Raw genomic sequence first — 174,586 nt, forward strand, 5'->3', positions numbered from 1 at the left:
ATATTTTCTTGTGCAGGGAATGAGTCAAGCGAAAAGATCTTTACCCGTTCTTGGAAAATATTCTGAATCGTCTGGATCATGCCATGTTCCCGATTTCTTGTATAAAGGTCAATTCTTCTTGGTGCGATCGATACAAGCGGTGCAAGTAGATGAGAATCAATATACATCGGGTGCTCCCTCACAAATCGGCGGTCCATGTATTTCTTTTGTTCCCGTTCTGAAATAAACTTTAATTCCCATATGACAAACTGACCATCATGGACAATGTGAATATGGTCAATCATTGGTTTTTTTCCTGTTACATAATCTCTCAATGATTGAATAAAGGTCTGATATTCCTGCTCCATCTTATATTCATCAATCGCTGCCACGACATATTCTCGAAGCCGTTGATAATATTTTCCAAGACGGAATGTCATAAAGGAACGAATCGAAAAGACAGTTTCTTCAAGACAAATCGTTTGGAGCTCCTGAATGATATATTCTTCACGTGGGGTATAATCACAGTTGAGAGGAAGCCCTTCCAGTTCTCCTTCCATTATGCTGTGAGCCAGTTGCAATATTTGCTGCTGTTCATCACGATCTAAATAGAAAAAATCTCCTTCAATGACCGAAAGCATATATTCATCTTCTTTACATTCTATAAAAAATTTCGTGAGGATAGGCTGGATGTATGTTTGAATACTGGCAGAGGAGTGGGTCTTTTCAATTCCGATCTTCCCTTCCGCCTCATGAACCTCGATATGCCGCTTTACATCTGCATTACGAAGCAGGTGTAAAAATACGGCTGTATCATCATCATCTTCAAATGTAATTTCGAGCATGTTTGTCCCCCCTAACAACATCTGATACATGTATATGGGCGAGACAAAAAAATAGACTTAAAAAAGGTGAGCCTTTATTGAAATAGTTCCATCATCTTCTTTCTAAGTAACAGTGGGATAGTGATAAAAAGAAGATAGATCAATAAGGTGATGATAATAGCCATCATATCTCCTGATAGCAAGCTTGATCCGAGTATATTTAAAATAATGGTGCCAGGTATGATCCCAATAGAAGTGGCAGCTAAAAACGGAAGCGGTTTTACTTTGAAGATGCCAGCTGCATAGCTGACAGTATCAAAATGAATCGGTGCAAGTCTCAAATAAAGGATATAAAAGAAACTGTTTTTGTGTAAAATCATTCGAAGTGTTTTTAATTTTACAGATATTCTGTTAAAATTTGCACCGATCTTGTATGCCAGTGCAAACGATAAAAACGCTCCTCCAGCTGCTCCGACAAAACAATATAAAGAACCTAACAGCGGACCAAACGCGAGCCCGCCACTGACAGCAAATACAGAAGCAGGCAACAATAAAAACGGACGGATGATTAATAAACCGATATACATCATCGGAGCAAAAATTCCGAATGACATGACCCATTCCCTAATTTGCTTAGGATTGATATTAACAAATTTTGTATTAAACCAGATTCCCACTGCAACGACCACAACGACCGCCATCCACTTGCCGAGCGTTTTTATCGACATATTTATTCATCTCCTGATCATTTACGGCGATTGTTACCGTCAAGCCGTACAGGTGTCGCCAAATACAACACCCTTTCCATCAGCCTTGCCGCCTTTACATCCTCTTTTTCTCCCCTTTGGGAATATGTGAAATGGTGCTTTAAATCATCTGGACTAAAGTTTGAAGAAAAAAATGTTGGCAACTGTAGTGACATTCTGTGTTGAAGAATTGTACCCAGCACCTCATCCCTGACCCAGCTTGACATGGATTCCGCACCAATATCATCAAGCATAAGAACTGGCGTTGATTTGACCATATCCAGCTTCACTTCCAATGATTGATCATGAATAGCATTTTTCAATTCTCTAACAAACTCTGGAACATAGACAAGAACAGATGAATGATCATTTGCGGCAAGTTCATTAGCAATCGCAGCGAGCATAAAAGTTTTGCCTACCCCAAATTTGCCATGGAGATAAACTCCTTTTCCTTTGCCTGTTTCATGATAAGTATGAAAAAATTCTGTTACATGTTGGATAACCTTGAGCCTGCTCGGATCATCCCCATCAATATCCGCTAATGTAGCATCAAGCAAATCTCTCGGGATATAAATGCTTTTAATTAATGAACGTTGTCTTTCCCGTTCATCATATCTGCGCTTTTCGGGACAAATATCATACTGGACATCAATTGTTTTTCCGTTTAGCATCAGCTTTGGATAGTAACCTTGAATCAAATTTTTACATTCTTTAAGACCGGGACAATCTTGGCAGGCTTTGCTTTGTTGTGTAAATTCAAACAGTTTGTTTAAACTTCTGTCGATCATAGTTCGATCTACTTCTGATTGATGGTTCTTTAAAAATTCTTGAACATCATGATCAGAGAGAACCTTGTTTTTCATTTCTTCAAGTCGTTTTTGAAAATCAGGTCTTGTTGTCACACCTTGCAAAGCACGTTTTATCGGCTCCATATCTAGTTCACCTCACATTTTAAAGGGCAGAATGCTTTCTCAATTTTTTCACTTCTTCAAGCATCTTCTGTTTTTGCATGTCAAAATCTTTATGGTTTGCTACATTCTCTTTACTTTGGTCATTCTTATTTTCGGAAGTCTTACTATCCTCTAACCAATCCGGCAGTTTTTCTTCTCTGATGACCCTTTTACCTTGATTAGTCTTTCTGTTCTTTCCTTTCGTACGCTCTAAATATTCGCGGTGTGCTTCTTTGGCAAGCTTCATAGCCTCCCTTACTGTCTGCACTTGTTTTCTTGCCCAGTGGGAAGCGATGGTTTGCATATAGTTTTTCGAAAGCTTCATATCCGTTTTTAGCATCACGTAATAAATTAGAACATTTACGACACCAGGCGCTAACTTTTGGTCAAACATTATTTCTTCGACTATTTTCAATTCAGCTTTAGAAGGCTCTGCACCTTCCCCGATATCTTGTAACAATTTCCTTGGAGATACTCGCTCAAGCAGTGCGATTAATTCGTCTTCCTTTGATCTATTGGCTTGCTTTTCATTCTGTTGCTCACGTAACCTGAGCGGTTGCACTTTATCAACAAGTTCGGGTAACAAACCGTTTCTTTCAATCTGATACCAGTCGCTTGCTGCCTTTCTGAGTGCTTCTATCGTGATTGTATCGTGTTCATCTATGGCTGACATCACAACACTTTGCATTTGCATAGGATCAATTCCATAAAGGAAAGCCAGTTTTTTAATTGTTTCTTTCACTTGATCATTTAGCGCTTTTCTAGGTATTAGTGCGTCAGATAATCCTGCTAGAAACAAATCAAAATCAAACACATCATCAGTCACGGAAAGCGAACGATTTTGTCCCTCTTTTAAAAATTCTTGATCAGGGCTAAGTTCCAATGTCTCCATCATATCATCAGACATTTTCCATTCGCTCGGTTGAACAGAAGAAAAGACGTCATTGAATGAACGAGTAATATCCCGAAATCCCTCAGGCATCGAAGGATGTGAAAAGTATTCTTTTAGCTGCTGAAACCTCGTTTTACCGACGCGATTATACAAAAATACATTCAGCATCCCGTCCTGAAAGAATTCATTTGGTCTTAGCGGAGGGATTAATTCATATATAAAGAGACGTTCGTTTTCCGATTCTTTTACATACGTCTTTAACAGCCCAATCCCCTCGAGCTTTCCTTTTTCAGTGTGGATTGCTTTCAAGTTGGCTTGCAGTGCACCCATTAGTTGTTTGTGGGTTGAGCTTTCCCCCCAAACACTGTTTTTTTCAAGCTCACCCCAAAGCGTAAAATACAGGCTGAGCGAAAAAGAGCCAATTAAAGGCTGATATAAAAGTGTGATGATTTGCCTATCCAAATCCTGTAGCAACCCATCACTTTTGACCATATAAGGATCAACAGGAAGCAAATCGTTCCAATAATTACTCATATCTTTGCCAACCTTCCAATTCGTTTCTTGTCCTCATTTTACACTTTTTTCGTTCTTCAGATCATGCTTTTGTCATGAGAAAAGAGCTGGAAAATCTTTCAGCTCTTTAACGTTCTTTCTTTATTAAATCCTTTAATTCATCGATGAACACATTAATATCTTTAAATTGACGGTATACCGAAGCAAATCTGACATAAGCCACCTCATCAATTTTAGCTAGACGGTCCATCACCAATTCTCCGATGCTTTCACTTTTCACTTCAGAAACACCTTGATTTCTAAGTTCTTTTTCAATCTCGAAACAAATATCTTCAAGCTGTTTTAATGCGACAGGTCGTTTTTCACAAGCTTTGATTAACCCGCGGAGAATCTTCTCCCTGCTGAACTCTTCACGAATTCCTTCTTTTTTGACAACAATAAGCGGAATTTCTTCCACTTTTTCAAATGTAGTAAACCGATAATGGCATGATTCACATTCTCGTCTTCTGCGAATCGACCTGCTTTCGTCAACCGGACGGGAATCCAAAACCCTTGATCCGTTATGCTGACATGCTGGACACCTCATGTTTTCAGCTCCCTATTCAATTGTTTGTTAGGTATAGCAATGTCATGTTCTGATGGATCCGAGTGTCAAGTCAAACTGGTCTATAGGGTTGTGATCACCCATTTTTACGGAAAACATTCTCAGCCCATGTACACTTCTCTCTCTATTCTATTAGAAACTCTCTATATTTCCAAGGAAAAACAGATAAACAAAAAGGAGCGGACTTTTTAATCCGGCTCCTCTTTTGACATTAAAGCGCCTGTGCTTTTGCCTGTTTTAGCTGAACAGGTCCCATGCCTCTCGGTATTTCAATGTTTTCTCTTGTTTCTGCTTTCAACTCATCTGCAATATGATCCGCAGCTACATTCGGATCTAAGTCTCCGCAAGTATAAACATCAATGCTGGCATATCCGTGTTCAGGAAAACTGTGGATGGTTAGATGTGACTCGGAGATAATGACCACACCGCTCACACCTTGTGGTGCAAATTTATGAAACGCAACCTCTCTTACCTCAGCACCTGACTTCAGTGCCGCATTTACAAACGTTTTTTCAATAAAATCCATGTCATTCAGCTTATCAAAATCGCATCCCCATAGTTCGGAGATAACGTGACGCCCCATTGTTTCCATAGCATGGACCCCCCTTAACAAGAATTAAAAAGTGAATTTCTAAGCAACTGAACCGGTCATTTACCACGGGGGAAAGTTAGTCCGGAGAGGTCCTAACCCTTTAAGTAATGCCGAAGCGCTCACGAACTAGAAGTTCACGAAAAATAGTATACTTTGTTTGATTCTTTTTTGCAAGGCGGTTTTGTTTAAATGTTGAATAAGGGGTTTTTATTTTATCTCCGTCCATGCTTTTATTTTATACAGCAGACAGATGTTTCATTCTTAAAGCAACATATTTGATTAAATCAACAACCCGACAAGAATATCCCCATTCGTTATCATACCATGCAAGCACTTTCATTTTTCTATTATCCAGTACCATTGTTGAAAGACTATCGATAACGGCTGAATAAGAATTTGTATTAAAATCAGATGACACAAGCGGTTCATCGCAAACATCAATTATTCCTGCCATTGAACCTGCGGATGCCATTCGAAATACTTCGTTAATATTTTCAACTGTTACATCACTTTTTAAATCTGCCACAAGATCAACAAGTGAAACATTAGAGACAGGAACCCTTAAAGCCAAACCATGCATTTTCCCTTTTAAATGCGGCATGACAAGTGACAAAGCTTTCGCTGCTCCTGTAGTGGTCGGAATAATGGACGAACCGCAAGCGCGGGCTCTTCTGAGATCCTTGTGTGGGTTGTCAATATTGTTTTGGTCGTTAGTAAAAGCGTGAACAGTTGTCACAAGACCGTTTTCAATCCCAAATGCATCATCAAGTACTTTGGCGACAGGTGCAAGACAATTTGTTGTGCAAGAAGCATTGGAAATAATCGTGTGCCGCTCGGCATCAAACTCACGCTCATTAACACCCATTACGATCGTAATGTCCTCATTCTTTCCAGGGGCAGTTAAGATGACTTTTTTTGCCCCTGCTTCAATATGGGCCGCCGCTTTTTCTTTTGTATTGAATTTTCCGGTCGCTTCCACAACAATATCGATTCCATGTTCAGACCAAGGCAGTAAGAGTGGGTTACGCTGATTGGTCAAGATCACTTTCTTACCGTTAATGAGAAGGTAATCTTCCCCTGTTTTTATATCAAGCTCAAAACGACCATGATTTGTGTCATACTTTATTAAGTGAGCGAGTGTTTCCGCTGGATAGCTCGCATTAATGACTGCAATGTCAATTTTTTCATCAAGTAATGCTTTTCTAAAGACCATTCTGCCAATCCGGCCAAATCCGTTGATTGCAACTTTTACTTTCATCAACCAAACACCCCTTATATTTTATGTCATTCCATATCATGTTTTATTCAAAATAAGTATAACACATTATCATTAATTATATATACCAATTATTTCTTCTACAGCTCATTTTACTAAAAAAAGCGAGTGCATATTCCGCACTCACTTTTTGCATTGATCAAACAGTTCTTCAAATTGTTGTTTTGTATTTTCTAAGCTACCGCTGTTATCAATAACCACATCAGCTTTCTGCTTTTTTTCATCAAGTGACAGCTGAGCATTTATTCGATTTTTCGCCTCTTCTTCTGTTAGCTGGTTTCTTTTCATCAGCCGTTCTAATTGAAGATGTTTGGGAACCCAAACAACAAGCACTTTGTCTGTCAAAGATTCAAGCCGACTCTCATATAAAAGTGGTATATCAAGAACGACAATTTGTTCATTAGCTTGAATTGCTTGGTCCCGTTGTTTGATCATCGCTTTTCTCACTTCTGGATGAACGATCTCATTTAACTGTTTTCGTTTATCTTCGTTTGTAAACACAAGTGTACCAAGTTTCTTCCGATCGATATCACCGTTATCAAGCAGGATCTTTTCCCCGAATACCTCGACCATTTTTTGATAGGCTGCTTTTCCTTTCTCAACAACTTCTTTCGCAATGAAGTCAGCATCAACAACTGTAATTCCTCGTTTTTGAAACATTTGTGCGACAGTACTTTTCCCGCTGGCAATTCCACCGGTCAAACCGATCACCAATGTCACAAACTCACATCCTTTCTTACAGTTTCCAAATTCCGATCATAATAAGTAATATCCCTGGAAGAAAGGTCAGTTTATTCATCCAGTTCCACCTTGATAAAAAACGCCCCGCATGAATGCCCATGAATACAAACAAAGAGCTCATTATGGCTACTGTCAGACTCATTGGAACAGGTGCAAAACCTAAAGCGGCCGCTCCAATTCCCGCACCAAACGCGTCGATTGAAAGGGCAAAACCGAGCAGGACTGCTTCTATTCCGTTGATCATTCCAGATTTATCAATATCTGCACTCATTGGTGTTCTTAAAATTTGAATAACGATTCCAAGTGATTTAAGTTCAAGGTTAATCAGTGTTTTTTCTGAGATTGAAATATCCTGCTCTTTTTCCGGTCTGAAAAACTGGTACAAAACCCAGACGCCAATTCCCATTAAAATAACCGCTCCAAGCCTTTCAGTAACAATGACAGGGAACATTTTAGAAAGAAATGATCCGATCATCATGGCCAGTACCATTACGGTTCCTGAGCAACAAGCGATAATTAAAATCGCTTTAAAAGGGAGTTTCAGCTTGCGTAATCCGTAAGTAAAACCGACTGAAAAACTGTCCAGGCTGACAGCGAATGCCAGCAGTAAGAAAGATGCAAACATCATATCCGGTTCTTCCTTTCTGTTGATAGCCTAGGAAACAGCTTTTATAGGCTTCTTATATATATGAGAAAAGAAAACCATCTGTGTATTGTTTCATCAAAAAGAAACAACACACGAACCGGATTGATGATTTTTACATTATTTTTTTTGACACTTGATACAAAAATGGGTGCCTCGTCCTCCAACAACCGTTTTTCGAATGACTGTTCCACATTTTTTGCAAGGTTCGTCTTTCCTGCCATAAACAAAAAGACGGAGTTGAAACATGCCGATTTCCCCTTGTGAATTAAGGTAAGACCTGACTGTACTTCCCCCTGCTTCAACGGCTTCTTTTAATGTCTGGATGATTTGTTCATGGAGACACTCTGTCTGCTTATATGTTAATTGATTTGCATTTGTTTCTGGATGAATCCCTGCTCTAAACAGCGCCTCATCGACATAAATATTTCCTAATCCGACAACTGTGCGCTGGTCAAGCAGTGCAGTTTTAACTGAACGGTTTGTTTTGCTGAGACGCTCTCTTAAATATCGAATCGTAAACTCGTCACTAAAAGGTTCCGGGCCAAGCTGGCACAGAGGTAACTCTGTCCTCTCTTCACCAGGTTTAAATAAATGCATCGTGCCAAATTTTCTAACATCCCGGTAGCGAAGCTCCGTTCCGTCTGTAAATTTGAAAATCACATGCACATGTTTATCAAGTGGTTCATCTTGTTGATGAAGTCCATATTTTCCTTCCATTCGTAAATGGGAGACCATCACACAATGACCGAAATGAAACAATAAAAATTTCCCCCTTCTATCAATTGACTCAATGGTTTCTCCGACAAGGAGCCTTGCAAACTCTTCAGGATCTGCCGGACGTTTAATGATGTTTGCCCACTTGATTTCGATCGTTGCAATGGTTTTTCCTTTGACAAGCCCGGTAAGAGTGCGCCGGACAGTTTCAACTTCTGGCAGTTCCGGCACAAGATCACTTCCTTTTCATTATTTCGCATCATACCAAGAAGATCCTGATGCACAATCGACTTTAAGTGGAACATCGAGTTGTAGTGCATTCTCCATCACTTCAGGCACAAGCTTTTCTAGCACTTTGATCTCTTCTTCAGGCGCTTCAAAAATTAATTCATCATGCACCTGCAACAATAATTTAGCTTGAAGTTTTTTTTCTTTCAGCTTGTCCGCCATTTCAATCATGGCTTTTTTAATAATATCTGCAGCACTTCCTTGTATCGGTGTGTTCATCGCTGTCCGCTCGGCAAAACTGCGCAGGTTAAAGTTTCTGCTAGTAAGCTCCGGAATGTATCTTCTTCTGCTCAATAGTGTTGTCACATAACCCTTTTGTTTCGCAGCTTGAACAGTTTCTTCCATATATTCTTTCACACCCGGAAAACTGTCAAAATAACGTTCAATAAATGCAGCTGCTTCTTTTCTTGTAATTCCCAGGTTTTGCGATAGTCCGTAATCACTAATCCCGTAAACAATTCCGAAATTGACGGCTTTCGCCTGTCTTCTCATCGCCCCTGTCACTTCTGATTCAGAAACATGAAATACATCCATCGCTGTTTTTGTATGAACATCCATATCATTTGTAAATGCTTCAATTAAGTTTTTGTCCTTCGAAATATGTGCCAACACTCTTAACTCGATCTGGGAGTAATCTGCTGCAAACATCAGCCAGCCTTTTTGTGAAGGAACAAATGCTTGGCGAATTTTCCGTCCTTCCTCAAGACGAATCGGGATATTTTGCAAGTTAGGGTCAGTTGAGCTAAGCCTTCCTGTCTGCGTTAATGCTTGATTAAAACGAGTATGCACCTTACAAGTATCTTTACGAATCACTTTTAAAAGCCCTTCAACATATGTCGACTGTAGCTTACCAATCTGTCTGTAGTGAAGAATATCTTCGATGATGATATGCTTGTCACGAAGCTTTTCTAAAACATCTGCTGATGTAGAAAATCCTGTTTTTGTTTTTTTGATAGCCGGAAGCCCAAGTTTTTCAAACAAGATCACACCAAGCTGTTTAGGTGAATTAATATTAAAGGTTTCTCCAGCTGATTCATGAATTCTTTTTTCATACTCTTTCAGTTTACCTGTCAATTCCTCACCCATGTTTTTGAGTCTATCAACATCAACTTGAACACCGATCGATTCCATTTCGCCAAGAATGTGGGCAAGCGGCATTTCAAGCTTTTCAAACAGTGCCAACTGCTTGTTTTTTTCCAGTTCTTCTAACAGTTTTTCATGGAGCATTGAAATGGCTTGTCCTTTCCTAGCTAAATGAACAGCAAGTTCGTTTTCACTAGGAACCGCTTGTTTGGCCCCTTTTCCGTAGACCACTTCATCTGAGGAAACAATCTTCAATTGATGTTCCCCTGCAACACTTGCGACATCATCAAATGAATGGCCTGGATTGATAATGTATGCAGCAAGGAGTGCGTCAAATTCAGCCCCTCTCAGTTCAATTCCTTGCCAACGCAAGGCGACAACAGCGCGTTTAGCATCAAACACCCATTTCTTTTTCGTTTCATCCTCAACCCATTTTTTAAAATCGTCAGAGTTGAGGGCGATGTCCTTAGGGACAAAAAAAGCACCATTTCGATTAACAATGGAAAAACCAAGAATCTCTGCTTCATGATAGTTATCTCCGAGCTGTTCAACTACAAATGAAGCAGGTGAAGCAAATAAATCATTCGTGATGCTGGTCACCATGTTTACATCGATCTCTTCAAACTGTTCTTCCCTTGATTGTTCCGGGTCTTCACCGAGCCGCTCAAGTAAAGAGTTAAAACCAAGATCTTTGTATAATTTCAAAACAGCTTCCCTATCAAAACCTTCATATTCAAGACCGTTCAAATGAATATCGAGTGGGGCTTCTGTCATAATCGTTGCAAGCTGTTTACTCATTAAAGCCTGCTCTTTAAATTCAGCCAGCTTTTCTTTTAGTTTTTTTCCGCTTACCTCATCGATGGATGATAGAAGTTCCTCAACCGTATGAAATTGCTTTAATAACTTGATCGCTGTTTTTTCCCCAACACCTGGTACACCTGGAATATTGTCTGATGTGTCTCCCATTAAACCTTTCATATCAATAATTTGCTCAGGGGTTAGCCCATATTTTTCCTGAACATGATCAGGTGTATAATATTCAACATCTGTGATCCCTTTTTTCGTAATGGCTACGGTAGTCTCTTTTGTTGCAAGTTGTGTTAAATCCTTATCACCTGAGAAAATCTTAACTTCAAAACCGTCTTCTTCAGCTGATTTCGCTAGTGTCCCAATAATATCATCAGCCTCATAATGTTCCAGTTCATATCTGGCGATGCGGTAGGCATCTAAGAGCTCTTGAATAAACGGCATTTGTTCTGAAAGTTCAGGGGGTGTCTTCTGCCTGCCTCCTTTATATTCTTTAAATGTTTTATGCCTGAATGTCGTCTTTCCTGCATCAAAAGCAACTAGCATATGGGTCGGTTTTTCTTCTTCTAGCATTTTCATTAAGATCATCGTAAAGCCGTATACGGCATTTGTATGTATTCCTTTTTCATTGCTGAGAAGAGGCAGTGCGTAAAAGGCACGATAAGCCAAGCTATTTCCGTCAACCAGCACCATTTTTTTTCTGTTCGTCATCTTGATCCTCCTAAAAAGCCCATATAAGAACTTCCATCGTCTTCATATTGATCTATTGTTTATTTTAGCAAAGTTCATTTTGAAAGGAAAATTGTTGAGAAAACAAAAAAAGGACGCAAGTACTCTCGCGCCCGTCCAATTGGCTCCTTGGATGAAGGGGTTCACTGATATATTATCAATGAAGTTTTAATCGTGTATATGAAAGGTGTTAAGTCTTTGTAAAGATTGTTAACGTCCTCCACGTTTTAAGCGAACGGTAAAAATAGTACCTTCTCCTTGCTCACTTTCAACATCGATTTCTCCATGGTGCGCTTCAACCAGGTGTTTGACGATCGCAAGACCAAGCCCAGTGCCTCCTGAATTTCTGCTTCTATCTTTATCAATCCTATAAAAGCGCTCAAAGATTCTTGAGATTTCTTCATGTTTGATACCAATGCCAGTGTCCTTCACTTTAACTTGCACCACACTCTGTAAGACTTCAGCTGAAATGGTTACAGTCCCATTTTCTGTTGTGTATGTCAAGGCATTATTCACTAAATTTAAAAAGATTTGCTTTAATCTGTGAGGATCACCAGAAGCAAGCGCCGTTTCTTTCGGTTTGTTCAATTTCAGTATGATCTTTTTTTCCTCAGCTTTACTTTTCAATAGCATTTCAATTTCTTCAAGTATTTCACCGATATCACACTCTTGAATGTTTAAAGTAAAGGTTTGCTGCTCAATTTTGGAAAGATCTAAAAGATCTTGAATGAGGGTTTCAAGACGTCCGCTTTCTTTTAAAATAATCGAGAGAAATTGCTGCAGGGTTTCTCGTTCATTCATCGCACCATCTAACAGTGTTTCAGTAAATCCTTTGATCGATGTAATCGGTGTTTTCAGTTCGTGGGAAACATTCGCAACAAAATCTTTTCTCATCTCTTCAAGCTGTTTTCTCTCTGTCATATCATGAAAAACAAGAACAATCCCTTTCCATTCATCATTAATACCGATAATCGGAACCCCATCAATTTCAAAATATCTTCTTTCAATCTTAATCGGCAGATGAAACATTTTGCGGACTTTTGTTTCGGTCATAAAAATTTCTTCAATGAGATCGATGATTTCTTCATGTTCCAACACTTCGTGATAAAAGTGGTAAAGAAGCTGGTCAGCTTCAACATAAAATTGTTTTTGATATGCTCGGTTCACCAAATGAATATAGCCTTTTCCGTCAATTAAAATCAGTCCAGAATCAATATTTTCAATCACAGTTTGCAGGCGATCCCGCTGCATTTCCTGTGCTCTTGTCATGTCTTGCAAATTTTGAGCAAGCATATTAATCGACTGGCTGAGCATTGTCTCATCTTCATTGTATGTCCTTGCTTTATAATTTCCTTTTGCAAGTTCAATTGCAACTTGAGTTGCCGATTCAATCGGATTTGTATATTGAGAAGTGATTCTTGCACCAAGCCCAGCTATAATGAGAAAAGCCGTTCCAAGACTAACACCAAGAAGAATCCAAATCTTTTGATTGATATCATGTAATGGTTCAATCGGTGAACGTATCAACATGTAGCCCTGTAGTTTTCCACTATCTTTTAATGGCTGCACATACTGAAATATTGATTCGTCATCAGCTTTTATTTGAAAGCCTTCATCTTTATCGTTTTCTATTATTTTTTTGATTAAATGCCCTTCAGGATATTTTCCATCATGAAAAAGAACCTGACCTTTTGTATTGATAAGCGAGATATCACTATCCAGTTCACGGCTTGCTTTCTTTAATAACGCAACTTGCTTTTGAGATGTAAGTTGATCAGTATCAACCAGTGAGGCAATCAGGTTCGTTTCTGCTTCAATATGATGGCTTAGTTTTGTGTTGTAATTCGTATGAAACAAATGAACAAGGAGAAAACCAAGTGATGCAAATACGAAAATCAAGAGCGTTAAAAGGGCCGCTAAAAGTCGCGTCCGAAATTTAATCATTCAGTTTCGGCTCCTCCATTTTGTAACCCAAACCTCTGATCGTTTTTATGTATTGAGGTTTTTTCGTGTTCTTTTCTATTTTGTCACGCAAATGGCTAATATGGACATCGACAATCCGCGTATCTCCGGCAAAATCATAATTCCAAACCGCATTCAAGAGCAGATCTCTCGTCAGCACTCTCCCTTTATGTTTTCCAAGATAAAGAAGCAACTCAAATTCCTTCGGTGTCAGTTCCAGCCGCTCGTCTTGAAAATATACCTCATAATGTTCCGGCAATATTTTAAGTTCGCCAATCAAAAGTTCGGATACATCCGTTTCATCCGTTTCATCAGACTGAACAGCCATCGTCTGCGTTCTTCTTAAAATCGCTTTGACTCTAGCTGTAACCTCGCGCGGACTGAACGGTTTTGTCATATAATCATCGGCTCCGAGTTCAAGTCCTAGCACTTTATCAAATTCATCGTCTTTTGCAGTCAGCATTAAAATCGGATACATGAGCTTTTGCTGTCTCAATTCCTTACAAACTTCAATACCATCCATTTTTGGTAGCATAAGATCGAGCACAATTAAATCAGGTTTTTCTTCAATGGCTGTTAATAAGCCACTCTCTCCATCCATGGCTGTCACAACATGATAGCCGGACCGTTCAAGATTATATTTAAGAAGTGTCACAATCGATTCTTCATCATCAACAACTAATATTTTTTTGCTCATGACATGCCTCCAGGCTTTATATTTCCCCGACATCTCTATCTCTATTTGTATTCTTATTTTAACGAAATTCGGCCTGTTCGACAATTTGAATTTTTTATTTCATTGATCCGGTCACCGTTTTTTTAAAAAAACTGAAATGTTCGGGTAGATGATTATGAATAGTTATATGCTCTGGGAGCATGTTTATGTCTTGTTTTTCAATTGATTAGACATATTCAAAACAGGAAGGCTAAAAGCCTTCCTGTCCGATTACTTAAGAGAGCACCTTCATAACGTTTTTAACGGATTGAACAGATTGATCAAGCTGTTTCTGTTCATCTTCTGTCAGCTCCAGTTCAATGATCTTTTCAAGACCGTTTCCACCGATAATTGTTGGTACTCCTAGATAGATTCCATTGTAGCCATATTCACCTTCAAGATAAGCAATTGTCGGTAGAACGCGACGTTGGTCTTTCAAGATTGCCTCAACCATTTCGGTTAAGGAAGCAGCAGGAGCATAGTAGGCACTACCGTTTCCTAGCAGATTTACAATCTCTCCTCCACCTTTTCTTGTCCTTTCAACAATTGCATCAATGCGATCTTTTGGAAGAAGCGTCTCCAGCGGAATTCCGCCTGCATATGAGTAACGAACCAGTGGGACCATATCATCACCATGTCCACCTAGTACAAAACCTGTGATATCTTTGACAGAAAGGTTTAGTTCTTCAGCAACAAACGTTCTGAATCGTGCTGTATCTAATACCCCTGATTGACCAATCACCCGTTCTTTTGGAAAACCAGACTCTGTGTATACTGCATATGTCATCGCATCAACAGGATTGGTCAAGACGATAATCATACATTCAGGTGAATATTTGACGATCTCTTTTGTCACACTTCTCATAATTTTTTCATTCGTTGCGACGAGGTCATCACGGCTCATTCCCGGTTTTCTGGCGATTCCCGCGGTAATGACGACAATGTCTGAATCAGCTGTGTCTTCATAATTCGCCGTTCCTTTGATACTAGCATCAAACCCTTGAACAGGACTAGCTTCTAACATATCTAGTGCTTTCCCCTTTGTAGGATTCTCCAGTTGAGGAATGTCAACCAATACGACATCAGCCAACTCTTTTTGAGCTGTTAAGAATGCAGTTGTTGCACCTGTAAAACCAGCTCCGATCACAGATACTTTATTACGCTTCTTTCCCATGTTTCTCTACCCCTTTTAAGTTGTTATTGTATTTATTACATGTTTTTAATGAGTTCATCCCCAAACTCAGAACATTTGACTTCTGTTGCACCTTCCATTAAACGTGCAAAGTCATAAGTGACCACTTTCGAGGCAATTGTTTTTTCCATCGCTTTTATAACGAGATCTGCGGCCTCATTCCAGTTTAAATGTTCAAGAAGCAAAACGCCAGAAAGAATAACCGAAGATGGATTCACCTTGTTAAGCCCAGCATATTTAGGAGCAGTTCCGTGAGTCGCTTCAAAAATAGCATGTCCAGTTTCATAATTGATGTTTGCTCCAGGTGCGATCCCGATTCCACCAACTTGAGCTGCAAGAGCATCAGAAATATAATCACCATTTAAATTCATTGTTGCTACAACATCAAATTCAGCTGGACGAGTCAAAATTTGTTGAAGGAAGATATCTGCGATGCTATCTTTGATAATAATTTTCCCCGCTGCTTCGGCTTCACTTTGTGCCTGATTAGCTGCATCTTTGCCATCCTTTTCAACAATGCGATCATACTCCGCCCATGTAAACACTTGATCAGCAAACTCTTTTTCAGCTACCTCATATCCCCAATTTTTAAAGGCACCTTCAGTATACTTCATGATATTTCCTTTATGAACAAGGGTCACAGATTTGCGGCCGTTTTCAATCGCATATTCAATCGCAGCTCTAACAAGTCTCGATGTTCCTTCTTCTGAGACCGGTTTAATTCCGATTCCTGATGTTTCTGGAAAACGGATTTTATTGACGCCAAGTTCATTTTTTAGGAAAGTAATTAATTTCTCAACTTCTTTAGAGCCTTTGGCATATTCAATACCAGCATAAATATCTTCTGTATTTTCGCGAAAGATGACCATATCCGTATCTTCAGGACGCTTAACAGGAGAAGGAACACCGGTAAAATAGCGAACGGGTCTTAAACACGTAAACAAATCAAGTTCCTGTCTGAGCGCGACGTTCAAGGAACGAATTCCGCCTCCTACCGGAGTTGTTAAAGGGCCTTTAATCGCGATAAGGTACTCACGAATGGTGTCCAGCGTTTCTTTCGGAAGCCATTCACCTGTTTTGTTGAAAGCTTTTTCTCCAGCATATACTTCTTTCCAAGTGATTTTCTTTTCACCTTTATACGCCTTTTCTACAGCTGCTTCTAAAACTTTTGAAGCAGCTCTCCAAATATCAGGGCCTGTTCCATCCCCTTCAATAAACGGGATAATTGGATGATTTGGAACATTTAATACTCCGCTAGAGACTGTAATTTTTTCACCTTGTGTCACAATAAAACCTCCCATAAAATATGTAATATTCATCGTTTAAAAAGAACAGTGAAAGAGGCCAGCCTGATATTACGGCAACCTCCTGATTAAATCAACAGCTTCTTTCCTCAATCGGAATGAATGTCTGCATGTTTGGTCCTGTGTAATCAGCCCGCGGGCGTATTAAGCGGTTATTTTCATATTGTTCTAGAATATGAGCTAACCAGCCTGATACTCTGCTAATGGCAAAAATAGGTGTAAACAGGTCATGATCGATTCCCAAGCTATGATAAACTGATGCCGAGTAAAAGTCCACATTTGGCGGCAGGTTTTTTTCTGATTTGACGATTTCCTCAGTCCGTTCAGATATCTCAAACCATTTGCTTTCACCGGTTAAATTCGTTAACCGTCTGCTCATTTCCTTCAAGTGTTTTGCTCGTGGATCTCCTTGACGGTAGACGCGATGACCGAAACCCATAATCTTTTCTTTTTTTCTGAGTTTAGCTCGTATAAAAGGCTCTACGTTTTCCACTTCGCCAATCTCTGCAAGCATTTTCATGACGGCTTCATTTGCACCACCGTGAAGTGGACCTTTTAAAGCGCTAATAGCTGCTGTTACACCTGAATAAATATCTGAAAGTGTAGCCACACATACCCTAGCTGTAAAAGTAGATGCATTCAGCTCATGATCAGCATGAAGAATCAACGCTTTATCAAAAGCTTCCACTTCAACAGGTGTAGGCTCTTTTCCATTTAACATGTAGAGAAAATTTGCGGCAAAGCTAAGCTTAGGGTTTGGTTCGATAGGGTCAAGTCCTTTGCGGATTCTTGAAAAAGCAGCGACAATTCCCGGCATCTTCGCTTGCAGACGGACTGCTTTCCTGTAATTTGCATCCGCATCCATTTGATCAGCGTCTTCGTCTAATAGACCCAATAATGAAACGGCTGTACGAAGCGCTGCCATCGGATGGACTTTCTCATTGGTACAGGATTTAAAATGATCGATTAGCTGTTTGGGGATGCCAGCTTGATCTGAAAGTTGGTGTTTGAGCTCGGCAAGCTCCTCTTTGTTTGGCAACCTTAAATGCCAAAGCAAATAAATGATTTCTTCAAAGCTGGCTTTTTCCGTCAATTCATCAATATTATACCCTACATATGTAAGGGTATCATCAATAATTGAACTAACTGATGATGAAGTAGCGACTACCCCTTCTAGTCCGCGAGTTGCTGTCATATACATCTCTCCCTTTTTTAAGTTTCCCCTATAAAAAATAAAACGACTATACGGAGTGATAACAATGCAACATGGTACACTCTCTTTTTATCCCAAAAAGAAAATGCTTTCATTATTTTGTTTTACAAATAAAACAATCATGCTGTCATATCCCATTCAATCCTCCGATCAGCTTAATAAAAATTAAGCTTATTTTTATTATAAACAATTATCAGATAAATTTGTAGGTTTTTAACCGAAAATGCTTACAAGTCCTAATGAATCAATGATTCCACTCCACTCATCAAAGTCAAATCCCTTGTTGAATCATGTCTGATTCCGTCTTTATTTGCAGAAATTTTTAATAGAAAGATTTTGATAATTGTGAACAAACGCAGCTCTCCTGTTTTTCAATATAAGAAAAATTTATTTCTTTATATAATTTTTACCTATAATAAATTTTTGAACTTCTCGTAAGCGCAGAGCACTGAAGTTAAAATAAACCTACCGATCGTAGGAGCATTTATAAAAACACTAGACTTGATCCCAATGTAAAAACTGCACCCCTATCACGATTGGGGTACAGTTGGCTTAAGCGGTGAAATATTGAACAACTTGCATCACAAAATAGGCGATACCAGCCCCGATTAAAGGACCGACAGCGATCCCATTAAATAGAGCAACAGCAAGGATCGTTCCTAACACAAGTGCTGTTGTGATATGCGGATCTTCCGCAAGCAGTGTAATACCATTTTTAGCGATCAAAGCAACGAGAATACCCGCACCTAGAGCGATCCAAGCATAATATGATTTCATCGCTTCAACAAGCTGTTTAAAACCGATATCTCCCGTTGCAATAGGGACAAGAACGGCTATTGTAATCACAGTTACCCCCCAATGAATTCCCTTTGTTTGAATGGTGGGAAACCATTTTTGATCAAGACCTATGAGTTTGATCACTAAAAGAACAGATACGGCTATGATCAAGGACTGGTTTTTTGCTAGAAAACCAATCCCCAGTAAAAGAAGCAAAAATAAGTTGGCTTGAGTAAACATTTGTTTCATCTCCATTTTTTTATACCTTTTTCATAATAACAGGTCTCATGAATAAAATGAAAAATAGGACACGCTTTCTGATCGGAGGATAATAGAAGTGAATCAACCTTATTTAGCAATTGCGTTTCGGGCTGGTTATGTACTATTAGTGATAGCAGCAGTCGGAACTGCCGGCTACTATTCTTTTTCAGTTATTTATCCTTTTCTTTTCGCGCTTATTCTTGCTGTTATCATCAATCCTGTTGTTGAGTGGTTTGAACAGCGGACAGGTTTTTCAAGAGGTATCAATGTTTTCATCGTTCTGAGTGGGTTTTTAATCGCAGGATTTGGACTTTTGACATTGATCATTGCGGAGATTGTTTCTGGTACGGCATACTTAGCAAAAATGCTGCCCGTTCAGCTTAACAAAATTGCAATTTACAGTGAAGCGTTTTTTACAAATAAGATCATGCCGCTTTACAATCAGTTTGCCACATTTTTTGACGGTCTTGAAGCAGATCAGCAAGAATCAATTATTGCTCAAATTCAACACCTAACCAGTGAAATCACCTCAAGTACTGCTTCGTTTCTTTCCATCATTCTTGAATCTGTGTCTCACTTTTTTGCATTTCTTCCCAACACAGTAGCTGCACTGATGATTTCCTTATTAGCTACATTTTTTATAAGCAAAGATTTTCACAAATTAACCAATGGAATTCAAGTTGCTTTACCAGAACGCCTCCTTGTAGGAGCCAGAGCTGTCTATATTGAATTAAAAAAAGCTTTGACCGGCTTTTTGAAGGCACAGCTCACACTTGTCGGTATCACAATGATCCTTGTCTTAATCGGCCTTTTGCTGTTACAAGTCAATCATGCATTTACAATTGCGTTTTTTACTGGACTTATTGATCTTCTTCCATATTTAGGTGCAGGGTCTGTGTTTGTTCCTTGGATTTTATATTTAGTACTGACAAAGCAACTGCCACTTGCGATTAGTATTGGAGTTTTGTACATTGTTGTTCTGCTAGTCAGGCAACTTGCTGAACCGAAAATATTAAGCAAGTCGATCGGGCTTCATCCGTTGGGGGCATTAGTCGCACTTTTTGCCGGTTTTAAATTGTTTGGGTTTTTCGGGCTGATAATAGGACCAGCTCTTTTCGTTGTGATTCAAGCTTTCATTCATACCGGGATTTGCAAAGACGTATGGCTTTTTATTAAAGGAAAGTAAAAAAATAAACGACAATCCGCTTTACAGCAGGCTGCCGACCTTAGTTTATTTAATAATTTTTACCCGTCTTCTATCAGACATTCTCTTTAATTTGCGGGATAAGAATGGTTTTAATCTGTTTCGGGACAACGGAAGCAACAGTAGCAAACCGATCAAATCTGATACAAATCCAGGCAGAAGAAGCAATATACCACCAATAAAGATACAGAGCCCATCTAAAATTGCATCTCCTGGCATTTTTCCATATTGAAGATCGCGCTGAACTTTATGGTACACCTCTATACCTTGTTTTTTGGCAAGGACTGCCCCTAAAAACCCTGTCAGAATAATGAGCAATACTGTTGGCAGAATACCGATCCAGTTTGCAGACAATAAGAACAGACCGATTTCACTTGCAGGTAAGATGACAAGAACCAATAAAAAAAGCTTCATTGTTTTCACCTCAGGATTCCTTTAAGAACGTGAATAACTAACTGTCCTTATGATACTTTATTTTTCTCTAACTGTAAAAAAAGAAGGGAACTGATCCCTTCTTTTTCACTTAAGCATTAAAGTACGCTAGCATGTCCTTTGTAGACAACACCCCGAGCGGAGTCAACTGTGATATCTTCTCCAGCTGTTAAAATCGAAGTTGCTTTTTCTGCTCCGACGATAACAGGGATACCAAGACTTAGGCCAACAACCGCCGCATGGCTTGTTAAGCCGCCTTCTTCCGTAATAAGGGCTGATGCTTTTTCAAGAGCTCCAATCATATCGCGATCAGTAGCTTTTGTCACTAATACGGCACCTTGTTTCATTTTTTCATCTGCTTCTTTTGCATTGTGAGCAACAACGACTTCGCCAAACGCAGATTTACGTCCAACTCCTTGACCTTTAACAATTGCATCACCAACAACCAACACTTTCATTAAATTGGTTGTACCTGCTTCACCAACAGCACCAGCTGTAATGACAACTAGATCACCATTGTTGACTAGACCACTTTCAAGTGATCTTTGAACTGCATTTTCAAGCATTTCATCTGTTGATTTGTGGTTTTGTCCACTTTTTGCAAAAACACCAAAGACAAGAGCCAATTTTCTTGACACGGAATCATCTACTGTCACCGCCACAATCGGAGCCTTTGGACGATATTTAGAAATCATTCTTGCTGTATGTCCGCTCTCAGTAGGTGCAACAATTGCTGCTACTCCCAAGTTAATTGCTGTATGTGCAACAGATTGTCCGATTGCATCTGTAATTGAAATGCCAACTTGTTTGCTTCTAGCAGAAAGGATTTTTTTGTGATTGAGCGCTTCTTCTGCACGTGACGCAATATTGTGCATTGTTTGAACCGCCTCAACTGGATAAGTTCCAGCTGCTGTTTCACCAGAAAGCATGATCGCATCAGTGCCATCAAAGATTGCATTTGCAACGTCACTTGCTTCAGCGCGTGTTGGGCGTGGGTTACGTTGCATACTGTCAAGCATTTGCGTTGCTGTAATGACAGGTTTACCCAATGTGTTACATTTTTTAATCAAGTCTTTTTGAACGAGTGGAACTTCCTCAGCTGGAATTTCAACACCTAAGTCACCGCGGGCAACCATTAGACCGTCTGATACGTCAAGAATGCGGTCGATATTGTCGACACCTTCCTGATTTTCAATTTTTGGAATGATTTGAATGTCAGTTGCTTCATGTTTTTCAAGCAGTTCGCGAATTTCAAGAACATCTGATGGGCGACGTACAAAAGATGCTGCGATAAAATCAATACCTTGCTCAATTCCGAATACGATATCTTGTGCATCTTTTTCAGTGATGCCTGGAAGATTAACACTAACTCCTGGCACATTGACACCTTTTTTGTTTTTCAAGACTCCACTGTTGAGTACCTTTGTCAAAATTTCACGCTTGTCCGTTCTCACTTCAATAACTTCAAGCCCGATTAATCCATCATCAAGTAAAATAGTTGAACCTTTTGTTACGTCATCTACTAAACCTTCATACGTAACAGAAAACTTTTCAGGTGTTCCGATCACTTCATCCATTGAAACGATCACTTCAGAACCTGTATTCAGTTCAATAGCATCATTTTCCATATTATGAGTGCGGATTTCTGGGCCTTTTGTATCAAGAAGAATACCGATATCTTTTCCAAGCTTGTTCGCTGCTTCTCTGATGTTTTTAATTCTTGCGGCATGTTCTTCATGATTTCCATGAGAAAAATTGAGCCGAGCTACATTCATTCCCGCTTCCATTAGTTGTGTAAGCTTTTCAATACTTTCACTTGCCGGGCCAATTGTACAAACGATTTTTGTCTTTCTCATTATTTCTTCCTCCTCGGGTTATCCACTAAATAGACAATTCTTGTGACAGGCGGTACATATTCTGATCAATGGTATGTTTATGATCAAGGATTTCGATAATATCATGGTGTACAAGCTGATTGTTTTGTATTCCGACACAACGTCCACCCTTACCTTCAAGAAGCAGTTCAACTGCAAACGCTCCAAGGCGGCTGGCTAATACACGATCAGCTGCAGTCGGTGAACCACCACGTTGAATGTGTCCAAGTACTGATACCCTTGTTTCAAACTTGGTAGCTTCTTCAATTCGTTTTCCAAACTCTACCCCACTACCTACACCTTCGGCAACAATGATAATACTATGTTTCTTGCCGCGTTCGTGACCTCTTTTCAGTTTGGCGATGATTTTATCCATATCGTAATCTGCCTCAGGAATAAGGATGGACTCTGCTCCTCCTGCCAAACCTGACCACAAAGCGATGTCACCTGCATGGCGCCCCATAACTTCTACCACGTATGTACGTTCATGAGACGTTGCTGTGTCTCTAATTTTATCGATGGCATCAATAACAGTGTTTAAAGCTGTATCAAAGCCAATCGTTAAATCTGTTCCCGGAATGTCATTATCGATTGTTCCCGGAACACCTACACATGGGAATCCATGTTCCGTTAATTTCTTGGCTCCCATATAAGAACCATCTCCACCAATAACAACTAATCCTTCTATACCATATTTCTTTAAGTTTTCTATTCCTTTTTTCTGTCCTTCTACTGTTTTAAACTCAGGACATCTTGCTGAATAAAGTGCTGTTCCTCCACGATGAATAATATCTCCAACAGAACCAATTTCCAGTTTCTCAATTTTTCCGTTGATAAGACCTGAATAGCCGTTATAAATTCCGTATACTTCCACATTGTGGTATATTGCTTTTCTCACAACTGCTCGAACAGCCGCATTCATTCCTGGTGAATCGCCGCCACTCGTCAATACTCCGATACGTTTCATTTTTTTCACCTCGAAAACTTATATAAAATTACCTTAACACGATCATTGTTTCAAAAACAATGAAAAAGGGATGTAGTCTTTCCGAAGTCCCTTCTAAACCCTAATTATTATACAATTAAATAGAAAATTTTTAAATAAATTTTAAACAAACTCTTTGAAAAACCGCAGTAAAATGACACAATCCTTTCACTTTCTCTGCCGTTTATAAAAAAACAAACGTAAGCCAAAGGCCTTACGTTTGTTTATTCTACCCCAATATATTGATTTTCAGTCGATATTTTTCCAATTAATTTATACTTATGATATCTTTGCTGGATCAGTTCATTTTTAGTCAAGTGTCTTAATGATTTAAGCGCTTGTTTTAATGTCTCATCAATGTATTCGGCTTGCCTTTTCAAATCGCGATGTGCCCCGCCTCTTACTTCTTTTATAATATCATCGATAATATCTAAACTCTTAAGGTCGGGTGCTGTAATTTTCATTGTTTCAGCTGCTTTTTGGGCAAGTCCTGAGTCTTTCCAAAGTATTGCTGCGGCTCCTTCTGGAGAGATCACAGAATAGGTTGAATTCTCCAGCATCATTAAACGGTTTGCAACACCGAGAGCAAGTGCTCCACCGCTACCGCCTTCACCGATAACGAGAGAAATGACCGGCACAGAAAGTCCTGCCATTTCAAAAAGGTTTTTAGCAATAGCTTCACTTTGACCTCTTTCTTCAGCTGCCTTTCCCGGATAGGCCCCCTTCGTATCAATAAAACAAATAATCGGTCTATTAAATTTATCGGCTTGTTTCATCAATCTCAGCGCTTTACGGTACCCTTCAGGATGCGGCATTCCGAAATTACGGCGGATATTTTCTTTCGTATCCTTGCCGCGTTGGTGACCAATGACTGTAACAGGAAGGCCGTGAAACTTAGCAATCCCACCTACAATTGCTTCATCATCGCCGAAATAACGATCACCATGGCATTCAAAAAAATCGGTAAAAAGATGTTCTATATAATCAAGTGTTGTTGGACGATTTGGATGCCTTGCAATCTGGACCCTGTCCCAGGCTTTTAAGTTTGAATAAATATCTTCTTCAAGCTTTTTCAGACGGTTTTCTAGTTTTGTTATTTCAGAACTCAAATCCATATCTGAATCTTGTGTGAACTTTTTTAGTTCGGCAATTTTATCACGAAGTTCAATCACTGGTTTTTCAAATTCTAATTCTCCAGCCATTCATGGTCACCTCCCTTTTGATGAATGTCCAAAATAAGACGAAGCGTTTTTTTCATGTCAGCTCTATGAACAACGGAATCAAGCTGACCGTGTTTCAATAAAAATTCAGCTGTCTGAAAATCTTCAGGTAGCTCTTCGCGAATCGTTTGTTCAATAATTCGCCGACCAGCAAAACCGATCAGTGCACCTGGTTCCGCAAGGTTGTAGTCGCCGAGAGAAGCAAAGCTTGCAGAAACTCCCCCTGTTGTCGGATGGGTCATGACTGAAATCATGAGGCCACTTTCTTCACTGAATAGTTTTAATGCTGAGCTTGTTTTTGCCATCTGCATCAAACTGAGAAGCCCTTCTTGCATTCTCGCTCCTCCTGAAGCGGTAAAAATGATAAAAGGAATTTTTTCTTCCCTTGCCTTTTCAATTGCTAATGTGATTTTTTCTCCTACAACTGACCCCATGCTTCCCATTCTAAAGGTCGAATCCATCACAGCAACAACGGCTGGCAAGCCTTCAATTGTTCCTTTACCAGTCACAACTGCTTCATTTAAAGCCGTCTTCTTGCGGTCACTTTCCAATTTTTCCATATATCCCGGAAATTGAAGTGGATTTTCTGAAATCATGTCTTGATTAAACTCTTCAAATGATTGATCATCAAGAATACTTTTGATTCTTTGCTTTGCATTCATTTGAAAGTGATGTCCGCAATTTATGCAGACTCTTAAATTTTTATCCAGCTCTTTTGTGAGCATAATTTTTTTACAATCAGGACATTTTGTCATGATGCCTTCCGGTACATCCTGCATGACTTTTTCCGCAGGAACAGAAGCGTATTTTTTCTTCTTTTTACTAAATATATCCTTTAACAAACGATTACCTCCCTTTTCTGAAGGGTTTCTTCAAATATGCCTGTCCTGGTTTTTTAACTAGGAACTACACTATACCGAAACTATTGTACTTTTTTTGTCAAACGGTGTCATCCTCCATTCGACATTTTTTAATCGGCAAATACGTCATGAAGGTTACAGAGTTAATCCTGATAAATTGATATATAAGCCTTGGCAACGAATACAAAACCCTGTAAAACAAATAAAAAAAAAATTAATTTAAATCGCGAATCGTGATATTTGAGAAACAGCGCGTAATGACTCTTGAATTTAAATCATCACGCGCTGATGAGAATATAATGATCAATAATAAGAGCTATTACTTTTCACCTATAACGGCAAGTCTTCTCGTTTTTTCAGCCACTTCATCAGGGTTTACATCAATTCTTGCCACACCTGTTTCCATAGCCGCTTTGGCAACAGCACTTGCAACTGCCGGGGCAACCCTTGGATCAAATGGAGCAGGAATGACATATTCAGGACTCAACTCTTGATCTGAAACAAGTGATGCAATTGCTTCAACAGCAGCAATTTTCATCTCTTCGTTGATATGTGTCGCTCGAGCATCTAGGGCACCACGGAAAATACCTGGGAAAGCAAGCACATTGTTTACTTGATTGGGAAAATCAGAACGTCCAGTACCAACAACACTAGCACCCGCTGCGTGCGCTTCAGCAGGCATAATTTCTGGATTTGGATTTGCCATGGCAAAAATAATTGGCTGGTCAGCCATTTCCCCAACCATTTCTTTTGTTAGAGCTCCTTCAACGGAAACACCGATAAAAACATCGGCACCCTTAATCACGTCTTTGAGTGATCCTTCAATTCGATTTTTATTTGTATATTTTGCAACTTCTGCTTTCACGGCATTCATACCTATTGGACGACCTTCATAAATCGCGCCTTTTGTGTCACACATAATGATATCTCTAACACCAAAATGGTAGAGCAGCTTAATAATCGCAATTCCTGCTGCACCTGCACCGTTTGCCACAACTTTAACAGAAGACATCGATTTACCAGACAGTTTAAGCGCATTAACCAGTCCAGCCACGGTAACAATCGCAGTCCCATGTTGATCATCGTGAAAAACTGGAATCTTCGCTTCTTTTTTGAGACGTTCCTCAATCACAAAACAATTCGGAGCTGCTATGTCTTCAAGATTGACCCCGCCAAAAGTCGGTTCGAGAAGTTTAACAGTTTCAACTATTTGATTGACATCTGATGTATTTAAACAAATTGGAAAAGCGTCAACTCCCGCAAAACTTTTAAAGAGAACTGCTTTTCCTTCCATGACAGGCAATGCTGCTTCAGGTCCGATATTCCCCAGACCGAGAACAGCAGTACCATCAGATACAACTGCTACCATGTTTCCCTTCATGGTATAATCATATACTTTGCTGTTATCATCATATATGACTTTACAGGGCTCAGCTACGCCGGGAGAGTAGGCGAGACTTAAGTCGTCCGCGTTTCGAACCTGTACTTTTGATTTTGATTCCAATTTGCCTTGGTTAACTTTGTGCATATGTAGTGCATTTTCTTTCAATGACATGTGAATAACACTCCTTCAAGGGGCAATTTTGTTTTGCTGATTAAGATTCTTTTCAGGCAAACAATAGAATCTTAAGAATGATACCATAATTTAAGGTTTTTTTTATGACCGAAGCTGTTTATTTTATGTTCGTATAACGACATTTTTTTCACCAACAACACTTTTCAACCGATAGAGGACAGCATGCTCAGCCTTTATATAATAGGCTGGAGGGAGTTTCATTGTTTGTTTTTTCTTTTCATAGTAAATATAGACCTCAGTCTCACCATGATGTTCCAGTAAAACCTTGCTAAGGTTTCCCAAAATCTCTTGAGTATGCTGACTTTCTTCGACTTTTATATAAACAGCAGGTTGCTTCTCTTTATACAGTGAGTCAATTAAGGTAGCTTTTTGGATAATGAACTGAAGCTTTTCATTTCTTGTTTCAAGTCGGCCCTCAGCATAAAGAGAAACCCCTTCTTCCAATACTTGAGAAAACTGTCTGAGCTGATCTGGAAAAACAACCGCTTCAATTTCCCCACTTTCATCACTCAATTCCAAAAAAGCCATCGATTGTCCAGCTCTTGTCCGAATCGTTTTCATTTTAGTCAAAAGAGCACCGAGAGTGACTTTCTTTTGGTTGAATTCTTTTAGGATCATGATAGGTCGTGCACCACGATGATTTAATAAATCGCGATGAACGGTCAAAGGATGATTCGAAAAATAAATCCCAAGTGTTTCCTTTTCATGAGCAAGAAGATCAACGAGCGGTATTTCTTCGACAGAGGCATATTTGGGCTTTATACTGATTGTTTCATCAAGAAAAAATCCGAGCTGTTCATTGTCATCAGCAAACAATTCAGCATGTTCCAAAGCGATGTCTACTGAAGCAAGCAATGTCGCACGATTTTCTCCAAATTCATCCATTGCACCAGCAAATATTAATGTCTCTATCGTTTTTCGATTCACGCTTTTCACAGATGTTCTAACACAAAAATCAAATAGATCAATGAACGGTTTCTCTTTTCTTGCTTTGTAGATTTCTTTTACAGCAGCTAGTCCAACACCTTTGATAGCTCTTAAACTATAACGAACTGCACCGTTTTCTATAAGAAAAGGGTAACCACTTTTATTGATCGAAGGTCCTAGGATCTTCAATCCTTTTCCTTTTGCCTCATAGATATATTGAGCCAATTTATCCTCATTACCGATCGCACTTGTTAGCAATCCGCACATGAAGTACAAAGGAAATTGGGCTTTTAAATAAGCAAGCTGAAATCCAATCATACTGTAAGCGACCGCGTGACTCCGATTAAACCCGTAGTTAGCAAACTTAACAATTAAATCATACACTTGATTTGCTGATAATTGAGAATATCCTTTTTTTAGACACCCTTTTATAAAATGATTTCTCTCTGTATCAAGGATTTCCTTGTTTTTTTTACTAACCGCTCTCCTCAGAAGATCAGCTTCTCCCAATCTAAAGCCTGCCATTTGCGAAGCAATCATCATAATTTGTTCCTGATAGACGATGACACCATATGTATCTTTTAAAATGTCTGTCAGATCTTCATGTGGGTATTGTATCGGTGCTTGACCATGCTTTCTCTTAATATATAGCGGAATATTTTCCATTGGTCCTGGCCTGTATAACGCATTGACAGCTACAATATCCTCTAAATTGTTTGGTTTCAGTTTTTGCAAAACATTTCTCATCCCTGCTGATTCTAGCTGAAAGACCCCTGTCGTATCTCCTACCGACAAAAGTTCAAACGTTTGCTTGTCGTTATAGGAAAGCTGTGAGAAATCAATTTTGATCCGTTCTTTCTTTTCAATCAGTGTTTTAATAGAATCGATCAAAGTTAAATTGCGCAAACCTAGAAAGTCCATTTTCAGAAGTCCTAACTCCTCAAGATAGCTCATGGAATACTGTGTTAAATAGATGCCTTCATGACCTTCTTGTATGGGAACAATATTGGTTAGCGGCTCTTCGCTTAACACAACGCCTGCGGCATGTACAGATGTATGCCGCGGCAAGCCTTCGATTTTTTGGGCTACCTCAAATATGGTCTGAAGCCGCTTTGACTCACTAAGCCGTTTGGCAAACTCAGGAGAAAGATCTTTTGCCTGTCTCAAAGTGACCCCAGGTTTAGAAGGAATCAGCTTTGCTAACTGATCGGCTTCTTTCGGACTAATGCCCATTACCCTACCGGTATCTCTAAATGCGGCTTTTGCAGCCAATGTACCAAACGTAATGATTTGTGCGACATGAAGAGCACCATATTTATTTTTCACATACTGAATGATTTCGTCTCTTCTTGTGTCAGGAAAATCGATATCAATATCAGGCATACTAATCCGTTCAGGATTTAAAAATCGTTCAAACAACAGTTTATGTTTGATCGGATCAACATCGGTAATAAACAGCGTATATGCAACAAGTGAACCTGCTGCAGACCCACGGCCTGGCCCCGTGATGATCCCATTATCATGTGCGTACTTCATAAAATCCCAGACGATTAAAAAATAGTCACTGAATGCCATCCTCTTTATTATAGCAAGTTCATATTCAAGCCGCTCAATATATTCCTTTGAAGGAGCGGAAAATCGCTTTGAAAGCCCTGAAAAACAAAGCTCTTTTAAAAATGAATCGGGATTTTTGCTAGATGGGGTAGGATATTTAGGAAGTCGTGTCTGCCCAAGGCTTAGATCAATATGACATTGTTGTGCAATCTTTACCGAATTCTCTATAGCATCTGGTTGAGTGCGGTAAATGTTGAACATTTCATCGATCGGCTTTAAATCAAGATTGAGGTCATCATCACTAGCCACCTGGCTTTCGTCAAGTTTCTCCCCTTCTTTAATCGCTTTTAAACAAGCGTATGCCAACACATCCTCTTTTTCAATATAGCGGACATCTCCAGTGGCGACGATTGGAATGCCTGTTTGAGTGGATAGTTCAAGAATACGCTCTGAAAGAAGAGAGTCTCCTTTATATGGCTGATAAGACAAATAAAAGTTTTCTTCCCCAAACAGGTTTTGATAGCGGAAAGCAACATCTTCCGCTTCTTCAATTCGTCCATCTTTTAAGAGAGTCTCAACATATCCCGCCCCACCTGTTGTTAGAGCAATAATATCTTCAGCATAACTTTTTAGCCATTTTTCTTTTATACCTGCTTTTGATTTTGACTGAAGCACACTACTAATTTTCAGTAAGTTTTTATATCCTCTATTCGTTTTTGCCAAAAGAACAAGAGGATATGCGAGATGTTCTTTTTCATCTGCTAAAACGGTGGCTGTTAACCCGATAATCGGCTTGATTCCACGTTTTTGGCACGCTTTATAAAATTCAACCGCACCGTACATGACTTGATCATCAGTCAGCGCAATTGCATGATAACCCAGCTTTTCTGCACTGGCTGCAAGATCTTCTACGGATGCTGCACTATGTAATAAACTATAGCCGCTATGTACTTTCAGGTGAACAAAAGACATTCTGCCACCCCTTCCTTTTTCAAACATCTCTTTTATTATATGATGTGAATGCTGAAGAAACAAATGTTCTTTTTTTCTAAAACCAATCATACTTGTCCTTGATTGTCCATATCATAATGGAAGGTGAGGTGATCGGAATGGACCCGGAACAGCCTTTTTTTCCGAATTTTTTCAGTTGTTACTTTATTGCACTTGGTGTTTTGCTTGGTGGTTCGTTAATTGGTGGAATCGGTGCTTATTTATCTGGACAACCCCCTTTAACAATCATCTCCAGCTTAGCAAACCGGCTTAAGATCTGGGCTTTGGTAGCTGCAATTGGTGGTACATTTGATGCAGTCTACAGCTTTGAAAGAGGCATTTGGGAAGGAAATACAAGAGATATTGTAAAGCAAATTCTTCTTATTCTTTCAGCAATGGGAGGCGCGCAAACCGGATTTTTGATCATCAATTGGCTGACACAGGAGCATATTTCCTCATGAGAATTCCTCCTTATTATCAAAAACCAGGGTGGCAACGTTTTTTTGCTGGTATGGCATGTGGAGCGATCATCAGTTGGTTTGTGTTTCTATTTACATATGGGACTTTTCAAGAAGAACAGGTCGTCATGATCCGTGAACAGAAAGAACGAATTGAAGATTTAAACGAACAGATTACGATTTACCGAGAGGATCTTCATAAACTGAATGAAGATAATAAAAGAAAACTATTAATTCAAAGTGTTGATGTGAAGCTTATCAATGGAAAACAATATAAATTATCCCAACCTGACAAAATGAACTTTGAAGAGCATATTATGGATAATATTTCAGATGTCATCACAAAAGATATTGAGAGTGTATATAAAACAAAAGAACTTTTAAAACGAACAATTGAAAACAAATTATACACGATAAATGACAAAACTTATAAAGCAAGGGTAACTGACCTAACGATTTACACAAGGCTATCAGTTGAAATCAAAATTTCTTTTTCAAATTAAATATGGATTTTTTTTAACGATTTAAAGACATTCGTCGCTTTTTTCCATATTTTATTTTAAACTGACAGTAAGCGATATATATCTAAAAGGGAGGGAAGCAGAATGTTCGTTTACAGTTATCATCAGCTGGCCAAAGATAAAGTCAACCGAATAAAGTCTGGTTATTCCGCTTATGCAGAAACTGAACTTCTCACATCCCTTATCAAAAAAGAATTAGATGCTCAAAACATTGATGTTTATGAAGATGTAACAGATTTTGGATCTTGGTTTATACCAGAATAAACAGGGATGAAATCAGAATGATCTGATTATTTTTACCCCTTGATTCAATGACTACAATGGCACAAATAAGAGGGATCCCTCTTATTTGTGCTCTTTACATATTTGTTCTAGATCGGCAATCACACGTTCAGCATCATCCCATTCATAAATTGAAGCACCAGCGGCAAGCGGGTGACCTCCACCATTGTATTTTTTCGCGATTTCATTGACCTTCGGCCCTTTTGACCGCAATCTTACTCGAATTTGATCAGATTCCTCCACAAAAAACACCCATGCTTTTATCCCAGAAATATTACCTAATGTATTGACGAGCTGTGATGCTTCAGATGGTGTAATATTGAAGCGATTTAAAATATCCTGCCTAATAAAAACCGATGCTACTCCGTTTTCTGTCAAGGAAATATTTTGAAAAATATAACCATTCAACCTCACAACGTCTAGCTTTGTCTCATACAATTGATTAAAAAGTGCTTGTGATGAAAAAGGGTATTCAATAAGCTCTCCCGCATACTTCAATGTCTTTTTCGTTGTGTTTGGAAAGAGGAACCGCCCGGTGTCACCAACAATACCTGCATATATCAATTCTGCACCTTTCACTGGAAGTTTCCACCCTGATTCTTTCCCAGCTAAATAAAGTTCATAAATCATTTCGCTTGTAGAGCTTGCATTTGTATCGACCCATAAAAGATCACCATATTGATCCTCGTTTGGATGATGATCAATTTTAATCAGCTTGTCACCCAAATGATAGCGGGAATCTGAAATTCGTTCTTGATTGGCCGTATCGCAAACAATGACAAGTGCATGATTGTACGTTGAGTCATCAATGACATCTAAAGGATATAAAAATGTCAACGATGGATCAGGTGTCCCCACAGCAAAAATTTTTTTTTCAGGATAGGTTTCCCTCAAGATTTCCGTAAGGCCGCATTGAGATCCATAAGCATCTGGGTCAGGCCTCACATGTCTATGTATAATAATAGTGTCATATAATGATATAGTTCTGATTAATTCAGTTTTCATGTTTACACCTTCTTTTTCTTATTATTAACCATTTAATCATAATCTTTTGTTAGTGGAAAGTGGAAGTAATGACTTTTTATTGTAGAAAGCAAACTCATTTATGTATACAATGGGTTTGTAAAACTTACAATGGAGGAATGTCGCCCATGCCGTTTTTTGTTTTTTTCATTGTGATTTCAGCGATTTTTTATCTATACTACAAAGTAAAATATGTTCGTACAAAAAGAGCCATTGAAAAAGAATATTTTTCTGCAAAGTCGAGTATGTGTTTAGGGCTTTTTATTATGTTTTTCGGGACGAATCTGCTGTTATTAAACCGTGACGCTTTAAGTTCTGGAATTGGGATCATCTTTATTTTGACTGGTATTGGTAGTATGTGGGCTGGGTATAAAGCTTATAAACATTACCTCCCTTTGCTCGCAAAAGAAAACAAGCGGGAAAATGCCTAAAGCGACAAAAGGGACACGAATTAGCGTCCCTTAGCTTCTTTCCATCAGCTGAACCATCATCATCGCTTTACTGACAAGTGTACCTTGGTGAAAAACTTCAATATCCATTTTTCCAAATTTCCTTCCAGCTTCAAGAATATTCGGCTTTATTTCTATAACAGATTCCATTTGTACCGGTTTTAAAAAGTAGATCGTCATACTCTCTATCACCAAGTCACCTTTTTTATGAGATCGTAAAAAACGATTAGCTGCTTCGGTTAGAATCGTGGTAAATACGCCGTAAGACAGCGTTCCCAAATGGTTTGTCATTTGTGGAGTTACTTCATATTGATAGACAGAAGAATGGTCAACGTCTAATTCTTTAAATCCGCCTGTTACAATATCATCGAGCTTTTCGCCAACTTGCGGCTGTTTTTGAATCATTTGGAGCGCTTTTAAAACATCTTGTCTGCTGATCATACCAATCAACTTTTGCCGCTCATCTACAACCGGAAGAACTTCGATTCCTTCCCAGACCATCATCTGCGCAGCTGAGGCGACAGATGTCTTACCAACAACAGTAATCGGATTTTTCGTCATGACTTTTTCGATTAAAACATGACGATCATATCCGGCAGCATCCTTCGATGTTAAAATGCCATGGATTTTCATCTGTTCATCAACAACTGGAAATCTTCCGTGCCCAGTTTCAAAATTCTTTTCATACCATCTTTCAAGCTTTTCTTGTGGAGATAAACAGACCGTTTTTTCAAGCGGTGTCAAAATATCTTCAACAAGTACGACCTCTTTTTTAATGAGTTGATCATAGATCGCCCTATTAATCATTGCTGCAACAGTAAAGGTATCATAACTTGTTGAAATAATTGGAAGTTCAAGCTTGTCAGCAAGTTCAATGATTGCCGGTTCCGTGTCAAAACCGCCAGTTACTAGAACAGCAGCACCTGCTTCAAGTGCATAGCGGTGTGCATTTATCCGATTTCCGACGATTAAGAGATTACCGGCTCCAGTATATCTCATCATTGCATCAAGTTTCATTGCTCCGATAACAAATTTGTTTAATGTTTTGTGTAGACCTGCTTTTCCACCTAAAACATGTCCATCGATCACATTTACCACTTCAGCATATGTCAGCTTCTCAATGTTTTCTTTTTTCTTTTGCTCGATCCTGATTGTACCAACTCTTTCGATCGTGCTAACAAATCCCTTATTCTCGGCCTCTTTAATCGCTCTATAAGCTGTTCCTTCACTTACTTTCATCTCTTTCGCAATCCGGCGGACAGAGATTTTTTCGCCAACTGATAAAGAATCAATATATCTTATAATTTGTTCATGTTTTGTCGCCAATCTTTCTCACCTTCATCCTAAAACTGCTAGATATGATTTTATTATAAATGCTCAAACGTTTTTTCCGCAATCAGACCTTGTAAAAATTCAATGAACAATAGCCTGATAAAAAAGCACAGTTAGCTAAGGCTGTACTCAGTCTTGTATTTGGCTTATGTGGTGAACTTCCAAAACAGTACAGTCTTTAGCCCTCAAATAGGGGGGCTTCAGTTTTGACTAGCTATAACATTGACGACATTAGTGAAATCTGACTTATTCTTTAGTTTGGTTTTTAACATTCGAAATTTTTATATACTTTTGAGTTATCTTGAAGTGAAAAAATGATTCGGAACTAAGATAAATACAATAGTTAAAACCAATATCAAAATCGAAGTGATCAGATTCATTTCAATTCCAACATGATGAAAAACAACTGACAAAATGTAACTCATCGCAAATGAAAATAATGTTACACTGACAATATTTAGAGACTTATTCACGATTTGCTCTACCTCCTCAATATATGCTTCTACTACATAATTTTCTTATTTTTCCAAATTGAATAATAATAGTAAACGATAGAGATAAAGTATAAACCTATTAGGGAGAAAAACGATACCTTATTCATATAACCAAACATGACTAAAGTGAGAAGAGCAAGTGGCAATATTGTTATTAACAAATCAAACGCTTTCGATTTTGAGTTTTGGTTGATGAAGACAACCCTTTCATCTTTTTCTTCAATTTGTTGTTCTCTTGTTTTATTTTTCTCGTATGAACTGCGGAGAACTAATAATAAAAATCCGCAAAATCCAACTGCAAACGATACCAAATCCATTCTAGCAAATGGAATGTTTAACACCTCTGCACCAACAATTCCTAAAGCAACCCCTGATAGCATGAAAAATACACCGCCAATTTCCAATAACCTCAGGTAACTAATATTCATTGCTCCTCTCCTCCTCATAAATAAAAATTTCTTCGACAGTCATTTCAAAGTATCTTGCAATCTTAAATGCCAAAACAATCGATGGGTTATACCTTCCATTTTCGAGGGAACTAATGGTCTGTCTAGTTACCTCTAGTGCATGAGCAAGTTCTTCTTGCTTAATCCCATGTTTTTTTCGAATCTCTTCCAATCTATTCTTCATTTTTAACTTCCCTCCTCTATGGAAAGTTTACTTTCCATTTTTAAAAAATTAGAACAAAAAAACACCTTCAACACGTCTAACAATTGAAGGTGCAGTATTCAGCTTTTATAATTCAATTGATTCGCCACTGTTAAGAACTTTTCCAACACCGGCTGGCAAAAGGTCCACAAATGCATAAGGATCTTGCTTAATCATAGGAAATGTCGAGTAGTGAATCGGAACAACCTGCTTCGCTTTGAGCCATTCTGCAGCTAGTTTTGCATCTTCAGGCCCCATTGTAAAATTATCACCAATTGGCAAAAAGGCAAGGTCTATCTCGTTGAGTTCACCAATAAGCTTCATATCTGAGAAAAGGGCCGTATCACCTGCATGAAAGATCGTTTTTCCTGCAACCGTTAATAAAATTCCAGCAGGCATTCCCGTATAGACAAGCTTTTGGTTTTCTTCTTCTGTGTAAGCTGAACCGTGAAATGCTTGTGTTAATTTGACTTTACCAAAATCAAATTGATATGCTCCACCAATATGCATCGGATGAACATTCAAGCCTTTCCAACCAAGGTATACAGCAAGTTCATTTGGTGCCACTATCAATGCCTGATTTTGTTTTGCGATTTCTACAGTATCACCAACATGATCACTATGGCCGTGTGTTAGCAAGATCACATCTGCCTGAATATCCTCTGGTTTTAAATCCGTAAATGGATTTCCTGTCAGAAACGGATCAACAATAAGATGATGATCGCCTGTATCTACTGTCACGACTGAATGACCATGATATGTAACTTTCATCAAATTCACCCCTATTTATCTTTTGTTTGGCGATTTATAACATTTAAACCACCTGTTGCTTCAATTACTGTTCCTGTAATATAGTCTGAATCTTCATCACACAAGAATGCAATAATCCTTGCAATGTCTTCACCGGTACCAGATCTCCCAATTGGTGTTTCTTGATCAAGAGATGCTCTCGCTTCTGAGATGGAGGATTCTTTCATCTCTCCAACAATATTGCCAGGGCAGATCATATTAGCGGTAATGCCAGACCCAGCTTCCTCTATAGCAATTGTTTTTGTCAGTGAAGCAAGACCAACTTTAGCAGCTCCAAAAGCTGAACGGTGTAACCAGCCTGGCGCATGATCCGCTCCTTGGAATCCGTAAGTAATAATACGGCCAAACCGCTGACGCCTCATGATCGGAATCACCGCTTTAAATAAATGGAAGACAGAGCTTAAATTCCCTTCTAACATATTATACCACTCAGCCTCACTATAATCTGCTAGCTTTTTCCGTTCAAAGATATAGGGACCGGCATTATTAATGAGCAAATCGATTCTTCCAAACCGATTGAGAGCTGTCTTCGCCAAGTGTTGTAAGTCTTCCTTTTTCGTGACATCTCCTTTAACAAACTGTACACGGTCTAGCCATGACTGCCATTCCGTTTTCAGGCGGCTGACAGCTGCTTCATCTTGTCGATAGTTCACTGTCACCGAACAGCCTTTCTCCAGCAGCGCTTCAGTTACTTTCCGCCCTAATCCTTTTGAACCGGCTGTAATTAACGCATGGCGCACATCTTTCCCTCCCAACCTGATGGGCATGATTTTGATTTTATTCTATCTATACTTTACTATAAAACTTTTACAATATCACATGTGAACACCCGTCCGAATAAAAATAAAAAACCGGAGCAATTTGCTCCAGCTAAAAGTTCATGACTTCTTTTGCTCTGTCAACGGTTTTCGATCAATATCCAAACTGACAAAACCACTAGAATAGGCATCTGCTATCAGTTTAACTGTTTCTTTTTCGCCATTTGAATCATACAAATAAGCATTCGTTGATTTGTTCTGTTTCATTCAGACACTCCTTCTGTCGATTCATTTCTTATTTTGTGTCTGAACCGCTATCGTTATGAAAGAAACTGCAATTTGTTAAAAATTGTTTAACTGTTGCTTAGCATTTTGGAGCGCTTCTGCTACCTTTTTAAAGCCAGTTCCGCCCTCACTCATTCGTTTTTCAACTGCATGCTTTGGATCAAGGACAATGTAGACATCTTCAGTAAATTGTTTACTCATCTTTTTGTATTCTTCTAGCGGAAGATCGCTGAGAAAAATCCCTTTTTCAATACATGTGTAGACAAGTTTACCTACTACTTCATGGGCTTCTCTAAATGGCATCCCTTTTTTCGCTAAATAATCAGCCAGTTCGGTTGCATTTGAAAAATCATGTTGAGTTGCTTTTTTCATTTCATTGCTGTTCACTGTCATCGTTTTGATCATTCCGGTAAAAATCTCAAGACATCCCTGAACTGTTTTGACTGTATCAAACATACCTTCTTTATCTTCTTGAAGATCTTTATTATATGCCAAAGGAAGACCTTTCATAATGGTTAACAGTCCCATTAAACTCCCATATACACGCCCCGTTTTTCCACGAACTAATTCAGCCATATCAGGGTTTTTCTTTTGCGGCATCATACTGCTACCTGTAGCATATGTGTCATCAAGCTCAACAAACTTGAATTCCTGTGAACACCACAATATGATTTCTTCAGAAAACCTTGATAAATGCATCATCAGAATGCTACTGACGCTTAAAAACTCAAGAATAAAATCCCTATCACTGACACCGTCTAGACTGTTTTCATAAATCGAATCAAATCCAAGTTGCTCAGCAGAATATTGACGATCGATAGGAAATGTTGTCCCTGCTAGTGCACCACATCCTAGCGGTGATTGGTTGATCCGCTTTAATGCATCACTGTAGCGTTGTTTATCACGCTCCATCATCCAAAAATAGGCTAACAAATGATGGGCGAATGAAATTGGCTGTGCCCGCTGTAGATGTGTATAACCTGGTAAAATCGTTTCAATATGGTGTTCTGCTTTTTCAACAAGGACGTTTTGAAAAGCGGTGAGCAATTCAATCATATGCTCTGTATGATGTTTTAAGTAAAGATGCATATCGGTTGCTACTTGGTCGTTTCGGCTTCTAGCTGTATGAAGCTTTCCACCAATCGGTCCGATTTCATCAATCAACATTTTTTCAAGATTTAAATGAATGTCTTCATGATCAACAGAAAAGACCAATTCATTTTTTTTCGCTTTTTGTAAAAGGGACTCTAAACCTTGCTTGATTTTTTCCGCTTCTTCTTTTGAAAGGATCCCGCACTTTCTCAACATAGCAAGATGTGCGAGTGATCCCAAAATATCTTCTTTTACAAGTGTTTTATCAAAATGGATCGATGCGCCGAATTCATCAACCCATTTTTCTGGTGTTTTTTGAAATCTGCCTCCCCAAAGCTTTTTCATGCTTTTATCTGCTCCTTTTTTTGGACGATACTGTTTACTTTCGTTGGAAGACCCCATAGTTCAATAAAACCGATTGCTGCATGATGGTCAAATGCATCGTCTTTTGTGTAGGTTGCTAATTTTTCATCATAGAGCGAGTACTCTGATTTGCGGCCTTCAATAATAGCATGACCTTTAAACAATTTCACACGGACAATGCCTGTTACATGTTTTTGCGTTTCCTTTAAGAATGCGGATAACGCATTTCTTAAAGGAGAAAACCAAAGTCCGTTATAAATGACTTCCGCCATTTTTTGCTCGATCAATGGTTTAAAATGAGCCACTTCTTTCACCAAAGTTAAATCTTCAAGTTCTTTATGTGCTTTTATTAGCGTTATCGCTCCGGGGCATTCATAGACTTCACGGGACTTGATGCCAACAAGGCGGTTTTCAATATGGTCGATCCGACCCACTCCATGTTTTCCCGCCAGTTCATTTAATGTTAAAACCAATTCTGAGAGTGAATATGATATACCATCAATGGCTACTGGTATCCCTTGTTTAAATTCAATCTCAATGATTTCTGGTGTGTTCGGCGTTTTTTCAAGTGGGACTGTTAAATCATAGGCTCCTTCAGGAGGTGCAGCCCAAGGGTCTTCCAAAATTCCGCATTCATTGCTTCTTCCCCATAGGTTTTGATCAATAGAGTATGGACTATCCAAATGAATTGGGATAGGAATACCGTGTTTTTGTGCATATGCGATCTCTTCATCACGAGACCATTTCCATTCACGGACAGGAGCGAGAACCTCTAAATCCGGGTTCAATGACTGAATGGAAACTTCAAAACGCACTTGATCATTTCCTTTTCCTGTACAACCATGTGCGACAGCCTGAGCGTTTTCCTTCTCAGCTATTTCCACTAGTTTTTTGGCGATGAGTGGTCTTGACAGGGCTGACACAAGTGGATACTTACCTTCATATAATGTGTGAGCCTGAAGTGCCAGCAATGCAAAATCTTGGGCGAATTCTTCTTTAGCATCAATCACATAAGAGTTAATAGCCCCAACTTGAAGCGCTTTTTGTTGAACAAAAGCAAGATCTTTCCCCTCACCAACATCTAAACAACAGGCAACCACATCATATCCCTGTTCTTGTAACCATTTAATCGCAACAGAAGTATCCAATCCTCCTGAGTAGGCTAAAACTACTTTTTTCTTTTGCAACATGTTGAAAAAACTCCTCTCACCTAGTTGTTGTGTCTGTATAAAAATAAATTAAAATTTATAAAAATACAATTAGTAGTATAAACTTTAACAAGGAATTATGGTTTTTTCAACCTTTTTATAAAAAAAACTTCATTCAATTTTATGAATGAAGTTCGCTTTTATTTATCATGGATATCTTTTCTTAGTTCTCTCATCACATGGGCAAGTTCAGGAATGATCAGTTTTGTCATGGCTAGTTTTACCGCGCCTCTTGAACCAGGTGTTAAAAATACAGCTTTATTTTGAATGACACCAGCAGCAGCTCTTGAGAGAATTGCGCTTGAGCCAATCTCAGTATAGCTTAGCATACGAAAAATTTCTCCAAATCCGGTGAGCTCCTTGCTGAAAAGCGGGCAAATGGCCTCAATCGTTACATCTCTGGCCGCAATCCCTGTTCCTCCATTCAACAAAATCACATCAATCCGGCTATCTTGACATCCTTCAAGCACTGCAGCTTTAATGTCTTCTTGATTGTCCTTGACAATCTGATAAGAAACCAGTTGATGCCCAGCATTCTGCAAATAATCTTTCATCAGTTGACCGCTTTTATCCGTTTCCTTCGTCCTTGTATCACTGACGGTCACTACTTGACAGGCCACACAATCTGGCGCTTCTTTTTTGTGTTCTTCAACGCTCATTTTCATTGCCTCCTTTTTATCTATTTATTATAAAGGAGTATGTCAACTTAAACGACTAGCCTGTATATTTATTCACTTTGACACATCAAGAATACAAAGGATGTCGCCAGAACACTCGTGCCTCATGTGCTTTTCCTTCATAAAAAGCAATATCAACAGAGTGACCAGGCTCAATATTCTTCTTGATTCTGTCTTGCTCTTGAATCACGATTGTAAATGGCGCATCATCAATTTTAATATCGTTACCATATACATCTTTTGTTACCACTAGTTTACCGTCATCAATCTCCACTGGGCAACATTGTAACACAATTCTCTTATCGACAAATTGATCAGAATCGCCTTTTTTTATTAATTTAAAATGCTTCTTGTCCCCGGAAGGATTCTTATTGGTTATTTCAACAATATCACCGAGATGAATGTCTTTTTCCCTGACGATTTTTTCAGGTATAAAAGCTGATCTAGACCTTTGATTTAGAGCAATTGCTCCACCGCTTAACTTCCACTCTTTGACTACATAATGTTTAAGATCTGCAAGCAAGTCATCATCAGTAACATTTTGAAAATGATTTTTTGAGAAATCCTTTTCATTTTCAATGATAGCGTTTTGATTTTTGATCTGTTTTTCTTGATTGACCAATTCCGGTAAACATTTGAGATGTTCCAAAAATTCAAAGTGTTGATCTGTAAACTCTTTTATATTAGATAAATTATGAAAGTTTAAATCTTTAATTGTTTCTTCTAGTCTCTTTTTGACTTCAATTAAAATCGCTTCTTTGTTCATCTAAAGCAATATCCTTTCGTTTTTATTACCTTTTATAATGACTTCGCCAAAAAAAATGCCTTCCTCCTCCAAAATCAGTGATCACAATTTTTATCAAAGCTCACTGTTCTATTTAATATCGTCATTTTTCGTTATTTTTTCAATCTAAAATGACAAGCTGTTTGTCCAATATCTTAACACATATCTCAGATTCAATGTTCTTTGCTGCTTGTAATTGACTTCAAGTAAGGAGAGAGTATTGAAAGAGGGAAGGATGACAGAATATGACCTCGGCTACAAAATACCGAGGTCATCAATGTTATTTTTTAATTAGCAAGTCTTATGACATCTCTTGCGATCATAACTTCTTCATTTGTTGGAATGATCAACACTTTAACAGGAGAGTGTGGGTAGCTTATATAAGCCTCTTTGCCACGCACATGATTTAAAGCAGGATCCCAGTATACACCCATGAATTCTAAACCGTGAAGAACCCGTTCTCTCACTTCAACACTATTTTCCCCGATACCAGCAGTGAAAATGATGGCATCAACTCCGCTCATTCTAGCTGCATATGAACCGATGTATTTATGAATTTTGCTAGCGAAAACTTCAAGCGCTATTTCCGCACGGTCATTGCCTTTATTGGCGGCTTCAACAATGTCACGTAAATCGCTTGAGAAACCGGATACACCTAACAGACCGCTTTTTTTATTAAGCATATTTAAAACTTCATCAGCTGATTGTCCTGTTTTTTCCATTATAAACGGAATAAGCGCAGGGTCGATATTTCCAGAACGTGTACCCATTGCCACCCCTGCAAGCGGTGTGAAACCCATTGATGTATCAATTGATTTTCCACCCTCAACAGCTGCAATACTCGCCCCATTCCCAAGATGGCAGGAGATAAGCCGCAATTCTTGAAGTGGACGGCCAAGAAGTTCTGCTGCGCGTTCCGTTACATATTTATGCGATGTTCCGTGAAATCCATATTTACGAATTCCCAGTTTTTCATAATACTCATAAGGAAGGCTATATAAATAAGATTGTTCTGGCATCGTTTGATGAAAAGCTGTATCAAAAACGGCTACAGCCGGAACATCTGGAAGAACTTCTTTGAAAGCCTTAATTCCGACAATATTGGCTGGATTGTGAAGCGGTGCCAGATCAGAGATGTCTTCAATCTCATGAATCGTTTCATCTGTCAAAACAACCGAATCACTAAATTTTTCACCACCGTGGACAACGCGATGGCCAATCCCGTCGATCTCGTTTAAATCTTTAATAATTCCCAACTCTGTTAGCTTGTTCAAAAGCATTTTAACAGCAATAGAGTGATTTGCAATATCTGTTGTTTCGATATTTTTTTCATCATTAACAGAGATTGTAAAAATACCGTTATCCAAACCAATTCTTTCCACTAAGCCTTTTGTCAAGACTTTTTCACTGGGCATCTCGAAAAGTTGAAATTTTAATGAAGAACTTCCTGCGTTAATTGCGATAATTTTAGACATAATTGACGCTCCTTTTTACCCATAAATAGTGACTTTTCTAAATTCCGATGACATTTATTCAGGTCAATCTTAAAAAAAGTATGTATGAGTTTGTTCACAATAAATTCAAAAACATCTGCCTTTTCATTTAAACACTCCAAAGAATCCTTTTCAAGTCAATCTCTCAAATGTTAACGTTTTCATCAAGAAATTGTTATTTTCTGAAAATAACATAAGCCAGAGATACTCTCTCTGACTCATTTCAAATTTTTTCTTGTTGAAACCAATGATCAATTTTAACTGTCATCTCGAGCATTGCTTGCTGGTTAGAAAAAGATGGAAGTTCAGCGAGGAGCACCTGGTTTGGAGCTTTGACTTTTTCATCATGTTTTTGCATCACCAAAATACTTTTAGCGTTTTCTTTATCTTTAAAAATCGATAAAGGCAATTGAAGCAAAGCATTTATGTAAGCATTTTCCTTCAACAAATATTTCAATTGTTCACTTTGACTACTTTCAAATAAATGGTTCGGAATCACAAGTAATAAATATCCTCCTGGTTTTGTGTATTGCAAGCTTTGTTCAATAAACAAATGATGAGCAAAAGAATGTCCTTCATCTGCTTTTACATGAAATGCCTTTGCATTTTCATCATCTGGATAATAACCTACAGGAAGATCTGATATCACAACATCAACAGGATCTATAAACATAGGCTGAAGACTATCTTGATTGAAAAACTCGACTTCTTTTTGTTGAAGGTTTGCCTGATCATAAGCAAGTTTTAATAAAACATCATCGATATCAGATCCAAACGCTTTCCCAGTGGACTCGCCAAGCTGATTTAAGACAGCAAATAATAGATTTCCTGTGCCCACTGCCGGGTCAAAAACAGTAATCCCTTTTTGATGGCCCATAAATTTCTCTACAAGATATCCGATAAAGACCCCAATTGTGTCAGGTGTCATCTGCCTGTTTGGATGCGCGACGTTTTTTAAACCTTTCAGTATGGCAAGCTGAAAAGCTTTACGTATGGATTCATGGTTACATTCGGAAAAGTGAGCTTGATCAATCAAATCTCTCATTTTTTGTGTAACTGAATCAGATAACGGATAATGAATTTCTCTTAAAAAAAAGGCTTCTCCTGCTTCTGCAAGAGCCTCGATGTATGGAATGTTCCGGTCATCGGCAATCATTTTCGTTCCATTGTCAAGCCATTCATATATGACTTCTACTTGGTTGGTTTGCATATATTGTCTCTCCTTATTAAAAAAAGAGCTCCGGACATTTTTCACCCGGAGCTTTTCTGTTCATCTTACTTCACAAGTGATTTGGCAGCCTCAAGTGCTTTCTCATAATTCGGATGATTTGTCACTTCTTTTACATATTCAGCATAAGTGACTACTCCATTTTCATCTAAAACAAAGACAGCTCGGGCAAGCAGTCGCAATTCTTTCATATATACACCAAACGCTTCTCCAAACGACATCTCCCGGTGATCTGACAATGTTTCTACATTCTCAATTCCATTTGCACCACACCAGCGCTTCTGTGCAAATGGAAGATCGGCGCTGATCGTATAAACGTTTACTGAACCTAGGCCTGCGGCTTCTTCGTTAAACCGCCGCGTCTGAGCATCACAAACGCCTGTGTCAATCGATGGAACGACAGACAAAATAGCAGTTTTTCCTTTTATGTCACTTAAGGTGACTTCTTCAAGAGAATGAGACAACACTGTAAAATCAGGAGCCTGATCACCAACTTGAAGTTTTGAACCTATCAATGTAACAGGGTTACCTTTAAATGTTATTGAAGCCATCTTGATTCCTCCTTCATATTTGTATGTTTCTACTATAAAAGAGTCTAAGACAAACTGCAAAAAAAGAGGGTTGAGAACATAATAAAAAGGATATCCAAAAAGGTAAAAAACTTTTTGGACAATCCTTTTTTTAATATGATATATTATTTTGATTATTCATTTTTTGTTTCGGTTTGTCGTTTTTCTTAAACATATGCTGAATTTTCTCAATCGTTTGTGGTGCGGATTCTAAGATTTTATCAACAACATGTGTATTTTCGTCCAAATGCAGAATTTTAACACCCGATGAACCAACAATTAAAAATGCAATTGGTGTGATCGATACTCCACCACCGCTTCCACCGCCAAATGGGAGCTTCGCTTCTTTGCGTTCCCCGTCGTTCCCTTTTGATTCTGACATTTGGTTACCGCTAAATTCGCTTCCACCAGCGGCAAATCCAAAACCAACCTTTGAAACGGTTAAAATGACACTACCGTCAGGTGTTTCTACCGGATCTCCAATAATGGTGTTGACATCGATCATTTCTTTTAAATTTTCCATTGCGGTTTTCATTAAACCTTGAATTGGATGGTCAGCCATATTTCATTCCTCCTATACAGATGAGTCATTCTTAGTTGAACCTGACACATTTTTTGGCAGCTTCATGAAGCCGCGCATCTTCCCCTTCCGATTCATGACGATTCTGAAAGCTGCGATTATAGCATGTCCAAGGCGAAAATAGAATATACATGTTAGCTGGGTTTGAGAAACTTTGTTGTTAAAGACAGGGATTATTTGATATTCCGGACGTTTTTTAAAACTAAAAAGCTGATCAAATAAAGCCATTACACAAGCTTTTACAGACCATACCCCACCTGTTACAATTCCGGTTAAAGCAGCATCGGAAAAACCGAGGACTGTCATCCATTTAAGCTCGGTGATATGAATGCGCTTCATAAATTTACGAAAAATCAGTTTCACATTAATGATTTGTTCAGTTATTTTTTTTAGATCATGAAGACGATTGATTAGTTGATCATGACCGATTTTACTTTTCTCTTCATCTTCTTGTAAAGTTGTGTTGGTTTGTTGTTTTAAATCAATTGTCATATCTTCTTGATTGACTTTAATGAGCGGTACTTTCTTTTTCATCCGAAAAAGACCAAAAGCTGTCCGCATTTGAACAGTCAACTCGTCATTCTCATTTGTATGAAGATATTCGACTGCAAACTGGACTTTCATCATCATAACAGCCGTTAGCAGAAGTAAGACTCCTGCAATCCATATGTAAATCATGACTTCACTTCCTCTTATACTAGGCATTATGGGATGAAATCACAAAAAATAAACGTAAACGGAGGCTGCTATTTCATTGTAATAAAAAACCCCGGTTTCATATAACCGAGGTTTTTCGAGTTTATTCAACTTTTTGATATAGCTTTTCATGAATGACTGCTGTATCTGCAAAATAATCATGAATGCCTTGCTTCTTGCGTGAGAAAACAACAGCAAAATACGTGATATAAATACTGTTAATATAACGGCCGATTACCTCTCTAAACAAAATCCCATCCCATGTCAGCCCTTTTTCCGGGTGGAGAGACACAACCTTGAGGCCGAAAACCATTTTGCCTAATGTTTGTTTAAAACCTTTTGTCATCAAGACAAAGTAGGCAAAAAATACAATAGTCGTTGTAATTGAATATAAAGAAAAAGAGAAAAGCCCTGTCTCTTTAGGAAGACCAAACAAACTAAAAATAGGTGATATCAGTAGTCTATTGATACTGCCAACAACAATTCCATCCAACAAAAAAGCCCAAAATCTGATCCAAAAACCGGCATAGGCATGTTCTAACACGGGAGCCGATTTTTGCTCGGACGCTGTTATTTCATTTTGATCTTTGCCATCAAATGTGACATCCATTTTTCGGTCCCCTCCTATTTTGCATAAAGATACATCGGTCTTGGTGCACCAGCTGTAGAAAGTGTTTCTTTAATATTCAAAAAGTCGATTTCGCTTTTAAAGAGCTTGCTTGCACTCATTGATAACAACGAAGTAATGCCTTTTGTGTCTTCATAACTCACAATAGAAGCGTCTTTCAGATCTTGATCTTTTTTCATCGCTTTTACCGTATCTTCATAGAAACCAAGTTCGTCAACTAAATGAAGCTCTTTAGCTTGGCGACCATCGTATACCCGACCATCAGCAATTTTTTTCACATCTTTTTCTGACATATTGCGGCCTTTAGCAATCACATTAACAAACCCTTGATATGAGTCATTTACCATAGATTGCATGATTTCCCGTTCTTTTTTCGTCATATCTCTTGTTGGAGACATAATGTCTTTGTGTTGCCCGCTTTTAATTGTTTCTGTTTTCAAACCTAGTTTATCTGCAAGCTCACTATAATTTAAGCTTTCCATAATGACACCTAAAGAACCTGTCAATGTATCAGGTGCAGCGAAAATTTTATCGGCTGGCGTTGAAATATAATAACCACCTGATGCCGCCATTGATCCCATTGAGACGTAAATCGGTTTATTCGTGTCCTTTTTGATCTCTTCTAATTTCCTATGTATTTCGGCGCTTTCATATACCCCGCCTCCCGGTGAATTAACACGTAAAATGAGACCCTTAATCTTAGTATCCTCTTTCACATTGTCAAGTTTTTGTAAAAAAGATCTATGATTATACCCTTCTGAACCGAGAAGGCCACTAGCACTTCCATTGTCGGAAATCGTGCCATTCACATCAAGAACAACAATTTTATTAGAATCTCCTTTTTCCAAAACGACTTCTTTTTCACCGTCTGTAAACCCAAACTGCATATGGCCATCTTCATCTATACTTTCGAATGTGTTTACCACAACACTCATCATCACTGATATAACCAACAGCCCTAAAGCGATCACAAGCGCTACCCATCTTTTACGATTCATTTATTCTCCTCCTTTTAATAAAAAACTGAGCTCTTAATACGTATATGAACAGAAAGAGTCCAAGTATTCATTATACGTAAAAGAACCACGATAAACTAGGGTCACAGGTATTTTAACACAAACCGTCTAGAAGTCACCCTGATGAATCAACATTTCTTCATCTAAAATTTTTCGTGACAAAAACCCACCAGAAAGTGGAGATTTCGTTAGAACTGCCGAACGATCCCATCCCTTTTGATACAATAGAATCATCATCAAGACTATCTTATCTTTAAATCATAAAACAAATTAGAAAGCAGGTGAATCTTAGATGTCTCTTAGTCGGTAGAGCAGTCTCAAATTTACCATCTAGTCAGCATTTGTGAAGCTGAGATACTTGAGTGCTATTCGTCATCGTGGCATTTAGCCTAGAACCGTATATAAGACTAATTGCTGTTGGTTGTATATACCAGGAAGTGCCGATTTCTAAATGAGTGATGATATAGAAAAATTCATTTCAAGTGATAAAGGGGAGAATAGATGTGAGAGACCGGCGAAACATTTACTTTTTTCACGAAAAAAACGAGGATGTTGCTGAACATTGCCTGATGTTGAAACAACTGGCAGCAGATTACGGATTTCAGGTTGTCAACCAACACAAAGAAGCTAATATAATTGCAAGTGTCGGTAGTGATGGTGCATTTTTACAGGCAGTCAGAAAAACAAATTTTAGAGATGATTGTCTTTATGTAGGCGTAGCCAAAAAAGGAAAAGCTCATTTATACTCAGATTTTAATATACGCGACACGAACAAAATGATTGAAACAACAAACTTACCGCAAATCGAAGTTAGAAAATATCCGCTCATCGATGTTAAAGTAGATCAAACAAGTCGTTTTCTCTGTTTAAACGAAGTATCTATTCGCTCAAGTATTATTAAAACATTTGTGATGGACGTGTACATTGATAACCTTTATTTTGAAACATTTCGTGGAGATGGAATGATTGTTTCAACTCCAACAGGTAGCACAGCATACAATAAGTCTGTTCAAGGAGCAATAGTTGACCCAAAACTGTCATGTATCCAAGTAACAGAACTTGCTTCCTTAAACAATAATAATTATAGAACACTAGGTTCCCCATTTATTTTAAGTGCCGATTGCAAACTGACACTCAAGATTACTCAAGATGGAAATAACCATCCGATTATTGGCCTTGATAATGAAGCATTTAGTATGATGCATGTGAAAGAGATCGAAGTGAAACTTTCAAAAAAGATGATTAAAACAGTAAAATTAAAAGATAACTCTTTTTGGGAAAAAGTGAAACGAACCTTCCTTTAAAAAAGCTGAAAACCTAGAAGAAGCTGCCTGAAAAGCGCAAAAAAAGGCGTCCATTCGTCAAAAAAATCGACCGATTGGACGCCCTTCAAAAACGAACTCACGATTCACCATTCGTTTTCCGTTTCAATTCCCGTTCCCTCAATTCAAATCGCTTCACTTTGGCCGAGGGGGTTTTTGGTAATTCTTCAATAAACTCAATTTCGCGTGGATACTTATAGGGGGCTGTTAACGTTTTTACATGATTTTGTAGCTCTTTAATCAGAACCTCATCTTCTTTAGCACGGTCTTTTAATACGACGAATGCTTTTACAATGAACCCCCTAAATTGATCAGGACTTGCAACTACGGCACATTCTTTGACCAACGGATGTGTGACAAGTGCATCTTCCACTTCAAATGGACCGATTGTATAACCAGAGCTGATAATAATATCGTCATTTCGGCTTTCAAACCAAAAATAACCTTCTTCATCTTTTCTTGCTTTATCACCTGTAATAAAATATTCTCCTCGCCTTTGGAGCCGTGTTCGTTCTTGATCTTGATAATATTCTTTGAACAAAGCAGGTGTGCTTAAATGGACGGCAATATCTCCAATTTCATGAGGCTGACAAATTTCCCCTTCCTCATTTACAACCTCTACAATGTTGCCAGGAGTTGGCTTTCCCATACTACCAGGTTTGCTCTCCATTCCTTTCAAGGTCCCGATCAAGAGCGTGCTTTCCGTTTGTCCATAGCCATCCCGCACTTCAATGTTAAAATGCCTTTTAAACGTATCGATCACTTCTCGATTTAATGGTTCACCAGCTGAGACAGCACTATGTAAAGATGAAAGATCGAATTGATCAAGATGATCGGCTTTTGCCATAAACCGGTACTCTGTCGGTGTACAACAAAGCACATTCATTTGATAGCGTTCCATTAATTCCAAATATGTTTCAGGATTGAATCGTCCATGATAAACAAACCCGGTCGCACCGCTTCCTAACACAGCTAAGAATGGTGTCCATACCCACTTTTGCCAGCCTGGAGCAGCTGTTGCCCAGACAATGTCGTCTTTTGTAATATCTAGCCAAGCAGAAGCTGTTGTTCTTAAATGAGCATAAGCCCAACCATGTGTATGTACAACGCCTTTTGGTTGTCCTGTCGTTCCAGAAGTGTAAGATAAAAATGCGATATCATCACGACTTGTTTCAGCTACTTGAAAACCTGTTCCGTCCGTACTCTCCATTTCCGTCAGTAAGTCGGTCCATCCTTGTTTATTTTCACCCAGTGTAAATGTTTTCAGATTATGTTTTAACTCAACATCTTCAAAAGTATGAATAAATGATGGATAGACAACCGCACCTTTTACATCAGCATGCTTTATTCTGTATTCTAGATCTTTTGCGCGAAGCATTTCAGAACAAGGAATGATCACCATACCGGCTTTTAAGATCGCCATATAAACAGCATAAGTTTCCAATACACGAGGAAGCATAACGATTAACTTATCACCTTGTTTTAGTCCAGAATGAATCAAAAGGGTGCCAATTTTATCAGCGGTTTCCATTAAGGTCTGATATGTCCATGATCTTTTGAGACCTTGCTCACTTTCAAAAATTAAAGCCGTTTTTGATATTTTTTTGAATTTTTCGACTTCGTTGGAAATATTATACTTCTGTGGAGCAATTAATTCTTCTCTTTTCAATAAATACATCTCCTCATCATATTTACGATCTTTTTATTATACAACAAATACTAAAAAGAGTGGGGAAAACCCCCACCCGTTATCCATTGTTTTTAAGTTTTTAATTACTGAGCTGTGCCTCCGCCCATTTGTTGCTGAGCGAAAGATACTAAGCGTTTAGTGATTTCTCCTCCAACTGAACCGTTTGCACGAGAAGTAGTATCTGCCCCAAGGTTGACGCCGAACTCAGAAGCGATTTCGAATTTCATTTGGTCGATAGCTTGTGCAGCGCCTGGTACTAATAGTTGGTTAGAACTGCTTTGTCTGTTTTGTTGAGCCATGTGTTCTCACCTCCTTGTGAGTATATATTGTGTAAAAACACATGACTTCATGCAAAGAATGATTGGTAATTGTATACAGACCAAATGAACTATTTTTAAAAAAGGTCGCTAAATGTTTCTTTCGGTTCCACGTTACTTTTCAAAATCATTGTTTCCGTATGCTCAAGGGCTTCTTCAATAAGTGGTTCGAAATTTGTAAAACTTTCAAAATGCTCGATCTTCTCTTTTTTCGGTCGTGTTTTCGGAGATGTTGGGGTAAAAATCGTGCAACAATCTTCATACGGCCTGATGCTAATATCATATGTCCGAATTTTTTTTGCTTTTTCAATAATATCTGTTTTGTCCATTCCGATCAGTGGACGTAATATGGGTGTATTTGTGACCGCATTAATAGCATACATACTTTCCAGCGTTTGACTTGCTACTTGTCCAAGGCTTTCCCCAGTAATAACTGCCAGACCTTTATTGCGTTCACGGAGCTTGTCAGCAATTTGTAGCATCAGTCTGCGAGTAGCTGTCATTGAATAATTTTCAGGTATTTGTTTTTGGATCTGTTCCTGTGTTTTTGTAAATGGTACGATATGCAGTTTAATATCTCCACCAAATCTAGTCAGTTGAGCAACTAGATCGATGACTTTTTGTTTGGCACGTTCACTCGTATAGGGTGGGCTAAAAAAGTGAACAGCTTCAATCTCCAGCCCCCGCTTCATCGCATAAAATCCAGCTACAGGACTGTCGATGCCACCCGAGATCATCAGCATTGCTTTTCCTCCACTGGCCACTGGCAATCCTCCAGCTCCTTTTTCATCGCGAAAAGTTAAATAAGTAGCAGCTTCTCTAATTTCAATTCGCAAATGGATGTCTGGTGAATGAACATCTACAGTCAAACCTTCTGTATTTCGCAATATATGTCCACCAATTTCGGCATTCATTTCATTCGTATTTAACTCAAATTGTTTATAAGCTCTTTTGGTAGAAATTTTAAACGTGTCTCCAGCTTTGTATTGCTTTTGAATTGAAGAAAGAGCCATTTTTTTGATCGTCTCAAGATCTGTTTCACATTTGAAAGCAAAGCTGAAAGACTGAATTCCGAAAACATGTTTCAAACGAGCTGCTACGGCTTCTGCATCTTCACCGTTCAATACTAAAGTCATTCTGTCACGAGTTGATTGATAACGAATATGCTCAAAATCATGCATAACCATTTTTATATTTTTTTTCAGCCGTTCAACAAAAGTCCGTCTATTTTTTCCTTTTGTTGAAATTTCACCAAATCGAATTAAAATGTAATCATATTTCATTGTTTTTACCTCATAATTCCTTTCAGTTTGTGTACACTTTCTTTTAATGCCGTCATAAATGGCTCAACAATCATTTGATTATTTTGGTATGTTAAGCTTATTCTAATGCTGCTTGCTGCAACCTGTTCCCCTTTCCCCATGGCAAGCAACACTTTGCTCGGCTTCCCATGCTTCGATGAACATGCTGATGTTGTTGAGACAAAAATATCGCGTTCCTCAAGCATATGCAAAAGGACTTCAGCTTTAATTCCGGGAACAGAAAAGTTAATAATATGTGGTGCACTATTTTTTTCCGATGTATTTAATATAACATCATTTACCTGTTGAAGCTGTCTAATAAAATCGGCTTTCACTGCTTTCATTTCTTCAATATACTCGACGTAATGTTGTGATGACAAATTAATGGCTTTAGCTAGTGTTACTGCTCCAGCAAGATTTTCTGTACCAGCTCTTCTGTTATATTGCTGTTCACCTCCTGTAATGATTGGAAACAGCGAAATATCTTTTTTGAGTATAAGTGCTCCTGTTCCTTTTAAACCATGAAATTTGTGCCCTGATATTGTACAAAGATCGATGCCTGCTTTGATAATATTTAAAGGAACCTTGTTAATCCCTTGGACATAATCAACATGAAAAAACGCATCACTCATGTTTTTCACGACCTTACCGATCTCTTCTATAGGCTGAATGACACCTATTTCATTGTTGACATGCATCACACTGACAAGGATTGTATCTTTACGAATCACTTGTTCCAACTGCTCAATTGACACAAGTCCCCTACTATCCACTGGAAGGTATGTAATCTCAAAGCCAAAGAACGTTCTTAGCTGTTCTAACGATTCTGTGACAGACGGGTGTTCAATCGACGAAGCAATAATGTGTTTGCCTTTTTGCTGCTGTGCAAAGGCAATACCTTTAAGTGCTAAATTATTAGCTTCAGAAGCACCTGAAGTAAAGACAATGTCATAATCTTTAATAGATAGGGCTGCTTTTATTTGGCGACGCGCTTCAGTTAGCAGTTGATCTGCTTCAATCCCTAGTTGGTGTAATGATGACGGATTCCCATAAAACCGTTGGTTTACTTTCTGAAAAATGTTTAATACTTCGTGATAAGGTGTTGTTGTTGAACTATTATCAAGATAAATCATGATCTACTCCTTTAACAGAGAACGTTCTTTTTTATGACTGTATATGTTATCATAATAACTTATAAATGAAAATTAAAAATAAAGTGTTTGACTTCTCTGATTTTTACAATATAATAGTCATTGGACCTTTTGTCATATTATATCCCCAAAAGTAAATTGACAGAAAATTTAAACAAAACCAGGAGGTTCTATTAATGAAAACTTCACTATCCGCTAAGGAAACGATAGCGATTGGACTTATGTTATTCGCTCTCTTTTTCGGTGCGGGAAACATGATTTTTCCTCCCCAGCTTGGCCAGGCTGCAGGAGAAAACGTATTACCGGCTATTATTGGATTTTTGCTAACAGGAGTTGGACTCCCTCTTCTTGGTGTGATTGCCGTAGCTCTAACTGGCAGTGCAAAAGGACTTGCAGACAAAGCACACCCTATCTTTGGTACAATTTTGATTGTTAGTATCTATTTAACGATTGGGCCATTGTTCGCCATACCGAGAACAGGAAATGTTTCATATGAAATTGCAATTAAGCCTTTCTTAGGTGGAGATACATCACGTATTTATCTATTTATTTTTACAATAATCTTTTTTGCCATTACCTATTTCTTAGCATTAAATCCAAGTAAACTAGTTGACCGCATCGGCAAAGTTTTAACACCGCTGTTATTAATGGTCATCGCAATCTTAGTCATTAAAGCATTTGTCACACCGATGGGCAGTATCGGTCAAGCAGCAAGCCAATATCAAGGCACTCCACTGCTCACTGGATTTTTAGAAGGATATAAAACAATGGATGCGATTGCTTCGATCGTATTTGGGATCGTCGTCATTACAGCAATTAAAGAACGCGGTGTCACCAATCCAAAATCAATTGCTGCTTCTTGTATTAAAGCAGGGATTGTGGCTGCCGTAGGACTTGCATTGGTATATGTTTCACTCGCTTATTTAGGTGCAACAAGTGTTGAAACAGTCGGATCTCTTAATAACGGGGGAGAAATCTTATCCAAGTCATCTGCATTTTTGTTTGGTTCACTTGGGAATGTTGTGCTCGGTCTTGCCATTTTGTTTGCTTGTTTAACGACAAGTGTCGGACTTGTCTCATCATGCGGAGAGTATTTTTCAAAGCTAATTCCAAAGCTTTCTTATAAAACTGTCGTCATCATCGTCTCATTGTTCAGCATGGTGATTGCTAATTTCGGTCTAACTGAAATCATCTCATTTTCGGTACCGATTCTTTCAGCACTTTATCCGCTTGCGATCGTGATCATTTTACTTTCGTTTATTGATAAACTCTTTAATGAACGGCGTGAAGTATATGTCGGTACAATCATCGCAACAGGGATTTTCAGTATCATTGACGGTTTAAATGCAGCCAGTATTAATCTTGGCGTTGTCGATCAGTTTTTACACCAATACATCCCGCTGTACAGTTACGGCGTTGGTTGGATCGTTCCTGCACTGTGCGGAGCAGTCATTGGCTATATCATAACCCTGATGATTCCTAATGATCCAGCCCGTTTGAAGAACGTCGGTTAAAAAACAATAACGAAATCATTAGACGGCTTAAGCTCTGAATCCATCAGGCTTAAGACCGTCTAATTTTTTTATACCTTTCAACTTCTACAAACCGCACTTTTTTGTGCTGTCCAGAACCTTTTTGGCTTTATCTTGGCAATAGTTTGCACACCCTACTCCAAAATGATCGTGTATCTAGTATTTCTTCAAGAAAGAATTTCTCTCCACCACCAAAAGAAAAGCGAATCCACTTGTACCTGCCACTGATTATTGCTCTTCCACAAATAAAGAATGAATGTCCCGTTGCGACGACTTTATCGGGATGGTAATGGTGGAGAATGTCTCCAAATGCAGCTGAGCAAAGATTTTTTAAAAATTTTGAACACTTCCAATTGAAATGGACTATTCCCCCCCCCTAAATCACACAACAAAAAAGCCAGCACCACTTTAAATGGTGCTAGCCTTTCATAATTCTAGTTGATCGTCTGATTGCTCTGTTAATAATTGGTTTACAACGCCTGGAGAGACACTCTCCACTGCACTTGCAGCGATTCGATAAGCTTCATCGAATTTATTGGCATAAAATCGGTTTTCTGCTTCCTTCAGTTGCTCGGAAAGGGTTTGATTATGGCTTCTAAAACGGTTGCCATACTGAATGATACGTTCAGTCATCAAGACCATTTGAACAAGTTCATCTGTCTGTTGTTTAACATCTGTGGCAAGCTCTTTCGCTTCTGCTAAACGCTCATTGATCAAATCCATATTTAGCGGCAACACATGAAATTGTTCATTCACTTTTTGAACGATGGAACGAGCTTTTTGGATACGTTCTGTTAAAGATCCTGGAATACCAGGAACATTGCTTTTTTCTAAGCGTCTGGCTGTGTCTTTTACTGTTGTTTTTAGTTGATCAAGAAGTTCTCTAGCCTGTAGTTCTTCTTTTCTAAGAAGCTGTAACATGTCCTTGTATTCATCATGTTCTTTTTGGGCCGCATCCATCTGTTTTTCAATATCTTGAAGTTCTTTTTTCAAAAGTGAATAGGCAACATGTTTTTGATTAAGCCTGTTCTTCATCTGCTCATATTGCTTTTGAATACTTTCAAGACGCTTTTCATATGTTTCTTGTTTTTCCAATTCACCTGTTGTTAAACTATAGCTTTTCTTAACCAATTCAGTTTCCGTTTTTGTTTCCTGTGTATTGTTTTCAAGTGTTTCAAGTGTTACCGCGAGCTCCGGCATTTTACTTAAGACCAGTTGACCAGCTTTGACCTCTTGTTCTAACTCTGTATATAAAGTTTGAATCGTTTCGTTTATCACTTGTAAGGCAGCTGATGCCTCTTCTAAATTAAGGTCGTTCATTAAGGCATCTTCAGCACGTTTTAATTCTTTAGAGAGATTATCAAGTTCTTCTTCGATTTGAATATGATCAAGTTTATAGCCTTGATTGATCATTTCTTGATAACCAGATTTCAGTTTTGCCAGCTCGTTTGGCATCATTTGCTTGCAATCGGCTAGCAATTTCGGGACATCATCAATGTGTAACTGAAGTTGTTCAAGTAATTGCTCTTGAGCAAGCAACACCTTTCTTGCTTCTATGTAATTTCCGCCTTCAGTTTCTGCTTCAAATTGTTGAATTCCTTTCCATACTGTATCAAGATCAGCTTCTATTTTCGGATAAAGATCACCGTATAAGTGGCTGTATGCCAAAAGATTTTTGCGAACCTTAGTATATTGTTCTTTCATTTCTTCAATTTCTTTGCGATTTTGTTCTTCGCTTGAGACGAGATCGGCAATTTCTTTTAGAATTTCATCAATATTGGATTCAGCCGCCGACAATAGATTATTAATATGAGTAAGAACTTGTTTTGATTTTTGAAAGCGATATTTGTCAGCATAGTCTTCAGTTTCAAATAGAAGTTCTTCCGCCTTCGGCATATGCGAAGTGACGATTTCGTCCCATTCTCTACGCCATCTTTCAAAAAACTCTTCAGTTTGTCCTGTCATTTTTAAATGTTTGATTTTTGACATTTCTTCCACAATTGAACGATTTAATATTTCGATTTTCCAAGCTTCTAACCGATCAATTTCTTTATATATATTTCTTCTGAATAAGTAACCTGTAGTGAATAAGATTAAAAATAACGCCAATAAGCCAATGACAAACTCCATAGTGAGCCCCCTTGCTGTTTAACTTGTTTCTGTCAGGGTAAATATTTGTAATTTTTGTACGTACCTTGATTAAACCTATCAATTTCATTGTACTTATGATACCATGTAACCAACATTTTTTGAGCAGAATTTTTAATTTTTTTACACCAAAATGACAACTTCCGACTATTTTTCACGGGGTGATATCATGATAAAACATGATGCTCATGTGCATTCCCCTTTTTGTCCACACGGATCAAAGGATGAATTCAGGAAATATATAGAAGAGTTATGTAAAAAAAACTTTCATTTTGTGACATTTACAGAACATGCTCCATTGCCGACTTCTTTCGAAGATCCAACGCCAACAAAAGATAGTGCCATGACATATTCTGAGTTAGAACACTACATTGAAAGTTTAAATAATCTTAAAAAGGAATATAAAGGACAAATAAATATTTTAGTTGGCCTTGAGGTTGACTATATCCGTATCTGTGAAAACGAAACGAAAGCAATGCTTGATACGTATGGCCCTTATCTTGATGACGGAATTCTTTCTGTTCATTTTTTACCTGCAGGCTCTTCACATATTTGTCTGGATTACGATGAAAAAGCGTTTCAACAACTGATTAAGTATTACGGTCATATTGAACAAGTCTATCGTGCATATTATCGCGAAATCCACGCATCTATTTTATCAGCGCTCGGCTCTTTTAAACCGAAACGAATCGGCCATATCACACTGATAAAAAAATTCATTGAGCTGTTTCCTTATACCATGTCAGAGCATGTCCGACAATCTGCTGCGACATGTTTAGCGGAAGTTGCCAAACACGGACTTGAACTAGATTTTAATACAGCTGGCTTGAGAAAGCCGCATGCAGACGGCATTTATTTAGAAAAGTGGATGATAACAGAAGCGAAACAAAAAAACATCCCGCTTGTTTATGGGTCTGATGCCCATCAAGCAAGGGATGCCGGATTTGGTTACGAGTTTTTTGAACACCTATGTGACAGCAATTGATTCATGCTCCCTGTTTAATAAACTGCTAAGCCAAGTTTTTATTTCTTTAAAATAGGCTTGATAAAAGTAAGGTTCATGCATTTGCAAGTAGAGGACTTCAGAGATATATTGTGGCTGTAAATAAGGCATCATTAAAAGAGATTTTAACTGAATCATAAAATGGGAAAGGGGAAAATGAGAGAATTCTCTGTTCGTTTTGCCTTTTTCAATCATCAGATGAAGGATGTACTTCTCCTTTGTCAAATAGGTTGACATGACTTCACGAATTAACGTCGAATCAATGGTCACTTCACGATAGACAAATCGAGTTAATTGACGGTGTTCATGCTGATAAGATAGAATATCAAAAACCAATTGAAGAAGGCAGTCTTTTGCAGTCATTTCATCAAGACATTGATAGCCTTTTTCAAGGATTTTTAAATACCCTTCATAAAAAGAGGATACTAAGTGTTCCATTAATCCACCTTTTCCATTAAAGTAGTAGGAGATGTGGGCCACATTGACATTCGCTGTTTTAGCAATTTCTCGTACTGATGTTCCTGAAAATCCTTTTTGGTTGAATAACTCGATGGCTGATTGAATAATCTTATCCTTTGTGGTTAAAAAAGAGTTTGATCCCATCAATTTTCACCCCTTCTTAACTAACCAATTCAACTTTAAGGGGCTTGTTCCTGTAAAAAGTGATCGACAAATCGCAGCACATAGCACGTAGGTTTTACTATTTTAATGAAAAAGCGAGGGAAAAATCATGTTTCATGTCGAAAAAACGAAAGGCAGCAAAGAAAAGAAATATGAACTTCTGCTCAAACAGATAGATGCAATGACTGCAGGTGAGCCAGATATGATTGCAAATTTAGCCAATGCCGCAGCTCTCTTGTATCATACACTTGAGGATGTCAACTGGGCGGGTTTTTATTTTGCAAAAGGTGGAGAGCTAGTACTAGGACCTTTCCAAGGACTTCCAGCATGTGTGCGAATTCCATTTGGAAAAGGAGTCTGTGGCACTGCTTATTCGAACGTTAGAGTTGAGCGAGTTCAAGATGTTCAAGCCTTTCCCGGCCATATCGCCTGTGATGCAGCTAGCCAATCCGAAATAGTCATTCCTCTTAAAGTACGTGGTGAAATCATCGGGGTGCTTGACATCGACAGCCCGATAAAAGATCGCTTTGATGAAAAAGATGAATTTTACTTAAAACAATTCTCCGACATCCTTGAAAAGCGTTTAAGCGAGCAACAATAAATCATTTTGAGCATAAACGCAAAAAAAGGGATTTCAGCATTGCCCTACAACATATACTAAAAGGAGCAGAATCCCCCTGCTCCTTCCAGAGAATAAAAAGCAAGTGGAGAACACAACTTATCTTTTTCACTTGCTTCATTTTTTGGAATATATTAGACAACCCCTATGACTGAGAGCAGACCCTCTTAGGAACCCCAACAAAGATTAATTTGATGCTAAAACCATAATCTAATGATGATTACTACTTGAACCATTTCACTCAGTAAAAGTACCAATATACAATGCTAAGGTCTAACCTTTCCGGAAATGTGAAAGGAGCAAACCGGAACGGAATAATGTGTTCAATAGAATGTTAGACATGAAACATGACAAGGGCAGCAGAAAAAAAGCAGTCTTAGTTCTGGTGATTCAAAGTGCAACTATAACCGTTTTATTGACGTGGTTTTGTTGAATCACCACTTTAGACATGAGATTCTTAAAGAGTAATAACTGTTCGCAAACTCGATGCTCCGTTTTCAATCAATATCCAAGCGAAGAGTATTTAATTAGATGTTCCCAGACTGTCTATTTAGATCACCGTACAACACTATCACCTGTGCGATTACCGGTTTGAAGTCTTGATTAAGGTTATTCAACAAACTCCTATCTGATCGTCATCGTTTTTTTTGGGTGTCATCGCTCACATGTGCTTTCATCTACAACAATGAAGTGAAAAATCAATCAAACCATTTGATAACATAAAAAAGCTTGTAGAGAAGTATGTTTCTCTACAAGCCGGCTGCATCACTTTTAGATGCAGTTCAATTTTTTAACATTCTAAGAGTGATCCATGAATCATCAACCTGTTTTTTCCATTACGTTTTGCGGCATATAAGGCTTCGTCTGCTTGTTTCACAAGATTTGTCAAAGTTTTAGGCAGGTTGAGTGACCAATATGATATCCCACAGGAAATGGTGACTGTCGGGTTCGTGCTTTCTCTCACAAGAGCAATCAGGCGATTAGCGAGCCGTTCACCAGCAGACAAATCGCTTTTCGGAAGGTAAATCGCTAGCTCTTCTCCCCCCCATCTTGCACCGATATCCTGTTCACGAATGTTTTGCTGAATCACCTTCCCGACACTAATGAGAATTTCATCTCCAGTTTGATGTCCGTAGGTATCATTGACCTTCTTAAAATTATCAATATCTATTAAAACAAGCACTCCTTCGTTATCGGAAACAATGCTATGTTGGACATTTTCATCAAGATAAGCTCTTGAATACAACTCTGTTAGTTGATCTGTCTGAACTAAATGTTTCAGCCGATCCCTTAACATGGAGTTTGTAATCGCAAGAGTAGAATGCCGAATCAGTGTTTGGAACAACTTAAACATCTCAAAAGTAAACGCACAGACGTTTTTTTTCAACACGATGGCAAGTCCTTTGTTTTCATTGTTTTCAATCATCGGAACACCCATTAATGAGGCATAACCTTCAACACCAAACAGTGCAAAGCCATTTCCGACAAAAACGCCGCTTTCTTCAGAAATTTTCTCTTTCACATATTCGATGTAAGGAGCTGCAGCTTCTGTTTGAAAAAAAGCGGTACTCCCTGGCAGCAAACTTTCTTGTTTCAAGTGAATGTTATAAAAAAATCCTACTTCTTCAGCACCGAATGAGCTAACTAATCTTTCAGACAAATTCTTCATCATATCTGGTAGTTTCCTTGTACGATTAAGCTGATGAGACGTTTCATTAATCAGCATCAAACTGTCAATCATACTTTTTGATTGTTCATATAAACGGGCATTTTCAAAAGCTTTTCCTGCTGCATTAGCAATAATACCGATATCACCTGCAACTTCGCTTGCGTTCTGTCCCTCAACTTTTAAAACACCATATATCCCTTGCCGTCCTTTAATTGGAATATAAATGACAGACTTGTTTTTCAATATGACTTGCCCTGATAAATAAACCTCAAGTGCACAAGCATCCATCGACTCATCTTGAACATCAATTTCTTTTGCAGGCAAATTTAAATACTGATCCTGATCAAAAGATAAAAAAAGACAGTAAGTTAAATGCGGAAAAACTTTTTTTAGACACTCAAGCAGTGTTTTCAGGACTTTCTCCTGATCCATCAGATCATAAAATAATTTAGCCTCTTCATAAATCCTTGTTTGATTATAGGCTTTCTCAAATTTTAAGCAATTGTTCAAAAATAAACAAACAATTTCACCCAATCCCAATGGTATTTTATAGTTCTTTTGACATGAAATCTGAATGTACTTACTATTTTCTCCTATTGCTATGATCATATGATCATCAGTAATTTTCTTAATGCTATCGATTTGTTCCTCCAAGTTGGATGGCTCGTAAGCTTGTATTGTTAAAGCTATTGAAGAAAACAGTGACTCTGCTTCCGCTTTCAGCCAACTATAAGCTTCGTTATATGTCACAGATGGTTTTTTTGTTAAATATCTCAGCATATCTTGATGGAAAGACAGACATAGGCTTTTAATTTGTTTATCCATTATTATCACCCGAATATTTCCATAATTAAGTATTAATCTATTCCTAATTGTATCACAAAAACAGGTATTATGTCCTATTTAATATTATATTTTTTGGATTTTGCTCGGCAACAGTTGACTTTCATTTTGTAACATTATATAATCTTCTTTGTGTGAAATAATGCAGCCTTTTTGTTCTGCTTCTCTGTGCTTCATTTTATTCCTTATTTCATAAGGTGTATCGTGTAACTCTTTGCTGCTGGAGCGAGGATACATGAAAATAAAATGGACATGGTTGAATTGAACAGATGGGTTTTATTTTCACAAAAATAAAACCAAGGGAGGAGTCACATTATGGCTCGCTATACAGGTCCAAGTTGGAAATTGTCCCGCCGTTTAGGAATTTCTTTAAGCGGTACGGGTAAAGAATTAGAAAAACGTCCTTATGCACCAGGTCCTCATGGTCCAGGTCAACGTAAAAAACTTTCAGAATATGGTTTGCAATTGCAAGAAAAGCAAAAGCTTCGCCATATGTTCGGTGTAAACGAGCGTCAATTCCGCAATCTATTTGATAGAGCTGCGAAAATGGCCGGTAAACACGGTGAAAACTTCATGATTCTTCTTGAATGTCGTCTTGACAATGTTGTTTATCGTCTTGGCTTAGCACGTACTCGCCGCCAAGCACGTCAATTGGTTAACCACGGTCACATTCTTGTTGATGGAAGCCGTGTTGATATTCCATCTTACCAAGTAAAACCTGGTCAAACAATTGGTCTTCGCGAAAAATCACAAAATCTTTCTGCCGTCAAAGAAGCGGTTGAAGTAAGCAACTTCGTACCAGAATACTTAACTTTTGACGCTGAAAAACTTGAAGGTACGTTCACTCGCCTACCAGAGCGTTCTGAGCTTGCTCCTGAGATTAACGAAGCATTGATCGTTGAGTTCTACTCTCGTTAAGCGAAATGCTCTTTAAAGAGCATCATAAAAAACCCTAGAAACGTTGATATACCAACGACTCTAGGGTTTTTTATTTACTCTCTTCGATTTGGGGGAGGTTTTGAGGGAATATTTTAAACAAGTGGACAGGCGCTCATCTCAATTTTTTAATACATAACAAAATCAGATCTGCAATGTACAAGTCAGCTAAAATCTTAAGTGATGTAAACGCAGTGAAAAAAGGTACAGTCTGGAAAAGAATCGCCCGTCGTGCTGCCGAAAAACTGACAGGGAAATTGGTAAGTAAACTATTTAAATAACTTACGAAAAAAAGAACAAAATTGTTAAAACTTATGATTTAAAATTGCTAATATATTCGTATTCGTTAAACATGAAAAGGGCGTCCAATCGTCAAAAATTGACTTACTGGACAACCCCTTCTTCTGCTATGCCTTAATCTCTTTCTTGTTTTTTGTTTTTCTATGACAAAAGTCTGTTTTTTCGTAAGGTATCTGATTTGTTATTTAGAGAATGATTTAACCTTCAAATTAAGTATTCATACCACCCTGAAACGGTTAAACCTTGTTCAAAAAATGACTACTTCTTGATCTTCCACTGCTGTTGAGATATGAAATACATTTTATGCATCAACTGATCCACCATTTCTTGCGATAATCTCAATTTTTTTACTTTTCCCGAATTACTTCTAGTTTTTTAATGCCATCATAATATTATTTGGATCATAACCAACAACCCACTTATCATTTACCTTGGTTTGAGGCACCCCCATTTGACCTGTTTGTTTTACTAGTTCGTGCATAATCTCTGGATTTGTTTCAACATTTACCTCTTTAAAAGCAATGTTCTGATCTACTAAAAAATTTTTTACCATGACGCAATATGGGCAGCGTGTTGTTGTATACACTGTAACTGTGTTCATATAGTTCCCTCCTATTTACTCAAAGTATTCGATTTACCCGACCAAGTACCTTTTGAGGTGCCATATCACTTCGGTTTCCTGTTCGACAAACTACATAGATTTCATCATCTGATTTTGGTCGCTTAAACGTTCTTCCAATTCTCCTAATGGACTAGAGACCACACTTGAAATATGGTTAAATGCATATTCCGCTGTTTCTTCATTCTAAAATAGCGATGATTACTTGTTACATAAGAATATTTTCTATCACTTAAACCATCATTAAATGATTTTCTTAGATAACATCTTTTTTTCAATCATTGATAGGTACTATAGACCATTACTTTTACCTCTTTTTGAATAACTTAAACTTTCAAGACTTGACTAGTTTCTAATTCATTCATTGCCTTTACAATTGGCATTGGGCAACCAAGCCTTTCAATCTGTTTTTAGTGATTCCATTTATTCAAGCCCACTTTTTTACTCAAACAAGTATTTTAATTTCCGAAAAAATTACTCAGTTTTTCCTTCCCATGCAAGCATCCCACCAGTCATATTCACCACATTAAACCCATGACTCTCAAGAAACTGGCACGCTCGACCACTTCTTCCACCAGAAAGACAAACCATGATATACTCTTTAGATTTGTCTAATTCATGCATACGACATTCTATTAATCCAAGCGGAATGTGAATTGCTCCGGGTATTTTACCAGTTTCCACTTCTTCCACTTCTCGAACATCAATAATATTTAAATTTTTTCTTTCATCTAATAAATTTTCAACTTCCTTAGCAGTAATTTGTTCCATTTTATTTCCTCCTTTTTTTATCTCCAAGCACTCATGCCGCCTTTTACATTCGTTACTTTTGTAAATCCTAATTTTTTTAACAGTTTACTAGCCTTTTGACTTCTCATTCCACTTTGACAAATGACAATAACTTCTTTATCTTTTGACAGTTCCTTCTCTGCTATTTGTGAAAGCTGATGAAGTGGGAGATTTTTAAACCCCCTAATACTATTTCCCTTAAATTCTCCAGGAGTCCGGACATCGACAAATTGTTTTTTCTTATCTTTTAATTCATTTTTTAGATCAGTTGTTGAGATCTGTCTAACTCCCTTAGCTGGGATGATCCGATTAATGATGAAAAATAGAAAAAGGGCAATTAATAAATAATTCAAATATTCCAAGTTAGTCTCTCCTTTATATAGGTGGAATTTCCCCTATCTATAATTAGATAAAACAGATTGACATTGCCATCTTAGGCATCAGCTAAACAGGCTGCAACACCACATATTCAATAATTCTTCTTGTTGTAGACCTAGCAAGTCCATTATCATATAAAGACACCAATTTAAACATTTTGTTGAATTAATTCCGATAGATATAGGTATCACATTATGCTTTCTTTTGTGTGAAAAATAGTTACCTCGTGATCATAAGCTGCACCATTCACAAAAATATAGGTTACCATTCCTCTATCATATCTCCACTAAATAAGATGATTGTTGTTCTTTTCTGTCATGCCTACCTCCTTTTATATCTACCCCTATAGCCTCAATAAGTTATTACCATTACCCCTATAGGTATATAGAGAGAGAAAAAAATGTCGATCCGATTTTTTATCTACTACTTTTGACAAACAAGTTGACAGCTTCTTTAATTAATTTATTCATCAACATCTAAAACACATTCAACTAAGGTTTGAACTTACAATAACGCCTACTGTTCTAACTGCAGCAGATAACTGAGTAATAACATCTTTACAACTTTTTTCTCTTCCATCATTTTCAAAACTCCTTTAAGCTGTCCTTCGATACGCTTTACTCTGTTTTTCAGTTGTCATTGCATCCCATATATATTCTCCTTTCTATGTTGTTGTTTTTCTTTTCTATCGGGATTACATCTACAGTCTGTTAAAGTATAGCCCAATACCTCAAAACCTTTTTTTCTGAGGAATCTAATACTCATATTTTTCTCAAGATGGTCTGAAGCTACAACATAAACTTTCGAACTTGATATTTCATGATAATTTCTTTTCAAATAAGCAATTGGAATGTTGATAGCCGTACGCAATGGATCTTTATATGACTGATGATAATCTCTTACATCTACTATTATTGCATCCGCGTTCAATGTATTAAAACATTGAACTCCTCTAACAGGAATATATCTATTATAAATAAACTCAAGAATTAAGATCTGTATCACAATCATAAAAAGTATCATTTTTTTACCTCGTCTCTTAAAAAAAATTACTGACAAGGATTATAATATACCCATACGGGTATATTGTCAACCAGATCATTTATAAGACTTGCCTATGTTGATCCATGCCATAACATTAAAAAAAATAAGCTTACATCCTTGATGATAGCTGCTGCCCTTGGCCACTCACACCTGAAAGACCAAGCTGGATTATCTATGACAGTTACTTTTAATTGATGACACTGTTCAACTTTTGTTTCTCAAAGTCAAATTATTCCAATTTGTTAAAATATAGAAACGCGGCTGACTTCATTACAAAATCCTTTTTTAATCATTGATTGTTGAATAGAACGACCTTCTTTAAATTGCAATTTTCTAATAAGCTTTATATTATTTAGCCATCTTTAACATCCTTTTTTCCTCCCAATTCATGAAGTTCTTTCAAACTCTATGATAAGAGATTGGGTGTTAAGGGTGGTCAACTTTTATTTTAGTATTTACACCACTTATACCTTTTATTTCCTACCCCAAAAGTCGAGAATGACAATAACATTTTAAAAGATGGTAAGCAATTGAGAGTTACTCATCTTGAATTAGGTGAACTTCAATTACGAATGAAAAATGAAGAAACGAATCATCTGAAAAACTCATTATACCGCTATCAGATGATGGTGCAAAAGTTACAATACTTCAAGTTGATCATTTAGTTATTGAAGAAGTTTCATTAACATATTTAACCGCTTTAAACAAAATCTATAACTGGATGATTTAATGTATGGTCATGATGAGTAGAAACGATGAAGGCTTTTTTTGTCTCAATCACACCTCGGTTGTCTTCTTCGGCCCGTAAATACCGTTCACATCTCATTGTGTTCAAAGTCCTTTTTTTCTTGAGGCAATATCATATAGTAGATGAGAACTCCCATTAATCCAAGTCCTAGAATGAAAACAGAAATCATGAATGAAGGGACTATACTACTCATCAAAACAGTAGTAGAAGCAATTAATAATGATAAATTAAGTTTAAATCCATTAAAAGCCAAATAAGAACTTCTATATTGATCTGGCGGCATAGACGCAAAGTAAGTTTGTTCTAACGGACCGAAAAGAACCTCGCCGATTGTAGCTATTACCATCATCATGAATAATATGAATATATGGCCAGAATAGGACATGACACTATAACCTGTGACGAGTAATATTGAACCAATCAATAAAACCTGTTTATCCTCATATTTGAAAGCGATTTTATGAATGAATAACATGAACATAACGACTAATATCGTGTTTATACTTTTTAATATACCTAAAGCTTTTATACCATCAATATCCCACATTAAAAGTTTTTGTTCAGGCATGATTTCTAATAAATGTATACTAATATAATGAGTCAGCTGATACTCTGATGAAAGAATGAAGACACCAGCAAGTACAAAGAAGACAAACTTTGTGTCTTTTAAAACAAATTGATAATTGCTAAATAATTCAATGAGGTGTTTTTTAATTGTTATGGATTGATTGTTAGGCATATAACTTTCTTCTATAAAAAACAACACTAATATCACAACTAAAAATGACAAAAACGTCATCACGATAAAGAGTTGAAATAGGTAGTCTTCAAAAAGAAAGCCACCCAAAACTCCACCAATAGCTACTGATAAATTACTGCTCCAATACATAATAGAGTACATGAATTTACGCTGTTTTTCTGTACTTACATCTATAAGCATTGCATCATTAGCAGGTACAGATAGACCCCAGCATAAAGAGTTAAGCATCATCATAAGAAAAGTAATAAGAGGATATGTAGCCCATGGTGAATTACAACTGCACATGATTAAAAAAGAAAAGAAGCGAATCGTTTCAGACACAGCGATTATTTTCTTTCGACCATAGTAGTCTGATAAATAACCGCTTAATAAATTAACAATTAACCCTGCAAACACGTTGACTACCAGTAAGATTCCTGCCGTTTTCTTTCCGAAATGAATCGATAAGTAAATAGCCATAAAAGGGAAAATCATACTACCGATAAATCTGCTTAAGAAATTTTCGATGATACGAACTTTAATATTGATGTGAAAATCATTGATTCTCATATCTCTCCCTCAATAAAATCTCTTTTTAGGATCTAAAGTTAAAATAATCTTATTTATTATCTTTCCACAACTCAAACATTTGTAAGTTTTATCATCGCTGTAATATCCATAAAACTCTTTTTTGTAACAATCATCACAAAGGTTTTTTGTAAGGTCTTGTTGTGCAGATTTCATCATATCATGACTATATTTTATCGTTTCTGTAGAGCGGATACTTTTTTCTTCAGTTATTCTTTTCAATAATTCTGTTGAAGTATGATAAACCTTTTCCTTTATCTCTCCATTTACATCTCTTGTAAATAAAGAAAACTGATCATGAACCAAAATATAATGTAATACACCGCTTTTTTTCCATTGTTTATAGGATTTTTTTGTGCAATCTAACACCTGAAAGTTGTATTGGTGAGACCGTAATTCTTTAAAAAGTTGTTGTTTGTTCGTCTGATTAGAAGAAGCAATCAAGAAATCAACATCTGCAACATAAGGATGTATGGAAAAATCCCCGCAATATTGCGATGTTATTTCTAATGACTTATACAATGTTTTACCTGAAAATCCAGAGTCAAAAAGTTCTACATCACCATCAATTTTAAGATTTTTTTTAAATTGATCTGATAATACATAGATCATTCCTAGCTTAGTCAAACTACCTTTATCATGTGTAACAAAATATAACTCATATTTTGCATATGAAGGAACTTCCTGAGTTTCAAGAAATGCGATTTCAATACCAATACTAGCAAAAAAGTTTTTGTATATTTTTTTTAATTTTTTTATATTTTCGTGATCGTTATCTTTCTTTACTATTTGATCTAACTGCACGACTGGAAAGATATTTTTATCTTTGTAGAGCGGTGTTAATTTGTTTGCTTTGTCTCTATACACACTTGAACATGTGAAGACTGATTTAGTTTGATTTTCAAAATGATCTTTTAGGTATTTGAAAGAGTTTATTAACACATCTGACATCACTAACTTCTCACCATATTCTACGATTTCATCCGTATAATCATTGATGTCTTTATACATTTTTAGAAAATCATTTTTATCAACTAGTTTAGTATGTTTTAACTCAATAACGTTTAAGCCTTCATCATTCACTATTTTTCTGAAAACATCAACAAAACGATAGATAACGTCCAATCCTTTTCTAGAATAAACAGGTATACCCTTACCATACCCACCCGCATAAAGAAAAGAAGAATCTTCCAAATATTGAGTCATTTTAATATTACTGATATGTTTAACCAACAACAACTCCACCTATCTGTTTCAACAATATCGTAATCTAAAATATCTTGAAGTTTCATCAAATAATTGTTTATCTCGGTGTGAACAATAGAAAAATTACATTTTTCTTTAGAAAAAAGTTCAATCAGTAACAAGTTTATTTCCTGATTTTGATAAAGTCCATCACCTATTGAGAATACCGTTGCTTTTTTGTTATTTTTCCATAAAGAAAAAGGAGTGATACAAAAAGAACCTCCAAAACTTCTTAAAAAAAACTCCCTTTTTTTATCTATGATTTTTCTGCTATAAAAATTCAAAAAAGCTTCATTATTTTTTTTAGGTATTACAAATACATCAGAAATCTCGTATACTGGACTAATTAATTTTAATGTGGACAGTACATCATGAAGATGGTTCATAGTCTACCATCAACTTTTTGTCAATTAAATACATATCATTTATTAAATGATATAAATTTTTGTTAGAAAGATAATATAGCCCTAATAAATCTTCAATTCCTCTAAAAGAGGACACTTTTTGACCAGCTTGTGCAATAGGAATCATTAAATCTATAGATTCGATATCATTGATTTTCGAAAAATCAATTGTTTTAATTCTCCATTCTCCAACTGGACATAAACTGATTTTAGCAGCTGCATATTTATAAAAATTTATATCCGTTGACACATTTTCACCTAAAGATAATTTTGCTAATTCATAAAAAACGTCAAATTCCCCATTTGAAGCATTGTTTATTCTAAAAGGGGTGGTTCCTCCTGGACGGGCATTAACTTCTATTATTTTGGGTCCTTCTTCTGTCAATTTTATTTCTGTATGTGTCATGATATTATTCAATTCTAAAGCTTTTAAAGCAGAGGTAGTTAATCGATAAAGTGCGTCTATATAGCTTTTTTTTAATGATGTGGGGGTGATATAGCCAGATTCTCGAAATGGTTGATATAACTTCGTTCGATCAGAAACAGTTAAATGATAAACGTGACGGTCTATAATAATACTTTCAACACTAACATAATCAGCAAGTTGGTCGTTCTCATGCCATTTAGTTCCTATCATTTTTTCTTCTAAATTAAAAGTGCTTTCTTCACCTTCAGTAATGATATTTTCATATTTAAAACACTGCTCATCATACTTTTCATATAATTCTTCTAGACAATTTATTTCAAAAATCCCATAACCACCGCCTCCAAAATTAGGTTTTAACAAACTAGGAAAACCAATCTTTTCAGCTGCTTCTAATAAATCATTTTTATTTTTGATTTCAAAGTATTTAGGAATAGGTATATTTTTTTCCTGTAACCTCTTTCTTTGTAAAGCCTTATGTTGAACACGTTCTATTATAGTTGGAGTCATAAAAGAAATACCTATTTCTTTGGCGATTTCACTAACTGACTTTAATAACATTTCAGCAAATGTGATTAACCCATCAATTTTTTGTTCTTTGTGATAAGAAACAACTTTCTCCACCATATCCTTTTCATTTTTGCACTCAAAACCAGGTCCTATCGATCCTACAACTGCGTGATAAACCTGATTTAATGTCTTATTGGTTGGCGATTTTATATAGAAAGTGATGACTTCTACATCATTCAGTTTCTCAAGACTAGGATATATTAAGTCTGGTGCAGTTCCAGCATGGTGCAATAATAAAGCTAACCTTTTCAACGTCAACACTCCTTTGATTGTTTTTCCTCAGTGGAAGTGAAGACACTCCGGAAAATGATTTGAGGAAATGCGTTGTATAGAGACGTCTCCACTAAAGACAAGTGATGGTTAAGAATGACATGATATCCTCATTTTTTGGCTGCTAAAATTGATTTCTAAAAATCCACCTGTATAAAAAGGAAACGAAGGTTCTGTATGAGAAAAATCAATATTGAAAATAATAGGAAATTTTTTCATTTTCAATTCTCCAACTAATAATTGGTATAAAATAAAATCATGATTTAAGATTGATTGAGGCGAAAACTTGCCAATGATAAGTGCTTTAGCTTGTAATACATTACTACCCATTATCAGTTGTTTGATATTCATTAAAAATTTTCTAGGAGAAACATCTGGGATTGTTTCAATGACAACGATTTTATCTTTAAAATTTGGTGAAAATCTTGTTCCTAACAAAGAACATAAACTTTCTAAATTTCCGCCTACTACACTTCCTGATATAGAATCAATCTCTTCAGAATAAAAATAGCTCCAAGCATGATGGGGGAAGTTCGTTCTTTCACTGATATACCAATATCCATCGTTATATGATAATGGACAATCAAATACGATCTCTTCTTTTTTTAATGATTTTTCAATGATTTTTATTTCTTCACTAGTTAAATTTGGATTGCATATTTTAGATAAATCTATACCGTACACATTGTTCATTCCAGTTTTTTGATATAAACTATTCAACAAACAGGTAAGATCACTTTTACCACAAACTAATTGATTTTCTTTAAAACTAGAAATTTCAACTATATCTTCCAATATGAAATTACTAGTGAAACCGCCATAAATAGGTATTAAGACGCTATGATCTGTACGAATGAATTTTTTATAAAAATCAATTAATTTTGAAGGTTCATTAATTCCTAAACCTAAATAATTTTGACTCATATTATCATCTAAGATGACATCATAGCCCATCTTTTTAAGACGCTTGATTCCTAAATCTTTATGTTTTTGTGTTAGGTCGGTTCCATTGTTAGCAGGTGCCCATACAAATGCTTTCATTTTGACAGACCTCTTCTTCCATCTTATGGCTCAATTTTAACATTCTTATCTCGATAGACAACCGGTATATTACGAATATCATAATTTCCTGTTAGCCAAGCTATATAGCGTTCTATTCCCATTCCAAAACCACTTGTCTGTAAAGGGTACTGTTTTTTCATATTAATATACCATTCGTAATGATCCGGGGTAACTTGATGATCCATAAGCGATTTTTGCACAGAATGATAATCTGCTCTCTCTCCGCACCCTAATGTCTCGCCCATACCTATTAACAGATCTGCAGCTAGTGCATACTTCTGGTCATCTGGATCATACTGCTGATAAAAAGGCACGCTTTTATGTTCTAAATGAGTTAGCCAAACAACACCGTTATACTTTTTAATTAAATGCTGTTCTCCTTCAGCATTTATTGTTTTTAAACCACCTCTAATTTCAATTCCTGCTGGATATTCATTCTTCAGTAAATCAATTGCATTTTTAAAATGGATTCGCGGAAAATGACCTGAATATATGATTCTTTTAATATCATTAAAATGATCTACAGGGACATTTAAAGAGTGATAGTAGTCTTTTTCAATAATAAATGATGTAATATATTGAATATACTCTTCCGCCAATCGAATAATATCATCTAGACCGCCTTTTATTTCAACTTCTGAATGATAGAATTGGCTTAAATGACGTTCATCAGAATCCTCACCTCTAAATGAAGGCATAATATAATAAACACCATTTTGATTAAATCTCAACGTATACTCCAATAAAAATTGCATCGAATCAGCTAAATAAGTCTCTTGTCCCAATAAATTTATCTTGACAGGGAGGGAATCTGACCCCAATCCCATAGGGCTTGATATACTAGTCGTTGTAATTGGAAGGGCAGCAATTGAAAAATTTTTTTGATCATAAAATTGGTTTGAATACTTGATGATATCTGAATATATTTTAAACATATTTTCATACCATTTTGACTCTAACACTTTGCACCACCTATTATGATCTGTAGAATGTATGATCACTTAAGATCACATCCTTTCATATAAGTTGATGTGAATAGTTCTCTATCAAATTTAAACTTATTCTTTCTGATATACATTTCTTTATAAGCCATTTTATGAAGATTATCCCTAAATAGGTAAATGTAATGAATGTAAATGTCTTTTAAGCAATTTTTTGAATCTACATCTTTAATATTGTGATCAATAATATTTTCATTTGTACGGAATATTTCTTCTACATAATCACTGATATGTTGATCCGTAATATAATCAAATTTATATTTATTGGCAAGATAGATATCTAACTCGTCATCAGTAAAAAATTCATCCCAATAATCTTCATAATCAATTTTTATATTCATTTTTAAAGCATCTCTTATTTTTTCTATTAACATATTTGAAGGAACTTCTACATAAAACATAGGAGCTACCAACAAAACTCCGTTATACTTTAAAACCCTTTTATATTCACTTAATGCTTTTTTTCGATCAGGAATATAAGAAATGATATTACCAGCAAATATAAAATCAAATTCCTCATCATCAAATGGCAAATTGGTTGCATCTGCTTTTACAAAGTTGATATGATCTTCAACCTTAAAACGATCAGCATTTTTTTGAGCAATCTTCAAGCTTTCTTCATTAATATCTACCGCTGTTATTTGACAATTAGTCATTTTAGCTAATTCTATTGCAGTAAATCCTGTTGAAGTTCCAATTTCAAGGACTTTATGATTTTCATTTATGTGAACAGTATTAACAAAGTTGATGATTGTTTTTATCCCTCCTGGCGGTCGATTTGTTTCACCAATGATAGAGATTAATTGATTATAGTTCATTTTTTTTAAATCATTCACTTCTAAAACATTCATTATGAATCATCTCCTTTCATAAATTTACAATCAAAATACAATACATTTACTTTCATGTCAATATATACAAATTAAATTCACTTTTTTGTTGAATATTGTCTATTAATTCGTTCAGATCTTGTTCAGAAAGTACAACAGCGTTTGCCCTCATTTTTCAGCTCTCCGTTGATTTTCATCGACTACTTTAAAAATCATTAACTTTTCAAAGATATCCTCCAACATTTTAATGAACAATCTGTTTTCCTCTTCACTGTTATCTCCAATTAAATCTGAGATTTTATCGAAATGATCCGGCAAAAATTGAAGCAAATATTCTTTCCCTTTTGCTGTTAAAGTGATGGTGACTTTCCGGCGATCTTCTTTGACATGCCTCCGTTCAATATAGCTATCACGGGCTAACCCTTCTAATAGCCCTGTAATAGTTGCTTTCGTAACATTTGATTGCCTCGCAAGTTCTGTCGGACTTAAGGTATGATTCGGAGCATCTAACAACAGCATTAGAACGGTAAATTTCCCTTCCGAAAGCCCGTAATTTTTAAAGTAATGATCAATAATATGTGTCATTTTTTTAGAAACACCGAGAAGTGCTAAAAATAAATCAAGTGATGATAAATCAACATTCGAGTAGTTTGCTGCATTTTTCATGATTTGTTTATGTTTCTGTGAGTTTCGCAGTTTAGAGTCAACCATTTTCATAACCTCCTATTTGTTTGTCAATTATAGGGTCGCATATGGCGATATGCAACCTCTAAAAATATTTTTGACATATTACCCAGTATATAGTAATGTAAGATATTGTTAGTCGCCTAATTATATATATCATCATACAAAGGTGGTTTATTCAAATGAAAAAAAGACACTATCACATTGTAATAGCAGGAGGGGGGATTGGCGGTCTTTGTGCAGCCATCTCTCTTAAAAATCAAGGTCATGATGTGACTCTGTTTGAAGCATCTCCATGCAACCGCACGACAGGTGCGGGGATTCTCCAACCGCAAAATGCGCAACACGTTCTCAAAGAAATTGGTGTCCTCAATGATTGTTGTTCTTTAGGCTATCAAACAACATGGTTAGAAATTTTTGATGAAGCAGGTGAATTAATAGAAAAAGTAAACGAAAAATTTATCGATGACACTTTGCCTGGAAGGAATAACATGTTACGAGCCAAACTGAATAACATCCTCACAAAACACGCCGAAACAGCCGGGGTTAACATCAGATGGGGTATGAAAGTGGTATCTTATAAAGAAACAGCAAGTACTGTAACTGTTTTCTGTAAAAATGGGAAAGACTTCACATGTGATCTTCTTGTGGGCTTTGATGGCATCCATTCTGCCGTACGAGATGCGATGCTCGAAAAGAAAACAGAGAAAGAATATCTAGGAGTTGGAGCCTTCCGATTCTATATCGAATTCCCTGAAAACACCTTTTCTGAATCAGCAATGATTTATAAAACAGGCGAGTTCCAAGTAGGAGTTATCCCACTTTCAGTAAAAGCAGGTTATGTATTTATACTAAAAGCTTTTCCAGCAGATTATCAGGATGATGAAAGAACTCGCTTTACTAGAGTAAAAGAAATGTTATCACATCGAAAAGAACTAGAGTTTATTACAACACACATTTCAAAGAAACACCCGGTGATCTTCAACAAAATTGAACAGATTAGACTAACAGATAAATGGTATAAAGGACGAGTTGTAATCGGTGGAGATGCCGCTCATGCCGGTGCCCCGACACTTGCCCAAGGTGCCGCTATGGCGATTGAAGACGCCATCGTACTTGCAGATGAGCTAGGGCATCATCAAACAATCAAAACTGCACTTCAAGCCTACTACGAAAGAAGAGCACCACGGGCATCAAAAATTCAGGAGTTATCTGCAAACATAATTCAGCACGAAATGAACGGAAATCCCAACGCTGCACATGAAAATATCGCTAACTGCTATAGTTTGCTAAAAAAAGCCTATTAATTACTGCAAACAATAAAAGAGGGAAGCGTTTTCCCTCTCACTGAAAGAATCCTTTGTGATGTGTCTATTACCCACGACAACTTTGTTGAGCCATTCGATCATCAAACAGGAGCTAAAGAATTGCAACAGGCTTCATTGGCACTTGATCATCACCAAACAGAAGACCTTGTGCCATATTTATCACATGTCCGGCAACATTATGATGAGGCCAATATGATCGCTATCTCCGACCACACTAGAAGTTGTTGCTTGACCAAACATTATCATATTCACGACTCGTTATTTTACCTAATAGCTGTCATTATTCAATGATTGATCAACCCAGCCGATTTGCCAAAGAATTAAAGATCCACTTAGCAAACGTTTCAGGGACAGTTTGTAAGGCAAAAGGGGCTGTCTGAAAAAAGGAAAATTGTTAAAACTTACGATTTAAGATTGGAGTAGTCCTTTATCAACATGAATCAGGGGGAATTGCGGATCGCCCGCGGAAAGCGAGCAAATTCCCCCATTTTTATTCATCCACACGACTTTCAGGACACTTCCTTTCTTTTACATTGGGATTGTGTAAACTAGGCTAACCAATTCTAGTAGTTTGAGGGTATCATGAGTCATTTGTTTCATTCAGGAGAGTATATTAAAATAACCAACCAATCAGACTTGACTGGCTGGTTATAAGAGGAATTAAAATTACTTATACGTCAACAAGAAATATTTCTTTTTCCCGCGGCGAAGCACAGTAAATTGTCCTTCAATGCGGTCTTCACTGCTGAGAATAGCGCTAATATCCGTACGGCGTTCACCGTTAATGTAGACAGCACCATTGGTGATGTCTTCACGTGCCTGACGTTTGGATGGTGACAGCTTTGTTTGCACAAGTACATCAACAAGAGAAAGTTCTGCTGTCTGTTCCAGTTCAAGAGAAGGCACCCCTTTAAAGCCGACTTTCACTTCTTCAGCTGTTAACTGTTTAATATCTCCGCTGAAGAGCGCTCTTGAGATATTAACAGCCTGTTCATAAGCTTCACGACCATGAACAAGATATGTCATTTCTTCGGCAAGACGTTTTTGCGCTTCACGTTTTTCTGGAGCGGTTTCCGTCTTTTCTGCCAGCTCTTCAATTTCTTCTTTAGATAAAAATGTGAAGTATTTTAAGTATTTTACGATGTCCCTGTCATCTGTGTTAATCCAGAACTGGTAGAACTCGTATGCAGATGTTTTCTCTTTATCAAGCCATACTGCACCGCCTTCTGTTTTACCGAATTTCGTACCATCTGCTTTTGTAACAAGCGGGATCGTCAAACCGAAGGCTTTAGCATTTTCTTCAGATTTACGAATCAATTCAAGACCTGATGTAATATTCCCCCATTGGTCACTGCCACCGATTTGGAGTTTACACTGGTTGTTTCTGTATAGATTTAAGAAATCTAGTGACTGAAGAATCATATAGCTAAATTCCGTGTACGAGATCCCTGATTCAATTCTGGAGCTGACTGTATCTTTTGCTAACATGTAATTGATGCCGAAGTTTTTACCAATATCGCGTAAAAACTCAATGACATTCATTTGTCCGATCCAATCATAATTATTAGCCATCACTGCAGCGTTTTCGTTCGTTTCAAAATCAAGAAAACGAGAAAGCTGATGTTTAATCTTCTCTGACCATTCCTCAACGATATCTTGGTTGTTAAGCGTCCGCTCTGCTTTCTTTCCACTCGGATCACCGATCAAGCCTGTCGCTCCGCCAACAAGTGCAATCGGACGATGACCAGCTAGCTGAAAGCGGCGAAGCACTAGTATTGGCAATAAATGTCCAATGTGAAGGCTATCAGCTGTCGGATCAAACCCTGAGTATAAGCTGATTTTTTCTTTTTCCAATAGTTCCTTCAACCCTTCTTCATCTGTCTGTTGATGAATGAGTCCCCGAAACATAAGATCATCAAATAAATTTGTCATCATCATTTGCTCCTTTTTCTTAAAATAAAAACGCCCCTTCGTTCAAAACGAAGGGACGATGCAAATCGCGGTACCACCCTGCTTAAAAGAACACAGACCGCATTCTTTTCACTCTAATTGATAACGGAACACTCCGTTCTTTTACTGCAAAAGTCAGAAACTTTCTCGTAAAAGCGGTTCATGAGTTGTAATTCAAACGATCCTTTTGTGCTGATTTACACCGACCATCAGCTCTCTATAACAGGGAAGGATCGTTCTACTCGGCTCAGTCTTCACCTTTTATTATTTGATTACACTCTTTTTTAACATAAACTTCTTACCATGTCAATGGGTACTTCTCAATCTTCCATCGTCGAGAGATCCCCGGTTGGCAGATTCAACTCCCATGCTTTCAGCACACGTCTCATAATTTTTCCGCTTCTTGTCTTTGGAAGCTTATCCCTAAACTCAATTTCCCGTGGAGCTGCATGAGCAGCCAAACCTTTTTTAACAAACTGCCTAATTTCCTCTTTTAATTGATCTGATGGTTCATATCCTTCTCTTAGTGCAATAAATGCTTTAATAATTTCTCCGCGGACAGGATCCGGTTTACCAATAACACCTGCTTCAGCAACGGCCTGATGCTCAAGAAGCTTGCTTTCCACTTCAAATGGACCGACACGTTCACCTGATGTCATGATCACATCATCTATCCGTCCTTGAAACCAAAAGTAACCGTCTTCATCCATATAAGCAGAATCACCAGAAACATACCAATCCCCCGGCATAAAATATGAGCTATATTTTCCAGGGTTATCCCAAATTTCCCGCATCATCGCTGGCCAGCCTTTTCTGATAGCGAGATTGCCCATTCTGTATGGCGGCAACTCATTTCCTTGATGATCGACAATTGCAGCTTCTATTCCAGGAAACGGTTTTCCCATTGAACCTGGCTTAATTTCTAGTGAAGGATAGTTGCAAATCATCTGTGCTCCTGTTTCAGTCATCCACCATGTATCATGAATCCGATTATGGAACACTTTATGTCCCCATCTAATGACTTCCGGGTTTAAAGGTTCTCCAACACTCAAAATGTGCCTTAAAGAACTTAGATCATATTGCTTTACCAATTCGTCTCCAGCTCCCATCAACATACGGAAAGCGGTCGGCGCACTGTACCAAACGGTTACTTCCAATTGTTCAATTGTCTCATACCACTTTTCTGGACTGAATCTACCTCCTACTACAACATTCGTAGCACCATTCAACCAAGGGCTGAAAATCCCGTAAATGGTTCCGGTTACCCAGCCAGGATCAGCTGTACACCAATAGATATCGTCTTCTTTGAGATCAAGCACCCATTTACCTGTCTGATCATGCTGAATCATCGCTTGATGGACGTGGAGAACCCCTTTTGGTGTACCGGTTGAACCTGATGTGTAGTGAAGCAACATCCCATCTTCCTGATCCATCCACTCTATTCTAAGATCAGTGCTTGCTTCTTTTGCTTTAGAAAAATAGTTAATGATAGGTCCTTCTTCTTTTACTCCTTCTCCGACAACGACAACCGATTGAAGATCTGGAAGCTCTTGTATAGGAACCCGGTTAAGTAACTCGGGAGTTGTCACAATCACTTTGGCCTGACTATTTAAAAGCCTGTCTTTGACTGCCCCCTTCATAAAAGCTTCAAATAGTGGCCCAACAATTGCTCCCAGCTTGATAGCACCTAAAATCATAAAATACAGCTCGGGTGACCTCGGCATAAAAACAAACACACGGTCCCCCTTTTTGACATCCGCGTGCTCCCTTAATACATTCCCGGCTTTATTTGTTTCGTTTTTCATTTCTCTGAAGGTGTATTTTTCTTCTCGGATTTGATCTTTGTAATACAATGCGACTTTATTTTTGAGATGTGTTTCAGCGTGACGATCAATCGCTTCATAAGCTGTATTTATTTTTCCAGTTTTGTGCCACGAAAAGTTTTTTTCAACAGCTTTCCAGTCAAAAGTCCGATATGCCTCATCATAATCAGTTAAATTGTAATGCCCTTTCACAACTGATAACGCTTTCATTGATAGTCCCATCCCCCTTTGTTTCGATCCTCAAAATATATTATAGTACAGATCTTTTATTTTCTCAATTTTTAAAAAATAATCTTCTTCACTTTGAAAACGCTTCATATTTTGTTATGTTATGTATATAAGAGTTTATCGTTTCAAGAAAATAGATCAGAAACTTTGCTCGAAAACGATCGACTCCGAGTGTTTTCGTGGCATTCTGTTTCAACTAAGATGTAAGGCGGTGTATATGTGGAGCATCACAAAACTTATCATTCCAAAAAATTGCACACTGAGAAAGGCGCCTTGCTGATCGAAGGTCCAATCACACCTGATAAGCTGGCAAACTACGAATTTCATGCCGAGCTTACCGCCTTTCGCCCCTCTCAAAAACAGCATGAAGCATTAATTGAAATCGCTGGATTGCCTGAAGGACGGATTATTATTGCTCGTTTCCATCACACCATTGTCGGATATGTTACTTATGTTTATCCAGATCCGCTTGAAAGATGGTCCGAGGGAAACATGGAAAATTTAATTGAACTTGGCGCCATTGAAGTGATACCAGAATTTAGAGGCCGCTCTGTTGGAAAAACGCTTTTAGAAGTTAGCATGATGGATAAACAGATGGAAAAGTATATTATTATTACGACTGAATATTACTGGCACTGGGATTTAAAAGAAACGAATAAGGATGTATGGGAATATAGAAAGATGATGGAGAAGATGATGAATGCCGGAGGCCTTGTCTGGTTTGCTACAGATGATCCGGAAATCAGTTCACATCCTGCTAATTGTTTAATGGTTCGAATTGGAAAAGAGGTCAACCAGGAATCGATTGAACATTTTGACAAAATTCGATTCCACAACCGCTTTATGTATTAAAGGGAGCAAAAGCAAAGGGGATCTGAATATGATTGTTGAAAAAATCATGAAAAAGGATGTTGTGACGCTTTCGAGAACAGATACAATCGAAGAAGCGATCAGACGGATGAGATCATTCCATATTAAACATCTGCCGGTTGTAAATGAACGGGGAACAGTCGTAGGGGTTGTAACAGATCGGGATGTGAAAATAGCCAGTCCGAGCATACTGTCTCAACATAACTCTCCCGAATCTTTACAAAAGCCGGTCGAACTGATTATGTCTAAAGAAGTGATCACAGGACATCCACTTGATTTTGCCGAGGAAATATCTGTTGTTTTTTTTGAATATGAAATTGGCTGTTTACCAATTGTAAAAAATAATAAACTTGTTGGGATTGTGACAAAATCGGATTTACTTCATACTTTTGTCCAATTGACTGGTGCCCATTTTCCAGGTTCACAAATTGAGATTAAAACAGATGATATCACACAAAGCCTCGCTGAGATCAGTTCGATTTTCAGCAAACGACACATTGGTATATTAAGTGTACTTGTTTATCCCAGTGATGAAGAAAAATCAAAAATTCTTGTATTTCGTGTACAAACGATGAATCCTACCTTATGTATCAAAGACATAAAGTCAAAAGGCTATCAAGTCCTTTGGCCAGCAGAACAAAGGGATATACTGCTATGAAGGACAGCGTGTTTATTTTTTCTCCCACATATCAAACCTATCAATTTCATCAAGACCATCCCTTTAACCAGTTGAGAGTTTATATCACATATGACCTTCTCGACTCAATAAATGCGTTGGAGCAAGATGAAATCATCGCGCCTCGTATGGCAACTGAATCTGAGCTCAAGCTTGTTCACACCGATGATTATATTAGAGCCGTTCAACAAGCTGGAGCAGGTAAACTATCAGCAGCAGAAAGTGAAAGCTATGGGCTAGGCACGGAGGATACACCTGTTTTTGCCGGTATGCATGAAGCAGCATCTCTTTTAGTAGGTGGGACCCTGACTGCTGCTGATTATGTTATGACAGGCAAAGCAAAACACGCTCTTAATCTTGGAGGTGGGCTTCATCACGGATTCAGAGGGAGAGCTTCAGGCTTTTGCGTATATAATGACAGTTCTGTGGTTATCCGATATTTGCAGAAAAAATATCATTCTAAAATCCTATATATTGATACAGACGCCCATCATGGAGATGGTGTCCAATTTACATTTTATGATGACCCATCCGTCTGCACGGTTTCACTTCATGAAACAGGACGTTATCTCTTCCCAGGCACAGGTCAAGTTCAGGAAAGAGGCCATGGAAAAGGCTATGGGTACGCCTTTAATTTCCCACTTGACGCATTCACCGAAGACCAATCATTTATTGAATCCTACCATACAGCCGTCACTGAAATCGCTGAATTTTTTAAACCTGATGTCATTTTAACGCAAAATGGAGCTGATGCTCACTTTTACGACCCCTTGACACACTTATGTACAACAATGAGAATTTATGACTACATTCCAAAACTTGCTCACGAAATAGCACACAAATATTGCAGTGGGAGGTGGATTGCTGTAGGCGGCGGCGGTTACGATATTTGGAGAGTCGTCCCACGAGCATGGGCCAGAATTTGGTTAGAAATGAAAGGGATCGATGCGAAAGGGCATCTGCCGAAAAAATGGCTGAATAGATGGGAAAAGCAAGCTTCTGTATCACTTCCGACTACTTGGTGTGATCCTGAAAACTTATACCCTCCAATTCCAAGAAGAAATGAAATTACCGAAAAAAATGCCCAAACGGTTTCAAAAACACTTTTTCCGATTCGAACAAGCTTCAGCCGAATGCAATCCCAGACTAAATGAAAATTGTATGATTGATATATCAGCGTTTGTGAAATGTAAAAAGGGCACCCAATCGTCAAATTCGACTGATTGGTCAGCCCCTTTACTTTGTTTTATCCATTTTGCCAATGACAATTTCAACACGCCTATTTTCTTTCATATGGCTTTCTGTTCGATTATCCTTAACCGGTTTTGTATCTGCATATCCGACTGCCACAAATCGCGAGGAATTCATTTTTTCTTTTGCTGTAAAATATTGAATCACAGTGCTCGCCCTTGCGGAAGAAAGCTCCCAGTTGGAAGGAAATCGGTAGGTGGAAATTGGTCGGCTGTCTGTATGTCCCTCAACATTAATTGGGTTTGGGACTGTTTTTAACAGAACCGAGATTTTATGCAACAGCGGATAGGCCTGTTTTTTAATATCCGCCTTTCCTGAGTCAAAAAGGACGGCTTCCTGAAGTACGAGAATCACACCCCGTTCATCTCGTTTAGCGATAATGAGACCTGAAAGTTGGTTTTTTTCAATATAGTTATTGATTTTCTTTAATAAGTCTTCTTCATGTTGAACAGCTTTTTTTATTTTTTGTTTATCATTTAATTGTTTTTGGTTGACTACAGACTTTCCGTCTACCCTTTCCTGAAAAGATCCGACTGCAGCTTTAAATTTTTTGAGGTCAATTTGCGACATTGAAAATAGTAAAATAAAAAACACAAGGATCAAGGTAATCAAATCTGAAAATGTGAAAATCCAGCTTGAAGATTTTCGACCGGATTCACGTTTTCTTCTTTCATGTCTGAGCTTCATGCATCAAACTCCTTATGTTTTACAGGCCCCACCTGTTTTTTTCGCCATTCTTCTTTAGAGCCGAATACAACTAGCTGACTTTCCAGATTACGTGGGTTTCTTCCCGATTGAATACCGATTATCCCTTCTATCATCACCTGTTTTTTAAAGATTTCATTTTCTGTCTTTTCTTCAAGCTTTGCAGCTATTGGAATAAACAACATATTGGATAAAAGAGAGCCATAGAGCGTGGTTAAAAGAGCAATAGCCATGTTTGGACCAAGGGTTTCGGGCGTATTTAAATTTTTAAGCATCATCACAAGCCCGACAAGGGTTCCGATCATTCCCCATGCAGGAGCAAACTCTCCAGCTTTTTCAAAAATTCTTCGACCTTTTCTATGCCTTTCTTCCATCGCTGCAATTTCCGAGTTCATCACATTACGAATCGTCTCTTCATCCCAGCCATCAACAGCAAGAACCAAGCCTTTTTTTAAAAAGGGATCATTCATTTCATTCAAGTTAGTTTCTAATGATAAAATCCCTTGTTTGCGTGCCTGCTCAGAAAGGCTGATAAATGTTTTGACCAGATCCTTTATATCATCACTTTCTGAAATAAAAACTTGCTTTAAGACAGATGGTGTTCTTTTTAGTTCTTTTGGTGAGAAGCTGACAAAAACAGCCGCACACAATCCTCCTGTCACAATGAAAAAGGACGTTAAATCAACAAATGAATAAAATCCGGTAAGACCAGCACCTGAAATGACGCCGATTACTAATATAAACATGCCTAAAATAAAACCAACCGGTGTAAGATAATCAAATCGTTTCATCTTCTATATTCTCTCCACTAAGGAAAAGAAAGCAAGACATTTCACAAAAGGTGAAAACTTGCTTTCTTTCTCATTATTCTTCTTGTTTACAATATTGCAGATTGTCTGACTTCAAGTCGATGTGGGAGCTGAACAATATGCTCTTCTACTTGCTCCTTATTCATCAGTTTTGTCAAAAGTCTCATTGCCACAGCACCGATATCATAGGTCGGCTGAACAACTGTTGTCAATTGTGGACGAACCATTAAAGAAAGTCTTGTATTGTCAAAACCGATCACTTCAAGATCATCCGGTATTGAAAGAGCTTTATCCTGTGCCGCATGAATAATGCCAAGTGCCATTTCATCTGTTGCTGAAAGGACAGCAGTCGGCTTTTCATCTAGTCTCATGAGCTCAGTCAGTGCATCCATACCAGAATCATACGTATAGTCACCTTCAACAACATACTCTTCTTTAAATTCAAGTCCTTTATCCTTAAGAGCTTTTTTAAATCCTTGAAGTTTCTTTACTTTATTAATCGGTTCAATTAGTGGACCTGATACAAATGCTAATCGCTTATGACCTTTTTCAATTAGCTTGGTTACCGCATCATAAATTGCCTGTTCATAATCGATTGCAACAGATGGTGTTTCTCCTTTTTCTTCAACAGATGCAGCAAGTACAATCGGAACAGGTGAGCGTTTAAATTCTTCAACATGTTCTTCTGTTACATTACCGCTCATGAAGACGATTCCATCAACCTGCTTTCCAAGCATCGTATTAAGTAAATGAAGCTCTTTATCCATATTTTGATCGGAGTTGCTTAGAATAATATTGTATTTGTACATTGTAGCAATATCCTCTATACCTCTTGCCAACTCTGAATAAAAAATACTTGAAATATCGGGTATAATCACACCAACCGTTGTCGTTTTTTTGCTAGCCAATCCCCTTGCAACGGCGTTTGGTCGATATCCTAGACGATCGATCGCTTCAAGCACCTTTTTTCTTGTTGTTGGCTTTACATTTGGATTTCCATTGACAACCCGGGAAACGGTTGCCATACTGACATTTGCTTCACGTGCAACATCATATATTGTAACGTTACTCATTTTTTTACCACTCCTTAAACTAGGTACACTTTCCTTTTTCTACACATGAACATTTTTGTTGAGACATATAATCATGTAAAGATTTTATATCAAACAAACAGATCACAAGTTTACATTCATTTTGATCATTCAAAGCAAAAGGGCCTCTTTGAAATTATACACGGTTTTGTCCAATATGAAAACGTTCCCGATAAGATCAATAAAAATAATGAGTTTCTTGGGCAAATATTATGTAAAAAGACCGCTTCTAAAAAGCGGCCTAAATGGATGGATTATGCTTTTAGCTGAACAAGCGGCTTAAGCTCATTTAACCATTTTTCAAATGTCGGAATATCCATTTGCTGAGCCGAGTCAGACAAAGCAACTGATGGATCAGGATGAACCTCAGCCATCACACCATCAGCCCCAATCGCAAGGGCTGCTTTTGCTGCCGGCAATAAGAGATCACGACGTCCTGTCGAATGGGTGACATCGACGAAAACCGGAAGATGTGTTTCTTGTTTCAAAATTGGAACGGCTGAAATATCAAGCGTGTTTCTCGTCGCCGTTTCATATGTTCTGATACCACGTTCACAAAGGATAATTTGATCATTTCCTTGGGAAATGATGTATTCTGCTGCATTAATAAATTCCTTCAATGTTGCAGCAAGTCCGCGCTTTAAGAGAACAGGTTTTTTGACACAGCCCGCTGCTTTTAATAGTTCAAAGTTTTGCATGTTGCGAGCACCAATTTGAATAACATCTATATAGTTAATCGCTTGTTCAATATGTTCTGGATTGACAATTTCACTGATCACAGCCAGATCATATTCGTCAGCGACACGTTTTAGTATCTTTAATCCTTCAACACCAAGTCCCTGAAAATCGTATGGGCTTGTACGGGGCTTGAAGGCTCCACCACGAAGCAGTTTTAAACCTTGCTTTTTAGCGGCAGCGGCAACTTCAGCAACCTGTTCATAGCTCTCTACTGCACATGGACCGATGATAAACCTTTGTTCACCATCTCCGATTGTTTCACCTTTTAGATTGACAATCGTGTTTTCAGGCTTTTTCTTACGCGAGACGAGGAGTGCCTTACTATGGTCATCTTCTTGAAGCTCAAGACCCGCTTTAAATATCTCTTTAAAGATATGCTGTATTGTAGAATCTTCAAACGGTCCGTCATTATGCTCAATGATACTGTCCAACATCGCTCTTTCTCTTACAGGATCGTAACGATTAATTCCCTGTGCTTCTTTTGTTTTTCCAATTTCTTGGACAATTCTGCCCCGTTCATTAATCAACTTTAAAATCTGTAAATTCAGGTCATTTGTCTGCTGCCTTAGCAAATCCAGTTCAGTGTTGCTCATACTCTCCATCCTTTCTCTTAGCTTCAAGAATGATTCAATTAATTAGGGTTAATTATAAACAAAGTTTGCAAAAATGTCACGAAAAAAATCTTTATCACCTAAACGCTTTTAAGTGTTAAAGTATTATATGGAATTTTTCTGTGTTTTGTTCATGTTTTATTTGTTTTGGTTTTCTAACTTGACTGGCTTTTTAATCGTTGTATTTCTGTTTCTGCTGTGTAGATTCGTTGATTCAAAGCAGCACTCTTATCATCAATATATCCTATGGTCTCCTCCATTAATTTCCCCATACTCACAATAATATTTTTTTGAAGCCTTTCTTGACCTTTTTTCAGTTCTTTTATGTCGTTCTCTATACCATCAAGACGCTGATCCATCCCATTAAGACGATGATTTACCCCGTCATAGCGCCCATCTATTTCATCAAAGCGACCTTCCATCACTTCAAAGCTTTCATCTATACCATCAAAGCGACCTTCCATTCCTTCAATACGCTCATCTATACCATCAAAGCGACCTTCCATCACTTCAAAACGTTTGTCTACACCATCAAAACGACCTTCCATTTCTTCAAAACGCTCATCTATACCATCAAAGCGACCTTCCATTCTTTCAATACGCTCATCTATACCATCAAAGCGACCTTCCATCACTTCAAAACGTTTGTCTACACCATCAAAACGACCTTCAATTTCTTCAAAACGCTCATCTATACCATCAAAACGACCTTCCATTCCTTCAATACGCTCATCTATACCATCAAAGCGACCTTCCATCACTTCAAAACGCTCATCTATACCATCAAAACGACCTTCAATTTCTTCAAAACGCTCATCTATACCATCAAAACGACCTTCAATTTCTTCAAAACGCTCATCTATACCATCAAAACGACCTTCAATTTCTTCAAGACGTTTGTCTATACCATCAAAACGACCTTCCATCTTATTAAGGTGCAGATTGATGGGGTTTAATTGTTCCTCTAATACAGAGTGGAGCATTTCTTTTAAATCGTTAGTCATTTATCATTCACCCCCTATTTTTCATTATATAATAGCATGGTAGCTCAATCGATGTACTTTCGGAAAATTGTCTTTTCCTAAAGGAAAACAAAAAAGACCAAAATAAATTTGGCCTTTTAAACTTGGTTTATTTGCTGTTTTCTGCTAGTGAGTCTGCAGTAATTTGTGAATGAGAAGCATGCCACTTCACTTCACCATTTTTAAAAATGAGCGCTTGAGGGCTTTCATGTTTAATAGCGTAATGCTCAGCAATGTAGTTTGATAATGAACGGCTTTCCTGTACCTTTAGATAATACGCAGGTACATCCTGATGTTTGTCGCAAAATTTTTCAAACTCTTCGAATGCTCGCCGACTAATAGGGCATGTTAGGCTATGCTTAAAGAAAACAAATGATTCATGATCTGCTTCAAGATGTTTAAATTCAGCTTCTGTTTGAATAAGTTGCTTTGGCATGGTGATCCCCTTTCATTCGGAAAGCTTTAGGTTCCCGTCTAGTTATTGTTCTCTGTCGGTTCCTCAATATATTCACTAGCTTCTCCAGCCATTTTTGTTCCCTGATTTCTCAAATCTTTCACTTTATTCATAAGCTGTGTGGATTGATCAGCGACAAGCTGTGAAATAGAAGATGTTTTATCTTTTGCAAGGCTGATGTACTCAGAACTTTTTTCTTTTGCTTGATTTGTCAGCTTATCAGTTTTATCTTTGATAACAGCAGTCTGATTGCCGAGGTCATGTCGTAGTTCTTTTCCTGATTTCGGTGCAAGTAATAAAGCTGTCAAAGCCCCAACAACTCCACCAATAACCGTTCCAATAAAAAAATCTTTAGTATTCATTCCTTCTTTACTCATGTTTTATTCCTCCTTCATTCTTTTTTGTTTCCATTTATTCCAAATTTCTAAAGCGGCATTGCTCCAACTGACAACTTGAGAAATTTTTTCGCGATTGTCTTCCGCTACCGAAGTCACTGTATGTGATACTTGTTGTATTGAAGTGTTAAATTGTCTAATAGAAGTTCCCACTTCCTGAACGGCATCTACAACCGTGTTCAGTTTTAAAGATTTATCTTGAATATCTTCTGCAAGACGATTTGTCTTATGTAAAAGCTCTGTTGTTTCAGTTGTAATACCGTTCATTTGTCCTTCAAGCCCCTCCAAGGTCGAAGCAACATGTTTCAGTGTGGTTTGTACCGTGTTTAATGTTTTTGATATGTAGATTACTAAGATAAGAAAAGCGACAGCGATAAGTGCAACGCTTAAATAAAGAATCATCATCTTCTACATCCTCCTTATTCCTGGGCTTTACAGTGATGTAATACCCAACTAACCAAAATGTAAACTTTTTATCATCATTTTTCTATACAGTATAGCAAAATCCCTTTAGCTGATCAGCTTAATATGTACAAAAAAGCAGCGGATTGTCTCACACTGCCTTCTGTCATTGTTATACTAATGCATTTTCATATGCTCTTAAATACTTCTGAATGTCTCCTGCACCCATAAAGATCAGCACACTATTTTTATGCTCTTTTAATACGGTTATATCTTGTTCATCGATCAGTCCCGCATCCCCGATTTTTTCTTGAAGGTCAGAGATTGTTAGCTTGCCTGCATGTTCACGAGCTGATCCAAATATATCACAAAGATAAACATAATCAGCTTTTTTTAAGCTTTCCGCAAATTCATTCAAAAAAGACTGAGTTCGAGTAAATGTATGTGGCTGAAATACTGCAACTATGTCCCTCTCAGGATATTTTTGTCTTGCCGCTTCAATCGTCACCATGATTTCAGTTGGATGGTGCGCGTAATCATCAATTAAAACTTGATCGCCTACCACTTTTTCATTAAACCTTCGCTTGACACCGCTAAAAGTTTGAAGGCCTTCTTTTATAATATCAACATCTACTTGTTCATAATGACAAAGAGCAATTACAGCCAAAGAATTAAGCACATTATGGCTACCATAAGCCGGAATATAGAAGGTGTCATAAAATGTATTTCTGACAAAAACATCAAATGTTGTACCTTCCGTGTTTTTGATCACATTTCTCGCCTGAAAATCGTTTTCATCAGCAAAACCATAATAAACAACTGGAACATTTGCATGAATTTTCATAAGGTACTCATCATCACCACAAGCAATAATTCCTTTGTTGACCTGTAAAGCCATCGTTTGAAATGCATCAAACACATCTTCAATGTTAGCGAAATAATCGGGATGGTCAAAATCAATATTTGTCATAATCGCATAATCTGGCTGATAGCTGAGAAAGTGTCGACGGTATTCACAGGCTTCCAGTACAAAATATTCACTGTTTTCACTACCTTTACCTGTACCATCTCCAATTAAGTAAGAAGTCGGCTTCGCTTTTTGAATCACATGTGATAAAAGCCCTGTCGTCGAAGTTTTTCCATGTGCCCCAGTTACAGCAACACTGGTGAATTTTTTCAAATAATCGCCTAGAAATTTATGGTAGCGAATAACAGGAATATCTTCAGCAAACGCTTTTGCTATTTCTGGATGGGAATCATCGAACGCGTTCCCTGCAATTACAGTCATTCCCGGTTTAATATTTTCGGGATTAAAGGGATAAACAGGAATATTCCTATCTTCGAGAGCCTTTTGAGTAAAAATGTATTTTTCAATATCCGATCCTTGGACAGTAAATCCATTATCGTGAAGAATTTGGGCAAGTGGACTCATACCTGTCCCCTTTATGCCGACAAAATGATAAACAGTCATAATTGTACCTCCAACAAACGTCTATCTGCTTTCCAGTATATGACGCTTATGTCAATTTGCAACCTCTTGTTATGCTGCATCTTTTAGTTAATTAAGAATAGTTTAGAGACCGAGTATATGATGGGTGAAAAAAATACACCCATCAGCTATCATACCACGTTTAGCTAAAAAATGAACCACTTTCTATCAGGTGTTCCAATTCCGCCTTTGAAATTAAGACTTCTCTCGGCTTACTTCCTTTCGCTTCTGAAATGAAGCCTTTTCCTTCCATCATATCGATCAATCTGGCCGCTCTGTTATAGCCGATACGAAATCTTCGCTGAAGACTAGAGGTGCTAGTACTATTTTGCTCAACAGCAAATGTTAAAGCTTCCGGAAACAACTCGTCCTGCTCAAGACCAGCCGGATTTTGTCTAATTAACTCTTCTTGTTCAAACAAATAGACTGGCTTTTGTTGTTGTTTTACATGTGAAACGACTCGGTCAATTTCATAATCAGAAACAAAGTTACCTTGAAGACGGACAGGTTTTCCAGAGCCATTTTCCAAAAAGAGCATATCTCCTTTTCCAAGGAGCTTTTCCGCTCCTGACATATCAATAATTGTTCTTGAATCAACACCACTTGATACAGAAAAGGCGATTCTAGTCGGTATATTTGCTTTAATTAAACCGGTTATGACATCGACAGATGGACGCTGAGTGGCAATGAGTAGATGGATGCCGCAAGCTCTGGCCTTTTGTGCAATACGACAAATACTTTCCTCCACCTCATTTGGCGCAACCATCATTAAATCGGCAAGCTCATCAATCACAACGACAAGATATGGGAGTTTTTCTCCCATTTTCTTGTCGTGAACTGTTTCATTGAAGCGCTCAATATCACGAACTCTCGCATGTGCAAATAATTCATAGCGTCGCTCCATTTCTTCGACAACCCATTTCAAAGCTGCAGTTGCCGCTTTAGCATCGGTAATAACGGGACTCACTAAATGCGGAATTTGATTATATGGCGCAAGTTCAACCATTTTAGGGTCAATCAGTAAGAGCTTTACTTCTGAAGGCGCCGCTTTATACAAGAGGCTCACTAACACCGTATTAATACAAACGCTTTTTCCTGATCCCGTAGCACCGGCAATTAATCCATGGGGCATTTTTTTTAAATCGAGAACGATTGGCTTCCCGGAAATATCTAGCCCAAGAGCCGAGGTCAATGGAGACTGACTCGTCCTAAATTCAGAACTTCGAATCATCTCACGCAAATAGACCATCTTGCTATGTAAGTTTGGAACCTCGATCCCGACCGTATTTTTCCCTGGAATCGGTGCCTCAATCCGAATATCTTTAGCAGATAAACTGAGCTTAATATCATCGGAAAGATTGGTGATTTTATTTACTTTTACTCCTGGCTCAGGATGCACTTCAAATCTCGTTACAGAAGGACCATATGTCACATGAACAACATTTGCTTTAACATTAAAGTTCTCCAGCGTTTCATCCAAAAGATCTTTTTGTTTCTGTATCCATGCGTGATCATCCTGTCTTTGAGCAGGCGGTACATCGAGAAGTGATAAACTTGGAAATTGATAACTTTGTGGTGCCTTGTGATTTTGTTTGTCAGATGAAAGCATCATAACATTAAAAGGCACTCGAGATGTGTAGCTCTTCTGCTGCTTTTGTGAAGACCCACCCGTAGGCTCATTTACTTTTTGATCAGGAACTTGAGTATCCTGTTTCACTTCTTTTTGTTCATGTTCGTTTTCCAAGACATTATGCTGCTCTAATTTGTTTTCTAAATCACTTTGCTGTAAGTCATGATCTAGGAAAGAGTGGTTATCACACTCATTTTGTCTGTCTGTTGCAGTTTCATCAGTAGACGACTCAGTTTCAACAAACGGCTTTATGGCTGTTGCTTCTTCTGCATGCTGCTTTTGGAAATCATCGTCTTCTTCAATCAATCGCATTCTTTTTTGATTGTCTTCTGAAGATGTAAGATGGATTTCCGTTGGTTCGGTTATATTGATGGATTTCACTTCTTCTGACAGGGAAGGCTTTCTAATTTCCATTTCTTCCCTAACACGATCTACTTTATGTTTTGGCGGAGAAGCAGGTTGAACTCTTTTTTGTTCATGAAAGCCATAAACGGGTGAAGGTATAACTGATGGTCTAAATGGCTTTTTCGTAAACTCTGCCTTGTTTTTTGTAAAACCTGCATGCTGTCTATGAGGCGAAGAATTGTTGTTGACTCTTCGCTTTGTTTGCTGCTCTCTTGGCTTCTTTTTGTTCGTATTCTGGTCTGGAATCATTGGAAAACGGAATTTCCCATTTGGATATTTATAAACCACTTTTGCATCTGGTATTGGTGGCATTTCTTCATTTTCTTGAAATACAGGTCGTACATTATACTGCTTTTCTATGTATTTAACCTGTTCTTTGTCGTCTTCATCTTCACCTAATATTAGGTTGAATAATTTATTAAACCAGCTCATCAATCATCACTCTCTAACTCCCTTAAATTTTTCGGGGACGTTTTTTAGTATACCATTGCTTCTCTCACCAGAAAAGATCAAGGTCAATCTATCCAGTCCCTAAAAATCAAAAGCCACCTAAGTTTTTTCACTCAAGTGGCTTTGTTTACATTGATTCGGAAGCTCAGTTTAATTTATGACATTTTAAAACTGAAATTCTTCCCCTATTATATGATGATCATCTAGGACAAGAATTCCTTTTTCCTGTGGTGCGTCAGGTAGGTTTAATTCTCTTGCAGAACAGATCATTCCACTGGAAGGCACTCCTCGAAGTTCAGCGTCTTTAATGACAAGACCGCTTGGCATCACAGCCCCGACCTTGGCAACAACAACCTTTTGTCCTTCATCTACATTTGGCGCTCCGCAAACAATATTCAATGTTTCAGCTCCTACATCTACTTTACATACACTCAGTTTGTCAGCATTCGGATGTTTCTCTTTTTCTTTAACATAACCGATGACAAACTTTGGAGAAAGGTCGACTGTCAGCTGATCTTTCAAGCCGTTTCGGGCTAACACTTCATTCACATCTTGAACAAAGCTCTCAGACAGTGGAATTGATCCTGTTTCAGACAGTTTCATATAAGATGAAGTGTTAAAAATGTTATAGCCTGTTGTTTTAGCTGATTCTTTATCAAAAATTTTGACGACATCTCCAAAGCGCTCAAAAGCAATGTTTTCAGTTGAAACATCGTGAAGGTTGATTAACAGTGTATCACCGATTCCTTCTAGGTTATAAAATGCGTTCATTCAAAAAATCCTTTCTATCATTACTTTTTAGGGTGATTTTTTGCCAGTATAAACATTGGTTCAAGCTTTCCTTTCTCATATAAAAAGGAAAGCGCTGTTATCGGTACAGTTCCATTGGCAAAAAAACTCATCGACATTTGCCCAAGAATATCATATCCTGCTTGGTTGCGGATATCCGCAATAATGAGGACATCTTGATGAGGGATTGAGACTGCGAGTGTTCCTTGCACTTTTTCTTCATATTCTATTAGAATGGAATCATTTAAAATCCGGCTGGCATCATAACCATCATTCGCTCTGAAAAAATAAAAATGATTGTCAGCTACAATATCTTCTTTAACAATCGTTTGAAGGGAACGAAGGTTAAACAAGGACATTTCTTTTATACTTTCCTGTGTTAAGCCCTCTTTGTCAAGCATATGTTGATCGAGTAGCCGATACGTATTGCCTAGATCAAGCGCATAATAAATGCTCGTTTCTGCGGTATGGTCATCAAAGATGAGTGGAATGCCACCACTTGATTTCTGAGGAAATGACGTTGAACGGATCACAGGGTAAATCAAGTTTTCTCGCCCCTTGATCTCTTGTGATTGGTCCTTCATCGCCTTTAAGGCTTCTTTTGTATAATAGACCACTTCTTCAATGACTTCATCTTTTTTTTGCTCCCATTTTGCGATGATTCCAGGAAGCTCTAGAGTTATCCCCTTTTTAGCAAGCTTGTCCTCGATCCGAAGTGTGTCTTTTTCTTTATCGAAATGAAAGGACCAGCTTTCATTTTGCAGACGTCTTTTTAAGGTGTCGGAAAGTTTCCTTGGCGTCATTTTCATAGAGGAACTCTCCTTTCGTCGTTACTTTTTCAGAGAATCATTTAAAAATTGTTCAATTTCATCTTTTGTTTTGCGATCTTTATTGACAAAACGGCTAATTTCCTTACCGTTTTTAAAAACGAGAAAACTTGGAATTCCGAAAATATCCCATTCTGCACATGTATCAATAAATTGGTCCCGATCAACATAGTAAAATGTGAATTCTGGGAAATTCGCTTCAAGCTCTGGTAAAAACGGATCGACAAAACGGCAATCCGGACACCAATCAGCTGAAAACATCAATAGAGATAAATCTGAAAGAATGGATTTTTCCAGTTCTTCAGCAGTTTCAATTTTTTTCAAGATATAACGCCTCCAATAAATTTGTTCTCATTTTCATTCAGATCATACCAGACATCTAACAGTATAGCCAGACATTTGCCGACAGTCTATTTTTCAAATAAAATCAAGCTACACTTGTTTAACATGATCAGTAAACGGGTAAAAGTATGTTAATGGTTTTTATTCAAACAAAGGAGGAGTTTTCATGGAATTTATCGTTTATTTAGCGGGAGAAATACATACCAACTGGCGCGAAGAAGTAAAAGAAAAAGCAAAATCTCTTAAACTACCCTTCAAATTTGTCGGCCCAATGGAAGATCATGACCGCTCTGACAACATTGGTGAAGAAATATTAGGCAAACAGGCTGATTCAATCGCAAAAGATCACGTAGCCTCAGATATAAACAATTTCAGAACTTCCGTTTTCATGAACAAGGCAGATATTGTGATTGCACTTTTTGGTGAAAAATATAAACAATGGAACACAGCCATGGATGCTTCATCTGCCATTGCAAAAGGGAAACCACTCATTATCATTCGTCCGAAGTCTCTTCACCATCCACTAAAAGAACTGTCAAACAAAGCAAATATTACGGTTGAGACTGTAAATCAGGCCATGAAAGCACTCTCATATTTATTTGAAACTTCCTGATAATCCTTTATCAACATGCATCAGGGGAAATTGCAGACTCCTGCGGGTTCTCACCTGCGGAAAGCGTGCAAATTCCCCGATTTTTATAAATGTACACTACTTTCGGGACAACCTCTTACATATTAATCGTTTATCATCGATTGAACCAAAGATCTGTCACATGCTTTAACTAATTTAATGAGCAATTCTTTTGCAGCTTGATAATCATCAACATGAATAATAGAAGCTGAAGTATGAATATATCTTGAACAGATACCGATCACTGCTGAAGGGACACCTTCATTAGAAATATGCACTCTTCCAGCATCTGTCCCGCCACGAGAAACAAAATATTGATATGGAATATCATAGGTTTCAGCAGTATCAAGCACAAAATTTCTCATTTCTCTGTGAGTCACCATTGTCCTGTCAAAAATCCTTAGAAGCACCCCTTTTCCAAGCTGACCAAATTGCTGTTTATCTCCGTTCGTATCGTTTGCCGGACTGGCATCAAGCGCAAAAAATAAATCAGGTTGAATCATGTTGGCTGCTGCCTGGGCTCCTCTTGTTCCAACTTCTTCCTGAACAGTCGCTCCCGAATACAGCGTGTTCGGAAGGTCTACTCCCTGCATTTCTTTCATTAATTCGATGCTCAAACCGCAACCATAGCGGTTATCCCAAGCTTTCGCCATCCATTTTTTTTCATTCGCTAGCGGTGTAAATGGACAGATTGGCACAATTTGTTGACCAGGTCTGACACCGATCTTCTCTGCATCTTCCCGATCATCTGCACCGATATCAATCACCATCGCTTTAATATCCATTGGACGTTTTCGCTCTTCATCACTTAGAATATGAGGTGGTTTACTTGCGATGACTCCCGGAATCGGCCCATTCTCTGTATGGATTTCGACACGTTGAGCCAAAAGCACCTGGCTCCACCAACCGCCAAGCGTTTGAAACCGAATCATACCATTATCCGTAATAGCAGTTACCATAAATCCTACTTCATCCATATGGCCAGCCGCCATGATTTTCGGACTATCCTTAGGGCCATGTTTTACGCCAAACACACCGCCAAGCCGATCTTGAATGATCTCATCAGAATATTTTTTAAGTTCTTTTTTCATGAAGGCACGTACAAGATGTTCATTTCCGGGTGCACCAGGAAGTTCGGTCAGCGTTTGAAATAGTATTTTCGTTTCGTGGTTCATCTGTTTCCCTCATTTCTTATAGATCTAGTACACATTTTACATAAGTACACAATATCTTTCCAGAAAAGAAGCTATTCTTAACATGAAAGGACATGTTCTGTATAATGAAGAATAAGAAACTTTGGAGGTGCTAATCGATTATGAAGTTGCGCCATTTTGTTCTTGGAGCTGGAGTCGGCATTGCGGCAGCTTTTATTGTTAAAGAATATGTCGCATCACCTTACATTTCTTCAGAAAAAGCGCTTCGCATCGTAAAATCTGCTTTTAAACAGAGAGGTCCGATTGATGGATCGTGGATTTATACTGTTCCTGAACCATATACAGTAAACGGTGAAACCATAACAGTTTATAAAACAGGGATCACTCGTTCAGTCTTTGGAGAGCTTGAACAGTATGAAGTAATGATTGATGCAAAAACAGGCATGATTGTAGCTGTTATTGACACCGCAACATAATATGAGGGGGTGTCTAAAAAGTCCTTTATCAACATGGATCAGGGGAAACTGCGAGGCTCGCGGAAAGCGAGCAAATTCCCCAATTTTTATTCATCCACACTACTTTCAGGACACCCCATTGTCAGATTACAAACTCTTCTCTCTTCTCAATGACACTGTAATATCTCCGTTTTCATCCCATTTTAAAGCTCTAAAAACCGCATCATGATAAAAGATATACCACGCATCTTTTTCAGCTGCTTTTGCCTGCCATTTTTGTTTAGCAGCAATTGAGTTAAGCGGATAATCATCATAGGCAAGCACCCATAAAGGATTCCGATGAGCATGTGTAGGCATGATATCTGCCAAATGAAGCGCTGTTTCACCCGAATCTTCCAGAACAACGACAGAATGTCCGTCACTGTGTCCACCTGTATGATACATTGAGATCCCTTGGACAATCTCACGTTTATTTGTAAACGTTTCCACTTGGTGTTGTACCGCTTCCCAGTTTTCTTTCCAGTATGTATTTTTGGAGCGAATATTGGGATGTTTCATTTCTTCCCATTCAATAGAAGACGTATAAATCACAGCATTTTTGAAAACAGAAACAAGTTCATTTCCTTCATAACGTGTTAATCCACTCGCATGATCAAAATGAAGGTGGGTCATCAACACAGCATTAATATCATCTGTTGAAAGTCCAAGTGTTTTCAATGATTGATCAAGTGACGTTTCTTCTGTAACACCATAGTTTCTTTTTTGTTTATCCGTCATTTTGCCGAATCCGATGCCTGAATCGATTAACAAATTTACTCCGCTCTTTTGAACAAGGATTGGATCTGTCCTCAATTCAATCTGATTCTTATCATTAACAGCATATTTTTTTGACCAAAGTGGTTTTGGTACAACACCAAACATAGCGCCTCCGTCCATATGTGTAACACCGCCGTTTAACCATGTTAATTTGATACTCCCAATATTTAACGTTTCCATCTAAGATCCCTCCCACTCTATCGTAGCAAAAAGATCATTTAAGCAAAACAAAAAACAGACCTGGGAATGATCTGTTTTTTCATATTCTCCACTCAGCTTCAACTCTGTAAATAGGCTGACCTTTAGCAGAAAATTTTTCTTCATATTCAGTCATTACATTATCTTCAAAATCGCTTTGATGCAAGTCAAGGCTAATAAATGTCAAAACAAGACCGTATTCAGAAAAACTTTTTAAGGAGTATTCGAATAAACCACGGTTATCTGTTTTAAAGTGAATGGCCCCTTTTCCACCTAACACCTGTTCATATTTTTTCAAAAACACATGGTTTGTTAAACGGCGTTTTTGATGACGATTTTTTGGCCACGGGTCAGAAAAATTCAAATAGACTCTCTTAATTTCCCCATCTGCAAATACATCAGGGAGCATCTCTGCATTGATATTTAACAATTTTACATTTGGTGCTTCTGTTTGCTTTAGTTTATCAACCGCAGTGACGATAACGCTTTTAAATAACTCAATGCCGATATAGTTCACATCTGGATTTTTCTCGGCCATCCCTGAAATAAACTGACCTTTTCCAGTCCCAACTTCAATATGGATCGGATTGTCATTTCCAAAAATGGAATGCCATTCCCCTTTATATTCAGACGGATCACTGATGACAATATGTGAGTTCTCTGCCAAGTAATCATCCGCCCAAGGCTTGTGACGCATTCTCATGTACTTACACCTCTATCTGTAATATCAACTAACAACATATCAAGAAATTGATGATCCCGCAAGGTTTCTCCCAAGTCAAAAAAGAACCTGAGCTCTCTAAGGTCCTCAGATCCTTCGTGTATAAAAAACATCTTTCCTGAACAATATATCCATATATTGCGAATGAAGGGAAGTGCCATTTTTATGGGATTAAATCACGAAAATCAAATGCACCTATTAAAAGACATTCTTTCTGACCATCAAGCAGACTGCTCCGGTACTGTTGCTGAATGTGAACAGGTTGAACGAATCATTAAATCGTTATACACAAATATTGACCTTGATGCTAACTTAAAAGGTGTGCTCGAAGACATATACCTCTACAGCCAAAGAGGAAAATCATCACCTTCTATTCAAAATCACATTCTTGAGCACCAAGATCGACTCACACAGTGGGTAGAAGAAATTGATTCATTTTCTTAAAGGTCAGATAAGACGCTCTATCAGTATGTTAAGCTGTTCAAGGTCTTGATGGAAGCTCTCATGATTTCCTCTTTTTAGTTGCCAAAGCGGTGATATTGCAGCCTCTGCCAATACGTACCAAGCCATCCTGAGCTTTAAATTGTCAGTTATTGAAATACCATAACGTTTCAGCCATTTTTCCCAATCTTGCTCCCCAACATAATGGTAAAGAAGATGCCCTAAATCAATGGCAGGATCTGCAATCATAGCACCGTCCCAATCAATTAAATAAAGCTGATCTTCATCTGTCAAAAGCCAATTATTATGATTCACATCACAGTGGCAGACAACTTTTGCTGCGCACTTTACATCATTCAGATGATGTTCAAGATAAAAAAGGACTTGTTCAAGCTGTGGAATCGAATACTGTCGGGCTTGGATAAATTGTTTTAATTGTGTGATTACAGAACTTGGCTGAAAAGGCTGAATACCGAGTCTCTTCAGCATATCTAACAGCTCTTTTGAAGTATGGATTTTCCGAAGCATCTCAGCCACTGCTTGACTGTTCATATCTTTCGGTTTCAGCTCCCTGCCTTTAAGCCAGTGTTGCGCTGTAATCACATCTCCATTTTCCAATCGTTTCGTCCAAACGAGCTTAGGAACAATTCCTTCCGCAGACAAGACAGCTAAAAAAGGAGAGCTATTCCGTTTTAAAAAAAGTTGCTGTCCATTATGTTTTGCATAATATGCATCTCCTGTAGCTCCTCCCGCGGGGGAAATTTCCCATTCGCTACCTAATAATTGTCCCAACCAGTTCATATCGATTTTCAACCCATCATTTCTCAAAGATTTTAAAGGCATTCAATGCCTTCTAACAGAAAAAAACGTCTCATATTAATCTATATTCAAATAAAAAGACGGCTATTGAGAGTAATCTGTGCTAAACAATAGCCGTCTTTTAAATTTTATCGCTATCTGGCAAACTTCGTCAAGCAAAATTAAACTTTTAAACGAAGAGAATCGGTACTTGTTTTAACAAAAACAGGGGTTGAACCAATGATTTCCCCATCTGCTTGGAATAGAATTCTTTCATTTGTATGGAAGTAGATTTCTTTCGTTTTAAATGCGTTAACACCTCTTTTGCCTATATGCTTACCAAAAGCCATGGCAAGCAAAAGGCCAGCTTTTTTGAGTGTTGGAAGATCTTCAATGATCATCACATCCAAAATAGTCTCACGTGGATTTGCATTTGGTGCAATCTTCATCCCTCCACCATAGTATGGATGATTTGAAACAGCTGTAAACCAGACTTTTTTATATGTTCTAGTTTCTCCTTCAGTTTCAATCGAAAGGACAAACGGTTTAAAGGTAAAAGCAGAGACAAAAAAGATGATTGGATGAAGCAACGGCTTCAACTTTAAAAACCCCATCCATTTCGGTAATTCTGAAAATTTTTTTTCAGCATAGACGTCAAAACCGATACTAAGATGATTAGCAAAATAAAGATCGTTTGAACTATCTTTTGTTTGAAAACTGCCCAGTGCATAAGTGCGTGTAAGCGATTCCCCTGTGCGCTTTAAATTTTTAATCATCTGTGATTTTTTAACTGAATAACCTCGCTTAAAATCATTTCCTGAGCCGACTGGAATGACGCTTAGTTGAATATCTTGGAGACTGATTAAACCATTCAAAACTTCATGGATCGTTCCGTCCCCACCAACAACTAACAAACGTTTCAGCCTATCATCCTGTATCGTTGATATTTGTCGTGCCAAAACCTCAGCATGCCCAGGATACTGTGTCATAAACGAGCGATACGATACATTTGCTTTCCGAAGTTCCTTTTGCAATGTTTTCCAAACGCTAAGAGATGACGAGTTTCCTGCTTTCGGATTAATGATGATATACCATTCACTCATAATTTATTTCTCCATTTGTCATTCTAAAAAAATGCATGAATAGCTAATTGAGCCATTCCTTTCTTCGCTTTGAATCTGAGACTCCATAAGATAACAAAAGCTTAGCTGTTTTTAGCTGTTGATTTTTAATGGGAGCAATATTTTTTTTATGTTTTGCTAGCCAATCACTCCACTGTCTTCTATCAAAAACTTCTATTCCATATGGTGGGTCAGGAAAATCAATAAAAGATGTTCTGCTGATGATCACTTTGTGGATAGGGAGGTCAATTTTTGCTTTTTTTAATAAACCCGTCACAATTGATCCTGTTCTTAAAAGTTCAGTAGAAGGATTCAAAACAGACTTCTCAACACCTCTTACTGTTTTCTCTTTCCAAAAACGGTTTTTGGACCCATGAAAAACACTTTCCCTTTCACCTTCAAGAAATACGACACAAAAGATTTCAAGCGGAGTTAAAATGATGATGCTTAGTTCAGCTGTTGCTTGATTAACTTGTAAAACCGGACGATACATCAGAAAATAAGAATCAGGAAGCTGCTGAGCTAAAATTTGCAGGATCTTGTCATTCTTTATTTCCCGGGAAAGCTTGGAAATGTCTGAAATCGTCGAGCTTGCCCATTTTAACTGGAACTCATAAATGTATTCCTTAAAAAAAGATAGTAAATCTTTTCTATCCACAGGAATCCTCGCAAGAAACGATTCGTTTAGATCCTGATCTAAACTGTTAAACAACTGACCACTCACTTCATTGCTAGTCTTAATATCGGATGTATCTTTTTTTCTCTTTAATGAAAATTTTTTTTGACGACCTTTTTCTTCTTCTAAAGATTGAGATTCAAGAAATTGAGCCGCTTCCTTCTGTTTCGCAATGTCGACCATTGACTGCCAACGCTGTTTTTTTAAGCGAATATATTGATTCATATAGTGATAAGGATCTTGCTCATATCTTGAGATACAGTCCTGTATTTTAATAATCTGTGCCATTGTTTTTCATCTCCGAATCCTGCTCGTCTGTTGCCGCCTGTTTCCCAAAAACTACAATAGTTTTATGTTCATATTTGGGAATTTGGTCTAAATGGGTTGCAAAAATGACGAACTGATTTGCTGTGAATGATATTTCGTTTTTCAATGTTTTGGTATGTTCATGAAAAGGAACAGTTGATTTCCATTTTCTGGCGATTGTAATATGCGGGTGAAATGGTCGATTCTCGATTGTAAAACCCACTTCAGTAGCGGCCCTTTTCACCTTTTCTCTTACATGTAAAAGAATTTTAGAGTATTCTGGTTCAACATAAAATATCCTCGGTTGTGACGATTTGCCGAATGTTCCGGTTTTTTTCAGTGTGAGCCGAAAAGAAGAAATTTGCTCTGCAATTAGCTGAAGTTTGTTCTCAAGTGCTAAAAGCTGATCTCGATCAGCAGCTCCTAGAAACACGAGGGTCAAGTGATAATCTAAAGGATGTACCCATTTATGAAAAGAAAAATCCGGATCATTTTTCATCATTTGATAAAGATGCTCTGAAAGCTCAGCCGGAAATGGAATTCCAATAAAATAATGCGGTTGTACAGACATATGTATAACTTCCTTCCATTCATCTTCTCTACATTTTAACAAATATTAATGGTACTTATAACCTCCCTTTTTTGCTTTTGTAAGGTTCATGGTAATGTTAGGTAAATTAATTTGTAAAATTGAACCATTACTACCAGAGAGTATTGAGACAATATGAAATGAGACAAAACAACATAAAAAGCTTGTAGAAAGCATTGTCTACAAGCTTATATTTCTTGCTTATGATGAAATTGAAGATTCCATAGCAGACGCTTTTCTCGCAAAGATATTCATTCCCAAAATGATCAGAAAAGAAAGCGTAGATAAAATACCAAAGAAAAGGTAGACATAGAGCGCTGAATACCGTTCAAAAATTAAGCCCCCCATATATGTACTAAACCAATTCCCCAAACCGTTTCCAACTGCTGAATATAAACTGATCGCTGTCGCACCTAAATGTGCTGGTGCCAACTTTCTGACATATTGAAGAGCGGCAGGGATGAACAGTCCGACTGAAAAGCCTTGAACAACACATGTTGCATAAACAAATGGAAGTGATGGCGTAAAAAAATAAAAAATCCAGCGCAATGAAGAAATAAAAACAGCAAATAACAACACTCTCTCAATTCCAAACCGCTGAATTAAACTGTTCGCTGCTTTCATAAATGGAGCTTCACTACCGGCTGCAAACAAAAACGCGATTCCTACCCCGGCAAGCGTACCGCCAATTTCATTAATATAAATACCGAAATAAATATTGTGAGCTAAAGTCGGGCCCATCATAAAAAAAGCTGCTACTAAAAAAAGAAAGTATTTTTTAATTTTAAGAAGCTCTTTAATCCCTGACTTTAAGTTAACCTTCATTGTTTTATTTTCTTTCGGAAGTCTTGAAGCAAATCCCGCTGCCAAGATTAAAAAAAGCATAAACGTATAAAAAATCACGGAAAGGTGAAATGTTTCTGCAAGCCTGCCTATAATAAAAACAGCTGTTGCAAACCCAAGAGCGCCCCAAAGCCTGATCGAGCCATAAGGGATCTTTGATTTCTCAGCAAAGTCAATCGCAATACTATCAGAAAGCGGAACAACTGCACTTTGAAACATCGAAAGTAAGACCATCATCACCATCAGAATCACAAACGAATGTGCAAACGAGAATAAAAATGCAAATATAGCGGTAAACAGTAAAGCAACCGTTAATAATACTGTTGGTTTTCGCGTCAAGTCACTTGCCATTCCCCAAATAGGTTGAATGAATATCATAACAACCGGACTGATCGACATAATTAATCCAATCTGTCCTCCAGTTAAGTGGACAGTGTCCTTTAAGTAGACAGACAAGAGCGGAAAAAACGCGCCATAGCCAAAAAAGAATAAAAAATAGAATGAATAAAACCGCTTACTCATATGTAAGTTCAAAATAGCCCCTCTCCCCTCAACGGTTCCTACCCCTATAACTATATGATTTAAATTGGAGCCCGGCAATAGTTCTCACTAAATCAAGCCGGCTTTTTCAGCCGGCTTGCCATATGATTACTTTGCCAATTCATACATTGCTTGAGCATACAATGATACAGAACGCAAAAGATCATCAATTTCCATATATTCGTCTTTTTGGTGAGCTACATCAGGACGACCAGGGAACAGTGGTCCAAAGGCAACGCCTGCTTTTAATGATCGAGCATATGTCGCTCCACCGATTGAGATTAATTCTGCTTTTTCACCAGTTTGTTCATGATATACTTTCTGAAGCGTTTTAATCAGCTGATGGTCTTTAGATACATAATGAGGTTGGCTGTCTTGAAAACTGCTAAGCTCCATTCCTGTTAGTTTCTGCAGCGATTCTTGAATTGGACCGCTCTTCTTTGTGACCGGATAGCGAATATTAATGCCGATCTCGCCACCTTGTTCAGCTTGATAATTCATACGGCCAACATTCAAAGTTAGTTCTCCGCTCATCTCATCATCACAGGCAATTCCGATTTTTCTACCTCGGGTATCATCGTAAAAAGCATCAGACGCTGTTTTTACAAAATGAAAACCTGCTTTATCAAGTGTTTGAGTATGTAAAAATGCAGCCAAAATAAGTCCCGCATTAACACCGTTATTCGGCTCCATAGCATGAGCAGATTTTCCTAACACTTTTAAGATCACAGTATTGTCTTTTTTCGTCATTTGTCCTTCTCCATATTTCTCCTTGACAAATGTGACAAAAGCCTGTTCAAAGTCATCTGTAACCGTTCCTGAAAGTGTAGCCTCAGCCGCATCAGGAACCATGTTCAGGCGCTTACCAGCCTGAAATGCTTCCAAAATAAGATTCGTATTTTTTTCATGTGGAGGACATTCAATTTGTAAAGTTGCATCAATTAGGCCTTTCTCTGCGTAAATAATCGGAAAATCAGCATCTGGAGCAAAACCAGCCGAAGGCATCTCCTCATGTTTAAAATAATGTTCGACACAGCGCCAATTACTTTCTTCATCAGTTCCAATGATCAATCTAATTCGTTTTGACAAAGGCAGGTTCAGTTCTTTTAAAATGTTAAGCGCATGAAATGCTGCCATTGTCGGTCCTTTATCATCAAGGGCACCTCTAGCATATATGCGGCCATCCCTGATTTCTGCAGCAAACGGAGCGCTTGTCCACCCATCTCCAGGAGGAACGACATCAATATGACAGAGGACACCAATCAGCTCTTCTCCTGTTCCCCATTCAATATGTCCTGCATAACCATCGAGATTTTTTACACTAAAACCGTGAACTGCTCCCTTGTCCAAAAGATTTGTCAAACATTTGTTAATCCCTTCACCGAAAGGCTTACCAGGTCCTGCAGTTTCTTCATCAAGAACACTGTTCATTTTTAAAAACTCTTGAATATCGCCAATAATTTCAACTTTTCTATTCGATACCTCATTTTCCCAATTCATTTTTTCACCCTTCCTTTCATGTAAAAAGCAAAAAAACACTTGCCAAATCCAATTATAACGAATATTATAGATCTTGTTTTGATATAACGTTCGATATTGGAGGAAAAAATGTTTAATATAAAAGAAAACCAAACCACAGTTAAAAAAGAAATTTTAGCGGGTATCACAACCTTCTTTACAATGGTTTATATCGTTGTTGTGAATCCCAGCATTCTTTCTGGGACTGGTGTACCTTTTGATCAAGTATTCACTGCAACGATTATTGCCGCTGTCGTAGGCACGCTTTGGATGGCGCTTTCAGCCAATTTTCCGATTGCAATTGCACCAGGGATGGGACTTAATGCATATTTTGCCGTTTCTGTTGTTGGTGCTTCACATGGTGAAATTACGTATCACATAGCATTCAGTGCTGTATTTACAGCAGGTATTCTCTTTATTATCTTATCGTTAACACCTCTTAGAAAACAACTGATTGAGTCAATTCCTGCTAATTTAAAATACGGGATCACAGCCGGAATCGGATTGTTTATTGCATTTGTTGGCTTAAAAGGGGCGGGCATCATCACAGCAAATAAAGCCAATTTAATTGGTCTTGGTGACCTCCATTCACCTGCAGTCATTTTAACATTGGTTGGTCTAGCTTTTTCCGTCGTTCTGATGGTAATGAATGTGAATGGTGCTCTTTTTTATGGAATGATCTTGACTGGGCTGATTGCCTTTTTCACTGGTCAACTTCACTTTGACCAAGGGATTCTCTCAATGCCTCATTTACCTGAAAAACTCATCGTCACAAATCCTTTTGCTGCTTTTGGCGATGTGATTCATTATGGACTTTACTCAGTTGTTTTTTCATTCTTACTCGTTACGATCTTTGATACAACAGGAACAATGATCGGAGTTGCTGAGCAAGCAGGGCTGATGAAAAACAATAAGCTCCCAAATGCAAAAAAAGCCCTACTGGCTGATTCTACAGCAACGACGATCGGTGCTATGTTTGGGACAAGTCCGACAACTGCCTATATCGAGTCATCAGCAGGGGTTGCTGCGGGCGGAAGAACGGGACTGACTTCATTAACAGTCGCTGTTCTCTTTGGAGCCGCATTATTTTTCAGCCCGCTTGTCAGCGCTGTTTCTGGAATTGCTGCAATTACTTCACCTGCTTTAATTATTGTAGGAAGCATGATGATCGGTGCTGTTACAAATATCCGTTGGAAAGAGCTTGATGAAGCATTCCCAGCATTTCTTGTCATCCTGACAATGCCACTCACATCAAGCATTGCTACAGGCATTTCACTAGGGTTTATTTCATATCCTTTAGTAAAAGTGGCAAAAGGCAAATGGCGTGAGATTCATCCGCTTATTCTTGTGTTTGCCATCCTATTTTTCATTCACCTGTTCTTTTTGGAAGGTCATTAAAGTACAAAACCTTAGTCTTCTTTAAAGACTGCTGAATAAACCGATTGTTTCATAAAAAAAGGTGTATGCCTACTATTTGTAGTGCATCACCTTTTTTTAAAAATCTATATCTAAAAGACACCTTTTTGAATTTTTCGGTGTCCTTCTTCTTTAAAACGTTATTCTTTCACGTTTATGCTCTGTCTTATTTTTTATAAGGTTGTCAACCAAATTTGTGCTGTAACACTAGCGACCATTTCTCGTTTAGGTCGTTAAAAATAAAGAATGCACCTCGCACTTAGCTAGATGCACCATTTTAGTCTTCATCTTTAGGCTTTTTTGTCATTTCAATTTTCACTTTACTAATTTTTCGTTCATCAACTTCTTCTACTGTAAATACTGCACCTCCATATTCAATAACCGGGTTCTCGCCTTTCAATGGTATTCTGCCAAGCTGTCCAATCAAAAAGCCACTGAGCGTATCATATTCCTCGTATGGGAAATTAAAATTGACTTCTTCACGAAGATCTCTTAGATTGACAATACCATTAACAATATAAGTGTTTGGATCAATCTTTTCGATTTCTTTATCTTCCTCATCATGTTCGTCAAAAATGTTACCTACAATTTCTTCAAGTAAATCTTCAGTGGTTACAATACCAGCGGTTCCGCCATACTCGTCAATTGCAATAGCAATATGAACCTTGTTCTTTTGCAATTCTTTAAATAATAAATCGATTTTTTTAGATGTCGGAACAAAATAAGGTGTACGTGAAATTTTGCTTACCTCTAATTCTGATTCCCCACCATGTTCAATGAAGTCTAATAAGTCTTTAACGTGAAGAATTCCCACAATGTTATCAATACTTCCTTTAAATACGGGAAGCCTCGTATATTTTTCAATGTTGATTAATCTTATGACTTCATTTAAAGGCATATCGAGAGAAACACCAACAACATGGCTTCGGTGTGTCATGATATCGCTAACTGTTTTGTTGTCAAATTCAAAAATATTGTTTATCATCAACCGTTCAGTTTCTTGAATCGTTCCGTTCTCATTACCTACATCCACCATCATTCTGATTTCTTCTTCAGTCACTTCTTCTTTATTATCGTTTGGATCAACTCCTACAAGCCGAACAAGAGAATTCGTAGAAACTGTTAAAAGTTTTACGAAAGGAAAAGAAATCTTTGACAATAACGTTAACGGCATAACTGTAAACATTGCAATTGGTTCAGCTTTTTGCAATGCAAGTCGTTTCGGAACAAGCTCACCTAATACAAGAGTAAAATAAGACAACAGAAGTGTTATAAGGATAACGGAAATAAGTTCTAACGTTTCAAGCCGTAATGGGACATTAGCGGAGTGTAATACATTTGCCATCCTGCCTGCAAAACTTTCTGCTGCAAACGCACTTGCCAAAAATCCAGCCAAGGTAATTCCAATTTGTATTGTGGCTAGGAAACGACTCGGTTCACTCAGAAGATTTTGCAATAATTTTGCTTTTTTATGTCCTTCTTCAGCCATCGCCTTCATTTTATTATCATTCAATGAAATAAGTGCGATTTCCGAAGCAGCAAAAAAGGCGTTAAGTAAAATGAGTACAAGTAAAATCATGATTTCAGTTAGCAAGTGTTTCATCTCCCACCAAAATAAATTCATCAATCAACTCATGAATCTTTACTATTTTTAGTCGTTCTAAACGAAGAAAGTAAACACTCTTTATGTTGCAACCCAAAAAGTATATGTTTCAATTCGCCATCACTTGCATGTGTAAACTACGAAACATTATTCTGCATTAGCTTGTGCATAAATGGACCAAATTATATTGTGATTATTTAAACATGAACGATGGCTAGCCCGTAGTTTCGCAAAGTTCTAAATGACGGTCAAACAGCTTATTATTTTCCACCTATTCATGCATCAACAAGCTACAAATACGATTAATAGTGCAGATCTCCTATTTGTACAGTCATTAAAAATGATCAAGTCAGAAGAAAAAGGGGGCATCTTGTGAAGAGGGCAGGAATAAGAACAATAAATCATTGCGATTGTTTTACAAAAATGAAATGGCCTCAGCCTGATCAAATACAGGACTAAAGCCGTATAAATAGTTTTGATGCCCTCCATTGTCTACTTGAGAAGGTACCATTCAAAAAGGTGAAATACCGACAAATGTACTAATAATTGAAACAAGACAGCACCAAATCAACCCTGGATAATACAGCCAGTTTATACAATTCCGTCTAGCTTTATAAAATGCATCACTATTATGATCAGCACCTAATAAATAAGAATGTTCCATCACCTTATCAAACTGAATGGATATTAAGTGATGGTAAACATAAGCAAAAAGTAATAAAGCCATCAGTTTTATCCAGATCGGCCCTAAGATGATAAGCGCGGTAAAGCCACCGATTATTCGAAAAAGCTGTCCTTTATAATCATCATGTCGAAGAAACACTTTGAAAAACACTTCTCGATATCCATTTTCAATCGTTCGTATCTTAAAAAGTTTTTGTGATTTTTTAAACAGTAATCTTGGTTTTTTCGCCCTTGCTTTTCTTTCAACCTTCGGAACACTTCCATTCTGGTTTAACAATAAAATAAGGTTGACAAATCTAAGTTTATGCCTCATCTCTTTCTCAACCTCTTGATAAAAAACAAATAGGTGTGAAAGTGAATCGAAGTAGATTTTCACCGCTATGGTAGCAAGCAACAATCCAACAATTAGGATGAAATAAACAGAAGTTGATAACACGACTGCGCAGGCTCCAAGAAAAATAACTAAAATCTGTTCAATAAGAGATTTTTTTGTATTTCTCACTAAACATCTTCGCTTTACAGCGATAATAAACAAATTAACACTAAAATAGAAAAAGAAAATTGTCATACAATCAAACAAGTTAAAAGGAAAAAGCTTGACTAATATAGGTGTAAATAGCACCAACAACACCAGCCATTTACAAATCTGAATCAATAAACAATAGATCGCTCCACACCTTTTCATCTCAACAATAAGTATCTTTTTTTGTAAAAGATAAAGCTGATCTGCTTCCATAAGAAGCGTCCTGATTGATCCAAACAGCGTAAAAATAGACGGTATCAATAAAATAAGCTTGCTAAACCAAACACCAGTCGATAAGACAGAACTATTCAGCAAGCTAATATACTGGTATCCTCCGATTGCAATCACAGGTAAAATGAGATATAAAGCAATCGTCCAATCAATCACCGAACCTAATACCCGAAGCTGATATCGATAGTCAGCCTTCAGCCTAGTTAAAAACAATCTCTGCCCATTCATAGGGATCTACCCTTTATAGCAAAATAAAAACAATCAAGCAACGAACCTTGTGAAATGCCTGTTTTCTCGCGGAGTTCTCCAAGTGTGCCTTCCATAAGTAAACAGCCATTTGAAAGAAGTAAAAAGCGATCACAGATTTTTTCTGCAGTGTCAAGCACATGTGTACATAGCAAAATCCCCTTCCCACTCCTTTGCTCTTCTTTCAGCATGTCCAAAAACAAGCGATTTGCAATCGGATCAAGTCCAATAAATGGCTCATCAATAATATACATATCCGGTTTCATTAAAAAGGCATGAATTAACATCAGTTTCTGCTGCATTCCCTTTGAAAAGGTTCCAGGATATTCGTGAATCACCTGTTCGAGTGAAAATTGTTCAATGAGCTGATTTGCTCTACTATAAAAAGCAGACTCCTCTTCTTGTAAAAATGTGCCTAAAGCTATGATGTGCTCCCAGAGTGTCAATTCATCGTAAAAACTCGGTTGTTCCGGTATGTATGCATATTTTGATGTTCCATTCCAGTAAATATTTCCTTTTACATGTTTTGTTAAACCGAGAATCGTCTTAATTGTTGTGCTTTTTCCAGCCCCATTTGGACCGATTAATCCGACTAACTCACCTTCCCCAACAGAAAATTGAATATTTTCAATTGTTGGTTGTTCTTCATCATAACCTGCTTTTTCAATATGCACACAAAGTTTCATCAAATATCACCCCAGTTATTATGTACGTATCTATGCGAAAGAAGTTCGGTTTCATTCGTCAGCTCTTTTTGATTTTCATTATTTCATACATTTGGTTACGTCTTTTTTCTGGATATTTATCTAGTAGATCGTGTATAATATTTATTGATCGTTTTATAGAAATACTTGTTTGTCGTCCATGCTGTATTTTGAAGTCGTAAGTAAGTTGTGGTAGTCAAGTCCATTCGATCATATGATAGGGAGTGGTTGTTTGAAACCTTCAACAAACCGTATGCTTACCAGAATCAAATCAGTCTACATGTTCATTCAAGAAAAGGGACTCGTTACAACCCAAGAACTGGTTGATGAATTTGGCATTACACCAAGAACCATCCAGCGTGATCTGAATGTGTTAGCCTACAATGATTTAGTTCACAGCCCTTGCAGAGGCAAATGGGAAACAACAAGAAAGAAAGTAAAGATCTCTTCATAAAAATATTCAGAAAAATAGAACATTAAATGAACATATGATATAAAGAAATTCGAAAACTGACTTTCACAAACGATTCTGATTCTTTCAGACACTCATTCCTCTGAGTGTCTTTTATTTTTTGTTCTGATGTGATGATGATACATTTCGACCTTAACAAGTTGCCAAGTCCTGAACTGTATGATAATCGAATGAAATATCGCAATTGTGGAAGACGATTTACCATTTTGTTTGTTTTTTGGAATGATCTCTCAAAATGATTAAACTTCAGATTTTCATATCATACACGAATGCATAATAAATAAAAAGTCCCCTAGAAGTGAAAGCCAACACCCATGATTACTCATGAACGATTGAACGATCTACTTAAAGAGGACTAAATCACTAATTAGCCTTTCTCTTGAAAAAGCGGTTTAACCGCTGACCAAATATTTTTCCTAATAATTTTAAACGGTAGGCGAGATATAGATAAACACTACCGCCGATCACAGATGTCACCAATATGATGATAGCAGAACGAATTCGTCCGCCCTCATATGAAATAAAGAAACTAAGAAGCCATTGAACACTCATGACGACGGCACCCATGATGAAAGTCAGGATAACCATCAACAAAAATCTTTTAAATAGCATTCGATAAGAATAGCCGGCGTGTCGCTTGATCATAATGAATCCATATAATAAAGACACTGAATAGCCAATAGCAGTCGCCAGAATTGAGCCGCTTCCCTGAAATAGCTTGATCAAGGGAATATTTAAAGAAAGTTTGAGGATGATCCCAAGCATCAGACTGACAACTGCAAACTTCTGCTTATTAATGCCTTGCAAGATCGCCGCATTCACTGTAAAAAGAGAAAACAACAGCGCGACCGGCGCATACCAGAATAAGATGTCTTCTCCCAATTGTGGGTGCAGACTCTCCGATCCATAAAAGAATGTGTATGCTGGTCCTGAAAGAAACGACATTCCGAAAGAAGCTGGAAGGACAATAAAGAGAATGATCAACATCGCTTGGTCAATCTGTCTCTTTAAACCATCAAAATTTTTACTCGTGAAATTCTCAGTAATGGCCGGAATCAAAGTTAACCCGAAAGCTGTCGCAAGAGAGACCGGAATCATTACAAGCTTTGGTACATAAAGCGTGACAATCGCCAATAAATCTTGGCTGATATTTCCATAACCCGCTCCAATCATTGCTTTATTAAATGTGTTTGTATCAATGTACTGATAGAGCGGTATGGCTAGTCCAACGAACACATAAGGGGCAGCATAGCTAAACAGTTCTTTAAACATTTCCTTATATGTAATGTTTGCCGATGGAACTAGGTTGGGCTGCATCGAAAGTAATTGATCTTTTCTTTTTTGCCAATAGAAATAAAGGATAAACAAACCGGCAAAAGCGCCGATTAAAGCAGCAAAAGTTGCATAACCAATCGCTATTACAAGACCGCCATTAAAAACTTTGAGGGTTAAATATGTCGCAGTTAGGAGAAAGATGATTCTCGCAATTTGTTCAATAACTTGTGAAACAGCTGTCGGCTCCATCATTTGATGGCCTTGGAAAAACCCTCTCACTAGACTTAAAATCGGTACAACCAATAAAGCAAGACTTACCATACGAATGACGTAGACAACATGCTCGATTGTCACCCCATTGTTTTCTGTTGCACCGAGGGCTGCTTCCGCAAAGAACGGTGCAGACATATAAAGAAGTGAAAAAGCAATGATTCCTGTGACAAGCATGACCGACATTCCCGCACGCAGCATCTTTCTTGTTGTTTCATAATCCCCTATCGAATTATATTTTGAAACAAATTTTGACACGGCTGCTGGAAAACCCATCGTTGCAATGCTTAAAAAAATTGTATATTGGTTATAACCGTACTGGAACAGGGCACCGCCTGTCGCACCAACCATAGCTCCGAATGGAATTAAGTAAATCATTCCGAGGACCCTTGAAATGTAGGTACCAAGCGTTAATATAAATGTGCCTCTTAACAGTTTGCTTGACATGTTCCTAATCACCATTTTTCTTCTGTAGATTCAACTTTTCTATTTTAACATACAGATGTCTTACCTAGGTAATAATAACATGGCTAAATTTTAACAGAATTTTCTTCAGAAGGTGTCATTCTTTCGTTATAATATAAAAATAAACACAGAAATTTGTGTAGTTGCCTGTCATTTTTTGCAGGCCTGAAACCCAGGAAAGTTGAGGATATATATGAAACATTATGATGTAATCGTCATCGGCGGAGGTCCGGCTGGTCTTATGGCTGCGATTGCAGCCGGTGAACGCAGAGCGAACGTTTTGCTCATTGACAAAGGAAACAAACTCGGACGCAAACTTGCGATCTCAGGTGGTGGACGCTGCAATGTCACCAACCGGCTACCGATTGATGAACTGATACGCCATATCCCTGGAAATGGTCGATTTTTATATAGCGCATTTTCTGAATTTAATAATGAAGACATTATTAAATTTTTTGAACGTCTCGGTGTCAAACTGAAAGAAGAAGACCATGGAAGGATGTTTCCTGTTTCAGATAAAGCTCAAAATGTAGTAGATGCACTGATGATACGTCTTGAACAGCTGAATGTGGAAATCCGCACGAATGAAAAAGTGAAATCCGTTTTATATGATGAGGATAAGGTGTTCGGTATTGTGACAAACAATGAGGAAAAGCTCCATACTCATGCTGTTGTGGTGGCGGTTGGTGGAAAAAGTGTACCACATACCGGATCAACCGGGGATGGTTATGAATGGGCAGAGCAAGCTGGACATAGGATTACAGAACTCTTTCCAACAGAGGTTCCTATTACATCAGATGAACCTTTTATCAAACAAAAAACATTGCAAGGTCTATCTTTAAGAGATGTCGCCTTAAGTGTGTTAAATAAAAAAGGCAAACCGATGATCACACATCAGATGGACATGATTTTTACGCATTTTGGCTTATCAGGCCCTGCTGTATTACGATGCAGTCAATTTGTCGTAAAAGAATTAAAAAAACAAGACAAAGTAAAGATAAAGCTTGATTTATTTCCTAACATCAATCAAGAACAACTTTTCCAACAGATGCAAAAACAATTGAAAGATGCTCCGAAAAAAACACTGAAAAATGTGCTTAAATCTTGGATGCAGGAAAGATATTTATTGTTTCTTTTTGAACGAAATCAAATCGATCCTTCGGAAACGTATTCTACTCTTTCAAAAGAACAGTTCCGCACATTCGTCAATGACTGTAAAGAATTGACCATTAGTGTAAATGGCACGCTTTCACTTGAAAAGGCATTTATAACAGGCGGGGGTGTGTCGGTTAAAGAAATCGATCCGAAAAAAATGGCATCGAAAAAGAAGCAAGGACTTTATTTTTGCGGAGAAATTCTCGATATTCACGGATATACAGGTGGATATAATATTACATCTGCTCTTGTCACAGGACGTCTTGCCGGCTTAAATGCGGGGGAATATTCACTTTTAGAGAGAAGTAACAAGTGATCATTTAGTAATGGAAGTGGAAACATTGCCGGAAAAGCTCCCGAACATGCTCGGGAGCTTTTCTGCTTATTTTTTTAGAAAAGACGATTAGGAACTTGCATTTTTGACAATTTACGGACAACCCAAGTAATCTTTTATTTACAAATTATCAATAAAATGGTAATAATAGAGTGTGATAAAAATGTATGGGAGTGATATTGTTTGAAAAAGCTATTTCCTCGTATTGCGATTTTACTAGTCTTTGTTTTAGGGATGTTTACTGTAGCACCCCCTGGTTCTTCAGCGATTTCTAAAAATATGAAGCCCACACCAAAGTTATTTCTTGAAGATTATCTTGATGCTGTTAAACATCAAGATCTTGAGAAAATGATGAACAATATTGTCGATGAAAGACAATTGACAATTGACGACTATTTGGAAATCATGAGCAGGGACAAGCTAAATAGCTATGAGATTGTCAATGCAAAAAAAGTAGATGAAGAGCATCATTATTTCGTTGTAAGAGGATCTTATGACAGCGGATTAGTTTGCGAAACTCCAGTCGAAGTGAAGAAATTAAATTCTGAATGGAAAGTAGTTGTCAACTCCAATACATTAACAAGTGATGACAACAAGATCATCAAACAAGGAAATGATCAATATGTCAACAAACCAAATGTCAGCAACGCTCTAAACCGGCAAAAAATGAAGCCTGCTGATGTAATCATGTGGTGGAATTATTCCCGTAAATTTGGTGGAATTACCTTTTATTCCGATACAACATTTAGTGTTCCACATCAAAAACATTTAATTCTAGCTATCGATCGTCAAGGGGCTACTGGTTTTGCAAAAAGTGTTGGTATCACTTACGCTGTCGTGCAAAAAGGTTTTTTTGGAGATAAGGTTTGGGGCAAAAAATATGTACGCGGCAGTGTTGTCATGGGCAAAAGATTTAGAATAAATGGAAAGAGTAAGACATTTAAAGGGGCTCACTTGAGATTCACTCCTAACTTTAAAGGGGGTATATATCATACTACTGGTGCAGTAGATTGGTAGGTTCATCCTATTCCATTTTTAAATGGACTCGTCCGAAAAGCGCACACTTGTTAGAAGTCATGATTCAAGATTGCTGATATACCAGCGTTTGTTAAACGTGAAAAGGGCGTCCAATAGTTAAAAAAACAATTTATTGGACAGCCCTGTCGTTTCAGACCAAGTTTATGTTCTGTACAAAATCAGTGCCGAAAAACAATAAAGCTGTTCACCTTGAGGATCGCATGCGGCAGATACGTCATATTTTATCTCAACCAGTTGGTCTTCAGACAGCTTTTTTAAAAATTCGTTTATCTCATGCTGCAAATCTTTTTCATGTTCTTCATCAAATACGGCAACTTTCAGCATACGCTCTCTCCTTTCTATATAAAAGGTATGCCAAGACCGTCAAAATTATGATTTTACGCCATATTTGATGTTTCTTGTATAGCTGGCTTTGTTCTTATTTTGTTTTAGGCTTTGTATCACCGGTCCATTCAATCATACCACCGATCATATTCGCAACATCAAATCCTTTGTTTTGTAAATAAATACAAACATTTTCACTGCGTCTCCCGGAGCGACAGACGAAAATATAGGACTGATTCTTTTGAAAAAAGTCGAGTTTTTCTGGAATATCCCCCATCTTGATATGTATTGCTTCCGGTATCATCCCTTCAACAACTTCTTCATCTTCTCTAACATCAATAATGTTAAGCGTTTCTCCTTTTGAAAGCTGTTTTTTCAATTGATCAGGTGTAATTTCTTTTACAGTCATGTTTCCATCTCCCATGCAATAGTTGATTAAAGCTCATACTTGAAGCCAAAAATGAGTTACAACGACGAGGATAATTAAATAAACACAAGCGAATAAGCGATAAACCCCCTTTTTTTCACATAAAGGCGGATTGATTAATGTAAGGATTACCGTCGGTGCGTATAATACAAGAAGGAAATATTTATATTCGATAAACAACATACATACAGAAAGAAGAAGCGAAATATAGAAAACTGGAATAAACGATATCCCTATCTTTTCATTTGATTTTCTTTCAGGTTCTTCTTCAATATTTTCAAGTAGCTGATCTATTTGTTTTTGATGATAAAGCATCAAAAACTCCCCCTTAAATATATAAAATCTTCAAAAACTAGTTTCATTTTAACAAAAAGAGGGTGCCAATTAAACGGCTTTATAGATCACACTACGCTAAAACATAATATGCCTAATATAAAGGCAAATCATCATATATCAGCGTTAATTTAAAAAGGCGTCCAATCATCAAAAAAGACGATTGGACAGCCCTATTCTGTTAATTCGCGACAATATTCACCAGTTTACCTGGAACAGCAATCACTTTTCTGATTGTCTTTCCTTCCAATTGTTCTTTGACTTTATCATTGTTTTTGGCCAGTTCTTCAAGCTGTTCTTTACTTGAATCTGCTGGTACATTTAATTTCGCTTTCACTTTACCGTTTAGTTGAACGACAATTTCAATTTCATCATCAACAAGTTTTTCTTCATCATAGACAGGCCATGCTTCATATGTGATCGTGTCCTCATGCCCGAGACGACTCCACAGCTCTTCAGCTAAATGTGGTGCGACAGGAGAGAGCAATTTCACAAAGCCTTCCATATATTCTTTCGGAAGCGCCTCAGCTTTATAAGCTTCATTAATAAACACCATCAGTTGGGAAATCGCTGTATTAAACCGCAAGCCTTCGAAATCATCTGTCACTTTCATGACTGTTTCATGGTAAACACGTTCAAGCGTTTTTCCTGCTCCGTCTACCATCTTCACGTTTAATTGATTATTGTCATCAATAAACAAGCGCCAGACACGATCAAGGAAGCGACGGGCTCCATCAAGTCCTGTCGTTGACCAGGCAATTGATGCATCAAGCGGTCCCATGAACATTTCATAAAGACGAAGTGTATCTGCTCCATGTGTTTCAACAATTTCATCTGGATTGACAACATTGCCTTTGGATTTGCTCATTTTTTCATTGTTTTCCCCAAGAATCATGCCTTGGTTAAAAAGCTGTTGAAACGGTTCTTTTGTTGGCACGACACCGATATCATACAGGAATTTATGCCAGAAGCGCGCATATAATAAATGTAGAACGGCATGTTCAGCACCACCGATATACATATCAACAGGAAGCCATTCCTTTAATTTTTCAGCTGATGCTAGCTCTTGTTGATTGTTCGGATCGATATAACGCAAGAAATACCAGCAACTTCCAGCCCACTGTGGCATTGTGTTTGTTTCCCGGCGACCTTTCTTGCCTGTGTTAGGGTCTGTCACTTCAACCCATTCTTTGATATTGGCAAGTGGAGACTCTCCAGTACCGCTTGGTTTAATTTCGGTCGTTTTTGGCAGAACGAGTGGCAACTCTTGCTCAGGAACTGCAGTTGATGTACCGTCTTCCCAATGAATGATCGGAATTGGCTCACCCCAATAACGTTGACGACTGAAAAGCCAATCGCGAAGGCGATACGTTACTTTTTTCTCACCTTTTCCGTTGTCATGAAGCCACTGACACATTTTCTCAATCGCAGATGCTTGCTGAAGTCCATTTAAAAAATCGGAATGGATATGCTCGCCATCTCCTGTATACGCTTCTTTTTCAACATCTCCGCCTTTAACGACTTCTTGAATCGGCAAATTGAAAGTTGTCGCAAATTCATAATCTCGTTCATCATGGGCTGGAACTGCCATCACCGCTCCAGTTCCATATGAAGCTAAAACATAATCGGCAATCCAAACCGGAATTTTTTCTTCAGTTACCGGATGGATCGCATAAGCTCCTGTGAATACACCTGTTTTTGTTTTCGCAAGATCCGTTCGTTCCAGATCACTTTTTGACTGAACCTCAGCAATATATGCATTGACAGCCTCTTTTTGTTCAGCCGTCGTTATTTTTTGAACTAACTCATGTTCAGGGGCAAGAACAGTGTATGTTGCACCAAACAACGTATCAGGTCGTGTTGTAAATACTGTAAATGTTTCATCTTGACCATCAATTTTAAAGTGAACATGTGCACCTTCTGAACGCCCGATCCAATTGCGCTGCATTTCTTTAATACTTTCAGGCCAGTCAAGTTCTTCAAGATCTTCGAGAAGCCGATCAGCATACGCAGTAATTTTTAACATCCACTGTTTCATCGGACGTCTTTCTACAGGATGGCCGCCACGTTCACTTTTTCCATCGATAACTTCTTCATTGGCAAGAACTGTACCAAGTGCTGGACACCAGTTCACAGGTACTTCATCCACATATGCAAGACCTTTTTCATAAAGCTTTAAGAAAATCCACTGTGTCCATTTATAATAGTCAGGATCTGTTGTATTCACTTCTCTGTCCCAGTCATATGAGAAACCGAGCGCTCTAATCTGGCGGCGGAAATTATCGATATTCTGCTTCGTAAAAACAGCAGGGTCATTTCCCGTATCAAGCGCGTATTGTTCAGCTGGAAGGCCAAATGCATCCCAGCCCATCGGGTGTAAAACATCATATCCTTGCATCCGTCTCATCCGCGAAAGGATGTCTGTCGCTGTATAGCCTTCAGGATGGCCGACATGCAGGCCTGCTCCTGATGGATATGGAAACATGTCTAATGCATAAAACTTCGGTTTAGATGGATCTTCAAGCACTGCAAATGTTTTGTGATTTAGCCAATAGTCTTGCCACTTTTTTTCGATTTTTTGATGATCAAAGCTCAATTGTAAAAACCTCCTTTAAAATGCTTACGGCTGTTTGTGTTCAAGTTTTGACAAGACTGGCACTGCTATATTCAGATTATTCTAAAAACAAAAAAATTCTCTCATCCCTAGAAAGGGACGAGAGATTTATTTTCCCGCGGTACCACCCTTGTTAGTGTGTCATTTACACACTCACTTGATATCTTTAACGCAGATATGCGGCAGTGGCTCTTCACCGCTGCAACTCAGAGGCGAGTTCAGAAGCTCATTTGATTGACTTTCACCAGCCGTCAACTCTCTTTGACAAAATAGGCTTCTTACTACTCCTCTTCACTGTTCTTGCCGTAACTGTAATCTTATTTGTATTTTATAGAATTCTGTTCATAAGTGCAAGCAGGTTTGTATACAATGGGAATATGCTGAAAAAGGGTAAGTGTGAGGATCTTAGTCGTGTGGAGAATCATTTTTCCGTCCGGAGTTCTGTCCATTTCCCTGCTGTTCCCTGACAAAGTCAAAGCTTCTTAAAACAGCTTCACCGCCATAGCCAGCAATGATGGATAAAATCACAAGCTGAATTCCGGAGTCAGGTTCTGCAGATAATACAAGTAAAATTGAAGCTACCATACCGACAAGAATATCTTCAAAAAACCCCAAGTAAATAAATCGTTTCGTTGTTCTCGGTTTCTCGAGGCGGCCTCTTTTTTTAATATGCCCGAGAACCCCCATAATTCCTCCAATCAAACAAGCAACCAAAACTTGATGCAGCATCTTCATCACCTTCCTAAAGCCCTTAGATTAGTCAAGCGACTTCAGGCCATCGAGCAGCCCCCCTAGAACCCTTTGCGATGATATTCGATACTACTAACCAACAGAAAACGTGTTCTGTCTTTGATGAAAAAAAAGCTTGTTTCTTCCATTATATGAAAACAATTGGATGTTCATCTTGATGCATTCGATTCATTTTTACATGATGACAATTACCTATTTTTTCAATATGAAGTCCTGATGAACAGACGTTTCCTTTTCTCTTCGATCATATAAAAACACTGTTCCAATACTGAACACCAATAAAACAAGAAGTACCGCCAGTAACATCTGCATACCATAGATATCAACAAGCATTCCGCCTAAAAGCGGTCCGACCATTCTGCCACCGGTTGCCATACTATTGACAAACCCTTGATAAAATCCTTCTTTTCCCTGTGGAGAAAGCTGATTTGCGATTGTCGGAACAGCAGGCCAGACAAGCATTTCACCGATTGTTAATATAATCATAGCCGCAAGAAATGCCGTAAAGTCTTCGGCTACAAACAAAATTCCGTATGCAAGCATGAAAATAACAAAGCCTAATAACATCTGTTTCTTCAACGACTCAGCAAACCGCTTCACAAACATGCCGATGAATGGCTGCCCTAGCACGATGAGTGCACCATTTACAGTCCATAACAAACTGTACTGCTTAAGGGGCATGCCCAATTCCTGTGTATGTGAGGCAATTGTTGAAGACCATTGTGAATAAGCAACCCAGGCGAGCAAGTACCCTGTACAGATAAAAATGAGAGCAGTAAATCGCGATTTTCCATTGATTGAATCGGCATGATCTAAAACAGATGACTGAACAGCTTGATCAGATTGAATCTTCTTAAATCCCAAACAAGCAATCATAAAAAAAACAGCGTAGAGCATTGCATTCGCAAAGAAAACAAAAGTGAAGGAAAATGACGCCACAAATCCTCCAAGTGCCGAACCAACAGCAACTCCGGCATTTTGCGCGACATACACAGCATTAAATGCTTTTCTTCCTCCCTCTGGCCATGCTGAGCCAGCCATCGCATAACATGCCGGAAAGACAACCCCAGAACCAAAACCAGCAATTGTTAATAAAATAATATATGCGAACCAATCATGAAAAAACACAAGACCTGAAAGACTTGAAAACGTAATGATAATTCCAAGAATAATCGATGTAAAGCCACCGATTTTATCAAACAAAAAACCGCCGCACAAATTTCCAATCACATTTGCGCCTGAATTCAGCATCAAGACAAACCCGGCAGCAGTCAATGACTTCCCTAAATGCTGATGAATATAAATGGTGTTTAGCGGCCATAAAAAAGAGGCCCCCGTGACGTTAATAAACATACCGATGACCAAAAGCCATAATGTACGTGGCATTGTGTTACCTTCTTTCTAAATAGAACTTCTTTTAAATTCTATTCGCTTCAGCCGCTTTTTTCAACAAACAAGTTTTCGGTTTTGGGCATAAAAAAATCCCTTTTAGAAAGGGGATTTTTCACTTTATAAACTACCTTCTCATTGACAATGACTATTACAAGCAACATATAACAAGATAAAGATCATCTTAGATCAACGCTATTTTTATAAAGGAACATTTTCACGTTGCAAATCTTTCTTACTTCCGTCTATACTACTTGCATATAAACGATAGTACTCTCCATTCTTCTGTAACAGTTCTTTGTGCTTTCCTTGTTCTACAATTGAACCGTTTTTCATGACAAAAATGATATCAGAATCCACAATTGTTGACAATCGATGTGCAATAATCATGCATGTACTCCCCATTTTAATAAAATGTGAAGCAATTTTTGCCTCATTTACAGAATCTAATGAGCTTGTAGCTTCATCCAGTAATACAATACCGGGCTCGTTTATGATAGCCCTAGCTAATGCTAGTCTTTGTCTTTGTCCTCCAGAAAGATTCATCCCCATGTTAGAAATTAACGTTTTATGTTTCATTGGCATTTCATTAATTTCTTCATCTATATTTACAATTTTTAATGCTCTCATCATATCTTCATAACTGACATCCGGTTTACCCATTGCAATATTTTCATAAATTGATTTATTGAATAAATAAATGTCTTGGGGAACAGCCCCCATATTTCTTCTAAGCTCTTTTTTATTGATATTTTTAAGATTAATACCGTCATAAAATATGTCCCCACTCGTTGGTTCATATAAACCGAGAAGCAATTTTCCTAAGGTACTCTTACCGGATCCTGACCTGCCAACAATTGCAATTTTCTGTCCCTTTTCTATTCTAATATTAATGTCATTTAAAACGGCTTCAGAAGATTTTGCATAAGTGAAACATACATTTTTTAAAACAATATCACCTTTCACAGGAACATTTTTACTCTCAGCATGATCATTTTCGATTTTGGCATCAGTAATATCTTTTATTCTGTCTATGTTCGTTGTAGCAACTAATAAATCGTTTATCAATTGGAACATGGAAGTGCTTGTTGTGAAAAACATAGAAGTAACAGAGTAAAAGGCCAAAACTTCGCCAAAGGTCAACTCTTGTTGTATATACAAATAAAAACCAACTAACAAAACAACAAAAGGAGCAATGGTTTGCATACCTTGTGAAAATGTATTATAAAAGTTCAACAATGCACCTTTCTTTTTATACCTTCTTATAACATTTTTTAATTGTTTCTTCCAATTATGAAAAACTTCGTTTTCGATTCCTGATAATTTAATATTGAATATCGCTGTAATGGTTTCAATTTGCAGCCGTTGTATTTTACTACGCTCTAATACTTCATATAAGTTTAACTCTTTTAATTTTGGTCTTATCAAAATAGTAACTACGCCAAAAACCGAAAATAATATGGTAACTAACATAAAAAGAGATAAAGACTTATACGCGATATAAAATAAAATAACAATAAGGGAGACAACATCAAGAATTCCTTTTATCGCTTTTTCTGACAACAAATCCTTAATAAATTCTACACTGCTTAATCTGTACTGTATATCTCCAGTTGGTCTTGACTCAAAAAATTTATAGGGTACTTTTAATAAATGACTAAAAACTTTACTAATCAATGTTTGATCTAGTGTAGATTTTATTTGAATGAGAACAACACCTTGAAAGTATTGTAACAAGAAAAAAAGTACTAGCAAAAGTAGTGAAATTGTTATTTCGAATATTGATATAGATCCTTTTTTTATTACACTATCCGTCAGGTTTTGAATAATAATTGGCATCAACAACGTTCCCATTGCTGTAAAAAATGATAAAACAAATAATAATATAAATGTTTTTTTATTGTCTACAACAGTGTTTGATAAAAATTTATACGAACTTTCTTTTTGTTTTTTCGCTTTAAAATCATGTTTAGGTTGAGGTACTAAGACAATGTTTGAAAATGATTTTTCAAACTCTTTCAAAGGTAAAGTTCTTCTCCCAATAGCTGGATCAACAATAGTAAATTTATTCTTTCTCACTTTTTCTAGAACAACAAAATGATCACTATTCCAAAATAATACAGATGGGAGATCTATCGCTTCTAACCCTTTCACTTCAGTCCGATATACTTTTGAATGAAAATGTAAAGCTTTGAATAAATCATGAACCTGTTTTAAATTCAGCCCATCTCTCCCTACTTCAGCTATATCTCTTAAATCATTTAGTGTATTAAAGCTACGGTAATATCTTAAAATCATGGCAACACAACACAAACCACATTCTGTCTGGTGAAATTGTTCAATAAAAGGAACTTTTCTAATCATAAGCCTCACCATTTCCTTTAATATAGGATAATGATCGTCTACTGAAGCCATAAAATATTATTTATACTTGGTTTTAGATGTTTCAATATTAAATACCCGTACCCAGTTAAACCAATCATTAACCCAAATAAATGATGATCTGGATGATTTTTATCAAGGATGACCTGTTTTATTGTGTCTTCATGAATTTTTATAAATGTATTTTCACAATATTTTTTAAGGGTTAAATCTTTCATCACATCTGCTGCATAATCAAGAATCAATAAACTTCCAAGATCTCCATGACAAAGCGTAGAGTTATTTCCAAAACCATTCTTTATAGTGGTTTTTATAGCTGTCTCTATTTCAATCTCCATACATTCATCATCATAACCGTTCGCTTTTAATAAAATTCTATTTAAGAGGATCCCTGGTGCTCCATGACACCAACCATTGCTAAATCCTTCATCCCCAACCTGCATATGCCAATTCTTTTCCTTACCTGAATATAACTCTCGTTCAAAATCTAAAGCAGAAGTAACAATTTTTAAAATAAAAGGATCTTTTATTATAGGGTATAGTTGCATCATCACAGCTGATATCCCACTACTACCATGAGCAAAACCAGTATAACCTTCTGAAATCTTACTCCAGTCAATTTTACCTTTATTTCCTTTTAATTTTATCACTTCAACAAATCTATTATATAAACTCCTTAATGCTCCAAATAAATAATGTTGTGTCTTTTCTTTAGCATTACTCTTAAATGCAGATAAAACAACTGCGATAGCTCCACTTATCCCCCCGATTATATCTTCATACTCCACTTTTTTAGCGTATGTTGTTAATAAATTGATACTCTGGATTGCTGTCGATACAAATTGTTCTTTATGAATATACTTTCCTGAATGATAAAGTGAATAAACCATACCGCTAATTCCTGAAAATCCTCCAATTTCTAAAATAGTTTCTTCGCTTTTTATTTCCATTAAATTTTTTAGAAGCGTAATGACTGGATTTAAAGCTCGAATAGTTGCTTCTTTGTACTTTTGAAGTTTTGTCATATCATATAAAAAAGCAAAAAATAGCGCTATACCACTATTACCTTTATATAAATCAGGTTCAAACCCAGTTATTTGTGTTAATTGTTCCTTTTTACCGTAAATCATAAGCCCGAGCCAAGTATATTCTTTTTGGTTATGATAATTTCCTTCTATTGCTTGATCTAAAATAAAATCACCTATCTTTATTAAACTTTCCATTTCAGACGTCCTATCTCTTTTCAACAAATCCTTTGTCTGAAATGAAATATTAGTTAAAGCTTTGTCACCTTCATACTCACTATAAAGAAAACTTAAATCGATAAAATCAAGTTGCTTTTCAAAATCAGCTTCACTCATCTTCTCAATTTTGTTTTCAACTATTGTTAGAGGTGATTTTTCTAATGTCACCCCTCTTACAACCTCATCATGAGAATTCTTAATCTCTAACGAACTAACATTTGTGTAGAAATAAGGGATGTCTCCATTTAATAGATCCTTGTATTCACTAGAAAGAAAATATTTATATTTTTCTTCATATTTACTCATTCCAATTCTCGTTAGAAATACTTCTCTATGAATTGAATCTTGAAGTAGATCAGGATGAAAACTACTATGTAACAAATTAAAATATAAATAGGTTGGTTTTATAATCAACCGGCACTGAGCATCTCGAAAATCAGTATATACAGCTTGAATAACTAAATTTTTATTATTTTGTATCCACTTATAAACTAAAGAAAAACCCTTTTTAATTTCAGCAACATATTGATTAGACTTTACTATATTATTTTGATATTTTGGTAAATTTTTTTGAGGTGACAAAACACCATAACTTCTTACAATTTTCATTTCATCTGTACCATCTTTTTGTATAATAGATGATTTTAAACTAGCAACCTGCTCTTCTGCACCACTAACTCCACCTAAATCTAAGTATCCTGAATCATCATTGGCAAATGATATTCTATTTGGTAATAAATAAATAGAACAGACCGATTCATCAATTAGTTTTTTAGCCTTTGCAATTGCAGAAGAATCATTGTAATCACTATTCACTTTCCCATGAAAAATTGTTTCTATATCAATTAATATCGGATGTTCTTTGTTAGCAATAATATTCTCATAGTGAAAATCTTTAGAATTAAAAATGTACAATAAACAAAGTAATTCTCCAATTCTATAATAATAATTTGCTGCATCCTTCTTATTATTTAACTCTTCATAATCGATATACTCCATCCAACCACAAGAAGAGATTGAGTAAACCCTTGCTGTATTTAAATCTAAATACCCTTTTATTCCCATGGAATTAAGCCAGTTTATAAATCTGTTGAAATTCTTTTCTAACATCATTGATCTAGGCTTATACACCAGCTTATATTTAGAATGAAAAGTTAAAAAACTGACAGACTTTGATCCTCGATGAGTATCACCTTGTCCAATAGTAATATCTACAATCTTACCTAGTCCTATTTTGTTATTAAATTGTGTTATTAACTGCTTGTAATGATCTTTAGTGTCTTTAATAATAGAAATGATAAAATTAATGATTTGAAGAGTTCGTTTATTGATTAAGTTAAATAGATAAGGATAATCTAAATATAAGTAACGTAAGTAGCTCTTATCTTTTAACATACAATCTTTAAAATATAAGAATCTTTTTTCAGCTGTTTCTCCTTTTAAATTTGATTCTTCACGCGCTAGATTTATTTCTAATATTATAGTTTTATAAAATACACTATAAAGACTACTATTGATGTTTTTGAAAATACATTTAATAATATTTGCAAAATCCATCATCTTTTTTTGTTCTAATATTTCCTCCATTTTAAGTGAAATATGATAGTTGATAAATGGTTTTATAACATCAATAAACTCAAAATGAACTGAGTTACTCTCTAATATGTTTGAAATTTTTCCATCATCATCCATCATTAGAACTTTATTGACTAATTTTAAGTATGATATTTTGTCCTCTTTTGGAGACTGTTCCCACTTTTTCTTCAACTCCAAGAAATCTTTTCTGATTGTTTCTTTAATCACTTTTTCTATATCTTTTAAAGACCCTTTTTTCTCTGGAAAAAAAGTGATCCAATAATCTAACACATGATCAAATGTGATCGTGGCATTCCCCATAACAATCGTCTCCTTTGTTAAAATGTCAATGCCTAGTTCAATTTATTCCTATATTTAATTTTGAAAAATAAAGATGATACATATAACTTTATTTAATAAATCTGAAATTGAATAGGGTGAAAAAATATGGCCCCAACAATTTTAGAAATGGAGTTTGTTAATAGTTTGACTACCAACCCATTTCTTGTTAATATGAGGATAAATTTAGGGTAAAAACAAAATATGTCATCAAATTAAAAAATACTACATCATATTAAATCTCAAGAAGCGGTGATACTATGGGGAAAATCAACTTACTAATAATTGAAGATGATGTATATTGGTTAGGCATTTTTAAAGAAATCTTGAAAAATCAACCGGATATTAGAATAATAGGAGAAATATGCAGAAAGGATAATTTGAATTATTTTTTATCAACTAATGTAAAATTTGATGTTGTTTTATTAGATTTAGAATTAGAAGGAGATCAAACAAATGGAATAACCACATGTTCTTATATATTTCATAAAAGAAATGATGCGAGTATTATTATTAATATTTCAAATAATGAGAATGAAAATTTGATAAAACAGGCCTTTTCTGCTGGTGCAATTGACTTTGTTTCTAAAAAAAATTATAAAGATATAGCTTATAAAATAAGATATGCAAATAGTACATTTAATCCCTATAAAATAATATTAACTGAATATTCTAAATTAATAGAGGAATCTATCCTCTATAAACTCAGTACTGCAGAAAAAGACCTATATAAATTGATTTGCAAAGGATATAGTCGGGCAAATATTAGTGAAATCATGTTCAAGTCTCCAAATACAATAAAAAAGCAGATAAAAAGTATCTTAAATAAAACAGGCTGTAAAACAACAAAAGAACTTCGAGAACTACTAAGTTCTCCATGGAAAAAATATCAAGACCATAGTGAAGAGAAACCGAATCACTCTATTTTACATAGATCTCGCTTCTAATTTTATGCACTTCCCTAAAAAATACAATATCATGAATAACTGGATTGGCATGAATTCGATTTATCTCGAACCATGTCTTTTTATTTTGCTTTAATCATTTTTCCTTTTAAAAACTTTATGATGGGCATGACAGAAAGAAACACCCCAATTGCTAGAATTTTCATCTCACAATTGGGGTGTTATTTATCCTATAGTGACGAAAAAAAACATTTTTGAAGCTTTATGCACAAGGGATAGTAGAGAAACATTCAGCTGATAATGTACAATATTTTCCGTAATTTGTACCTAGCCCCATAGACCGGGCTTTGGCTATAGATTGTGCTCTTGTGCCCCAACCACCTGTAATGTCAGACATGTCTTGTTCTTTTAGTTCTTCCAATAAATCTCCAGAAGGGTGATTTTCAATACTACGTTTTCTTAAAAGTGGATTTTTAAAATTTTTACCCATGTTTGATCACTCCTATTTTGAGATTGGATAACGTTATCACATTTATATTGTATTTTATAGTTTATCATTTTAATAGGGTGAAAAAACATGGTCCTCAATAAAGATAAATTCAGGTTAAATAGATAAAATGTATTTCCTAATATTCATAACTCTCTTCTTAATGCCGTCAATACATTCGTTTTGGTCGCCTTAATAGCCGGGTTTAAACCTGAAAGAATTGCCACTCCTGCACTGATCGCTGTTGCAATGAGCACAAGGCTGAGTGGAATATATGAGAAAGTAATATGAAACTCCTCTCCTCCCCCATGAGAAACAGATGAGAGAATAACCGGTAGAAACTTGTTCACTAAAAAGCTGACACCATATGAAATCATCATTCCGAACACAGACCCAATGACACCGATATAGGCGCTTTCCAGCAAAAACATTTTGCGAATCATGTTCGGACTTGCACCAATCGCTTTCATAATTCCGATCTCCTGTGTTCTTTCTGTGACAGCCATTGTCATTGTATTAAAGATACCGATCGCAGAGATCAATACCGCTATCACCCCAACAAAAATCAGACCTATTTTAAATGCGGTGAAGAACAAATTGATACTATCCAGCCTTTTCGTAATGGAATCAACATAGAAGCCCTTATCTTCTAAAGCATTTGTGATTTCTCCAACATGTTCAGCACTGTCAGTATATACAAACATTTTATTTACAACCTGGGATTTTTCCGGTTTTAAATAGTCAATAGCATTTTCACTCAAATAGACTGTGGTATCCATTTTCCAAGCATATGAAGACTGTTTTTTCACCCCGACAATCTTAAATTGATGATTCTTTTTCTTAGCGTTTTCCTCTCCTGTTTTTGCAACTGTTATGTCAATCGTTTTTCCTAAAATATCGCCTTTATATCCTGTTGGTTTTTTTACATTTTTTTCTTTTTTGTGTTTCTGTTTTTCATATTTCTCTGATTCATTTTTCGTCCAAAGCAGTTTACCAAAATCATAACCGACAACAATTTCATTTGGTGACTTTGCCAACCGACCTCGGTCTAGTTTAAAGTTCGTTTTTTGCTCTGCATCCATGTCTGTGAATGTGAGATCCTTAATTTTAGTATTGGTGCGATCAGCTAATTTAGCCTCTACATCCTCGTTTAAGTACATACGTTCAAATATGGCTGTTACATGTTTTCGATTCTCAAACTCTTGCAAATCTTTTTTTTGAACTGGTTTACCAGCTTTTCCTTCTTTGCCAGCTACTTTGATTTCTGTCACGATCTGTTTTTTCATGATTTGTTCCGTCATCGATTTTTGCAGCCCAAACCCGACAGACGCAAGCACAATTAAAAACGAACAGGCAACAGTTGTTGCAAGGATCGTCATAAACACCCGCAAACGGTTTTTCTTCATATTTCTTCTAATAAATATAAGTTGATCTTTAAAATTCAACAATAACGTCCCCTTTTCGGATAGATAAATTTCCTGCTGGGAATCATGATGCCTATTTTCAAAAAACCGGCGCGACGCCGGCTTTCAATCTATAATTCTCTTCTTAGAGCTGTTAGTACGTTCGTTTTCGTTGCTTTAACAGCTGGATTCAAGCCTGAAAGAATTGCCACTCCTGCACTGATCACGGTTGCAATCAGGACAAGACTAACCGGTATGTGTGAGAAAGTGATATTAAACACCTCGCCGTTTCCTCCCTCAGAAACCGATGATAAAATAACGGGTACAAGCTTATTTACCAAAAAGCTGACACCATATGAAATGATAATTCCAAATACAGAGCCGATGACACCAATATAGGCACTTTCCAGTAAAAACATTTTGCGAATGATATTCGGACTTGCCCCGATTGCTTTCATAATGCCAATTTCCTGTGTTCTTTCTGTGACTGCCATTGTCATCGTATTAAAGATTCCAATCGCAGAAATCAACACCGCTATCACCCCAACAAAAATTAGACCGATTTTAAAAGCGGTGAAAAACACATTGATACCCTCGAGCTTTTTGGTGATCGAATCAACATGGTATCCTTTATCCTCTAAATCTTTGGTAATATCGCCGACATGATCACCGCTGTCAGCATAAACCGCCAAACTTTTTACAATGTCCCCACTATCTTTATCAGCTTTTAGAAAACCAGTTATATCTTTCTCCATTTCATTACTAACAAAAACGTTGGAGTCAGTTGCCCAATCATATGAAGGTTTTTTCGCCACACCGACAACTTTTAGATCATATGTTTTAACTTTTTTCTTCCCTTTTTCCCCTTCTTTTGTGACTTTTAATTCAATCGTTTTTCCCAGGATATCGCCTTTATACCCCTTTGGTTGTTTAGCTTCTTCTACATTTTTACTTACCTGTTTTTCATATTTCTCCGTTTCTTTTTTCGTCCAGAACATTTTGCCAAAATGATAGCCGACAACAATTTCGTTCGGTGACTTTGCCACCCGTCCGCGGTCCAAATCTAAGTTGGCTTTTTCTTCTCCCGCCATATCCGTAATCATAAGCTGTGGTACTTGAGTGTTGGTCCGCTTACCAAATTTAGCTTCTATAGGTACGTGTACTTCTGTACGCTCAAAAATAGCTGTAACATGTTCATGGTTTTCAAACTCTTTCAAGTCTTTCTTTTGAACCGGCTTGTCAGGTTGATCATCTTTCCCGAAGACATCAATTTTCGTGACAATCTGATCCTTCATCAGCTCTTCAGTCATCGATTTTTGCAATCCAAACCCAACAGAAGCAAGCACAATTAAAAACGCACAGGCAACAGTTGTTGCAAGAATCGTCATAAACACCCGCAAGCGGTTTTTCTTCATATTTCTTCTAATAAATCTAAGCTGATCTTTAAACTTCAAGGGTCTCATCCCCTTTCTTCAGGACGCCATCTGCTAAATGAAATTTCTTACTGGCGATTGATGCTACCTCATCATCATGAGTGATGATAATAAAAGTAATTCCTCTTTCTCTGTTCAGCTGCTTTATAAACTGGAGGATTTCCTGTTCTGTTTCAGAGTCCAAACTTCCCGTCGGCTCATCTGCTAATATAATCGACGGGTTTAAAATGAGTGCCCGTGCGATACTGACGCGTTGCTGCTGTCCACCGGAAAGCTCGTTCGGATAATGGCCAGCATGATTTTCAAGACCGACCCGTTGCAACATTTCATTGACCTTTTGTTTTCTTTCTGCCGGACGAATGCCTTTTAAGGTGAGCGGTAGCTCAATATTTTCAAACGTCGTTAAGCTTGGGATGAGTTGAAAGCTTTGAAAGATAAAGCCGAAATTTTCAAGCCGGAACGTTGCCCAGTCTTTCTCACTGAATGCTGTCACATCAGTTCCATCAATTACAATCTTCCCTTTTGTCGGGGCTATGTAGCCAGATATTAAGTTTAATAGTGTTGATTTACCTGAACCGCTTCGCCCCACAACACAGGCGATCTCACCTTTTTCGACAGTCAGTGAAACATCTTTTAACACTTTAATTTCATTTTCTCGTCCTTTTTTTCCAATTGTGAAAGAATGATGGATATGCTGAATATGAATCATAATCTCTCTCCTTTATTAATACTTTGTTTTTTTATAAATTAAAAAGTAGCTAAGCAAAAAGCCAACGACTGCACCTATGATCATTCCAACTCCATATCCGATAAGAGAATCATCAGCATCATAACCTATATATCCAAATCCAAGAATCCCAAAAATAATCACCGCAATTTGAACCGGACGGTCAAGCTGTTTCCATAAGAAAAAGCTTCCTGCTCGTTCGCTAGGCTGTTTGCTAAAACAAAAGTAACCGATTAGATAAAACAAAATGCTCATGATAGCTGGGATTAACAGGATATTCATTGACTCACTGAGCCAAGCACCTGTATTTATATAAACGATTGGAATGCAAAACTGCAACAATGGGTTATCTAATAAGGGGATTTGATGCCAAAAAGTATCCCTTTCAAAGATCATTTTTACATTTAGAAAAGGTAGAACAACCAATAAAAACGGCATGATTGTAACACTAAACGCTGTTAACAACTGTGCAAAAATATGGCCTGTCATGGCTCCAGCAGCGATGACTAAAGCATAAGCCATAAAACTAATCACCAGAGAACCAATCATATAATGCTGAAAAAATAATACACTTTCAGGTTTGAGAATGATGAACAATACCTCTGATAGCAAATAGCTAAGCAACTGGGAGGTCATTAACACCACTCCACCTAGCAAAAATTTTGTATTAAATACCTGACCTCTTGTATAGGGTAGACTTAACGTAAAATCCAGCCAGCCTTTGCTTCGCTCCACTCCTAACTGAACGACCGCCAATATAATAGCTATCCCAATTCGCCAAGTGAATGAGTCTGTTGGCGTGTAATCAATCACAAAACGGGCCCTATCAGAGAAGTGATAAAATGTATGTTGATAGTCATGATATTGATCTATAATCGAAGCAGGAGTGATAAGAAGCAGTAAACAAAAAATTGTAATGAACAGAGCTTGATTGTGTTTCCACTCTTTAAAAAGTAATCCGCGGTCTATCATCTGTGTTTCCCTCCAAACTTTACGATGAATACCTCCCTTTTGTCGGAGAAAATAACATGATCAGTACTTTGTTTTTTTATAAATTGAAAAGTAACTAATGGAAAAGCCAACGACTGCACCTATGATCATCCCGATTACATATCCGGTAAGAGAATCGCCGGATTCATAACCGAAGTACCCAAAACCAAGAATTCCAAAAATGGTGACTGTAATTTGAACGGGACGGTCAAGTTGTTTAAACAAGAAAAAATTTCCGTTTCGTTCATTGTGATGTTTTAGAAAACTAAAGTGGCCAATCAAATAAAACAAAATGCTTATAAAAACTGGGATGAACAAAATAAATGTTGATTCAGTGACCCAATGTCCATCTATATAAACGATTGGAATGAGATACTTTAATGAACTATCAAATAAAGGAAACGATTTTTCAAAAGCAGACCTCCCCATCCAAACTGACAGATTTAATACAGGCAGACCAATGATTAAAAAAGGCATGATTGCAACACTAAACGCTGTTAATAACTGAGCAATGATATGACCTGTCAAGGCTCCTGCAGCCATGACTAAAGCATAAGCCATAAAACTAATCACCATTGAGCCAATCATATAATGGTGGAAAAAAAGCACACTTTCAGGTTTAAGAATCATGATCAATAGCTCTGATAACAAATAACTGAGCAATTGAGATGCGATTAACACGATGACGCCGAGGAAAAATTTCGTATTAAATACCTGACTTCTTGAATAGGGCAAGCTTAAGGTAAAGTCAAGCAAACCTTTGCTTCGCTCCATTCCTATCTGAAAGACAGCTAATATAATGCCTAGCCCTATTTGCCAAGTTATTGCATAGCCATAAGGTGCATAATCAATAATAAAACGTGCCTCATTAGGATAGTAGTGCAGCTCATTTAAGTAGGCACGATAATCATTTAAAAGTGAAAAAGGATGAATGAATAACAAAAAACAAAAAATGATCAGAAACAAAATTTGATGCTGTTTCCATTCCTTATAAAGTAATCCCCGGTCTACCATCTGCGTTTTCCTCCAAACTTTGCAATGAATACCTCCTCAAGGCTGACAGGAAGTTCATTCCATACTTTAGGAGACAAACTTTTAAGAAATTGTTTTCTGATCTCATCTTCTTTCGAAAGAAGCACTGTATAAAACACCCCAGTTTGATCTAAAACAGGAATTTCTTTTTCCCTGATTTTCAAGTTGATATCTTCCTCAAAAGCCATTTGAATCTTGATAAATTCACTTTTTAGTTCATCAAGGTCCATGACATTTGACAATGTATTGTCTTCAAGAAACCCGATTCTGTTACACATTCTCTCAATATCTTCGAGTCTGTGGGACGTAATTAGGATTGTGGTACGGTTTTCAGCCACTTCATCAACCATCAATTGAAGAACATCATGCCTTGTGACCGCATCAATTCCATCTGTCGGTTCGTCAAGCAAAATGACCGCTGGTCTAATAGCGAAAGCAAGAATGATGGAAAATTGTTTTTTTAATCCTGTTGATAGTTCACGATATTTTTTTGTTTCAGGTATTCCATATCTATTCATCAATTCATTGGCATAAGTGACATCAAAGTCCGGATAAATGTTGCGAAGCAAAGCAACGAGCTGTTTGTAATGGTATTTTTCAAAATAAGGATTTTGAACAGGCATATACACGATATTACGTTTCACTAGCGGATGATCCTTAACTTTGACACCATCAAATAGAATCTCTCCGTCATCAGGAAGTAAAATTTGCTGGATGAGGCGCAAAAGCGTTGTTTTCCCTGAACCGTTTCGCCCGAGCAACCCGAAAATTTCCCCTTCTTCAAGCTTTAAAGAGATATTTTTCAGTATCTCTTGTCCATTAATTGTTTTTGAAACATGCTGTAACTCGATCATATTTGTTCGCCCCCCTTTACTTCTTTGCTGATTTCCGTTATCCACTCTTGTAGTTTTTTTATGTCAATTCCTGCATAGTGCGCATCGATGATCAGTTGTTTTAGTTGCTCTTTAATCATCGTGATCTTCCCTTCATCAAGCGTGATTTTTGCATTTTCTGAAATGTATGTCCCTCTTCCCCGCAAAGTTTCAATAATTCCTTCGCGTTCAAGTTCTTTATAGGCTTTACTAACAGTATTTGGATTTGCAATAATAACCGTTGCAAGCTCTCTAACAGAAGGAAGCTTATCACCGGGTTTCATTATCCCTTTTAAACAAAGCTCTTTCATTTGCTGAATGATCTGTTCATAGATCGGTGTTGAGCTTCTTGGATCGATTTGAATCATCTATCTCCCTTCTTTCTTACCATTTCCGATATTGTTTAGCATAGGATAACGATCCATATCTTTATTAAGGCTTAATTTGCGTGTGAATATATTGAATAGAATCACTTGGAAGGAGCTTTTGTTCAACCTTTTGCTTCACAACAGAACTAACTGCTGTAAACATAAAAAGAAATGTACAAGCAATTGCCCCAGAAATCACTAAAGTGAAGTATTTTCTTGTGTTCATTCGTTTTTTTCGTTTCATTTTAAACTCTCCTTTAAAAAGAGATTCTTTTTATCATGTATTAAGTGTATTACTTTTTATAGTACACCTAATACAATAAAGAGAGATATGCAAATTGTCAACACTTTTTTTATTTACTGAACACCCGGTGGTGGAACAATGCCATATATAAATAAAAGACCCCTTATTAAAGAGGTCTTTCAAATGATCTCTGCAAGATCATATTGTTTTGAAGGGTTTGCAGCTGAAGCCGCTTGCGGTAAATTTCTTCTCGTTGCTGCTCATTCGCAAACAATGAGAGCTTATTCAAATCATTGACCGCACTTTCAAGCCCAAGCTGCGCATCACTGTACTCTGTCTCATTATAATGTTCCTGCTTACATGCAGTTTCAAACTGAGATATAGCGAATTCATATGCATCTTCGCTTCTTTGGATGTGCTCACCAACAGATTGTCTTGTCGCCAAGAAAACCCCTCCTTAATGGAATCATTCCATCACTTTTAGTTTGGCCAGACGATCCTTAGATCAGTAAAGAAAATAATGGTCCAACTTCGATTTGTTCAAATCGTTTATTTTTGCTACAATTTTATAATGCCATCTATTAGAGGAGGTTCTTTTGTGGTGCATCAACATAATCTTTTTCCATATTCAAACAGTGACAAACGTTATCATACATGGAATTACCATTTAAAAAAACATTTTGGTCATAAAGTTTTTAAAGTGGCCCTAGACGGTGGGTTTGACTGTCCAAATCGTGATGGAACGGTTGCTCATGGGGGATGTACATTTTGCAGTGCTGCCGGAAGCGGCGATTTTGCCGGAAACCGTGTTGATGATCTTGTGACTCAATTTCATGATATACGCGATCGGATGCATGAAAAGTGGAAAGATGGCAAATATATGGCTTATTTCCAAGCTTTTACGAATACACATGCCCCTGTCAGCGTTCTCCGTGAAAAGTATGAAACCGTTCTGAATCTTGACGGTGTTGTTGGCCTTTCAATTGCAACGCGTCCTGACTGTCTTCCTGATGATGTTGTCGAATATCTGGCTGAACTGAATGAACGGACATACCTTTGGGTTGAACTCGGCCTGCAAACCGTTCACGAACGGACGGCTTCCTTGATCAATCGTGCCCATGATTATGAGTGCTATATTGAAGGTGTCAATAAACTAAGAAAACATGGAATCCGTGTTTGTTCTCATATCATTAACGGCCTTCCTCTAGAAGACCGGGAGATGATGATGGAAACAGCAAGAGCTGTTGCCCATTTAGATGTACAAGGGATCAAAATCCATTTACTCCACCTTTTAAAAGGAACACCAATGGTCAAGCAATATGAAAAAGGAAAGCTTACATTCCTCTCTCAAGACGAGTATGTCCAACTTGTCTGTGATCAACTAGAGATTTTGCCACCGGAAATGATCATACACAGAATTACGGGAGATGGTCCAATCGAATTAATGGTCGGACCAATGTGGAGCGTTAATAAATGGGAAGTACTGAATGCGATAAACGATGAACTACAAACGCGAGATAGTTACCAAGGGAAATATTTTAAAACGCTGAAAGAAGCAACTCATCATGAAGCTTAAAAAAATCCTACCTTACGCAAAAGATCTCTTAAAACTAGCTGCGGGTGAAGGAGATATTGTCATTGACGCAACAATGGGAAATGGGCATGACACTTACTTTTTGGCAGAGCTTGTTGGTGAAAGCGGGCATGTTTATGCCTTTGATATTCAACAATCTGCTCTCTCCCATACTGCGGAAAGACTTGGAAATGAATATCTAAAGCGGGTGACTCTGTTTCAAAAAAGTCATGATCAACTCATCTCCACTCTTCCAACACATATTTCTGGAAAGGTAGCAGCAGCCGTTTTTAACTTAGGATACTTGCCGGGTGGCGATAAATCGTTAACAACGAAAAGTGCATCAACGATCTCAAGTATTAAACAGTTATTAAACATTTTACGACCTGAAGGTTTGATCGTTTTGGTCGTTTATCATGGTCATCCTGAAGGTAAACGGGAAAAAGACGACCTTCTTGAATTTTGCTGTTCACTTGATCAAGATACAGCTCGTGTTCTCTTGTTTCAATATGTAAATCAGCGCAATGATCCACCATTTATCATTGCCATAGAAAAAAAAGCTCAAATCCAAACGTGATTTGAGCTTTACTTATGAACTTTTATTCCAAGGCATTTTTTGTAACTTACGATACGCTCTACCATTGATATAGAAAAAGAAAGACGTTTTGCCGCTTGCTTTAATCAACTTTTTAGCCAGACGCCCCATTTCTTTTTGGCTCGCTACCTTATCATCGGATAAGTATACACCTAATAGACCTCTGTTAATTAAACGATGGAAATTTTCATGCGGAATTCCACGCAAATGTTCATCAGCCATTTCGATAAAATATTTAAGTCTTTCCATCATCTCTGTATGGGATGAATAGTATGTACAAAAGTTTAAGTCCCCACCGAGCAAATCTTCTTCTTGATCAATCAAATAATCAAGCAGAATATGCAATCCTTGTACGTACGGAAAATAGCTATCACGAATTTTTTTTGCCAGACCTTCCGTAAAGTCAGAACGAACTGAATAGGATACTAAACAAAAAATGCCGAGTGTCGAACCTGCACACGCTGAAAACTCATACCATTCCATCTTTGGTAAAGCGGATTTATAGTTGTTAAACCAAGCTTCAAGCCGTGGGACACGTTCATGTTCAATGACATGTTTATGAACTTGCAGATCACAATAATAACTGCAAAGTTCGTACAAATAATCCTTCATGACATGATAATTTTCGGTCGTAGCTAAGACGTTTTGGCATGTTTTGACTAATTCATGCAAATAGCCCTGATCATTTTGATCTTCCCTGAATTGATAATAGTTTTTTAATTCCGCCCCGACAGTCAAAGCATCTTTCATTGACTGATGAAGCATTGAGAAATCTTCCGGGTCAAGGGATGTACTCCGATCACATAAATTATCAAGATAGTCGCTAATCGTTTGATAGGCGATAATAAAGCGAATCGATTGCTCAATTTGCTGACCTGAAAGGAGTGCCATAATGCCGCCTCCTTCACAATGAAAAGCTTTATTTTTTAAGCTCGCCAGTGCCTGTGATTTCAGTTCAGGATTTTCAATGCTTTCCGCCTTGGTTCGCCATTTATCTAATTCTTGATGAACAAGCGGAAAAACATCTTTATATACTCTTGCCATTAATCCAAAAGGATGCTCCGGTACTGACAAAGATTGCACCTCCATTATATGATATGGTGTTCTGTGAATGCTTTTGCCGTTTTAAAGACATCTTCCCGTTCAGGTTCATTAAAAACTTCATGATATAAACCTTCCCATTCCCTGTATGTCTTATGGTGTGAAGGAAGTTGGTCAAACCACTTGATGACCATTTTCTTATCAACAAGAAAATCAGTTCCCGCCTGCATGACAAGCAATGGAGTTTTTATGAAAGCATCGGTTGGCTCCATCGCGTTTTTCATCGTTTTTAATATTTCTTGATACCATCTAACAGAAACTTTTGTGAAATATAATGGATCATTGCTATCCATTTCAATGATTTTTTTATTTCTCGTTGCTTTATCAGGGGTTATCCCTGATTCAAATCTAAGGGTCGGAGCAACAACATTAAGACCTTTTGCGATCACATCCATTAATTTATTCGGCTTTAATTGCAGCCCAAGACACGGTGATGATAAAATGAGACCGGTAATACCTTCTCGGTGTTGCTTGAACCATTCAATGACAACAAGCCCGCCCATACTGTGTCCAAGAATGAACACAGGCAACTGAAAAGCTTTTGCCTTGTCAACCCATTTGTCTACTTCATCAAGATATTCTTGAAATGTCCGGATATGCCCTCTACGCCTTGTTGATGTACCAGCACCAGGCAAGTCACCCATGATCACATGGTACCCGGATGAACACCACATTTCTGCTAACCATTTGTACCGTCTATGATGTTCACAGGCACCATGGACAACGACGATGACAGCCACTGGCCGTTCTGCTTCCATGTACAGCATAATGATGACCACCTCACACACTTTTTTAATGACACAAATTGAAAGGATGAAGCACATGATCTACCCTTATCAAGGTACTTTACCTGTTATACATGAAACCGCCTTTATTGCCGATAATGCGACAATTACCGGTGATGTCAAACTTGGAGAACTAGCAAGCGTTTGGTTCTCTGTTGTGATCCGCGGTGATGTTGCACCAGTTACGATTGGAAAAGGCGTTAATATTCAAGATCTTTCTTGTTTGCATCAAAGTCCAGACCTGCCGCTTCTCATTGAAGATGGTGTAACGGTTGGCCATCAAGTGACATTACATAGTGCTGTGATTCGCCGGAATGCACTGATCGGTATGGGATCAATTATTTTAGATGGGGCCGAAATCGGTGAAGGCGCCTTTATTGGAGCTGGCAGTCTTGTTCCACCTGGCAAAAAGATCCCACCCTTTCATCTCGCTTTTGGCAGACCAGCAAAAGTCATTCGTCCATTGACAGACCATGACAAACAAGAAATGGAAAGAATTCACAAAGAATATATTGAAAAAGGACAGCATTACAAGTCCCTGCAAAAAAAGGATGAGCCATGTTAATTTTACCATTTTTCCCGTTGTAAATTAAACAAAAACAATTCCAAACCATAAGCCAACAGTGCTTATGGCTTTTTTAAAAAATTCCCGGAATCTTTACAAATACTTATTACTTATTAAACATTTATTTATCACAATGAAAGTGAAGCGATTCATCTAAGGAGGGTGATCTGTTGAATAAGCTGATGAATGGCCTATATCACTTTGAATGTCGGGTCCTATTGATTCTCAATGGCCGTTTTCATCAAAAATCTTTAAATCGCTACTTTCGCATTTTGACCCATTTAGGAGGCGCTTTATGCACAATTTTAACATCACTAACACTGATTGCTTTTGGCTCGGGAAACCTAAGAATGGCGGGTGCTGCATGTGCCATCGCTCTTTTGATCAGCCATCTTCAAGTCATGCTGATGAAAAAGCTTTGTCCTAGAAAAAGACCTTACATGACATTGAAACAAACACATGTCCTGCCAAATCCACTAACAGATCATTCTTTTCCATCAGGGCATACAACGGCTATATTTTCCATTATCACACCACTTATCATATTCTATCCGATCAGCATGTTTTTATTAATCCCGATTGGAGTAAGTGTTGGTCTTTCAAGAGTTTATCTCGGCCTCCACTATCCTTCAGATGTCCTTTCAGGACTAGCACTCGGCGTGTTGACCGGAACCTTGACGTATATGATCATATGTTTTTAAATCAAAAGGGGTGTCCTGAAAGTAGTGTGGATAAATAAAAATGGGGGAATTTGCTCGTTTTCCGCAGGAGTCTCGCAATTCCCCCTAATTCATGTTGATAAAGGACTTTTTAGACAGCTTCTTTGCCAAATCATTTAAGAAAAAAGGTTTTCGACTGATGAATCGAAAACCTTTTTGTATTGTTAAACAATAATAACTTCTTTTGGTTGATGGTTTAGTTCTTCGGGCACATACCGTTTCTCAACGAAAATACTGTGCCAGATCATAAAGATCAGGACTGTCCAGATTTTACGGCTGTTATCCGCTTTGTTCGCACAGTGATCTTCAAGGAGCTGCAATACATATTCTTTATGAATATATGCATCAGTTTCACTCTCTTTAATCATATTCACTGCCCAATCATGCATCTCGTTTTTCAGCCAGTGACGGATCGGTACAGGGAAACCTAGTTTTTTACGATTTAACACATGATCAGGAACAATGCCTTCAGCCGCTTTTCTAAGTAAATACTTTGTTGTGCCATTTTTTGTTTTTAGCTCTTCCGGAATTTTTGAAGCTACATCAAACACAACTTTGTCCAAAAATGGCACGCGAAGCTCTAATGAATTGGCCATTGTCATTTTATCAGCCTTCAGCAAAATATCGCCGCGAAGCCATGTATGAATATCAACATACTGCATCTTATTAATGTCACTATATGACTGACTTTCTTCAAAATATGGTTTTGTTACATCACAGTAAGAGAGATTACCATTATACTGGCTGAGCAACTTTTCTTTTACATCTTCTTCAAAGATCTTCGCATTTCCGATATATCGTTGTTCAAGAGGTGTACATCCCCTCATTAAAAAGCTTTTTCCTTTCATTCCTTCAGGCATGACTGAAGCGATATGGAGAAGCATCTTTTTCAAAGGTGATGGGATCCGTTCAAACGGTTTTAATGACAATGGTTCACGATAAATATTGTATCCGCCGAATAGTTCATCTGCTCCCTCTCCAGACAACACAACTGTCACTTGCTTTTTCGCTTCCTTGGCGACAAAATACAAAGGAATCGCTGCTGGATCTGCAAGTGGATCATCTAAATGCCAAACGATCTTTGGAAGTTCATTCATATACTCTTCAGGAGAAATGATGGCACTGAAGTTTTCCACACCGACTTTTTCGGCAGTTTCCTTCGCTACATCAACTTCACTGAAGCCTTCATGCTCAAAACCGACAGAGAACGTTTTTAGATTAGGATGAAACTGTTTCGCAACAGAAACGATAAAAGAAGAATCGATACCACCTGAAAGGAATGAACCGACAGGTACATCACTTCTCATATGGATTTTTACAGAGTCAAAAATAGCATCTCTAACTTCTTGAACAAGTTTTTCTTCTTCTGTCATCACAGGTTTAAATTGAACTTTCCAGTATGTTTTAAATTGGATATCTTCATTAGGACGAATCGTAAACTGCTGACCAGGTTGGACTTTTTGCACTTTTTTATCAAGAGTTTGAGGTTCAGGAACAAATTGGAATGATGTGTATTGTTGAAGTGCCTGCTCATTAAACTCCAAATCTGCTCCAATTGGCATCAAACTCTTTCTTTCAGATGCAAAATAAACAGATCCTTCAGTTTTGGTAAAGTAAAGTGGTTTAATCCCAAACGGATCGCGCGCCCCATATAACAGTTGTTCTTTTTTATCCCAAATTAAAAATGCAAACATTCCACGAAGTTTAGAAGCGGCTTCTTGTTTATAATGGCGATAAGTTGCGAGAAGCACTTCTGTATCTGAATCGGTATGAAACTGGTACCCTTTTGCAAGTAGCTCTTCTTTTAACTCTATATAATTATAAATTTCTCCATTAAAAATGATCCAGTATGAATCGTCTTCATAAGACAGAGGCTGTCCTCCATTTTCAACATCAATGATGCTCAGTCTTCTGAATCCGAAGCCTACATGTTCATCATGATAATAACCATCATCATCTGGGCCACGATGAACGATCATTTCATTCATTTGTTTTATTAATTCTTCTTGGCTTGTTGTCTCGGATAATGGGCAATGATTGAATACCCCTACAAATCCACACATAGTATTGCCTCCGATTTTTTTAAAAATTTCATACAGATAACTTTCTGCTGTTTGATTAGACATGTATTAAAAGAAAAATGTTTCATAAACTTTAAAATTGTTTTCATAAAAATGATTATCTCACAAAAAAACAACTTATTCATCTTATATATTCCTAGGTTTAACGTTTATCGTGCAAAATGAAAGCCGCTTATGTAAGCGGCTATTTAGTTATTCTGCTAACGCCTCTTTACGAAGCTGTTCTGCTTTATCAGTCCGTTCCCAAGGCAGATCAAGATCAAGACGTCCAAAATGTCCGTATGCTGCTGTCTGTTTGTAAATTGGACGGCGCAAATCAAGCATTTTAATAATGCCAGCAGGTCTTAAATCAAAGTTATTTCGAACCACTCTGATCAATGTGTCTTCAGCCGCTTTTCCTGTACCGAATGTATCGATGGAAATCGATACTGGTTGTGCAACACCAATAGCATAAGCAAGTTGAACTTCACAGGAATCAGCAAGCCCTGCAGCTACGATATTTTTCGCAACATATCTCGCTGCATATGCGGCGGATCTGTCAACTTTTGTCGCATCTTTTCCGGAAAATGCACCACCGCCGTGACGTGCATATCCACCATATGTGTCAACAATAATTTTCCGTCCCGTCAAACCGGCATCACCCTGTGGACCACCAATAACAAACCGACCAGTTGGATTAATAAAATATTTTGTCTCCTCATCAATCAGTTCTTCTGGAACAACCGGTTGAATCACATATTCTTTCAAGTTGCGTTGAATTTGTTCAAGCGATATTTCTGGATGATGTTGTGTTGAAATGACAATTGTATCGATACGAACCGGTTTATTTTGTTCATCATATTCGACTGTAACCTGTGTTTTTCCGTCCGGACGCAAGTATGGAAGAATCTCTTCCTTACGAACTTCAGTCAAACGACGTGCCAGCTTGTGAGCGAGGGAAATCGGCAAAGGCATGAGTTCCTTCGTTTCATTACATGCGTACCCAAACATCAAACCTTGATCTCCGGCTCCAATTGCTTCAATTTCAGCTTCACTCATCTCGCCTTCTCTTGCCTCTAATGCCTGATCAACTCCCATTGCAATATCAGGGGATTGTTCATCTATTGATGTAAGAACCGCACATGTTTCAGCATCAAAGCCATATTTAGCACGAGTATATCCAATTTCCTTTATTGTTTCACGAACTGTTTTTGGAATATCAACATAAGTAGATGTTGTAATTTCACCACTTACTAACACCAAACCGGTTGTCACAGATGTTTCACATGCAACCCGAGCATTTGGATCTTTCTTTAAAATTTCGTCTAATATACTATCCGAAATCTGATCACAAATTTTGTCCGGATGTCCCTCCGTAACTGACTCTGATGTAAATAACCGACGATTTTTGCTCATTTATGTTTTCCTCCTGTATATGTAGATCAATCAGTAGTGACCTTGAAATATGATACGGAACTCGTTCCTCTTAGTTTAGCGACGATAGTAGGACTTCATACTCCCTGATTTTAAAAGACTTCTTTAGAATCTTTATATGTACCGAGGCTGAATTCCAATCTACTCATTATATTCTGTGAAATTTCCGGTAGCTTCGTCCATTTCGGACACTCGGCTAATACCTTCCACGTCCTGTGAAAAACGCCCAGTACCTTCGTCCATTTAGACACTCGGCTAATACCTTTCACGTCCTGTGAAAAACGCCCAGTACCTTCGTCCATTTAGACACTCGGCTAATACCTTTCACGTCCTGTGAAAAACGCCCAGTACCTTCGTCCTGAAGGCATTAAAAAAACCTTTTCCTGTTCACTTTGGAAAGGGTTTAGTCATGCTTACCTTTCACTCTTATTGTTCAAGGTTTATTTAACAACCACCTTGCATCAGGTTAGCACCGTCTTCATCTCATTATAATATGAGATAACCGGTTGCTGGACTTCATCGGGCCTGTCCCTCCGTCAACTCGGAATAAGAGTATCCGTTCAATGAAATATCTTATCTTAAAATGGCTCGTTATGTCAATATAAGTTGAAGTAAATTTGAACAATCTCCATTGAAGAAAAAACCCGAACGAAATCTGATAAATAGTATAGACTGTATAAATAAATGTGTTATACTAATTCTACATTAATGTTATACACATTAAATAACGTGTAAAGGAAGGTTCTTATGAATTCTGTTGATTTAACTGCCGATTTACAAACGTTATTAACCGGACAAAACGTTCATTTTAATTTACCTGTTCCACATTTGGTCGAAAAAATTCTGAAACGTCAAGAAGGAATATTAACATCTTCAGGGGCTATTCAAGCAACGACCGGTACATATACCGGCCGATCACCAAAAGACAAATTCATTGTTGAAGAAGACAGCACAAAAGAAAAAATTGATTGGGGTGCTGTCAATCAACCAATCTCAAAAGATGTTTTTGAAAAATTGTATACAAAAGTAGTCAATTATTTAAAAGAACGTGATGAATTGTATGTATTTAACGGGTTCGCAGGAGCAGATGTAAAATATCAACTGCCGATAACCGTCGTCAACGAATTCGCTTGGCATAACCTGTTTGCTAGACAACTGTTCATTAGACCTGAAGGGCAGCAAACAAAAATGTCTGAGCAGCCCTTTACTATCCTTTCTGCACCAAATTTCAAAGCTGATCCACTTCTCGACGGTACAAGATCTGAAACATTCATCATCATTTCATTTGAGAAGCGAACGATTTTAATCGGTGGGACTGAATATGCCGGTGAAATGAAGAAATCGATTTTTTCAATTATGAACTACCTCCTTCCTCAACAAAATGTCTTGTCAATGCACTGCTCAGCTAACATTGGTGAGGAAGGCGGAACAGCGCTTTTCTTCGGTTTATCTGGAACTGGAAAAACGACGCTCTCAGCAGACGCAAATCGGAAGCTAATCGGAGATGATGAACATGGTTGGTCCAATACAGGGATATTTAATATTGAAGGCGGTTGCTATGCAAAGTGCATTCATTTAAGCGAAGAAAAAGAACCGCAGATTTATCGGGCGATTCGCTTTGGTTCTGTTTTAGAGAATGTGGTAATTGACAGAGAGACTGGGGAACCCGACTATTCTGACACATTTTATACAGAAAACACCAGGGCCGCATACCCAATAGATGCGATTGAAAACATAGTCAAACCAAGTATTGCTGCACATCCTCAAACCATCGTATTTTTGACAGCAGACGCATTTGGAGTACTACCTCCGATTAGTAAACTAACGAAAGAACAAGCAATGTACCATTTCTTAAGTGGATATACAAGCAAACTAGCAGGAACCGAACGAGGAATCACGACTCCTGAAGCAACTTTTTCCACATGTTTCGGCTCTCCCTTTCTTCCACTTCCGGCCAATGTCTACGCCGAAATGCTCGGGAAGAAAATTGACGAACACAGTGTCAGCGTGTTCCTCGTCAATACTGGTTGGACTGGTGGAGGTTATGGTGTAGGAGAAAGGATCAGCCTCGCTCATACAAGAGCAATGGTTCGAGCTGCAATAGAGGGCGACCTAGACAACACTGAGATGAGAACGGATCGAATTTTCGGACTGCACTCACCGATCCACGTCCCAGGTGTCCCTGATCAAGTACTTGAACCAGCTAAAACATGGGCGGATGAAAAAACTTACCAAGAAAAAGCCATCCAGTTAGCAAATGAATTCAAAATCAATTTTAAGAAATTTTCCAATACAGAAACAATCGAAAAAATTGGAGGACCTCTTGTATAAGTCCTAAAGTGGAGAAACATCAATTGTGTTTCTCCACCAGCTTCTTTTCTAAAGGTATTATGCTTTTATATTCTGCAATAACCTTCAATATACTTCAGTAAACAAGTAACCTTACCCATATTTTTAGTCAAATTATAGACCTTTAAATGCCATTTATATTTTTTGAAAATACAGACTTTTTTCTTTTTTAACAATTTAAAGCTTTCTTATGGTATCATTTAAAAAACATTTGTTTATTTCAGGAGGACGCATCAATGAAATTTGGTTTATTACCTAGGATTATCACTGCAATTGTTCTCGGTGTTATCATTGGAAGTTTTGCTCCGCTTTGGCTTGTTAAAACCGCCGCTACTTTTAACGGCATTTTTGGGAACTTCATTAAATTTGTCATTCCTTTTATTATTATTGCATTTATTGTTCCTGGTATCGGACAGATCGGTCGCGGAGCAGGGAAAATTCTCGGTATTACCGCAGGTATTGCTTATTTATCAACAATTATTGCCGGGCTTTTGGCATATCTTGTGGGAACAAACCTACTTCCTTCCATTATTGCCGGACATCAACTGCTCGATTTTAAAAATCCGGAAGAAGTTTTGCAAAAAGGCTTCTTTTCAATTGAAATGAACCCTTTTATGGATGTCATGAGCGCGCTGATCTTCTCCTTTATCATGGGAATTGGGATCGCATATCTACCAGGAAAAACATTAAAAAATGCATTTGATGAATTTCAAACGATCGTTGAAAAACTGATCTCTTATATTATTATTCCATTACTGCCTATTCATATTTTCGGTATTTTTGCCAATATGACCTATGGCGGTCAAGTTCAAACGATTTTATCCGTATTTGCAAAAGTATTTGTCATGATTATTGTACTGCATATTGTGATCCTCTTGCTTCAATATACTGTTGCAGGTCTTGCCAATAAGAGAAATCCGTTCGCATTATTAAAAATCGTGGCACCTGCCTATTTTACTGCACTTGGTACACAGTCATCAGCAGCAACCATTCCTGTTACACTCAGACAAGTACGAAAAACAGGAGCTAGCCAAAAAGTTGCTGATTTTGCCATCCCACTACTTGCCAACATTCATTTGTCAGGCAGTACGATTACACTGACAAGCTGTGCAATGGGAGTCATGATTTTAAACGGTCAGACACCGACTTTTACAACAATGATGCCATTTATTTTAATGCTGGGAATCACAATGGTTGCCGCCCCTGGTGCCCCAGGAGGAGCAGTTATGGCTGCCCTAGGCCTTTTACAGTCCATGCTTGGCTTTAATGAGACAAGCGTTTCCTTAATGATTGCCCTTTATCTTGCACAAGACAGTTTAGGTACAGCTACAAACGTTACCGGTGATGGTGCACTCACCATGTTAGTGCACAGACTAACTGCAGGAAAAGAAAAAGATTTACCCGCATAAAGACAACAAAAAGCCAAGATGTCATATAAGACACCTTGGCTTTTTGTTTAATTCGTCGAATTTAAGGAAACAAGTCGATATGTTAAAAAAGTGTAACCATCTGACCATTCAAGCCGCTCAGCATACGCTGTTCCGGTTACATCTCCTTCCTTTGTTTTTCTTACTTCTATTGGTACATGAAGAGGATAAACACGGTAGCCCTCTTTTTTTAAGATAAATATGTTTTCTTCAATCCGCGTTTCTTTTCCTTTTGTAACAATCATTGTATTAAATTCAACTGGCATTCCCACCTAATATCCCCATCCTTTATCTCTATTCTCTTTAGTTTATCATAACTTGTCCGCTATCTGTTTTTCATCCATTGTGAAAGTTTTCTAACAACCCGCCTGTTTTCTTGCGGAGGAAAGTAATGAGTGAACTGCTGAAAATACCAGGTCTCAACCAACTTGTTTCGCTCGACTAATTCATGTTCTAAATGATTGGCATGAGTGATCGAAACATTTTCATCCTGCACGCCATGAATTAGTAAAATTGGAGTTTCAATGTTGTCGAGTTTGGCAAATGGAGTCCTTCTCTGATACTCTTCAGGAACTTTTTCCGGTGAGCCTCCGATCACCCGTTTCATCATCCGCCGTAAATCTTTACGTTCTCGATAAACCATGACCATATCACTCACACCTCCCCACGATACAAATGATGTCACAGCCGATTTCATTTTTATCGCTGTTAAAATCCCCATGATTCCACCACGTGAGAAACCAAAAATATGAACTCGCTGATCTTTCACCAATCTATGCTTTTTTAATAGATGAAAAGCCGCGTATGCGTCTTCCCTGTCATCCCCCGCAAAATCTTCATTTCCTTCTCCACCTTGATTACCTCTATAAAAGGGCGCAAGGACGACAAAACCTTGTAAAGCAAATTGAACAATCCGTCCAGGTCTGACCATCCCAATGTTCTTGATTCCACCTCGCAAATATAAAAAACCGTCATAATGACCAGCAGCAGCCGGTTCAGCCAACAAACCTTTAACTTTTAACCCTTGTGAAAGGTATGTAACTATAAACAAGTGAACTTGTTTGCTTGGTGATGGAAATCTTCGTTTTTCGATCCACATGATTCAAACACACCTCTTTCACTCCGCAGCTATCCCTCACACCTGTTTTGTCATTAACATAAACTATTTTATGCCGAAAGCAACCGAAATGAAAGGAGTGAGATCGGTTTGAAGCGTTTCTTTTTTACTATATTATCCTTCACCTTTATGCTATTTATCCTCACTTCCTGTAGCGAACAAAAAACTGAAAAGATTCATCTTGCTGAAGTGACCCGTTCCCTTTTTTTCACTCCCTTATATGTCGCTATATCTGAAGGTTTTTTTAAAGAAGAAGGACTGGATGTTGAACTGAAAACAACTTGGGGTGGAGATAAAACAATGACAACTCTCCTATCAAACAGTACTGATATCGCGTTAATCGGTTCAGAAACATCCATTTATGTAGATGCCCAAGGGGCAAGTGATCCGGTTATCAATTTCGCCCAGCTTACGCAGACGGACGGCACATTTCTAGTGTCTAGAGAAAAAATTGACCATTTCAGCTGGAAAGCATTGCAAGGCAAAACCTTTCTCGGTCAACGTAAAGGAGGCATGCCCCAAATGGCTGGTGAGTTTGTCTTGAAAAAGCAAGGAATTGATCCACAAAAAGATATCGACTTGATTCAGTCAATTGATTTTGCAAACATTCCAAATAGTTTTGCTTCTGGAACAGGCGATTTCGTTCAGCTCTTTGAACCACAAGCTTCTATTTTTGAAAAGGAAGGAATTGGTCATATTGTTGCCTCTTTCGGTAAAGAATCAGGAAAAATTCCTTATACCACATTTATGGCAAAAAAAAGCTATCTAGAGAAAAACACAGATAAGGTAGAAAAGTTCACCCGTGCCATTTACAAAGCACAGCGGTGGGTCTTGTCACATTCTGCAAAAGATGCTGCCACAAGTATACGACAACATTTTCAAGATACAGACCTTTCCATCATTGAATCCTCAATTAACCGGTATAAACAGCAAAAAACATTTGCGGAAAACCCGATCTTGGATGAGAAAGAATGGAAACTGCTTCAAACCATTGTAGATGAAGCCGGTGAGCTTCCGAAATACACACCTTACAAAGAAATGGTCCATTCAAAAATTGCCGAAAAGGTCACAAAAAAACACTAGGAGGTGGCCGGATTGTCTTTTTTAAAAGTACAGAATATCACCCATACTTACTTTACTTTGCAAGAAAAAACAACAGCGCTCACCAATGTTCAATTCGATGTCAAAAAAGGAGAGTTTGTCTCCTTGATTGGTCCTAGCGGATGTGGAAAAACAACATTATTGTCAATTATAGCTGGCATTATTTCGCCCACAGAAGGCCATGTCCTTATTGAAAATAGCCAAAAAGATCGGCAAATTGGTTATATGCTACAACAGGATTATTTATTTCCTTGGAAAACAATCGAGGAAAATCTTCTACTTGGTCTACGGATCACTAAACAACTCAACAACAAAACAAAACAAGCAGCTTTTGATTTATTGGCGAAGCTTGGATTACAACAAATTGAAAACAAATACCCCCATGAACTGTCCGGCGGTATGAGACAAAGAGCCGCATTAGCTCGCACACTAGCCGTTGACCCAGATATATTGCTACTTGATGAACCTTTTTCAGCTCTTGACTACCAGACAAAACTTAACCTTGAAGACTTGGTTTTTAACACATTAAATAGCTTTCAAAAAACAGCCATCCTTGTCACTCACGATATTGAGGAAGCGATTGCGATGAGCAGTCGAATTTTCCTGTTTTCAAAACAGCCGGGAACAATCTATAAAACCTTTATCGTTCCAAAGACATTACAATCTCTAACACCTTTTAAAGCAAGGCAACACCCCGAATTTCAGACCCTTTTTCAGAACATATGGAAGGAGCTAAATCATCTTGAACATCATCAAACAGAGTGACTCTCATCACGAACAATTTTTAAAAAAGCATCGATATGAACAAAGACAGATTCGTTTTTATCAAATAGCCATCTTTATTTTATTTTTCACATTATGGGAAATCGCGAGCCGACTAAATTGGATTGACCCACTCATTTTTAGTTCTCCTTCAGCTGTTTGGACGCTTTTTCTTGAAAAAATCGGGGACGGCTCATTACTAGGGCATATCGGGGTAACAGTATTTGAAACGATTCTCGGATTTCTGATCGGAACTTTACTTGGAACATCTTTAGCCGCTTTTTTATGGTGGTTTCCAAGAATGTCCAAAGTGTTAGATCCCTATCTTGTCATTTTAAATGCGATGCCTAAAGTAGCACTTGGACCTATCCTCATCGTTGCTATTGGTCCTAGTCTCACAAGTATTATTGCCATGGGTGCTATCATTAGTGTGATTATTACCACTATCGTTATCTATACATCATTTGAAGAAATTGACGGGAACTATATCAAAGTCATGAAAACATTTGGAGCTAAAAAAAGCGAAATATTTAAAGAAGTCATTTTTCCAGCTTCAATTCCTGCCATCATTTCCACACTGAAAGTCAATGTTGGATTGAGCTGGGTTGGTGTGATTGTAGGAGAATTTTTAGTATCAGCTCAGGGGTTAGGTTATATGATCATTTACGGATTTCAAGTCTTTCAATTTACCCTTGTCATGTTAAGTCTTCTCATCATTGCTATCTTCGCGGCCATGATGTATAAGGGTATCGAATGTTTAGAAAGAAGATGGATGAAAGGAAGAATGAATTGATAAAAAAGGCTCAGGTTTAACACCGGGCCTTTCATTCGATTAAACCATCTTGTTTAAGTTTCTCAATGGTCATTTTAAGAACTGAATCCTTCATAATAAAACTGTACTGTCTATTTTTTGCAATATCTTTAGGTAGACGCTTAAGTAAAATAGGGCCTTTCGTTTCATAATATGTGTCTTGCTCTTCAATTTTTGCAATTTCAGCAAAATATATATTCTTTACAATTACTTTTTCTCTTCCAAGAACTTTATATTGCCCAACATATGTCAGCTTTTTAATCGAAGCCCCCGTTTCTTCTTTAACCTCCCGCGATGCCGCCTCTTCTGGGTTTTCTAAAGGCTCTACTTTACCACCTGGAAATTCATATCCTCTATCTTGATGATTTGTTAAAAGCCACTGATTTTGATATCTGCAAACCACCCATACATGTTTTGGAGTCAATGAAAAAGGATGCTTTTCAAAAGAAAGCTGAACTGTATTGCGATAGAAATCTTTAAATACATACATGATAATCCCTCTTATCCGTTTCCTTTCTTCTTCCACTCATCATATCACATATCCGTTTTTTCGCTAGTGGTTTTATCTATTTACTATAATGAATTAACTTTTATAAGAAAATTGTCGGAGGTAGTCGAAATAAATGAAACCTTAGTTCATAGAAACCCGTAATTATAGATGCAATTATATCGTTCGATTGTTTTTTAATATTCAAGTTTTATATGATATATGATGATCGAAATGAAAAGGAGGAATCAAGGTGGGAATTCAATCTTCATCAAGATCTAAAAGTGGGATTCAGCTTGGCGGTAGCCATCCAAATCCCAACCAACCACAACAACATTCAAACCAAAATCAACAGCCAGCACAAAATCAGCAAATAATGAATCAAAGCCAACAAACTTGGCAGCAACCAACACAAAATCAGCAAATACCGAATCAAAGTCAACAAACTTGGCAGCAACCAACACAAAATCAGCAAATACCGAATCAAAGTCAACAAACTTGGCAGCAACCAGCACAAAGTCAGCAAATAATGAATCAAAGTCAACAGTATGGACAGGCGATGTCACCACAAGGAAATCAGTCATTTGCCAACAGTATCACCCTAGTCAAAGGGCAAAAATTTGATTTAACAAAAGGAAACCCTTCATTGGATCAAATTCAGATCGGGTTGGGTTGGGATCTAAGGTTTGATGGAGTAAGCTATGATTTGGATGCCGAGCTGTTTTTACTGGATCAGACTGGAAGAGTCCAATCACCACATCATTTTATTTTTTATAATAACCCGCTAAGTCCAGATGGAGCTGTCCAACATTCTGGGGACAACACTAGTGGTCAAGGAGAAGGTGATGATGAAAGCATCACTGTTCAATTAAGAAAAATTTCTCCTGATATTCAGCGAATTGCAATTACTGTCACCATCCATGATGCCAATATCAAACGCCAAAATTTCGGACAAGTTGCCAATGCCTACATAAGAGTGATGAACCGGCAAAACAACACAGAAATTTGCAAATTTAATTTGACAGACGATTATTCATCAAGTATCTCGATTATTTTTGCTGAACTTTATCGCCACAATGGAGAATGGAAATTTAATGCTCTCGGAGAAGGAAGTAGCCTTGATCTGAGCGGAATTTGCAATCGTTTTGGTTTATCACTTTAACATTCTATATTAAGGGAGAGATCTTCTTTGGGTTTTTATTTAGATACAGTACAAGAATTAACACTAAAAGCAGAAGGAAGCGGCCATTTTTTTGCTAAAAAAGGAGCAATGATTGCTGATCAAGGGCAATTTAAATATAGCAAGCGATTGCTTGGTACAAACCAAGGAAATGTTGTCAAACAGGTTTTCAACCATATAAGCCGAAAATTCACTGGCGAAAATCTTGAAATGATGGAAGTAACCGGTCAAGGTGTTTGCTATTTAGCTGATCAAAGTGAACATGTCACAGTTATCAACTTAGAACCTAACGGTCCTTGGCAAAGTGTTTGTGTTGAAAGTGAAGATTTATTAGCGTTTACTGAGACTTGTCATTATGGGGTTACACCTGTTGGTGTCGGTGTATTATCGCAAAAAGGCTTGTTCACTTCAAAGCTTACGTATAATGGACCAGGGGCACAAGTTGCCATTAAAACAGCCGGTAATCCGTTAATACTTGAAGGTCCTTGTCGGGTGGATCCTGATGCAATTGTCTCTTGGACAGGACCTTCACCGAAAGTAAAATTAGATGTAAACTGGAAAACGATTATTGGACAGACCTCTGGAGAATCTTATATGTTTGAATTTAAGGAACCTGGACAAATCGTTGTTGTTCAACCGTTTGAGAGACAAGCAGGACTTAGGGTCGGACTTGATGACAATCGCTATCAAGCAGAAACGCAAAACAGCGCTTGGCAGAATACTCGCCAAGGGATTACGAATCAGCCAACACATCAAAATCATTATCAACAACCCCATTCTCATCAAGAACAGAGTGGTGGCGGACTGGGAGATATGGTCAACAATTTTTTAAATAGACGATAATCGGTCCATGAAAAAAGAAACATCTTTTATGGACTCGAGAATGTTCTTTATGATCATTTGTATGATAGGTGGTCTACTATTTCTTTTAACAAAATAAGTTTAATTTATGGCTGATCAGAAAGTCAGTGAGTGTAGCTGACTTTCTGATCGCTTTTTTTGTGTCATGACACATTCCCTACTTTCATCCTTTAAAATAGACATAGTCGTCTTCCCCTGTACATGTTTTAATCTGCCGAATTCATTTCATGTAGCCCATTCTCACTGATAAAGGATTTTGTTTGTCCATTTCCGAGTTGGTAAAGCATTGAATAAATGTTTTTGCGCAGTTCATCCATTTTATCATTGGAACTATCGTTATGATACTCAACAATCGGAACATGTGCGCGGAAAAAATTAATCCAATCCTCTGAGTACAGTTGGTCAAAGTACTCTCGCAAAACAGAAATTTCTTCATCTGTTGCCGCAATTTCAAATTCCCAAGGTGATACGTTGGAATACTGTGAAATCATCCCATCTTGTACAGAAACATAATATGTCTTCTTGTTCAAAGCCATGCCCCCTTTTCATGTTAGTATAGCCAGTTGGAATCAAATATTACGAGTTACAAAAAATAAATAAAGCCGGGTGTTCCCCGGCTTTTCTGCAACTAACCTAAATATGCTTTTAACATCCAGTTATGCTTTTCGATCACTTGATGTATGGCAAGAAACATGTCGCCTGTTGTTTCATCATTTACCTCTTCGGCTAACTCAATTCCTGTTTTGAGCTCTTCAGCAACAGTAGAAAAGTCATTATAAATATTTTGCACCATCTGTTCTGCAGTTTCGCTTCCATCTGCTTCTTTAATTGTGGATACTTCAAGACATTCCTTCATCGTGGCTACTGGAGAGCCTTGCATCGCCAACAGCCGTTCAGCTAAATCATCGATATAAACAGCTGCTTCATTATAAAACTCTTCAAATTTTTCATGTAGTGTAAAAAAATCTTTCCCCTTTACATACCAATGGTAATTATGTAGCTTCACATAAAGAACTGTCCAGTTTGCAACTTGCTTGTTTACCGTTGTTTTTAATTTTTCAGACATTAAGATCGACCTCCTCTTAGTTTACTATTGATATACCCATTTAGTTTGTACGGGAAACATCTCTTTTATGATAAGCTATAGTAAAACAACATGGAGAATGGAGGCTTTTTATGATCTTTTGGATTGTTTTAGCCATATTGATTTTCGGTGCTGTTTTGATGATATCACTAGTTACAACATCTAAAGCATACAGCTACAAACATCAAATCGATCCACTTCCTAAAAGACGTCATATGAAGAAAGAACAGTCTCATCAATGATGATGAGCTTCTTCTTTTTGATCCTCTTTTTCTGGCTTTTGATCAACTTTCCCGACTTTTATTTCAGTTACTGGCATGGTGTGCTGTTTTTTGGCTGTAACATGAACTTGAATTTTATAAAGGCCATCCTTTGAAAAAGCCTTTTCAATACTGTAAACCCCTTTTCCTTCATGCTTTGCTTTTTGGAGCTGGCTTTCATCTTTGCTTCCCGACTTCCAACATTCAAATTCTACTTCATCTGCATCTGTCACCGGCTCGTCCCCATATAAAACAGAAGCTTTGATATGAGCCTTCTCTTTTTTCGCCACATGCTTTGGTACTTCAAGCTTTGCAGTTAGCATTTTTGGCTTTTGATCAGATGATGCCGTCTTTTCTGTTTGACCACATGCAGTCAGACTAATCATCAAAAACAATAGAACAATCCATTTTCCCCAACGCATCCTATCACCCTTTTTCATTGATATATTACAAGTAAAGTTTAACAAAACAGCAGAGAAATGGCATTATTTTCTTTGTGAACAAATAAAAAACCGACTCCTTTTATTAGAGTCGGATCGGTCTAAAGATTTATCCAAATACTTTTAATAAATCTTCTTTATTTTGTGTTAGCCAAAAACGAATCATTCGCTTTGCGCCTTCTAAGTCATGAAGTTTTGCCTGACCACATTGCTTCTCATTTGCAGCTGGAATTTCGTTCACTTCAACAGCCTCTTTAAATGTATCTTCAAGCAAATCGACAATCTCCTCAGCTTTCGGCTCGCCACTTACGACAAGGTAATATCCTGTTTGACATCCCATTGGTGAAATATCAATAATATCAAAGTGATCGTATTTTTCAGCATGTGTCCGAATCGTAAAAGCGAGCAAATGCTCAAGTGTATGAATCGTATCAGGTTTCATCGCCTGTTTATTTGGCTGACAAAACCGAATATCAAACTTGTTGACAACCCCATCTGTTCCGACTTTGTGAACTCCACAATGTCTGACATAAGGTGCCTTAACAGCATGATGGTCAAGCTCAAAGCTTTCAACTGATGGCATGTATTATCTCTCCCCTCTCATTCATCTTTTTGTATTATAGCATATAGATTTCAATGTATGATAATGGTATGAGCTGAGTTATGGACAGTTTATCACTTACTTAGAAAACTCAGTTTCAAATGAGAAACGACCTGTTTCTTCAGGAGGGTGTATATACTTATTTATTTTAAATTTAAATATTTTGTGGTATTCTTTTGCGTGTGGATTTATAGACTCTACCATATGTTCTTCTTCCTCTAATCTATCCACAATCATTTAAAAAAGGTGTTGAACAATCATGAAAACTCTGTTCCTTCTGATCATCCGAACATACCAAAAATGGATCTCGCCTATTTTGCCTCCATCTTGCCGCTTTTATCCCACCTGCTCCAATTACGGACTTGAAGCAATCCAAAAACACGGAGCGCTTAAAGGAGGCTGGCTGACAGTTAAGCGGATACTAAAATGCCATCCATTTCATCCCGGTGGTATTGATCCCGTACCGGAAAAAAAACATAAGCATTAATAGCCGTTAATGACAACATCAAGTTTTCCTGTCCCTGGATCAATCACAAGTCCGTGTACGGGAACATCTTGTGGTAAAAGCGGATGGTTTTTAATGACTTGCACACTGTCTTTGACACTATCCTCTACAGAATCAAAGCTTTTCAACCACTGCTTAAAGTCAACTCCTGAATATTCGAGAGTTTGTATTCGCTCTTTAGAAATTCCCCGTTTTACTGCTTTGTCAAGAAAACTTTCACTTTTCAGTTTGCTCATACCACAATCATGATGCCCGATCACGCATATTTCATCAGCATTCAACTCATAAACAGCAACAAGAATGCTTCTCATAATACTTCCAAAAGGATGTGAAACAAGTGCTCCTGCGCTTTTGACAATTTTCACATCACCATTTCGCATATTCATCGCATGTGGTAACAATTCAACAAGCCTTGTATCCATGCAGGAGAGGATGACCATTTTTTTATCAGGGAATTTACTTGTCTGATATTTTTTATAATCCTCACGTTCAACGAACTGCTGATTAAATTGTAAAATATTATCCAAAAGATTCATGACTTGTTCCTTTCTAAACGAATTTTGCAGTTAAGCATACCATATAACTTATTTTTTTTCATTAACTAGACTATAAAAATATTTTTCTCTTTTCAAATCGTAATTATTACGATACAATGTAACAGGAATAATTTTAAATCGGAACAATTCGATTTTATGTTGAGAGGAGAAACAAAATGAAAAAAACAATCGGATTAGCATCTGCAATCCTCCTTGCAATTGGTTTAACAGCAGGGTGTTCAAGTACAGGAACCTCAGCAGATCAAAATAAAAAAGATGGAAAGTTAGATATTTATACAACGATCTATCCACTTGAAAATTTCACAAAGAAAATCGGTGGGGAATATGTAAACGTTAAAAGTGTTTATCCTCCTAATGTTGAAGCACATACTTATGAGCCAAGCTCAAAAACGATTGCGGAGATATCAGATTCAGATGCCTTTATCTATTCTGGGGTCGGTGTAGAAGGGTTCGCTGATAAAGCAGTCAATATGTTAAAAAATAGTGATGTCGACATTGTGAAATCTGGAGAAGGAATTGATCTTCTTGAACATGGAGAAGAGCATGGTCATGACGAGGAACATGAGCATGGTGATCACGACCATGGTGATCACGATCCACATGTCTGGCTTGACCCTGTACTCGCCCAAAAGTTAGCGGAAAATATTAAAAATGAGCTCGTAAAATTACAACCAGAACATAAAAAAATATTTACAAAAAACTATGAATCTCTCAAATCTGAATTGGAAAAGCTTGATCAAGAATTTAAAAAAACAGTTGCACACGCGGGTAAAAAAGAGATTCTCGTTTCTCACGCTGCATACGGATACTGGGAAAAACGTTATGGAATTGAGCAGATGAGTGTGCTTGGTCTTTCACCAACTGAAGAGCCTTCTCAGAAGGATTTGGAAAATATCGTGAAAACAGCTAAAGAACACAACATAAAATATGTGATATTTGAAAGTAATGTTAGCAGTAAAATTTCCGACATCATTAAAAAAGAAATCGGCGCTGAAAGCCTAACAATGAAAAATCTTGAATCCGTCTCAGAAGAAGATCTTAAAGACGGCAAAGACTATACTAGCATCATGAAAGAAAACTTAGCTGTCCTTAAAAAAGCTTTATCAAATAAATAATGACTGACACACGCACATCAAGATCTTGATGTGCGTGTTTTTTATCAAAAAAAGACCGAATATCGGCCTTTAATCGAGATTAAATCTTTTCTTAAACTGTTCGACCCTTCCCCCTCTTTCATTGAACTTTTGTCTACCTGTGTAAAATGGATGAGTGTCAGAGCTTACTTCAACTTTAATCACCGGATATGTTTTACCATCTTCCCACTCTGCTGTTTCATTAGAAGTTCTTGTTGAACTGCTCAAAAATCGGTAACCACTGTTTACATCGTGAAACATAACCTTGTAAGTTTTTGGGTGAATATTTGGTTTCATTGACAATTCTCCTTCCAAAACGTAATTATTACGTTTTATTATAAACCTTTTAATTCATCATGTCAAAAGATAGAAGAATAAACAAAACAAAGGACGGATACGCTAATACCGTACAAAAAATTGAAGGGGGATCATAATGGAACATAAAGAGGAACAAAAAGTACTTTGTGAAGTTAATAACTGTACGTATTGGGGCCAAGGAAACAAATGTACAGCTGATGCCATTTATGTAGTGAGCCATGCAGGTGAAAAAGCTTCTACAAGTGAGGAAACGGATTGTAAAACATTTAAACCAGAGCATCATTAATCAGAAGTATTGAAGGAGGAACAGGCTGATGAAGCATGAGTCCTTGATGAAGGCTTTTTTTCAAGAAATCCAGGGAGCTGATGAGATCTCTTTTCAAAAGGCCGCCCGCTCCTTCGCAAACTTATGGGATTATGAATACGGTTGTCTGGACGGTTTTAATGAACAAGCTGATCAACTGATCGGACAAGCCGTTTGCGAAGACATGCTGTTAGAGGAATAGGATCAAGGGTGTCCATAAGTTGGATGCCCTTAAGAGTAAAAAAACCGGCATTTATTGCCGGTCCAAACGAGAAGGGGAATATAATACACATTAAATATAAAAGAATACCACAAAACAAACAAACCTTAAGAAATAGAAAATCGCTTAACAAAAATGCTTTTTAACGTTTAAATACATCGATTTTAACAGAGTTTTTTCTTAATACATGTTGATTCACTGAAAATCCCATTCCTGGATTTTCTGGTACCTTAATATACCCACCTTGAATCTGAATTTCAGGTTGAACAATATCCTCTTCCCAGTACCTCGAAGATGCGGAGATATCCCCTGGTATCAAAAATTGCGGGAGTGAGCTAAGCGCAATATTATGCGCCCTAGAAATACCTGTTTCCAACATTCCGCCACACCAGACAGGCAGATGGTGCTTTTTGCAAAGATCATGAATTTTTAGCGCTTCCGTTAAACCTCCAACACGTGAAGGTTTAATATTAATGATTTGGCAACTACCTAACTCAATCGCTTTTCTAGCATCATCGACCGACCGTATACTTTCATCAAGACAAATTGAAGTTTTGATATACTTTTGTAAGTGACGGTGATCAACAATGTCTTCATCTGCCAATGGTTGTTCGATCATGATTAAATGAAATTGATCCAATTCTTTTATACGTTTAAGATCTTTCAGCTGGTATGAGGAGTTTGCATCTGCCATTAATGGTACATGTGGAAAATGCTTTCTAATTTCTTTTAATAAACCAATATCTTGTCCAGGCTTAATTTTAAGTTTTATTCTTTGATAACCTTCTTTTACATATTGATCAATTTCCTGAAGCATATCCTCTATTGGTCCAAGTCCAACGACAACACCAGCGGGTATTTTTGATTTCACTCCTCCTAGTACCTCTGTTAAAGATTGACCATGTTTTTTAGCATACAGATCCCAAAAAGCGGCTTCAACCCCGGCCTTTGCCATTCTGTTTCCTTTAAATCTATGCAATCGCTCTGGAACTTGAGAAGGATGAGAAAAGCTCTCAGAAAGCACAATCGGAATAAAAAAATCTTTCAACATATGATAGCATGTCTCAGTTGTTTCTTCCGTGTACCATGGAGAGGAAAAAGCAGAAACTTCCCCCCAGCCTATCACACCGTGCTGATCTTCTACCTCTATAATAAGAAATTTGCGTTCCTGCAACGTTTCTAAACTAGACTTGAAGGGTTTTTTTAAATGCATGCACAAATGGTACAATGTCAATCTTTTGATTTGAATCATATCCTTCTCCTTCTACAATTTGTGTCTCATCAATTTGTTTGCAGCATTACGCGGTAACTTTTCAACAATCTGAAAAGCTTTTGGAACTTTATAAGCAGCAAGTCTATCTTTACAAAATTGAATGAGTTCTTCCTCGTCAACCGCTTCACTGATTACCAGAAATGCATGTGGAACCTTTCCCCATATGTTATCATCTACTCCTTTTATTCCAGCTTCCATAACAAAAGGATGGGTTTGAAGAACCGCTTCTACCTCAGCGGGATAAATATTTTCACCACCTGAGATGATTAAATCTGAACGTCTATCTAATACATATAAAAATCCGTCATTGTCAAGGTAGCCGAGATCACCAGTTTTAAACCAGCCATCTTTTAATGATTCACGAGTAACTGTTTCATTTTTCAAATATCCTTTCATCACTGTCGGCCCTTTTACAATAATTTCACCATGTTCACCAGTGTTGCATGACACCCCATTTCGTTCGATCCGAATGTTTGAAGCAAACAGCGGTTTTCCGGCTGAACCGAGTTTTGTCATACTGTACTGTGGTGTAAGTGTTGCAATTTGCGAACAAGTTTCTGTCATGCCATAAGTCTGAACAATTGGTAATTGTTTTTTTCTGCATTCTTCGAGTAGGGCAAATGGAGCCGGTCCCCCACCTAACAACAAGCATCTTAACGGCTCAGGACAGTTGGAAAGCTCTACTGTTAGACGCGCAAGTGTTGTCTGAACAACCGAAATCATCGTTACTTGGTCAGCTTGAATTGAGCGCAGAACATCCTTTACTTCAAATTTTTTATGTAAAACAATCGTCATTCCATAAATGACAGACTTAAATAAAGCGGACAAGCCACTGATATGAAAGAGAGGTAAAGTCACTAGCCAGCGATCATCCTCCATAAGACCAAGATTTAAAGCAGAAGAAACTGCACTAAAGTAGTGATTAGAAAAGGTTTGCATCACCCCTTTAGGCCGTCCAGTTGTACCAGATGTATACATGATTGTAGCTGTATCATCCAAATGAATGTCGACTGGTTGAAAAAACGGCTCAGGCAAAATTTTTTGAAGTTCTTCTACTGTCATGGCATTCATATGTTGCTCAGCAAAAGGTTCTTCAGTTATCATAAGCTTAGCTTCTGAATGTTCGATTTGATAGAGTCTTTCCGATTTTGACAGTCTTGTATTTAAAAGAACGACACGAGCACCAAGGAAAAAACAAGCGTGGATGCAAATCACCATTTCGAGTCGGTTTGTCATCAGAATAGCAATTGTATCGCCTTTTTCAATAGCCAAATGTTTCAGCTGGGCGGCCATTTTTTCTGCCTCTGTAAACAGCTTTAAAAAGGTAAGCCGTTTGTTTCCTTGAATAACAGCCAGCCTGTCAGGTGTCAATTCTGCCCGCTGTTTAAGCCAATTCGGCTGCTCCATTAGCATCTTTAATCATCTCCAAAACTGATTTAAAAAGAAAACAGCTCAGTTCATACCAAGCTGTTTTTTATATTAAGGAAAACGAGGGAACTGTCCAAAGTCTGGGCGGCGTTTTTCTTTAAAGGCATCGCGCCCCTCTTTCGCTTCATCTGTTGTGTAGTATAGCAATGTCGCATCTCCGGCAAATTGTTGAATACCTGCGAGTCCATCTGTATCAGCATTAAAAGCAGCTTTCAAAAACCTAAGTGCTGTCGGGCTCTTTTCTAACATTTCTTCACACCATTGAATGGTTTCTTCTTCAAGTTTTTCAAGCGGAACAACCGTGTTGACAAGGCCCATTTCCTTTGCCTCTTGAGCATTATATTGACGGCATAAGTACCAGATTTCACGCGCTTTTTTATGGCCTACAATTCGCGCTAAATAGCCTGATCCATAACCGGCATCAAAACTACCCACTTTCGGTCCTGTTTGTCCAAAAATTGCATTGTCTGCAGCAATAGTCAAGTCGCAAACGATATGCAGTACATGTCCACCACCAATTGCATAGCCAGAAACCATGGCAACAACAGGTTTTGGAATCACACGAATTAAACGCTGTAAGTCGAGCACGTTTAGACGCGGGATTTGATCTTCTCCCACATATCCTCCATGACCTCGTACTTTTTGATCTCCACCTGAACAAAACGCTTTATCCCCTGCACCGGCAAGGATGATAACACCGATATTTGCGTCATCCCTTGCATATGCAAATGCATCAATCAGCTCTGAAACTGTCTTCGGTCGAAATGCGTTATGTACTTCAGGCCGATTAATCGTAATTTTTGCAATGCCATGATATGTCTCATATAAAATATCTTCATATTGACGTTCACTTTTCCATTCTACCGTCATCAATATAACCTCCTACTTTAAAATAAAGTCACTTATTATTCTACCAAAAAAATCAGGCTCTTCCACATGAACCGCATGACCTGTTTGCTCGGCGATCACAAGACGGCTTCCAGGAATATATTGCTTCATGTTTTGATTGATCGCTACAAATTTATTGTCAAGACTCCCGGCAATTAAGAGAACTGGGTAATCGATAAAAGCAAGCTTCTCCCACCAAGAAGGTTGTGCACCGGTTCCCATTGCGGACAAGCTGTTTGCAAGACCAAGAGGCAGCTGATTGAGACGTTCATTGCGAATTTTTTCTTTTTTGGCAGTTTCCAGTTTATGCTGGGAAGAAAACAAAGGGATTCCTTCCCAATAGTCAACAAACCACTCCATCCCCTTGCGGAGTATTTGTTCCCCAAGTCGCCGATCGTGTGCTCTTCGGTCTTGCCTTTCTGCTTCTGTTTGCAACCCCGGAGAACTGCTTTCCAAAATTAAACGAGCTATTCGCTCAGGATGAATCATCGCAAATGACAAAGCAAGTCTACCACCCATCGAATACCCGACTAGATGAACATTTCCCAATTCAAGCTGATCGAAAATTTCCAATAAATCAGCACATTGCTTTTCTGTACTGTAGCGTTTTTTTTCACTTGGCGAATCGGTTCTCCCATGGCCGAGTAAATCCAGTTTTACACAACGAATTCCTGGGAAATACCGTTCTATTCCATCCCATGTTTTCGCACTGCCTGTAAACCCGTGTAAAAAAACCACTGTTTGTTTTGTTGACCACCCATTATCTTCTATTTCATAGCTAATACCGTCTTTTAATGTCAGTTTCAAAATGTCCACTCTTTTCTGATTTCATAAAGAACTGTCTCCATTAATTGAAGCTGATGCTGGACACGGTCATGTCGCTTTGTTTTCACTTCAATAATATCAAGTCCGTTTCGGTGAATAGAAGATAAATAAGCATCAGTAAAATGAGCGATCGACTCTGGACATTGATAACGCCCCCCATACAATTCTGCAGCATGCTTAAATTCAAGTCCGGTCGGTGTACCAAATAATTGCTCAAAATATGTTTGTTCAGTTGTTTGAGGAAGAAATGAAAAAATTCCGCCTCCATCATTATTCACAAGGATGACTGTCAGTGGAATATCAAGCGTCTTACAAACTAATAAACCGTTTAAATCATGATAAAAAGATAAATCACCAATCACAAGTGTAACAGGCTCTTTCGTTGCTGCATATACGCCGAGCGCTGTCGAGACTACACCATCAATCCCATTTGCACCTCGATTAGCAAACACTCGGAATGAGCGCTCCTGATTCTCAAAAAATGTATCTACATCGCGAATCGGCATGCTATTACCAACAAAAAGTGAACTGTTTTCAGGAATAAAATATTGCAAATGGCGATACAGATTTCCTTCAAATGTAAGATCCTCGACTTCAAGATTTCGCAAATGATGACGAAAACGGCTGTTAACATACTGCCATTTTTCCAACCAGTCACATGATCTGTTTTGCGCAACTGAACGGATCATAACTTTAACGAATTCCCTCTCTGTACAATGTAACATATATGAGCTCTGTTGAGTGGGATCTCGAAAGCCTCCACTAGGATCTACGATCATCTGGACGATATTTGAATGTTGCTTTAAAAGCTGATACAACGGCTTTGAAACAGGCATCGCCCCAAAACGGATGACAAGCTTTGGCATTAAAAAGCTTGTTAAGTCTTCATCTTTTAATAAAGAATCATACGCATCAATAATGGTCTCTTGAGCATGACTTCCATTTCGTAAATTTGAGAGTGGATCAGCTAAAATAGGATACCCCAATGCTTTTGAAAGTGAGATGATCTCGTATTTAGCTGCTTCATTCTGGAGCTCGCCGCAAACAATAACACCTTTTTCTGTTTCTTCAATCAGTGTGCTCAAAGTGTTAAGATCTTTTGCATGAATGGTTGCATGACTGCCAGTCACAGATATATGAGATCGATTTCTCATTCTTTCAAACGGCTGATCATCAAGATTTGGCATTAGTGGCTCCCTTAATGGAACATTAATATGAACAGGTCCATGGGGTTCTTTTAATGATTCTCCAACAGCACGGTCTGCTACAGCCCGGATATAGGTGAGCATTTCTGGATGTGCATCAGGCAATGCTAAGTCTGTGAAATAGTTAACAAAGTTTCCGAATAAGAACTGCTGATCAATCGCCTGAGGTGCTCCCACTCCCCGAAGTTCATGCGGCCGATCAGCCGTTAAGATGATAAGCGGTATTCTTGAATAATGAGCCTCAATCACGGCCGGGTAAAAATTAGCTGCTGCGGTTCCAGATGTACAGATCAAAGCAACAGGTTTTCGCTCCGCTTTTGCCATACCCAATGCAAAAAAACCGGCTGATCTTTCATCAACGTGCACGTGAACGTTTAAATCAGGATGTGCCGCTGCCAGAAGTGCAAGAGGCGTCGATCTTGATCCCGGACAAATTACTGCTTCTCTAACCCCAGCTAGTGTTAATTCATCGATAAAATTCCCTATATATTTAGTAATCGGATTTTCTGTCAACTAGGATCGCCTCCAAGAGCGGACAACATTGGCTTTAGTTTCATTTGGGTTTCCTCGTACTCCTGTAACGGATCGGAATCTCTCACAATTCCACAGCCGGCAAACAGTCTAGCCTGATGAGAATCAATCAAACCCGATCGTATCGCAACTGCAAATTCTCCATGATCTCTCGAATCGAGCCAACCTATCGGACCTGCATACCATCCCCTTGACATCGGTTCAATACTTCTAATTACCTCAAGTGCTGTTTTCTGAGGATCTCCTCCAAGAGCAGGTGTTGGATGCAATTTCTCAATGAAATCAAATAAAGAATATTTTTTGCTCATTTGACCAATGATTGGGGTATAGAGGTGTTGTACACTTTTTGTCTTGTATAACTCAGGTGCTGCTGGTTTTTCAACATCATCGCAATATCTTGAAAATGCTTGATGAATCATGTCTACAACAAACTCATGCTCCATTGCATTCTTTTTATCGTGTAATAACTCAAGACCGAGCATTTGATCTTCCTGCTCAGTTTGACCTCTTTTAATCGAGCCTGCAAGACAAGTGGATAAAACCTTGTCAGCAACCTTTTTAATCAGCCGTTCAGGTGATGCTCCAACAAAACATTTGCCATTCTCCTTAATGGCAAATATATAGCTTGACGTTTGGTCGCATAATAATTGACTGATCACTCGATACAGCTGAATAGGTTCCCGAAATGTCAAAAGAATTTCTCTAGCGAGTACGACTTTATCATACTTACCTTTTTGAATGTCTGTTGTAGCATGACGAATAGCTTCAAGCCATTCATCTACATAAAGCTCAGTTTTTTTGTCATATTGTTGATGTTCTGCCCGTTCGTCATGAATAGGGAACGTTCTCAACTTTTTAACGGCGTTGATTAATTGATCAAGAACATGGTGGACATTTTCATAAGGGTGCACCCATTTATTCATTGTGATAAACGTAGCATCTGAAGTTTTAGTCAACATTTTAGAAGGAATAAAAAAAGCGCCTTCTTGAAAATCGTGCCAATGTTTTGCTTTTTTTTTCAATGGGTCAAAAGAAAAACCGCCAAATAGTAAAGGACCCACTGCTGATTGAGTTACGTTGCCATCCTCATGGAAATGAAATGATCTATCTTTTATATGCTCCCATTTTTCATGAATGTCCTGATAACGTCCTCGATCCTTTTGGTGTGTGACAACAGTTAATTCCTGTCCAAGACCGACAAGTGTCAATTGCTGATCTGGATCAGACCAAAAAAACCGTTTGTCCATTCCACTTTCAAAAAAAGCAAGCGGATCGATTGTCTCTATTTTGCTAGAATAGCTTATTAAAACAGCATGATCGACTTTTTTAAGTTTATCTAATACGTTAGATGTTTCGTTTTGTAAGGTCAGTCCCAATGTTGCCACCTTGATCATTCCTCCAAAGTCCGTAAAATGCTTTTATTACAATACACCTGAGAACGATATGTGTCAATAAAACAACACTTTTTTCTTTTTCATTATATACATATCAGCAGATAAATGAAAATGAAGACTGGACAGCTTTTTTTCTAACAATATCACCCATTATATTGACACCTTTTTTAACTTTTTCTAAACTTAGAGGGGATGTGTACGTATTAAAACTTAAAGGAGTCAAACTTATGCAACATCAATCACTTTCAGAAAGTGTTTCTGGAATAAAACAGACGAATAACTGGCGAGTATGGTGGATGTTAACAAGACCTCATACACTCACTGCTGCATTTGTCCCTGTTACAATCGGTACGGTTATGGCTCTTGAAACGGAGCGAATTCATATATGGTTGTTTATAGCCATGCTCTTAGCCTCAGTCTTGATTCAGATAGGCACAAATTTATTTAACGAATATTTTGATTATGTCCGGGGCCTTGATAATGAAAACTCCGTTGGTATTGGAGGTGCTATTGTCCGTTACGGAATGAAGCCCAAAACAGTCTTATATCTGGCCTATGGGTTATTCGGCGTATCTGTGTTGCTCGGGGTATATATTTGTATGTCTTCAAGTTGGTGGCTGGCGCTTATCGGATTAATTTGTATGGCGGTTGGCTATTTTTATACCGGAGGTCCACTCCCAATCTCATATACACCATTCGGTGAAATGATGTCTGGTATCTTTATGGGAATGGTCATTATCCTCATTTCATACTTTATTCAAACCGGAGAAATTACCTGGAATGTCTTTTTGATCTCACTTCCAATTACAATTTTAGTTGGAGGCATTAACCTATCCAATAATATCCGCGATTTAGTCGGTGACAAAGAAAATGGCAGGAAAACACTTCCAATTTTAGCAGGAAGAAAAAACGCGGTCCAAATTTTAACAGTCTTCTTTATTGTTTCTTATTTACTAATTGGTTTGTATATCATGTTCGCAATCATTTCTGTTTGGAGTTGTCTTGTGCTTTTAAGTCTTCCAAAACCCATTAAAGCTATAAAAGAATTTAAACTTAAAGAAAAACCGGCTGATCTGATGATCGCTATGAAATCAACGGCACAAACAAATACATTTTTTGGTTTTTTACTAGCGCTTGCCTTAGTTATCCAATATATTCTTTAAAAAAGAGAACCTTAGGAGGTTCTTTTTTTTTACAGTGAAAGTTCTGTTTAAAATCGTTCATACTAAAGGTGCAGCACTTTTTAGAAATGAGGCGATACATGTGCTAACAACAGAACAGGTAAAAAAGCTTGAAAAGGAACTGAAAGCTGGAAAAGAACAAATTCTTTTCCGATTTAAAAACAATGGACATTTTCAAAAAGACTTTACTTATCCATTTAATTCTACAGGAGATTTGTCTGCGTATGACAATCACCCTGGTGATGAAGGTACAGAACTGTATGAGCGGGAAAAAGATCTCGCGCTTTGGGAACATGAAAAAGAACATTTACACGATATAGAGCATGCTCTTTCTTTGATCGAAAAAGGCACATACGGCCGTTGTGAGGTGTGTGGGAAAGACATCCCTTATGATCGTCTGACAGTACTCCCGACAGCCACAACTTGTCGTGAACACTCTTCAAATGTATCCGTATCAAAAGATCGTCCAATTGAAGAAGAAGTTTTAAATCCCCCTTTCGGTCATTTTGAACGAGATGATGAAGAAAATGTTGCTTACGATTCAGAAGATGCTTATCAAGAAGTCGAACGTTACGGTAGCTCAATTACCCCTCAAGATCTGGCAGTGCCACCACTATCATATGGTCAGATGCATATCGAGTATGGTGAACCAGTAGGAAATGTAGAAGACTACGAAAATTTTGTTGCAACAGATATAACGGGTAAAGAAGTCACAGTCTATCCGACAAAAGACCATGAAAAATACGAAGAATTGCTTGATGAGGAAGGAATTATGACTTCATTTGGAGACTTGCCGCCTGCGGAAAAAGAGCCTTATACAGAAGATGACTAAGCCCTTTGCTTGGGCTTAGCTTCTTTTTCATATAAATAAAAAATCCCTACATCTATGTGCAGGGATTCAAATGATGACCCGTACGGGATTCGAACCCGTGTTACCGCCGTGAAAGGGCGGTGTCTTAACCGCTTGACCAACGGGCCTATTCAAAAAATGGCGGAGAAGGAGGGATTTGAACCCTCGCGCCGCTTACGCGACCTACACCCTTAGCAGGGGCGCCTCTTCAGCCACTTGAGTACTTCTCCATTGGCTCCACAGGCAGGATTCGAACCTGCGACCGATCGGTTAACAGCCGATAGCTCTACCACTGAGCTACTGTGGAATAATCATGGTGGGCCTGAATGGACTCGAACCATCGACCTCACGCTTATCAGGCGTGCGCTCTAACCAGCTGAGCTACAGGCCCATGATACACAAATGGAGCGGGTGATGGGAATCGAACCCACGACATCAGCTTGGAAGGCTGAGGTTTTACCACTAAACTACACCCGCAACTATTTTTTGGGGCGATTGATGGGAATCGAACCCACGAGTGCCAGAGCCACAATCTGGTGCGTTAACCACTTCGCCACAACCGCCATATATTAAATTTTAAATGGTGGCTCGGGACGGAATCGAACCGCCGACACACGGATTTTCAGTCCGTTGCTCTACCAACTGAGCTACCGAGCCTTATTAATGGCGGTCCGGACGGGACTCGAACCCGCGACCTCCTGCGTGACAGGCAGGCATTCTAACCAACTGAACTACCGGACCATTAAAATATTGGTTGCGGGGGCAGGATTTGAACCTGCGACCTTCGGGTTATGAGCCCGACGAGCTACCGAACTGCTCCACCCCGCGATAATGGGAAATTGATATAATGGCGGAGGAAGAGGGATTCGAACCCCCGCGGGCTTTGACACCCCTGTCGGTTTTCAAGACCGATCCCTTCAGCCAGACTTGGGTATTCCTCCGTAATATTGGTGGACCTTGTAGGACTCGAACCTACGACCGGACGGTTATGAGCCGTCTGCTCTAACCAACTGAGCTAAAGGTCCTTTAGATAAGTAGCGGCGGAGGGGATCGAACCCCCGACCTCACGGGTATGAACCGTACGCTCTAGCCAGCTGAGCTACACCGCCATATTTTTCAAAAGTGGAGCCTAGCGGGATCGAACCGCTGACCTCCTGCGTGCAAAGCAGGCGCTCTCCCAGCTGAGCTAAGGCCCCGAATAATGGTCGGGAAGACAGGATTCGAACCTGCGACCCCATGGTCCCAAACCATGTGCTCTACCAAGCTGAGCTACTTCCCGCAATACAAAGTGGCGCGCCCGAGAGGAGTCGAACCCCTAACCTTTTGATCCGTAGTCAAACGCTCTATCCAATTGAGCTACGGGCGCATATAACAAATGCCGAGGGCCGGACTTGAACCGGCACGGTAGTCACCTACCGCAGGATTTTAAGTCCTGTGTGTCTGCCAATTCCACCACCCCGGCGTGGATGGTTGGAGCGGAAGACGGGATTCGAACCCGCGACCCCCACCTTGGCAAGGTGGTGTTCTACCACTGAACTACTTCCGCAAAATATGACTGGCGATGCGGATGAAGGGACTTGAACCCCCACGTCTTCAAAAGACACTAGAGCCTGATTCTAGCGCGTCTGCCAATTCCGCCACATCCGCATAAAATGGTGAGCCATGAAGGACTCGAACCTTCGACCCTCTGATTAAAAGTCAGATGCTCTACCAACTGAGCTAATGGCTCCAATATTAAACGAATGGCAACTTTTATATTATATCATAAAGTAACGATGCCGGCAAGAGGACTTGAACCCCCAACCTACTGATTACAAGTCAGTTGCTCTACCAATTGAGCTACACCGGCATGGTGGAGGATGACGGGCTCGAACCGCCGACCCTCTGCTTGTAAGGCAGATGCTCTCCCAGCTGAGCTAATCCTCCGCATAACTCTCAAGCTGACAAGAACTATTATATACAATAGTAAGTCACTTTGTAAAGAGTTTTTTCGGAAAAATATTTTTGAATGGACACTGGTTCTTCATCCCCAATATTACTTATAAGAAGTACAGCAGCAAAACAATTGCCGCTGTTACCTTGATGATATTTTATTATATATCATGTTGTCCAGTAAATTCTCTAAAGGTTGGTGCGGATGAAGTGAATGAGTATTCACCTCACTTGCACTAACCTCTTTGACCGTTTTTTCAAAAAGAAAATAGACACGAAGCAACTTAGTAAAATAAAGGGTAATGACATTTTGTACATCTTTAAAAAAGCTGCTGTCAATTCTAGATGACTAAATTGAGATATTTCATTTTGGTAATACTCATTGTTTTGTTTATTTTTCTCAATTTTTTATCAATCTTTTCTGTCACTGTTTGCTTGATTGAATCCTTGACAACCTTTCTTTTCATCTTAGGAATTTTGTTAAGTTCATTAGCTATACGATTATTTATTAAATGTTTCCTCTCTTTTGAAGAAATAAATTGTCTTACATCACTTTCCTAAACACCATTATTTTCTTTATTTACCTTCATTTTTGTGTTTTCTAGCACTTTAGTTTTTTGTTTTTCTGTTAGAGAAAGGCTCTTCACCATTGATTCCGCATGATGAAGAATTTTTCTTTAGTGTGGTTAATATTAACGTTCAAGTTGCTCACAAAAATCGCAACTGCTAAAACAATCCCAACTTGCCGAAGTGCGGCTATTACACTTTGGGATGCAGTCAACAATTCTCCTTTAAAAGAAGATGCAGCCATCACTGTAATTGGCCCGACAATAATCCCATAACCTATTCCCATTGTCAAACAGCTAATGATTAATCCCGTATAACTGGAATTCATATTTAAATGATATAACATTGAATAGGCGATAAACATGAAGACAAATCCAGTTAATACCGCAATAAAATTGCCTATTTTTTCAGCAACTATAGAAGCTATTGGTGAAAATATAAAAATCATGGCCGATACAGGGGTAACTAAAAGAGCTGCTGTCAAATCAGATTCGTTTTGAATTTTTGTCAAATATGTAGGTAATATCACTGTAACTCCAATTAAAAACAAGTTACTTAAAATTACTGTCATAGCAGCTCCATTAAACTGTCTATCTTTGAATAAATCTAAATGAACCATTGGGTTTTTACAATATTTCTCTGTTGCTAAAAATAGTATTAAAAAGATTATACCTAACGCATAACATAATACAGATAAAAAAGAAAGCCAGCCCCACTCATTCCCTTTTACTAGAACTAGGGTTATGCAAAAAATCGATACACCACTAAATACTAAACCTAACCAATCGATTGAGACCTTTAATTTTTGTTCATGTTTTAATTCTAAAAAATAGATACATAATAATACACTCACAGCACAAATCGGAACATTAATAAGAAAAACCCATTTCCAATTTGCATATTGTGTAATCATACCTCCAATGACCGGACCTAAAGCTGCTGCAAGCCCTTGTGTAACCCAAGGTGCGATTTCTTTAGTCAAGAGAAACAGCAGAGATTCCAATGACCATACTTGTTGGAAAAACAATTGCTGCGCCAATGCTTTGAATCCCTCTTCCTACTATTAAACTAGCTGCACTTTGAGAAAGTGAACACAGAATAGAACCAAAACTAAATAGTATTAAACCAAGTATATACACTTTATTTCTTCCAAGTATGTCCGCAATCCTGCCGAGAGATATTGAGAAAACCGCAAATATTATCGTGTAAATATTCAAAGCCCAGGAAATTTGTTCTAAAGAAATATGTAACTCCTTTTGAATAGAAGGTATGGTTATATTCATAATGGTCGTATCTAGCATACAGAGAAATATACCTATACACATTACAAATACAACTTTATAACCTTTCCCTTTATTTATTACATTTCGAAATTTCATTTTTCTTTTCCTTCTTGCCCATCCGTAAATATGTTCAACTTTTCATTTAAAACGTCTACTTGAGCTCTATATAAGGTTATTCCTATATCAAAAGAAATTTTTTGGGTTTCAGTCAAGTTTGGTTTCCATTTCATATAGTTTTCTTCGAGCTGATTGATGAGTGCCATTTTCGCGTCTATTTCCTTGTGAATCCAGTCCAAAACTTGTTCATTTGTTACATATTCACCAAAGTACATTCTTATATGAAAATCAGATTGTAAAATATCATCTTTTACTGGAGATTGTAAAAATTCATTGAATTCCTGAATCCCTTTTTGAGTGATTGAGTAAACATTTTTATTCGGTTTACCTTCTTGAATCACCACTTTTTTCTCTATTTCCCCTTTTTACCTTTCATTTAAACCCTTCCTTTGTATAAATTTTGTAACTATCATTTATGTGATACATGTTTATATTAACAATGTAAATATGCTTGTTATTAACATTATCTTAATAAGTAAATGATTAAGAAATTAAATCATTCCTGCATATACAAATTTTAAATACTTCTACACACAGTAGTAAGACATTAGTCTCGATTTTTAAGTATAAAAAAAAAAGCCTTCTCATTATCGAGAAAACTTTTTTAATCTTCATCATATAAACCGCTTGGCGACGTCCTACTCTCACAGGGGGAAACCCCCAACTACCATCGGCGCTGAAGAGCTTAACTTCCGTGTTCGGTATGGGAACGGGTGTGACCTCTTCGCTATCGCCACCAAACTAAA

General features: G+C 37.7%; 170 protein-coding genes, 21 tRNA genes, 1 rRNA gene, 4 pseudogenes, 1 riboswitch and 2 other annotated features (1 of these 199 running past the window's edge). Of the genes and pseudogenes, 41 read left to right on the forward strand and 155 right to left on the reverse strand.

Going from position 1 to position 174,586, the window contains the following annotated elements; genetic code table 11:
• The 17 genes from ytxC to PDT38_RS14645 all read right to left on the reverse strand — a co-directional run.
• Nucleotides 1–824, reverse strand: partial view of a putative sporulation protein YtxC gene (ytxC, locus tag PDT38_RS14565; protein WP_270802615.1) — the 5' portion only. The gene continues 19 nt to the left of window position 1, outside the view; only the first 824 of its 843 coding nucleotides appear in the window; its start codon is at nucleotides 822–824; its stop codon lies off the left edge, out of view.
• Nucleotides 825–898: 74 nt separating this feature from the next.
• Nucleotides 899–1,531, reverse strand: coding sequence for a TVP38/TMEM64 family protein (locus PDT38_RS14570; RefSeq protein WP_270802616.1), 633 nt, complete (start codon nucleotides 1,529–1,531; stop codon nucleotides 899–901).
• 17 nt (nucleotides 1,532–1,548) lie between these two features.
• On the reverse strand, nucleotides 1,549–2,481 hold the full coding sequence (gene dnaI / locus PDT38_RS14575) for a primosomal protein DnaI (protein WP_270802617.1): 933 nt from the start codon (nucleotides 2,479–2,481) through the stop codon (nucleotides 1,549–1,551).
• 19 nt (nucleotides 2,482–2,500) lie between these two features.
• Complete coding sequence (locus PDT38_RS14580) at nucleotides 2,501–3,925, reverse strand: replication initiation and membrane attachment family protein (protein ID WP_270802618.1); 1,425 nt, start codon at nucleotides 3,923–3,925, stop codon at nucleotides 2,501–2,503.
• A gap of 106 nt (nucleotides 3,926–4,031) precedes the next feature.
• Nucleotides 4,032–4,490: a transcriptional regulator NrdR gene (gene nrdR / locus PDT38_RS14585; RefSeq protein ID WP_270802619.1), complete on the reverse strand. Its 459-nt coding sequence runs from the start codon at nucleotides 4,488–4,490 to the stop codon at nucleotides 4,032–4,034.
• 229 nt (nucleotides 4,491–4,719) lie between these two features.
• Entirely contained in the window at nucleotides 4,720–5,100 is a 381-nt protein-coding gene (speD, locus tag PDT38_RS14590) for an adenosylmethionine decarboxylase (RefSeq protein ID WP_270802621.1), read from the reverse strand.
• Nucleotides 5,101–5,335: 235 nt separating this feature from the next.
• Complete coding sequence (locus tag PDT38_RS14595) at nucleotides 5,336–6,358, reverse strand: glyceraldehyde-3-phosphate dehydrogenase (RefSeq protein ID WP_270802622.1); 1,023 nt, start codon at nucleotides 6,356–6,358, stop codon at nucleotides 5,336–5,338.
• A 141-nt stretch (nucleotides 6,359–6,499) separates the two neighbouring features.
• Nucleotides 6,500–7,096, reverse strand: coding sequence for a dephospho-CoA kinase (gene coaE, locus PDT38_RS14600; RefSeq protein WP_270802623.1), 597 nt, complete (start codon nucleotides 7,094–7,096; stop codon nucleotides 6,500–6,502).
• Nucleotides 7,097–7,112: 16 nt separating this feature from the next.
• Nucleotides 7,113–7,745, reverse strand: coding sequence for a sporulation membrane protein YtaF (ytaF, locus tag PDT38_RS14605; protein ID WP_270802624.1), 633 nt, complete (start codon nucleotides 7,743–7,745; stop codon nucleotides 7,113–7,115).
• A 135-nt stretch (nucleotides 7,746–7,880) separates the two neighbouring features.
• A complete protein-coding gene (gene mutM, locus PDT38_RS14610; RefSeq protein ID WP_270802625.1) occupies nucleotides 7,881–8,708 on the reverse strand; it encodes a DNA-formamidopyrimidine glycosylase in 828 nt (275 codons plus the stop codon).
• 18 nt (nucleotides 8,709–8,726) lie between these two features.
• Nucleotides 8,727–11,366 carry a DNA polymerase I gene (polA, locus tag PDT38_RS14615; protein ID WP_270802627.1) on the reverse strand — a complete coding sequence of 880 codons (2,640 nt, stop codon included), beginning with the start codon at nucleotides 11,364–11,366 and terminating at the stop codon, nucleotides 8,727–8,729.
• Between the two features lie 228 nt (nucleotides 11,367–11,594).
• Nucleotides 11,595–13,328, reverse strand: coding sequence for a two-component system histidine kinase PnpS (gene pnpS, locus PDT38_RS14620; RefSeq protein WP_270802629.1), 1,734 nt, complete (start codon nucleotides 13,326–13,328; stop codon nucleotides 11,595–11,597).
• Nucleotides 13,321–14,043, reverse strand: coding sequence for a response regulator transcription factor (locus PDT38_RS14625; RefSeq protein ID WP_270802630.1), 723 nt, complete (start codon nucleotides 14,041–14,043; stop codon nucleotides 13,321–13,323). Before PDT38_RS14625 ends, pnpS begins: the two co-directional genes overlap by 8 nt.
• Before the next feature lie 253 nt (nucleotides 14,044–14,296).
• Nucleotides 14,297–15,235, reverse strand: a complete 939-nt coding sequence (mdh, locus tag PDT38_RS14630) for a malate dehydrogenase (protein WP_270802631.1) — start codon at nucleotides 15,233–15,235, stop codon at nucleotides 14,297–14,299.
• A 35-nt stretch (nucleotides 15,236–15,270) separates the two neighbouring features.
• Complete coding sequence (gene icd / locus PDT38_RS14635; RefSeq protein WP_270802632.1) at nucleotides 15,271–16,539, reverse strand: NADP-dependent isocitrate dehydrogenase; 1,269 nt, start codon at nucleotides 16,537–16,539, stop codon at nucleotides 15,271–15,273.
• 91 nt (nucleotides 16,540–16,630) lie between these two features.
• On the reverse strand, nucleotides 16,631–17,752 hold the full coding sequence (gene citZ / locus PDT38_RS14640; RefSeq protein ID WP_270802633.1) for a citrate synthase: 1,122 nt from the start codon (nucleotides 17,750–17,752) through the stop codon (nucleotides 16,631–16,633).
• Between the two features lie 570 nt (nucleotides 17,753–18,322).
• The gene (locus PDT38_RS14645; RefSeq protein ID WP_270802635.1) at nucleotides 18,323–18,787 is read right to left on the reverse strand and encodes a DUF441 domain-containing protein; all 465 of its coding nucleotides are present in this window, start codon (nucleotides 18,785–18,787) and stop codon (nucleotides 18,323–18,325) included.
• A 97-nt stretch (nucleotides 18,788–18,884) separates the two neighbouring features.
• Here PDT38_RS14645 and ytvI point away from each other — a divergent pair, with 97 nt between their 5' ends.
• The gene (gene ytvI / locus PDT38_RS14650; RefSeq protein WP_270802636.1) at nucleotides 18,885–19,994 is read left to right on the forward strand and encodes a sporulation integral membrane protein YtvI; all 1,110 of its coding nucleotides are present in this window, start codon (nucleotides 18,885–18,887) and stop codon (nucleotides 19,992–19,994) included.
• Between the two features lie 45 nt (nucleotides 19,995–20,039).
• Here ytvI and PDT38_RS14655 read toward each other — a convergent pair whose 3' ends face one another.
• From PDT38_RS14655 to dnaE, 7 genes are all read right to left on the reverse strand, one after another.
• Nucleotides 20,040–20,426: an FxsA family protein gene (locus PDT38_RS14655; protein WP_270802638.1), complete on the reverse strand. Its 387-nt coding sequence runs from the start codon at nucleotides 20,424–20,426 to the stop codon at nucleotides 20,040–20,042.
• Nucleotides 20,427–20,542: 116 nt separating this feature from the next.
• Nucleotides 20,543–22,300: a pyruvate kinase gene (gene pyk / locus PDT38_RS14660; RefSeq protein WP_270802639.1), complete on the reverse strand. Its 1,758-nt coding sequence runs from the start codon at nucleotides 22,298–22,300 to the stop codon at nucleotides 20,543–20,545.
• A gap of 25 nt (nucleotides 22,301–22,325) precedes the next feature.
• Nucleotides 22,326–23,285, reverse strand: coding sequence for a 6-phosphofructokinase (pfkA, locus tag PDT38_RS14665; RefSeq protein ID WP_172297001.1), 960 nt, complete (start codon nucleotides 23,283–23,285; stop codon nucleotides 22,326–22,328).
• Nucleotides 23,286–23,527: 242 nt separating this feature from the next.
• A complete protein-coding gene (gene accA / locus PDT38_RS14670; protein ID WP_270802641.1) occupies nucleotides 23,528–24,505 on the reverse strand; it encodes an acetyl-CoA carboxylase carboxyl transferase subunit alpha in 978 nt (325 codons plus the stop codon).
• On the reverse strand, nucleotides 24,490–25,365 hold the full coding sequence (gene accD / locus PDT38_RS14675; protein WP_270802642.1) for an acetyl-CoA carboxylase, carboxyltransferase subunit beta: 876 nt from the start codon (nucleotides 25,363–25,365) through the stop codon (nucleotides 24,490–24,492). The genes accA and accD overlap by 16 nt, the downstream gene beginning before the upstream one ends.
• Before the next feature lie 337 nt (nucleotides 25,366–25,702).
• Nucleotides 25,703–26,938: an NAD(P)-dependent malic enzyme gene (locus PDT38_RS14680; protein WP_270802644.1), complete on the reverse strand. Its 1,236-nt coding sequence runs from the start codon at nucleotides 26,936–26,938 to the stop codon at nucleotides 25,703–25,705.
• A gap of 123 nt (nucleotides 26,939–27,061) precedes the next feature.
• Nucleotides 27,062–30,412, reverse strand: coding sequence for a DNA polymerase III subunit alpha (gene dnaE / locus PDT38_RS14685; RefSeq protein ID WP_270802645.1), 3,351 nt, complete (start codon nucleotides 30,410–30,412; stop codon nucleotides 27,062–27,064).
• A 137-nt stretch (nucleotides 30,413–30,549) separates the two neighbouring features.
• On the opposite strand from dnaE, the gene PDT38_RS14690 reads away from it, so the two are divergent.
• From PDT38_RS14690 to PDT38_RS14700, 3 genes are all read left to right on the forward strand, one after another.
• Complete coding sequence (locus PDT38_RS14690; protein WP_172297011.1) at nucleotides 30,550–30,891, forward strand: YtrH family sporulation protein; 342 nt, start codon at nucleotides 30,550–30,552, stop codon at nucleotides 30,889–30,891.
• On the forward strand, nucleotides 30,888–31,391 hold the full coding sequence (gene ytrI, locus PDT38_RS14695; RefSeq protein WP_270802648.1) for a sporulation membrane protein YtrI: 504 nt from the start codon (nucleotides 30,888–30,890) through the stop codon (nucleotides 31,389–31,391). Before PDT38_RS14690 ends, ytrI begins: the two co-directional genes overlap by 4 nt.
• A gap of 102 nt (nucleotides 31,392–31,493) precedes the next feature.
• Complete coding sequence (locus PDT38_RS14700) at nucleotides 31,494–31,673, forward strand: hypothetical protein (RefSeq protein WP_172297015.1); 180 nt, start codon at nucleotides 31,494–31,496, stop codon at nucleotides 31,671–31,673.
• Nucleotides 31,674–31,754: 81 nt separating this feature from the next.
• On the opposite strand, the gene PDT38_RS14705 is transcribed toward PDT38_RS14700, so the two are convergent.
• Complete coding sequence (locus PDT38_RS14705) at nucleotides 31,755–32,696, reverse strand: DHH family phosphoesterase (protein WP_270802650.1); 942 nt, start codon at nucleotides 32,694–32,696, stop codon at nucleotides 31,755–31,757.
• 146 nt (nucleotides 32,697–32,842) lie between these two features.
• On the opposite strand from PDT38_RS14705, the gene PDT38_RS14710 reads away from it, so the two are divergent.
• Nucleotides 32,843–33,145 carry a YtpI family protein gene (locus PDT38_RS14710; RefSeq protein ID WP_270802651.1) on the forward strand — a complete coding sequence of 101 codons (303 nt, stop codon included), beginning with the start codon at nucleotides 32,843–32,845 and terminating at the stop codon, nucleotides 33,143–33,145.
• 30 nt (nucleotides 33,146–33,175) lie between these two features.
• Here PDT38_RS14710 and PDT38_RS14715 read toward each other — a convergent pair whose 3' ends face one another.
• The 18 genes from PDT38_RS14715 to sppA form a co-directional block, all read right to left on the reverse strand.
• Nucleotides 33,176–34,489 carry a CBS domain-containing protein gene (locus PDT38_RS14715; protein ID WP_270802652.1) on the reverse strand — a complete coding sequence of 438 codons (1,314 nt, stop codon included), beginning with the start codon at nucleotides 34,487–34,489 and terminating at the stop codon, nucleotides 33,176–33,178.
• A 302-nt stretch (nucleotides 34,490–34,791) separates the two neighbouring features.
• Nucleotides 34,792–34,968 carry a hypothetical protein gene (locus PDT38_RS14720; RefSeq protein WP_270802653.1) on the reverse strand — a complete coding sequence of 59 codons (177 nt, stop codon included), beginning with the start codon at nucleotides 34,966–34,968 and terminating at the stop codon, nucleotides 34,792–34,794.
• Nucleotides 34,969–35,000: 32 nt separating this feature from the next.
• Nucleotides 35,001–35,417 carry a hypothetical protein gene (locus PDT38_RS14725; RefSeq protein ID WP_270802655.1) on the reverse strand — a complete coding sequence of 139 codons (417 nt, stop codon included), beginning with the start codon at nucleotides 35,415–35,417 and terminating at the stop codon, nucleotides 35,001–35,003.
• Entirely contained in the window at nucleotides 35,407–35,619 is a 213-nt protein-coding gene (locus PDT38_RS14730; protein WP_270802657.1) for a helix-turn-helix transcriptional regulator, read from the reverse strand. The genes PDT38_RS14725 and PDT38_RS14730 overlap by 11 nt, the downstream gene beginning before the upstream one ends.
• 105 nt (nucleotides 35,620–35,724) lie before the next feature.
• The gene (locus PDT38_RS14735) at nucleotides 35,725–36,408 is read right to left on the reverse strand and encodes a metal-dependent hydrolase (protein ID WP_270802659.1); all 684 of its coding nucleotides are present in this window, start codon (nucleotides 36,406–36,408) and stop codon (nucleotides 35,725–35,727) included.
• Nucleotides 36,409–36,419: 11 nt separating this feature from the next.
• Nucleotides 36,420–37,187: an SDR family oxidoreductase gene (locus PDT38_RS14740; protein ID WP_270802661.1), complete on the reverse strand. Its 768-nt coding sequence runs from the start codon at nucleotides 37,185–37,187 to the stop codon at nucleotides 36,420–36,422.
• A 138-nt stretch (nucleotides 37,188–37,325) separates the two neighbouring features.
• Nucleotides 37,326–37,472: a hypothetical protein gene (locus PDT38_RS14745; protein WP_270802662.1), complete on the reverse strand. Its 147-nt coding sequence runs from the start codon at nucleotides 37,470–37,472 to the stop codon at nucleotides 37,326–37,328.
• Between the two features lie 75 nt (nucleotides 37,473–37,547).
• A complete protein-coding gene (gene argH, locus PDT38_RS14750) occupies nucleotides 37,548–38,927 on the reverse strand; it encodes an argininosuccinate lyase (RefSeq protein ID WP_270802664.1) in 1,380 nt (459 codons plus the stop codon).
• Nucleotides 38,924–40,135 carry an argininosuccinate synthase gene (locus tag PDT38_RS14755; protein ID WP_270802666.1) on the reverse strand — a complete coding sequence of 404 codons (1,212 nt, stop codon included), beginning with the start codon at nucleotides 40,133–40,135 and terminating at the stop codon, nucleotides 38,924–38,926. Before PDT38_RS14755 ends, argH begins: the two co-directional genes overlap by 4 nt.
• 158 nt (nucleotides 40,136–40,293) lie before the next feature.
• The gene (locus tag PDT38_RS14760) at nucleotides 40,294–40,812 is read right to left on the reverse strand and encodes a MogA/MoaB family molybdenum cofactor biosynthesis protein (RefSeq protein ID WP_270802667.1); all 519 of its coding nucleotides are present in this window, start codon (nucleotides 40,810–40,812) and stop codon (nucleotides 40,294–40,296) included.
• Between the two features lie 85 nt (nucleotides 40,813–40,897).
• Nucleotides 40,898–41,596: a hypothetical protein gene (locus PDT38_RS14765; protein ID WP_270802668.1), complete on the reverse strand. Its 699-nt coding sequence runs from the start codon at nucleotides 41,594–41,596 to the stop codon at nucleotides 40,898–40,900.
• Between the two features lie 305 nt (nucleotides 41,597–41,901).
• Complete coding sequence (locus tag PDT38_RS14770; RefSeq protein ID WP_270802669.1) at nucleotides 41,902–43,089, reverse strand: acetate kinase; 1,188 nt, start codon at nucleotides 43,087–43,089, stop codon at nucleotides 41,902–41,904.
• 241 nt (nucleotides 43,090–43,330) lie between these two features.
• On the reverse strand, nucleotides 43,331–44,317 hold the full coding sequence (locus PDT38_RS14775) for a class I SAM-dependent methyltransferase (RefSeq protein ID WP_270802670.1): 987 nt from the start codon (nucleotides 44,315–44,317) through the stop codon (nucleotides 43,331–43,333).
• A gap of 65 nt (nucleotides 44,318–44,382) precedes the next feature.
• Nucleotides 44,383–44,886, reverse strand: coding sequence for a thiol peroxidase (gene tpx, locus PDT38_RS14780; protein ID WP_270802672.1), 504 nt, complete (start codon nucleotides 44,884–44,886; stop codon nucleotides 44,383–44,385).
• 130 nt (nucleotides 44,887–45,016) lie between these two features.
• The gene (ytfJ, locus tag PDT38_RS14785) at nucleotides 45,017–45,466 is read right to left on the reverse strand and encodes a GerW family sporulation protein (RefSeq protein WP_270802673.1); all 450 of its coding nucleotides are present in this window, start codon (nucleotides 45,464–45,466) and stop codon (nucleotides 45,017–45,019) included.
• Nucleotides 45,467–45,478: 12 nt separating this feature from the next.
• A complete protein-coding gene (locus PDT38_RS14790) occupies nucleotides 45,479–46,162 on the reverse strand; it encodes a DUF2953 domain-containing protein (protein WP_270802674.1) in 684 nt (227 codons plus the stop codon).
• Nucleotides 46,163–46,283: 121 nt separating this feature from the next.
• Nucleotides 46,284–46,790: an RDD family protein gene (locus PDT38_RS14795; protein ID WP_270802675.1), complete on the reverse strand. Its 507-nt coding sequence runs from the start codon at nucleotides 46,788–46,790 to the stop codon at nucleotides 46,284–46,286.
• A 14-nt stretch (nucleotides 46,791–46,804) separates the two neighbouring features.
• The gene (gene sppA, locus PDT38_RS14800) at nucleotides 46,805–47,806 is read right to left on the reverse strand and encodes a signal peptide peptidase SppA (RefSeq protein WP_270802676.1); all 1,002 of its coding nucleotides are present in this window, start codon (nucleotides 47,804–47,806) and stop codon (nucleotides 46,805–46,807) included.
• Nucleotides 47,807–48,327: 521 nt separating this feature from the next.
• Between sppA and PDT38_RS14805 the strand changes: the two genes are divergently transcribed.
• Nucleotides 48,328–49,128, forward strand: a complete 801-nt coding sequence (locus tag PDT38_RS14805) for an NAD kinase (protein ID WP_270802677.1) — start codon at nucleotides 48,328–48,330, stop codon at nucleotides 49,126–49,128.
• A 97-nt stretch (nucleotides 49,129–49,225) separates the two neighbouring features.
• Here PDT38_RS14805 and mbcS read toward each other — a convergent pair whose 3' ends face one another.
• From mbcS to PDT38_RS14825, 4 genes are all read right to left on the reverse strand, one after another.
• Nucleotides 49,226–50,824, reverse strand: coding sequence for an acyl-CoA synthetase MbcS (mbcS, locus tag PDT38_RS14810; protein ID WP_270802678.1), 1,599 nt, complete (start codon nucleotides 50,822–50,824; stop codon nucleotides 49,226–49,228).
• A 95-nt stretch (nucleotides 50,825–50,919) separates the two neighbouring features.
• Complete coding sequence (locus PDT38_RS14815) at nucleotides 50,920–51,135, reverse strand: alpha/beta-type small acid-soluble spore protein (protein WP_270802679.1); 216 nt, start codon at nucleotides 51,133–51,135, stop codon at nucleotides 50,920–50,922.
• Nucleotides 51,136–51,230: 95 nt separating this feature from the next.
• The gene (thiI, locus tag PDT38_RS14820; RefSeq protein ID WP_270802680.1) at nucleotides 51,231–52,436 is read right to left on the reverse strand and encodes a tRNA uracil 4-sulfurtransferase ThiI; all 1,206 of its coding nucleotides are present in this window, start codon (nucleotides 52,434–52,436) and stop codon (nucleotides 51,231–51,233) included.
• Between the two features lie 5 nt (nucleotides 52,437–52,441).
• The gene (locus PDT38_RS14825; protein ID WP_270802682.1) at nucleotides 52,442–53,587 is read right to left on the reverse strand and encodes a cysteine desulfurase family protein; all 1,146 of its coding nucleotides are present in this window, start codon (nucleotides 53,585–53,587) and stop codon (nucleotides 52,442–52,444) included.
• Between the two features lie 194 nt (nucleotides 53,588–53,781).
• Between PDT38_RS14825 and brnQ the strand changes: the two genes are divergently transcribed.
• A complete protein-coding gene (brnQ, locus tag PDT38_RS14830; protein ID WP_270802683.1) occupies nucleotides 53,782–55,119 on the forward strand; it encodes a branched-chain amino acid transport system II carrier protein in 1,338 nt (445 codons plus the stop codon).
• A 444-nt stretch (nucleotides 55,120–55,563) separates the two neighbouring features.
• Here the strand turns inward: brnQ and ezrA are convergent, their stop codons facing one another.
• The gene (ezrA, locus tag PDT38_RS14835) at nucleotides 55,564–57,267 is read right to left on the reverse strand and encodes a septation ring formation regulator EzrA (protein ID WP_270802684.1); all 1,704 of its coding nucleotides are present in this window, start codon (nucleotides 57,265–57,267) and stop codon (nucleotides 55,564–55,566) included.
• 187 nt (nucleotides 57,268–57,454) lie between these two features.
• Between ezrA and hisJ the strand changes: the two genes are divergently transcribed.
• On the forward strand, nucleotides 57,455–58,270 hold the full coding sequence (gene hisJ / locus PDT38_RS14840; protein WP_270802685.1) for a histidinol-phosphatase HisJ: 816 nt from the start codon (nucleotides 57,455–57,457) through the stop codon (nucleotides 58,268–58,270).
• On the opposite strand, the gene refZ is transcribed toward hisJ, so the two are convergent.
• Nucleotides 58,253–58,891 carry a forespore capture DNA-binding protein RefZ gene (refZ, locus tag PDT38_RS14845; RefSeq protein ID WP_270802686.1) on the reverse strand — a complete coding sequence of 213 codons (639 nt, stop codon included), beginning with the start codon at nucleotides 58,889–58,891 and terminating at the stop codon, nucleotides 58,253–58,255. The genes hisJ and refZ overlap by 18 nt on opposite strands.
• Nucleotides 58,892–59,018: 127 nt before the next feature.
• On the opposite strand from refZ, the gene PDT38_RS14850 reads away from it, so the two are divergent.
• Nucleotides 59,019–59,510: a GAF domain-containing protein gene (locus PDT38_RS14850; RefSeq protein WP_270802687.1), complete on the forward strand. Its 492-nt coding sequence runs from the start codon at nucleotides 59,019–59,021 to the stop codon at nucleotides 59,508–59,510.
• 808 nt (nucleotides 59,511–60,318) lie between these two features.
• Here the strand turns inward: PDT38_RS14850 and PDT38_RS14855 are convergent.
• On the reverse strand, nucleotides 60,319–62,022 hold the full coding sequence (locus PDT38_RS14855; protein WP_270802688.1) for a sensor domain-containing diguanylate cyclase: 1,704 nt from the start codon (nucleotides 62,020–62,022) through the stop codon (nucleotides 60,319–60,321).
• A 333-nt stretch (nucleotides 62,023–62,355) separates the two neighbouring features.
• On the opposite strand from PDT38_RS14855, the gene rpsD reads away from it, so the two are divergent.
• On the forward strand, nucleotides 62,356–62,958 hold the full coding sequence (gene rpsD / locus PDT38_RS14860) for a 30S ribosomal protein S4 (RefSeq protein ID WP_270802689.1): 603 nt from the start codon (nucleotides 62,356–62,358) through the stop codon (nucleotides 62,956–62,958).
• 685 nt (nucleotides 62,959–63,643) lie between these two features.
• Here the strand turns inward: rpsD and PDT38_RS14865 are convergent.
• The 15 genes and pseudogenes from PDT38_RS14865 to PDT38_RS14930 form a co-directional block, all read right to left on the reverse strand.
• A complete protein-coding gene (locus PDT38_RS14865; protein WP_270802690.1) occupies nucleotides 63,644–63,877 on the reverse strand; it encodes a glutaredoxin family protein in 234 nt (77 codons plus the stop codon).
• 46 nt (nucleotides 63,878–63,923) lie between these two features.
• Nucleotides 63,924–64,075 (reverse strand): annotated as a pseudogene (locus tag PDT38_RS19500) (rhodanese-like domain-containing protein); the annotation flags it as partial.
• A gap of 294 nt (nucleotides 64,076–64,369) precedes the next feature.
• Nucleotides 64,370–64,666 (reverse strand): rhodanese-like domain-containing protein, encoded by a 297-nt coding sequence (locus tag PDT38_RS14870; RefSeq protein ID WP_270802692.1) that lies wholly within the window; start codon nucleotides 64,664–64,666, stop codon nucleotides 64,370–64,372.
• Nucleotides 64,667–64,683: 17 nt separating this feature from the next.
• The gene (locus tag PDT38_RS14875; protein WP_270802694.1) at nucleotides 64,684–65,046 is read right to left on the reverse strand and encodes a rhodanese-like domain-containing protein; all 363 of its coding nucleotides are present in this window, start codon (nucleotides 65,044–65,046) and stop codon (nucleotides 64,684–64,686) included.
• Between the two features lie 221 nt (nucleotides 65,047–65,267).
• Nucleotides 65,268–65,362 (reverse strand): annotated as a pseudogene (locus tag PDT38_RS14880) (DsrE/DsrF/DrsH-like family protein); the annotation flags it as partial.
• A gap of 116 nt (nucleotides 65,363–65,478) precedes the next feature.
• A pseudogene (locus PDT38_RS14885) lies at nucleotides 65,479–65,695 on the reverse strand (metal-sensing transcriptional repressor).
• A 3-nt stretch (nucleotides 65,696–65,698) separates the two neighbouring features.
• The gene (locus PDT38_RS14890) at nucleotides 65,699–66,085 is read right to left on the reverse strand and encodes a rhodanese-like domain-containing protein (RefSeq protein WP_270802695.1); all 387 of its coding nucleotides are present in this window, start codon (nucleotides 66,083–66,085) and stop codon (nucleotides 65,699–65,701) included.
• Nucleotides 66,086–66,921: 836 nt separating this feature from the next.
• A complete protein-coding gene (locus PDT38_RS14895) occupies nucleotides 66,922–68,163 on the reverse strand; it encodes an MDR family MFS transporter (RefSeq protein ID WP_270802698.1) in 1,242 nt (413 codons plus the stop codon).
• A 9-nt stretch (nucleotides 68,164–68,172) separates the two neighbouring features.
• Nucleotides 68,173–69,414: a hypothetical protein gene (locus tag PDT38_RS14900; RefSeq protein WP_270802699.1), complete on the reverse strand. Its 1,242-nt coding sequence runs from the start codon at nucleotides 69,412–69,414 to the stop codon at nucleotides 68,173–68,175.
• Nucleotides 69,384–69,812: a hypothetical protein gene (locus tag PDT38_RS14905; protein ID WP_270802701.1), complete on the reverse strand. Its 429-nt coding sequence runs from the start codon at nucleotides 69,810–69,812 to the stop codon at nucleotides 69,384–69,386. The genes PDT38_RS14900 and PDT38_RS14905 overlap by 31 nt, the downstream gene beginning before the upstream one ends.
• Complete coding sequence (locus PDT38_RS14910; RefSeq protein WP_270802702.1) at nucleotides 69,796–71,076, reverse strand: ATP-grasp domain-containing protein; 1,281 nt, start codon at nucleotides 71,074–71,076, stop codon at nucleotides 69,796–69,798. The genes PDT38_RS14905 and PDT38_RS14910 overlap by 17 nt, the downstream gene beginning before the upstream one ends.
• Nucleotides 71,077–71,184: 108 nt before the next feature.
• Nucleotides 71,185–72,135 carry an LD-carboxypeptidase gene (locus tag PDT38_RS14915; protein WP_270802704.1) on the reverse strand — a complete coding sequence of 317 codons (951 nt, stop codon included), beginning with the start codon at nucleotides 72,133–72,135 and terminating at the stop codon, nucleotides 71,185–71,187.
• A gap of 23 nt (nucleotides 72,136–72,158) precedes the next feature.
• Nucleotides 72,159–73,157: an asparagine synthetase A gene (locus tag PDT38_RS14920; RefSeq protein ID WP_270802705.1), complete on the reverse strand. Its 999-nt coding sequence runs from the start codon at nucleotides 73,155–73,157 to the stop codon at nucleotides 72,159–72,161.
• Nucleotides 73,154–74,008 carry a class I SAM-dependent methyltransferase gene (locus PDT38_RS14925; protein ID WP_270802706.1) on the reverse strand — a complete coding sequence of 285 codons (855 nt, stop codon included), beginning with the start codon at nucleotides 74,006–74,008 and terminating at the stop codon, nucleotides 73,154–73,156. The genes PDT38_RS14920 and PDT38_RS14925 overlap by 4 nt, the downstream gene beginning before the upstream one ends.
• A gap of 147 nt (nucleotides 74,009–74,155) precedes the next feature.
• A complete protein-coding gene (locus PDT38_RS14930) occupies nucleotides 74,156–74,698 on the reverse strand; it encodes a MarR family winged helix-turn-helix transcriptional regulator (protein WP_270802707.1) in 543 nt (180 codons plus the stop codon).
• Nucleotides 74,699–74,853: 155 nt separating this feature from the next.
• Here PDT38_RS14930 and PDT38_RS14935 point away from each other — a divergent pair, with 155 nt between their 5' ends.
• Both PDT38_RS14935 and PDT38_RS14940 read left to right on the forward strand, forming a co-directional pair.
• Nucleotides 74,854–75,978, forward strand: a complete 1,125-nt coding sequence (locus PDT38_RS14935; protein ID WP_270802709.1) for an FAD-dependent monooxygenase — start codon at nucleotides 74,854–74,856, stop codon at nucleotides 75,976–75,978.
• 60 nt (nucleotides 75,979–76,038) lie between these two features.
• Entirely contained in the window at nucleotides 76,039–76,290 is a 252-nt protein-coding gene (locus PDT38_RS14940; protein WP_270802710.1) for a hypothetical protein, read from the forward strand.
• Nucleotides 76,291–76,665: 375 nt separating this feature from the next.
• Here PDT38_RS14940 and tyrS read toward each other — a convergent pair whose 3' ends face one another.
• Together tyrS and acsA are read right to left on the reverse strand one after the other, a co-directional pair.
• Entirely contained in the window at nucleotides 76,666–77,931 is a 1,266-nt protein-coding gene (gene tyrS, locus PDT38_RS14945) for a tyrosine--tRNA ligase (protein ID WP_270802712.1), read from the reverse strand.
• A 48-nt stretch (nucleotides 77,932–77,979) separates the two neighbouring features.
• Nucleotides 77,980–78,213 (reverse strand) — a binding site (T-box leader).
• Nucleotides 78,214–78,269: 56 nt separating this feature from the next.
• Nucleotides 78,270–79,994, reverse strand: coding sequence for an acetate--CoA ligase (acsA, locus tag PDT38_RS14950; RefSeq protein ID WP_270802714.1), 1,725 nt, complete (start codon nucleotides 79,992–79,994; stop codon nucleotides 78,270–78,272).
• Nucleotides 79,995–80,219: 225 nt separating this feature from the next.
• On the opposite strand from acsA, the gene PDT38_RS14955 reads away from it, so the two are divergent.
• Genes PDT38_RS14955 through PDT38_RS14965 form a run of 3 tightly spaced genes read left to right on the forward strand, consistent with a single transcriptional unit; the run spans nucleotide 80,220 to nucleotide 82,700 of the window.
• On the forward strand, nucleotides 80,220–80,852 hold the full coding sequence (locus PDT38_RS14955) for a GNAT family N-acetyltransferase (protein ID WP_270802716.1): 633 nt from the start codon (nucleotides 80,220–80,222) through the stop codon (nucleotides 80,850–80,852).
• A gap of 28 nt (nucleotides 80,853–80,880) precedes the next feature.
• Entirely contained in the window at nucleotides 80,881–81,528 is a 648-nt protein-coding gene (locus PDT38_RS14960) for an acetoin utilization AcuB family protein (protein ID WP_270802718.1), read from the forward strand.
• Nucleotides 81,525–82,700: an acetoin utilization protein AcuC gene (locus tag PDT38_RS14965; RefSeq protein ID WP_270802720.1), complete on the forward strand. Its 1,176-nt coding sequence runs from the start codon at nucleotides 81,525–81,527 to the stop codon at nucleotides 82,698–82,700. The genes PDT38_RS14960 and PDT38_RS14965 overlap by 4 nt, the downstream gene beginning before the upstream one ends.
• 82 nt (nucleotides 82,701–82,782) lie before the next feature.
• On the opposite strand, the gene motS is transcribed toward PDT38_RS14965, so the two are convergent.
• The 13 genes and pseudogenes from motS to PDT38_RS15030 form a co-directional block, all read right to left on the reverse strand.
• Nucleotides 82,783–83,484 carry a flagellar motor protein MotS gene (gene motS / locus PDT38_RS14970; RefSeq protein ID WP_270802722.1) on the reverse strand — a complete coding sequence of 234 codons (702 nt, stop codon included), beginning with the start codon at nucleotides 83,482–83,484 and terminating at the stop codon, nucleotides 82,783–82,785.
• Nucleotides 83,481–84,293, reverse strand: a complete 813-nt coding sequence (gene motP, locus PDT38_RS14975; protein ID WP_270802724.1) for a flagellar motor protein MotP — start codon at nucleotides 84,291–84,293, stop codon at nucleotides 83,481–83,483. The genes motS and motP overlap by 4 nt, the downstream gene beginning before the upstream one ends.
• Nucleotides 84,294–84,379: 86 nt before the next feature.
• On the reverse strand, nucleotides 84,380–85,384 hold the full coding sequence (ccpA, locus tag PDT38_RS14980) for a catabolite control protein A (protein ID WP_270802726.1): 1,005 nt from the start codon (nucleotides 85,382–85,384) through the stop codon (nucleotides 84,380–84,382).
• Nucleotides 85,385–85,656: 272 nt separating this feature from the next.
• Entirely contained in the window at nucleotides 85,657–86,733 is a 1,077-nt protein-coding gene (locus tag PDT38_RS14985) for a bifunctional 3-deoxy-7-phosphoheptulonate synthase/chorismate mutase (protein ID WP_172297117.1), read from the reverse strand.
• Between the two features lie 173 nt (nucleotides 86,734–86,906).
• Complete coding sequence (locus PDT38_RS14990) at nucleotides 86,907–87,755, reverse strand: coiled-coil domain-containing protein (protein WP_270802728.1); 849 nt, start codon at nucleotides 87,753–87,755, stop codon at nucleotides 86,907–86,909.
• A 127-nt stretch (nucleotides 87,756–87,882) separates the two neighbouring features.
• The gene (gene ytxJ / locus PDT38_RS14995) at nucleotides 87,883–88,209 is read right to left on the reverse strand and encodes a bacillithiol system redox-active protein YtxJ (RefSeq protein WP_270802730.1); all 327 of its coding nucleotides are present in this window, start codon (nucleotides 88,207–88,209) and stop codon (nucleotides 87,883–87,885) included.
• 38 nt (nucleotides 88,210–88,247) lie between these two features.
• Nucleotides 88,248–88,604, reverse strand: coding sequence for a YtxH domain-containing protein (locus PDT38_RS15000; RefSeq protein ID WP_270802732.1), 357 nt, complete (start codon nucleotides 88,602–88,604; stop codon nucleotides 88,248–88,250).
• Between the two features lie 3 nt (nucleotides 88,605–88,607).
• Nucleotides 88,608–89,027 carry a DUF948 domain-containing protein gene (locus PDT38_RS15005; protein ID WP_270802734.1) on the reverse strand — a complete coding sequence of 140 codons (420 nt, stop codon included), beginning with the start codon at nucleotides 89,025–89,027 and terminating at the stop codon, nucleotides 88,608–88,610.
• A 169-nt stretch (nucleotides 89,028–89,196) separates the two neighbouring features.
• The gene (gene murC, locus PDT38_RS15010; protein WP_270802736.1) at nucleotides 89,197–90,495 is read right to left on the reverse strand and encodes a UDP-N-acetylmuramate--L-alanine ligase; all 1,299 of its coding nucleotides are present in this window, start codon (nucleotides 90,493–90,495) and stop codon (nucleotides 89,197–89,199) included.
• Nucleotides 90,496–90,655: 160 nt separating this feature from the next.
• Nucleotides 90,656–92,140: pseudogene (locus PDT38_RS19590) on the reverse strand (DNA translocase FtsK); the annotation flags it as partial.
• Nucleotides 92,141–93,163: 1,023 nt separating this feature from the next.
• The gene (ytpR, locus tag PDT38_RS15020; RefSeq protein WP_270802738.1) at nucleotides 93,164–93,769 is read right to left on the reverse strand and encodes a YtpR family tRNA-binding protein; all 606 of its coding nucleotides are present in this window, start codon (nucleotides 93,767–93,769) and stop codon (nucleotides 93,164–93,166) included.
• Between the two features lie 20 nt (nucleotides 93,770–93,789).
• Nucleotides 93,790–94,596, reverse strand: coding sequence for a DUF1444 domain-containing protein (locus tag PDT38_RS15025; protein WP_270802739.1), 807 nt, complete (start codon nucleotides 94,594–94,596; stop codon nucleotides 93,790–93,792).
• Nucleotides 94,597–94,617: 21 nt separating this feature from the next.
• A complete protein-coding gene (locus PDT38_RS15030; RefSeq protein WP_270802741.1) occupies nucleotides 94,618–94,938 on the reverse strand; it encodes a thioredoxin family protein in 321 nt (106 codons plus the stop codon).
• A 184-nt stretch (nucleotides 94,939–95,122) separates the two neighbouring features.
• Between PDT38_RS15030 and PDT38_RS15035 the strand changes: the two genes are divergently transcribed.
• The gene (locus tag PDT38_RS15035; protein ID WP_270802743.1) at nucleotides 95,123–95,569 is read left to right on the forward strand and encodes a YtoQ family protein; all 447 of its coding nucleotides are present in this window, start codon (nucleotides 95,123–95,125) and stop codon (nucleotides 95,567–95,569) included.
• Nucleotides 95,570–95,691: 122 nt separating this feature from the next.
• On the opposite strand, the gene PDT38_RS15040 is transcribed toward PDT38_RS15035, so the two are convergent.
• Nucleotides 95,692–96,762, reverse strand: a complete 1,071-nt coding sequence (locus tag PDT38_RS15040; RefSeq protein ID WP_270802745.1) for a M42 family metallopeptidase — start codon at nucleotides 96,760–96,762, stop codon at nucleotides 95,692–95,694.
• Nucleotides 96,763–96,902: 140 nt separating this feature from the next.
• Here PDT38_RS15040 and PDT38_RS15045 point away from each other — a divergent pair, with 140 nt between their 5' ends.
• Complete coding sequence (locus tag PDT38_RS15045) at nucleotides 96,903–97,217, forward strand: PepSY domain-containing protein (RefSeq protein ID WP_270802747.1); 315 nt, start codon at nucleotides 96,903–96,905, stop codon at nucleotides 97,215–97,217.
• Nucleotides 97,218–97,343: 126 nt separating this feature from the next.
• Here PDT38_RS15045 and PDT38_RS15050 read toward each other — a convergent pair whose 3' ends face one another.
• Together PDT38_RS15050 and trmB are read right to left on the reverse strand one after the other, a co-directional pair.
• Nucleotides 97,344–98,192, reverse strand: a complete 849-nt coding sequence (locus tag PDT38_RS15050) for a YtnP family quorum-quenching lactonase (RefSeq protein ID WP_270802749.1) — start codon at nucleotides 98,190–98,192, stop codon at nucleotides 97,344–97,346.
• 79 nt (nucleotides 98,193–98,271) lie between these two features.
• Nucleotides 98,272–98,913: a tRNA (guanosine(46)-N7)-methyltransferase TrmB gene (gene trmB, locus PDT38_RS15055; protein WP_270802751.1), complete on the reverse strand. Its 642-nt coding sequence runs from the start codon at nucleotides 98,911–98,913 to the stop codon at nucleotides 98,272–98,274.
• Nucleotides 98,914–99,096: 183 nt separating this feature from the next.
• Between trmB and PDT38_RS15060 the strand changes: the two genes are divergently transcribed.
• Entirely contained in the window at nucleotides 99,097–99,375 is a 279-nt protein-coding gene (locus tag PDT38_RS15060) for a YtzH-like family protein (RefSeq protein WP_270802753.1), read from the forward strand.
• A gap of 3 nt (nucleotides 99,376–99,378) precedes the next feature.
• Here the strand turns inward: PDT38_RS15060 and PDT38_RS15065 are convergent, their stop codons facing one another.
• From PDT38_RS15065 to pepV, 6 genes are all read right to left on the reverse strand, one after another.
• Nucleotides 99,379–100,173, reverse strand: a complete 795-nt coding sequence (locus PDT38_RS15065) for a phosphotransferase family protein (protein ID WP_270802870.1) — start codon at nucleotides 100,171–100,173, stop codon at nucleotides 99,379–99,381.
• A gap of 179 nt (nucleotides 100,174–100,352) precedes the next feature.
• On the reverse strand, nucleotides 100,353–101,273 hold the full coding sequence (locus PDT38_RS15070) for a YegS/Rv2252/BmrU family lipid kinase (protein WP_270802755.1): 921 nt from the start codon (nucleotides 101,271–101,273) through the stop codon (nucleotides 100,353–100,355).
• Between the two features lie 43 nt (nucleotides 101,274–101,316).
• Entirely contained in the window at nucleotides 101,317–102,255 is a 939-nt protein-coding gene (locus PDT38_RS15075) for a hypothetical protein (RefSeq protein ID WP_270802756.1), read from the reverse strand.
• Nucleotides 102,239–102,844 (reverse strand): RNA 2',3'-cyclic phosphodiesterase, encoded by a 606-nt coding sequence (gene thpR, locus PDT38_RS15080; RefSeq protein ID WP_270802758.1) that lies wholly within the window; start codon nucleotides 102,842–102,844, stop codon nucleotides 102,239–102,241. The genes PDT38_RS15075 and thpR overlap by 17 nt, the downstream gene beginning before the upstream one ends.
• A 219-nt stretch (nucleotides 102,845–103,063) precedes the next feature.
• Complete coding sequence (locus tag PDT38_RS15085; protein WP_270802760.1) at nucleotides 103,064–104,239, reverse strand: MFS transporter; 1,176 nt, start codon at nucleotides 104,237–104,239, stop codon at nucleotides 103,064–103,066.
• A gap of 114 nt (nucleotides 104,240–104,353) precedes the next feature.
• Nucleotides 104,354–105,745 carry a dipeptidase PepV gene (gene pepV, locus PDT38_RS15090; protein ID WP_270802762.1) on the reverse strand — a complete coding sequence of 464 codons (1,392 nt, stop codon included), beginning with the start codon at nucleotides 105,743–105,745 and terminating at the stop codon, nucleotides 104,354–104,356.
• Between the two features lie 108 nt (nucleotides 105,746–105,853).
• On the opposite strand from pepV, the gene PDT38_RS15095 reads away from it, so the two are divergent.
• Nucleotides 105,854–107,161 (forward strand): NCS2 family permease, encoded by a 1,308-nt coding sequence (locus PDT38_RS15095; RefSeq protein ID WP_270802763.1) that lies wholly within the window; start codon nucleotides 105,854–105,856, stop codon nucleotides 107,159–107,161.
• 295 nt (nucleotides 107,162–107,456) lie between these two features.
• Here the strand turns inward: PDT38_RS15095 and PDT38_RS15100 are convergent, their stop codons facing one another.
• From PDT38_RS15100 to PDT38_RS15110, 3 genes are all read right to left on the reverse strand, one after another.
• Nucleotides 107,457–108,773 (reverse strand): hemolysin family protein, encoded by a 1,317-nt coding sequence (locus PDT38_RS15100; RefSeq protein WP_270802765.1) that lies wholly within the window; start codon nucleotides 108,771–108,773, stop codon nucleotides 107,457–107,459.
• A gap of 520 nt (nucleotides 108,774–109,293) precedes the next feature.
• Nucleotides 109,294–110,448: an ABC transporter permease gene (locus PDT38_RS15105; protein ID WP_270802767.1), complete on the reverse strand. Its 1,155-nt coding sequence runs from the start codon at nucleotides 110,446–110,448 to the stop codon at nucleotides 109,294–109,296.
• Nucleotides 110,445–111,152, reverse strand: coding sequence for an ABC transporter ATP-binding protein (locus tag PDT38_RS15110; protein WP_270802769.1), 708 nt, complete (start codon nucleotides 111,150–111,152; stop codon nucleotides 110,445–110,447). The genes PDT38_RS15105 and PDT38_RS15110 overlap by 4 nt, the downstream gene beginning before the upstream one ends.
• 250 nt (nucleotides 111,153–111,402) lie before the next feature.
• Between PDT38_RS15110 and PDT38_RS15115 the strand changes: the two genes are divergently transcribed.
• Nucleotides 111,403–111,624, forward strand: a complete 222-nt coding sequence (locus tag PDT38_RS15115; protein ID WP_172297154.1) for a DeoR family transcriptional regulator — start codon at nucleotides 111,403–111,405, stop codon at nucleotides 111,622–111,624.
• A gap of 381 nt (nucleotides 111,625–112,005) precedes the next feature.
• On the opposite strand, the gene PDT38_RS15120 is transcribed toward PDT38_RS15115, so the two are convergent.
• On the reverse strand, nucleotides 112,006–113,634 hold the full coding sequence (locus PDT38_RS15120) for a putative polysaccharide biosynthesis protein (RefSeq protein ID WP_270802772.1): 1,629 nt from the start codon (nucleotides 113,632–113,634) through the stop codon (nucleotides 112,006–112,008).
• Nucleotides 113,635–113,845: 211 nt separating this feature from the next.
• Between PDT38_RS15120 and PDT38_RS15125 the strand changes: the two genes are divergently transcribed.
• Nucleotides 113,846–115,123: a BaiN/RdsA family NAD(P)/FAD-dependent oxidoreductase gene (locus tag PDT38_RS15125; RefSeq protein WP_270802774.1), complete on the forward strand. Its 1,278-nt coding sequence runs from the start codon at nucleotides 113,846–113,848 to the stop codon at nucleotides 115,121–115,123.
• A gap of 201 nt (nucleotides 115,124–115,324) precedes the next feature.
• Complete coding sequence (locus PDT38_RS15130; protein ID WP_270802775.1) at nucleotides 115,325–116,158, forward strand: hypothetical protein; 834 nt, start codon at nucleotides 115,325–115,327, stop codon at nucleotides 116,156–116,158.
• 162 nt (nucleotides 116,159–116,320) lie between these two features.
• On the opposite strand, the gene PDT38_RS15135 is transcribed toward PDT38_RS15130, so the two are convergent.
• From PDT38_RS15135 to PDT38_RS15170, 8 genes are all read right to left on the reverse strand, one after another.
• Entirely contained in the window at nucleotides 116,321–116,503 is a 183-nt protein-coding gene (locus tag PDT38_RS15135) for a sporulation protein Cse60 (protein WP_172297162.1), read from the reverse strand.
• Nucleotides 116,504–116,597: 94 nt separating this feature from the next.
• The gene (locus tag PDT38_RS15140) at nucleotides 116,598–116,912 is read right to left on the reverse strand and encodes a rhodanese-like domain-containing protein (protein ID WP_270802776.1); all 315 of its coding nucleotides are present in this window, start codon (nucleotides 116,910–116,912) and stop codon (nucleotides 116,598–116,600) included.
• A 33-nt stretch (nucleotides 116,913–116,945) separates the two neighbouring features.
• A complete protein-coding gene (locus tag PDT38_RS15145) occupies nucleotides 116,946–117,245 on the reverse strand; it encodes a methyltransferase (protein WP_270802778.1) in 300 nt (99 codons plus the stop codon).
• A 199-nt stretch (nucleotides 117,246–117,444) separates the two neighbouring features.
• A complete protein-coding gene (gene leuS / locus PDT38_RS15150; protein ID WP_270802780.1) occupies nucleotides 117,445–119,859 on the reverse strand; it encodes a leucine--tRNA ligase in 2,415 nt (804 codons plus the stop codon).
• A 110-nt stretch (nucleotides 119,860–119,969) separates the two neighbouring features.
• Nucleotides 119,970–120,181: a binding site (T-box leader), on the reverse strand.
• Between the two features lie 101 nt (nucleotides 120,182–120,282).
• Nucleotides 120,283–120,612 (reverse strand): DUF4257 domain-containing protein, encoded by a 330-nt coding sequence (locus tag PDT38_RS15155; protein WP_270802781.1) that lies wholly within the window; start codon nucleotides 120,610–120,612, stop codon nucleotides 120,283–120,285.
• A gap of 207 nt (nucleotides 120,613–120,819) precedes the next feature.
• A complete protein-coding gene (locus PDT38_RS15160; protein ID WP_270802783.1) occupies nucleotides 120,820–122,013 on the reverse strand; it encodes an MDR family MFS transporter in 1,194 nt (397 codons plus the stop codon).
• Between the two features lie 204 nt (nucleotides 122,014–122,217).
• Nucleotides 122,218–124,380 (reverse strand): peptidase domain-containing ABC transporter, encoded by a 2,163-nt coding sequence (locus PDT38_RS15165; RefSeq protein WP_270802785.1) that lies wholly within the window; start codon nucleotides 124,378–124,380, stop codon nucleotides 122,218–122,220.
• A 38-nt stretch (nucleotides 124,381–124,418) separates the two neighbouring features.
• Nucleotides 124,419–127,538, reverse strand: a complete 3,120-nt coding sequence (locus PDT38_RS15170; RefSeq protein ID WP_270802786.1) for a type 2 lanthipeptide synthetase LanM family protein — start codon at nucleotides 127,536–127,538, stop codon at nucleotides 124,419–124,421.
• Between the two features lie 278 nt (nucleotides 127,539–127,816).
• Between PDT38_RS15170 and PDT38_RS15175 the strand changes: the two genes are divergently transcribed.
• On the forward strand, nucleotides 127,817–128,503 hold the full coding sequence (locus PDT38_RS15175) for a response regulator transcription factor (RefSeq protein ID WP_270802788.1): 687 nt from the start codon (nucleotides 127,817–127,819) through the stop codon (nucleotides 128,501–128,503).
• A 220-nt stretch (nucleotides 128,504–128,723) separates the two neighbouring features.
• Here PDT38_RS15175 and PDT38_RS15180 read toward each other — a convergent pair whose 3' ends face one another.
• The 10 genes from PDT38_RS15180 to PDT38_RS15225 all read right to left on the reverse strand — a co-directional run bounded on the left by PDT38_RS15180 (nucleotide 128,724) and on the right by PDT38_RS15225 (nucleotide 136,462).
• Nucleotides 128,724–128,951: a plantaricin C family lantibiotic gene (locus PDT38_RS15180; protein WP_270802790.1), complete on the reverse strand. Its 228-nt coding sequence runs from the start codon at nucleotides 128,949–128,951 to the stop codon at nucleotides 128,724–128,726.
• Between the two features lie 143 nt (nucleotides 128,952–129,094).
• Nucleotides 129,095–130,393, reverse strand: a complete 1,299-nt coding sequence (locus tag PDT38_RS15185; RefSeq protein ID WP_270802791.1) for an ABC transporter permease — start codon at nucleotides 130,391–130,393, stop codon at nucleotides 129,095–129,097.
• 89 nt (nucleotides 130,394–130,482) lie between these two features.
• Complete coding sequence (locus PDT38_RS15190) at nucleotides 130,483–131,805, reverse strand: ABC transporter permease (protein WP_270802792.1); 1,323 nt, start codon at nucleotides 131,803–131,805, stop codon at nucleotides 130,483–130,485.
• Nucleotides 131,795–132,493, reverse strand: coding sequence for an ABC transporter ATP-binding protein (locus tag PDT38_RS15195; RefSeq protein WP_270802793.1), 699 nt, complete (start codon nucleotides 132,491–132,493; stop codon nucleotides 131,795–131,797). Before PDT38_RS15195 ends, PDT38_RS15190 begins: the two co-directional genes overlap by 11 nt.
• A gap of 15 nt (nucleotides 132,494–132,508) precedes the next feature.
• Nucleotides 132,509–133,483 carry an ABC-2 transporter permease gene (locus PDT38_RS15200; RefSeq protein WP_270802795.1) on the reverse strand — a complete coding sequence of 325 codons (975 nt, stop codon included), beginning with the start codon at nucleotides 133,481–133,483 and terminating at the stop codon, nucleotides 132,509–132,511.
• Nucleotides 133,484–133,543: 60 nt separating this feature from the next.
• Nucleotides 133,544–134,515, reverse strand: a complete 972-nt coding sequence (locus PDT38_RS15205; protein WP_270802797.1) for an ABC transporter permease — start codon at nucleotides 134,513–134,515, stop codon at nucleotides 133,544–133,546.
• The gene (locus PDT38_RS15210; protein ID WP_270802799.1) at nucleotides 134,509–135,387 is read right to left on the reverse strand and encodes an ATP-binding cassette domain-containing protein; all 879 of its coding nucleotides are present in this window, start codon (nucleotides 135,385–135,387) and stop codon (nucleotides 134,509–134,511) included. The genes PDT38_RS15205 and PDT38_RS15210 overlap by 7 nt, the downstream gene beginning before the upstream one ends.
• Nucleotides 135,384–135,773: a GntR family transcriptional regulator gene (locus PDT38_RS15215; RefSeq protein ID WP_270802801.1), complete on the reverse strand. Its 390-nt coding sequence runs from the start codon at nucleotides 135,771–135,773 to the stop codon at nucleotides 135,384–135,386. Before PDT38_RS15215 ends, PDT38_RS15210 begins: the two co-directional genes overlap by 4 nt.
• Nucleotides 135,774–135,837: 64 nt before the next feature.
• Nucleotides 135,838–136,017 carry a hypothetical protein gene (locus PDT38_RS15220; protein WP_270802803.1) on the reverse strand — a complete coding sequence of 60 codons (180 nt, stop codon included), beginning with the start codon at nucleotides 136,015–136,017 and terminating at the stop codon, nucleotides 135,838–135,840.
• A 166-nt stretch (nucleotides 136,018–136,183) separates the two neighbouring features.
• Nucleotides 136,184–136,462: a YtzC family protein gene (locus PDT38_RS15225; protein WP_270802805.1), complete on the reverse strand. Its 279-nt coding sequence runs from the start codon at nucleotides 136,460–136,462 to the stop codon at nucleotides 136,184–136,186.
• Nucleotides 136,463–136,618: 156 nt separating this feature from the next.
• On the opposite strand from PDT38_RS15225, the gene PDT38_RS15230 reads away from it, so the two are divergent.
• Entirely contained in the window at nucleotides 136,619–137,593 is a 975-nt protein-coding gene (locus PDT38_RS15230; protein WP_270802807.1) for a TIGR01212 family radical SAM protein, read from the forward strand.
• A complete protein-coding gene (locus PDT38_RS15235) occupies nucleotides 137,583–138,167 on the forward strand; it encodes a tRNA (mnm(5)s(2)U34)-methyltransferase (RefSeq protein WP_270802809.1) in 585 nt (194 codons plus the stop codon). Before PDT38_RS15230 ends, PDT38_RS15235 begins: the two co-directional genes overlap by 11 nt.
• 12 nt (nucleotides 138,168–138,179) lie before the next feature.
• Here the strand turns inward: PDT38_RS15235 and PDT38_RS15240 are convergent, their stop codons facing one another.
• Together PDT38_RS15240 and PDT38_RS15245 are read right to left on the reverse strand one after the other, a co-directional pair.
• On the reverse strand, nucleotides 138,180–139,259 hold the full coding sequence (locus tag PDT38_RS15240; RefSeq protein ID WP_270802810.1) for a tetraprenyl-beta-curcumene synthase family protein: 1,080 nt from the start codon (nucleotides 139,257–139,259) through the stop codon (nucleotides 138,180–138,182).
• A 14-nt stretch (nucleotides 139,260–139,273) separates the two neighbouring features.
• Entirely contained in the window at nucleotides 139,274–140,053 is a 780-nt protein-coding gene (locus PDT38_RS15245) for an alpha/beta hydrolase (protein WP_270802812.1), read from the reverse strand.
• A gap of 55 nt (nucleotides 140,054–140,108) precedes the next feature.
• Between PDT38_RS15245 and PDT38_RS15250 the strand changes: the two genes are divergently transcribed.
• A complete protein-coding gene (locus PDT38_RS15250; RefSeq protein ID WP_270802813.1) occupies nucleotides 140,109–140,636 on the forward strand; it encodes a gamma carbonic anhydrase in 528 nt (175 codons plus the stop codon).
• A 170-nt stretch (nucleotides 140,637–140,806) separates the two neighbouring features.
• On the forward strand, nucleotides 140,807–141,337 hold the full coding sequence (locus PDT38_RS15255) for a phosphatase PAP2 family protein (protein WP_270802815.1): 531 nt from the start codon (nucleotides 140,807–140,809) through the stop codon (nucleotides 141,335–141,337).
• A gap of 182 nt (nucleotides 141,338–141,519) precedes the next feature.
• Here PDT38_RS15255 and asnB read toward each other — a convergent pair whose 3' ends face one another.
• On the reverse strand, nucleotides 141,520–143,418 hold the full coding sequence (gene asnB, locus PDT38_RS15260) for an asparagine synthase (glutamine-hydrolyzing) (RefSeq protein WP_270802816.1): 1,899 nt from the start codon (nucleotides 143,416–143,418) through the stop codon (nucleotides 141,520–141,522).
• 210 nt (nucleotides 143,419–143,628) lie between these two features.
• Nucleotides 143,629–144,831: a methionine adenosyltransferase gene (gene metK, locus PDT38_RS15265; protein ID WP_270802818.1), complete on the reverse strand. Its 1,203-nt coding sequence runs from the start codon at nucleotides 144,829–144,831 to the stop codon at nucleotides 143,629–143,631.
• A 441-nt stretch (nucleotides 144,832–145,272) separates the two neighbouring features.
• Nucleotides 145,273–145,402: riboswitch (SAM riboswitch) on the reverse strand.
• A 194-nt stretch (nucleotides 145,403–145,596) separates the two neighbouring features.
• Between metK and pckA the strand changes: the two genes are divergently transcribed.
• The gene (pckA, locus tag PDT38_RS15270; protein ID WP_270802820.1) at nucleotides 145,597–147,180 is read left to right on the forward strand and encodes a phosphoenolpyruvate carboxykinase (ATP); all 1,584 of its coding nucleotides are present in this window, start codon (nucleotides 145,597–145,599) and stop codon (nucleotides 147,178–147,180) included.
• A gap of 254 nt (nucleotides 147,181–147,434) precedes the next feature.
• Nucleotides 147,435–148,607, forward strand: coding sequence for a dicarboxylate/amino acid:cation symporter (locus tag PDT38_RS15275; protein ID WP_270802822.1), 1,173 nt, complete (start codon nucleotides 147,435–147,437; stop codon nucleotides 148,605–148,607).
• A gap of 47 nt (nucleotides 148,608–148,654) precedes the next feature.
• Here PDT38_RS15275 and PDT38_RS15280 read toward each other — a convergent pair whose 3' ends face one another.
• A complete protein-coding gene (locus PDT38_RS15280) occupies nucleotides 148,655–148,897 on the reverse strand; it encodes a DUF2584 domain-containing protein (protein WP_270802824.1) in 243 nt (80 codons plus the stop codon).
• A 53-nt stretch (nucleotides 148,898–148,950) separates the two neighbouring features.
• Nucleotides 148,951–149,724, reverse strand: a complete 774-nt coding sequence (locus tag PDT38_RS15285) for an alpha/beta hydrolase family protein (protein WP_270802826.1) — start codon at nucleotides 149,722–149,724, stop codon at nucleotides 148,951–148,953.
• A 147-nt stretch (nucleotides 149,725–149,871) separates the two neighbouring features.
• Here PDT38_RS15285 and PDT38_RS15290 point away from each other — a divergent pair, with 147 nt between their 5' ends.
• The 3 genes from PDT38_RS15290 to PDT38_RS15300 are packed head-to-tail and all read left to right on the forward strand — an operon-like array spanning nucleotide 149,872 to nucleotide 152,398.
• Complete coding sequence (locus PDT38_RS15290; RefSeq protein ID WP_270802871.1) at nucleotides 149,872–150,825, forward strand: ABC transporter substrate-binding protein; 954 nt, start codon at nucleotides 149,872–149,874, stop codon at nucleotides 150,823–150,825.
• A 12-nt stretch (nucleotides 150,826–150,837) separates the two neighbouring features.
• The gene (locus tag PDT38_RS15295) at nucleotides 150,838–151,608 is read left to right on the forward strand and encodes an ABC transporter ATP-binding protein (protein ID WP_270802828.1); all 771 of its coding nucleotides are present in this window, start codon (nucleotides 150,838–150,840) and stop codon (nucleotides 151,606–151,608) included.
• A complete protein-coding gene (locus tag PDT38_RS15300) occupies nucleotides 151,586–152,398 on the forward strand; it encodes an ABC transporter permease (RefSeq protein WP_394356288.1) in 813 nt (270 codons plus the stop codon). Before PDT38_RS15295 ends, PDT38_RS15300 begins: the two co-directional genes overlap by 23 nt.
• 31 nt (nucleotides 152,399–152,429) lie before the next feature.
• Here the strand turns inward: PDT38_RS15300 and ytkD are convergent, their stop codons facing one another.
• Nucleotides 152,430–152,906 carry an RNA deprotection pyrophosphohydrolase gene (gene ytkD / locus PDT38_RS15305; protein WP_270802830.1) on the reverse strand — a complete coding sequence of 159 codons (477 nt, stop codon included), beginning with the start codon at nucleotides 152,904–152,906 and terminating at the stop codon, nucleotides 152,430–152,432.
• Between the two features lie 250 nt (nucleotides 152,907–153,156).
• Between ytkD and PDT38_RS15310 the strand changes: the two genes are divergently transcribed.
• Both PDT38_RS15310 and PDT38_RS15315 read left to right on the forward strand, forming a co-directional pair.
• The gene (locus PDT38_RS15310) at nucleotides 153,157–154,065 is read left to right on the forward strand and encodes a TerD family protein (RefSeq protein WP_270802832.1); all 909 of its coding nucleotides are present in this window, start codon (nucleotides 153,157–153,159) and stop codon (nucleotides 154,063–154,065) included.
• A 27-nt stretch (nucleotides 154,066–154,092) separates the two neighbouring features.
• Entirely contained in the window at nucleotides 154,093–154,926 is an 834-nt protein-coding gene (locus tag PDT38_RS15315; protein ID WP_270802833.1) for an AIM24 family protein, read from the forward strand.
• A 224-nt stretch (nucleotides 154,927–155,150) separates the two neighbouring features.
• Here the strand turns inward: PDT38_RS15315 and PDT38_RS15320 are convergent, their stop codons facing one another.
• The gene (locus tag PDT38_RS15320; protein WP_270802834.1) at nucleotides 155,151–155,474 is read right to left on the reverse strand and encodes a hydrolase; all 324 of its coding nucleotides are present in this window, start codon (nucleotides 155,472–155,474) and stop codon (nucleotides 155,151–155,153) included.
• Nucleotides 155,475–155,572: 98 nt separating this feature from the next.
• Nucleotides 155,573–156,010, reverse strand: coding sequence for a Dps family protein (locus PDT38_RS15325; protein ID WP_270802835.1), 438 nt, complete (start codon nucleotides 156,008–156,010; stop codon nucleotides 155,573–155,575).
• 110 nt (nucleotides 156,011–156,120) lie between these two features.
• On the opposite strand from PDT38_RS15325, the gene ytzI reads away from it, so the two are divergent.
• Nucleotides 156,121–156,270 carry a YtzI protein gene (gene ytzI / locus PDT38_RS15330; RefSeq protein WP_270802836.1) on the forward strand — a complete coding sequence of 50 codons (150 nt, stop codon included), beginning with the start codon at nucleotides 156,121–156,123 and terminating at the stop codon, nucleotides 156,268–156,270.
• Here ytzI and PDT38_RS15335 read toward each other — a convergent pair.
• Entirely contained in the window at nucleotides 156,264–156,710 is a 447-nt protein-coding gene (locus tag PDT38_RS15335; RefSeq protein ID WP_270802838.1) for a FixH family protein, read from the reverse strand. The two genes, ytzI and PDT38_RS15335, sit on opposite strands and share 7 nt — an antisense overlap.
• A 127-nt stretch (nucleotides 156,711–156,837) precedes the next feature.
• Complete coding sequence (locus PDT38_RS15340; protein WP_270802839.1) at nucleotides 156,838–157,311, reverse strand: S-ribosylhomocysteine lyase; 474 nt, start codon at nucleotides 157,309–157,311, stop codon at nucleotides 156,838–156,840.
• 277 nt (nucleotides 157,312–157,588) lie between these two features.
• Here PDT38_RS15340 and yidD point away from each other — a divergent pair, with 277 nt between their 5' ends.
• The gene (gene yidD, locus PDT38_RS15345; RefSeq protein WP_270802840.1) at nucleotides 157,589–157,816 is read left to right on the forward strand and encodes a membrane protein insertion efficiency factor YidD; all 228 of its coding nucleotides are present in this window, start codon (nucleotides 157,589–157,591) and stop codon (nucleotides 157,814–157,816) included.
• Here yidD and PDT38_RS15350 read toward each other — a convergent pair.
• The gene (locus PDT38_RS15350; RefSeq protein WP_270802841.1) at nucleotides 157,813–158,370 is read right to left on the reverse strand and encodes a beta-class carbonic anhydrase; all 558 of its coding nucleotides are present in this window, start codon (nucleotides 158,368–158,370) and stop codon (nucleotides 157,813–157,815) included. The genes yidD and PDT38_RS15350 overlap by 4 nt on opposite strands.
• 176 nt (nucleotides 158,371–158,546) lie before the next feature.
• Here PDT38_RS15350 and PDT38_RS15355 point away from each other — a divergent pair, with 176 nt between their 5' ends.
• The gene (locus PDT38_RS15355; protein ID WP_270802842.1) at nucleotides 158,547–159,506 is read left to right on the forward strand and encodes a metal ABC transporter solute-binding protein, Zn/Mn family; all 960 of its coding nucleotides are present in this window, start codon (nucleotides 158,547–158,549) and stop codon (nucleotides 159,504–159,506) included.
• Between the two features lie 69 nt (nucleotides 159,507–159,575).
• Here PDT38_RS15355 and PDT38_RS15360 read toward each other — a convergent pair whose 3' ends face one another.
• Nucleotides 159,576–159,821, reverse strand: coding sequence for a type B 50S ribosomal protein L31 (locus PDT38_RS15360; protein ID WP_270802843.1), 246 nt, complete (start codon nucleotides 159,819–159,821; stop codon nucleotides 159,576–159,578).
• 136 nt (nucleotides 159,822–159,957) lie between these two features.
• On the opposite strand from PDT38_RS15360, the gene PDT38_RS15365 reads away from it, so the two are divergent.
• Nucleotides 159,958–160,128, forward strand: a complete 171-nt coding sequence (locus tag PDT38_RS15365) for a DUF1540 domain-containing protein (protein ID WP_270802844.1) — start codon at nucleotides 159,958–159,960, stop codon at nucleotides 160,126–160,128.
• A 28-nt stretch (nucleotides 160,129–160,156) separates the two neighbouring features.
• On the forward strand, nucleotides 160,157–160,348 hold the full coding sequence (locus PDT38_RS15370) for a hypothetical protein (protein ID WP_172297248.1): 192 nt from the start codon (nucleotides 160,157–160,159) through the stop codon (nucleotides 160,346–160,348).
• Between the two features lie 160 nt (nucleotides 160,349–160,508).
• On the opposite strand, the gene menC is transcribed toward PDT38_RS15370, so the two are convergent.
• The 6 genes from menC to PDT38_RS15400 form a co-directional block, all read right to left on the reverse strand.
• Nucleotides 160,509–161,618: an o-succinylbenzoate synthase gene (gene menC, locus PDT38_RS15375; protein WP_270802845.1), complete on the reverse strand. Its 1,110-nt coding sequence runs from the start codon at nucleotides 161,616–161,618 to the stop codon at nucleotides 160,509–160,511.
• Nucleotides 161,619–161,630: 12 nt separating this feature from the next.
• Nucleotides 161,631–163,052: an o-succinylbenzoate--CoA ligase gene (locus tag PDT38_RS15380; protein ID WP_270802846.1), complete on the reverse strand. Its 1,422-nt coding sequence runs from the start codon at nucleotides 163,050–163,052 to the stop codon at nucleotides 161,631–161,633.
• Between the two features lie 66 nt (nucleotides 163,053–163,118).
• Nucleotides 163,119–163,937 (reverse strand): 1,4-dihydroxy-2-naphthoyl-CoA synthase, encoded by an 819-nt coding sequence (gene menB, locus PDT38_RS15385; RefSeq protein ID WP_270802847.1) that lies wholly within the window; start codon nucleotides 163,935–163,937, stop codon nucleotides 163,119–163,121.
• A gap of 12 nt (nucleotides 163,938–163,949) precedes the next feature.
• Complete coding sequence (menH, locus tag PDT38_RS15390; RefSeq protein WP_270802848.1) at nucleotides 163,950–164,771, reverse strand: 2-succinyl-6-hydroxy-2,4-cyclohexadiene-1-carboxylate synthase; 822 nt, start codon at nucleotides 164,769–164,771, stop codon at nucleotides 163,950–163,952.
• Nucleotides 164,759–166,498, reverse strand: a complete 1,740-nt coding sequence (menD, locus tag PDT38_RS15395; RefSeq protein ID WP_270802849.1) for a 2-succinyl-5-enolpyruvyl-6-hydroxy-3-cyclohexene-1-carboxylic-acid synthase — start codon at nucleotides 166,496–166,498, stop codon at nucleotides 164,759–164,761. Before menD ends, menH begins: the two co-directional genes overlap by 13 nt.
• On the reverse strand, nucleotides 166,495–167,910 hold the full coding sequence (locus PDT38_RS15400) for an isochorismate synthase (RefSeq protein ID WP_394356289.1): 1,416 nt from the start codon (nucleotides 167,908–167,910) through the stop codon (nucleotides 166,495–166,497). Before PDT38_RS15400 ends, menD begins: the two co-directional genes overlap by 4 nt.
• Nucleotides 167,911–168,137: 227 nt before the next feature.
• Here PDT38_RS15400 and PDT38_RS15405 point away from each other — a divergent pair, with 227 nt between their 5' ends.
• Both PDT38_RS15405 and PDT38_RS15410 read left to right on the forward strand, forming a co-directional pair.
• The gene (locus tag PDT38_RS15405) at nucleotides 168,138–169,073 is read left to right on the forward strand and encodes a 1,4-dihydroxy-2-naphthoate polyprenyltransferase (RefSeq protein WP_270802851.1); all 936 of its coding nucleotides are present in this window, start codon (nucleotides 168,138–168,140) and stop codon (nucleotides 169,071–169,073) included.
• 100 nt (nucleotides 169,074–169,173) lie between these two features.
• On the forward strand, nucleotides 169,174–169,923 hold the full coding sequence (locus PDT38_RS15410) for a TraR/DksA C4-type zinc finger protein (protein WP_270802875.1): 750 nt from the start codon (nucleotides 169,174–169,176) through the stop codon (nucleotides 169,921–169,923).
• 74 nt (nucleotides 169,924–169,997) lie between these two features.
• Here PDT38_RS15410 and PDT38_RS15415 read toward each other — a convergent pair.
• The 25 genes from PDT38_RS15415 to rrf form a co-directional block, all read right to left on the reverse strand.
• A tRNA-Glu gene (locus PDT38_RS15415) sits at nucleotides 169,998–170,069 on the reverse strand.
• Nucleotides 170,070–170,080: 11 nt separating this feature from the next.
• Nucleotides 170,081–170,171 (reverse strand) — tRNA-Ser (locus tag PDT38_RS15420).
• 2 nt (nucleotides 170,172–170,173) lie between these two features.
• Nucleotides 170,174–170,248, reverse strand: a tRNA-Asn gene (locus PDT38_RS15425).
• Between the two features lie 7 nt (nucleotides 170,249–170,255).
• A tRNA-Ile gene (locus PDT38_RS15430) sits at nucleotides 170,256–170,332 on the reverse strand.
• A 12-nt stretch (nucleotides 170,333–170,344) separates the two neighbouring features.
• Nucleotides 170,345–170,418: transfer RNA gene (locus tag PDT38_RS15435), tRNA-Gly, on the reverse strand.
• Nucleotides 170,419–170,428: 10 nt separating this feature from the next.
• A tRNA-His gene (locus PDT38_RS15440) sits at nucleotides 170,429–170,504 on the reverse strand.
• Nucleotides 170,505–170,522: 18 nt separating this feature from the next.
• Nucleotides 170,523–170,598: transfer RNA gene (locus PDT38_RS15445), tRNA-Phe, on the reverse strand.
• Nucleotides 170,599–170,605: 7 nt separating this feature from the next.
• A tRNA-Asp gene (locus PDT38_RS15450) sits at nucleotides 170,606–170,682 on the reverse strand.
• 10 nt (nucleotides 170,683–170,692) lie between these two features.
• A tRNA-Met gene (locus tag PDT38_RS15455) sits at nucleotides 170,693–170,769 on the reverse strand.
• Between the two features lie 20 nt (nucleotides 170,770–170,789).
• Nucleotides 170,790–170,882, reverse strand: a tRNA-Ser gene (locus PDT38_RS15460).
• 7 nt (nucleotides 170,883–170,889) lie between these two features.
• Nucleotides 170,890–170,966 (reverse strand) — tRNA-Ile (locus PDT38_RS15465).
• 10 nt (nucleotides 170,967–170,976) lie between these two features.
• Nucleotides 170,977–171,050 (reverse strand) — tRNA-Met (locus PDT38_RS15470).
• 14 nt (nucleotides 171,051–171,064) lie between these two features.
• Nucleotides 171,065–171,137: transfer RNA gene (locus PDT38_RS15475), tRNA-Ala, on the reverse strand.
• A 6-nt stretch (nucleotides 171,138–171,143) separates the two neighbouring features.
• Nucleotides 171,144–171,220: transfer RNA gene (locus PDT38_RS15480), tRNA-Pro, on the reverse strand.
• A gap of 10 nt (nucleotides 171,221–171,230) precedes the next feature.
• Nucleotides 171,231–171,307 (reverse strand) — tRNA-Arg (locus PDT38_RS15485).
• 10 nt (nucleotides 171,308–171,317) lie between these two features.
• Nucleotides 171,318–171,403, reverse strand: a tRNA-Leu gene (locus PDT38_RS15490).
• Between the two features lie 9 nt (nucleotides 171,404–171,412).
• Nucleotides 171,413–171,487: transfer RNA gene (locus tag PDT38_RS15495), tRNA-Gly, on the reverse strand.
• Between the two features lie 16 nt (nucleotides 171,488–171,503).
• A tRNA-Leu gene (locus tag PDT38_RS15500) sits at nucleotides 171,504–171,588 on the reverse strand.
• A 6-nt stretch (nucleotides 171,589–171,594) separates the two neighbouring features.
• Nucleotides 171,595–171,670: transfer RNA gene (locus PDT38_RS15505), tRNA-Lys, on the reverse strand.
• Nucleotides 171,671–171,717: 47 nt separating this feature from the next.
• Nucleotides 171,718–171,790: transfer RNA gene (locus tag PDT38_RS15510), tRNA-Thr, on the reverse strand.
• 1 nt (nucleotide 171,791) lies between these two features.
• A tRNA-Val gene (locus PDT38_RS15515) sits at nucleotides 171,792–171,867 on the reverse strand.
• Nucleotides 171,868–172,516: 649 nt separating this feature from the next.
• The gene (locus tag PDT38_RS15520) at nucleotides 172,517–173,479 is read right to left on the reverse strand and encodes an MFS transporter (RefSeq protein ID WP_270802852.1); all 963 of its coding nucleotides are present in this window, start codon (nucleotides 173,477–173,479) and stop codon (nucleotides 172,517–172,519) included.
• Nucleotides 173,415–173,819: an MFS transporter gene (locus tag PDT38_RS15525; protein ID WP_270802853.1), complete on the reverse strand. Its 405-nt coding sequence runs from the start codon at nucleotides 173,817–173,819 to the stop codon at nucleotides 173,415–173,417. Before PDT38_RS15525 ends, PDT38_RS15520 begins: the two co-directional genes overlap by 65 nt.
• Nucleotides 173,816–174,181 carry a hypothetical protein gene (locus PDT38_RS15530; protein ID WP_270802855.1) on the reverse strand — a complete coding sequence of 122 codons (366 nt, stop codon included), beginning with the start codon at nucleotides 174,179–174,181 and terminating at the stop codon, nucleotides 173,816–173,818. The genes PDT38_RS15525 and PDT38_RS15530 overlap by 4 nt, the downstream gene beginning before the upstream one ends.
• A gap of 284 nt (nucleotides 174,182–174,465) precedes the next feature.
• Nucleotides 174,466–174,581, reverse strand: a 5S ribosomal RNA gene (rrf, locus tag PDT38_RS15535).
• Nucleotides 174,582–174,586 lie beyond the last annotated feature (5 nt).

Source organism: Bacillus changyiensis, assembly GCF_027706145.1.
Lineage (GTDB): Bacteria > Bacillota > Bacilli > Bacillales > Bacillaceae > Bacillus > Bacillus changyiensis.

Excerpts from the sequence above, each read along its gene's own strand:
- PDT38_RS14570 (WP_270802616.1), bottom strand. The coding sequence starts at position 1,531 with ATGTCGATAAAAACGCTCGGCAAGTGGATGGCGGTCGTTGTGGTCGTT.
- dnaI (WP_270802617.1), bottom strand. The coding sequence starts at position 2,481 with ATGGAGCCGATAAAACGTGCTTTGCAAGGTGTGACAACAAGACCTGAT.
- PDT38_RS14580 (WP_270802618.1), bottom strand. The coding sequence starts at position 3,925 with ATGAGTAATTATTGGAACGATTTGCTTCCTGTTGATCCTTATATGGTC.
- nrdR (WP_270802619.1), bottom strand. The coding sequence starts at position 4,490 with ATGAGGTGTCCAGCATGTCAGCATAACGGATCAAGGGTTTTGGATTCC.
- speD (WP_270802621.1), bottom strand. The coding sequence starts at position 5,100 with ATGGAAACAATGGGGCGTCACGTTATCTCCGAACTATGGGGATGCGAT.
- PDT38_RS14595 (WP_270802622.1), bottom strand. The coding sequence starts at position 6,358 with ATGAAAGTAAAAGTTGCAATCAACGGATTTGGCCGGATTGGCAGAATG.
- ytaF (WP_270802624.1), bottom strand. The coding sequence starts at position 7,745 with ATGATGTTTGCATCTTTCTTACTGCTGGCATTCGCTGTCAGCCTGGAC.
- polA (WP_270802627.1), bottom strand. The coding sequence starts at position 11,366 with ATGACGAACAGAAAAAAAATGGTGCTGGTTGACGGAAATAGCTTGGCT.
- pnpS (WP_270802629.1), bottom strand. The coding sequence starts at position 13,328 with ATGATTAAATTTCGGACGCGACTTTTAGCGGCCCTTTTAACGCTCTTG.
- PDT38_RS14625 (WP_270802630.1), bottom strand. The coding sequence starts at position 14,043 with ATGAGCAAAAAAATATTAGTTGTTGATGATGAAGAATCGATTGTGACA.
- mdh (WP_270802631.1), bottom strand. The coding sequence starts at position 15,235 with ATGGGAAAGAAGCGTAATAAAGTATCTGTGATCGGAGCTGGTTTTACA.
- citZ (WP_270802633.1), bottom strand. The coding sequence starts at position 17,752 with ATGACAGCAACTCGCGGACTAGAAGGGGTAGTCGCTACTTCATCATCA.
- PDT38_RS14645 (WP_270802635.1), bottom strand. The coding sequence starts at position 18,787 with ATGTTTACTCAAGCCAACTTATTTTTGCTTCTTTTACTGGGGATTGGT.
- PDT38_RS14655 (WP_270802638.1), bottom strand. The coding sequence starts at position 20,426 with ATGAAGCTTTTTTTATTGGTTCTTGTCATCTTACCTGCAAGTGAAATC.
- pyk (WP_270802639.1), bottom strand. The coding sequence starts at position 22,300 with ATGAGAAAGACAAAAATCGTTTGTACAATTGGCCCGGCAAGTGAAAGT.
- pfkA (WP_172297001.1), bottom strand. The coding sequence starts at position 23,285 with ATGAAACGTATCGGAGTATTGACGAGTGGCGGCGATTCACCAGGAATG.
- accA (WP_270802641.1), bottom strand. The coding sequence starts at position 24,505 with ATGGCTGGAGAATTAGAATTTGAAAAACCAGTGATTGAACTTCGTGAT.
- PDT38_RS14680 (WP_270802644.1), bottom strand. The coding sequence starts at position 26,938 with ATGTCATTGAAAGAAAATGCACTACATATGCACAAAGTTAACCAAGGC.
- dnaE (WP_270802645.1), bottom strand. The coding sequence starts at position 30,412 with ATGTCTTTTGTTCACCTGAAAGTACATAGCGGCTATAGTTTATTACAT.
- PDT38_RS14690 (WP_172297011.1), top strand. The coding sequence starts at position 30,550 with ATGGACCCGGAACAGCCTTTTTTTCCGAATTTTTTCAGTTGTTACTTT.
- ytrI (WP_270802648.1), top strand. The coding sequence starts at position 30,888 with ATGAGAATTCCTCCTTATTATCAAAAACCAGGGTGGCAACGTTTTTTT.
- PDT38_RS14700 (WP_172297015.1), top strand. The coding sequence starts at position 31,494 with ATGTTCGTTTACAGTTATCATCAGCTGGCCAAAGATAAAGTCAACCGA.
- PDT38_RS14705 (WP_270802650.1), bottom strand. The coding sequence starts at position 32,696 with ATGAAAACTGAATTAATCAGAACTATATCATTATATGACACTATTATT.
- PDT38_RS14710 (WP_270802651.1), top strand. The coding sequence starts at position 32,843 with ATGCCGTTTTTTGTTTTTTTCATTGTGATTTCAGCGATTTTTTATCTA.
- PDT38_RS14725 (WP_270802655.1), bottom strand. The coding sequence starts at position 35,417 with ATGAATATTAGTTACCTGAGGTTATTGGAAATTGGCGGTGTATTTTTC.
- PDT38_RS14730 (WP_270802657.1), bottom strand. The coding sequence starts at position 35,619 with ATGAAGAATAGATTGGAAGAGATTCGAAAAAAACATGGGATTAAGCAA.
- PDT38_RS14735 (WP_270802659.1), bottom strand. The coding sequence starts at position 36,408 with ATGAAAGTTACATATCATGGTCATTCAGTCGTGACAGTAGATACAGGC.
- PDT38_RS14745 (WP_270802662.1), bottom strand. The coding sequence starts at position 37,472 with ATGAAACAGAACAAATCAACGAATGCTTATTTGTATGATTCAAATGGC.
- argH (WP_270802664.1), bottom strand. The coding sequence starts at position 38,927 with ATGAAAAAGCTTTGGGGAGGCAGATTTCAAAAAACACCAGAAAAATGG.
- PDT38_RS14755 (WP_270802666.1), bottom strand. The coding sequence starts at position 40,135 with ATGTTGCAAAAGAAAAAAGTAGTTTTAGCCTACTCAGGAGGATTGGAT.
- PDT38_RS14760 (WP_270802667.1), bottom strand. The coding sequence starts at position 40,812 with ATGAGCGTTGAAGAACACAAAAAAGAAGCGCCAGATTGTGTGGCCTGT.
- PDT38_RS14765 (WP_270802668.1), bottom strand. The coding sequence starts at position 41,596 with ATGAACAAAGAAGCGATTTTAATTGAAGTCAAAAAGAGACTAGAAGAA.
- PDT38_RS14770 (WP_270802669.1), bottom strand. The coding sequence starts at position 43,089 with ATGTCTAAAATTATCGCAATTAACGCAGGAAGTTCTTCATTAAAATTT.
- PDT38_RS14775 (WP_270802670.1), bottom strand. The coding sequence starts at position 44,317 with ATGCAAACCAACCAAGTAGAAGTCATATATGAATGGCTTGACAATGGA.
- tpx (WP_270802672.1), bottom strand. The coding sequence starts at position 44,886 with ATGGCTTCAATAACATTTAAAGGTAACCCTGTTACATTGATAGGTTCA.
- ytfJ (WP_270802673.1), bottom strand. The coding sequence starts at position 45,466 with ATGGCTGACCATCCAATTCAAGGTTTAATGAAAACCGCAATGGAAAAT.
- PDT38_RS14790 (WP_270802674.1), bottom strand. The coding sequence starts at position 46,162 with ATGATTTACATATGGATTGCAGGAGTCTTACTTCTGCTAACGGCTGTT.
- PDT38_RS14795 (WP_270802675.1), bottom strand. The coding sequence starts at position 46,790 with ATGGATGTCACATTTGATGGCAAAGATCAAAATGAAATAACAGCGTCC.
- sppA (WP_270802676.1), bottom strand. The coding sequence starts at position 47,806 with ATGAATCGTAAAAGATGGGTAGCGCTTGTGATCGCTTTAGGGCTGTTG.
- mbcS (WP_270802678.1), bottom strand. The coding sequence starts at position 50,824 with ATGTATTTATTGAAAAGAGAAGAATTAATTGCTCCACAGAAGTATAAT.
- PDT38_RS14815 (WP_270802679.1), bottom strand. The coding sequence starts at position 51,135 with ATGGCTCAACAAAACAGACAAAGCAGTTCTAACCAACTATTAGTACCA.
- thiI (WP_270802680.1), bottom strand. The coding sequence starts at position 52,436 with ATGAAATATGATTACATTTTAATTCGATTTGGTGAAATTTCAACAAAA.
- PDT38_RS14825 (WP_270802682.1), bottom strand. The coding sequence starts at position 53,587 with ATGATTTATCTTGATAATAGTTCAACAACAACACCTTATCACGAAGTA.
- brnQ (WP_270802683.1), top strand. The coding sequence starts at position 53,782 with ATGAAAACTTCACTATCCGCTAAGGAAACGATAGCGATTGGACTTATG.
- ezrA (WP_270802684.1), bottom strand. The coding sequence starts at position 57,267 with ATGGAGTTTGTCATTGGCTTATTGGCGTTATTTTTAATCTTATTCACT.
- hisJ (WP_270802685.1), top strand. The coding sequence starts at position 57,455 with ATGATAAAACATGATGCTCATGTGCATTCCCCTTTTTGTCCACACGGA.
- refZ (WP_270802686.1), bottom strand. The coding sequence starts at position 58,891 with ATGGGATCAAACTCTTTTTTAACCACAAAGGATAAGATTATTCAATCA.
- PDT38_RS14850 (WP_270802687.1), top strand. The coding sequence starts at position 59,019 with ATGTTTCATGTCGAAAAAACGAAAGGCAGCAAAGAAAAGAAATATGAA.
- PDT38_RS14855 (WP_270802688.1), bottom strand. The coding sequence starts at position 62,022 with ATGGATAAACAAATTAAAAGCCTATGTCTGTCTTTCCATCAAGATATG.
- rpsD (WP_270802689.1), top strand. The coding sequence starts at position 62,356 with ATGGCTCGCTATACAGGTCCAAGTTGGAAATTGTCCCGCCGTTTAGGA.
- PDT38_RS14865 (WP_270802690.1), bottom strand. The coding sequence starts at position 63,877 with ATGAACACAGTTACAGTGTATACAACAACACGCTGCCCATATTGCGTC.
- PDT38_RS14870 (WP_270802692.1), bottom strand. The coding sequence starts at position 64,666 with ATGGAACAAATTACTGCTAAGGAAGTTGAAAATTTATTAGATGAAAGA.
- PDT38_RS14890 (WP_270802695.1), bottom strand. The coding sequence starts at position 66,085 with ATGATACTTTTTATGATTGTGATACAGATCTTAATTCTTGAGTTTATT.
- PDT38_RS14895 (WP_270802698.1), bottom strand. The coding sequence starts at position 68,163 with ATGAGAATCAATGATTTTCACATCAATATTAAAGTTCGTATCATCGAA.
- PDT38_RS14905 (WP_270802701.1), bottom strand. The coding sequence starts at position 69,812 with ATGAACCATCTTCATGATGTACTGTCCACATTAAAATTAATTAGTCCA.
- PDT38_RS14915 (WP_270802704.1), bottom strand. The coding sequence starts at position 72,135 with ATGAAAGCATTTGTATGGGCACCTGCTAACAATGGAACCGACCTAACA.
- PDT38_RS14925 (WP_270802706.1), bottom strand. The coding sequence starts at position 74,008 with ATGAATGTTTTAGAAGTGAATGATTTAAAAAAAATGAACTATAATCAA.
- PDT38_RS14930 (WP_270802707.1), bottom strand. The coding sequence starts at position 74,698 with ATGGTTGACTCTAAACTGCGAAACTCACAGAAACATAAACAAATCATG.
- PDT38_RS14935 (WP_270802709.1), top strand. The coding sequence starts at position 74,854 with ATGAAAAAAAGACACTATCACATTGTAATAGCAGGAGGGGGGATTGGC.
- tyrS (WP_270802712.1), bottom strand. The coding sequence starts at position 77,931 with ATGACAAATTTATTTGATGATCTTATGTTTCGGGGACTCATTCATCAA.
- acsA (WP_270802714.1), bottom strand. The coding sequence starts at position 79,994 with ATGGGACTATCAATGAAAGCGTTATCAGTTGTGAAAGGGCATTACAAT.
- PDT38_RS14960 (WP_270802718.1), top strand. The coding sequence starts at position 80,881 with ATGATTGTTGAAAAAATCATGAAAAAGGATGTTGTGACGCTTTCGAGA.
- PDT38_RS14965 (WP_270802720.1), top strand. The coding sequence starts at position 81,525 with ATGAAGGACAGCGTGTTTATTTTTTCTCCCACATATCAAACCTATCAA.
- motS (WP_270802722.1), bottom strand. The coding sequence starts at position 83,484 with ATGAAGCTCAGACATGAAAGAAGAAAACGTGAATCCGGTCGAAAATCT.
- motP (WP_270802724.1), bottom strand. The coding sequence starts at position 84,293 with ATGAAACGATTTGATTATCTTACACCGGTTGGTTTTATTTTAGGCATG.
- ccpA (WP_270802726.1), bottom strand. The coding sequence starts at position 85,384 with ATGAGTAACGTTACAATATATGATGTTGCACGTGAAGCAAATGTCAGT.
- PDT38_RS14985 (WP_172297117.1), bottom strand. The coding sequence starts at position 86,733 with ATGAGCAACACTGAACTGGATTTGCTAAGGCAGCAGACAAATGACCTG.
- PDT38_RS14990 (WP_270802728.1), bottom strand. The coding sequence starts at position 87,755 with ATGACTAACGATTTAAAAGAAATGCTCCACTCTGTATTAGAGGAACAA.
- ytxJ (WP_270802730.1), bottom strand. The coding sequence starts at position 88,209 with ATGCCAAAGCAACTTATTCAAACAGAAGCTGAATTTAAACATCTTGAA.
- PDT38_RS15000 (WP_270802732.1), bottom strand. The coding sequence starts at position 88,604 with ATGAGTAAAGAAGGAATGAATACTAAAGATTTTTTTATTGGAACGGTT.
- PDT38_RS15005 (WP_270802734.1), bottom strand. The coding sequence starts at position 89,027 with ATGATGATTCTTTATTTAAGCGTTGCACTTATCGCTGTCGCTTTTCTT.
- murC (WP_270802736.1), bottom strand. The coding sequence starts at position 90,495 with ATGACTGTTTATCATTTTGTCGGCATAAAGGGGACAGGTATGAGTCCA.
- ytpR (WP_270802738.1), bottom strand. The coding sequence starts at position 93,769 with ATGAACGCATTTTATAACCTAGAAGGAATCGGTGATACACTGTTAATC.
- PDT38_RS15025 (WP_270802739.1), bottom strand. The coding sequence starts at position 94,596 with ATGAAAATGACGCCAAGGAAACTTTCCGACACCTTAAAAAGACGTCTG.
- PDT38_RS15035 (WP_270802743.1), top strand. The coding sequence starts at position 95,123 with ATGGAATTTATCGTTTATTTAGCGGGAGAAATACATACCAACTGGCGC.
- PDT38_RS15040 (WP_270802745.1), bottom strand. The coding sequence starts at position 96,762 with ATGAACCACGAAACGAAAATACTATTTCAAACGCTGACCGAACTTCCT.
- PDT38_RS15045 (WP_270802747.1), top strand. The coding sequence starts at position 96,903 with ATGAAGTTGCGCCATTTTGTTCTTGGAGCTGGAGTCGGCATTGCGGCA.
- PDT38_RS15050 (WP_270802749.1), bottom strand. The coding sequence starts at position 98,192 with ATGGAAACGTTAAATATTGGGAGTATCAAATTAACATGGTTAAACGGC.
- trmB (WP_270802751.1), bottom strand. The coding sequence starts at position 98,913 with ATGAGAATGCGTCACAAGCCTTGGGCGGATGATTACTTGGCAGAGAAC.
- PDT38_RS15060 (WP_270802753.1), top strand. The coding sequence starts at position 99,097 with ATGGGATTAAATCACGAAAATCAAATGCACCTATTAAAAGACATTCTT.
- PDT38_RS15065 (WP_270802870.1), bottom strand. The coding sequence starts at position 100,173 with ATGAACTGGTTGGGACAATTATTAGGTAGCGAATGGGAAATTTCCCCC.
- PDT38_RS15070 (WP_270802755.1), bottom strand. The coding sequence starts at position 101,273 with ATGAGTGAATGGTATATCATCATTAATCCGAAAGCAGGAAACTCGTCA.
- PDT38_RS15075 (WP_270802756.1), bottom strand. The coding sequence starts at position 102,255 with ATGGCACAGATTATTAAAATACAGGACTGTATCTCAAGATATGAGCAA.
- thpR (WP_270802758.1), bottom strand. The coding sequence starts at position 102,844 with ATGTCTGTACAACCGCATTATTTTATTGGAATTCCATTTCCGGCTGAG.
- pepV (WP_270802762.1), bottom strand. The coding sequence starts at position 105,745 with ATGAATTGGGAAAATGAGGTATCGAATAGAAAAGTTGAAATTATTGGC.
- PDT38_RS15095 (WP_270802763.1), top strand. The coding sequence starts at position 105,854 with ATGTTTAATATAAAAGAAAACCAAACCACAGTTAAAAAAGAAATTTTA.
- PDT38_RS15105 (WP_270802767.1), bottom strand. The coding sequence starts at position 110,448 with ATGAATGGGCAGAGATTGTTTTTAACTAGGCTGAAGGCTGACTATCGA.
- PDT38_RS15110 (WP_270802769.1), bottom strand. The coding sequence starts at position 111,152 with ATGAAACTTTGTGTGCATATTGAAAAAGCAGGTTATGATGAAGAACAA.
- PDT38_RS15120 (WP_270802772.1), bottom strand. The coding sequence starts at position 113,634 with ATGTCAAGCAAACTGTTAAGAGGCACATTTATATTAACGCTTGGTACC.
- PDT38_RS15125 (WP_270802774.1), top strand. The coding sequence starts at position 113,846 with ATGAAACATTATGATGTAATCGTCATCGGCGGAGGTCCGGCTGGTCTT.
- PDT38_RS15135 (WP_172297162.1), bottom strand. The coding sequence starts at position 116,503 with ATGCTGAAAGTTGCCGTATTTGATGAAGAACATGAAAAAGATTTGCAG.
- PDT38_RS15140 (WP_270802776.1), bottom strand. The coding sequence starts at position 116,912 with ATGACTGTAAAAGAAATTACACCTGATCAATTGAAAAAACAGCTTTCA.
- PDT38_RS15145 (WP_270802778.1), bottom strand. The coding sequence starts at position 117,245 with ATGCTTTATCATCAAAAACAAATAGATCAGCTACTTGAAAATATTGAA.
- PDT38_RS15155 (WP_270802781.1), bottom strand. The coding sequence starts at position 120,612 with ATGAAGATGCTGCATCAAGTTTTGGTTGCTTGTTTGATTGGAGGAATT.
- PDT38_RS15160 (WP_270802783.1), bottom strand. The coding sequence starts at position 122,013 with ATGCCACGTACATTATGGCTTTTGGTCATCGGTATGTTTATTAACGTC.
- PDT38_RS15165 (WP_270802785.1), bottom strand. The coding sequence starts at position 124,380 with ATGATTAGAAAAGTTCCTTTTATTGAACAATTTCACCAGACAGAATGT.
- PDT38_RS15170 (WP_270802786.1), bottom strand. The coding sequence starts at position 127,538 with ATGGGGAATGCCACGATCACATTTGATCATGTGTTAGATTATTGGATC.
- PDT38_RS15175 (WP_270802788.1), top strand. The coding sequence starts at position 127,817 with ATGGGGAAAATCAACTTACTAATAATTGAAGATGATGTATATTGGTTA.
- PDT38_RS15180 (WP_270802790.1), bottom strand. The coding sequence starts at position 128,951 with ATGGGTAAAAATTTTAAAAATCCACTTTTAAGAAAACGTAGTATTGAA.
- PDT38_RS15195 (WP_270802793.1), bottom strand. The coding sequence starts at position 132,493 with ATGATTCATATTCAGCATATCCATCATTCTTTCACAATTGGAAAAAAA.
- PDT38_RS15200 (WP_270802795.1), bottom strand. The coding sequence starts at position 133,483 with ATGATAGACCGCGGATTACTTTTTAAAGAGTGGAAACACAATCAAGCT.
- PDT38_RS15205 (WP_270802797.1), bottom strand. The coding sequence starts at position 134,515 with ATGGTAGACCGGGGATTACTTTATAAGGAATGGAAACAGCATCAAATT.
- PDT38_RS15210 (WP_270802799.1), bottom strand. The coding sequence starts at position 135,387 with ATGATCGAGTTACAGCATGTTTCAAAAACAATTAATGGACAAGAGATA.
- PDT38_RS15215 (WP_270802801.1), bottom strand. The coding sequence starts at position 135,773 with ATGATTCAAATCGATCCAAGAAGCTCAACACCGATCTATGAACAGATC.
- PDT38_RS15220 (WP_270802803.1), bottom strand. The coding sequence starts at position 136,017 with ATGAAACGAAAAAAACGAATGAACACAAGAAAATACTTCACTTTAGTG.
- PDT38_RS15235 (WP_270802809.1), top strand. The coding sequence starts at position 137,583 with ATGAAGCTTAAAAAAATCCTACCTTACGCAAAAGATCTCTTAAAACTA.
- PDT38_RS15245 (WP_270802812.1), bottom strand. The coding sequence starts at position 140,053 with ATGCTGTACATGGAAGCAGAACGGCCAGTGGCTGTCATCGTCGTTGTC.
- PDT38_RS15250 (WP_270802813.1), top strand. The coding sequence starts at position 140,109 with ATGATCTACCCTTATCAAGGTACTTTACCTGTTATACATGAAACCGCC.
- asnB (WP_270802816.1), bottom strand. The coding sequence starts at position 143,418 with ATGTGTGGATTTGTAGGGGTATTCAATCATTGCCCATTATCCGAGACA.
- metK (WP_270802818.1), bottom strand. The coding sequence starts at position 144,831 with ATGAGCAAAAATCGTCGGTTATTTACATCAGAGTCAGTTACGGAGGGA.
- pckA (WP_270802820.1), top strand. The coding sequence starts at position 145,597 with ATGAATTCTGTTGATTTAACTGCCGATTTACAAACGTTATTAACCGGA.
- PDT38_RS15275 (WP_270802822.1), top strand. The coding sequence starts at position 147,435 with ATGAAATTTGGTTTATTACCTAGGATTATCACTGCAATTGTTCTCGGT.
- PDT38_RS15285 (WP_270802826.1), bottom strand. The coding sequence starts at position 149,724 with ATGTGGATCGAAAAACGAAGATTTCCATCACCAAGCAAACAAGTTCAC.
- PDT38_RS15290 (WP_270802871.1), top strand. The coding sequence starts at position 149,872 with ATGCTATTTATCCTCACTTCCTGTAGCGAACAAAAAACTGAAAAGATT.
- ytkD (WP_270802830.1), bottom strand. The coding sequence starts at position 152,906 with ATGTATGTATTTAAAGATTTCTATCGCAATACAGTTCAGCTTTCTTTT.
- PDT38_RS15325 (WP_270802835.1), bottom strand. The coding sequence starts at position 156,010 with ATGTCTGAAAAATTAAAAACAACGGTAAACAAGCAAGTTGCAAACTGG.
- ytzI (WP_270802836.1), top strand. The coding sequence starts at position 156,121 with ATGATCTTTTGGATTGTTTTAGCCATATTGATTTTCGGTGCTGTTTTG.
- PDT38_RS15335 (WP_270802838.1), bottom strand. The coding sequence starts at position 156,710 with ATGCGTTGGGGAAAATGGATTGTTCTATTGTTTTTGATGATTAGTCTG.
- PDT38_RS15340 (WP_270802839.1), bottom strand. The coding sequence starts at position 157,311 with ATGCCATCAGTTGAAAGCTTTGAGCTTGACCATCATGCTGTTAAGGCA.
- yidD (WP_270802840.1), top strand. The coding sequence starts at position 157,589 with ATGAAAACTCTGTTCCTTCTGATCATCCGAACATACCAAAAATGGATC.
- PDT38_RS15350 (WP_270802841.1), bottom strand. The coding sequence starts at position 158,370 with ATGAATCTTTTGGATAATATTTTACAATTTAATCAGCAGTTCGTTGAA.
- PDT38_RS15355 (WP_270802842.1), top strand. The coding sequence starts at position 158,547 with ATGAAAAAAACAATCGGATTAGCATCTGCAATCCTCCTTGCAATTGGT.
- PDT38_RS15360 (WP_270802843.1), bottom strand. The coding sequence starts at position 159,821 with ATGAAACCAAATATTCACCCAAAAACTTACAAGGTTATGTTTCACGAT.
- PDT38_RS15365 (WP_270802844.1), top strand. The coding sequence starts at position 159,958 with ATGGAACATAAAGAGGAACAAAAAGTACTTTGTGAAGTTAATAACTGT.
- PDT38_RS15370 (WP_172297248.1), top strand. The coding sequence starts at position 160,157 with ATGAAGCATGAGTCCTTGATGAAGGCTTTTTTTCAAGAAATCCAGGGA.
- menC (WP_270802845.1), bottom strand. The coding sequence starts at position 161,618 with ATGATTCAAATCAAAAGATTGACATTGTACCATTTGTGCATGCATTTA.
- PDT38_RS15380 (WP_270802846.1), bottom strand. The coding sequence starts at position 163,052 with ATGCTAATGGAGCAGCCGAATTGGCTTAAACAGCGGGCAGAATTGACA.
- menB (WP_270802847.1), bottom strand. The coding sequence starts at position 163,937 with ATGACGGTAGAATGGAAAAGTGAACGTCAATATGAAGATATTTTATAT.
- PDT38_RS15400 (WP_394356289.1), bottom strand. The coding sequence starts at position 167,910 with ATGATCAAGGTGGCAACATTGGGACTGACCTTACAAAACGAAACATCT.
- PDT38_RS15405 (WP_270802851.1), top strand. The coding sequence starts at position 168,138 with ATGCAACATCAATCACTTTCAGAAAGTGTTTCTGGAATAAAACAGACG.
- PDT38_RS15525 (WP_270802853.1), bottom strand. The coding sequence starts at position 173,819 with ATGAAATTTCGAAATGTAATAAATAAAGGGAAAGGTTATAAAGTTGTA.